Source organism: Undibacterium parvum (genome assembly GCF_003955735.1).
In the GTDB taxonomy this organism is placed as follows: Bacteria; Pseudomonadota; Gammaproteobacteria; order Burkholderiales; family Burkholderiaceae_D; genus Undibacterium; species Undibacterium parvum.
In genome coordinates this window covers 4263059-4493744 of sequence record NZ_CP034464.1, presented here as the reverse complement: position 1 = coordinate 4493744, position 230686 = coordinate 4263059, and the positions used below count along the sequence as shown (strand labels likewise).

The following is a 230686-nucleotide window of genomic DNA, read 5'->3' as shown; positions in this document are numbered from 1 at the left end:
GAAATTTTGAGGGTGCAACTTCTGGCATTCGGTTTCCATTTATCACTGTCGTAACTAGCTGACGTCGGCTGCAACATTTCAAAATGCACGCCGTCCCAATCCCAGGCTTGACCCGCCGCGCAACGGCTATGCCTGGCGGCAGCGCTAACGATGGCACTATCCAGCTTTAAAGAGGAACTCAGCAAATCCACCTGCATCCCAGCCAGTAGGCTCAAAGCACCGCCAGAATGATCGTTGTCATTGTGAGATACAACTAAAGTATCAAGATGCGAGATGCCGCGCGCATTAAAGTAAGGAAGCAAGACCCGGCTACCGCCATCTGATTCTGGCGAATAATACGGCCCCGTGTCATACAATAAACGATGTTGCGCAGTCTCCACCAGTAGCGCCATGCCTTGCCCGACATCGAAGGCAGTTACCCGCATTTCTCCTTTCTTTTGCGGCTCTTCAGAATTGATAAACAGTGGGAAGTAGCAGAACAGACCTAACCAAGGCAACGGCCAACCACGCGGTGCCAACAGCCAAAGCGTCCCTAGCATGGCGATCGCAAATAGAATAAAAGGTGGTATAGGCGCACGCCATACGGCAAAGTCATATTGACTCAGTAGCTCCAAAATTCTAACCAAGGTCTGCACCCAAAAATGCGCGAACTGCAATAGCCAGTTCGAAAAAGGCGCAGGTAGCACACTGCCTAACAAGGATAGCGGCGTTACCACCAGGCTTATCAAAGGAATTGCGAGCGCATTGGCCAAGGGGCTGATCAACGAGACCTGTCCGAACAGCAGCATCGTCAGAGGAAGTAAGCCCATGGTCACCACATATTGGGTGCGACTGGCCTGTCGCATCACTCCCCATATTTTGCCTAGCCTATCGTTCTGTGGGGACGATCGTGACTGCGCATTCGCGCCAAATATTAAGATCGCTACCGCCACAAACGACAGCCAAAAACCTGGCCACAATACCGCCCACGGATCGAGCAGCACCACCACCAGCAAGGCTAAGCATAAGGTGTGCGAGACACTAGTCAGACGCCCACTCCACATAGCGGCCGCCACCACGCTCAACATATACAGCGTGCGCTGGGCAGGCACTCCGAAACCTGCCAAAGCCACGTACAGCAAAGCGACCGCCATTCCGGTCAGGGCTGCCACTTTTTGTGCCGGCAAATACAAGGGCAATTGGGCATTGGTAAAAAACGAGTGTCGCCATAGGTAATGCATTAGCGCGCCAAACAAGCCCGCCTGCATGGTGATGTGTAAGCCAGAAATCGATACTAAATGCGAGATACCGGTGCGATTAAATATTTTCCAATCCGATTGTGCTACACCTCTTTGATCACCGATCACTAGCGCCACAATCACGCCTGCATAAGGCGCGCCAACTAAGGCAGTTTGTATGCGATCACGCAAGTAGGAACGACTACGCTGTATCAGATTGTTTGGACTCCAGACGAAGGCGTCGATACGCTGATTTTTGTAGGCGCCATCTGGCCGTACATAACCAGTGGCGCGCAATTGCTGCTCTAAAAGCCAGACCTCATAATCAAAACTACTAAGAGGATTAGCGTTGCCATAAGGACGCTTTAATCTGAGCGTCAACTGCCAGCGCTCGCCCGCATTCGGCGCGCCTATCTCGCTAGCACTTAGTGCTGAATTAGGTGGAAAATACCAGGCCAGCGCGATGTTCTTCGGAAGCGTGGCAGCCAAAGTTCTATCCTCAAGCGTTTGTTCTATCTTAAAATTAAACCTCAGACCCTGCTGAAAATGATGTGGCAAGCTACTGACCACACCGATCACAGTAATATCCCTGCCCTCCCACTCCTTAGGCAATTGCACTGAAAGATAGTAAGTGGCGAACAGTGAGGCCCAGACAAAACCCAGCATGGCGCTTAGTATCAATATGCAACTGCGGTACAGGTAGCGATAAGCGTTAGCAGAAGTTGGGTAGCCCCTGCGTTGCAAGCGCAATGCAATCAGCAATGCGCTCAGCAGTAGAATCAGGCTCACTACTAGTACTTGTAGTTCGAGTAGATAGGCCTGCTGCTGCAGAATCACGACACCAAGAACAAAGCTTGTGATCGCGCTACGCATAAACTCAGCGCGCGCTGGAAGACGGAGCAGTTTTGGGCAAGCGCATGCGCGGTAGGGCATCCAACACATTGGCACTAGTGCGCGCGGCAATCAGTTCCGCTGGCATGCCGCGTAACTGGGCCAGAACCGCGCCGATTTTTGGCAACTCGACCGGGCTATTGATGCCATTGGCCAGCCAATGCGGTGCAATATCTGGTGCGTCGGTTTCTAATACGATGGCATCTAGTGGCAGCCCACTTGCCAATCGACGAATTTGCAAAGCACGTGGATAGGTCATGGCACCGCCGAATCCCAGCTTCAACCCTAGCCCGATAAAGGCCTGCGCCTGTTGTTCGCTGCCGTTGAAGGCGTGCGCAATGCCGCCAGCGACTTTAATGCGTCGGCAGTGCTTAAGGATGATGTCTTGCGAACGACGCACATGCATTAAAACCGGCAACTCAAAATCACTGGCAATTTTAAGTTGCTCCGTAAAAAAATACTCTTGCTTTTCTTTTAAAGGACTCTGAGTCAGGGCAGGCACAAAAAAATCTAAGCCTATCTCGCCAATCCCAACAAACCCAGATGCCAACTCCGGTGTAGAGATTAAATCCTGTACTTTTTTCCGCAATGCCAGCAATGCATCTTCATGCGCGTCTGGCACATACATAGGGTGTATGCCCAAAGTGTAGAAGCAAGTTGGCGAATTTTGCGCCAACTCCGCCACCACCGAAAAATTACTGGGATGAACCGCCGGTATGACGATGGAGGACACTCCCGCTGAGGCGGCTTGCTGCGCCACAGCGAGAGACTGCCCGGCAAATTCAGCGGCATCCAAATGACAGTGGCTATCTATCCACATACAAGCGCATTCTAAGTTTAATTAGTGATTAAGTAATGGTCAGACAAAAGATAGAAACTTAGTAGATGTTTCTATTTACTGCCATGCCGGACGCGCAGTATCCATGCGCCCTACAGGCCAGACAGGCTGGAAACCCGCATGGATAGTGCGCAAGCGGGCATGCCAGTTTTAAAAACCGTACTACGAAGCGAGCAGAACAAAAACAAAAACAAGTCTACATCTCTTGCTGCGAGCGTTGCCGGTCTTCTTCTTCGCGCCTGGCCAACTGTATCTCATGCAAAACTGCCCCAACATTGGCAGGGCGTTTTTCGGCTGCGACACGCCCGGTTAATGCGGTATCAGTCCTCAGCAATCCTGCGGTATACAAAGCCCACATTTCTTTGCCGTATTGGGTGTGATTGAGCTGCGGCGCAAAACGGCCAAAATAGCTGGCGAGATTGGCGACGTCGCGCTCTAGCAAGACCGCGGCTTCGGTATTACTGGCCGCATCGATCGCTTGCGGCAGATCGATAATCACAGGGCCTTCGGCATCAACCAAAATATTAAACTCAGACAAATCGCCATGGATCACGCCTGCACACAACATCAAGACCACTTGCTGCAAGAGTTGCGCATGGTAGTCCAGCGCCTGCGCCTCACTGAGTTCTACGTCATTAAGCCTAGGTGCCGCATTGCCTGCGGCATCAGTGACCAGATCCATCAGCAGTACACCCTCAAAACAGATGTAAGGCTTAGGCACTCGCACGCCAGCAGCAGCCAGCCGATACAGGGCATCGACCTCGGCGTTTTGCCATGCCTCTTCTTGCATCTTGCGACCGTAACGCGTGCCCTTCTCCATAGCGCGCGCTTGCCGGCTATTCTTTACTTTGCGACCCTCTTGATACGATGCAGCTTGATGAAAACTACGTTGATTGGCTTCTTTATAGACTTTTGCGCAGCGTATTTCTTCCCCACAGCGCACCACATACACGGTCGCCTCTTTGCCGCTCATGAGCTGGCGTAACACATCGTCGACCAAGCCCTCTTCTACCAGTGGTTGTATTCTTTTTGGTGTTTTCATTGAGTACGAAAGAGTTTGAATTTCTAAATTAATTTGTAAAACGAACGGCAAGTATCAGACTAGTCCAAAGAAATATCTCTAGTAGATAAAATCTAAACAAGCATCACTATGGCATTATTGATCTAACATGTAAAACATCTAAGGACGAATAGTAGCAAGATACTTAGCAAGATACGTCGCAAGATTCACGCCTGGCTGTAGACTTGATCGATAACTGCTCTATAATATGTGGGTATGTTAGCGACAACATCGTTATTCACTTCACCTACCGGAGCAAAATCATGAGCAAAGCCCAAGACAGTAAAAAAGCGGTAAAAAAAGAACCAGCAAAATCACCGAAAGAGAAAAAAGAAGCGAAGAAACTGAAAAAAGAAGCGACTAAGCATCAATAGTCTGTTTCAGTAGTCCACATCAGTAGCTCACATCAATCGGCTCACAGTGACTCGTATTAAGTGTGCTGCTTAAGCACAAACTTTCACGAGTCCTATTTCCTGTTGCGGAAAACGCTAATTTGCCCTAATCGTCTTGATTAGGGTCCATCTCAGGAAATAGCACTTCGGTGTAGCCAAATTGGCTTAAGTCTCTGATACGCATAGGGTATAACTTGCCATCGAGATGATCACATTCATGCTGTACCACCCGAGAATGAAACCCATCGACATCACGGCAGATACTCTCGCCGTACTGATTAAATCCCTGGTAGCGTAATTTACTCCAACGTGGCACCAAGCCGCGCATGCCAGGCACAGAAAGACAGCCTTCCCAAGCCTCATCGATCTCTTCCGACAGCGGCGTCAGCACAGGATTAATTAAGACAGTTTCAGGGACAGTAGGCGCATCTGGGTAGCGTTGATTATTCTTAAAACCAAAAATAACCAGGCGTAAATCCACTCCAATTTGTGGCGCAGCTAAACCGGCGCCGCTGGCATGTTCCATAGTTTCGAACATATCTGCGATCAATGCCAATAACTCTGGCGTATTGAATTCCAAAACAGGCTGCGCCACTCGCAGCAGCCGCGCATCGCCCATTTTCAGTATTGGATAGATCATAATAATTACTTTCCGAGCTTAACGAGGTTAAAAGATATACAGTAAAGCAGTGGCATATTACTCCTCTAATGCTGGACTGCAGAGCAGCAGCAACTCGGCTTCTGTCAATACACTGATATTTAGTTCTCTTGCCTTTACTAGCTTACTACCAGCATCATCACCAGCGACCACATAACTGGTTTTTTTTGACACCGAGCCTGCCACTTTTCCGCCGTTTTTCTCTATCAATCCGCTCGCTTGCTCGCGACTTAAATTCGGTAAGCTACCGGTTAAGACCAAGGTTTTGCCTAATAAGGGCAAGTTACTATCATTGGTTGGAGTGACTGTCGGCCAATGCACGCCAGAGGCAATTAATTGCCTGACGATGTCCACATTTTGCTGATCTGAGAAAAATAGCAAAAGCGACTTTGCCACCACCGGACCAACTTCAGGAACATTCAATAATTGCTCTTCGTTGGCAGCCATGAGCTTATCAATATCGGCAAAACTAAGTGCAAGATCTTTTGCCGTCGTCTCACCAACGTGGCGTATGCCTAATGCATAAATAAAGCGGCCCAGGCTAGTCAATTTCGAATTTTCTAGTGCCGCCAGAATATTTGCAGCCGACTTCTCTGCCATTCTGTCCATTTTGAACAAGCTGGCAGTATCCAATTTATACAGATCAGCAGCAGTTGTGACCAACTGTTTGTCTACCAATTGCTCTATCAATTGCTCGCCCACACCATCGATGTTCATCGCTTTGCGCGAGGCAAAATGAAACAAAGCCCCCTTCTTTTGGGCGGCACATTTAAGCCAGCCACCCGAACAGCGAGCGATGGCCTCATCTTCAAGCTTGACGATAGCCGATCCACAGATAGGACAGACTGTTGGCATGACAAACATCGTTGCATGTGCGGGGCGACTATCGAGGATACTTGCGACTACTTCAGGAATGACATCTCCAGCCCGTCGAACGCTCACGGTGTCGCCTATGCGTATGTCTTTTCTGAGTATTTCTTCTTCATTATGCAAGGTCGCATTGGTCACCGTGACACCGCCGACAAACACTGGAGCCAGTCTAGCCACAGGCGTGATCGCACCAGTTCTACCGACTTGCACCTCAATATCCAAGACCGTGGTTAAGGCTTCTTGCGCCGGGAATTTATGCGCAATCGCAAAGCGTGGTGCCCTAGAAACGAACCCCAACTTTCCCTGCTCTGAAAACGCATTAACTTTGTACACCACCCCATCGATCTCGTAAGCTAAGGCACTGCGTTTTTGCTGGACCTGTTCATAAAACGCTAGCAAGCCAGAGGCGCCGCGGACCACCGCATTTTCCTCGCACACAGGGATGCCCAAAGTACGATACCAGTCGAGTAAATCGCGATGTGATGCAGGTAAGTCGGCAGCTCCAAGCGCGCCTATCCCATAGGCAAAAAAACTCAGACTGCGTTGCGAGGTAATCTTAGAATCTAGTTGACGCAAACTACCCGCCGCCGCATTGCGTGGATTAGCAAATTCTTTGGCGCCAGCGTCGCGTTGACGCTGATTTAAGCGATCGAAGTCCGCTTTAAACATCAACACTTCACCACGCACATCCAAGACTGCTGGCGGATGTGCGGTATTGAGACGCAGTGGAATACTGCGTATGGTGCGAATATTCTCGGTCACATCTTCGCCGGTATACCCGTCGCCACGTGTTGCGGCTTGGCTAAACACACCATCGATGTAACGCAAATTAATGGCTAAGCCATCGAATTTTAAATCTATCGCATATTCCAGCTCTTCTGACGTCGCCAAACCCTCTTTGGCGCGTTTATCGAAGGCCAAAATATCGTCCGCCTCAAAGCCATTATTCAAAGACAGCATAGGCACCGCATGTTGCACTTGACTAAATTCTGGCAATGCTATGCCACCGACACGTTGTGTCGGCGTATCTTTGGTAATTAACTCAGGATGCTGCGCTTCTAATGTCTGCAGTTCTAAGAACAGCGCATCGTAATGCGCGTCTGGGACTAGCGGCGCATCTGCGACGTAATAGGCATGCGCATGGCGATTTATTTCCTGGCGCAAATACTCGGCGCGAATAGTAAGCTTACTGAATAACTCATCGGCAGTTTCGGATGCCTTAAAAAAATCATCTTGCATACGGCTAACTGAACAAACGTTGTGCGCGTACAGAACCGGCCGGTATCTGCGACTCTGCCATTGCAGTATAGAATTCACTGACTTGCTCAGCGATTTCATCGAGTGCGGCTTTCGAGATTGCTTGATTCCCATCATCCACGACGGTGCCGCCCAACCTCGCCGACAGTGATCTGGCACAGGCCGACATAGCACCAAAGCCATCTCTATCTGGCGCCACGCATGGGACGTCGAGTAATAAGGTCAAACGTGAAGTGAGACTTTCGCTCATGCTGACATTGGTCGATAAACTAAATAGTACGCCACCATCACCATCAGGCATGACCAAACGCCCATCAGGTCGCACATCGAAACCTTGCTTCTCTAAAGCCGCCAGTAAAGTATTAATTGCCCAAGGTGCACCGTTGGATAAGATATTTACGCTTAACTGTGCATCATGTTCGGATACGAATTGATGCAAATCTCGCGCCGTCGCCATGACTTGATTCATGTCGGGTATGTCTGAATGGGCATTCAATCTATCAGCGATCTCGCGCAATTTACTGACAAATTCAGAATATTCGAGTTCGTTCAAAGGGCCGGCCCGACTCACCATGCGCACACCTGCAAACAAGGCAGTGAAGACCCCGCCATGCGCGATTTCTTCGCGTTCACCGTCGTGACCCAAACCAATAAAATGCACCGGCTTTTTACCTACGTAGCGCAAAGAGCTGATTTCAGCGAGGAGTTTCTCGCCGCGCATAGGCGCATCGAATTCTAAGGGGATGATGCAATCGATCAGTTCATCAACTGCCAAGTCTTTTTCTTGGCGCGTAGTTGGCTGTGCTGTTGCGCGGGAAACCGGCTCACCAGGTTCTTGTTCTGCGTTTACATCTTGCTCCATATGGGGTTCGTGTCGCACATGGACTTCGGATGGAGCCGATGCTAGATCGGCATTCATCAAAACGTCGTCATGTGAGCCAGAAAAGGCCTGATCCACACTTTTTTTCGCTTTATATTCCTGCCACTTGTTAAATATAAGCACACCAACTACAAAGGTGCCGCCCATCGCCACTAAACCTAATTGAAAATCTGTCATGCTGCCTGTACCTCACCGACTAAATGTGCGGCAGATTCCATATCCACCGCAACGATACGAGAAACTCCCTGTTCTTGCATGGTGACGCCTATCAACTGCTGCGCCATTTCCATCGCAATTTTATTGTGAGAGATAAACAAAAATTGTGTGTTCTTAGCCATACGTTTTACCATATTACAGAATCGTTCCGTATTAGAATCATCCAAAGGCGCATCGACCTCATCCAACAGGCAAAATGGTGCCGGATTTAATTGGAACATAGAAAACACCAAGGCGGTTGCTGTCAGGGCTTTTTCGCCACCAGAAAGCAAATGGATAGTAGCGTTTTTCTTGCCTGGAGGTTGCGCCATCACCTGTACACCTGAATCAAGTATTTCGTCACCTGTCATGATCAATTTCGCCTGCCCTCCTCCGAATAAAATCGGAAACAGTTCAGCAAAATGGTGGTTTACCTTATCAAAGGTGTCTTGCAGCAGATCGCGGGTTTCTATATCAATCTTATGAATCGCGTCTTGCAGTGTCGTAATGGCTTCGGTCAAATCGGCAAACTGCGCATCAAGAAAAGTTTTTCTTTCCTTGGCTTGCTGCAATTCATCCAGAGCTGCCATATTCACTGCGCCAAGCGCGGCAATTGCATTCGTTAATCGCGTCAGCTCACCCTGCAAATAGGACGCCTTCATTTCTGCATGAAGCTTCAATTCTAAAGCGGCTTCATCAACTTCAAAATTAGCTAATTGTTCCGCGTATTGTTCCTGATTAAGTCGGGCGGCCTGCTCTTTGAGTTGCAACTCCATGATACGTTCACGTTGTGGCTGGAAGCTACGTTCCAGCTGCATTTTGGCGTCTTCACTCTGACGCAGTTTTTGAGTCAACTGATCAAGTTCATGCCGTGCATCGGCCAAAACCCGTTCTTGATCACTGCGCTTATCCAGTAGCGATTGCAGCCCGGTTAAGGCAGCCTGATCATCCATAGACTCCAGTTCTAGCTTGCCTTGCTGCATAGTCGCAAACAATTGTCCGGCCTGCTCTACCGCGGTGGCGCTGCTGCGCTTGAGTTCATCGATTTTGTTGCGCTGGGTTTTTTCGGCGAAAGCGATCTCCTGCGCAGCCAATTCCAGATCGCGCAAACGCAAGCGTGCATCATTGAGTTTTTGCTCGTTTTCGAGATACAAGGTTTGACCATCCTCATGGGTTTCCTGTAACTCAGCCAATTCCATATCAAGCGTTTCGAATTTTTCTTCCGATTCAGCTCTGGCTTGCTGCTGATCACTTTCCTGCGCGGCTATCTCTGCCAAATCGCTGGATATTTGAGTACTCCTTTGATTGAAACGCTCTTGCACTTCCGTGAGCTTCATCAACTCAATTTGCTGCGCATGCAGCGATTGCGTCAGACTCGCCACTCTTTGCCTCAATTCTTGCAAAGATGAACTAGCTTGAGTGTGCAAGGACTCTGCGCGCACCACGCGGGTCCGCCCCTCATCGGCCAATAATTGCTGAGCGCGGCATTGCTTGCCTACATTTTCGATTTCCTGTTGACGTGCCAACACCCCATCTTGTTCAGAATCTGCAGCAAAAAAACGCACGCTGGTTTGACTAATGATATGCCCCTGCCTGGTAATGAAGCAGGCACCTAGCGGCAACTTTGCGCGCTCAGCAAAGGCAGCACTAAGGTCTTCCGCGATATACACTTGATGCAACCAGTCATTCATCAGGCTACGCAAGCCAGCTTCATTGAGTTGCAAGAGATCGACTAAAGCACGTAGACCCGGTTCAGGAACAAAAGGATTAGCGGTAATGACAGGCGAGTACAGTGCCAATTTAGCTGGCGGCGCGTCGTTAAAAAAAGCCTTCGCCCAATCTAAATTGGATACTTCCAATGCGCTGGTGCGTTCCCTGAGTATGGCTTCCAAGGCAGATTCCCAGCCAGCTTGAATATGCAATTTTTTCCATAACTTGGGTAGACTGGCCAATTCGTGCTTCTCTAACCACGGTTGCACCTTGCCTTGGCTCTGCACCTTTTCTTGCATTGATTTCAAAGCCATCAGGCGCGCATCAAGTTGGGCAAACTGCGCCGCGTCTTGATTGGTTTGCTGCTGCGCTGCGCGTCGCTCTTCTTCCAGTTGCGGTAGACGTTCTTGAGCTTCTTCTAATTGCATAGTCGCCTCTTCCAGCGACTGTTTCTTTTCTTCGACCTGCATTGCCATATTTTGCAAATGCGAAGTATCTGGCAGGGCCAAGCTTTGTTTCTCTTGCGCTAAACGTTCGCGTCTTGCGGCAAGTGTATTTAAGATACTCGATGCATTGCGTTGCTGTGCAGACTCTAACTCTATCTGCTGCTGGCATTGCATGATTTTAGCGCGCGACTCGGTAGTTTTAACTTGGGCGCTGCGCCAGATTTGCTCTAATTCCGGCAATTTATCGTTGTGCCGTTGAGCGATTTCCTGTGCTTGTTCAGAACGCAAGGCTAGCTCTTCCACCTGGATCTCTATTTCCGCCAAATCTTCGTGAAACTGCTCACCCTGACGCTGCCAGTGATCACGCTGCGCGGTTAAGGAGGCTAGTTGGGCCTGCAGGCGACTACGCGATTCAATTACAAATTTAATTTCAGCTTCGAGACTGCCAATTTCCGCATTGGTCTGGTATAGGTGGCCTTGAGCCTGATGCATCTTGTCGCCAACAGCATAATGCGCCTGACGCATGTGATCCAGCTCCAGCTCCACATGGCGCAGTTTGGCAGTTTGCTCTTCCAGGTCTAGCTGCGATTTTTCAATTTCAGCGAAATATTTTTGCTGTTCAGATGCAGCCTCTTTCTTACGCAGTAGCCAAAGCAGTTTCTGCTTCTCTTCCTGATCTGACTGCAAAGAATGATATTTATTTGCAACAGCCGCTTGCGCCTCAAGCTTTTCCAGATTGGCATTGAGCTCGCGCAAAATATCCTCTACCCTAACCAGGTTCTCATTGGTATCTTGTATGCGATTCTCAGTTTCTCGACGCCGTTCTTTATAGCGTGAAACGCCAGCCGCTTCCTCCAGGAAAATACGTAATTCTTCTGGTCTGGCTTCAATGATCCGCGAAATCATACCCTGACCAATGATCGCGTACGCGCGCGGACCTAAGCCTGTACCTAGAAAAATATCCTGAATGTCACGTCGACGTACCGGTTGACCATTGATGTAATAGGTAGAGGTGCCGTCTCTGGTTAAAGTGCGTTTAACGGCGATCTCCGCATATTGTCCCCATTGCCCCGCTGCCTTACCCAAACTATTGTCAAAAACTAGCTCAACCGAGGCGCGCCCTGCCGGTTTTCTATGAGTAGATCCGTTGAAAATAACGTCTTGCATCGATTCGCCGCGCAATTCTGAAGCTTTTGACTCACCCAAAACCCAACGCACCGCATCAATAATATTCGATTTACCGCAACCATTCGGACCGACCACGCCGACTAACTGTCCTGGCACCTGAAAATTGGTGGCATCCACAAAGGACTTGAATCCGGATAATTTAAGAGAAGATAAGCGCACGTTATTTAGATTTATGGTCTTTTAAAATAGATGTCAGAAAAAGTCATCTCAATATTTCAGATATTCAAGCTTGTTGCCGCTAGCATTTAGGCGTTTTGAATCAGCTGAAGCTAGTAATAAGCATAAGTATCATATCATTTTGAAGCCTATGATTTTTCATTTTCGACGCTTTTTAAGCGCATCTAAAAAACTTCGAGCAAACTTCTAGCTAAGCAGCTTCACTGCTACGGAGGCGGTATAATACGATAAATACCCCCTAAAAAGATAAGAGTGCTGCTACCACAAATGGCGAGCCATGATTATCGATTGCCAGATCTTGTTTTTTATTTCCACTTATTCTTAATCAACAATTGTTCTTGCTCTTGCAGTGAACTCCTTATTGAAGCCTTCAGTGAATCCTTTTCTCAATAAACTGCAACCCTATCCGTTTGAAAAACTCAAACAACTGTTCGCCGGGATTACCCCAAATCCCGCCTACAAAGCGATTAGCCTAGGCTTGGGCGAGCCCAAGCACCCTACCCCCTCGTTTATTCGAAATGCCCTCACTGAACACTTAGATGGCTTGGCGAGTTACCCGTCCACTGCTGGTATAGATGGTCTGCGACAGGCTATTTCAGCCTGGCTGGCGCGTCGCTATGGCATTCCTGCTTTGAACCCAGCTACCGAAATTTTACCGGTCAACGGTTCGCGCGAAGCCCTGTTTTCTTTGGCTCAGACGATAATCGACCCAAATAAAAATCAGCACGGGACGCCTTTGGTTCTGTGCCCTAATCCCTTTTATCAAATCTATGAAGGCGCTGCGTATTTGGCGGGCGCCGAGCCGTATTTCGCGAATGCTGATCCGGCACGCAATTTCGCACCCGACTATCAAAGCATTCCAGAAGAAATCTGGCAGCGGGTGCAACTGCTGTATATCTGCTCTCCTGGCAATCCAACCGGTGCCGTATTAAATCTACAGGACTGGGAGGAGCTTTTCCTTTTATCTGATCGCTATGGTTTTGTGATCGCCGCGGACGAATGTTACTCAGAGATTTATTTCAATGATGAGGCACCTTTGGGCAGTTTGCAGGCTGCACGTATGCTTGGGCGCGACAACTACCCACGTTTGATAACACTATCTAGCCTCTCCAAGCGCTCTAATGTCCCTGGTATGCGTTCGGGTTTTGTGGCTGGCGATGCGGCGATCATTAAACAATTCCTTTTATATCGGACTTATCATGGCAGTGCCATGTGTCCTAGTATACAATCGGCATCTATTGCCGCATGGAACGACGAGCAGCACGTGCAGGAAAATCGCGCGCTTTACGTCAAGAAGTTTGCTCAGGTCACGCCCTTACTCCAGGAAGTGCTTGATGTTAAGCTACCCGATGCGGCTTTTTATCTGTGGGCCAGAGTCGATAAACTAGTGACTATTTCGGATACCGAGTTCGCTAGAAGACTGTATCAAGAGTTTAATGTGACGGTACTGCCGGGCAGCTATTTAGCACGCGATGCGCATGGCATCAATCCGGGCGAAAATCGCATACGTATGGCCCTTGTGGCTGAAGTAGAAGAGTGCATGGAAGCGGCGCAACGCATAGTGGCCTTCACCAAAAATTTAGCTGCAAAATAAAGCAATTTAGAATTCAAAACCATTTCATTTAATTTTTTAGTTGACTACATATATGACACAACAATTACAGCAAATTATCGATCAAGCTTGGGTAGATCGCGCCAATTTCTCACCAAAATCCGCACCAGCAGAATTGCGTGAAACCGTCGCCCACGTACTTACACAGTTAGACAGTGGCATTTTGCGCGTAGCGCAAAAAATAGACGGCGCATGGCAAGTTAATCAATGGATTAAAAAAGCTGTTTTACTTTCATTTCGTCTCGAAGATAACATCGTCATGCCATCAGGCGAGCACATGCAGTTCTACGACAAAGTCCCGACTAAATTTGCCAATTACACTGCCGAAGATTTCGCCCGCGGTGGCTTTCGCGTGGTACCACCGGCAGTTGCCCGTCGCGGCAGTTTCATCGCTAAAAATGTAGTTCTGATGCCGTCCTATGTCAACATCGGTGCTTACGTCGATGAAGGCGCTATGGTCGATACTTGGGCCACCGTTGGCTCTTGCGCGCAAATTGGTAAGAACGTCCATTTATCTGGTGGTGTTGGTATCGGTGGCGTATTGGAACCTATGCAAGCGAACCCAACCATCATTGAAGACAATTGCTTTATCGGTGCCCGTTCTGAGGTAGTCGAAGGAGTTATCGTAGAAGAGAATTCCGTAATTTCTATGGGCGTCTACATTGGACAATCGACTAAAATTTACGATAGAGCTACTGGTGAAGTCAGTTACGGCCGCATTCCATCGGGTTCAGTAGTGGTGTCTGGTAATTTGCCGTCTGCAGATGGCAAATACAGCCTGTATTGTGCGGTCATTGTAAAACGCGTTGATGCACAGACTCGCTCTAAAACCAGTATCAATGAACTACTGCGCGGCGTATAAGCGACAGACTCTCTGCAACCACAGTATTTAGTTTGAAAAAATAGGATAGGAAAACATTATGGCCATGGATCGCTTATTTCAGTTAATGAAAGAAAAACATGCATCTGACATGTTTTTCGCCATCAATTCTCCTATCCATCTCAAACTCAATGGCAATCTTTTGCCTATCAATCAGCAAAAACTTGATCAGGCGGGGATACTCTCGCTACTCAATGAGGTTGTCTCGCCCGAGCACATGGAAATTTTGGAGCGAGACAATGAGCTCAATGTCGGTATCGGCGCACCAGGCATAGGCCGTTTCCGTTTATCAGCATTTCGTCAGCGTGGTTCTATATCGGCAGTATTTCGTTTTGTGCCGGGACATATCCCGGCATTAAATACACTCAATTTGCCGCCGGTACTGACAGAGTTAATCATGGAAAAACGCGGCCTGATTTTATTGGTTGGCGCCACTGGTTCGGGTAAGTCAACCACGATCGCGTCTATGCTTGATTATCGCAATGAAGTGCGAACCGGGCATATTTTGACACTGGAAGACCCGATTGAGTATTTGTTTAAGAGCAAAAAATCGATCGTTAATCAGCGCGAGATAGGTACCGATTCCGAAAGCTTAAAAACCGCCCTCAGGAACTCGCTGCGGCAAGCCCCAGATTGCATCTTGATCGGTGAGATTCGAGACCTTGACACCATGTTGGCGGCGATTGCCTATGCCCAATCTGGCCATTTGGTACTTGCCACTTTGCATGCAAATAATAGTTATCAGGCCTTGAATCGCATCATCAGCTTTTTCCCTATGGAAAATCGCGGCGCATTGCTACTCGATTTATCCTCTTCGATACGCGCCATTATTTCGCAGCGTTTAGTGAAATCGACGGACGGTGGGCGCTGTGCTGCGGTTGAAATCATGCTTAACACGCGTTACGTCGCTGAGTTGATAGAACAAGGCGACATTTTTCAAATTAAAGAGGCAATCGAAAAAAGTCTGTCGCCAGGCTCACAGACTTTCGAGCGCGCTTTAATGCAACTGATCAAAGATGGCTTAATCAGCCAGGAAGAAGGTTTGGCCAATGCAGATTCAGCGAATAATTTGCTATGGCTACTCAATAACGAAGTAGTGCAAGCACCTGTGGAAGCAGAGCCTGAGCCAGAAAAAACTGATGAGGCATCATTCACCGAATTTACTCTGAACATGTAAGAACTATGCAAAGTACGCAGCAAATCACGCTCTATGGAATTCCCAATTGCGACACAGTAAAGAAAGCACGGGTCTGGCTACAAGAACATCAAGGCGATTTTGTGTTCCATGATTTTAAGAAGAACGGACTCGATCGCAGCACGGTCGAACAGTGGCTCACGCAAGTCGGACTCGATGTTCTGATTAATCGCAAGGGCACGACTTGGCGCGCATTGAGCGATGAGCAAAAAGCGAGCGCCACAGATACCGAACAGGCCATTTCCCTGATGCTGGCATCACCGTCCTTAATTAAGCGTCCGGTGTTGCACGTGACGTCAGGTGAAAACAATGGAATCCAAAGCATTAGCGTCGGTTTTTCGCCGGCACAATATCACTCTATTTTTAACATGAGACCATGAGTAAAACACTAGCACTGACCGAGCAATTGATTGCACTTGACTCGGTCACTCCTGAAGACAAGGGGTGCCAAAACACCTTAATCGCTTTGCTCGAACCTTTAGGCTTTATCTGCGAGACTATACAATCCGGTGAAGTCACCAATCTATGGGCGCGCAAGGGCAGTACTCAGCCATTACTGGTATTTGCCGGGCACACCGACGTGGTGCCTACTGGCCCGGTCGAGCAATGGCAATCTGCCCCATTCGCTCCTACCCATAGAGATGGCAAATTATTTGGCCGAGGCGCGGCCGACATGAAAACCTCGGTTGCCGCCTTTGTGGTGGCATGCGAAGAATTCATTGCCGAACAGCCTGATCATAATGGATCAATTGGATTTCTGATTACCAGCGATGAAGAAGGTCCGGCTACCGACGGCACTGTGATCGTTTGCAACTTACTCAAGGAGCGTGGCGAGCAAATTGATTATTGCATCGTCGGCGAGCCAACCTCGGTCGACCTATTGGGTGACACCATCAAGAATGGCCGCCGTGGCACCATGTCAGGCAAGTTGACGATCAAAGGTGTACAAGGCCATATCGCCTATCCGCAGCTGGCAAAAAACCCTATCCATTTGGCCGCACCTGCGATGGCTGAACTAGTTGCTGAGGTGTGGGATCAGGGCAATGACTATTACCTGCCCACCTCTTGGCAAATGTCGAATATCCATGGCGGCACCGGCGCTTCCAACGTAATACCCGGTGAAGTGGTGATCGATTTTAATTTCAGGTTCTGCACTGCCAGCACTGCAGAGGGTTTGCAGCAGCGCGTGCATGCCATTCTCGACAGTCATCAACTGGACTACGCTTTGAAGTGGACAGTGGGCGGTCATCCTTTCTTGACGCCTAAGGGTGAATTGAGCGAAGCCTTGGCTGCGGCGATCAAAGCCGAGACGGGTCTAGACACTGAATTATCGACCACTGGCGGCACCTCGGATGGACGCTTTATTGCCAAGATCTGCCAGCAAGTGATAGAGTTCGGCCCGCCCAACGCCAGCATCCATAAGATAGACGAGCATATAGAATTGCGTTTTATTGATCCGCTAAAAAACATTTACCGCCGCACTTTAGAAAATTTACTGACATGACTAGTACCAACACTCCATCCATCGCGCATGCCGCGGCGAGCTTTTCCACACTGCGCGATTTGTTGCGCTATGCGGTTACCCGTTTCAATACTGCAGAGCTGTTCTTCGGCCACGGCAGTGCCAATGCCCTCGATGAAGCAGCCTATTTGCTGCTGCACAGCTTAAAACTGCCACTCGATAAGATAGATCCTTTTCTCGATGCACGCTTACTGCCAGAAGAAATACTTGCGGCATTGGCCGTGATAGAACGGCGCGCAGTAGACCGGGTGCCGGCCTCTTATCTGACTAATGAAGCATGGTTGGGCACTTACAATTTTTATGTGGATGAGCGCGTCATCGTGCCGCGTTCGTTTATCGCCGAACTGATTCCTGAGCATTTTTCACCATGGGTGCAAGATGCCGACGCCATCACCGATATTCTCGAACTGTGCACAGGCTCGGGCTGCCTGCCGATTATGTTGGCCGATGCCTTTAGCAATGCACATGTCGATACTGTCGATATTTCAGGCGATGCGCTTGATGTGGCGCGCCGCAATGTCGCCACTTACCAATTAGAAGACAGAATTACCCTGATAGAGTCCGATCTGTACACCAAGGTTCCGGCTAAAAAATACGATTTAATTATCACCAATCCACCCTACGTCAATTCCGGCTCCATGAGTAAATTGCCGCAGGAATATCTGCATGAACCGCAGATTGCCCTGGCTGGCGGTACTGACGGCATGGATTTAGTGCGCAAGATCGTCGCTGGTGCAGCGCAACATTTGAAGCCCAATGGTATACTGATGGTCGAAATCGGTAACGAACGCGAATTTGCAGAGCAGGCATTTGCCGGCCTAGACCTGACCTGGCTCTCTACCAGTGCCGGTGATGACATGGTTTTCTTACTCTATGCCGATCAGTTACTCAGCATTAAATAATATTTTTTACTCTGTGCAATCCTCCTAGCTCGCTAGGAAATCGCATACTCACCCCTAGTATCGATGGGGAAACGCTGAAGCCGCACATAGACTGTGCGGTTTCAGCGTTTTAAGACAGATACTCCCCCGTTTATTCGCATTCTTGCGGATCAATCGATTTTTCAATTAAGTAATTAAGTAAATAAGTAAGTAAATAAACAATGATACGTTTTCTCCAAGTCGTTCTGGCTCGCGGCACCAAACCACTGTTCGACAATGTCGATATCACGCTCAATCCAGGCGACAAAATCGGTCTGATCGGCTCCAATGGCGCGGGGAAATCGAGTTTATTTGCGATGTTGCGCGGTGAATTGCACCCCGATCAAGGCAGTATAGAATTCCCGGCTAAATGGCAGTTAGCCCACGTGGCGCAAGAAACTCCCGCCTTAGATCGCACCGCGATCGATTATGCGATCGATGGTGATACCGCACTGCGCAAACTTGAAGCGCAATTGGCCGAACTCGAAGCCCAGCCCGAGAGCATGGAAAACGGCATCGCCATCGGCGAGATGTATGGCGCACTGGCCGATGCGGACGCCTACACGGTGCGTCCGCGTGGCGAACAATTGTTATTGGGTTTGGGCTTTACCATCGATCAGATGGAGCAATCGGTCGCCAGTTTTTCAGGTGGTTGGCGTATGCGTTTGAATCTGGCGCAGGCTTTGATGTGTAAGTCCGATTTACTGCTACTCGATGAACCGACCAACCATTTGGATTTGGATGCGATTATCTGGCTGGAAGATTGGCTCAAGCGTTATGCCGGTACCCTGATCATCATCTCGCATGATAGAGATTTCCTCGATGGCGTCGTCAATGTGATTGCCCATATCGACGAACGCAAACTTAAACGTTACTCGGGTAACTATTCAGCTTTCGAACGTCAGCGCGTAGCACAATTGATTTTAGCGCAAAGTGCGATTGAAAAACAAACCCGCAAGCGCGACCATTTGCAATCCTTTATCTCGCGTTTTGCCGCCAAAGCCAGTAAGGCAAAGCAGGCGCAAAGTCGTATCAAAGCTTTGGCCAAGATGGAAGAATTGGCACCATTGCGTGCCGCAGCTGAATTCTCGTTTGAATTCCGTGAGCCTTTGAGCGCTCCGAATCCTATGCTGGTGATGGAAGACGTCGATTGCGGCTACCGCATCGAGTCCAAGACCGATCATAGTTTCACTGAGAAGAAGATCGTTGGCGACGTCAAATTCTCCCTGCAAATCGGTCAGCGTATCGGCTTACTCGGCGTCAACGGAGCGGGTAAATCGACCCTGATCAAAACCCTGGTCGGTGACATTGCGCCATTGTCCGGCACTATGCTGACGGGTAAAGGTCTGTCTATCGGTTATTTTGCTCAGCATCAGGTCGAAATGCTGCGCCATAACGAATCGCCTTTATGGCATCTGGCGCATATTGCACCTGGCATACGCGAACAAGAATTGCGCAATTTCCTCGGCGGCTTTAACTTCCCTGGCAATATGGTGACTAGCCCTATCGCGCCTTTCTCAGGCGGTGAAAAAGCGCGTCTAGCATTGGCAATGATAGTCTGGCAGCGCCCTAACCTCTTGCTGCTCGATGAACCGACCAACCATCTGGATCTGGAAACCCGTGAAGCGCTGACCGACGCGCTGGCGCAGTTTGAAGGTACCTTGGTGGTGGTCTCGCATGACAGGCATTTGTTGCGCGCTACCACGGACCAATTCATCATCGTTGCCGATGGTAAGTTAGAGCCTTTTGACGGCGATCTGGACGACTACAAAGACTGGCTATTCAAGAATAAACTGGCGAAAGCCAACGCGCAAGCCAACGAACCGGCCTTGCCTGCGAACAAAAAAACCGACGCCCTGCCTTTGGCGAAGCCGATTCCAGTGGCTGACAAAGGCGACAATAAAGAACAGCGCCGCAAGGAAACGGAAGACAAACAAAAGTTGGCCGCGCAACGCAAGCCGATAGAAAACCAGATTAAAAAACTCGAAGAGCAATTGGCCAAGCTCAACAGCAAGAAACACGCACTTGCCGCGCAATTGGAAGACAGTGCTATCTATAACGATACCAACAAAGAGAAGCTCAAGGGATTATTGCTAGACCAAGCTTATCTGGTAAAAGAACTAGGCGAAGTCGAAGCGAGTTGGCTGGAACAACAAGAGTATCTGGAAGCGGTAGGCTAAGCCACTATGAGCGCCCTATTCTCCTCGTATCAGCTAGGGTCTTTGCATCTGAAGAACCGGATCGCAATTGCGCCAATGTGTCAGTACTCGGCGCTCGATGGCAAAGCCAGCGATTGGCATCTGATGCACATGGGCGCGATGACACTCTCGGGCGCTGGCTTATTTTGCATAGAGGCAGCAGCAGTGCTGCCTGAAGGGCGCATTAGCCCAGCCGACCTGGGGCTGTGGTCGGATGACACTGAGGCCGCATTAGCCAAAGTGATTAACTCGGTTCGCAAATATTCTAGCATGCCGATTGCGATCCAATTAGCGCACGCCGGACGCAAAGCCTCCACCCACGTACCCTGGCAAGGCGGTAAGCAGTGCTCAGCTGCAGAAGGTGGCTGGCAAACTCTCGGTCCCTCTGCGCTGGCACACAATCCACACGACTTACCGCCAGTGGAGCTCGATCATGCTGGCATGCAGCGCATCTGCCAGGGCTTCGTTGATGCTGCGCTGCGCGCCCATCGCATCGGTATCGACGCCATTGAGATCCATGCTGCGCACGGGTATTTACTCCATCAATTTCTCTCGCCACTATCGAATCAACGCGAAGACGAATACGGTGGCAGTCTGGCAAACCGGATGCGCTTCCCCTTGCAGATCATGGCGGCACTACGCGCTGCACTTCCTGCCGATAAGGTGATTGGAATCCGTGTCTCTGCCACTGATTGGGTGGACGGCGGTTGGGATCTTGAGCAGTGCCTGGTGTTTGCACAGGCCTTACATTCGCTCAACTGTAGCTTCATCCATGTCTCTAGCGGCGGCGTCTCGCCACTGCAAAACATTCCGGCGAGTGCTGGATATCAAGTTGAGTTTGCCAATAGAATTCGCCAGCATACCGGCATGCCTACCATCGCAGTCGGATTAATTACCGAGCCGGCACAAGCGGAAGCCATCATTGCTGAGGGTCAGGCTGATATGGTAGCGCTGGCGCGCGCCATACTCTACAATCCGCACTGGCCTTGGCATGCAGCCGCCGAATTGGGCGCCAGTGTAGAGGTGGCACCGCAATATTTGCGCTCGCAGCCGCTTGGATATACAAACTTACTTGTGGCGAATACATCGCTCCCCGCGTCAAAAGTCTAAACCAACAAGCGAAGACAAATCGCTGCGGATAGTGATCAAACGCATGGAGCACCATCAATCTTTTGCTACTGCGCCTGGCTTGCTATGAAATCAAATAGCCATAGCCCCAGTGCGCATATTTCATGCGCCTTGCCGGCCATGCATGCCGCAAACCCGCATGGATACTGGGTCTGCGGCTAGGTCGCTGGTGCCATTTGAGGTAAGGCCGGCGAGTGGATTGCCTTAACCGATTGCCTTAATCGATTGCCTTAACGAATGGGCGCTGTTTGGATGGTTTGTGGTGCCGCTAATTTTTCAGAGAAATACGCCGCCAGATTTTCGCTCAAGCCTTGATCGATGACACGACTGACTAAGTTTCTTAAACTGCTGGCGTCGGCAATATCAAACACAAACAAGCGATACACATCGGAGAGTTTTAAACTGCCAGGATCTGCCGTAAAGATCCAGCGATCTGTGCCCGCATCCATCTTATTCCACCACGGTCTTTGGGATTTTGCAGTGTGATCAGCGGTAACCTTGGCAACCCAATCTGCTTCCAGCATTTGCGCTAACAATCCCTCAATTTCATCGAGTCCAAAGCGCGTCTGTATCCGTATGCTGGCTAGATCAACGCTGGCACCACCACTACCATTTCTGGCAAGGACCAGGACTTTTAATACCGCCACTGCGTCCTCAAACGCGCTGCCAGGCGTAGGCACATGCCACCAGCGTTCAAATTTGACGATGGGTAATGAGGCGGCAATCACCGCACCGATTAAAGTAATCAGCCACGACAAGTAAATCCAGAGTAAGAAAATCGGAATCGCCGCCAGTGCACCATAAATCATGGTGTAGGTTGGGAAGCGCGTCACAAACACAGCAAACAAACGCTTGGAAATTTCAAATGCCAGCGCCGCAAATAGCCCGCCCCAGGCGGCGTCGCGCCAGTCTACACTACGGTTAGGCACGGCCAGATACAGCAAGGTGAAAGCCCCGGTGGTAAAAAATATCGACACCATCGTATAAAAAACTGCCCCTACAAAAGGCACAGCGCCGACCACACCACTGGTGGCGGAAAACAGATAAGAGGTGGCGCTCAGTGAGATACCGATCAGCAAAGGTCCCAAAGTGATGATGGCCCAATACACCAAAATTCTTTGCATGATAGGACGGCCTTGTTTGACATGCCAAATCTGATTAAAGGAGCGGTCTATCATCGACAACGTGGTGACCGCGGTCACCATCAAGGCGACCCCGCCTATCGCGGACAAGCGGGTCGCCTTGGTGGCAAACTGGGTCAGGTAGCCCATTACCGTATTTGAAATCCCCTTGGGCATGAGGTTTTGAATAAAATAGGCCTCTAAAGACGTCCTGAAATTATTAAACAGTGGGAAAGCGGTGAAGATTGCCAGCGCTATCGTGATGATGGGCACCAAGGCCAAAACGGTGGTGAAGGTCAGACTGCCCGCCACCTGCGGCAAGCGCCCTTCTTTTAGCCTGCCAAAGGCAAACCAAAACAAATTACGTATTTGCGACCATGATAATCCACGCATAAAAATTTTACTCTATCTCTTATCGACACTAAGCTGAAGCTACCAGCCCACATTGTAATGGACTTGCTTGTTTTGCTAACTATTTTCAAGCGTCTGCGCTGAATAATTTAAGCCTGGCTGCTCGGACAATTCAAAACATTCTTGTTTCGTCTGACGTTAGCGTGGTCTATACATATCCTGTATTAATCCGACCTATAATAGCGTCTGCAAATTCCCTTTAGTAGTGACCAATTGTTTCATTTAAAAATTGGCACAGATAATTATTTTTATGCCCCCTATTACCCTACTCGTTTTATTTTATTCACGTCATGGCAGCACCCGACGTCTGGCAGAACTGATCGCCCAAGGAATTGAGAGCGTACCAGGTTGCGATGCCAGATTACGCACAGTGCCGGCGGTGAGCAGTGTCACGCAGGCCACTGAACCAGAGATTCCGGCCGAGGGTGCACCGTATGTAGAACTCAGTGATTTGACTGAATGTGCTGGCTTGGCGTTAGGCTCACCAACTCGTTTTGGAAATATGGCGGCAGCCATGAAGTATTTCTGGGATGGCACGGCGAGTGATTGGCTATCTGGCACTTTGGTCGGCAAGCCGGCCTGCGTATTTACCTCAACCGGCAGCCTGCACGGCGGTCAGGAATCAACCCTGCTATCCATGATGCTGCCCTTACTGCACCATGGCATGCTCATCACGGGGCTACCTTACAGTCAACCCGAATTGATGAGTACCAGTAGCGGAGGCAGTCCTTACGGTGCCAGCCATTGGGCTGGCATAGACGGCAAGCTGCCGTTCACCGAAGAGAGCCGAAAGCTAGCAATCGCACTCGGTCGCCGCCTGGCAGAAACCGCGCTACAACTACAAAAAAAATCATGAACGAATCCAAACAAGATTTACTTTATTGGCTGGCCTGTGGTAGCTTAATCGCCCTGATTATTTTACTGCTTCTATGGGAATCGGTATTGGCACCACTGCGTCCAGGCGGCTCCTGGATGTTACTGAAAGTGTTGCCCTTGCTGTTTCCACTCAGAGGAATTTTGAAGCGCCAGATCTATACTTTGCAATGGTCCTCGATGTTCATCCTCTTATACTTTACCGAAGGCGTGGTGCGCGCCCGTAGCGACATCTTACCCATGTCGAACTTCTTAGCCTGGATAGAGATCATCTTGTCAGTCGTCTTCTTTTTTAGCAGTATCTCCTATCTGCGGCCCTACAAGAGAGCGGCAAAAGCGGCCGCAAAAACCGCAAGCAAATCCACCGATTGACGCACCGGATAAAAGTCTAAACCATGTCGCCATTTCTGCATCTCTGCCAGCAAACCATCGGTGCTAATTATGTCCTGAGCGAGCAAGATGAAATGCTGACTTACCTCACCGACCAGCGTCAGCGTGAAGTAGGGAAAGCCCTGGCGGTACTCAGCCCCGCCAACAGCGAGGAAGTGGCGGCATTGGTGCGACTGTGCGCTGAACATCAGATCGCCATCGTGCCACAAGGTGGTAACACTGGCTTGGTATTAGGCAGCATTCCAGATCAAAGCGGCAACAGCATTGTATTGTCTTTGAAACGCCTCAAGCGCATCAGGAAGATAGACGCCGCCAATAATACGATGACGGTAGAAGCCGGATGCTTACTGGCCGAAGTACAAGCCGCAGCACAAGGAGCCGATCGCCTGTATCCACTTTCGCTAGCATCGGAAGGATCCTGCACTATAGGCGGCAACCTCGCCACCAATGCGGGCGGCACTGCGGTACTACGTTACGGCAACGCCCGCGAGCTTTGCCTGGGACTGGAAGTAGTGACTGCCGCCGGCGAAATTTGGGATGGTTTGCGGGCTCTGCGAAAAGACAATACCGGTTACGATTTACGTGATTTATTCATAGGCTCCGAAGGCACTTTGGGCATCATCACCGCCGCTGTGATTAAATTATTCCCTATTCCCAAGAGTGAAGTGACCGCCTTGATTGCGCTGGCCGACGTGAATGCAGCCTTAGGCTTATTAAGTTTAGTCCAAGAACATACTGGCGCAAGCTTGACTGGTTTTGAACTGTTTTCCGATTTTTGCCTACAGTTGGTACACAAGCACTTTGCCGAGCTACCTAAAATATTTAGCAGATCTCATCCGCAGTATGTTCTGATCGAGCTTTCAAGTTCCGAGACTCAAGAGCATACCCGGACCCAGCTAGAAAATCTGCTGGCAAGCGCACTGCAGTCTGGCTTAATTCTAGATGTGGTGATCGCCAACTCGCTCAGCCAGGCTGCTGCGATCTGGAAATTTCGCGAGCTCATTTCCAGCGCCCAGGCACGCGAGGGAAAAAATATTAAACACGATATTTCAATCCCTGTTTCGCAGATTGCTACATTTATCTCAGCCACGGATACACTTTTGCAGACGGCCTTTCCTGCTTGTCGTATGGTTTGCTTCGGGCATTTAGGTGATGGAAATTTACACTATAACGTTTCGCCCCCCGCGCACCAACATGCCAATGATTTTCTGCTGGCACAAGCGCAGGTGAATCGCATAGTGCATGACAGCGTACACCGTCATCATGGATCCATCTCGGCCGAGCATGGCATAGGAGCGTTGAAAAAAGAGGAGATACTTTTGTATAAATCACCTTTAGAAATACGCCTGATGCAGGCCATAAAAGAAGCGTTGGACCCACATCAGTTGATGAACCCTGGAAAAGTGATAGGAGTACGCCATGAAACGACATCTCTGGATTAGCTTCAGCTTCAGCTTCAGCATCATCTGTCTCACGCCATTGATTTTGATCACGCCAGCTTCCGCGGAAACCTACAAATGTGTAGATAAGGGTGTCAGCACTTATATGCAAACACCCTGCCCGGACAGCGCTACTCAGTCATTACATAAGAGCAGTAACAATATTTCGGGCAAAGACTACCAGCAAGCAGTCAACACGAGTGAAAAAGAAAAAGCAGATCTAAATAAATTGCTCAGTGCACGCCAGAAAGAAGAAGAAAAATATCAGAAAGAGCAGCGCAAAATTTCGGCTAAAAATGAAAAAGACAAACAGAAATGTGCGTCACTACAACTGAGCGCAAAATGGGCCAAGGAAGAACTGGCGAATGCCACAGCTAAATCTATGAGCAAGGCAAAAACCAAGCTCAAGAAAGCCAATGAGAAAGCTGAACTGCAGTGTAAATCTGGTGGAGGGCAAAGATGAAGCAAAGTCGGACCAAGGTAAAGTACAAATAAAAAATGAGCTATAAGCGTATGCCTATAACTCATTTTTACTCTTACTTATATTCTGGTGCGTCGGGAGGGGCTCGAACCCCCGACCCATGCCTTAGAAGGGCATTGCTCTATCCAGCTGAGCTACCGACGCATAGTTCTGTTTTATGCTCTAAGCAAGCTCAAGTCGAATAAATCAAGGCGATTTTTTATCGATTACTTAGATAAAAAATGCACCCGATTTTCTCAAATATCGGCGCCACATCGAACTCATGGCGCAAAAAACAGAAGGCTGAATAGTACATGTTATCGACGCCCTTTTCAAGGTTGAAACGGGCTCACAGCGAAATATTATGCCTGTTTAGACGGAATACATTCCGCTAAACGTCTGGCCAGTGAATTTGCCATGTTGGCGTCAGCAGTTTCGACCATTACACGTATCAATGGCTCGGTACCAGAGGCACGAATCAAGACCCGTCCTTTGCCTGCCAACTCAGCCTCAACCTTGATTTTTTCAGCTAACAGCGCCTCATTTTTTTGCCAATCAAAACCAGTCGGCACCCTTACATTGATGAGTACTTGTGGAAATAATTCTAAATTTTCAAAACACTGATCTAAGGTTTGCTCGTTGCGTCGCAAAGCAGACAAGACCTGTAGTGCTGAGACGATGCCGTCACCGGTGCTATGCTTATCCAGGCACAGTAAATGACCAGATCCTTCCCCCCCCAATAACCAACCGCGTTCACGCATTTGTTCCAGAACATAACGGTCGCCGACTTTGGCTCTGGTAAATCCAACGCCCAATTTTTGGAACGCGATTTCAACCGCCATGTTCGTCATTAAGGTACCAACGACGCCGGGAACCGGACCTATTGCCAATCTATCGATCACCATTAAATACAGTAACTGATCTCCATCGTAAATTTTCCCGTTCTTATCCACCATTAACAGACGATCAGCGTCGCCGTCCAAGGCGATCCCAAGATCGGCATGATTCGCTCTGACAGCCAAGGCCAAGGCATCGGGAGATGTTGCCCCGACTTTGTCATTAATATTGAAACCATTGGGCTGATTGCCAATTGCAATGACTTCGGCGCCGAGCTCATGGAAGACATGAGGTGCGATGTCGTAGGCGGCACCATGTGCGCAATCGACTACGATTTTGAGACCACGTAAATCTAACTCATTTGGGTAAGTGCTTTTGCAAAATTCTATGTAGCGACCGTTGGCATCACGCAAGCGATGTGCCTTACCTAAATTTTCTGAGCTGACGCAGTCCATAGGCTTTTCAAGCTCAGCCTCAATCGCCAGCTCAACTTCATCTGCCAGCTTATCTCCTTGTGCGGAAAAAAACTTAATGCCATTGTCTTCGTAGGGGTTGTGCGAAGCCGATATAACGACGCCTGCGGATAAGCGCAAGGCTCTGGTCAGGTAAGCTACCGCGGGCGTAGGCATAGGCCCGGACAGCATCACATCGACCCCCGCTGCCGCAAAACCCGCCTCTAATGAGGCCTCCAACATGTAGCCAGAAACGCGCGTGTCTTTTCCAATCAATACGGTAGGACGCTTACCGGCGAAACTGTCAGAGTTTGCCAACATCTTGCCAGCTGCGTAACCTAGTCGCATTACGAAATCAGGAGTAATCGGATAAACCCCAACTTTGCCGCGTATGCCATCGGTCCCAAAATATTTTCTTGTCATTTTTTATCCTAGTTCAATTAATTTGATATTTGCTGCCAAACTTTAATCGCATCTACCGTTTCGGCTACATCATGAACACGCAATAAGCGTGCACCTTGATTTACGGCACCAAGTGCAGCAGCCAGGCTGCCGGCCAAACGCTGCTCAACCGGACGCCCCACAATTTCGCCTATCATGCTTTTGCGTGAAAGGCCTGCCAAGATAGGTAGGTCGAAAGTATTTCGAAACTCAGCAAGGTGGCGCATCATCGAGATATTATGCGCTAAGGTTTTACCGAAGCCAAAACCCGGATCCAGACAGACTCTTGCTCTATCCACCCCAAGCGCATCTAGTTCTGAAAGTCGCTGTGAAAAAAAATCGGTTACTGCATCATTAACATCGGCATATGCCGGTGCTAACTGCATATTACTCGGCAAATTTTGCATGTGCATGACACACAGCCCGACCTCGACGTCGGAGACTACTTGCCTAGCCTCGATAGAGGCAAAACCACGTACATCATTTACCATATCCACCCCTGCCATAATCGCTTCACGCATCACTTCGGGCTTATAGGTATCAATAGAAATCGCTTTGCCACAGTCCCGCAAAGCGAAAATTATAGGCATAACGCGTTGCAGCTCAACTTCTATAGAGACTGTTGCAGCGCCCGGCCTTGTTGACTCGCCACCAATATCAATAATATCAACGCCGTCGGCTATCATTTGCTCCGCACGAGAAATGGCGTCATCAAGAAAACGGTAATTGCCACCATCCGAAAATGAGTCAGGTGTAACGTTCAGGATGCCCATTACTATCGGGCGACTGCCAGCGCCATCGAGTGCAAAGCGATAACGCCCACATCTAAAAAATGTATTCATAGATAAAAAATAAGGGCGAGGATTACTCCTCACCCTTACATGCAAAATAATTAATCAAAGACAGCGATATTCAATAGTCTTAAGCCGGAGCGGTTGCGCTTGGTGTAACGCCACCAGATTTACCATCAGATGTCGTTTTGGGAGTAGGCTGTCCGGCTTTTGGCGGCCTTGGCTCTATCCCGCTCATAATGTCATTAATTTGATCGGCGTCTATGGTTTCCCAATCTAACAATGCCTTGGTCATTGCCTCAACCTTATCGCGATTTTGCTCTAGTAACTGACGCGAAATCGCATATTGAGCATCCAGAATTGCGCGTATCTCTGCATCAACTTTTTGCTGAGTGGCTTCGGAAATTGTTTTTGAGGCGCCACCGAAATAACCATCTTGCTGACTATCTTCATACACCATCACGCCTAAGCTATCGGACATACCAAAGCGTGTCACCATCGACCTTGCCAACTTTGTCGCACGCGAAAAGTCGTTCGAGGCGCCAGTTGACATCTGTCCAACGAACAATTCTTCAGCGATGCGACCGCCAAACAATATCGCAATCTCTTCTAGCATCTTATCTTTATAGCCGCTGATTTGATCATGCTCAGGCAATTGCCAGGTTAAACCCAAAGCATTTCCGCGCGGCATAATAGTAACTTTGTGTACTGGATCTGCCTTCGGCAAAAGTTTTGCTACGACAGCATGCCCAGATTCGTGATACGCTGTATTTTTACGTTCGTCTTCACGCATAACCATAGATTTACGCTCAGGTCCCATGTAGATTTTGTCTTTTGCATCTTCAAAATCTTGCATTTCGACTAAACGCTTATTGCGACGGGCTGCAAACAAAGCTGATTCATTAACCAAATTTGCCAGATCTGCACCAGAAAAACCTGGGGTTCCACGTGCCAAAATATCTGCCTTAACGTCAGGCGCGATTGGCACCTTACGCATATGTACATTTAAAATTTGCTCGCGGCCACGAATATCTGGCAAGCCAACAGTGACTTGTCGGTCAAAACGACCTGGGCGCAACAATGCCTTGTCAAGTACATCCGCGCGGTTGGTAGCTGCAACGACGATCACACCAGAATTTGGCTCAAAGCCATCCATCTCGACCAGCATTTGGTTTAATGTTTGCTCACGCTCATCGTTGCCGCCGCCCATACCAGCACCGCGATGGCGCCCTACTGCATCGATCTCATCGATAAAGATAATACAAGGCGAATGCTTTTTCGCGTTATCGAACATATCTCTTACGCGTGAGGCGCCAACGCCAACAAACATCTCAACGAAATCAGAACCCGCGATGGTGAAGAAAGGTACTTTCGCTTCACCGGCAATAGCACGCGCCAGCAACGTCTTACCTGTTCCTGGTGGCCCCACCATTAAAACACCACGTGGAATACGCCCGCCAAGTTTTTGAAATTTCGTTGGATCACGTAAGAACTCTACGATCTCAGTAACTTCCTCTTTCGCCTCATCGCAACCAGCTACGTCCGCAAAAGTGACGTTATTATTGGTATCGTCAAGCATGCGCGCTTTAGATTTTCCGAACGAAAAAGCACCGCCTTTGCCGCCACCTTGCATCTGGCGCATAAAAAACACCCAAACACCTATCAGTAAGAGCATAGGGAACCAAGATATAAAGACTTGGGATAAGAAAGATTGTTCTTCAGGCGGTTTGTTATCAAACTTAATTCCGTAATTAACCAAATCGCCGACCAAACCGCGATCGAAAATAGTCAATTGCGAACGTATTTTTTTACCTTCAAGTGTGGTTGCAACCACAGTGCGATTTGCATCATCGATAGTCGCCTCTTTGATGTGCTTCGCCCTCACCTCATCCAAAAACTCAGAGTAAGGCATAGAAGTAGCACCGGAACTTAAACCGCGGCCATCGAATTGTTTAAATACCATAAAAAGCACTAGGGCTATTACCACCCAAATGGCTGCTTTAGAAAACATATTGTTCACGAGAACTCCTTGGACGTACGATAAACGCACGAATTGCCTTGCACACGTAGGTGATCATTCTACCCGTAATGGATAGAGCTTGCTAGACAAGATATGTTGCCTATGTTGATGATTATCAAGAGCGAGAATTCAACTATTTAACTTTTTAAGCATTTTCCAAGCAAAAAAATCTCGGAAGATTTATCTTTGCTTGCTTTAGGCTTTTTATTTGCTACTGTTTTGAACTCGGTTTTGAACATATCTACAATATTATTATAACTAGGACCATGAAAACACTTGACCAACAAAGCGCCATTTGGCTTCAAGTGCGCCTTGGCAAAGGTCACCGCTAACTCAATAATATTTTCTATTCTTGCTGCGTCAACATGAGAATTGCCGGAGAGATTTGGTGCCATATCCGATAAAACAAGATCTACTTTGCGCCCACGCAACTGCGCCTCCAATTTATCCAATACATCTTGCTCGCCAAAATCACCTTGCAAGAATTGGACGTCGGCAATCGGATCCATAGGTAACAAATCCAGTGCGAAGATCTCGCCAAGTATCCCCCCGCCCTCTTTGCCAGCCAACTTAGCTCTGACATACTGAGACCAGCTACCCGGAGTGGCGCCAAGATCAACAATAATCTGACCTGGTTTGATTAGTTTTTCGGACTCGTCTATCTCTTTTAACTTGTAAACTGCGCGGGCCCGATAGCCTTCTTTTTGTGCTAATTTCACATAAGGATCATTTATGTGGTCATGCACCCAATTTTGATTGAATTTATTTTTGGCCATTAGCGTAAAATACTGCTTTTAAAGGAATTTATATGTCAAAACTCACGCCCGCAGAACGTAGCGAATTACGCTCTGAAGCTCATGCGCTCAAACCCATCGTACTGATTGGTGAAGCTGGTCTTTCTCCAGCGGTCTTGAAAGAAATCGATGCTGGCTTGAATTCGCACGGTTTAATCAAGGTCCGTGTCTTTGGTGACGATCGTGAAGCACGTGTTGCAATGTACGATACCATTTGTAGCTCATTAGAGGCAGCTCCGATTCAACATATCGGTAAATTATTAGTAATCTATCGTCCAAAATTAGAGGGCGAAAAAGAAACCAAGCTGATTAAAAAAGGCAAAGGTATGCGCGAAGTTACTATCGTAAAACCTAGCGCTAGCGGCACTAAGAAGCCTTCCGTATCGAAAGTAATGGTCAAGGGCAACGAGCGAGTCACTCAAGGCGGCAATATCAAGCGAGCAAAACCTCGTCAAAGTAGTGCAAAAAAATCTGCTTTGGGCAACTCTTAAAATTTAGAGGGGATGATGTGCAAACATCATCCCCTCTAAATTGTCACTGAAGTCAATTAAATATACTGAACGTCGAGCACTTCGTATTCGCGCACACCGGCTGGCGCCTGCACCCCTACCACATCACCCGCATATTTACCTATTAATGCACGAGCTATAGGTGAAGTAATTGATACCTTGCGCTCTTTTATGTCGGCCTCATCCTCACCAACGATCTGATAGCTCACTTTTTGATCCGTTTCCAGATCTTCAAGATGTACGGTTGCACCAAATACCACGCGCCCTTCAGCATCAAGTGTAGTCGGGTCAATAATTTGAGCCGCACTTAATTTACCGTCAATATCTGCAATACGTCCCTCGATAAAACTTTGGCGCTCTTTGGCGGCATCGTATTCGGCATTTTCAGACAAGTCACCTTGCGCCCTTGCTTCCGCAATAGCACTGATGACTTCAGGCCGCTCTTTGGTCTTTAGTCTATGTAATTCCTGCTTGAGCAATTCTGCTCCGAACTTGGTTAGAGGTACTGTACTCATAGCTTTAACTTAAAAATAGGGTTGACTGCAAGGGTATATAAAATATCTGCAGTAATCTTTCACTGACTTGCACAAAAAATTTTTAGACTTTACGTGTGCAAATTTAGTAAACAGCTAAAAATATCGGGGCCACATGAATCCCATTTTTTCCGAGATTATCTGTGGCCCCACTATTGAAGCTTACTTTGTTATTCAGTGTAAGGTTTTATGCAGACCTTGTAAATCATAGACGTGTAATTCATTTAAATGACGCATACCTTCAACTGCTGCCTCTGCGCCTGCGATGGTTGTGTAAGTCGTAGCACCTGCTGCCAATGATGAAACCCGAATTGCCCGTGAATCATTAATTGCATTACGCTTTTCTTCCACTGTATTAATCACCAAGGCGATCTCACGATTTTTAATAATATCGACGACATGTGGGCGACCTTCCGCAACTTTATTGATCGTAGCGCAAGGCACGCCAGATGCAACAATAGCCGCAGCCGTTCCTTTGGTGGCGACCAATCCAAAACCCATATCCACTAGGTCTTTGGCGATTTTTACCGCCCTTGGTTTATCGGCGGCTTTTACACTAAGGAAAACTTTCCCGGTTTTTGGTAATTTAATACCAGCACCCAACTGCGACTTAACAAACGCCTCACCAAATGTTTTTCCGACGCCCATAACCTCACCAGTTGATTTCATTTCTGGACCAAGAATAGTATCTACGCCAGGAAATTTCACAAACGGGAATACAGCCTCTTTCACGCTGAAATACGAAGGAATGACCTCCTTGAAAATCCCTTGCGAATCCAGTGACTGACCAACCATGCAACGCGCTGCAATTTTTGCTAATTGCAAACCAGTCACCTTGGAAACAAAAGGTACCGTTCGCGATGCGCGCGGATTGACTTCTAAAACAAAGACGACATCTTTGCCTTCCTGTTGCTGAATCGCGAACTGAACGTTCATGAGTCCAACTACATTTAGGCCTTTTGCCATCAGTGAAGTCTGACGTTTTAATTCCTCAATTGTTTCTTGCTTTAACGAGTAAGGTGGTAAGGAACAGGCAGAGTCACCGGAATGAACACCCGCTTGTTCGATATGCTCCATAACACCACCGATGAAAGTCCGATTCCCGTCCGACAAGCAATCAACATCTACCTCGATAGCATCGTTCAAGAATCGATCCAGCAAGACCGGGGAGTCATGCGAGACCTTGACGGCTTCACGCATATACCGCTCTAAGTCACGCTGTTCATGAACGATTTCCATCGCACGCCCACCCAATACATAAGAGGGCCGAACCACCAAAGGATATCCAATTTCCTGAGCCAGCATCAAGGCATCTGCTTCGGTACGTGCGGTACGATTTGGCGGTTGGCGCAAACCCAAATCATGGAGCATCTTCTGGAAACGCTCGCGATCCTCTGCTGCATCTATCATGTCTGGTGACGTGCCAATGATTGGTACGCCATTAGCTTCAAGTTCAAGTGCCAACTTAAGGGGTGTTTGCCCGCCGTATTGCACAATCACTCCAACAGGCTTCTCCAAATCGACAATTTCCAATACATCTTCTAACGTCAGAGGTTCGAAATACAGGCGATCCGATGTATCGTAATCCGTCGAAACAGTTTCAGGATTGCAGTTGACCATGATCGTCTCATAGCCATCTTCACGCATAGCAAATGCCGCATGCACACAGCAATAATCGAATTCGATACCCTGTCCAATACGATTAGGACCACCACCCAAAACCATAATTTTTTTCTTATCAGTCGGTGCGGATTCGCACTCGTCCTCATAAGTTGAATACATATAGGCAGTTTTTGTAGAAAACTCTCCTGCACAAGTATCTACACGCTTATAAACCGGGCGTATATTCAGGGCTCTACGCTTTTCCCGAACGACTGTATCAGTCGTCTTCAAAAGTTTTGCCAGGCGGCGATCTGCAAAGCCCTTTTTCTTCAATTTCAACAACACATCTTTATCGATTGCATCGATAGTCTGCGTATCCAGCCAGAGTTCAATATCGATCAAATCTTTAATTTGCGCCAAAAACCAAGGATCAATATGTGTTAAGGCATGCACTTCATCAAGTGTAAATCCGTGCGCAAAAGCATCACCAACATACCAAATACGATCGGGACCTGGCTCACCTAATTCGCGCTCCAAAATCTCGCGATCTTGGGTTTTTTCGTTCATTCCATCGACGCCGACTTCCAAGCCGCGCAATGCTTTTTGGAAGGACTCTTGAAATGTACGTCCAATCGCCATCACCTCGCCTACCGACTTCATCTGAGTCGTCAGACGGTTGTCAGCTTGCGGGAATTTCTCAAAAGTAAACCGAGGGATTTTCGTAACAACGTAATCTATTGACGGCTCAAATGACGCTGGAGTCGCGCCACCGGTAATTTCATTACGCAATTCATCGAGAGTAAAACCTACCGCCAATTTCGCAGCTATTTTAGCGATTGGGAAGCCAGTAGCTTTCGATGCTAGCGCCGACGAACGCGATACACGCGGATTCATCTCAATAACGATCATACGACCATCGACTGGATTAATCGAAAACTGAACATTAGAGCCGCCGGTATCAACACCAATTTCACGTAAAACTGCCACTGAGGCATTACGCATGATTTGATATTCTTTGTCGGTTAATGTCTGGGCAGGCGCAACGGTAATGGAGTCACCCGTATGCACGCCCATAGGATCCAAATTCTCAATCGAGCATACGATAATGCAGTTATCTGCCTTGTCGCGCACAACTTCCATTTCATACTCTTTCCAACCGATCAATGATTCTTCAATCAATAATTCATTGGTTGGAGAGGCTTCTAGTCCGCGTTTGCAAATAGTCTCGAATTCTTCTTCGTTATAAGCAATACCGCCACCAGTACCACCCATAGTAAACGAAGGACGAATAATGGTTGGAAAGCCCAGGGTCTTCTGTACTGCCCACGACTCTTCCATGCTATGCGCAACACCTGAACGAGCTGAGCCGAGTCCGATTTTCGTCATCGCATCTTTAAACTTAGACCGATCCTCTGCCTTATCAATCGCTTCAGGTGACGCCCCGATTAGTTCGCAGTTGTATTTTGCTAACACGCCATGCTTATGCAAATCTAATGCACAATTAAGTGCCGTCTGCCCACCCATGGTCGGCAAAATGGCATCAGGACGTTCTTTATCTAGAATGCGTTCCAATACTTGCCAAGTGATAGGCTCAATGTAGGTTACATCAGCCATCTCCGGGTCTGTCATGATCGTTGCCGGATTACTGTTAACCAAAATAACTTTATAACCCTCTTCGCGCAAAGCCTTGCAGGCTTGCGCGCCAGAGTAATCAAATTCACAAGCCTGCCCGATGATAATCGGACCTGCGCCAATAATTAATATACTTTTTATATCACTACGTTTAGGCATTTTTATTTTCCTTCATTTGTGCCTGAGCCATCAATGCAGTAAAGCGGTCAAACAAATAAGCAATATCGGTTGGTCCCGGAGATGCCTCAGGGTGCCCCTGAAAACAAAACGCTGGCTTATCCGTGCGCGCAAACCCTTGCAAGGATCCATCGAATAGCGAGACATGCGTCACTCGGCAGTTTTCCGGCAATGAAGTTGCATCTACCGCAAAACCATGATTTTGCGAGGTAATCAAAACCTGCTTACTATCAAGATCTTGAACCGGATGATTCGCCCCATGATGACCAAATTTCATCTTTAATGTCTTAGCGCCTGAAGCGAGCGCCATGATTTGATGCCCAAGACAGATGCCAAATGTCGGAATGCCTTTTTCTATTAATTCTTTAGCCGCCTCAATTGCATATTCACACGGGGCGGGATCGCCAGGGCCATTCGATAGAAAAACCCCGTCAGGATGCAAAGCAAGCACATCGGCGGCAGTCGACTGGGCAGGCAAGACCGTCACACGGCAACCACGATGCGCCAACATTCGCAAAATATTCCGTTTAACACCAAAATCGAACGCGACTACATGAAACTTCTCATCACCAACAACTCCATACCCAGAGCCTAGAGCCCATTCAGTTTCAGACCAGACGTATTGCTTAGATGTTGAAACATGCTTCGCAAGGTCCATTCCTGACAAGCCAGGAAATGACTTCGCCAAAGCAATCGCCTTCTCCGCATCAGCGCCGACCAGAATTGCACCACTTTGCGCACCTTTTTCACGCAAAATTCGCGTCAACTTACGGGTATCTATCCCGGCAATTGCAACAATATTTTGCGATTTAAGATATTCAGCCAGAGACTGAGTTGATCGAAAGTTAGAAACAAGCAAAGGCAGATCCTTAATGATCAGCCCAGCAGCATGTATCTTATCTGACTCGACATCCTCTGGGTTCACACCAGTATTGCCAATATGAGGATAGGTAAGAGTGACGATTTGAGAGCTATAACTTGGATCAGTTAAAATTTCCTGATATCCGGTCATAGAAGTATTGAAGACGACCTCACCTATGGTGTGGCCAGTCGCGCCTATCGATACACCGGTAAATATCGTGCCGTCAGCGAGGGCAAGAATTGCGATGTCATCTGAATTAGAACGTAGGGACTGCGGAATGGGCAGCAAGGGTAACTCCTGTAGTGTTACCGCTGTGCGCCGCACCGAATGATCTCGATCAAATTCCACGCTGAGCCGTCTGCGTAGCAAAAGAAACGATCAAAGGAATGATGGGGATATTAGTCTGCGCTACAGCGGATAATGAATTAGCTAAACCCTCGAATTATAGCGCAAAACACACTCACTAGCAAACGCCCAAGCCATAAAACACGCCTTTTCCACATAAAATCAAAGGACTAAAAATTTCTCCAACTCCTAAGCTAACAATTCCTTCACTTACATCACGAATAGCTTACCCAGGGCACCATCTCAATAAAGCAAACCTATATGATTTAGATTGAAAAAGTTTACATTCTTAAAGGGATCGCTTAAAGTTATCAGGTTTTTTTAATAGGGTGTAAAGATGCTAATACGTGCCTCAAGATGCTCGAAGAAAATTAAAATCACTTTGATTATTGCATTATTTCAATTTGGCATTTGCACACAAAGCCACGCCACCGAAAATCCATTCCCAGAGTCGTCGACCGCCTTCATAAAATTGAATGAATTGCGTGACAGAGCCTCCGACCTAACTGTAAAGGCTCTAGATTTACTTGGAATACGCTACAAACGAGGAGGAAGCACGCCAGAAAACGGCTTGGATTGCAGTGGTTTTGTAAGATTGGTTTTTAAAGATGCCTTGGGTGCTGAACTACCAAGAACTGCGCAAGAGATTAGCAAAATGGGGGAGTATGTTGAGGTAAAGGACTTGCAGCCAGGAGATTTGGTTTTTTACAACACGCTCCGCAAAGGATTTTCTCATGTTGGCATTTACCTCGGAGATAATAAATTCATTCACTCACCTTCCGCAGGTGGGCAAGTTCGAGTGGAGAGCATGGATATAGCTTACTGGAAAAAAAGATTCAACGGTGGCAGGCGCATAAACGACTGAGCACTGCACAGCCAGCAACATATTAAGTGCAAAACCGATTTAAATAAAACCACATAATTAAATCATCGCTCTTGCATAGCTCGAATTTTTTGCTTAAGTTCAGCCATGTTTGCCATAGCGGCGCGCTCCCCAGCCAAAATTGCCAAATTTCGCCCCGCGAAGTCATTCCCCCTCATGCCAAGCAATTCTGGCCTAATAACAATATCAGCGCCCCTTAATTCAAAATAATTCAACCTTTGTCCCATAATCGTAAAGGTTTGCATGAGCACATCCAATGAGCCTGCCGCCTGCACCTCAGGCTGAGACGATATGTTAACGGCGATCACCAAGTCAGCCCCCATTTCACGCGCGAACATAACAGGCACAGGGGAAACCAAGCCCCCATCAACATATTGTCTTTCATTTATTCGCACGGGTTGGAAGACCCCTGGGACAGATGATGAGGCCCGCACAGCTAAACCCGTATTTCCTCTTTGAAACAGTATTGGCTGCCCCGTAATCAAATCTGTGGCAACCGCGCCAAATGGTTTTCGGAGTCGCTCTATCGGCACCTGAAGTACTATTTTGTTTACATACGCCTGCAGGGCTTCACCCTTCAGTACACCACTTGTTTTTGAAAACAGAGGCAAAGACCAATCTGAGATTGCAGCCTCATCCATCTCCAAAGCAAGCTTCTGTAGCGCAAATCCGTTATTGCCCGCCGCGTACATTGCACCAACAACACTACCCGCACTAGTGCCAACAACAATATCAGGAGCAATGCCTTGCGACTCCAGTGCTTTAATCACACCTATATGCGCGAATCCTCGAGCAGCACCACCACCAAGAGCGAGTCCTATTCGCAACGACTTGATCGGCTTAACGATGGGAGCCACGACAACCGCAGGCGCCAAGGGAGCAGTAGCAACACAAGCGCTTAACATCAGGCAAATGACTACAGGAACTATACGAACCCATTTCCAATGCGAGTTTCTTTTTAAAATTAAGAGCATATTTTTGATTGTACTTAAGACAGAGAACGGAAATATAAAGGTCACGCTAGCCCCTGCAATTAGCATGACCAAGGAATAATTGTTCTTTTAAGTTTAATAGAGTTCAACAAGAGTAGTTGAGCTAGAGGGGAAAGTAGGCGAGCCTGATCTGCGGCACTTACGGGAAATGACTGTGGCTGCTTCGTTCCCGACCTGACCAGATTGGCCATGCCGCAATGCGCAGGGGCCCGCCAGCTGTAATTATAGCTCAACATATTGCAGGCGGGGTAAATATCAAGAATTAAAACTACTCGACACCCCGCCACTACTCTGCTACAGACCTAATTCTTGCCAAATAGCGTCAACTCGGGAGCGAACGGCTGGTGTCATGTGTATTGCTTGGCCCCATTCACGACTAGTTTCACCCGGCCACTTATTCGTCGCATCCAAACCCATCTTGCTGCCCAGACCGCTAACTGGTGATGCAAAGTCCAAATAATCAATCGGAGTACTGTCAATAAGAGTGGTATCACGCAAAGGATCTACCCGGGTTGTGATTGCCCAAATCACTTCCTTCCAATCTCTAATATTAATATCTTCATCCACAACAATAATAAATTTTGTGTACATGAATTGGCGTAGAAAACTCCACACGCCAAACATTACTCGCTTGGCATGGCCTGCATAAGATTTTTTGATTTTAACTATCGCCATACGATAACTACAGCCTTCTGGCGGCAAATAGAAATCCAAAATCTCTGAAAATTGTTTCTGCAATAAGGGAATAAAAACTTCGTTGAGCGCAACACCAAGCACTGCCGGCTCATCCGGTGGCTTTCCGGTGTAGGTCGAATGATAGATAGGATCCCTACGCATGGTAATTCTATCTATAGTAAAGACTGGGAAGCTATCCTGCTCATTATAATATCCAGTGTGATCCCCATAAGGACCTTCAATGGCATGCTCATAACCACTAGGATGCTTATCGTCTGGATAGATATGCCCCTCTAAAACAATTTCAGCAGACGCAGGTACTCGAAGATCACTTCCCAATGCCTTCACCAACTCTGTTCTACTACCACGCAATAGGCCAGCAAATTGATATTCAGAAAGGTTGTCTGGAACCGGTGTTACAGCACCTAAGATCGTTGCAGGATCGGCGCCAAGCGCAACAGCGATAGGATAAGCCCGCCCCTTATTGACGATACCATGCTCCCGAAAATCTAAGGCGCCACCACGATGCGCTAACCAACGCATGATGACCTTGTTGGGTCCCAATACCTGCTGTCGATATATCCCTAAGTTCTGGCGTTTTTTATGCGGCCCTTTGGTGATCACTAAGCCCCAAGTTATTAGCGGAGCAATATCGCCGGGCCAGCAATGTTGAATTGGAAGCCGAGATAAATCCACATCATTACCTTCCCATACAATCTCCTGGCAGGCCGCGCCCCTAACCTCCTTTGGCGCCATATCCCAGACTGCTTTTACCAGCGAACCTAAGCCCAAAATATCTTTAAAATCTTTGGGCGGCTCTGGCTCCTTAAGTGAAGATAGGACGTGTCCGATTCGGCGTAACTCACTAATGTCATTGACCCCCATACCCATCGCGACGCGTTTAGTGGTGCCGAATAAGTTACCAAGGACAGGAATTGTATGATCGACAGGATTTGTAAAAAGCACAGCCGGTCCCTCAGCCCTCAACACCCTATCGCATATCTCAGTCATTTCCAAATAAGTTGAAACTGGGCTAACTACTTGTTTTAATTCATTTTTTTGTTGAAGTTGAGAAATAAAATCTCTCAAGTCGGTATATTTCATGTTATTTCGCTTTTTTTCATTATTGACTTATTAACACAATTAAGTCGGGTAAGTACTTGATTTCATTAAATTTTATTGCGCTGCAAAATGCCAACCCAGATCCAAAAGTTATAACAAAACGATTTTATAGTATTGACTCGATATAAAAGCCCACCTACAATTCGCCCAACTTGATGAAGAGGCATAAAACTTCCGCAGCTTTTGAACAAAAAAAGCAACGCCAAAAGGTAACATCATTCACGGGAACCGGGTCCCAAATAACATTCTAAGGTTAGATTTCATAAGGCGCCTGCCTTCACCCGAAAAAAATTATTTATCAGATAGCACGACAACCGAAGTCTTTGCTAAAAAATGGTAAGTAATTCCGGCGTTTTTGACTCGCAACTTGGGACAAAAACGAAATATCTGATTTGCTGAAGTTGAATATATGCAGTTTTCCGTTAAATGAAAATTGTGCGCTTCGCAAAAATTCAGGAGGTAACATGATTCAAAATTTAGCTTCAATAACACAAACTAATCAACTTAAATATTCTGACGAGAGTAAGGCCGTCTCTACAGACTATTCGATCACAAAAAAGCTTATCCTTTCAGTTATACATCGTTTGATGATGTCCTTGGGCATAATCGCAATTTTTTTACTCGCTCTGATGTTCATCAAGCCAGATTTGACAGAAAAATTCAAAAGTCTGTCACCTTACTCTTTAACTCCATCTAATTTAGAACAAGAAATAGATGAGACCGTTGCGCCTAAACTTTCGCTACTAATGGCAACGCCTCAACAACTGGCCCAAGCGCAAGCATCTGATGCTAGCGCCACTGCTGATCAGTACCTAGACGACACATCAATGCTAGGGAATCAAAAACAACAGCTTTGGGTGACCAACTGGCTCGCAAAGCGTTATAGGGTGGCCAATGACGCTAGTAATATGCTCGTTTCAGCTGCATATCTAACAGCAAAAGAGATAAAGCTTGATCCTCTTTTAATCCTCTCAGTGATGGCGATCGAGTCAGGCTTAAATCCTTTCGCAGAGAGTCCGGTCGGTGCACAGGGCCTTATGCAGGTAATGTCCAAAATTCACCATGAAAAATTTGAAGATATGGGGGGGGTCAAGGCGGCGCTTAACCCAGTCGCAAATATTCGAGTCGGAGCATTGATCTTAAAAGACTATGTAACGCGCGGCGGATCCGTAGAAGCTGGCTTAAAGATGTACGTAGGGGCCGCAGCTTTTGATAATGACGCAGGTTATGGATCGCGGGTTCTGGCTGAATACCGTAGACTTAAAGACGTTGCAACTGGCAAAAACGTTCCTACTTTTGTGACCACTCCTGTGGCGCAACCGCAGATTCGGGCAATAGAAACTGAAACAAATGTCAAACCAAACAGTGCGGACAATAAAAAAATCATCCAAGAACAAAGAATGCAAGAGCAAGTAGCCCGCCTATAAGCGCTCGCCAACAGGTAAATACCATGAACCGCCCGCGTGATTTCTAGCCGGCGGTTTTTTTCGTTTAATACCTCGCAAATATCAGAGTGTTTTATAAAAATATTAAAATCTAAAAACCAAAATCATATGTTTTTGCAACTTTAATTACAGCATCTCGAAAATCGTGCATGAGTTCAGAGCGTATCCCTCCACTTGGGTAAGCCAAAACATATTCATAACTAATATCACTAAGGAATGGCCTTACCACCACTCCGTTATTGCGCCAAATTTTCGCAGCGAATGGCTCGACAATGGAAACGCCCAATCCGCTTGCCACCATGGCATAGCGAGTGTGTGAAGTGTGCGTCTTGACGACATGCCGTGGATGACTTCCAGCTTGGGTTAAAGTGCTGAGCTCTTCCTTATAACCCTGAGAGGTAATTGGAACCCAGCCTATCATATTCTCACCATCCAAATCTAAAGGTGTAATCACCGCTTTTTCCACAAGTTTGTGCCCTTCTGGCATAGCGCACATAACGTTCATCTGCATAATGGTTTCCACTTCGATTCCTGCCAATGGCGGAAAGGATAAGCAAATCGCCATATCGACTTTCAGATCCTGCAAGCGGACTAATATTTCTGGCCCATTACTACTATCCACCGTCACGGGAACCGCGGCGTGTGTTTTAAAAAACTCTTTCAGTATCAAAGGCAATATTGTGCTGGAAAGCACTGGCAAACACGCAATAGTAATGCCCTCCGGAGCCTCATTGCGAATATTGTTGGCGACCTGGCTTAATCGCTCCAATCCAAGAAAATTCTCTTCAACGGACCGATAAAACCTGACGCCAGCGATAGTCGGCTCCAAACGCCCTTTCGCCCGATTGAAAAGGCGAAAGCCCAGAGCTGATTCCAAATCAGAGATCAAGCGACTGATCGCTGGTTGTGTAATATTCATTTTTCTCGCAGCACCGACGCTAGTGCCGGCCACCATAAGACAGCGAAATGCTTCGATTTGCCTAAATTGTATCATTTTGTATCCATTAGATATATTTACGGGATGCATCTATCCTGCGATACCGCAGACTATAACAAATTCACATATCCAATACAAATTTGTGAGTGGACATGATATGGTAAATTGAATATTGTCCATGCAGATTGTGAGCAAGGCCTGATATCCGAAATAGCGCTAAGCAAAACAATTTTGTTGTAAACAATAGCTCGCAATTGAGCCCATTCATATGGGACCTTGGTGCCAGTACATGTTGCCTGCAGCAATACCCATAAGGTGAAAGCTTTACGTGAATTTAGCGCCCAAAAGGTATTTATTCACGTGATCTTATTGAAAGTAGAGTTTTTATCGATAAAGGGAAGATATGCTGGCATTTGGCACCGTAAAACTTAAGGGCATGGACGAAAAATTTGATCAGAACACAGGTCTAACTCGTTCTCTCGTGAATCATCGCTATAACGGTGATATTGATGCTGAGGCTCGCTTTGAGTGCCTTACGTATGCACCTTGTGCAAACACTGCTAGCTTCGTCGGATTAGAATACTTGTCTGGACGCATAGGCGGTCGCACTGGGGGCTTTATTTTGCAACATGTTGGCTCCATCAAGGCAGGGCGCTACGAAAGTACCTTAAATGTACTCTCCGGTTCCGGAACTGGGGATCTTGCTGGAATAAGAGGACATGGTTGCACCACTTGGGACGGCGGAGCAGAGCAATCTTCACAGGTGCTCCTGGAGTATACGTTTGAGTAAGTGACTCCAGTCCAATCAATGCACTTAGATCTATTAATAGGCTAACGGCTGCTAACCCGATTCATCTTGCCAAAATCCTACTCTAGGGTTGTGCTCATATTATTGCTGCCTTAAGTAATTTTCAATTCTAAGTACGGCCTCCTGCAAATTCTCCATCGACGTTGCATAAGAGATCCTGACATATTTACGCGCTGTGTAAGAACCGAAATCTAGCCCCGGCACAATTACAACACCCGCTTTTTGTAATAGATCTCTCGTAAATAGATCGGCATTATCAGAAAAACCCGAACAATCAGCATAGACATAAAATGCACCATCCGGGGTAACTGGAACTTTAAATCCCAACTTCCTTAATGCGGGGACAATAAAATCACGACGTCGTTTAAATTCTGCCTTTCTTTGTTGGTAGATCTTCATCGCTTCATTGGAGAAACAGGCTAAGGCTGCATATTGCGCAACCGTCGATGGACATATAAATAGGTTCTGTGCAAGTTTTTCGATCTGCGGCACAATTCGCTCAGGCACGACCAGCCAGCCGAGACGCCAACCTGTCATATTAAAAAATTTGCTAAAGCTATTAATGACAAGCACGTCCCCATCCAAAGATAAGGCGGAAAAAGCCTCATCGTCATACGACAATCCTTGATAAATTTCATCGACAATTGTAAACCCTTGCTTCGCCTTAACAGTAGCAATGATTTTTGCTAATTCAGCACGTGGAATAGAAGTGCCAGTCGGATTTGATGGGGATGCCAACAACACGCCTTTACTGGCTGTAGTCCAATGCTCCCGCACCAACTCATCCGTCAATTGAAAACCTACTTCCGGACCACATTCGACCAGACGCGCAACGCCTTCAAAAGCCGCAACAAAATGTCGATTGCAGGGATAACAAGGATCAGGCATCAACACTTCTGAGCCAGGATCAACCAAGGCCGCGCACGTTAATAAAAGCGCCGCAGAAGCTCCTGCCGTTACTATAATGCGGCTAGCAGGAATCGTAAGTTGGTAATACTCAAGGTAATATTTTGAAATGGCTAGACGCAAATCTGGAAGGCCGAGGGCAGAGGTGTATTGTAAATTTCCATTTTGCATCGCCCTAGCCGCTGCATCAATCACCACTTGAGGTGCCGTAAAATCGGGCTCACCTATGCCCATATGTATGATATTGCGACCTTCCTTCTCTAGTTCCGCCGCCATTTTTGCAAGTTCCATGACATGGAAAGGAGCGATATTCAATAGACGAGATGCTAGATTATTGTGCATACTTTTTCTCAAAAAAAACGCCTTACTTTCATTTGAAAATAAGGCGAATAATATATCTGACGTCGATAACCGTCGTAATAAAAAATACTAGGTCTGACTACCCTACTTCTTTGCACTCACTTCATTGACACGCAATTTTGCTGCCAACTTATCCAACACGCCATTCACATATTTGTGTCCATCTAAACCACCGAAGGATTTAGTCAGTTCGACCGCTTCGTTGATCACTACGCGGTAAGGGATTTCAATATGGTTTTTGAGTTCAAATGCCCCTATCAACAAAGCGGCATGTTCAATAGGAGATAGCTCAGCGATAGTGCGATCGATCAAGGGTGCGATTTCCTCCCTTAATTGTAGGGATTGATTAATTGCACCATGCAATAAAGAATTGAAATGCTCGCGGTCCGCCTTATCAAAGCCATGTGCTTCACGGATATGCGCATCGATAGAGCCGGCTACTTCATTATTGAGTAACCATTGATACAGTCCCTGCAATGCAAATTCGCGAGCACGATGTCTAGGTGAGCGACTCTTGGCCGGGTTAGCGTGTACTGTTTTACTTGTCATTATTTTCTCTTGCAAATGTATAGGGTGATCAGGCGTCGTAGCTGACATCCTCAGTCGCCTCGATCAATTCTTCCAGCGCCAAAGTCAGGTTGGCCATTTCTACCGCAACACGGGCAGCATCAGTGCCCTTCTCTAACATGCGAGCTTCAGCTTGCTCATCATTCTCTGTGGTGAGGATAGCGTTTGCAATTGCGATACCGTTATCGAGACCAACGCGAGTGATACCAGCGCCAGATTCATTAGAAACCAGCTCAAAATGATAGGTCTCACCGCGGATTACCGCACCCAACGCAATTAAAGCATCAAACTGATTTGTGTCGGCCAGTTTCTGTAAAGCTAGTGGCACTTCCAGAGCACCAGGTACAGTAACATGCAAAATATCTTCATTTAACACACCTAGCTTACTTAACTCTGCTAGGCACGCGCTTAACAAACCATTGCCGACAGTTTCATTGAAACGTGCTTGCACAATGCCAATTCGAACGCCAGCGCCATCGAGGTTTGATTCGTAATGTCCGACTGTCATAATATTCTCTCCTGCGACTCGCGCATAAACTAATTTAAGGTTTCTATACTGATTTTTATCTTTGGCTTGGTCTAAACCTTAAGCCTTTGTAGCTTCTGGCTTATCCAGATAACCCACTACTTCCAAATTGAATCCCGTCATCGAGGGCATTTTTCTTGGATTAGCTAACAATTTCATGCGCCCCACACCGACATCTTTAAGTATCTGCGCGCCAATGCCATAGTTGCGTAAATCCATGCGTGCTGCGCGACCCAGCGGTTTGGCATCAGGATTATTCAAGGCTTTAAATTGATCAAACATTTGCTCTGCGGTCTCTTCGCAGTTAAGCAAGACCATCACGCCGCTTTCGGCAGCCTTAATTGCAGCCATCGCGCTGGCAACATTCCAAGAATGCGTGGAAATTTTACTCTCGAGTAAATCGAGAATGGACACTGGTTGATGCACACGTACCAGCGCATCTTTTTCAGCACTAATTTCCCCATGCACCAGGGCCAAATGAGCGGATCCACTAGGTTTATCCCGATACACAATTGCTCTGAAGCTGCCATGTACCGTATGCATTTCGCGCTCGGCGACGCGCTCAACGATACTCTCAGTCTGGCTGCGGTAGTGTATTAAATCAGCAATCGTACCTATCTTTAAATCGTGCTCTTTGGCAAATTCCATCAAATCTGGCAGGCGTGCCATAGTGCCATCATCTTTCATGATTTCACAGATCACTGAGGCTGGTGTCAAACCTGCCAACTCTGCAAAATCACAACCAGCTTCGGTGTGGCCAGCGCGCATCAAGACACCGCCCTTTTGCGCCTTCAAAGGAAAAATGTGACCAGGCTGAACAATATCGTTGGCCGTGGTGTTTTTATGAACAGCAACCTGCACCGTCTTGGCGCGATCTGCAGCAGAAATGCCGGTAGTAACCCCTTCAGCGGCCTCAATAGAGACGGTGAAATTAGTCCCATAAGCAGTGCCGTTACGTGCCGTCATCATAGAGAGGTTTAATAGCTCACAGCGCTCTTCTGTTAAAGTCAGACAAATCAAACCACGCCCATATTTCGCCATAAAATTAATCGCTTCTGGCGTAACGAAATCGGCAGCCAAAACCAGATCACCTTCATTTTCTCTATCTTCTTCGTCCACCAAAATGACCATGCGACCAGCGCGTAATTCATTTACTATTTCTTGGGTGCTTGACATGCTCATGAGAGTTTCCTAGATGGCGCTGTATGCATGTTTTTCGCGTCAAAATGCGCACGCATACTTTATTGAGATTTAACCCTCTATTGTAAAGTATTTCGCATGACTTCCCGAACACGAAATGTGTTTATCTCCAGCCGCTGCCAGAAATCTTCAAATTAGTGTAATTTATTGCAATTAAAAATGAGCAATCCCCCGAAAATTGAAGATTTTATACATTTTGAGGCGCTAAATTGAAGGCGGCAAAACAATAAGTGGTGAGGAAATACTGTTGGAAGAATAAAAAAGACGAGCTCTTCATCATATAGGTGAAGAACTCGTCGTTTTTGCAAAAGAACAAATAGATAGTGATAGGATTAATTATAAGCTTCAGGGAAATACTGCCGTCACTAATTTTTGCTTTGTCACTTGATTTTCCGCATTAAGTTGACTTGGCACTACATAGGTTAACTCTCCACTCACCTCACCATTATCAGCCAGATCTATACGCATTTTTAGTTGTAAATCTTTGGCAACAAAGGCATTGGATGCGCTTGCGACTATTTGGTGTCTATCTTGATTGTCGATACGGGCAAACATTGCTCGTCCTCGCTCAAACAATGACAAAGTCATGCCATTGGACAAAAAATATGAGCCCCTAAACTTATAGAATTCATCCGAATCCATACGGTAAATTTTACTAGGCAGATTAATATTTTTATCGCCAGAGATCTCCACTGTCGCCACATCGCTTGAAGTCTGCGCATATGCCGCGAAGGACAGTGCGCTGAGCACCGAAATTGCAATTAATTTTTTCATGATTTTCCTTTTACGCCCTTACAATTCAATATTTTTCAATACAATTACTTTTGAAAAAATAACAAAAAAAATGTAAGCGGCAAATTTAAAATTGCCGGAATCAATTAAACATAAGTTTTATTTGTGAGTCCCCAAATCTCACTGAATTTAATATAGAGTAAGCGAGTGGCGATAAACAATTGATAATTACTATTATTTCGCATCTTTGAGAGCTTAAAACTCTCAGAAAATAACTTTAAGAAAACTAAATACGCCTATCGATTTATTCTGGATGTAATAAATATTCAATAAATATTTATTACATTGTCCAAATTTTCCCGCGCTTAAGGAATATATGCCCGACAATTATTGCGTCTAAGGCATTGACCCACATGTCACCCTCGAAGCTAAAGATCAAATAAAAAAGCCGCAATTCTTGCATTGCGGCTTTTTAAACTTAAAACCTATTATCTGCGACTAACTCAAAGGGCCCTTGCCAACAGACTTATATCAATGCCCATGACCATCGCCGTGACTAATGCTCTCCACCGACATTCCTGAAGCATTTTTGCCTTCAAAGAAAAACGGTTTACGGTTCTTGGATTTGCCGCCAACTTCGTTCATGCTGGCAGCATCGTACAAACGTCCGTTTAACATCACTTGTGAGATTTTGTCAGATTGGCGTATATCTTTGAGTATGTCGGCATCGATAATCACTAAGTCAGCCAGCTTGCCGACTTCTAATGATCCTATATCCTTATCCATGCCCAGATACTTGGCACCGTTCAGGGTGGCGGTGCGTATGGTCTCCAATGCTGTCATGCCGCCCTTGGCGAAAGTCCACATTTCCCAATGGGCGCCTAGGCCTTCACGCTGGCCGTGGGCACCAAGATTGACATCGACACCGGCACGCTGTAACTCGGTAGCGGTGCGCGCGATATTGAAGACATTGAAGTCTTGATCTGGTGCAGTTTCACGTCTTACGCTGCGCGCCTCCAAAATAGAATGAGGAACGTAACGCGATAGTAAAGGATGCTTCCAGACTTCGGTACGGGCATACCAATAATGCTCGCCATCCAGACCGCCATAGCCAACGATCAAGGTCGGTGTATAACCGACTTTGGTTTGCGACCAGAGCTGCTTGACGTCGTCGTAGACCTTGGCAACTGGCAGCGCATGTTCAACGCCGGTATGTCCATCCACCACCATACTCATGTTCGACTGAAACAAGGAGCCGCCTTCTGGCACCACCATCATATTGGTCTGACGCGCCGCCTCGAGAATTTGCTGACGCTGTTCGCGGCGCGGTTGATTGTAGCTCTTGACCGAAATTGCCCCGTTCGCCTTGAGTCGTTTCAAGTGCGTCAGCGCATCGTCCAGGCTATTCACAATGGCACTCATATTCGCTTTAGCACCATATAAAATGGTACCGGTAGAAAAAATCCGCGGTCCGAGCACATTGCCAACGCGCTGCATTTCGCTTTGCGTGAAGATCTCGGCAGTGTCATTGGAGGGATCATGAATCGTCGTAACGCCGAACGCCAGCGAGGCATAATTAACCCAGCTTTGCTGAGGAATAATCTGTCCTTCGCCCATGCCGCCGTGCCAGTGCACATCGACGATGCCTGGAATGATGGTCTTGCCGTTCGCTGCAATTTGCTTGGCGCCTGCAGGCACAGCAATACTATCGGCACTACCGATCGCAGCAATACGATTATCCCGAATCACAATGCGCGCATTCTCTATCACCTCGTCGCCCTTCATGGTGACTACGCGCGCACCGGAGATCACAGTCACACCGTTGGGTTTATCGGCGTTCTCGCGAAATCCTATCTTCTTACCATTTTCAGCTGGCTTAGGTAGTTCTTTCGCTGCGCCAGCGACAAAACTGAATGCGGCCGTCAATGGGCTGGTAAATAATTCGTCGCCCAGTGAGAAATTCAAATTTTTGCTATCGCCTGACCAATGCAGGTATTCACCCGCATTGACGTCGAGTTGTTTGACTGGCAAACCATCCATTTTAGAACCCACCGTCACCGCCTTACCGGCCAAAGGCATAGGCGTGACATAGGCATGAAAGCGCTCGCCAAAAGCGAGCCAATCGCCATCTGGCGAGACCGCGAAGTCTTCCACGAATTCACCTTTTGCTACCGCCACCTGCTCACTCTTATCCATCTTGAAGCGTATCAGCGAGGTGATCCAATCGACTTCTCCGGTATGCTGGGTGCGGGTCAAATACACATGCTCGTTATCTTTACCAAATTGCGGCGCCGAACCTTCATCGGTGAGCAAACGTGGCACACCCTTACCGTCCGCGCTAACGGCATAGACACCGGTATTCAAACCATTCCAAGGCGTGGTCAGATAGCCACCGCGTGATTTGACGAACACGACTTGCTTACCGTCTGGCGAGAAAGTCGGCTCACTGAATTTCCCCGCTTCTTTACTAAGTATGGTTTCTTGTCCACCACGCAGGTCTATGCTGCGCACCGAGCCTAGCTTTTCGTCATTCCATGTGGTAAACACGACGCTATTGCCGTCACGTGAAAATTTCGGGAAGAACTCGAAATGATCTTCCTGTTTGGTCAAGCGACGTGGCTTACCATCGGGCAAATCGCGTACGTACAAATAGCCCAAGGCGGAGTAAATGACTTTATCGCCCTTAGGTGCCACATTGACCCAACGCAGTTGCTTGACATCAAATTGCTCGGGCGCCACCGCAGTTGGGTAGCGTACCGCAGCGCGCACTTCGCGGCTATCCTTGATATGGAAGGGGATTTCTGCGGCTGTCTTGGTAAATGGGTCGACACGCCAAATCTTGCCCTTGGCCCAAACCACGATCTGCTTGCTATCGGGCAGCCAGCTAAAGGCCGGATACACACCATGCACCGCCCATGCCTCTTGTAAATCACGCTCCAGCTCGCCCCACGCCGAAGTCTCTTCACCGGTCGCCAGGTTTTTCAAAAACAAAGTACTTTGCGAGTTATTTTGAGTCTCATCAGTCCCACGTACGCGTCGCACGAATGCCAGATATTTACCATCTGGCGAAGGCGTTGGTCGTACCGCACCACCTGCCCCGCTGACCATGGCGATGGTTTTTCCATCCTGTAAATCTTTACGGAAAATTTGATAAATCTGTCCATTGGAATTTTTATTGTATTCAAATGAGCTGCCTGGCGTCGTATCTTGCGAGTAGTACACGTAGCGGCCATCCGGTGAGAATGCAGGCTCACCTAAATCTTTTTGCCAAGTGGCTTTTTCATTTAACTGCACTCCAGCGCCACCGCTGCGGTGGTATAACCAGATTTCGCCAGAGCCCAGTGAACGGGTGCCTGTGTAATGCTTACGGGCCGCAATATACTGGCCGTTAGGATGCCAGACCGGGTTATTGAGCAAACGAAAATCTTCCTTACTGACGGCATGTGCATCGCTGCCATCGACATTCATGACCCAGATATTGTCGCCACCACCAGCATCCGACATATACGTGAGCTGTTTTCCATCTGGAGAAAAACGCGCCTGCATTTCCCACGCCACGCTATGCGTTAAGGCCTTGGCCTCGCCACCTGCGATGGGCATCAGATACAGATCACCCAGCATATCAAACACGATGTGCTTACCATCCGGGCTGACATCTACGCTCATCCAGGTGCCAGAGGTGGTGTCGAGCGTGGCGGTAATTGCCGCGCCTGGGGGATGATTTACATCCCATTTCTTTTTCTCCAGGCTATCTTTGGCAGGCGTGACTGCATCAGTCGCCAATGCGGTGCCTGGCAAGGTGCTCGCAGTTAGGCTACAAATGAGTGAAATTAACAGGCTGAGGCGGCGTTTTTGAAAACTGCGCATAGGGTCTCCGTTCATGGTGGTCGTGTCGGCTAAGCTGGTGGCCGCCAACTATCATTTTGGGTACTGGTTTTGGGTATTTACTTCTCTAGCCGCTGCCTAAGTCTTTGCTTTATTGCGCTAGCGTTGGCATTGGCACACAATTAACGAGCCAGTCACCTTGAATAGCACTTTAGCTGCGGCGTAAGTTTCTGTGACAGATAATAAGACAAGAAGTTCAGCGACACGAAAGATAATTTTCACCTATTGGCCATCGCTTAGCCTGCTAAAAAAATCTTCAGTAATTGCCGCACTGATTTTAATTTACACACCAGCCGCTTGCGCAGTACCCATGCGGGTCTTGGGCTTATGCCTGCCACCAACCGCAGTGGGATTGCGCCTTGGCGGGTCGGCTATTTCATTTTCTTTAGATGTTGGTAAAGATGTTGACAAATTAAGCCCTGAGTGCGCTCTGCTTTGCCAAACAACTGGCAATATTATCCATTTGGTGTATTATGAATTACCAAATGGAGGTTTATTATGCTCATCAAAGAAAAATCCAGCACTGCCGCCGCCAGAGCCAGCAAGCCAGTCGGAGCGAGCAAGCTTCGTAGCGCTGTGAAAAATCCCACACCGCGTCTCAAAGCTGTTGGTGGCCGCAGTGGCACCCTCGATCCGCGCATGTTCGCCAATATTGTCGAACATGGCCCACGTGGCTTTGATGCCGTGCAATTGATACGAGAAGGCTTCCCTGCCAAAATTTTAAAGTCGGTCAGCGGTTTTTTTGGCGAAACCGAAGCGCGCATACTCAGCATAGTGCGGGTTCCAGCCACCACCGCTTCGCGCCTGGAAAAGGCTGCCGCTAAAATAGATTCCGCCGCCACCGAACGCGTGTATCGCATGGGCGCAGTCACCCGCATGGCGATAGAAATCTTCGAAGATAAAGAGCATGCGATTGCCTGGATGCGCCAGCCTAATCTGGCCTTAGGCAATGCCATGCCTCTAGAGTTAATGGATACTGAGCCTGGTGCGGTCTCGGTGAGGCAAATACTAAACGCCATCGCCACCGGCGGTGTCGCTTGAAGTTGTGGCGCATTACCACTAAAAAGTATGCGCTGGATCGTGCATGCTATGGCGCGCGTAGCGAGGGTGGGCGCTGGAATCCGATAGGCTTTCCGGTGCTGTATGCCGGCACCACGGTGGAAATATGCGCACTAGAAAAATTCGTTCATTTAGCTGGCGCCCAGCACCCGCCACTGGTCCTGGTTAGCGTTGAGCTACCCGATAAGGAAAGCCTGATCATACAACCGGCGATCGCCGATTTACCACCAGACTGGGCCGAGCTGCCGGCACCGGAAAGCACCCAGATTTTTGGGCGCGACACGCTCGTCAAATATCAGGCTTTAGCGATGCTGATCCCCTCCGCCATCATCCCGGAAGCGCTCAACGCCGTGATCAACGCCGACCACCCTGCCTACGATCAAGTCAAGCTCAGCATAGAAAGAGAATTTCGCTTCGACGCGCGTATGCAGAAGTGAACTGGCTACGCTTTTGCTTGCTAGCTACCTTAGTTGCGAAAGCTCAAGTTTAATTCGCGGTCCCCCGCCACTGCGCATATTCCATGCGGCTCTCCGGCCTACCTACCCGCTAAGCCGCATGGAATATGCGCGCAGGGCTAGGTGCAATGCGCAATCTCGTCGCCGCCGGCATCGAGATCCCTAGACCTATCCCAGATCTGAAACATCCGGAACAGCAATGGAGATCAATGAAAACGGTCTAGTCGCCCGTAGTCGCATGCGCTATGCGGAGTAAGCATTTGGCGTCCGGAAAACGCTGTCAGTTGAGATGGGTGTCTTATTGAGTGATTATTGAGTGATAGCCAAGAGGCTTTTAGACACGATTCATACTGAAATAGAGGGCTCCGTAACTAATTCGATACGATTGCGCCCTGCCGCTTTGGCGCGATAGACCGCATCATCAACACGCTTGAACCAATCCTCTATGGTGTCTAGCGGAAATTGTGAATTCACCGCAGCTACTGGCGTCCCACTCCAGGTGCCTACGCCGAAGCTACTGGTATAAGCGGGGATACCATCATTGTGCGCAGTGTTCAAGGCCGCGTGCAGGCGTTGTGCTAGCCGTTGGGCTCCATGTAAGTCGGTGTCGGGCAATACCAGCACAAACTCCTCCCCCCCCATGCGCGAGAATAGGTCTTGCGGACGTTTATTTTTGAAAACCACAGCGCTGAAATGGCACAAGACCCGGTCGCCGCCATCATGCCCCAGCGTATCGTTGATCTGCTTGAAGTAGTCCAGATCCATCGCAATCAGTGCAATGGTTTGGGATTTTCGCTGCGCAATCGCCACTTCAATGGCCAACTTATCCATGAGCGAACGCCGGGTCATCGCCCCGGTGAGAGAGTCGTGGTCTGCCATTTGCTGCAACTCGGATTGCAACTTGTTGGTTGCCAATAGGAAAAAACCGATGCAATTCATCAGCGACATAATGTTGTACGCAATAACGTAGGCCGTTTGCGAACTAGAGGGTGTCAACAAAGTCGCCGCGCTGGCAGGGTTCGCCATGGTGGCTACCACCCGGATCAGCGTAAAAAGACATCCGAACACCATCAGACTGATGAAAACATAATCGCCCTGCAAGCGCTGGCCGCGCCGCCACACTAGCCATGCCATGCCGGAATAGAACGCGAAGCCGATTCCGGAAATAAGGAATCGGCGCGGCACAATATTGGGCTGCACCAGCGTGAAATAGGCCAAGAACAGCAACACTGCCGCCAAGGCCATGTACCAAAGGCGCATGGAGGAAAGCGCCAAGCCCCGCAACAAGCGCATTCCACGCCACCAAACAATAAACGAGGCTACACCGATCATGTTGGCCACGATGATGCTGAGCCAATCGGGCACCAATCCGCGCAAGGAAAAGAGCAAGTTGGCAACCCCAAAGCCCAGAGCGCCCCACCCCCAATGTTTTAAGCCTTCGATGGACCGAGGGTACACCTTGGACGAGCCAAACAGCACAATAGCCATGAGCAAACAGCTAATGGCGCTCATCACAATGACAGTACGTAGATCAAAGATCAAAAGCAACGCTCCTCGGATAGACTTTCAAGCACTTGCGGGGCAAGTATATTCGCTTCATGCCCCTTAGGTAAGGTGAAAAGGATAGGAAATTCAAGCCCAAAAAAAATCGAAGTATTTCACACTTAGTGCCTTGTCACCAACAGAATTTGTCAAATTAAACAGATTAAGAAGACACCCATATAAAACCTTGAGTTTTGAACGAAAAATGCGCAAAAAAATGGGAACAAGTCTTGACCCCCGCTCTCCATTATTGAGTTTCAAAATGATTAAAAACCAGGCATTGATCGAAATATACGATGCATTCATCAAGTATATTCGACTTTTATTGTCACTCCGCAGCCCGTATAGTCACTCTACCTCCTTTTCCAAAAGTGAAGAGGCAACTTGGTTTGAATCTGGTTTTTGGTCTTAATTAAGGAGTTTGCAAAATGAAAAAATTACTATTCACGATGATGTTGGCGCTTGGCGCAATGACGATGGTGATCCCGGAATCGTATGCAAAACGGGTGGGTGGCGGCGGCTCTTCCGGTACTCAATCCAACAATGTGTCGCGTCAGGCGGCTCCGGCAACCGCTAACCAGGCTAAACCAGCAACGCCAGCGACAGCCGGAGCGGCTGCGACACCACCAAAACCAGCGAGCCCGTGGAAGGGTATCGTCGGCGGCTTAATCGGCGGTGCCTTGCTTGGCGCCATGTTCTCCTCTATGGGCTTAGGCGGCGGATTGGCGAGCGCACTTGGCTCGATTCTGCCTATGCTGTTGTTAGCTGGCGCGGCCTTCTTCTTGTTCCGCATGTACCAGAAGCGTAAAGCTGGCGGTGCTCCTTCTGCATTCACCCCGCAGCCCGCTTATGCCGGCGCTGGTGCGGCGTTACCAGAAATCGGTTCGCGCATAGAGCCGATGTCCTATCAATCTGGTGCTAATGCAGGCAGTGCTGCCACTGGTTCCGCGGCTTCAGGTTTTGGTTCGGGATTTACGCCTGCCGATCAGGGTAACTGGACGATTCCAGCTGATTTCGATGTGCCAGCGTTTTTGCGTAATGCCAAGATGTATTTCATACGCTTGCAGGCCGCCTTCGATAAAGCGGATATCAAGGATATCCACGAATTCACCACAGCCGAAATGTATGCAGAAATCAAGATGCAAATTCAGGAGCGTGGCAGCTTGGTCAATGTGACTGATGTGGTTTCTGTCGATGCCCAGTTGCTCGGCTTGGAAACAGTCAATAACAATTATTTGGCCAGCGTCAAATTTACTGGTGTCATCAAAGAGGATCCTAACCTGCCTGCCGAAGGGTTCTCCGAAGTGTGGAACCTGTCCAAGCCTGTCAATGGCCAGGGCGGCTGGGCTTTAGCGGGTATCCAGCAAGTGTAATGCTCTAAAACCGTAAGAAAAGGCCGGGGTCATTCAAATGCCCCGGCCTTTTCTTTTTCAGAAGACCTGCGACTATCTATCAGATAGGCACGACTCTTTATGCCTTCCCTGAGTAAAAATATTGTTGAAGTCTGGAATTTTTCAATTTAGTGCTAGTGATAATAATAACGACTAGTCAGACACCAAACCTTATTATTGCAAGACACCCACATAAGTCCTTAGTCTATTGGAAAAAAATGGAAAAATGGGATCAAGTCTTGATATGCAACATTACCAAACCTAAATCATAATTTGAGTCACTGTCGGATCATACAAAATTAGAAAGAGCGAGCACAAAAACCGTGCCTACTATTCTACGATTTACCTTACGCCAAGCTCAATCGCTGTGATCAGATCACCTGATTGTCATCGCAAGACTTGACCCCGCCCATTCGATGCCGCTCATTCAATTATTTGATTTTAAAAGATTCATCTCATCTTTAACGATAAAGTTTCTTCGCAAAAACATGTTAAAATAGTTAATTAAATTAACAAGTAGGACATACTAGCATAGCTGACCAAACGTCAACATAAATGGATTTGCTCGGGTATCCCGCATATGAGTCGGACGGCACTCCATTTTTATTGTCAGCATGTGAATTTTTTGTTTCGGCGAGCCTTCTGTAAAAACACTGGCACGTAGTAGTTGTTGCGCCGCAAGATCCAAAAACCTTCATTTCAAACATAGATTCAGGACACAGCCATGACCCCTTATATCGAAGCCACCAGTCTTTGGAAAAATAGTATTGGCCTAGCTGGCCCCGACCATGAATCCGATCAAAAAAAAGAGATCTTGCGTGCCACGATTTCACGCTTCCGCAACAACGTCTCGGCACTCACATCAAGGATCGCGACTCAATTTCCGGAGCTAACAATCCACGACGTTACGCACCTAGACGCGCTGTGGGAGACCGCGAGTTTGATTGCCGGGCCGACGTATCCTCTGAATGCAATGGAGGCATTTGTCCTAGGCGGAGCTATTCTTTTACACGATGCGGCACATTGTTCCGAAGCTTACGACGGCGGAATAGCTGCCGTAAGAGACACTGTTGTTTGGAAAGACGCGTACGCCGCCGAAATCAGCAAGGGAAATGGCGCAATACAAGAGCAGATCCAGAAGTCCTGCGACTTTGCCGCCATGAGGTCATTGCATGCCAGGCAAGCAGAAGTTCTCGGCGTGCGCGAGTGGCCGGGCAATAACGGAATGCTTTCGTTCTTTCTGATCGAAGATCCAGAGCTACGCAGTCGATACGGTTCATTAATTGGACAAATTGCCGCTAGTCACAACTGGAGCATTGAAGATGTAAAAAGAAAATTACCACCGCAATTCAATCCACCTGGAACATGGCCAATTGGCTGGATCGTCGATCCAATCAAGATCGCATGTTTATTGAGATGCGCGGACGCTGCCCATATCGACGAACGCCGCGCGCCTGATTTTCTATTTTCGTTGACACGCCAAAGCGGGGTTTCCCTAAACCATTGGAAGGCGCAAAACTGGTTGGGTAGGGCAAGCGTTGATACGTCAGATTCGTCCAATAGCAGCTTGCTGATCACGTCGATGAGTTCATTTCATCCGGAAGATGCGAAAGCGTGGTGGGTTGCTTACGACGCGATAGTCCTAATTGACTCGGAAATAAAGTCATCGAATGACCTTCTGGCCTCGCGCCCCCAATGTGAAGGTGAAAGCCCGCAATTTCGGATGCGAAAAGTTACTGGCGCCGAGTCCCCTCTGGAACTGAGCCGTTCTGTCAGAACGCAAGATTGGACGCCGACAGCCGCGAAAATTCACGTTGGTAATTTGGAAAAATTAGTAAACGATTTGGGGGGCAAGCAGCTGTACGGGGAAGGCGACAATTTTGCAATTGTAATCAGAGAGCTTATTCAGAACGCGCGGGACGCCATAAGGGCCCGTATGGCGATAGCGGCGAATTTCAACGGGCGAATTCTGATAAAGGTTGCGCGTAAATCCGAATCCAAAACGGTTATCGAAATCTGGGATGACGGCGTGGGCATGTCACAGCGAACGATGGTAGGGTCACTCCTTGACTTTGGTACTTCATTTTGGGCTTCTGACCTGGTTCAATCTGAATTTCCCGGCTTGAGATCGTCAAATTTCAAGCCTGTAGGGCGATTTGGCATCGGCTTTTATTCGGTATTTATGGTCGCGTCCGAAGTTTCTGTTTTGAGTCGGCTGTATAGTGACGGGATATCTGATGTCACGAAGCTAAATTTCCCCGATGGACTAACGTTGCGGCCCATATTGTCGAAAGGTGGAGGCGACGGCTTTGATGCCGCGTTTTCCACACGCGTTTGCATTACAGTCGACGAGCCAATCGAAGCGGTAAAGGATCGACTGATAAATAAGGGGCAGCCGATTGAGCTGCGGGTACCGTTAAAAAACTATCTTGCCGCAATTACAGTTGGTCTTGACGTATCAGTTGCACTTCAAATCGAAGGCGAATCTCAGAGACAGGTACACGAAAACATCAATTCGCTCAGATCGCAGGATAAAGTCCGAGAGTGGATAATCGATATGACGTTTTCCGACGTCCTAGGCTCGCCTGTTGACGCCTCTGCCAAATACGTTTGTGAGAACTTTGAGCGAATAAGGTGCATTGAATTCGAAGGGCGAATTGTTGGGTGCGCTGCGCTAATAGACCTGCCGCCTCACAACGGATTAAAGTATTTAACGACCGACGCAATCGGAGGATTGACCAACAATACGAATCGTGGCGCAGGAGGATATTTAGGCTATTTCGAAAACCAACCGACGTCCGCGAAGAGGGACTCTGGGACGAAGGTCGCGCCTACAGGAGTTTTGCAAGCTTGGGCAAACGAACAGATTTTAATCCTACGCCAAAAAAACGCTTCACAGGAACAACTGTATTGGGCGGCCTCAAATCTGTCCAATCTCGAATTGGATCCAATCGAGATTATTTCTTTTCCACTGGTCTATCCTGATTTCACAGTTGTCTTGAAAACCTTTGATGAAATTTTTGACATTTTGGTCTCATCACCGATCCCTAGCTTGATGAATCGCCAGTGCAACTTTTCCGAAACTAACCTTGGTTTCGTTTGCATCGATGGGCTTCCCACGCTGAGGCCACTTTCCGCTGGAAACCTAATCCATTTGGAACTGGAAAACGGCCACCCAAAATACCCGTGGAGTCTGCTTGGTTGTCTCGCTAGATTGGTCTCGCGGCGTGGACGTGAATTGGAATACGAAGTTAAGCCCAATGTTTTGACGACATTTATTGGTGTATTGGATGCATTCGTTATAAAACTCAAACCAGTTCAAGCTTAAAACTTTCTAACTAGCCCTTGCCAATTGACTAAGTGGCTTTCGTCAATTGGAGAAACGGGGTCGGGCCTTGCGCTAGCGTATTTGGTACCACGATACCAACATGCCAAGCTCAGTAAAGAGCAATCTTTGCGTATCGCGTCAATGTGTTGCATTTGCGCAGTAAGGAATCCGTTCGCACCCTGCCACTGCGCATATTCCATGCGGGTTTATATGAACACCTTCCATTTGCCAAGGTATTTTTTATGTTTTATTAAATAGGTAAAGCTGCAGTTTTATATCCGGCCTTAGTGCAGGTAAATACCCTGCGGGCCCCGATGGAATCTGCTGACTCACGCCTCATTTCCAGGACGGGCTGTTAGCCCTAACCCGCATACAGGTTTGGTGAATCACGGTCTGACCTATTTGCCATCACACTAAAATAGCCTTACGCAAACTATGAACTTCTTTGTCTTGCCTTACCACTGACTCCTTTTGGAGCTCAAACTCAGTCATGCAATGCCGTATACTTATCCACGGCGGCGGGCGTGGTCCATCACAAGACCATGAACGCTCGCCGCGGTGGGTAAGTCGGCCGGTTTGACACTGACATGCCCACGATCATACTTTTTTCCGTGCGCCAGAATTGCCCAGATTGTCCTGGCCATTTTATTCGCCAGTGCCACGACCACGACATTTTTTGGCCGCCGCGGATTGATCCCTTGTAACCAGGCGCTCGGCTCCTTGCTATGCTCAAGAACAGATCGGGCACCGTGGATCAGCAGCGTGCGTAAGTAGCTGTCGCCGCGCTTGCTGATGCCTAGCAATCGCACCTTGCCACCCGTGCCAGTTTGCCCGGGAACGATCCCCAACCAGGCAGCGAATTGCCGTCCCGAGGTGAACACGTTGGCATTACCCACGGTAGCGACAACCGCGGTGGCGGTGATTAAGCCCACACCGGGTATTTCTGCGATGTCTTGGCTGGCCTGGTCTTCTTTCATCCAGGTCTGTAAGCGTCGCTCAATGTCTGCGACCTGATGATCGAGGGTACTGAGCATGTTCCAGCGTTCGCGTAGTGTCTCGATCAGAAAGGCCGGCAAACGCTCATCGAGGCGCGCCAGAATACCCGGCATAGCCGCATTGAGCGCGGCACGACCGAGCGCCATGACTTCGCCAAATTCCATCAATAAACCGCGCAGTTCATTACTTTGCATCGTGCGAAATTTAATCAGTTGCTGACGCATCCGGTGCAGTGCCAGCACCGCTTGTTGTGCTTCTGTTTTAAGCGCCACCGCTTTGATACCAGGCTGCTGTACGGCCATCCTGATGGCACGCGCATCGGCGGCGTCATTCTTGTTGCCCATCACAAAAGCCTTGACCGCTTTACCTGGCATGAGCTTGACGTGATGCCCCATTGCCGTCAATTTGCGGCCCCAGTGCTGCGCACCACCACAGGCTTCCATGCCGATCAGGCAGGATGTTAGGTTCACAAAATAGTCGAGAAATTTCGCGCGTTTGAGCTGTTTATTGAAAATCTCACCGGTTTCCTGATCAACCCAGTGCAACTGAAATACGCTCTTGGCAATGTCGATGCCGTCTACGGTATGATTCATTTGGATTCTCCTTCTCTCAAGTGGTTTGGTGTTACAGCTCCACTTTGGCACATCGATGCCGTTGGGTTGTGAGAATCCTTCTTTTTTTCTCACTATTGCCCAATTGCACTGCCGTTACTCTTTCATCCGGGTGGAAGGTGTTCATTCCATTTCCAGCCTGCCTGTCCGCTAAGCCGCATGGGGTATGCGTGTGCGGGCATGCCGTATTGATGATGCCTATTTATGTGAATTCTGGATATTTACGCATAGAACTTGTTGACTATAGATTAAAATTGCAGCTTACAAAAATACTGGCTTTTGGGTGGTAGCGCAGGCTACGCCCTGCATTTTCCGGCGGATATTTAAATAGTCAAAAATATCCCAAACTTTGCCCCTCCTAGCCACACTATTGAATCGAGCCTCATGTCTGTCCCAATTTCTACTATCACGCCTGGTCTGATTATTCTGCATGGCAATCAGCTCGAACAATTGCGTGCCGCGGTGTTTGCCTGGTTGCGGCTTCATCCACTGGCGCCATTGGAGCAGGCGCTATTTTTGGTGCAATCGAACGGGATTGCCGAGTGGCTGAAAATCGCCGTGGCGGAAGAATTGGGCGTCTGCGCTGCCACCCGCATCGATTTGCCAGGGAGATTTTTGTGGGGCGTGTATCGAGCTATGTTAGGGCGCGATCAGGTGCCCAGCCGATCCGCCTTAGATAAAGCACCGCTGACCTGGCGTTTGATGCGCCTGATTCCTGAGTTGCTGGAGCAAGATGATTTTTTACCGCTCAGGCACTTTCTAGCTGACGGCAATCCCGAGCGTCGCCTGCAATTGGCCGAACGTCTGGCCGATTTACTCGATCAATATCAGGTGTACCGCGCCGATTGGCTCAATGACTGGGCCGAGGGGCGCGATGTTTTGCGCAACGCCAGTGGAGAGGTAAAAGCTTTATTGCCTGATCAGCGCTGGCAGGCGCAACTGTGGCGTGCCATTCTGACTGACGTTGTCAACAATAGCGACGATGCAGCCGATGCTCTGGGACGGGTGACGGTACACCAGCGTTTTCTTGAGCAAGTGGCAAGCGGCCAACTGCCCGTCAGCAAGCTACCACGGCGGGTGGTGTTATTTGGGATTTCGGCGATGCCGCAGCAAACTCTGGAGGCGCTAGCAGCCTTGGCAAAGCATACTCAGGTGATCTTGGCAGTACCCAATCCTTGCCAGTTTTATTGGGGCGACATCATAGAAGGACGCGAACTGCTCAAGGCCCAGCACAAGCGCCAGCAAGCACGCAAAGGCTTGGACCTATCAACGATCCCCTTAGATCAGTTGCATGCATACAGCCATCCTCTGCTGGCGGGATGGGGCCGCATGGGGCGCGATTTTGTGCGCTTGCTGGATGAATTCGACAATGCCAAGGCCACCCAAGAAAATTTCAGCAGCTTGCGCATTGATCTGTTTACCGAAGAGCAAGGCTCTACTTTATTAGCCGGCTTGCAGGCCTCGGTGCGCGATATGCTGCCGCTCAACGAGCACCCTCACCCCGGCTTTAATGCCGACGATAGGTCTATCGTTTTCCATGTTGCGCACAGCACGCAGCGCGAGGTCGAAATTTTGCATGATCAATTATTGAGCATGCTAGCCGAACAAAAAACAGCCCTGAGACCGAGGGACATCGTGGTGATGGTGCCCGATATCGAGGTATTCTCAGCTGCCATCCGCGCCGTGTTCGGGCAATACCCGCAACGCGATGCCCGTCATATCCCCTACACCATCGCCGACGTCAAAGACCGTAGCGTCAACCCGCTATTGCTGGCACTCGATTATTTACTGCGCTTGCCGCAGCAGCGTTGCCGCCAGAGTGAGGTGCGTGATCTATTGGATGTCGCGGCACTGGCAACCCGATTTGGCGTGAGGCCAGAAGACTTGCCGCAACTGAGCCTGTGGATCGCCGGCGCCGAGATACGCTGGGGCCTGGATCAAAGCCACCGCGAAGGCTTGGGGTTAGGTGCCACTGGCGAGCAAAATGCCTGGATCTTTGGCATACGCCGTATGTTGCTCGGTTACGCCAGTGGCAATGCAGAAAGTTACGCCGGGATACAGCCCTACGCCGAAATCGGCGGCCTCGATGCCTCTCTAGCGGGATCGCTGGCGCAGTTTATCGAGAGTTTGATCCATTGGCGGGCAGTGTTGGCGCAGTCCGCCACTCCCGAGCTCTGGGGGCAACGTGCGCGTGCGCTGTTACGCGCTTTCTTTGTGACTGAAGGTAGCCAACTCGCTGAAGCTGATCGCCTCACTTTGGGCCAATTAGAAGACACGCTACAGCAATGGTTAGAGGCATGCCGCAGCGCTGGTTTTGAGGAAAGCATTAGCCTGAGCGTTATGCGCGAAGCTTGGCTAAGCGCGCTCGACCAGCCTAGTGTAGACCATCAGTTCGTCTCCGGCGGCGTGACTTTTTGCACACTCATGCCGATGCGCGCGGTGCCGTTTAAAGTGGTGTGTTTGCTAGGCATGAATGATGGCGATTATCCGCGTCGCAGCCAGCATCTTGATTTTGATTTACTGGCACAAGCTGGCATGGCGCGCCCGGGTGACCGTTCGCGCCGCCACGATGACAGGTATCTGATGCTAGAGGCGCTGCTAGCCGCACGCGACACTCTGTATATCTCTTGGGTAGGAAAAAATATTCGTGACAATAGTGAACAGCCGGCCTCGGTGCTGGTGGCGCAATTGCGTGATTACCTCAAGGCAGCCTGGGATTGCGAGCTCGAACAAATGACGACCCAGCATGCGCTGCAGGCATTTAGCCGGCGCTACTTTGAGCAAGCTGGCTTGACCACCTACGCCAGAGAATGGCGCAATGCTCATCATGAGATCACTTTAGGTCAGCCCATCGCGCCCGATGCCACATTGAGCGGCGAGACATTAGCCGCATTTGAAGTCGATAAGGGGTATCGCCTCAAGCTCAGTGAGTTGGCGCGCTTTATCAAGCAACCGGCGAAATATTTTTTCCGGCAGCGACTGGGGGTGATGTTCAATGATGAGCAAACCCTGGGCGAGGATGAAGAACCTTTCGGCCTGAATGCGCTAGAAGAATATGCGCGTGCCGATAGTCTATTAGACGACTTAGGCAAGCCAGAAGCGATCGCCGAAGTGGCCGACACGCTCAGTAAACGTGCCGCCAAGCTGGGGCGCGAAGGCGTATTGCCGGTAGGACTAATCGGTAGCCAATGGCAAAACCAGTTGGTGAATGCATTGACGCCAGTACGCACTGCCTGGTTAGAGCTGTGCCAGCAATACCCTTACCCAGCCGAGAAAGTTGCGATCAATCTGATCATCGATGAGATACAGTTAGACGGCTGGCTGGAGCGCATGCACAGCAGTACTGCTGGGCAAAATGGCGAAGTGGTCAGCCTGACCCAGATTTCCAGCAAGATCACGAATAAAAAAGGCGAATTGCGCGGCGAGAAATTGATAGACGCCTGGCTCAGTCAATTGGCAGCGGCAGCATTAGGACGCCCGGTGATGGGTTTCTTATTAGCACGCGATGCCATCATCAGCATGCAACCTTTAGCCCAAGCTGAAGCAATCGAGACCCTGCACACTTTGCTCGCCTGCTGGCGCGCTGGCATGGATAGACCCTTACCTAGTGCCTGTAAAACCGGTCTGGCTCTGGCACAGGCAGGCAATCCTCAGCAAGTGTACGAGGGTGGTTATCAACTACGCGGCGAAGTCGAAGAGGCCAGCTTGGCCAGACTATGGCCAGACTACGCAGCGCTCAGCAGCGAGCCAGATTATGAGTCTTGCTCGCTGACACTATACGGTGCTTTAGCCGCATGGATGCAAAGCGCGCTGGGCATCACCGCGATAGACGCCTACCTCAGTACTAGCAACGATGACCAGGATGCAGCATGAACAATCACCAGCAGCAACTAAATCAAGCCAACGGCAGCCAAGTGCTGGACGCGCTGCATTTTCCACTGCATGGTTCGCGCCTGATAGAGGCCAGCGCGGGTACCGGCAAGACCTGGACCATCGCCGCCCTGTATCTGCGCCTGGTGCTCGGGCATGGCAGCGAACTTGGGGACGAGCTTGGAACGAACAGCGCATTCCCACGCGCCCTACTCCCTTCAGAAATTCTGGTGATGACCTTCACCCGCGCCGCCACCCGCGAACTGTCGCATCGTATCCGTGAGCGGCTGGTGCATGCGGCAAAATGTTTTCGCGGTGCGCTGCCCGATCGCAAAGATGTGTTTCTGTGCGAATTGATAGCGGCCTATACCTCGGAGCAAGCGCGACTGCAAGCGGCGCACCGTCTGATGTTGGCAGCCGAGAGTATGGATGATGCCGCCATCTTCACGATAGACGCCTGGTGCCAGCGCATGTTGCGCGAACATGCGTTTGATAGCGGCAGCTTGTTTGATGAAGAATTACTCAGTGATGAAACTGCTCTGTTAGAAGATGCAGTGCGCGATTATTGGCGGCAACAGGTCTACCAACTCGATACCCAGACCTTAGCGGTGCTGCGCAGTTACTGGAATGAAGTGAGCGCATTAGAAAATGCCATACGTCCTTTGGTGGGTAAGAGCGAGTTACTAGGAGCTGTGCCGAAAGAGACTTTGGCTCAGCTAATTCATCGCGTGCAAAGTGAACAAGGCGCGATCTTGGGCGAACTAAAGCAAGGCTGGTTAGAACGCGCGCAAGACATGCAGGCATGGATAGAAGCGCAGCAAACTGCGACGCCCAAGTGTTTTAGCGGCGTCAAGCTCAAAACGGCAACGGTGCAAGCCTGGTTCGCCTCTTTACGGGAATGGGCGCAAGATCCGCTGGCCCTGATGCCAGACGCGTTTGATAAAGCCTGGACTCGCCTCACTCCTGATGGCATCGTTGACGCCTGCAACAAGGGGCATAGCGTAGTGGTACCGGAAGTTTTCGGTCTGCTAAGCGCATTAAAGGCCGAGCTAGGCAAAATTGAACCTATTAAGTTTGCCTTGATACGCCATGCTGCCCACGCAATTGCGGCGCGAGTCGCCACGCTCAAGCAAAGTAAACGCCAGTTTGGCTTTGCCGATATGCTGACGCGCTTACGTCTGGCACTCACAGGTGACAATGCCGCGGCGCTGCGTGCGCGTATCGTGGCGCAATATCCACTGGCCATGATCGATGAGTTTCAAGATACCTCGCCCGAGCAATACCAAATTTTTGATGCACTGTACCAGGTTGCACAAAACCGCCCGGAATTGGGGCTGTTTTTGATCGGTGATCCTAAGCAATCGATTTATGGATTTCGCGGTGCCGACATCAATAGTTATCTGGCGGCGCGTCTGGCCACTAGCGGCAGACATTATTTGCTCGGCACGAATTACCGTTCTAGCGTGGCTTTGGTGCAGGCCGTGAATCAACTGTTTTTGTATGCCGAAGGCGATAGCGAGCACAGCGGCTTTAGCTCTGGTGCTTTCAAGTTTCGTAGCGAGACCGATAATCCGCTGCCGTTTGAGCCTGTCGCTAGCCAGGGTCGCAACGAAAGCTTAGTCGATAGCCAGGGCGCGCTGAACGCCCTGACGCTTTGGTCTAGCGCCGAATCTGATCTGAATAAGAATGACTACTACCAGTTGTTTGCTAATATTTGCGCTGAACAGATCGTCAACCTACTCAACGATACGCAGGCTGGCTTTCAGACTGTGGTGGATGGTGTTCCAAGTTTTACGCGTCTGCAGGCGGCCGACATTGCGATCCTGGTACGCGACCGCAATGAGGCTGCGGCCATCCGCCGTGCCTTGCAAAAACGTCAGATCGCCAGCGTCTACTTATCCGACAAAGATTCAGTGATACGAAGTGAAGAAGCCGCCGATGTCTTGCGCTGGTTACGCGCAGTCTCGAATCCCTTAGATAATGCTCTGGGACGTGCCGCCTTTGCCACCGCCACCGCAGGGCTGACACTGGCGACGCTGGCCAGCCACGTCGATGACGATATGCTGTGGGAGCAAAGAATAGAACAACTAAAGAGCTTGCACACCCTGTGGCAACGTCAGGGCATCCTGGCGATGCTCAGACGTTTCATTCACGATCTAGGCTTGCCAGCACGCTTATTGCAACAAGCCGGTGGCGAACGCCGCTTGACTAATCTACTGCACCTGGCCGAGCTATTGCAAAGCGTCAGTCAAAAACTCGATGGTGAACAAGCAGTGATACGCTGGCTGGCAGAGCAGATTGAGAATGAGAGTGAAGGCGGTGACGAAAGGGTATTACGTTTAGAGAGCGATGCCGAGTTGGTCAAGGTGGTTACCGTGCACAAATCCAAAGGGCTGGAATATCCTCTGGTATTTTTGCCTTTCGCGGTCAGCGCCCGTCCGGCTAGCACCCGCAATCGCAGCTTTTTAGAATATGTCGATGAGCACGGCGCACCTCACATAGATCTGGCTTTAAGCAATGATGCCCTGGCGCAGGTGGAGGCGGCCCGTCTCGAAGAAGATCTGCGTCTCCTGTACGTGGCACTCACCCGCGCACGCCATGCCTTATGGCTAGGCGTCGCTTCGCTCAAAAACAAGATTCATGATTCTGCTTTGGGTTATCTGATTGCTGGTGGTAGAGCTCTCGCTGCGGCGGATTTAAAGGATGAGCTGGCTAAATTGCGCGGCGATTGCGCAGCGATCGCTATCTTGCCTATCGCAACACTGGAGCAAGGCTGTCCGCTCAGCATGCTGGCGCAACTCGATCAAAAACCTGCTCTTATCGACGCACCCGTATTTAGCGCCAGCTTTGAACGCGATTGGTCAGTCAGCAGTTTTACCGCGCTCACCAAGGCGATGTCCGCCACCAACAAGCCTGTGCTCGCCAGCCATGCGCAGGAAGAAAAACTCTTAGAAAATCCTGACTTAGAGCTTCAAAATACGCTCCTGATTGGCGCGCTGATTCGCACGCCATTTAGCCCCACGCAAGACTCGGCCTGGCATCAATTCCCACGCGGCCCACTACCTGGACAATTTTTGCATGAACAACTGGAATGGATGGGATTGGAAGGCTTTGACATCGTTCATCACGCCAGTTTTACCCAGCGACTAGGCGAGCGTTGTGAACGTGCGGGCTGGGGCCATAGGCAAGCGGAGAGCGCGCTCTGGCTACAAGCAATTGCCAACACCCGCTTACCCGCACTCGCAGCCACACTGTGCGATTTCGAGTTAGACCATACCCTGCCCGAGATGGAATTCTGGTTCCCTAGCGAGCATTTCGCCACCAGTGAGCTAGACCAACTCTGCCAAAGCCATTTACTAGCCGGCATTGCGCGCCCTGCCCTGCCAGAGCGGCAACTGCACGGCATGCTCAAGGGCTATGCCGATCTGGTGTTTGAACATCAGGGCCGCTACTGGGTGCTCGATTACAAATCAAACCACCTCGGTGACGACGATGCCAGTTATCACCACGATGCTTTGGCAGGCGCGATGGCCCAGCATCGCTATGATGTGCAAGGATCCATCTATCTACTGGCGCTGCATAGGCTGCTAAAGAGCCGTCTTGGTGCGCACTATGATCCAGACACCCAACTCGGTGGCGCGATCTTCTTTTTCTTGCGCGGCATACACAATAGCCAGACGCATGGTTGTTACCAGTTGCCAGCCAACAGCAGCCTGCTGGACGCTCTCGACAATTTATTTATTACAGAAAGCGCGAGTCTATGATGCGCAGTGCAGACCTCACGAATGCCGCTACTTTCCAGGTTATTCCAGACAATTTGCAGACTTTGTTTGAGACCTTCGACGAATTCGCACAAGCTGGCGTGTTGCGTCGGCTTGGCCCTGCCTTAGCACGCTTTATGGCGTCCTTGGGCATGCAAGACCCGGCGCAACTTTTGGCTTGCACGCTATTATCAGAACTCGAAGGTCGCGGCCATAGTTGCCTGATATTGCAGGAACTAGCGGATGATCCTTGTGGCTTATTAGGCTGGAAAAGCGCGCAATGGCAGGCCTTGGCGGAACTAGCGCAGCCGCTCCCGAATGGATCGAACGAATGGCGTGCGCGTCTCAGCAATTGCCCGCACATCTGGCTAGCGCAGACGCAAGCAGATCAACAACAGCCGCTGGTGCTGGATCAAGACCGACTGTATTTGCGACGTTACTGGACCGATGAGAGCAATGTCGCAAAGGCGATACGCGCACGAGCAGGATCTCAACGCACAGTCGATCTGGCGCTAGCCAAACACTGGCTCAATAAGCTGTTTGATAGCAACGACCTCAGTGCAAAAAGTGCAGAAAGTGCAGAGAGTGCCAGTGCGCCAGACTGGCAAAAAATCGCCTGCGCGATTGCCCTGCGTAGCCAACTCAGTATCATCACTGGCGGCCCCGGCACCGGCAAAACCTATACCGTGGCGCGCTTACTGGCGCTGCTGTTCGCTAGTGCTGCAAAACCAGAAAATTTACGTATCGCACTGGCCGCGCCTACCGGCAAGGCCGCCGCCCGACTTAAACAAGCGATAGACGCCGCGCTGCAAGAACTCAGTGATAAAGTTGGCAGCGCCCTGCCCTTGGCGCAATTAAGTAACCGTATGGGTGCGGCGCGCACGCTGCACAGCTTGCTTGGTGCGCGTCCGGATACCCGCCTGTTTGCCCATCACAGCGGCAATCAACTCGATCTCGATGTGCTGATCGTGGACGAGGCTTCGATGGTACATCTGGAGATGATGGCGGCGATACTTGCAGCCCTGCCCGCCAGCACCATGTTGATACTGCTGGGCGATAAAGATCAGTTGGCCTCGGTAGAAGCTGGCGCGGTACTCGGCGACTTATGCCGGGATGCCGAGGCCGGCGGCTATAACGATCAGACGCTAGACTACTTGAGCAGTAGTTGCGGGGTCAAGCTGCCTGCGCAGTTCCGCGGTGATGCTGCCGCCATGGGCCAGCAAACCGTGATGCTGCGCCAGAGTCGGCGCTTCGGTGGGCCTATCGGCAAACTGGCACTGGCGGTCAACAGCGGCAATAGCGCCGCCGCAGTGGCTAGTCTGCGCGCTGGCGATAGCAGCAACTTGCATTGGATTACACAAGCTCAGTCTAAACAGATCTTGGAATTAGCGCTAAACGGTCGCAGCGGCGCGGAAGGCGGTTACCGCAGTTATCTGTCACTGCTGAACCAGCAGCCGCGTGTTTATGCAGATCCCGCCAGTCTGGTGGCAGAACATGAGCTGTGGGCCTTGCAACTACTCCAGCGTTTTGAAAGTTTTCGTATCTTATGTGCGGTGCGCGAAGGCGCATGGGGAGTGGCTGGTTTAAATACTGCCATCGAGCTCGCTCTGGAGAGCCAAAAACTGATCAAGCGTCACACCGAATGGTATATAGGCCGGCCAGTGATGATCACACGCAATGATCACGGTACCGGGGTTTACAACGGCGACATCGGCATCTGCCTGCCCGATCCGTTGCGCGCAGACGCCCCACGCGTCTACTTTTTAGAAGGGCAAACAGTACGCAGCGTACTGGCCACCCGTCTGCGCGAGGTGGTGACCGCCTACGCCATGACGGTGCATAAATCCCAGGGTTCGGAATTTAGTCACACCGTGCTGGTCTTGCCCGAAGTCGCATCGCCCGTGCTCAGTCGCGAACTGGTGTACACCGGCATCACCCGCGCCAGAAGCAATTTCACCCTAGTCACACCAGTCGCATCGGTGTTTGAAGAAGCCTTAAAACGCCGCACCCTACGCGCCAGCGGTTTGACCGGCTTACTTGCCTAGAATTTGCGTAGGATTTGCGTAGGATTTGCCTAAAATTTACGTCAAATTAGCTTACTGTTCAGCCCGCTATGAAGAAAGTCAAAACCACTCAACACAGAGGCACAGAGACACAGAGGTTCACAGAGGAAAGCAAGGCAGTTCTCCGTTTTTCTCTGTGCCTCTGTGTCTCCTTTGAGAGGTTTTCGTTTTGTTTTCAATAATTTTAGTAGCAGGCTGAACAGTTGCCAAATTAGACTTTTAAGGGGAGTATCCACATCTATTGGTCGTTTGCCCGCATATCCTATGCGCAAGCGGCTATAGGAATCGCATACCACGGGGAGTATATTGCAACTCTTAAAGCCTTATTCGAGCAGACCGTCGATATCTCTGACCTTGCTCAGTGCCTCGTCGATACGGTCGACCGCGATGATTTGTAAGCCTTCGATTTTTTGTTTTGGCGCATTTGATTTGGGGATGATGGCAATCGAGAAGCCTAGTTTGGCGGCTTCGCGCAAGCGTTCCTGACCGCGTGGCGCGGGTCGGATTTCACCCGCCAAACCGACCTCGCCAAACACCACTAAGCCGCGCGGCAAAGGCTTATTGCGCATCGATGAATTAATCGCCAGTAGCACCGCCAGATCGGCGGCTGGCTCGGTGATCTTAACGCCACCGACGGCATTGATAAACACATCCTGATCGGAGGCGGCGACGCCGGCGTGTCTGTGCAAGACCGCCAGTAACATCGCCAGCCGATTTTGATCCAAGCCTACCGACAGCCGTTTGGCGTTGGGTGCATGCGAGGTATCGACCAGAGCCTGGATCTCGACCAAGAGCGGGCGCGTGCCTTCCTGCGTCACCATCACGCAAGAGCCAGCCACCGGGGTATCGTGCTGCGACAGGAATAAAGCAGAAGGATTGGATACCCCTTTCAAACCTTTTTCTGTCATGGCAAACACGCCCAATTCATTGACCGCGCCAAAGCGGTTTTTAATCGCCCGCACCAATCGAAAACTAGAATGGGTATCACCCTCAAAGTACAAGACGGTATCGACAATATGCTCCAGCACGCGCGGCCCGGCCAGCGCACCGTCCTTGGTGACATGCCCGACCAGGATCATGGTGATGTTATTGCCCTTGGCGATACGCGTGAGCTGCGCCGCACATTCACGCACCTGCGCCACCGAGCCGGGCGCCGAGCTGAGCGCATCCGAATACACGGTCTGTATCGAGTCGATCACCACCACCTGCGGTTTGTAATCGGCCAGGGTATTAAGAATCTTTTCCAGCTGTATCTCGGCCTGCAAATGTAAATCGGTGGCATCGAGCATCAGGCGTTTGGCGCGCAAGGCAATCTGCGAACCGGATTCTTCACCGCTGACGTACAACACCTTTTTGAGCTTGGAAAGGCTAGCCAGCGCCTGCAATAAGAGCGTCGATTTACCTATGCCAGGGTCGCCACCGATCAAGACCACGCCGCCTGGCACCAAGCCGCCACCAAGCACTCTATCGAATTCTTCTATGCCGGTGCCGAAGCGCGGAATATCCTCAGTCTCAATATCTGCCAAATTGAGCACAGGCGCGGTTTGCGCCAAGCTCTGGTGGGTATTTGAAAAGCGATTGCCGCCAACCTCGATGATGGTCTCCACCAAAGTATTCCATTGCTGGCAAGACGGACATTGCCCGGCCCATTTATTCAGAATGCCACCGCATTCGGTACAGGTGTAATTTGTCTTTGCTTTGGCCATGGTCGAAGTCTGGTTGGAAGGATAGATCTAAAAATGCAAAATATACTGATATTTTAAACAGTATCTTACGAAATGCTTGCTCTATTTCATGAGTATTTCTGAATTTTCATGGTATAAAGCCATTCGGTGACATTATGTAACAGGTATAGAAAACGAATGAAACGCGGTTTTTACACAATTATGGCAGCGCAGTTTTTTTCCTCGCTGGCCGATAACGCATTGCTGATCACAGCGATGGCTCTCTTAGTTAGCATGGATGCGCCAGCTTGGATGACGCCCCTGCTGAAATTATTCTTCGTGATGTCCTACGTGTTACTGGCAGCCTTCGTCGGTGCTTTTGCCGACTCTCTGCCCAAGGGCAAGGTGATGTTCGTCACCAACCTGATTAAAGTGGCCGGTTGCGCATTGATGTTCGCCGATGTACACCCCTTGCTCGCCTACGCTGCCGTAGGATTTGGCGCGGCGGCTTACTCGCCAGCCAAGTACGGCATCCTCACCGAGCTACTACCGCCGGATCGACTAGTCGCTGCCAATGGCTGGATAGAAGGCTTGACCATCACTTCGATTATTTTCGGCACAGTCTTGGGTGGCACACTGATTAATCCTAAGGTCTCATCAGCTTTATTAAGCCTTGATTTCCCGGTGTTCGATTTCGGCATAGACTCCCCCACTGAAGCGGCACTATTAGTCATTACCGGTTGTTATGCACTGGCGGCAGCCTTCAATCTACGCATACCCGATACTGGTGCACGCTACGACTGTCAACAGCGCAATCCTATCAAAATGGTGACAGAGTTTGCCGGCTGCTTTCGCACCTTATGGGCTGATAAACTGGGACAAATATCACTGGCAGTGACCACCTTATTTTGGGCGGCTGGCGCCACACTACAATTTATCGTACTCGACTGGGCTAGAACCTCACTGGGCATGCCACTCAATAAAGCCGCCGTTTTGCAAGGTGTGGTCGCAGTCGGCGTGGCGCTGGGGGCGGTCGGAGCAGCGCGCTTTGTACCTTTGAAGAAATCCTTATCGGTGATGCCTTTGGGTATCGCCATGGGCTTGGTCGTCACCACCATGACCATGGTGACGAATGTATGGGTCGCCTATCCCTTACTGATCTTGATCGGGGCTTTGGCAGGTTTTTTTGTAGTACCGATGAACGCACTGCTGCAACATCGCGGCCATGTATTGATGAGCGCCGGACATTCAATCGCCGTGCAAAATTTCAATGAGAATTTGTCGGTGCTGGTGATGCTGGGATTGTATGCATTAATGGTGTCGTTTCAGATGAATATCCATCTGGTGATCATCCTATTCGGCCTCTTCGTGGCGGCTACCATGTTTATGGTCATGCGTAGACATCAGGCCAACCAAAGAGAATTCGATTCTATCGCCTTGATTGGTGAGCACAAACACTAAGCGATCAGTGTGTGCCAATACCAATGCTGTTAATTAGATGACGGGCTGCGCTCTTAGGCTCGCCCGTTTCTGTTGCGCGCGACTAGGCCAATCATTCGGCACTACCATGCCACGGCAAATTTCCTGCATGCAGTTGCCATGTTTGCTCATGATCGCCAGTAAGACTGGACTCTGATCACTCAAGAAGTGGCGTTTAAGCACCTCTGTCAAATCATCTTTCACCATCACCGCATCGATCTCACACTGCGCTGGCGCTAGCCATTCCAGTCTGGGGAGTAGTAATGCATAGGGTATCGCTAGCTGCTCTATCTCATCCAAAGTCCACCAGTAGGCACGGCAATGATCTGGCGCGACGCCTGCGATGACGGGTGCAGCGATAGTTTCGGCGCGATAAAACAACCAGCCTTTAACCAGGGCGCGCGCCTCCAGCACTTGTTTCGGAACTAGTTTCTGCGCCTCGGGATGCTGCGCCAAACCCAACTGCTGTTGAAAGGTTTTCCCCATCTTACTGCCTAGGGTATCGGCCAGATTAGGCCCTAAATAATCATACAGATCAGACTCTCGAGCGCCACCCTGCTCTGCCACCAATAAATAAAATTTGCTGGCGATTTCCCAATGCAAAAGATCTTCACCCTGATGCAATAAAAAATCAAACTCGCCTACCGTGGTACCACGTTCATGTACTTGCAGACCATGTGCATACAACAAGCCTTGATGATGCAAGAAGAACGCCAAAAGATTTTCCGCATAATGCCCTAGGCGCCTATGCTTGTGCAGCGCTAGCGCTTCATGCAATGCGGTTGGCTGCCTATCCAATTGCTGCAACCAGGCATCGAGCTTACTTTTTTCGGGTAAATTCAGATCAACGATTTTGTCACGCCACAGTTCGCAGGCGCTGTCGAGTAAGCCTGGCGAAGTGAGTATCCATGCCAGAGCACGCACATGGACGTCTTGTAAATGCTGCCATTCATGATGAAAGCGCGCTTGGTAAGTTTCCATGGCCTCTAATTACTAATTACTAGTTACTAGCCAGCGAATTCATGGCGAGGCAAAGATCAGCCCAGACTCGAGCTTTCCCGATTGGCTTGGTCAACAAATAGCGCGGGTCATCGCTCAAGACCAGGGGCAAGCCCTCAAACTGCTGCAAGCCGCCGCGCATTGCCATTACTGCTGCGGTATCGGTACTGAGCAGCGCGCCCGCGACTGTGCTACCGAGCGCGACCAGCACGGATGGCTGCATCAATTTTATCTGCCTACGCAAGCATGGCAGGCATAGCGAATATTCAGCTGCCAAGGCCGTCACCTCTTTGCCGCGCGGCAGCTCCGGTGCTGCAATCAAAACATTACTCAGATACGCTTTTGCGCCCCTTTGCACGCCCATCGCCAGTAACATATTCTCAAATAGCGCTTGGGCGCTAGCGGCCGCTTGATGTCTACGCGCGCCCCCGGCCGCATCGCAATACACGAATAGATAATCTGGTTTGGCACGGTCAGCCCGGAACAGAGCTTGCTCCGGCTTTTCTGACAAACCACACAGGCAAGCCGCGTGCTCTATCAGTTGGCCGTTTGAGACCGAGCCTTGTGCGGAGACGCCATGATCCTCACCGGCGGCGCTGCTACTCCAGGCCAAGTCTAAGCCGGCATCAAGTTCAGACTTTGGGACTGGGCTTGTTGCGAGTTCTTGCGGTGTTTCGATCTCAGGCAAATCAGGCAAGCCCAACACCGGCAGCAAATCCGCCACCCCGACCGGCACAGCGTTATCGGCCGACTCAGTGCGCTCAGTCGTATCTTGATGAGCTTCCTCGTTCAAGAAGAGCGCGAAAGCCGCCGTTTCATCTTCATTTTGAAGCGGCGCAGGCGCTGGCTCCGAGTTGACTGGTGTGACTGGTGTGACTGGCGGTTCTACAGCGCTAGCGCCCTGCACTGGAATCGGCGCATCGTGACGCAACTTCCAGAGCGGACCTAAGCTCATCTCACTGAGCAGAAAATCTCGTTTGTCATTCATCATAGTGTCGAATTCATTCAAAGTTCCATGCGCATCACGATCGCATCTTCACGCATATTATCGGCAACCGGGTAATAGGCTTTGCGTCGCCCTATTTCTGAAAAACCGTACTGCGTGTACACACTGATGGCGCGCAGATTGCTCAGCCTAACTTCCAGCAATACAGAAATAAACTTTTGTTCGCGGGCACTGGCGCACAGATGATCCAATACGCTGCGGGCGTAGCCTAAACCCTGGTACTGAGTGGAAATAGCAAAATTTAGCAAATGCATTTCGTCGACTACCGGCATCAGTACATAGTAAGCGATCAAATTATTACTCGCATCCTGCAAACCAACCATCTCGTGCGAATTATACAAAGAGTCATGGAAGTTTCCGCGTGTCCATGGATGGCTATACAGCTGCTGTTCTATCTCTAATACGCGATCAACATCAGCAAAACTCAGGCGATAAAATTGAGCTGTACTCATGAATTTTTTAACTGCATGCGTTCTATCGTCGTCAGGGCTATTTTGTTTCTCAAATACACAGGCTGCGCCATTTCCGGTGCAACTTGCTTGCCATCCGAAAAGTCCACCGCAGCCAATTGCGCCACTTGCGCAGCGTGCGGCATTTTAAATACGATCTTCATACTGCCAGTCTCAGCTGGAGCTGTTAATCCATTCCCCAGCACCAAGACACTCGCGTGTGCGTCCGCATAGGCGAGCGCGAGCTCTAGCGCTGACAAGGCAGGCTCACTGACCAGTTCCCAAGCTTGATTACGCAGACGATAATGAGCCCAATACACTTCAGCCATACGCGCATCTAACACACAGACAAAGTCAGCGTCACTGTTCTGCTCACGTGCCGCTTGCGCCATGGCTTGCAGGCTGATGATCGGCAATATCGGTAAATCCGAGCCATATGCCAAGCCTTGCACGATGCCGCAAGTGGTTCTAACACCAGTAAAGGCGCCGGGACCACAACCAAAAGCAATTGCCTGACATTGGCTTAAGCTTAAACCGGCAGCATTTAGCAGTTCTTGTATCGCAGGAAGTACGCCTTGCGAATGGGTCTGCACCCCAGTTAGCTCACGAATAGATAATTCGCCCTTGTTTAGCAGGGCAACAGAGGCGAGTTCGGTAGAAGTTTCAATAGCAAGTAATGTAGTCATAGACGTATTTTACCGCGCCAAGCCCCCCTTACGCGTACTTGCAGAGACAAACTTATGCAGAGCTACTGAAGGGCGAAGTGTTAGGTTAAAATAGTATATGGAAAAATTTCAAGAAAACACGGCCGATCTTTCCGTGATCAAGGCGAATTTACAAAACAAGAACTGGTTGGTTGCCTGCTTATGCGCTGCCTGGTGCGATACTTGTGGCGCCTATCGCCAGCAATTCGATTTACTTCAATTGCAGCATCCAGATAAGTGCTTTGCATGGATAGATATAGAGGATCAGGCCGATCTGGTCGATGCGGTAGATATAGAGAACTTCCCCACCATCTTAATTCAGCATGAAGAAAATATTATCTTCTTCGGCACCATGCTGCCGGATGCCGGGCAAGTGCATAGGCTACTCATGTCATTTGAAGATGGCTTGAAAAACCAATTAGAACAAGGGATCAAGATGCACAATCCATCCTTAACGCAAGATGTACCAGCTACTTGGAATCTGCGCCAACTCATACTCAACAGTGATTAACTTAAAATTTTAGCTGATACACCAGGCCGGAGAAATCGCAGATTAGGCATCCTTTGCAGCCTTGGATGAGAGTAATAATTTTGCCAGATCTGCCTGCTCAGGCGTCCCCTCTTTAATAATTTCTTCCCTCAGTAAATTTGCACCCTCGAAATCACCAATATCCTGGTAGGCAATTCCTAAATTTAGTTTGACCGCCATGGGCGACATAATATGTATTCCCGTTTCCGCTTGAAAATGCTTGTTCAATCCGGCACCGGAGACTTGCGTTAAATCCCGTATCGCTTCCAGACCGATCTTGCTACTAGCTGGCGCTGTGCTTTGCTCCTCGTCAGGCATGAAAAGCTTGGGCTCATCCAAACTCAACTCTTCCGTGACTCTAGGCAAACCGTTTTCAGATTGGATCTTTTGCGCTACATATCTATCATTCGAAAAACCATCATAGCGCCCACCGTATTGATAGGTATTGGCATCATGCTCAGCGGTCTGTTTAGGTATTGCTCTATTACTTTCAGAAGCACTTGCCGATTTAGCGAGCGCAACATCGTCCTGAACAGCCTCGGGCAAGCCATTGGTGAACAACACCGCGCACGCTTTTAATTGCTTCATTTCTTCTATGTTTTTCGGACGCAATGGGTCGCGCGCGACGGCCTCTAATCTGGCCAGATCTCGATAGATGGCGAGATCAAACCCCACCCTAGTACCCACCCTGTCATTGACTAGTAAGCTGTGAATATAGTGAGGAAGTTCTTCACTATCCCAAATGGCCAGTATCTTATCGGTGATACGAGGGAAATTAGCGAGCGTGACCTTGCCATATTGCATGCGCTGATCCCAAGGAGCCACAGTCACATTAAAAAGTCGGATAATTCTTTCGCCAATAGCCTCATATTTTTCTTGATCGTTAATGCTGTTATACACATCGAGCAAACACAGCCAGGGTAAAGGCGACTCTGGCGCTTCAATATGGTTAAACGGCTCAAGTAATTCAAGCACTTCAACCGGTTTGTGCAAGGCCATCCAGGCGCCGACCAACTCCATAATGTCAGAAATTTCTTCCGCTTTAAAAACACTAGCCTGCATCATGGGCTTATCAAAATCCATCAAATCATCTGCATCATTTGCAGCAGCTTCCTGCAGCGTTTGATGCTGCGCATAGGTTGGCGAGGCGCCCTGCTGTTTAGTACCATTGGTTTTATGTGGAGCAAACGCAGCACTAGCGAGTGTCCGTTCTGATTTGGAAATATTTAGCTGAGACTCACTCATAAAACCAGCGTGGCTTGGACCCATCGTGTCGCGCTCTCTGGCGCTATCGCGTATGCGGGGGCGTCCGGGACTGGGGTCAGACGTGCCTCCCTGTGGATACCATGCTGCTTTATTTTGATCCTTTTTTAGCACCAGAAAACGTTTCACTAACCAGGCAAATGCGCCCAAACAAAGCAGTAGTATCAGCCCCAAACTTTTAATCCAGACCAACAATTCCGTCCGCACAGTTTGCAAGGAATTTTGGTCGGTTGTGGCCAGCTCAGACATGCGTGAATTTTCACTTCTAAGCGCGTCAATTTCCAATTGCAAACTACGCATAATTTGCAATTGGGTAGAGTTACTCATCTCGGCCAAAGGAATTTCCTGCGCAGTTAGCTCTCCGACGGCCTTAATCGGTGATGAGGAAGTGATTGCCGGGGTCAGCACCAAAGGTAAAGCCTCTGGCGCAACTTTAGCCGCCACCGGGGCGACTAAGGGCTCTTCCGATAAGGAGACGTGTAAGACATTGCGGGGCGCGCGTTTAGGTGATTTTTTTTTCGCCACTTGCGGCAACTCTGCCATATCCGCAGTATTACCCTCGCTTATTTTGGCATTTTTCTTTTTCAGTCTAGAGTCTGAGCGTGAGACTTTCTCAGCGCCAGCCGATAAATTCGGGACGCTCAAACTATCTGTGTTTGAGAGCGCGGTGCTAGCTGTTTGATACGCATCATCCACATTTGCCAGCAAGGCAATCGGATCGAGCAAAATTTGATAGCTGCGCTGCACCGCAATATTGCATCCATGCTCGACTACGATTGTCAGCACCGGTTCATTGATATGCTCTATGCTAGTTAGCTGAATGGAAGGATTTCGGTCCGAGCGTATAAGCCTAATTTTTGGCACTATAGCCAGCGCCCCATCTAAAGACTCAACACGCGCTTTGACGCAGTTAAACCATTGTGGGCTATTTTCAGCCCCTAAGACGGGGATGTTGATATTGAGCGTCTCGCCCAGGCCGGACTGCACTCTTACTGAGCCGAACCCTGCCGCATCACTATAACTGCACTGTATTATTAAGATACTTACGACTAATAACGAGGTCTTCCTTGTCTGCGTGTGCATGTCATTTTACCTAGTAAAATTAACTTAAATCCATTCTAGTCCTTTTTATTTTATTAGCGAATTTATTATTGTTTAAATTAAGATTTGAACTCAAAAAACATACGCTCCTTTTTTAACCTCCACTCTAGCCTAGCGCGGAAAAACTAAAAATTGAGAGTACGATGAAACAATATTTTTACCCTTGGGATAGAATTCGGCTCCGCCCTATTCCTGACTACGAATAATCCGCGGCCACCAGCACCTCATTTAGGAATCGTTCATGCAAAGTACCTGGCTATCCCAATTCATGCAGCAAGATAGCAGCCTACTGGTATTTATGAACGTCTTCTTGCAGCAACTTGGCTTCCCCTTGCCATCAGTGCCAACCATGATACTGGCCGCCAGTCGCGCCAGTGGCTGGCAAGCGCTTTCGATGATGTTACTGGCGGCCACCTTCGCTTCTTTACTGGCCGATTGGTTATGGTATCAAGCCGGTCGCCGCTTTGGTTATCGGGTCTTGTCACTGCTGTGCAAACTCTCCATCAATCCGAGTTCATGTGTCAATCAGACTGAAGCGAGATTTACTAAATGGGGGGTCTGGTCGCTGATATTTGGAAAATTTATTCCGGGTTTTTCTACCGTAGCACCACCAGTTGCCGGTGCACTGGGCATGCGCCGCTCTTCCTTTTTTATCGCCTCCGCGATAGGCGCGGCACTCTGGTCAGGATTCGCCTTGCTGGCTGGCTATGCGCTACAGCGCCACATCGCGCTCGCACTCGATCTGATGTCGCAGCACGGCATACGTTTGGCACTGATAGCGGGATTCCTGATGGCGCTCTTGATAGGATGGAAGTTATTGATGAAATACCGCTTCGAGCGCAGCGCCCGCATGCATCATGTCGATGCCAGGGAAATGCAGCTCGCCCTAGCCAGTGCTAGGCCACCGCATATCATCGATTTACGCAGCACTGGCCTGATCGCAGAAACCGGCAGCATCCTGCACGCTCACCAAACCAATTACGACGCAATTAGCGCCTCATTGGGCCGCATCGATAAAGACTATCCAATTATTACTATCTGCGCCTGTCCGCAAGACGCAGGCGCGGTACAAGTTGCGCAGAGCTTGCAAAAGCTAGGCTATCGCAACGCCCATCCCTTGCAAGGTGGTTTCGAAACCTGGAAGATGATGGCCGCTAGCGACGCCTCTTTACTAATCTTGCCGCCTCATACTGATGCCCGATTGCCTAGCCTACATCGCGTTTAAGCACCACTCATGCAAACCCTGCTGAAAAAATTTATTGATTTTTTTGCGCCATGTCTTGCGCTTCCATAAAAGCACGTCGAAAGCCCATGGGATTAGAGATGCCAGCGATCGGTGCCTGTGACTCACCTGAACCTGTAATCACCAAACTACCGTAATTAAAAATACGGCCTGTGATGCTTTGATGGACTTGTATGCTCTCGACCTTGCTAATATTGATCTCTATGGTTTTCCGACTGATGAAACCAAATTTCGCCACCACCCTTTTATTGGTAAACGCCAACTCAGTGGTCTTATAGCGTATGTAAGCTATCAACAATACGATGAGACCTAGGCCATAGGCCAACAACAAAACAAAACCCAAGCACAACAAGGGTGCCAGGGTCCATAAACTAATGTTGCCGACATACACAAGTTTTTCGTCTTTAATGAGCGTGCCTTCAATATAACTTGCCATCTTCAGTATTTCCCTGGTCTAAAAATTAAAAAATCTCGCTGAATAAAAACGCTATTACCGCGCGCAGCAGCGATAATAGCAAACATGATTACTAGCCTGGCTGAGAACTAAGCATTTAGTTTCGCTTTGTGGACGGCAATATCGGGCTTACAATCGGAATATACGCTACAACAAACCAAGGACATATCATGGCAAAGAAAAATGAAGAGCTAGATCCAGAAACAATGGCGGTCATCGAGTGGTGCATCGAGGTCGAGGGTTACCTGGTAAAAGGCGGCGCCACTGTGGCTCAAGCGCAGGAATATATCGAAGATCAAATCGATTTTTTGACAGATCAGTTTTATGACGGACTCAGTCCAGAAGAAGCTGCCAAAGAAGCGCTGAGCGATTAAGCCGCTTTTCTCTATTTCCAGCATGAGACACGCAGTATCTATGCGGCTAGCCAGAGCTTTTCGGGCTGCAAGCCGCATAGATACTGCGCAAACGGTTTAAAAAATTAAAATCTAAGCTATAAATACGCCTTAATTTGCTTAGCCAGTATTTCAAAGGCTGGCGCAATATTCGCATCGTCGACGCAGGCATAACCGAGGACTAGTCCAGAATCGCCCTGGCTGGCATCGTGGTAATACGAGGACAGGGGTCGCACCGCCACGCCGCGCTCTAATGCCAGACGGGCGATCAATTTATCGTCACATCGCGCCGGCAGACGTAGCGCCAAATGTAGGCCAGCATCACTGCCGACAGCCTGCACCTCAGTGCCTTCGAAATGGCTATCGATTTCCTGCTGCAAAATTTCTAATCTGGCCCCGTACATCAAACGCATACGCCGTATGTGAGAATTAAAATGCCCTTGCGTCATAAACTCGGCCATGGTCGCTTGTAGCGGCGCTTGACCAGATCGATGTAACTCTTCCATCCCGGTCACAAAAGGCTTACTCAGGGCTTGCGGCAGCACCAGATATCCCAGCCTTAAACCGGGGAACATGGTTTTACTAAAGGTGCCCATGTACAGCACGCGCTCGCCACTATCCATCCCTTGCAGAGAGGCCAACGGCCGTCCGCTATACCGAAATTCACTATCGTAATCGTCTTCTATAATCCAGCACCCATGCCGTCTGGCGTAATCCAATAAGCTGCGACGGCGCGCCAGACTCATCACCATGCCAAGCGGATATTGATGCGACGGCGTCACAAAAATAAAACGCGGCACTGCCGCCAGATCCGCTTCGCTAGGACAGATCCCCTCGGCATCGACCTTGATCGGACGTATCGTGACACCAGAGGCCGACAATAAATTGCGCGCGCCCCAATAGCAGGGATCTTCTACCCATGCCACGTCACCGGGATCGCTGAGCAGGCGCAGACATAAATCGATGGATTGATGGATGCCATTCGTGATCACCACTTGGCCAGCCTCACAATCGACCGAACGTGAGACTTTTAAATATTCGGCCACCACCTCACGCAAAGGCTGATAGCCACCACCATGGCCATAAGTGAGCGCAGCGATAGGCGGTTTGCGCCAGACCTTGCTTTGTAAAGTGTTCCAGATCTTATGCGGGAATTGCGTCACATCTGGTACGCCTGGTACAAAAGCGCCCCATTGCTGCGTAGCGGCACCGGCCTGCGCTACCAATCTATGACCGCGTTGCGACAAATGCGCGGTCTCGTGAATGGCCGCGACCCGTCTAGTCGCCACGGTCGGCAAATGCACCGTGTCGGGCACGGTGTCAGCCACATAGGTGCCACTACCGGCGCGCGCTTCGACATAGCCTTCCGCCAGCAATTGCTCGTAGGCGTACAACACCGTATTGCGGGAAATGGCTAATTCAGTGGCCAGATCACGACTAGAAGGCAAGCGTGTATCGGCCGGCAACACGCGGTCGAGGATGGCTTGTCGCATCAAGCGATACAGTTGACGGTTACGCGGTGTGCCAGAGGCTTTGTCTAAGTATTGCAGCAAGTAGTCAGATAGATTAAAGGTGCGCATGCGTATCAATAAAAAATTTAAGACCAAAACCAAAGGTCGAAATTAAAGGTCGAAATTAAAAGTCAAAATCAAAGAAATATCATTATAGACCCAGAGAAATAAGTGGCACCATCAAAAACTTATAACTGGCACTATTTAATAGAGCCAAATCGAGGCAACATGGCTGCACTGAATAATTCACGACCCAATTCATCACCCAATTACCTCCAAATTACCACCTAGCCAGCAAGGAAAATCATGAGCACAAATCTCGAATTAAAAAACCGTAAAGATCAAGCCACCCCGCGCGGTGTCGGTGTCATGTGTGATTTTTACGCCGACCGCGCCGAAAACGCAGAATTATGGGATGTAGAAGGTAAGCGTTATATTGATTTCGCCGCCGGCATTGCGGTATTAAACACCGGGCACCGCCATCCTAAGATTATCGCCGCGATCACCGAACAAATGACGCGCTTTACCCACACTGCGTATCAGATCGTACCGTATGCCAGTTATGTGGAATTGGCAGAGAAAATCAGTCGCATCACGCCGGGCACACATGCCAAGAAAACCTCCTTCTTCACCACCGGTGCCGAAGCAGTCGAAAACGCCATCAAGATCGCGCGCGCTGCCACAGGTCGCCCCGGTGTGATCGCTTTCTCAGGCGGCTTTCATGGTCGCACCATGATGGGTATGGCACTCACTGGTAAAGTGGATCCATACAAATTAGGTTTTGGCCCCTTCCCGGGTGAGGTATATCACGCACCGTTTCCTAGCGAACTGCATGGCGTGTCAGTAGACGACACGCTACATGCGATACAAATGCTGTTTAAAGCCAGTATCGATCCTAAACGCGTCGCGGCGATTATTCTCGAGCCAGTCCAAGGCGAAGGCGGTTTTGTGGTCGCGCCACCAGAGTTGATGCGCGCCTTGCGTGCCATTTGCGATCAACACGGCATCCTACTGATCGCTGATGAAATTCAGACTGGCTTTGCCCGTACCGGTAAGCTATTTGCGATGGAACATTACGATGTCTTAGCCGACTTAACCACCATGGCCAAGAGCTTGGCGGGCGGCTTGCCATTGTCCGGCGTATGCGGACGCGCCGAGATCATGGATGCACCAGCACCGGGTGGCTTAGGCGGCACCTATGCGGGTAATCCATTGGCGGTTGCCTCTGCGCTGGCCGTTCTGAATATTATCGAAGAAGAAAAGCTCTGCGAACGCGCTAATAGCCTGGGCCAACAACTAACTAAACGCCTCAAGGCAGCGCAGGAAAGTGTTCCTCAAATCGCAGAGATTCGCGGTTTAGGCGGCATGTTGGCAGTCGAATTCAAACACGCCGATAGCGGCAAACCGAATCCAGAGTTTGCCAAAAAAGTCCAAGCGTATGCCTTGAAGAATGGCTTACTCTTACTCACTTGCGGCGTGTATGGCAATGTGATTCGCTTCCTGTTTCCTTTAACTATTCCGGATGCAGTGATGGCCGAAGCCTTAGACATCCTCGATGCGGCCTTGCGCGCTTAATTGAAATTCAAAAATAAATAAATATTGGACTCAATCATGTTGACATTAAAAGATCCCTCGCTGTTTAAGCAACAAGCCTATATCAACGGCCAATGGTGCGATGCTGAGAGTGGTGAAAAAATTGCCGTGAACAATCCTGCCACTGGCGATATCTTGGGTCATGTACCGAAGATGGGGGCATCTGAAGCCAATCGCGCAATTGCCAACGCCAATGCGGCATGGAAACCATGGCGCGCATTGCTGGCAAAGGATAGAGCTGCCATTTTGCGTCGTTGGCATGGCCTGATGTTAGAGAATTGCGAAGATCTGGCCATCATCATGACCGCCGAGCAAGGCAAATCTCTGACCGAAGCCCGCGGTGAAATCGCCTACGGCGCAGCATACATAGAATGGTTTGCAGAAGAAGCCAAGCGTATCTACGGTGACACCATTCCAGCCTCGGCACCTGGTCGCCGCATCATGGTCAACAAAGAGCCTATCGGTGTTTGCGCTGCCATCACTCCTTGGAATTTTCCATCGGCGATGATCACCCGCAAAGCCGCACCTGCCTTAGCCGCTGGTTGCACCATGGTGGTCAAACCGGCGGAACTAACGCCCTTCTCGGCGCTGGCACTAGCCGAATTGGCGCGTAGAGCCGGTGTGCCGGATGGCGTTTTCAATGTCATCACAGGTAACCCGGTAGAAATCGGCGGAGAATTTACAGCAAACCCTACGGTACGCAAACTCAGTTTTACGGGATCAACTGCGGTTGGCCGCCTACTCATGCAGCAATCGGCCAGCAGCATCAAAAAGCTCTCGCTGGAACTGGGCGGCAATGCACCCTTCATCGTCTTTAAAGACGCGGATCTGGATGCCGCAGTAGAAGGCGTACTGGCGTCAAAATATCGTAACTCCGGCCAAACCTGCGTCTGTGTGAACCGCATTTATGTACAAGATGAAGTCTATGATTTGTTTAGTAGCAAATTGGTAGAGGCGGTCAAAAAGAGCTTCGTGGTTGGCAATGGCTTTGATGCTGGCGTCAATCAAGGCCCCTTGATCAATGAAGCCGCAGTATTGAAAGTGGAAGCACAAATCGACGATGCACTGAGCAAAGGTGCACGGGTGCTGGCTGGCGGGAAACGCCATGCATTGGGCGGCACTTTCTTTGAACCCACAGTATTAGCTGATGTGACTCAGGCGATGGCAGTGGCACGCGAAGAGACCTTTGGCCCTATCGCTCCCTTGTTCCGTTTTTCTAGCGATGAAGAAGTCGTGGCGATGGCAAATGACACCGAATTTGGCCTGGCATCGTACTTCTTTAGCCGCGACATCGGCCGTATCTGGCGGGTCGCCGAGCAATTGGAATACGGCATGGTGGGCATCAACACCGGCATCTTGTCGAGTGAAGTCGCGCCATTCGGTGGGGTTAAACAATCCGGCTTGGGACGTGAAGGATCGAAGTATGGGATAGAGGACTATCTGGTCATCAAATACTGGTGCATCGCCGGTATGTAATTGATGTCTGGGTAAATCCAGGCAGAACGCTGAGGGTGGGAAATGCTAACCCCTGCCCTCAGTATTTGCTAAGTTTTGTTCACTTCAACTCAGCGATGGCATCAGCACCACCTCTTTCAAATTTATATTAGGCTGCTTAAGGCAGGCTATGCGTAGTAAAAAATATCATGTCAAATACCAAAAATACGGCTCACGGCCAAGTTCAAGAAACCAGTTCTAAGTCATCCTCCGGCACCCGAAAACCTATCGTACTGATGTCTATGGGGGCTCAGGAGCGGGCCGGCCATGAGTACCAGGTGATGACCAAAAAATATATGCGTCCTCTGGTCGAGCATGCTGGCTGTGTGCCGGTGCTGGCACCGACCTGCTTTGGCAGCAATGACCTCGCTCTTTATTTGTCCATGGTGGACGGGGTGTATCTGACTGGCGCTGGCAGTAACATTGATCCTAGCCTGTACGGGCAAGAGAATTTAACACCAGAAAAGACCCAGGACCAGGATAGGGATCGTTTCGATTTACCGCTGATTCATGCGGCGCTGGCAATGGGTTTGCCGCTGTTCGGGATTTGTCGTGGCATGCAAGAACTGAACGTTGCGCTTGGTGGCGACATGTATCAAAAATTGTATGCAATACCCGGCATGCGCGAACACCGCGAAGATTATAGCGCCAGCGTCGCCCAACAGTATGCCGATGTTCATACAGTGAAAATGGTGCCCGATACCTGGTTTGCCAGCTTAATGCAGCAAGCAGAAATCCCCGTCAACTCCTTGCACGGTCAAGGCATTAAAACCTTAGGCAAGGGCTTACAGGCATTAGCGCATGCTGAAGATGGCTTGATTGAGGCTGTGCATCTACCTGAGTGTGAGCAATTCACACTGGGGGTGCAATGGCATCCGGAATGGCAGGCGGCGCAAAATCCATTTTCTATCCGTATGTTTCAGGCATTTGGTGATGCCTGTCGTCAAACCGTAGAGAAAAAATCACGCAATTAGTCACGCCATTAAGCACGCAATTAAGTTATACCGCAATGAGACACCCTGCACGAACAGGCATTTGCTTGTGCAGAATAATGATAATAGTCATGATTTTCTGGCCTTAACTAGGGCGACGCATAGGAAAATACATGGCGCAATTTCCCAAAAAAAGGTTTTCTATGTCTAACAGCGCAGCCACTAACGATACTCAGCACGCCCCTTCTTACTACGCAGCGTCCGCCCACCCATCACCCGAACGCCCTGCTTTGCGCGGTGCAATCGAGGCCGACATTTGCATCATCGGTGCCGGTTATACCGGGCTCAGTGCGGGCCTGCATTTGGCCGAGGCAGGATTTAAAGTAGTGATACTGGAACAGGCCAAAGTAGGCTGGGGTGCATCCGGGCGCAATGGCGGACAAATTGTGCATAGCTATTCACGCGACATCGACGTGATCGAGTCTAGCTATGGCAAAGAAAAAGCCAAGCCTTTAGCAGAAATGATGTTTGAAGGCGCCCAGATTATTCGCGATCGCGTGGCAAAATACAATATCAAATGCGACCTCAAAGACGGTGGCGTGTATGCCGCATTGAGCAAGAAAAAGGTCAAGGCTCTAGAAGAACAAAAAGAATTATGGGAAAAATGGGGGCATAAAAATCTCAGTTTGATCGACCAGCCCAGCGAGATCAAAAAAGTCGTAAATACCGATCGCTACGAGGCGATACTCGTGGATAAAACGGGCGGTCATTTTCACCCACTCAATCTGACACTAGGCGAAGCGGCCGCATTTGAACAAAACAGTGGCGTCATCTATGAGCATAGCGCCGTCACCAAGGTCGATCGCGGTGCCAATCCTGTGGTGCACACTGCACAAGGACAGGTCAAAGCAAAATTTGTCATCCTGGCCTGCAACGCTTACATCGGTGATCTGGAACCTAAATTGGCCAAGATGTCCATGCCTTGCGGAACCCAGGTCATCACGACCGAACCTTTGGGTAGCATGGCAGATGAATTGATCCCTTCCGATTACTGCGTGGAAGATAATAATTTCCTGCTCGATTACTATCGACTGTCCGGCGACAAACGCATGATCTTTGGTGGTGGCGTGATTTACGGCGCGCGCGATCCAGCGCACATAGAATCCATCATTCGACCGAATATGTATAAAGTGTTCCCGCAGCTAAAAAACGTTAAGGTTGATTACGGCTGGACTGGCAACTTCTTGCTGACGCTTTCGCGCATGCCAGAAGTAGGCAAATTGAGTGAGAATATCTATTATTCGCAAGGCTGTTCCGGGCATGGTATCACTTTCACACACTTGATCGGCCGCTTGCTTGCCGAAGCCATACAGGGTCAGGCAGAGCGTTTCTCGGCCTTTGAATGCCTGCCGCATTACCCCTTCCCCGGTGGCCGCTTGTTACGCGTACCGCTCACAGCGATGGGCGCGGTCTGGTACGATTTACGCGACAAACTTGGTGTATAAATAAGTACAACAGTAGCAATAACCTGTATGATTTGGTCTCATCCAACGATGAAAGTACACTATGCCAATTCTCCGTCTAAGCACCCTAATCTCTTTGCTGATGTTTTCAAGCGCACTACTTGCATCAGAAAATGGGGTGACCGACGGTAAAATTATCCTTGGCCAGTCTGCCGTGTTTAGCGGTGACTCGGCCGAACTTGGGATACGCGCCAATCTGGGCGCCATGGCCTATTTTGATGCACTAAACGCGCGCGGAGGCGTCGCTGGTCGTAAGGTGACACTGCTCAAGGATGATGATAATTTTGAGCCGTCCAATGCGCTAGAAAACACTAACCAGTATATAGAAAACGATAAGGTGTTTGCCCTATTCGGCTATGTCGGTAGCAGTACCAGCACCGCTGCACTGGCGCTCGTCAACAAGGCAAAATTACCTTTTTTCGCGCCACTTTCGGGCGCGGCGCCGCTACGCGACGCCTCGAATCGCTATGTATTTAATACCCGCGCCAGCTTACTCGATGAAATTCGCCATAGCTTAGAACAGTTGTCAGTCATGGGAATAAAACGCATCGCAATTCTTTATCAAAACGATGCCGAAGGAAAATCGGCGATGACCGCCGTCGCAAGCGCTGCGCAAAAACTAGGTCTGGAACTGGCTGAAACTGCCTCGGTAGGACGTAACGCGATTGCCATCGGCGCAACTGGCGTTAGTGCCAAACTATTAGCCAAAAAACCGGATGCGGTGATTCAACTTTGTAGTTATCTGACCTCAGCGAACCTGATCAAAGAGATGCGCAAGGCCGGCTATCTCGGACAATTTTTCAATACCTCGATGGTAGGCAGTAGTGCATTTGCCGCCGCCTTAGGCAAAGACGGCATCGGCGTCAGTATTTCGCAAGTGGTGCCACTGCCCTGGAATACCCGTAGTCCTATCGTCGCCGAATACCAAAAAGCCATGCAAAAAGCCGGACACAGCGTTTATGACTTCACCAGCCTTGAGGGGTATATCGCAGCCAAAACGTTTTCAGAAATCGCTAGCAAGGTCGGCAAAGACTTGAACCGCGAACGCTTTATCAAGACCGCAGAAACCATGGGCAACATAGATCTGGGCGGTTATACAATTAACTTCGGCCCGAATATGCACAATGGATCAAGTTTTGTCGAGATGGTGGTGATCGGCAAAAACGGCAGCTTTTTGCGCTGAATTCAGGCTTTCTGCCTGTGTCGCAAATTCCAACGAGTACTCGTCCCAAACGCAGCACCCATGCGGCTTAGCAGATAGTCTGGCCTGCCAGGCGCATGGAATATGCGCCGCAGCCCAGGCATCATTTCATTTTTTAACAAAGTGCTTTTGCTGATTACTTTGGCGCTGAGTCTAGCGTTTATTCCAGCGTTACCGTCACATCCTCTAGCGGTGTAGGCATAGACCTTGTGACTTCGGCGGCAGCGCTAAAGCGTGGCTTGGTGAGTGGCCCAGACAAGAGTAAATCGGAGCGCGCTTCGCGTATCGGCGAGGCCAGCAAGACCGTGAAGCGACCATAGAGTTCCGCATTCTTGCCCAAATCTGCGCTACCGTAAGCCGACACCAGACCGGCGGATAATTTTACGCTTCTAAAATATGTTTTTGCGCCGTCGTAGCTAAATCCAGCCACCAGATCATTGAATGCAGATTTGCCACCGCTGGCGCCAGTCTGCATCAGATTAAGTAAATTAACCCCTAGCAAACTACCGCCATGCACTTGCAGATTGCCATTCATTTTGGCGCCAGCGAAGAGTTTACTGGCTTGCGTTGCCTGCATGCCGAACTTTGCATGCCCGTCTACCTTGCCACTCTCGAATAAGGCCGGCAAAGCGAGTGCGAGATTGATCTGCTTGGCGTGGATATCACCCTTAAAACTCCAGAGCGTATCCCAGCTCAAGTTGGCGCTCCCGGTCAAACTGCCATCGTAGTTCACGCCATAAAATTTAGTCAGACTCAAGGACTTTGGACTCAAACTGCCTTCCGCGCTAAAGTCAGCTAATTTTAGCTCAGCGCCCAATGGCAGTTCGAAACTTTTAGCACTCATTTTCACTTGCACAGTGCCGTCTTTGGGCTGCATTTCTATCTGCATAGACTGCTTGGCGGAAAGCAGTTTGATACTTTGCCAGGCACCATTATTTCCAAATTCGCCGCTCACATCGAAGCTGCCCAGGTTCAGTTGCGGCCAATCGAGATTCAAATTGCTGGCGCTAAAATAGCGTACTTTATTGCCCGCACTTTGGAGTTTCTCAAAAAATAGCCAGCCCAGCGCCTCTTCATTGAGCACAGGCGAAATAAACTCAAAACCCTTAATTTGCATCTCCTGCGCCAGCAAGGCACTGATGTTTATGTCGGCATTGACTTGCTCAATTTTAATCTGCGAACGCGCCCCTATGCGAACGTTTTGCAATTGCCAATGCGGTTGCGGTAAAAATGAAAAATGCAATTGCTCAATTTTGACTGGCTGATGCAATTGCGCACTGCTGACTTTTTCAAATTGGGTCAGCCGCGCGCTGAAATCACTGAGCTGCGCCCAGGCAAATAGGGCGATGCTCAACAAGACCGTCGCCCCCAAAAATAATTGTATCCACGAGCCAGAGTTTTGGTAGCTACTCTTATCCGCATTGGCATTACTGAGTTCTCGCTCCTTACGATTGGCAGTCTCGCGCTTTTCTGCTGCCCGAGTTTGCTTTCTCTCGCGCTTCCTTCTGGCGTTCGCAGCGGCTTCCTCTTCTGCCCTATCGAGCGCTTGTGCCTGCGCTAACTGCAGTCTTTCCTGCACTTCTATGGCTGCCCTTTGCTCGGCCTCTTCACGCACTTTGCGCGCCAGTGCTTGCTGTTCCGCTTGTTGTTCCAACTCTAGCTGTATCGCTTTGCGCGCTTGCTCGTCGACTTCTTTTTGCGCTTGCCGCTCGGCTTCCTGCCTGAGTTTTTCAGCGGCCGCAGTTTGCACTTGCAACTCCCATTCCCTTTGCTCCTGCGCCTGTGATAACTCAAACGCCAAGCTTTCCGCCTCTTGCTTAATTCTTTCTTCCGCAGCCAGTTTCGCCTGTTCCGCATGTCTATGCTGACGCTCTAACTCCAGGGCTTGCTGTTCGGCTAGTGCCTGCGCTTGCGCTGCTAGTTCAGCTGCAAGCTGAGCTGCTAATTTAGCTGCCAATTCAGTCTCTAATTGAGCTTGTGCTTGCTGTTTTTCTTGCTCTGCCAATTCTTGTTGCGCCTGTTGTGCTGCCAATTTTGCTAACTCCTCGGCCTTCGCGTGTGCCTGTGCCTGTATTTTTTCTTGCTCTAACGCGAGTTCTTTGGCACGCTCCAGGGCTTTTTGCTTTTCTTCTGCCTGCTGCTTCTGGATTTCTAATTGTCGTTTAGCCTGCTGTTCGGCTGCGCGACGTGCTTGTTCCTGGCTTGCCGCTCTTTTTTTTGCCTGTCTTTCTAGCTGAACTTGTGCCGCGACTTTTCTTTCTTGTTCCAATGCCTTACTTAAGGCGAGTGCTGCAGCCTCTTCTTGTGCATGTGCTTCGGCCTTAGCCTGTTCTTCCGCTGCCTGCCGTGCCGCGACCATTGCCAGCTCTTGCGCGCGCTGTTGCGCTTCTTGTTCTGCCAGCTGCTGCTGTGCTAACAGCGCCAGCGCGGCTTCTTGCCGTGCCTTCTCTTCTGCCTCTTGCAAGGCTAAGGCCAGCGCTTGCTCCAATACTAATTGCTCGGCTTCGCGCTTTGCCTTGGCTTCAAATTTTTGCCAGGCCTTGTCTTCGGCTTCTTTCTGTTCTTGCGCGCGTTTGCGAGCCTGCTCTTCTGCTAGCTCTTTGGCCTTGGTCTCCGCAGCTAAGTTAGCCGCGTCCTGTGCCGCTTTTAATATTTGCTGTGCTTTTAGCGCAGCTTGTTCTGCCTCTTTTTGCGCGATTTGCTCTGCGATTCTTTTGGCTTCCTCAGCGGCAGCCCGCAGCGCGCTTTCTTCCGCTAATTTCCTAGCTTGCTCGGCCTGACGCGCCTGCTCTACTAACACTGCCTTGGCTTCGGCCGCAGCCTTGGCTTCAACTACAGCTTGGGCCGCCGCTTTGGCGTCCATCTCACGCTTTAAAATCTCTTCGGCGACTTTTCTGGCTTGTTCCTGTTTTTGTTCAAGTTCTTGCTGGCGCTGGCGTAATAACTTATCTGCCAATTCCGCTGCCAATTCATCTGCCACTTGCTTGGCCTTGGCAGCAACTTCGCGCTTGCTGTTCTCTTCGATCTCTTTCTTGGCTTGTGCCTGCACCTTTTGCTGAGCCAGCTCTAGCGCCGCCTGCTGTTTAGCCAGCTCATCTGCGGCTTTTTTTTCCAGTGCCTGTTGTTTCTGCCTTAGCTTTTCATCTGCCGCTTTCTGCGCCTTGGCTGCAGCGGCAACTTTTGCAAGCTCCTCCAACTCCTTCTTGGCCTGCGCTTCAACTTTTTGACGCAGCTTTTCTTCGGCTAATTTCTTAGCCCTGACATCGGTATCCCGGCGTATTTTGTCCGCAGCGGCTTGCCTAGCTTGTGCTTCGGCAGACAAACGGGCTTGCTCTTGATTGGCATCAGCTTGACTATCGAGCTCCCCGGATTGGACTTTATCTGCGTGTTCTACCTCGCGCAAAAACGCCCCCATCGTGAGTATGCTCAGCGCATTTTCTATCTCGGCTTCGGCGGGAATTACTGACTCATCGACTGCGGCTGCCTCAGGCAAATTAAAACCGCGGATATACTCATCACTGACTAATTTTTGTAAAATTTCCGTCAGCTTATTGTCCGACAAATTACCCAGAACATCTTGCAAATCACGGAAGGACGCATGCCCATCCACCTCTTTAATCACCCGGCGGTAGTCCCTGGACAAGTCCTTGGTTTTTCCCAGTGACTCGGCTAAGCCTTTCGCGGTTTTGGTAAATCTAGTCTTATGATCCATGCTGTGCAATTAATCAGGCCTATGCCCAATTTACCTATCTTGAGATCAGTCCTGTCAAAGCTATTTGGATCAGCTTAGCGCGCAGCACGCGATATTCAAGGCTGGATAGAAAATAGACGAGTGGACTGTAATGTAAAACTACGCTTGCTGAGGAAATCATGAAAATCTCGATAAGCGCTGCGAATAAGAACAGCGGCTTTAAAATTAACAATAATGCATCTCACATTATCTTTACTGAAAACCCAATAAAGACCTGCTCTACAGTGTAGACGAGTCAGCGCCCCAACCACAAGTGCTGACTTCGAGGCAAAATGCCTGGAATTTGGCGCTACAAAAATGAGACAGGCCCACAGCGCAGTATCCATGCGGGCTGCAGCCTGATAGGACTGGAAAGGCGCATGGAATATGCGCTGTGGGCTTGCTGTCTTTTTTACAAAAACTTACAAAAATTTCACGTTTAAGTAAAACAGAAGGGCCTTTGTACACCGGTGTGTGCAAAGGCCCAAGATGATACAAAAGCTAAGCTGCTGAGTTTGCGCTTAAGTTTGCGCTGAATTTTGCAATTACCTAAGCTTCGTAAATGACATAAATTTTACGACTAAGCTCAAGCACTTCCCAGGTTCCTTGAAAGCCACGCGGGATCACAAAGTTATCGCCAGCCTTAAGTGTTACCTCACGACCGTCGGCATCGGTGAGTATGCTGACCCCTTGCAGCATCTGACAGAACTCCTCTTCTGTGTAATTGATGCGCCACTTACCGATCTCGCTCTGCCAGATCCCTGTGAGAAATTTAGCACTAGGGTCAGTGTAATGCTGCCAGATGGTTTGTTTGGGATTACCCTGTATCAGTTTCTCGCTGGCTAAAAAATACTCTTCAGCCGCCAAGTTGGCGAACTCCATTTTTTGTATCTGCATGACGCTCATGAGCACTATCCCTAATACTTTATTTATTTCATTTGTGGGAAAGCAAACTCAACACCGGCGCTGGCGGTATTTGGCCAACGCTGCATCACTGCCTTATGACGCGTATAGAAACGCACGCCTTCCGGTCCATAGGCATGATGATCACCAAACATGCTGCGCTTCCAGCCGCCAAAACTATTGAAAGCCATAGGCACTGGTAAAGGCACATTCACGCCGACCATGCCGACCTGAATCTGACGCACGAACTCTCGTGCCACACCACCGTCGCGGGTGTAGATGGCGACGCCATTGCCGTATTCATTCGAGTTGATCAATTTAACTGCGGTGGCGACATCAGGCGCACGCATCACACACAATACCGGTCCGAAAATTTCTTCTTGGTAGATACTCATCTCAGCTGTCACATGATCAAACAAGGTGCCACCGACAAAGAAGCCATTTTCACGACTTGCCACCACACAATTACGACCATCCACAACTAAAGTGGCGCCCTGCTCCACCCCTTCGCCTATCAATTTTTCTATGCGCTGCTTGGCCTGTATCGATACCACCGGGCCCATCTCGGCCTCCGGCGCCATACCATCGCGAATCTTTAAGGCGGCAGTACGTTCGGCCAAAGCGCCCATCAGTTTATCGCCCGCATCACCGACTGCCACCACCACCGAGATCGCCATGCAGCGCTCACCAGCAGAACCATAAGCGGCACCGATCAGCGCGTCTACTGTCATCTCCATATCAGCGTCCGGCATCACTACCATGTGGTTTTTGGCACCACCTAAAGCTTGTACCCGTTTGCCCTTGGCACAGCCGCGTGCATAGATGTATTCGGCGATCGGAGTCGAGCCGACGAAGCTGATGGCTTGCACTTCCGGATGATCGAGCAAGGCGTCAACCGTGACTTTATCGCCCTGTATCACGTTGAATACGCCCTTAGGCAAGCCCGCTTCTGTCAATAGTTTTGCGTGCAACAAGGATGCCGAAGGATCGCGCTCGGACGGTTTCAGGATAAAGGTGTTACCGCAGGCGATCGCCACCGGAAACATCCACATCGGCACCATCACCGGAAAGTTAAAAGGCGTAATCCCCGCCACCACACCAAGTGACTGGCGCATAGACCAGGCATCAATGCCGCGTGCGATCTGATCGGTAAATTCGCCCTTGAGTAATTGCGGAATGCCGACCGCGAATTCGACCATTTCTATACCGCGTGCCACTTCGCCCTGGGCATCGGCAAAAGTCTTACCATGTTCACGCGTAATCATGGCAGCAAACTCATCGGTATGCTGTTGGCATAATTGCAGATACTTGAACAACACACGGGCGCGTGTCAAAGGTGGCGTCGCCGACCAGGATGGAAAGGCGGCTGCGGCGGCGGCGACGGCAGTATTTACGTCGTCGGCAGTACCGAGCACCACGCGCGACACCGGCACACCCAGCGCTGGGTTATACACGTCAGCATGGCGCTCACTGGCGGTCTGTACCAACTCACCGTTAATGAAATGGGGAATAGTGTTCAAATCTGTAATCATTCAATTCTTTCGATAGGTTTGCTAGGCGGATTAGGCGAGGTTTTTTAAGACGGTGCGCAGCTTGCCAAACAACTCGTCTATATGTTTTTTCTCTATCACCAGCGGTGGTGACATGGCGATAATATCGCCCGTGGTGCGTATCAGGATGCCGTCGGCAAAGGCTTGTTTGAAGGCGCTAAAGGCGCGCGCACCGGGTTTGCCGGGGATGCTGGCCAGCTCTATGCCAGCAATCATACCTATGCTGCGTATATCAATTACGTGCGGTAAACCTTTGAGCGAATGCACGGCATCTTCCCAATAACTCTGCATGCTGGCAGCGTGTGCTAGTATTTTCTGCTCCTGGAATACTTCCAGAGTCGCCAAGGCCGCCGCGCAAGCGATAGGATGACCAGAGTAAGTGTAGCCATGGAACAGCTCTATGCCAGTCGGCCCGGACATGAAAGTATCGTAAATAAATTGCTTGCTAAATACCGCGCCCATAGGGATTACGCCATTGGTCAAGCCCTTGGCGGTGGTCATCATGTCCGGTTCCACATCAAAATAGTCGCAAGCAAATGGAGTGGTCAGACGGCCGAAACCGGTAATCACTTCATCAAAAATCAGCAAGATGCCGTGCTTGGTACACAGTTCGCGCAAACGCTTCAGATAACCTTTAGGCGGTATCAACACGCCAGTAGAACCAGCCACTGGCTCGACGATAACGGCCGCGATGGTGGAGGCATCGTGCAGCGCCACGATACGTTCTAATTCATCAGCCAGATTCATCCCATGCTCGGGCTCACCACGGGTAAACGCATTTTTCTCTAGATTATGCGTGTGTGGCAAATGATCTACACCTCCCAGCAAGGGCCCGAAGTTCTTACGATTGCCACCGATACCACCTACCGACATACCACCAAAGCCCACGCCATGATAGCCACGTTCGCGACCGATCAGACGGGTGCGTGAACCTTCACCGCGTGCCTTGTGATAGGCCAGCGCCATTTTTAAAGCCGTATCAACTGCTTCCGAGCCTGAGTTGGTGTAAAACACCTGGCCGAAGCGATGATTGGTGTAGTCCATCAATTTTTCTGCCAGATCAAAGGCAGCAGGATGTCCCATTTGGAAGGTCGGCGCAAAATCGAGCTGCCCGACCATCTCGCGCACCGCGCTGACTATCTTAGGCTGGGCGTGGCCGCAAGGCACACACCATAAACCAGCCGTACCATCGAGCACCTGATTTCCATCAACATCGCGGTAATACATGCCTTCGGCAGAGACCAGCAAGCGAGGATTTTCCTTGAAGTCGCGGTTGGCGGTAAATGGCATCCAGAATGCGTTCATGGATGCAGGTTTTTCTAGGTTCATGCGGTGTCTCCTCTTTCGTGGTTTTAATTTGTGTATGCGTTTTTATGCTGCTCAGTGTTGCTCAGTGTTGCTGTGTGCCGCTCAAAGTGAAAGCAACTACATCAGAACCCAGCGTTTAGCAAAGTGATAGCAAATCATAGGCAGACCCACATGCCCGGCACAGATACACAAAGAGCAGAAGCCAACAACCGTATTGGTCGTGATAACATAACAGTTGTATACCAACCTAGATCTTTGGAAATCCTCATGAGCAGCCTGCAAAACACCGCCCCCTCGTCCTCGGCCGCATTACCGCAGACCAATGAGCTAGCATGGCCTTGCCTGGCGCTTAAGCGTGCCAAGGATACTAGTTTGGTAGAGCAAATTGTTGTGATTATTAGCCAAATGATCGCGCAACGTCTGCTGCCAATAGGCAATAAAATGCCTTCCGTCAGGCAGTTTGCCAAGTGTAATGGCATCAGCACCTTCACAGTTGTTGAGGCTTACGATAGGCTGGTAAGCTCAGGTTTACTGGCATCGCGACGCGGTTCTGGCTACTTTGTGGCACGCGCTGAAGTGGCGGCGAGCCAGTCTGCACTGGTATTTCAGGCCACCCCAACCGCGATCGATACCCTCACGCCCGACCTCTACACTGGCGTGTCCGGCGCCTTGCCGGTTGGTGCTGGCTGGCTCCCGCCCGACTGGTACGGCGAGACCACCATTCTAGAGGCGGTGCGGCACGCCATGAAAATACCGGCCAATCGGCTACGTGGTTACGGTCATCCCTTGGGTTTTCCTAGTTTGCGCCAGCATATGGCCGCCAGTCTAAGCGACACTTTGTATGCGGTCGAGCCGGATCAAATCTTACTCACGCACGGCGCTACCCATGCCTTTGATCTGATCTTACGCACGCTGACCCAAGCGGGCGACACGGTGTTCGTGGAAGACCCCAGCTACAGTAATTTATTAACGCTGATACGCTATCACGGCTGCATACCGGTCGGCATACCGCGCAACGAAGCGGGCTTGGACATGGAGTTTCTAGCGCAGCAACTTGCGCTGCGACCGCCCAAGCTAATGATAGTCAATACCGTGTTGCAAAATCCGTTGGGTACCTCGCTCAGTTTGGCACAGTCACATCGCTTGCTGGCCTTGGCCGAACAATACGATTTTTGGTTGGTGGAAGATGATATTTACCGCGAACTAGCACTGCGCGGCGAAGCCTCACTGGCTGCCATGGATGGGCTGCGCCGGGTGATACGGGTAGGTAGCTTCTCCAAGACCTTGTCGCCGGTGTTTAGAGTGGGATCTATCTCGGCCAGTAACGCACTTTTGCCGGAACTGGCGCGTGTCAAGATGTTGGCCGGCCTGACCACTTCGGAGATCAATGAACGCGCCGTGTATCACGCCATTTCGGCGCGCCACTACCGTCATATGCTAGAGCGACTACTGGTGCAATTGGCGGCCGGACGCGAGAGGTTGATAGAGAAACTGGCAGAAGTGGGGATGGCACCGATCGCCAAGCCACGCGGTGGCATGTTTGTCAGCGCCGGCTGGGCAGGACCTCAGAGCGAGAACTGGAACGGCAAACAAGTGGCCGATCTGGCCCTGAAAGCGGGCATCCTGCTCTCGCCGAATGAGTTCTTTATGCTCAGTAAGCCAGGCAGCGTCTGGTTCCGCTTCAACGTCGCCTACGCCGATACCCCTATGCTGTATAAATTTTTGCAAGGTGTCAGGCCGCGCTAGGCTGATTTCTTTTCGCTAATCCACAGCTTGATCACGCCTTTAAGCACCACCACGCCTTGATCATCGAGCGCGGTGATCACCACGTCCAGATCGCCGGCGCGCCATTGCTCCGGATTGATTTGCGCAATACCGGTAATGTCACTGCCAGCCTTGGCGGTGTACTCGACGCTCATGCCCTTGGGGATCCAGCGTAAATGTTTGGGTATGGATGCCTCGGCGCATGCGCCCATCGCCATTTCAAGCAGATTGCAAATCGCGATCACATGCACGGTACCGATGTGGTTTTGCACTGCCTTGCGTTTTTTAATGGTCAGGCGGGCGTAGTTGGGTTTTAACTCAAGGACCTGCGCATTGACGGTTTTAAAATACGGGGCTTTGTACTGCACGAATTTTGAAAAAAGATATTTGCCACCCGGATAGGCGGAAAACTGATTCCATAATTTCAGCACCGGGGTGATATAGGTATTCTCAGGCATGTCGGTATTCTCGGCGTAGTTCAGACTAAATATGGTGTTAGATAAAACCGCAATGACTCGGATACCCCACCCTGTATCGGAGCAAGCAAGTGATTTACGCGCATCGTTATTGCGCGATCGGCTGGCGGAGTAGCATACTCCCCTTAAAACTCAATACTTAGGGGATCTGGTTGAGGCAAATTATTGCGGCTATTCTACCTGTGGGCAGGCGAAATATATACTGAGGACTAGGTCTAATGCGCTGAAAAAACTAGTCTGACCTAGTAGCAAAAAAACGCTAATGCAAGCAGATTTACACCACCCAGTCGTTTGCTGCGCTGAGTTTACCTACCGTCAAGGGTAATTCCAAAATGAAGGAAGTGCCTTGTCCGACTACGCTCTCGACGCGGATTTGCCCTTCCAGCAAAGAAACCACAATGTTGTAACTGATATTGAGGCCCAGTCCCGAGCCGCCCTGTCCGAACTTGGTAGTAAAGAAGGGATTGAAGATATACGCGATATCTTCCGCTTTGATGCCATTGCCATTGTCACTAAAAATAATCTCTACCCTATCCTCACCCATGCGCCGCGCCACCAGTTTGATCTGGCCATCACGTCGCCCCTCAAAAGCATGCATCAAGACATTGCCGATAAAATTGATGATCACTTGACCATACGAGCCCGGATAGCTATCCATGGGTATATTCGCTGGCACCTGTAAATCCAGAGTATGGCCAGCGGTGCGCACCTGATTCATCATGGTGGCAGCGATCTCGTGGGTGCACTGCTGTAAGTCAAATTGACGGCGCTTGGCGCTGGTTTGGTCTACCGCCACTTGTTTAAAACTATTAATCAGATCGGCTGCACTGGTTAAGCTGCGCATGATGAGTACCGACGCTTCTTTGGCCGCATCGATAAAATTCGTCAGATCAGAGCGCCGCGCACTCGCGCTGGCGATTAAATTACCCATCACCTCGGTCTTATCCTGCATGGTACTGGCGATCATCAAACTATTGCCTATCGGCGTATTGAGCTCGTGCGCCACCCCCGCCACCAACGAGCCCAAGGCAGCGAGCTTACCTTGCTCGACTAGTTGCTCCTGGGTTTCTTTCAGATGCGCATACGCATCAGCATTATCGAAAGCCACACCGACATACGAAGCGAGGGTACGCAGCATATCCAGATGCATGCCTTGATAGACATTTTTTTGATGACTATGCACACTGATGACCCCGCGTATTTTCCCGGCGACCGAGATAGGCACGTACAACATAGACTGGGCAGTACAGGGCATACTGCCATCCGCCAGCATCGGTAAACGCACGGTGCCGACCGTGAGATCTAGATCATCAAAAAAATTTGTATATTCGCGCTCCAAATCATTAATGAAAATCTCTTTTTCGTGCGTGATACACCACACTGCAAACTGATTCGGCTCACGCATATCGCGACTATACGCGCTGTAGCGTTTGCCATTTTCTATCGCAAACGGGTAATCGATCAACTGCCGATCCGGACGATAGAAACCAATTCCAAAAACACTGGCATCCATTAACTCATGCACATACCGGTAGACCAACATGATGATGGCTTCACTATCCAATTTGGCAGTGATCTCACGCCCTATGTCACTGAGCAAGGACATATTTCTATGCGCCAGCTCCAGATTTTCTTTTTGATGCAAGACTTCGTCGTTCTTCATTTGCAATTGCATGGTTCTCAAACCAACTTCCTGTTCGAGTACTTGCCTTTGTTTTTTAAACGCACGTATGCGCAACTGAAAAGCCAGATAAGCCATGGCAATGAGTGCGCTTAAGGCCAGCACGCGAAACCACCAGGTTTTCCAATACGGCGGCGCAATTGTGATGCTTACACTGGCGCCTGTTTCGTTCCAGACGCCATCCGAATTACTCGCCTTTACCTTGAATAAGTATTCGCCGGGATCGAGATTGGTATAGGTAGCAAAACGTTTACTGGCACCGACCTCGACCCAATCCTGATCAAAACCTTGTAATTGATAAGCATAACGATTGGCCTGCGCGTTGGCAAAATGCAGTGCCGCAAACTCGATAGAAAACACGGATTCTTTATCATTTAAGTGTATGCGCTTGGCGTTCTCAATGCCATCGAGGGCGCCAAGCTCCTGCTGCTTGCGCGTAGCGAGCGCATTGATCGATTGATTAAAAATCAGGAAATCAGTGATGACCACGGGCGGGGGCTGAAGATTATCGCGAATTGCCTTGGCTTGAAAATAACTAATGCCATTTAAACCACCGAAAATGAGTGTGCCATCCCTGGCCTTATGCCCGGAGCCTATAAGAAACGCCCCTTCGGTTAAGCCGTCGTTTGCGGTATACAACTGTATCCGCTCACTCAAGGGATTGAGTCTGGAAATACCAACAATAGAGCTAAACCAAATTTGCTGCTGCTCGTCTTCCAGGATAGTGCCTATAGATTCATTCGCGCCATGCTGCAAATGCAGATAGGATTGGAATTGTAATTCTCCATTCGCAGTTTTGAGCAGCTGATTTAGACCGCCCGCAGTTCCTATCCAGAGACGTCCTTTACTGTCCAGCAGTAAATTATTCACACGATTATGCAGCAAGCTAGTGCTCTGTTTGGCATCGTTTTGATAGTGCCTAAATTTACTGCTATTTTTGTCTAAATAGTCCAAACCGTTTTCTGTCCCTACCCAGAGACCTCCCTGGGCATCCGCAGCCAGAGACAAGACAGAGTTTTCACCCAGACTAGTGGCGTCACTCACATCATGCCGATAGCTTTTTAGCGTATGACTGCCAGCCTCCAGTTTAAACAAGCCACCCCTGCTACCTATCCAGGTATTGCCATCACCGTCAGTGAGAATTTTTTGTATATAATTTTCATCAAGACTGGCGCCCAAAAGTATACTTTTAAAAACATTGGTTTTGGGATCAAAGCAACTGAGGCCATTGCGGGTTCCGACCAATAAACGGCGGTTCTGATCATAGGCAAGCACAGAGACCCTATCATCGACTAGACTCTGTTTGTCGCCTTCCCGGTGGCGCCAGACCTCAATTTTCCCGGTTTGTGGATCAAACCGATTCAGGCCGCCACCTAGCGTCCCTAGCCAATACGCACCTTGTTCATCATCGACTATCGCTCTGACCTTGTTTTCGCTCAAGCTATTGGGCGCGCCATTTAACTGTATCAAGCGCTCAAATCCGCCACTGTGCAAATCGAGCCGACTGATCGCACCAAACCAGGTACCCACCCATAGAGTGCCGGAGCGGTCTTGCAACAAGGTCTTTACTTCATTATTTGCCAAACTATTTCTGTCCAGCGGTTGTGCCTGGTAATTACTCGCCTGCCCGGTTTTCGCGTCTAGCAATATCAGGCCATGATTGATAGTTCCTATCCAGAGATTAGCTTGTTTGTCGTGCATCAGCGCCTGTACCGCAATAGCACCGAAACCGGCAAGCTCAGAAATCGGTTCTTGTTTGGCCGTATCTTTTCCCAATTGGATACTCGCCAAACCCGCACTACTCCCTATCCATAATTTTTGATCAGGCCCAACAGTGAGCGCCAAAATATTATTCTGGGTGTTAGCCGGACGATTCTTAATTTCAATATCAATATGTTTAAAGTTCGATTGCTGAGGCTGAAACAAATCTAAACCGTTCGCCGTTCCTATCCAGAGTCGCCCCTCCGGATCACTGTAAAGGGCATTAATTTTATTCGCACTTAGGCTATCTAATTTACTGGCGTCATGTCGATAGATGGTGAATTCTTTGGTGGCGAAAGCGAAGTGTTTAAGACCATCTTCGCTGGCCAGCCAGATACCGCGTTCGCCATCCCTGGCAATCGCCACCACGGAACGATTAGTCAGTGTGCCGGGAATCTCTTGCTGCGGAATGTAGCGGGTAAATTTTTTACTTCGCGTATCAAAATGATTTAAGCCGCCCTTGGTGCCAAACCATAAGCCACCCTGCGCATCCTGGTAAGACGACAAAATGTAGTTATCGATCAAACTAGCTGGATCTTGCGGATTGTTTTTATAGACCACGAAACGGTAGCCATCAAAGCGCGCCAGACCTGCTTGTGTGCCTATCCACATAAAGCCCTGTTGGTCCTGCAGGAAGGTATTGATCGATTCTTGTGGCAAGCCGTTGGCGACACCGAGTTGTTCAAATCGAGGATTGCGGGCGGCTAATGCGGAAGAAAATAACAAAAACGGCAATATGCATAGGAGGCATTTTGCGCTGCGCCGGAAAAACAAGAATGAAAATGCCATCATGCTTTTTATTTCGTCGAAAGAGGAGTATTCATTATTTAATGCAATTCCAACCACAACTACTGGCGGTGTTAGCAACCCCTTTACAAGCCCATTTGCAAACTCGTTTGCAAACTCATTTGATACTGCCATATTTTGCTACGCTAGGCGATATGAATCATTTCAAATTTGGCGATTTAATAGAAATAGGACTTACGAAAAATCACCCAAGCGGCCTTGTACTGGCCTTGCCGTACAAAAGCACCGTCTTCGGCCTTACACCCAGCTGTAACAATTTGGCGGAAGTCCTCAGAAAATTTCTCCAGAAACTAATAGTTTTTGGAGAAATCTGGCGAGCGCCTGCATAGGCAGGCTAGCTTTAACCGAGCTCGACAAAGATCATATACTCCCCTCCTGTATCGACCCCACCCATGCGTTTGCGCATATTCCATGTGCGCAAATACCTGACATAGGTGGATACTCCCCCAACTATGTAGAAATTAGATGCGATTCACGATAGCTCGCAGCTTGCAATAACAGCCACTCCCGAAATTGCTTTAAGGCTGCGCTCTCGGAACGCGCTTCTGGACACAGTAATTGATAGCTATTTCCGCTTAAGAATGCGTGCGGCACTGCCACAGTTAATAGGCCCGCCTTAAGCTCATCCTCAATCAGAAAAGGCGGTATCAAAGCTATCCCCATGCCGTGAATCGCGGCCTGACTGAGCATAGAAAACAACTCGTAACGGCACCCCGTCATGTCGTGCTCCACACTCAAACCGAGTGAGCCAAACCATTCGCGCCAGGCATACGGCCGGGTACTTTGTTGTAATAGAGGATATTTTTGCACTTGCTCGGGCCTCAAGTAGGTGGACGGGGCGATCAATGCCGGGCTACAGACCGCCACCAGATTTTCTGGCAATAAGTCATGCGCACTCACGCCTGGCCAAGCGCTCTTGCCACAATGGATCGCGGCATCAAACTCAGTGTCATTGAATAAAAAAGCCCGCGTACGTGTCGCCAGATTGACCGTAATATCGGGATAATCGCGCTGAAACGAGGCCAGGCGCGGCAGCAACCAACGCGTCGCAAAGCTAGGCACCACGGCGATTTCTAAACTGCCGCCCTGACCGCGCCGCGCCATCATCTCCAAGGTGTCGCGTTCTACCGAATTGAGCCTTACCGCCACCTGTCGGCTATACGTCAAACCAGCCTCGGTCAGCACCACCCCGCGCTTACTGCGCAAAAACAATTGCACGCCCAGAAACTCTTCTAAACCTGCCACTTGCCGACAAACCGCACTCTGGGTCAAAGCCAATTCGCTGGCCGCCTTGGTAAAACTCTGATGCCGCGCGGCCGCCTCAAACGCCATCAGGGTCCAGGTATTGGGAATTTTTCTGCGCATACGGAATGAGCCTAAGTAGCTGAGGATTAGAAAATTTAATTATTCTCACAATGTACCACCTTGTGCGTTTTACGCACAAGTAGAGCTGCTAGCGTGCAAAATATTCGTTTGAATTGCGCTAAGCTTTTCTTTATATTGCTAGCACAGACAAATTTTCACTGATTACGCACACTGACTCCAGCTTAAGATCTATGCAGAAATAGAATGCGTTATGCGAAATTCAGCACATTCATCAGCACATTCATCAGTGCCCCATCAGCAACACCATCAGCAGCTCAATAGGAAGAAAAAATGAAATCAATTAGCGCAAAAACAGAATTTCAATGGGACGACGCCCTGCTCTTATCACAACAATTGACAGACGAAGAGCGCATGGTGCGCGATGCGGCACAGGCTTACTGCCAGGACAAACTACAGCCACGGATACTAGAATCCTTCCGCCACGAGAAAACCGACCCCGCGATCTTCCGCGAAATGGGTGAACTTGGCCTGCTTGGCCCGACCATTCCTGAACAATACGGTGGGCCTGGTCTCAATTACGTCAGCTACGGCTTAATTGCGCGTGAAGTAGAACGGGTCGATTCTGGCTATCGTTCCATGATGAGTGTGCAGTCATCCCTGGTCATCGTACCAATTTACGAATTTGGCACTGAAGCGCAAAGACAAAAATTCTTACCTAAGCTCGCTAGCGGTGTCTGGATAGGTTGTTTCGGTCTAACAGAGCCAAATCACGGTTCCGATCCAGGCTCTATGATTAGCCGCGCCAAAAAAGTGCCGGGTGGCTATAGCATTTCTGGTAGCAAGATGTGGATCTCTAATTCGCCGATCGCCGATGTCTTTGTGGTCTGGGCCAAGGATGACGAAGGCAAGATACGCGGCTTCATTCTAGAAAAAGGTATGAAGGGCTTGAGCGCCCCGGCGATACACGGCAAATTCGGCCTACGTGCCTCGATTACCGGCGAGATCGTGATGGATGAAGTCTTTTGCCCTGAAGAGAACGCCTTCCCTGAGGTGCGCGGTCTAAAAGGTCCATTTACTTGCCTCAACTCGGCTCGCTACGGCATCGCCTGGGGCGCTTTAGGTGCGGCAGAAGATTGCTTCCAACGCGCACGAAGCTATGTCATGGACAGGCAGCAATTTGGCCGTCCACTGGCTGCGAATCAACTGATACAAAAGAAATTGGCCGACATGCTGACTGAGATCACGCTGGGCTTACAAGGCTGCCTGCAATTGGGCCGCATGAAAGACGCAGGTACCGATAGTGTAGAAATCACTTCCATCATGAAGCGCAATTCTTGCGGAAAATCACTAGAGATTGCCAGAGTCGCGCGCGATATGCTGGGTGGTAATGGCATTTCGGATGAGTTCGGCATCGTCCGCCACATGGTCAATCTGGAAGTGGTCAATACCTACGAGGGCACGCATGATATTCATGCTTTGATCTTGGGTCGCGCCATCACTGGCATACAAGCTTTCTGCTGAGATTGCGTACACCACCTCCATGAGCTTACTTCCTGACATCAAGGTATTGGATCTGACCCGCGTATTGGCCGGTCCATGGTGCACACAAATTCTGGCGGACTACGGTGCCACCGTGATCAAGATAGAGAAGCCGGGTGTCGGTGACGACACCCGCCATTGGGGGCCGCCGTACGCCAAAGATGCGGACGGAAATTTAAGTAGCGAAGCTGCCTATTATTTATCGGCTAATCGCGGCAAGCAGTCGGTGACCCTGGATTTTTCCAAGCCAGCAGGCGCCGCCCTGCTACGTCAATTGATACTGCAAGCTGACGTATTGATAGAGAATTACAAGGTCGGTAGTTTGCAAAAATATGGTCTCGATTACGAGAGTTTAAAGAGTCTTAATCCGCGCTTGATTTATTGCTCCATCACTGGTTTCGGCCAGACTGGTCCGTATGCCGAGCGAGCCGGCTACGACTTTGCTATTCAAGGCATAGGCGGGCTCATGAGCATCACCGGTGAGCGCGCTGATCTGCCTGGCGGCGGCCCGCAAAAAGTGGGCGTAGCGGTGGTGGACGTAATGACAGGCATGTACGCCAGCAGTGCAATTCTTGCAGCACTAACAAACCGTGCCAGTAGTGGCCTTGGTCGTTATATCGACGTCGCCCTACTCGATGTGCAGGTGGCAATGCTGGCCAACGTAGGCATGAATTATCTGGTTAGCGAGACACTCCCTAAACGCTGGGGCAACGCCCATCCGAATATCGTGCCTTACCAAACTTTCCCAACTGCCGACGGTGAAATCGTGATTGCGATCGGTAACGACAGCCAATTTAGGAATTTCTGCAAAGTATTGGGCAAAGCTGAATGGAGTGCGGATACGCGTTTTTGCAACAACCCAGCACGCGTTCAACATAGAGAGATTCTGATACCCATGATCACTGAGCAATTGGCACATTGGGATAAATTTGCCTTGGCGGCAGCCTTGGAAGCCCTTGGTGTGCCTTGTGGCCCGATCAATAATCTAGCGCAGGTATTTGTCGATCCACAGGTACAGGCGCGCGCTATGCGGGTTGACGTGCCGCATCCTAGTGCAGGCAGTGTGCCTCAGGTTCGGCATCCGGTACAGTTTTCCGGTGACGCCATCGCGCCCATGCGAGCACCGCCTTTGTTAGGACAACATACCGAACAGGTCTTACAGCGAATGCTGGGATTGGATATAGAGCAGATAGCGCACTTGCGCGCACAAGGATTGATCTGATTGAGTAGACGGCACTAGCGCACCCCAGACAAGATCACTGCTGCCAGCAATTTCCCGTAGTAGACGATCTTATCCGGTGTCACATAGGCATAACCAACCAATAGACCACGCCGCACCGGTGCTTTCAGGTAATAGGTCGACAAGGCCTTCACTGAGATGCCCGACTCCGCCGCTAATTTTTCTAGTGCCACATCATCGACTTGATCTGGCAACTCTACCACCAGATGCAAGCCCGACTCCTCGCTGGAGATACTCACACGCTGATTGAGTTGAGTGCCAAACTGCGCGACCAAAGTCTTACGTAACAACTCCCGACGGGCGCCGTAGATCTGTCTTATTTTACGAATATGGGTGCTGAAGTGTCCTTGCGAAATAAAGTCAGCCAAGGCCGCCTGCACCATTAATTGACCGGGTCTCTGTAAATCATAGAGCGCAATCTTGAAGGGGTCTGCCAGGGCACTAGGCACCACCATATAGCCTATCTTAATGCCGGGATACAGGATTTTTGAGAAGGTCCCCATGTAGACCACTCTATCGGCGCTATCCAAGCCCTGCAAAGAAGCCAGCGGCCGACCGGTGTACCTAAACTCGCTATCGTAATCATCTTCCAGTATCCAGGCATTTTTACGCACTGCCACATCGAGTAACTCACGCCGCCTGGCCAGGCTCATCACTGCGCCGGTAGGGTATTGATGTGAGGGCGTGACGTAAATTAAACGTGGATCAGTCGCCAAATCTTCCGGCCCCAGCGCTATTCCCTCAGCATCGACCTTAATCGGGTGCAAGCGCAGATCGCAGGCCTCAAACACCCGTCGGGCAGCCCAATAGCAGGGATCCTCCACCCACGCAGTGTCGCCTACGTCGGCCAGTAGTTGCGCGCATAAGTCTAAAGATTGATGGGTACCCGAAGTAATGACGATGTTTTCTACTGCGACTTTAACCGAACGCGAAACCCGCAAATATTCGGCGATCGCCAGTCGCAAGGGCAAAAAGCCACCGGCATCAGCGTAGTCCAGTAATTCAGAACGAGCTTCCCGCCATACCCGATTCTGTAGGCGCTGCCACAGCTTAAACGGGAAATTACTAAAGTCAGCATCGCCAGGCACGAAGGGCTGAATCTCGAAACGAGGCCCGGCGGCAAATGCAGTAATGTGCGCGCCACGCCGTGACAATGCTGCCACCTGGGCGGTCGCCGACGTCAGGGCAAGCGCATCCAGGTGATTATTCTGATCAGCTATGGGTTTCATCTCCGCCAAATCAGCCACATAGGTGCCACTCCCCAAACTGCTACTGACATAACCTTCATTCGACAATTGTTCAAACGCGGCCACCACAGTGTTGCGAGCAAGACACAAATCACGGGCAAGATCGCGGCTTGAAGGCAATTTTGTCCCTGCCCCCAAATGCTGTTGATGAATAGCCGTCTTGGCCGCCTCATAGAGCCTACGCTGCTGCGACAAGCCAGAAAAAAAATCTTCCTTAGCCAGCAAATTGGCGAGTAAATCTGACGCGATTGACATAAAAATAAAGTGGTTCCATCGAATTGAACAAAGTGGCGCTTTCCATCATACCAAACTCAGAATATTCTGTGTTCGGTATTTATTCAAACTTAACCCAAGGCAATAAGTGTGGTTTTTAAGGGTAAATTTGGTGCAATGCAAAACATTTAGCACTGTTCAAGTGGACCCACCTAGATTAGTATTTGACTTATGTTTTTACTCCAATGCAGTTTTTAGCTCACAATTTTATTTACATTGATTTTAAAAAATACCATGCCTAGCCCTATCGTTATCGTTCCGGCCTGTACCGCTCAAATTGGCAACCACGCCTTTCATGTGGCGCAAATGAAATACCTCGATGCGGTGGTGCGCGGCGCAACTTGTTTGCCCCTAGTCTTACCGGCTTTCGGGGCCGAGACCGATTTCAACACCGTGCTGGCGACCGCTGATGGCCTGATGTTGACTGGCGCCTATTCCAATGTTCATCCTAGTCATTACCAGCAAGAGGTGCATAACCCGGCATTGCCACAAGATGCAGCGCGCGACGCCACCACCCTGCCCTTGATACGCGCAGCCCTTAAGCGTGGCATACCAATTTTTGCGGTGTGTCGTGGCTTCCAGGAAGTCAACGTTGCCCTCGGTGGCAGCTTGCATCAGGCTGTGCAAGAGGTCGAGGGCAAGTTCGATCATCGTGAAGATAAGTCTCTCCCGCAAGAACAGCAATACGCACCCGTGCATCAGATCAGTCTGACGCCGAATGGTGAGATGGCCCAGATACTCGATGGTGTTTTACAACTAAAAGTCAATTCACTACATGGACAAGGTATCGCCGAACTAGCGCCCGGCCTGCAAGTAGAAGCGCGTGCTGATGATGGCCTGATTGAGGCTTATAGTTTTGGTCAGTCGGGTTCCTTTGCACTCGCAGTGCAATGGCATCCGGAATGGGATTTGATGAATAACCCCGCCTCCATCAAGATTTTTAATGCCTTTGGTCAGGCTTGTCGCGACTATCAAAGCAAGCGAGGTAAATCAGAATGAGGACTTACGAATTATGGGCTAGACGGGTGCCGTAGTGCCCTGCTGCCGAGTATAGAAATAGAGCGCGTCTGAGATTCCTGACTAAGCATAGACAAGAGTAAAGACGCAACGAGTAAGACAATAGAGAGATAAATATGGCAATTCGCGAAAATTTTAGCTACACCGACATGGATGTATGGCTCAATGAAAACCGGGTCACTGAAATAGAATGTCTGGTCCCCGATTTGACTGGCGTAGCACGTGGCAAAATCCTACCTCGCGGAAAATTTACGCAAGAGCGCGGCATGCGCATCCCTGAAGCAGTTTTAGGCATGACGGTGACCGGCAACTACCCTACCGATGATGACGCTTACGATAGAGCAATTTCATCCACCGACCGCGACATGATTTTGAAAGCTGATCCGGGTACCATCACCATGGTTCCCTGGGCCACCGATCCAACCGCACAAGTCATCCACGATTGCTACTTCGCCGATGGAAAATTGGTTGACTTCGCACCACGCTCAGTATTGCGCCGGGTACTTAAATTGTATGCAGACAAAGGCTGGAAACCAGTGGTTGCGCCAGAACTTGAGTTTTACCTGACTGCAAAAAACATCGATCCAGATTTACCCTTGAAACCGCCTATTGGCCGTAGTGGCAGAGCCGAAACCAGTCGCCAGGTGTATAGCATCGATGCGGTGAATGAATTTGATCCACTGTTTGAAGACATCTATGACTATTGCGAGTTGATGAACCTGGACGTCGACACCTTGATTCATGAAATCGGCGCTGGTCAGATGGAAATTAACTTCTTGCACGGCGATCCTTTAAGCCTGGCAGATAAAGTATTTTTCTTTAAACGCACCTTGCGTGAAGCCGCGCTAAAACATGATATGTATGCGACCTTCATGGCAAAACCTATGGCGGGCGAGCCAGGTTCGGCGATGCATGTGCACCAAAGTGTAGTCGACTGCAAAACTGGCTTGAATATTTTCAGTAATGCAGACGGTTCGGCTGCCCCTATCTTTAAACACTATATCGGTGGCTTGCAAAAATATATGCCGGCAGCGATGGCCATCGTTGCGCCTTATGTGAATTCTTATCGTCGCATCGTGCGCCACACCGCAGCGCCTATCAATATTCAATGGGGCATGGACAACCGCACCGTGGGTTTCCGCGTGCCAGAATCAGGCTCGCAAGATAGACGCGTTGAAAATCGTATTATCGGTGCAGATGCCAATCCCTATCTGGCTTTAGCTGTGACACTGGCTTGCGGCTACCTAGGCATGGTAGAGCAATTAGAGCCTACACCTATGACTGTTAGTAGCGCTTATGATCTGAAATTTGAACTGCCACAAGGTTTGCCAGAAGCTTTGCAATTACTGCGTGCCGAGGACAAATTGCGTAGCGTATTGGGCGACCGGTTCATCGATGTGTATGCAGCGATCAAGGATCTGGAACATCAGGAATTCATGACCGTTATCAGTCCTTGGGAACGCGAACATTTACTGCTGCACGTTTAATATTCGCTGACAACTTTTTAGCTAAGTGGCGGATCTAGGCCACTTAGCTCATAGTCAAAAACGCTGCACAATCGTATTAAACACGAATACCTCATTCTCGAATTTAGGATAGCCATGCACTCTCATTCCTTAAAGCCCAGCATTACTTTGGTCGCCAGCGCTAACGAGGCCAAGCAAGCGGCTCAGACTTTCGATACCAAAGCGATACAAAAACTCGATTCCGCGCATTACCTGCACCCTTTCACGGATTTTAAAGATCTCAATGAAAAAGGGGCGCGCGTTATGGTCAAAGGCGACGGCATCTATTTGTGGGACTCTGAGGGAAAAAAAGTCTTGGACGGCATGTCTGGTCTCTGGTGCGTCAACGTTGGCTATGGCCGCAGCAGCATCTCGGAAGCCGTGTATCAACAAATGGAAGTGCTGCCGTTTTACAATAGCTTTTTCAACACCACCAATGTGCCAGCGGTACAACTGGCAGCCAAACTGGTAGAAATTTCGCCGCCACAATTTAATCATGTGTTCTTTACTGGCTCAGGTTCAGAAGGCAATGATACCAATCTACGCATGGTACGTCGCTACTGGGATCTACTCGGTTACACCGATAGGCATGTCATTATCAGTCGCCACAATGCCTATCATGGCAGCACCGTCGCTGGTGCTTCATTGGGTGGCATGGGCGGCATGCATGCACAAGGTGGTTTGCCCATCCCTGGCATAGAACACATAGGTCAGCCAAATTATTTCGAGGCGGGACGCGGCAAAACTGAAGCCGAATTTGGAATTGAAGCAGCGTCTTGGCTAGAACAAAAAATTCTTGAAGTCGGTCCGGAAAAAGTTGCGGCCTTCATAGGTGAACCAGTACAAGGCGCAGGCGGTGTGATTATTCCCCCGGCTACTTACTGGCCAGAAATTCAAAGAATTTGCGATAAATACGGCATTTTACTGATCGCCGATGAAGTCATTTGCGGCTTCGGTCGACTCGGCACGTGGTTCGGTTCCGAGTTAATGGGTATCAAGCCAGATCTCATGACTTTCGCCAAGGGCGTTACCTCGGGCTACATCCCTTTGGGTGGTGTAATGGTGGGCGACCGCGTAGCGAATGTTCTGATAGAAAAAGGCGGCGACTTCAATCACGGCTTCACCTACTCCGGCCATCCAGTTGCGTGCGCTGCTGCATTGGAAAATATACGTATTCTTCAGGATGAGAAAATAGTCGAAAAAGTCGCGACAGAAACTGGTCCTTATCTAAAACAACAATTTGCCACACTCGCGACTCACCCTCTGGTAGGCTTTGCAGATAGTTGCGGCCTAGTCGCCGGCCTCAATTTGGTGAAAGAAAAAGCCGAATTGGTGCATAACTGTGTCTTGTTCGATGCAGAGCAAAATGTAGGCATGATTTGTCGTGGATATATGTTCGGTAACGGCATGATCATGCGTGCTGTCGGTGATAGGATGATCATCGCACCACCGCTGTGTATTAGTGTGCAGCAAATCGATGAAATGATAGGCCTGATTCGCTCCTGCCTGGATAAAACACTGGCAGATTTACAGGGGCGTGGCTGGGTATAGAAATTGCTTAGTATCAGACAAGGCAATGACAAAGTTAGACAAAAAAAGTAAGATAAAAAATGTAGTGCAATAAAGTAAAACAAGTCGCCGAATAAGAAGCGCTGTAAAACGAAACGTAGTCGCAATTCAATCTAATACGACAGGGGATAAACATGATGGTTTCAACCAAGGCATTACGCTTAAAGAAGCAATTCAAACGTGGCGTTTCAACGCTGCTCGCAGCCAGCGTATTGAGCGCAATGGCATTCACACCAGCCCAGGCGCAAGAAGAAAAAGTACTGAATATTTACAATTGGTCAGACTATATCGCAGAAGACACCATCAAGAATTTCGAGAAAGAGACCGGAATCAAGGTGCGTTACGATTTATTCGATACCAATGAGATTTTGCACGCCAAGCTGGTTGCAGGAAAAACCGGCTACGACATCGTGGTACCGTCTTCCAATTGGGCCAACCTGCAAATTCAGGGTGGTCTATTAATGAAATTAGATAAAACCAAACTGCCAAATATAGCCAATCTGGATCCGGCAATTCAATTGGCTTTATCTAAACTAGACCCAAATAACGATCACGTAATCGATTGGTTATGGGGTTACACCACCGTCGGCATCAACGTTGCTAAAGTTAAGGCAGCGCTGGGCGATCTCCCTATGCCAGCAAATTCATGGGATTTGGTGTTTGATCCTAAATACATCTCCAAGCTCAAATCCTGTGGCGTATCCTTCCTCGATGCACCGTCTGAAATACTGCCGCCGGCTATGCAATACCTAGGTAAAAATCCATTCTCGAAATCTTCTGCAGATTACCAAGAAGCTGGCCGCCTTTTACAAAAAATCCGCCCATACGTCACCCTGTTTAGTTCCTCTGGCTACATTAACGACATGGCTAATGGTTCGGTCTGTGTCGCTTTGGGTTGGTCAGGCGACATTAACATCGCCCGTCAACGTGCCATTGACGCCAAAAATGGTATCGAGATCCAGGCTCTAATCCCTAGTACATCGGCCACTATGTTTTTCGATGTCATGGCGATTCCTACCGACGCACCACATCCGAACAACGCCCATATTTGGATGAATTACATCATGCGCCCAGAAGTTCATGCTTCTATCTCGAATAAGGTTTTTTACGCAAACCCGAATGCGGCGGCAACCAAATTCGTGAAAAAAGAAATTTCAGAAAATAAAACTGTCTATCTGAGCGACGCAGATAAGAAAAAAATGACGTCTCCTGAAGCAGTTAATTCTGATATCCGACGCTTAATGACACGCATCTATACCCAGTTTAAAACTGGTATGTAATTCCCACGAGTCCGATTCGTCGGACGCAATAATCAATGAAAGTGCCGAATGGTCATTTACCCAATGACCTTGGCGAAGCTCAACCATTTTTTTATCAAGGCATCTCATGGCGTTACCATCTCATGGCGATATAGCAAGCTCTTCAGCCACAACAGCGACAGGTAATGGCGCAGGAAAACCATTTTTGTTAATCAATAATCTGATCAAGGAATTTGGTGATGTGCGCGCAGTCGACAATGTGTCTGTTGGCATCAATAAAGGCGAAATTTTTGCCTTGCTCGGCAGTTCAGGCTGTGGAAAATCAACGCTGCTGCGCATGCTTGCTGGCTTTGAATCACCCACATCCGGCCAGATTTTACTCGACGGCAAAGATATCGTAGGAGTCGCCCCCTACCATAGGCCGATTAACATGATGTTCCAGTCTTATGCGCTATTTCCTCATTTATCGGTCTGGGATAACATCGCCTTCGGTCTACGCAGAGATGGTATGCCGAAAGACGAAGTGGCAGCACAGGTAGAAAAAATGCTGGCATTGGTTCAGCTATCGACATTTGGCAAGCGCAAGCCTCATCAACTATCCGGCGGACAACAGCAACGCGTTGCTTTAGCGCGAAGCTTGGCCAAACGCCCTCAGTTGCTGTTACTTGATGAACCACTTGCAGCACTAGACAAAAAACTGCGTGAACGTACCCAACTCGAACTGGTTAATATCATTGAGCAAGTCGGCGTAACCTGCGTCATGGTGACGCATGATCAGGAAGAAGCGATGACGATGGCATCGCGCGTGGCAGTCATGAGCGAAGGGAAAATTAAGCAAATTGGTAAGCCAGAAGACATCTACGAAACGCCTAATTGTCGCTTCGTCGCTGATTTTATCGGCAGCGTCAATATGTTTAACGGCAAAGTGGTTGAAGACGAACCTGATCACGTTGTTGTCGACAGCCCAGAATGCAAACACTATGTAGGTCACGGCATTACTGGCACCATAGGCATGCCAGTCTCGGTGGCGGTGCGTCCAGAAAAGCTCACTATCAGTGCCGAAGCCCCTGAGCAAACACATAACGTGGTGTATGGCGAAATAGTAGAACTGGCCTACCTAGGCAGCTATACCGTGTATCACTTGAAATTAGCCACTGGTATGCAGGTCAAGGCGACCGTCAGCAATACGGTAAGACATGGCGCCTTTCATCCGAAATGGGGTGACAAGGTCTACGCCAGTTGGTCCGACATTTCTATGGTGGTATTAACCCAATAAGGGCAACCATCGTGAAAAAATTTCTGAAAGACCTTATCCTGTTTAAGTGGTTCAGTGGCAAAACCGCTGTGGTTGGCATTCCCTATCTTTGGCTATTTATCTGCTCTTTAGTGCCCTTCTTCATCATCTTGAAGATCAGCATGGTAGAGATGGAGATCAGTAATCCGTTTGGCAGCATCTTTTCGTATGTTGATGGTGTGATATCGTTAAAAATCAAGATCAGCAACTATCTGTTCATCGCAGAAGATAATTTATATGTGCTGACTTATTTGAGCTCGATTAAATTTGCTGCGATCACTACGCTGTTTTGCTTATTGATAGGCTACCCGTTTGCGTATTTTATGGCGCGCGCCAAAGCTTCTATCAGACCAACTCTGATGATGATGGTCATGCTGCCTTTCTGGACTTCGTTTTTACTGCGCATCTATGCCTGGAAAGGGATGTTGGCCAATAACGGTGTAGTGAATCATTTTCTGCTTTCCATCGGAGTGATCGATGCCCCGATACATATGATGAATACGCCATTTTCATTAATGGTCGGCATGGTGTACACCTACCTGCCGTTTATGATTTTGCCGCTTTACACCAATCTATCCAAAATGGACGTACGTTTTATTGAAGCAGCCGCTGATCTCGGATCTAATCCATGGAACACCTTCTGGCGCGTTACCGTACCTTTATCGAAATCAGGCATCATCGCCGGCGCCATGCTGGTCTTCATTCCCTGCGTCGGTGAATACGTTATCCCTGAACTCTTGGGTGGCCCAGAAACGCTGATGATAGGCCACGTACTGTGGGATGAATTCTTTAGCAATAACGATTGGCCTATGGCTTCTGCCGTTACCGTGGTCGTCATTTTATTGATACTGGTACCTATGGGCATTTTCAATAAATATCAAAATAATCAAACGCCGGAGAAAACATGAACGCATATCGTTGGTTTGGCCGTGGCTGGCTGTCGCTGGGCTATCTATTTTTGTATATTCCCATATTGATGCTGATCGTTTTTTCTTTCAATAACTCACGCCAGGACATGGTCTGGAGTGGTTTTACCTTGCACTGGTATTCCGCATTAGCTGACGATCAGGAAATTATTTCTGGTTTTCTATTGTCGCTAAAAATTGCCCTGATGGCTGCCACTGCATCGGTAATACTTGGCACCTTTGCTGCCTTCAGTTTGAATAATTACCGTCGGTTTCCAGGGCGTGCATTATTCAAAGGAATGGTCAGTTCACCGCTAGTAATGCCTGAGGTCATCATAGGTTTGTCTTTGCTGCTGATGTTTGTCTCGTTTGAAAAGATGTTTGGATTCCCGCAGCGCGGCTTGATGACAATTTTGTTTGGCCATACGGTACTTGGGATGGCTTACGCAACCGTCGTCATCGAATCACGCTTGGCCGAAATGAGCAAATCTTTATCAGAAGCGGCAATGGATCTTGGTTGCAAACCTTTCCAAGTATTTACCTTGGTGACGTTTCCAAATATTACCCAGGCCCTGGCATCTGCATGGTTACTTACTTTCACCTTATCCTTAGATGACGTAGTTCTATCTGCATTTTTGACTGGCCCAGGCTACTCCACTATGCCTATAGTGATTTTTTCCCGCGCCAGGTTGGGTCTGGATCCACGGGTCAATGTGGTCGCCGCCTTAACAATTTTAGTCGTAACGATAGGCGTGATTTTATCAAGTTGGTACATAGTCAGAGCGGAGCGTTTGCGTCAAAAACAAATTTCTGCTGCTTTTCAAGCTGAAGCACTGCATTAAAAAATATGAACTTTTAGAACGACCAAAAATTCACAAATAATCCTTAGGAGCAAACATGCATATTTTGAAAAAAGCTGTGATCGCAATCACTTTGGCATTTCCAGTAGCTGCGATGGCGCAAAGTGCGCAAGACTTAAAACTTGAACTCGATGCGATGAAGGCGAGAATTAAGCAACTCGAAGCCATGGTCGAATCCATCAACACTAAATCAGTCGCGGTGGCCGCCACATCGGTCGAGAATCAAGCTGAATTTAATCGCATGAAGATTAAGACAGAAGCAATGGAAGATCAGTTGGAAGCTGGCGGTTTTAAAGGTTTAAAAGTATCTGGATACATAGATCCAACGTACATCTACAACCAACGCCAGGACACCAGCAGTGTGGTGTTCATGAAAAACTTCGCAGATCAGAATGGTGATGGCACTCTTGCTGGTCAAAAAACTTCCTACGCCTATGACAATGCATTCTTCGGCACTGCTTTACTGCGTTTCGAAAAAGAGATGGAAGGCGGCACAAAATGGTTGTTGGAACTAATGCCGCATAAGAGTTATGGTGACGGTGGTGGTTACAATATTGGTTCAATAGTCCATCAGGCAACGGTTTCGATACCCTTCATCGGTTTGAATAATCGCTTTTTGGCTGGACAATTTGGTTCATGGGCTGGCTACGATTACCCGGGCGCTGCCGGCGCGCAATCAAAGAAAACAATCACCAACAATCTATTATTTGACTTCGTTGACCCAACCTTTATGACCGGTTTCGGCTACGAACATATCGATGGACCATTAGATATTAAGCTGATCGTCGGCAACGCCAATAATGGCCGCATTACCGACCGTAAATCGCCATCTCTACACTGGCGCGTTGATTATTCTACTGGCGAATTTGGTGGTTTCGGGGCCTCTGGTCTGCATGGTAAGTCATCTGCGAACACCACAGTAAACTCCGTCGAACTAGATACGTTTTTCACCCGTGGCAACTTGTCGCTACTAGGTCAAGTTGAAGTGGGCCAAACCAGTAATGGGGCCTATAACGGTGGTGATGCAAAATGGATAGGTTTATCCGGTTTGGCTGCCTACAAAATCACGCCCCGCCTAGAAGCTTTGGTACGCATGGATTACGTCAAGAATAGTGCCAATGGCGGTGGTGTGCCGACGGTAGTATTTGGTAAATGTAGTCTCCCCGACTTCGCAACAGATCCTAGCGGGGCAACTACGATAGAGGCCACATGCGGTGATTATCGCAATGGCTTTGGGCCTGGAATCGACAATGTAACAGGTCTGATCAGCGATCCAAACAAAGGCGCGAATCGCTATGCACTGACCTTAGGTATGAATTACTCTTTGACGCCGAACGCAATCTTGAAATTTGAATTACGTCGCGATGGCTCCTCAGAAAATACCTTCTACGATGTACCGTCGAAGACCTACAAAAAAGATAATTTAATGTTTGGGGCATCAACAGTCGTCAGTTTTTAAATCCATCGACATTGCTGACATCCGTAAGCAAGCCTAAAAAGTGGGGATCATAGAGTTGGTCTCCACTTTTACGCTGATTTTGATTGTTAGCGCTTTATTTGCTATTTTTTTACAAAAAATTTATTACCTCGTGCAGTCCTGGCAAATCAGGAGGCCGAACTAGATCGACAGAAAAAGGAAATATTATGACGAACAGACTCTGGCATGAGCGCGCTGCCGCACTCAACATCGACGGCCGTGCTTTTATTAACGGCAGCCGTACTTGGGCTGTCTCTGAAAAACAATTCGACAATATTTCACCAATTGATGGACGCAGTCTGGGCTCAGTAGCACGTTGCGAGACAGCCGATGTTGATCTGGCGGTAGCCGCCGCGCGGACCGCTTTTGAAGATGGTCGCTGGTCCGGGCAAGCACCAGCTGCACGCAAACGTGTTTTGATTAAATTTGCTGATTTGGTGTTAAAACACAGTGACGAATTAGCCTTGCTCGAAACCCTGGACATGGGTAAGCCAATTAAATATAGCCAAAGTGTTGACGTCAACTCCGCGTCAAATTGCCTGCGTTGGTATGGCGAAGCTATCGACAAAATCTATGATGAAATCGCGCCTACTGCCTCTGACAGTCTGGCTTTAATTACCCGTGAACCTGTCGGCGTGGTGGCCGCCATCGTGCCCTGGAATTATCCTATGTTAATGGCCTCATGGAAGATTGCTCCCGCATTAGCAGCAGGCAATAGCGTCATACTCAAACCTTCCGAAAAATCACCGTTAACTGCACTGCGATTAGCCGAGATTGCCATCGAAGCGGGTATCCCAGCCGGCGTTTTCAATGTAGTGCCGGGATACGGTCACGAAGCGGGCGCAGCATTAGCGCTGCACATGGATGTCGATTGCATAGGTTTTACCGGCTCCACCAAGATAGGCAAACAAATTTTACAGATGGCAGGCCAGTCGAATCTAAAACGTGCATGGACAGAGTTAGGCGGAAAATCGGCCAATATCGTCTGCGCTGACTGCCCCGATCTGGATGAAGCGGTCGAGGCAGCGATAGGCTCTATTTATTTCAATCAGGGCGAGAGCTGCAATGCCCCTTCCCGCTTGTTTGTAGAAGCCTCTATCAAGGACAAGTTTTTAGAAAAAGCTTTGGCCATGATGCCCGACTTCCAACCGGGTGATCCGCTTGATGAAGCCACTATCATGGGCGCTATCGTGGATGCGACTCAGCTTAAATCAGTGATGGGCTATATCGATGCGGGCAATGCAGAAGGCGCCAAACTTTTGCATGGCGGCCAGCAAGTCAAGCTAGAGAGCGGCGGTTACTATGTGGCTCCGACCATCTTTGATCAAGTCAACAGTAGTATGAAAATTGCTAAGGAAGAGATCTTTGGCCCTGTGCTTTCCGTCATCACTTTTACCGATATTCAAGACGCAATCAGGCAGGCTAACGACACCCCATTTGGCTTGCAAGCGGCAATTTGGACGGCCGACCTGAGTACCGCAATCAAGACTGCGCGTGCCTTGCGGGCCGGTACGGTACATGTGAATCAATACGATGGTGACGATATCACCGTGCCATTTGGCGGTTACAAACAATCCGGTAATGGGCGCGACAAATCTTTACACGCCTTTGATAAATATACTGAACTCAAGACGACCTGGATACGGATACGTTAATTGGTAAGTACGCTCGCTAGGCACGTTCGCTAAGCACGTCCTACCAGCACGAACATTTGGTTTATTTGAATCGCATAAAAATATAAACACCATGACTACACTGAACACAAACAATAATGCTACGAGTACAGCGACAATAGAAGAGCATCAAGCCAAACTGGCAAAACAAGATGTTAAATTCGTGTTTGCGCAATTCACCGACATTCATGGTGCCGCAAAGGGCAAGCTCATTCCCTTGAAGCACCTTGACGACATCGTCTATCCGGGCGCTGGTTTTTCTGGTCCCTCGATCTGGGGCACAGGCTTACCTCGTACAGGTCCACGTTCAGAATATTATGGTCGCGCCGATCTAAGCACATTGCAAAGCATGCCTTGGTTGCCCGGATATGCGCGGGTAGTACTGGACGGACACGTTGCAGGTCAGCCCTTTGAAGTATGTCCACGCCAAATTTTAAGAAAACAGGTAGAGCGCCTGACGGCACGTGGCTGGACCTTGAATGCGGGACTAGAACCCGAGTTTTTTCTACTGCAAGACAAAGATGGCAAGATAGATTCAGAAGCCGGTGACACTTTAGAGAAACCATCTTACGACACCAAGAGCTTATTGCGCCGCACTCGGTTTTTAGAGAAATTAACCGCCTCGTTAGACGCCTGTGGTCTGGGTGTATTCCAGATTGATCATGAAGACGCTAGCGGTCAGTTTGAGGTCAATTACAAGTATGCCGATGCGCTCAAGGCTGCCGATAACTTTATGCTCTTTAAGATGGCGGCGCACCATATCGCCGAAGAAGAAGGCATGATTTTCTCCATGATGCCTAAGCCCTTCGCCGATAGGCCAGGTAGTGGTTTGCATTTCCATCTATCCATTGCTGACGCCGATGGCAATCTGATTTTTGGTTCTGCCAAGGATAAAACCGATGATCAACGCGGCTTAGGTTTATCGACTATCGCCTACCAATTCATGGCAGGTTTATTGCAGCACGCGCCCGCACTCACCGCCCTGTGCGCACCTACTGTCAACTCTTATAAGCGACTGATGTGCGGCGAATCGCTCTCCGGCACGAGCTGGGCGCCCGCCTTTATCGGCTTTGGTGATAATAACCGCACCACCGTGGCACGCGTGGTGTATCAGCGCATAGAGTGGCGCTTGCCAGATAGTTCTGCCAATCCTTATCTCGCACTGGCAGGCGTGATCGCCGCTGGCTTGGACGGCATAGAGCGGGAGCTCGATCCAGGTCAGCCTATCAATCGTGATATTTATGAAATGACGGCGAGCGAGCGTGATGAATTAGGTTTGAAAATTTTGCCGCAAAATTTAGGAATTGCAGCAGACGCCTTAAAACAAGACCAGATACTTACCAGCGCCTTAGGCAAAAACTTTGTGCATGAATTCGTCAGCTTAAAAAGCGCCGAGTGGATGGAATACAGTCAGCACGTCAGCAACTGGGAAAGCAGCCGCTACATGACTAAGTTCTGATCAAGTCTAAAATGAATTAAATCTTTCAGACACGTATTGTCGCATCATTAGAACTTACGCAAAATTGTCCCAGCTAGGCCGCCGAAGACAGTACTTCATACGGTAAGGCAGATACAAGGCATTGGGGCGGCTTTTGCGAAAGTTCTGATAAATAACCAACAAAGAATGGTCAGGTTTTATCTATGTTACTGAACAAAGAAGCGCAATTAACCGAAAACTCTTATTACGAGGCCAGTGTCACGCGCCCGACAACGTCGGCCGCATTAGGCGGCAAGATCAGCGCCGATGTCTGCATAGTCGGCGCTGGTTTCGCAGGTCTATCAGCCGCACTGGAGTTGCGCGCCAAAGGTTACAGCGTGACGGTTTTAGAAGCCAAAACTGTGGGTTGGGGAGCCTCTGGTAGAAATGGCGGCCAAGCCATCGTTGGCTATGCCAGCGACGATGCGATCGAATCGCAGTTTGGTGCCGATGAGGCACGTCGCGCCTGGAATATCACGGTCGAAGCCATGCAATTGATACGCAGCCGGATTGCCGAGCATGCGATAGATTGTGACTTCGTACCTGGCTACATGAGCGTGGCGGTGAATGAAAAAAAGGGTCGTCAACTAGCTGAATGGAGCAACGATCTGCAAAAGCGCTACGGCTATCAAATGCAGCCTATCGCCCCCGCCGACATCCGCAACTGGATTGCCAGCGAGCGCTTTCATTCTGGCCTGTTTGATCCCCTATCTGGTCATTTGCACCCACTCAAGTACTGCCTGGGCTTGGCTGCCGCAGCCCGCGCAGCAGGTGTGCAAATTTACGAAAACTCAGCAGTCGTGGACATCGTGCGCGGTAGTAAGCCTTTGGTAAAAACTGCACAAGGCGAAGTGAGCTGTGATTTTGTGGTCTTGGCAGGCAATGTGTATCTGGGTGCTTACGGTAAGACCGTGGCGCCTGAACTGGATAAACGCATCATGCCAGTCGGCACCTATATTGTCGCCACCGACTCTATGGGCAAAGAACGTGCGGACGCCTTGATACGGCAGCGCTCAGCAGTATGCGACACCAATTTTGTACTCGACTATTTCCGTACCACGGCAGATCACCGCATGCTGTTCGGTGGCCGTGTCAGCTATAGTTCAGCCACGCCGGTCAATCTGGTCGCGAGTATGCGCAAGCGTATGCTAGCCGTTTTTCCGCAGTTATCGGATCTCAATGTGCCGTATTCCTGGGGCGGCTTTGTCGATATCACGATGAATCGTGGCCCCGACTTTGGCCGTGTTAGCGACAACATCTATTATTTGCAGGGCTTTTCTGGTCACGGCTTAGCGCTCACAGGCATGGCTGGCAAACTGGTGGCGGAAAGCATCGCTGGTCAAGCTAGTCGCTTTGATTTATTGGCCAAGATCAAACATCACCCCTTCCCTGGTGGCAAATTAATGCGCACACCTGCACTGGTGTTGGGGATGCTGTACTACCAAATCAAAGATCTACTGTAACCCGCCATAGCGAAAGTAGAGGCATTAGCGACCATCTTGCGCGCCACGCGCGAGCAACAAACTTAAAAAAAGAATTATGAACACGCCCAACCAAATACAAGAATTTTTCCAGCAACATGCGGTTCGTGATGTCGAATGTATGTTCCCCGATGTCTCTGGCTATCCGCGTGGCAAGTTGATGCCAGCGGCTAGCTTCGCACGCGGTGACGAGCTGCGTATCGCTCAAGCCATCCCTATGCAAGCGATCACTGGTGATTATTCCTATGATCCTATCTTCCCTGATGCCGATCCTGATATTCGTTTGGTGCCAGATTACAGCACGCTCAAATTATGCCCGTGGAGCAGTCTGCCACGTGCCTTTGCGATTCATGATTGCGTAGAACTGAGTGGGGATCTGTGCCAATTCGCGCCACGCTCTATCTTAAAAAGCGTACTGGCAGAATATGCCGCACTCGGTTTGACGCCGGTAGTCGCGCCGGAGATAGAGTTTTATCTCACCGCGCCCAATTCCAATCCTGATCTGCCACTGGCCGCGCCCGTGGCTAGAAATGGCCGCGCCGAGAATGGCCAATCGGCCTTCAGCATGAATATGCTCAATGAACTAGCGCCCTTCTGGGATGAGTTCAATGCCGCGATTGATGCCCTGGGAATCAAGGCCGACACCTGGATCCATGAAGTCGGCCTGTCGCAATACGAGATCAACTTAGTGCATGGCGATCCTTTGGCCTTGGCCGATCAAGCCTTCTTATTTAAATACGCCGCCAAGGAAATCGCCATCAAGCATGGCATGAACGCGGTTTTTATGGCCAAACCTATCGCGGGCCAACCAGGCAGTTCCATGCATCTACACCAAAGCGTGGTCGATGCCAGCGGCAAAAATATTTTCAGTAATGCCGATGGCAGCGATAGCGAACGCTTTATGCATTTCATCGGGGGTTTGCAAAAATATCTGCCGGACATGATGTTGATGTTTGCGCCTTCAGTAAATTCTTTCCGCCGCTTTATACCTGGTAGCCAAGCGCCGATTAATCTGCAATGGGGTGTCGACAATCGTACTGCTGGCTTGCGTATTCCTCTAGCTGGTCCTGCTGCCCGACGAGTGGAAAACCGGATTGCTGGCGCCGACGCGAATCCTTATCTGGCCATCGCCGCCTCGCTGGCAGCGGGCTTGGCCGGTATCAAAGAAAAAATCAGTCCAAGCGCAGCAGTCGAAGGTAGCGCCTATGATTGCAGTCACGATCTGGCGCCTAGCTTCATGGCAGCCCTAGCGCAAATGCAAAACAGCACTACGGCACGCCGTATCTTAGGCGAGGCTTTCGTTACGGCCTATTGCTCGGTTAAACAACTAGAATATAAAAGCTATCTGTACGAAATCGGCGCCTGGGAAAGACGTTTCCTGGCAGCGCAAACCTGATCGCAGCGGCTACTACCGTTGATTTAGCGAAACAGCTATGCGGAAACCCGGCTAGCCCGGTCTTCCGTAAAATTAAATAAGCACCGGCCCACTGCGCATATTCCATGCGGGTTTCCAGTCTATCTGGCCTGCAAGGCGCATGGGATATGCGTGAGCGGCCGGTGCATTTTTCAATTAGTAGCTTTGAATTCACCATTTTCAATATGAAGCAATAGCCGCCATGTTTGAATCCAGCCCCGAACACATCGCCAGTTATTACGCCGCCAGCAGTCTGGACTTGCAAATTAAGCGTCCGTCTTTGCAAGAGAATCTCAGCGTTGATGTACTCATCGTCGGTGCTGGCTTTACTGGTTTATATACCGCACTAAGATTAGCCGCAGCCGGGAAATCAGTAGCGATCATAGAAGCGAGCCGGGTCGGCTGGGGCGCCTCTGGCCGCAATGGCGGCCAAATTATTCCGGGATTTTCTTGCGACATGCCGCCCTTCGAGGCCGCCTTAGGACGCGAGGGGGCCAAACAAGTCTGGCAGCTGGTACAGCAAGCCGCGCAAGAAATCCGAGAACGGGTCGCTGAACATCAGATCGATTGTGAACTGATGCCTGGTCATCTATGGACTGCGGTGTTACCGCATCGCGTCAAGATACTCACAGACTGGCAGCAAGAAGCATCCCAGAAATGGGCTTACGAGCATCTGCAATTTATACCGAAAAACCAGGTCGGCGAACATATAGGCTCGCAACGATATCAGGCGGCACTGCTAGATACACAAGGCGGACATCTGCACCCGCTCAAGTATGTGCTGGGCTTAGCGCGCGCCGCCGAAGCCTTGGGCGTGTGCATCTACGAGAACTCCAAAGCACTCAGCTATACCACTCAAGCCGGCTGTGATAGGCTCATGGTGCAGACCGCTCAGGGTCAGATACTGGCTAATCAACTGGTACTGGCCTGTAATGCCTACATAGACAACCTCGATCCTTGCCTACAAAAGAAAATCATCCCGGTAGGCAGTTATATGATCGCCACCGAAGCGCTCACGCCTACGCTAGCGCGCCAACTACTGCCTAGCGGCCACGCGGTATCGGACAATCAATTTGTCTTGGATTATTTCCGACTCTCACAAGATCAACGCCTGCTCTTTGGTGGGAAATGCTCGTACACAGGGCGTACTCCACACAATCTGACGCAAGGCATGCGGCAAGACATGCTGAAAGTTTTCCCACAACTTGCAAACACAAAAATCGATTTCACCTGGGGCGGTCACCTAGACATCAGCATGCCGCGCACTCCCGATTTTGGCCATTGCGGCAATGTGTATTGGGCCCAGGGATTTTCCGGCCACGGCATTATTCCCACCTGTGTCGCCGGACGGGTATTGGGCGAAGCCATATGTGGCGACGACAGCCATCTGAAACTATTTAGCGCCTTAAAAAATCCAGCATTTCCTGGCGGTGAACGGCTGGCCGGGCTATTTCAGGTACTGGGCATGTCTTACTATCGCTTGCGTGATTACTTCTAAGCTCAAGACAATACCGAGCGTACAAAGAATGGGTTTAGCAAATTTATATACGAAAACAAAAAAGCTCTAAGTATTTTCATACTTAGAGCTTTTTGCCAATTCTGTGGCGGAAGGTGTGAGATTCGAACTCACGAAGGCTTTAACACCTCGCCAGTTTTCAAGACTGGTGCATTCAACCGCTCTGCCAACCTTCCGAGCCCGTCATTCTATCAAAAAATTCTTCGTTTAGGCGACTTTTCAAGAAAAAATATCGCATCTATTGATTAATTGGTTCATTCAAACCTAACTCGAAAATCTCGACTCAATAATTGTTTGAATTCATCGGCATCCACAGGGTGTGAAAATAAATAACCTTGAATCTCGTCACATCCTACTTTTTTTAAAAAATTGAGTTGCTGATGATTTTCTACACCCTCCGCAATCACTTTATGTTTTAGCTGTTTTGCCATGCTAATAATCGCGCCGGCGATCGCGCAATCGTCTTGATCTTCTGGAATTCCCCGAATAAAAGAACGATCAATCTTAAGCGTCTCTATAGGAAAACGCTTGAGGTAAGACAAACTAGAATACCCTGTTCCAAAATCATCCAGCGATAAGGAAACCCCTAATGCAGTGATTTGGCCCATGATTTTTATCACGCTCTCAGTATTGCGCATGAGCATGCTCTCTGTAATTTCCAACTCTAACCATGCCGCAGAAATTTCGTGCGCCTGCAAGGCTTGCGTAATACGGTCAGGCAAGTCAGCTGAAAATTCCCTGGCCGAGACATTTACTGCAATCCGAAAAGGCGTTATGCCTGCATCTTGCCAAAGCCGCGCCTGAGCGCATGCCGTATCTAAGACCCAGCTATCGATTTGCAATATCAAACCAGTTTCTTCTGCGATAGGGATAAATTCTAAGGGGGAAATCGTTCCCTTAGTCGGATGTGCCCAGCGAATTAAAGCCTCAGCAGCGATTATCCGTCCGGACGCGATCTCTATCTTGGGTTGATACAGCAAAAAAAACTCATTTAAGTGCAAAGCGCGCAGCATGCCAGATTCAAGATACAAGCGCCCAGCAATATGCTGATCCATCTCATTATCGTAAAAGACATAACTGCCGCTGGCATTACTATCAATGCGCTTGGCTTTAAACATCGCGATATCGGCTTTTTGCAATAATTGCGTAGCATCCACACCATCTTGCGGATAAACGCTAATACCGATACTGGCAGCGACACGAAGCTCATGGCCACTGACATGAAATGGCAAATCTAAGCAGGACAGTATTTTTTGTGAAACTAAAGCCGCATGAAAATCCTGGCTGACATCAATTAGCGCGATGCCAAATTCATCACTGCCAAGGCGCGCAACCACATCATTCTCGCGCAGTACCCCTATGAATCTTTGCGCCACTTGCGTCAACAACAAGTCCCCGATTTGATGTCCTAGCGTGTCATTGATGAGTTTAAACCGATTCAGGTCTACGAATAAGATAGAACTATGTGCGCCTTTGCGCTGACTCTGCTGCAAAGCCTTATCGACTAATTTTTTGAAATGGGTACGATTTGGCAACGCCGTCAGCAAGTCGTAATAGGCCAGATAATTTATTTTATCCTCGGCCTGCTTGCGACCGGTAATGTCACGCAAGTAGCCTATCATGCCTATCGCTGCGCCGTCCTGGCCTCGCAAGGTGGATAGACTTAAACTCGCCCAAAAAATGTCTCCATTCTTTTTGCGACGGCGCACCTCCATCTCGCGCCCACCGGACTCTAAAAAAACATCCGAGGCTGGAAACCTTTCGCACTCATCATCTTCATCGTCATACAGGAATAGAATATTTTGCCCGGTCGCCTCGGCCGCAGTGTAACCAAATAGACGTTCGGCGCCCTTATTCCAGCTAAGTACGAAACCTGCCAGATCCATCGTGATCACCGACTCGTGGATCTGATCGAGTATTTGCGCCTGCATCAATTGTGCTTGTGACGATCGATGGTAACGATCATCGAGTTGTAATTTGGCGGCAAAAAGACGCGCGGTCAATTGGGTTAACACCCCTAGAGTCGCGATGTCAGCCTCACTGTAAGCGCCTTTTTTACCCGATAGAACATAGTAATTTTCAGCAGAGGCGCAAACGCTGGAATTTCTCAGTGATTGCTGCTTGTCTATTTCTTGAGGAACAAAAGAAACATAAGAATGACCGAATATCAGCTTAACAATTCGATCCAACTCCAATTCTAATTCTGGAGTTTGTAAGCCAAATATGGCTTCACTTAGCGCCACACCCAAGCTGATATTGGGCATATCAGATGATAAGATCATGTTCACATATCCTGGCAAACCTGATTTACCCACACATAAGCTTGGCTCATGCATTGATAGTAATCGGTAGCATCTAAGGCAAGCGCATTCAGACTGGGCACCAGCATCTCGGCTTGCTCCCGGTCAGCCAATTCGACCAAACGCAGCTCAGCACCCATGGTGCCCGCTCTTTGCAACAAGGCGCCCAGTACTTCTTCGCATAAGTTTAAAGGTCGTAGAATGTCATCCATGGCACTCTCAAACAAGGCATCTAATAGTGAAAACATCCCCACCATGAAGGCGCTGTCTTGCTCATCCCGATTTCCGCCACGGCGTTGACAAATGATCTCCATCAAACTAGCGCGAAATGCGGCTCTGAGCATCAGAGGATTGAGGCTGACGCCAGTATCATCCTGACGTGCATACAATAATAATTGCAACCAGCGCTGTAATTGTCGCCGTCCCAATAGCGTGATTGCTTGCCCAAAACTGGTAACCTTCACAGTCTGAGCAAAGGCGGCAGAACTGACAAGTTTAAACAGCATAAAAGACAAAGCCGCGTCTTGTTTAAATAAAATTTCCAGATCATGTGATTCTGCATCTCGCGTCACTAGTCCCAGCAATTTGAGTAAGCGTGTGCGCGCACTTCCATCGTTAGATTTATTCTGTCCGTCAGTTGCGAAAGCATATTCGCCCGAGAACAACTTAAAGCCCGCGTCTGCCGCCTCAAAAAGTTGTCTGCGTGTGGCTATGTTTTTTGCCAGATGCTGGCCATGTGGAAAATTTCGCAAACTAAGAGCGACTGAAGCCGCCAATCCTGCCCTGCAATTAATGCTGACATTTTTTGTTTGATCCCATACCAATGGAGCTTCAGACGAAAAATTATCGACAAAAATAGTAAATCCCTTAGCCGCGAAATGTCTGAGTTTTATTTGATTTTCAGGATCGATGCAACTCGCCTCTTCAACGCAAAGAACTATTTTCGCGGGCGGAAATCTCTCGTCCAAATTAACCGGTAAATTAGCCAGTTCCGTAACCGGTGCAAAAACTAGCAAAGACGGCAGTAAATCAAAAAAACCAGCGTCTTTGAGTGACTGTAAAAATGGGACGATCTGGCTCCCATCATCGCTGAGAAAACCAGGAATAATCGCGTGTAATTGTTGCTTGCCGTTGACTACCGGCATCAAAGACGCCAGCGGAATAGCTGAGTTGAAGCTGGAATTCATAAAATAAATGGTAATGGCGCGACTAATTTGTGAATTAAATGGTAAATTGGAAAGTAATCAATTGCAATAAAGTATAAGTTTGTTTTCCAGGTTCGCACTTAGAAAACATAATCTACGCTCAACTTTTACATACAGATCAAAATGTTTAGTCGAGATCGAGAAAGATCTGCTGTAAGTCATTCAGAAATCGACGGCCTAAAACGGTAGGTCGTATACTCAGATGATCTCTGTCTATCATATGTTTTTGCTCAGCAAGTGCTAGCGCTTTCTCGATAGAATTGAGCGGAGTTCCAGTGCGCTCACTAAATTGATTGACCGCAAAACCTTGATTAAGTCTTAATGCATTGAGCATAAATTCGAAGCCCAAATCATGGCGCGCGATTTCCTGCGACTCTTGTACCGCAGCACCGCGTAGGCTTTCATCCATATAGTTTTTCGGTTGTTTATAGCGAGCCTGCCGAATAATGCGATGTGGAAAAGAGAGTTTGGAATGCGCACCAGCGCCTATGCCCAGATAATCACCGAAATTCCAGTAATTAAGGTTGTGCCGGGATTCGCGCCCGGGCTTTGCATAGGCTGAGACTTCGTAATTTGTATAGCCGGCAGCTTCCATGCGCAGCTGGATCTCATCTTGCATCTCTGCACTCAGATCATCGTCAGGTATTACTGGCGGGAACTTGGCGAAATAGGTATTTGGTTCCAGCGTCAGATGATAAAGCGACAGATGTGGAGGTGCCAAGCGTATCGCCATATCGACGTCTTGCAGCGACTCCGTCAAAGTCTGCCCAGGCAAAGCAAACATCAAATCAAGATTGAAATTATCAAAATGGGTATGGGCAATTTCCACCGCACGTAGCGCCTCATTGCCATTATGGATGCGTCCCAGTGCATGCAAGTGCTGTGAATTAAAACTCTGTATCCCTACCGACAAACGATTAATCCCGCTGGCGCGATACGATTTAAATTTTTCGGTTTCAAAGGTCCCTGGATTGGCTTCCATCGTCACCTCGGCTGCGCTATCTATAGGCAGTAAGGTTCTAACATCAGACATCAATCTATCTAGCCCCGCCGCAGACATCAGGCTGGGCGTACCACCACCGATGAAAATGGTATAAATTTTGCGCCCCCAAACTAAAGGCAAAGCCGCCTCTAAGTCTGCACGTACAGCCAATAGATAACGGTCCTCGTCAAAGTTTGAGTTCACATCATGCGAATTAAAATCGCAATACGGGCACTTCTTAACGCACCACGGAAAATGTATGTACAAGGACAAGGGTGGCAGCACAGTCAGATTAAGGCTGCCAGGCCCCAGGTAATGCTCAGCAACCTGCGCTGGGATTGCAGACAGGGTCAGATTGCAGCTCTTTAAGCTGGCAACTGGTTTTATCGGTATCATTTTAATTTCTCAAGCAAGGCGCGCAATGCCTGACCTCGATGAGATAGGCTGTTTTTTTCGGCTGGAGATAATTCAGCAACGGTCTTACCCAGAGCCGGTATAAAAAAATGCGGATCATAGCCAAAACCAAATTCTCCACGCGCCTCTGCCACAATCTCACCTTGCCAGACACCATCGGCGATCACAGGCTGCGGATCAAACTCTGAGCGCACATAGACCAAAACACAGTAGTAATATGCAGATTTATCTGCATGTAGCGTCAGTTGGCTGACCAAATGCTGATTATTTGCCTGATCTGATTTAGGTTCACCGGCAAACCGCGCCGACCGCACGCCAGGCGCACCAGACAAGGCATTCACGCACAATCCAGAATCATCTGCCAAGGCCGGCAAGCCAGTAGCGGCAGCTGCATGGCGTGCTTTTAGCAAGGCATTTTCAACAAAAGTCAGATGAGGCTCTTCGGCCTCACTAACGCCAAACTCGCCTTGCGCATGCAAACTGATACCAATAGGCGCAAGAATCTGGAAAAACTCCTTCAGCTTGCCCTGATTATTTGAAGCTAATACGATCTTGCGTGTCATGATAAAGACAAACCCAATACCTGTTTTTGTAAAGCGATCAAGTCGGCAATCCCCTCCCCTGCCAAATCGAGTAAGCCATTAAGTGCCGCACGATCAAAAGCTGCCCCTTCGGCAGTACCCTGCACCTCGATGAAATCCCCAGCCTCGGTCATCACCACATTCATGTCGGTGTCACAAGTAGAATCTTCCAGATAATCTAAATCGAGCACCGGGACACCGTGATACACACCAACAGAAATAGCCGCCACAAAATGCTTAAGTGGTATTTGACTAATCACGCCCCGCCCTAGCAGTTTGGAAAAAGCGTCGTGTGCGGCCACCATCGCACCAGTAATCGCAGCAGTACGGGTGCCGCCATCGGCCTGTATCACATCGCAATCAATATGCAAGGTACGCTCACCAAAACAATCCAGATCAAAGGCGGCACGCAAAGAGCGGCCTATAAGTCGCTGAATTTCCTGGGTGCGTCCAGACTGCTTGCCTTTGGCAGATTCTCGGTCCATACGTGTATGGGTGGAGCGTGGCAGCATGCCATATTCGGCCGTCATCCAGCCTTTACCCTTACCCTTTAAAAAGCCGGGCACTTTATCTTCAATACTGGCAGTACAGATCACACGCGTATCGCCAAATTCGATCAGGACAGATCCCTCGGCATGCTTAGTAAAATGACGATTAATGACCACCGGGCGTAATGCGTCCGGGGTGCGCCCGCTAGGGCGAAAAGTTTGCGACATAGATTTAATTCTTTGTAGTAATACGGGATGATTTATGAATTGCGTTACGGATTTCAGCAATGGCTTTTTCTATCTCAGCATCGTTGAAAATATCAACTTCCGCCGCCTCCATGTCTTCAGCAGAGGTGGCTTGAATTGTGGTCGTCATGGACCCTACGGGGAGAGTATTGGTTGAAATAATTGAGGCGTCATCGAGATTGCCGGTGCCTTCCCACATCATGGCCAAAGCCGTCACGTTATCGCTTTGCTTGCCTGCGATGTCGGTCGCGGAATGGATTAACTCAGGAATGGCGCGCACTATCGTATGCTCATTTAATCGCTGCGCCAACACGTGATCCGGCAGCACCGACCATAGACCATCGGAGCACAATAGTATCAAATCGCCTGCCTGCAAGGCGGCACGACGTGATAATTCAACGATAGGTGCATTCGGCGCCCCCAGGCAATTAAACAGTTTATTTCTATCCGGGTGGGTATGCCTCTCCGAAGGGTCAACTTTGCCTTGTGCAATCAAGGTTTCGAGTCGCGAATGATCCTTGGTACGCAATAAAATTTGCCCATTGCGCATCCAATACAAGCGTGAGTCACCGCAGTGCGCCCAATACGCGTGACCGTTTTGGATCAAACATGCGACGATAGTCGTACGCGGCGTTTCTGGCAGATTGTTCTCGTTGCGGTAACGATGAATTTCATTATGTGCCGCTAGAAAACTATCCTCTAAAAATCGTTCAGGACGCACTATCATAGGATGCGCATGCTGCTGAAACAAATTTCCTATGGTTTGCATGGCAACCGTCGCAGCCACCTCTCCAAGGATATGTCCACCCATACCATCAGCCAATAACAGCAAAATAGTGTCGCGGGTAAAGCTATAGCCCATACGGTCTTGATTGACCTTACGGCCACCGATATTGCTTGCTTGATAGACGGAGAATCGCATGAAATTAATTTATTAAGTTACTACGCTTAGTTAAATAAGACATGAACGCATGATTACATCTGCGAACTGTCATGTATGGTGGTGTCATCCCTACTACTGCCTGCGCCACGCCCAAACTGAAGCATAGTAGAAATTTTGTGTTTGGTTTTTTCCATTAAACTGAGCTCTTTTTTCGGCACAGAAACCGCAGACAAAGCTTTTTGAAGCGCAAACACGCTTTGCGGTCTATCCAGTGCGTCCATTTTTAAGCACATACGTACCACTTCTATCAATTCAGGCGAGTATAAGCCTTCTAATTTACGATAGTGGTTTTCCATTTTATCCATGGTCTTGCGCTGGTCCGCCGGTTGCGGTGGTGCTCCGACCATGCAGGCAAAAATGGATGCTCCTATGCTGTAAATATCGGTCCACGGGCCCAGGTTGCCGTTTTTCGAATACAACTCAGGCGCAGCAAAACCTGGCGTGTACATAGGATAGAGTTTAGGCAGATCGGTTTTCAGCGTTTGACGCGCAGCGCCAAAATCGAGCAAAATTGGGGTGCCGTCGAGCCGCAGATAAATATTTGCCGGCTTCAAGTCTAAATGCAGCAACTTATTGGTATGCACTTCGCGCAAACCGTTCATCACTAAATTAAACATACGCCGGATAAAGCGCTCGGAAACTAAAGGCTTTTCACCCTTGTCGCGACGACGCAGTATATGTTCTTGCAAAGAGCGGCCAGACTCATAGGCCATCACCATGTAGACGGTTTCATTGGCACGAAAAAAATTAAGCACGCTTACGACATTCGGGTGCGCGATTCTTGCTAAGGCGCGCCCTTCTTCAAAAAAGCACTTCAAGCCTATCCGATAGACTGGTAAGTTTTCTGAGGATATCGACGGCACCAGCTCGCCCTGCTGACGCAAAGCCAGCGAGCTAGGTAAATACTCCTTGATCGCGACCGCATTGCCATCTTCATCTGAAGCAAGATAAACAATACTGAACCCGCCAGAGGCAATTTTCTTTACAATGCGATATCCAGCGATTTCCAAGCCATCTGGCAAGGGGGCATTATTCTGTGCAGCCATATCTTCCTATATCCATCAAATTTATGAGGATTGTGTTGATTATTCTTGTTTTTGTAAAGTCTCGCTAAGACCAATCCTCACCAAAACCGGGGTTTATTCAATTATTTCGTTAAATCACAAATAATTTCCCCTATCGTAACAGCATACCAAGGAAAACAATTGAGCATTTATAGCATGACTGGTTATGCAACCAGCACCAAAGAGAATGATGCGGGCACCATTACGATAGAAATCAAGAGTGTCAACTCGCGTTTTCTCGACTTGCAATTCCGGATTAACGACGATTTCCGCGCCGTGGAACCGATGTTCAGGGACGCGATTGCCCGCAAGCTGCAACGTGGAAAAGTAGAATGTCGCTTCAGTTTTGGAAAAAATATCAATACTGCGGCCGGTAAAGCACTCAATTCCTTAGTAATCAATCAAATTGCTGATTTTCAGGCCGCCATCAATGCGCGCTTTCCGGATGCTGCACCGCTGAGCAGTTACGAAATTTTACGCTGGCCCGGCTTGATCGAGGAAGCTGAAGTTAATGTTGACACACTGCAAGCGGCAATTATCGCGACCATAGAATCGACACTGACAGCGTTTATCCTTAGTCGCGAACGCGAAGGCGCGGCATTAGAATTGGCGCTGCTTAGCCGCGTCGATGGCATGGAAAAAATTGTTGCGCGCATTAGCCCCTTAATGCCAAAAATAGTCCAACAATTTCAAGAGAAAGCCACTGCCCGCTTAGAAGAAGCGCTAGGTTTTGCCTTAAAAAGCGCACCGACCAATGCGGCGCAGGTAGTTACCCGCGACGAGGCACTAGACCGGATACGCCAAGAAGTCACTATGTATGGGATACGTATCGACGTCACCGAAGAATTAGCACGCCTTTCTGCGCACTTAACAGAAACCCGGCATATTCTTAAAACGGGCGGACAAGTCGGCAAGCGACTCGATTTTATGATGCAAGAATTAAATCGAGAAGCCAATACTCTGGGAGCAAAAGCCTCCATTAAAGAGTTAGCTGATGCCTCTATGGAGTTAAAGTTGCTGATAGAACAAATGCGTGAGCAAGTACAGAATCTTGAATAAGCCCGGGTCTTTCTTTATACTGCCGCCAGTATATTTTTACACCGCACGAAATGATTGCGCAAACGGGGTGGTTTATTAGGATACCCCCCATTAATCGATAAAACGTTTACATTTTTAAGCTGAGGCCACTATGCAAGCAAACCCCACCACAGCCGGCAGCCTATTTTTAGTTGCCGCACCTTCTGGCGCAGGAAAATCGACGCTAGTCAACGCCCTGCTGCAGCAAGAGCCGGCGATCAAATTATCGATTTCCTTCACAACCAGAGATCCGCGCCCGGGCGAAGTGAATGGACGCGAATATCATTTCACCACGGTCGAAAACTTTTTAGAGCGTAGAGCGCAGGGCGAATTTTTAGAATCAGCGGAAGTGCACGGCAATTACTACGGAACTTCCAGAATTTTAATTGAGCAACAAATGGCCGCTGGCACCGACATCCTTTTGGAAATCGACTGGCAAGGCTCGCAACAAGTAAAAAAACGCTTCCCTGGTGCAGTTGGTATTTTTATATTACCACCATCGATTGCTGCCTTGGAAGACCGCTTAAAAAAGCGTGGACAAGACGAACCAAACGTGATTACCCGACGAATTTTAGCTGCTGGAGGCGAAATCGCGCACGCGTCTGAGTTCGAATATGTTATTATCAACCAAGAATTTGCGCTTGCATTGTCAGAATTAAATGCAATTGTTAAGGCCACCCGCTGCCGCTTCGCGCAGCAAGCGTCGCGCAATACAGCGCTGTTTGCCCAACTGGGCATCCATGCCAACCCCATCATTTAAGGAGCCACTATGGCACGTATCACAATTGAAGATGCTCTGAAAAACATCCCTAATCGCTTTCAACTGACTTTGTGCGCAACTTATCGCGCGCGCCAGTTATTGCAAGGTCACACACCTAAAATCGAATCTAAAGATAAACCGACAGTTGTTGCCCTGCGTGAAATCGCTGAAGGCAAAGTTGGTATCGAGATGCTGAAAAAAGTGCCGTTTTAAGCTATTTAGCATCACGATCGTGAATCGGCTTGGGATTAGACAGAATGAATCTTACAGACAACTCTTCCTCTATTCCGGCCGCTTCCGATAAATCGGCAGCGCATCTGCTCACACCGAAAAAAAAACTAGCCGTTACAAGTCATACCGTCGTTGATACATCTTCACGCCCTGCAGTGACAGGCTCAGCCTCCATCACCGACCTCACCAAGCAACTTTCCGAATACCTCAGTGCTGCCGACTTAAAATTAGTCAAGGAAGCTTATCGCTTTTCTGATGAAATGCATCTTGGTCAAGTACGCCGATCTGGCGAACCCTACATCTCTCACCCTATCGCAGTCGCAGAAATATGCGCCGAATGGAAATTGGATGTACAAGCCATCATGGCAGCCCTCTTGCACGACGTCATGGAAGATCAGGATGTCAAAAAAGAAGAATTGATCGAGCGTTTTGGCGCGCCAGTGGCAGCGCTGGTGGATGGATTATCAAAACTTGAAAAGATAGAATTTCAAAGCCAGATAGAAGCACAGGCTGAAAATTTCAGGAAAATGCTGCTGGCCATGGCGCGCGATGTGCGCGTTATTCTGGTTAAGCTGGCTGATCGCCTGCACAATATGCGCACCTTGGGTGTGATGTCAGCAGAAAAGCAAAGACGTATCTCGCGCGAAACCATGGAAGTGTATGTGCCCATTGCACACCGCCTGGGTCTGAATAATATTTATCGCGAATTGCAAGATTTAGCTTTTGCCCACATTTACCCTCTACGCTACAAAACCTTAGCCAAAGCGGTAAAAGCAGCGCGCGGCAACCGGCGCGAAGTGGTGAATAAGATCATGGATGCGGTCAAAGCCGCTTTGAGTAGCGCTGGTTTAACTGCCGAAGTGTATGGTCGCGAAAAAACCCTATACGGCATTTATAGGAAAATGGCCGACAAGCGCCTGAGTTTTTCACAAGTTCTCGACGTATATGGTTTCCGTGTGGTTGTTAGCAGTTTTCCCAACAGTTATTTTGCCCTTGGCACTTTGCATGCGTTGTATAAGCCCATGCCAGGCAAGTTCAAAGATTACATCGCTATCCCTAAGAGCAATGGTTACCAGTCGCTGCATACCACCTTAATTGGCCCTTATGGCACGCCGGTAGAGTTTCAGATCCGCACGCAAGACATGCATCATGTGGCAGAATCGGGCGTGGCAGCGCATTGGTTGTATAAAAATGAAGATGATAGTTTAACGGATTTGCAACAACGCACGCATGCCTGGCTACAGTCTTTACTCGATATCCAAAAGCAAACCGGCGACTCTGCAGAATTTTTAGAACATGTAAAAATCGATCTATTCCCCGATTCGGTTTACGTGTTTACGCCAAAATCAAAAATTATTGCTTTACCCCGTGGCGCCACCGCGCTCGACTTTGCTTATAATATTCATACCGATATCGGTGATCAGGCCATCGCTACCCGTATCAACAACGACCCAGTTCCGCTGCGTTCCGAACTAAAAAATGGCGACATTATTGAGATTATTACCTCGCCCAATTCGCATCCAACGCCAAATTGGCTGACCTATGTCAGAACCGGCAAGGCGCGCTCCGCGATTCGACATTATTTACGCACAATTAGCCTCAACGAATCGACAGAATTAGGTAAGCAATTATTGGCGCAAGCCTTGATGGCGGTGCATCTTAATCCTGAGCTTCCCGCTTCGCTCGTGGATAAGTTGCTCAATGAATCGAGCGCCAAGACGCTGGAAGAGATTCATACCGACATCGGTATCGGCAAACGCATGGCGGCACTGGTGGCACGTCACATCCTCGATTTAGTCGAAGATGATTCACCCTCTATCCCCTTCCAGGAATTTGAAGGTGAAAAATCAAGCAAGCCTGAGCCCGTCATTATCTATGGTAGCGAAGGCGTCTCGGTGCAACTAGCCAGTTGCTGCTTGCCGATACCTGGAGACGGCATCGTCGGCCAACTCAAGCGCGATCAAGGTTTGGTGGTGCACACCGATTATTGTGACAACGCCAAGCGCCTTCAAGTGAAAGAACCGGACCGTTGGATAGACGTCAATTGGGGTGACGATTTAAACCGCCGTTTTGATTGCCGCATCACCGCGATGACCAACAATGAACGCGGTGCCTTAGCCCGCATCGCCGCAGAAATTGGTGAGTCCGATGCCAACATCAGTCATGTCAGCATAGAAGATGGGCAAGCCAATGACATCACGAATATCCATTTCACGATACAGATAGAAGACCGCACGCATCTGGCGCGACTCATGCGTAACGTCAAACATTTAAGTGGCGTAAGTAAAATTTGGCGCGAACACGGTTAGCCAACGATTATTCTCGACAGATTAGATGCCCCAGAGCTTCACCAAACACTACGCTGAAACTCTGGCAAACTCACACCCTCAATGACTTAAGCTACGATGCATGCGCCGCAATCCCAGCCAAACCGCAGTCGCAATGACAGGTATTAATAAACCCGTCACCAGATCAGGGTTAATTTGCACACCTATCGCCTTGACCGCTTTACCTAAATAACTAAATAAGCCGGCGACATAGTAAGTAATGGCAGCGACCGACAAACCCTCAACCGCTTGCTGTAGCCGCAGTTGTTGTGCAGCACGCGCGTTCATCGATTGCAAAATCCGTCTATTCTGCTGCTCTTGCACTATTCCTACCCTGGTACGCAATAAATCATTGGTGTGCGCAATCCTATCGGCCAAAGTGACTTGACGTCGTAAAATCGCCTCACAGGTATTCATCGCCGGAGCCAGTCGCCTATCCATAAATTCTTCTATGGTGGGAATGCCCTCAATGCGACTTTCCCTTAATTCCTCGATACGCGATTGCACCAGCCGAAAATAAGCCTTAGAGGCAGAGAAACGATAACTGTTTTCAGTAGAAAGCCGCTCGGTGCGCGCTGCCAGATCGATGATTTGGCGCAACAGCACTTGCTCAGTATCGGCTTCATCGCTGGCTGCAACATGCGCCGACGACGGCGCGCCCATTGTCATGTCCGCAGTCAAGCTGACTAACTCATCTTCGATGACAGACAAAATAGGCGCAGATTTTTGCGCGTATGGCAGGCCTAACAAGGCCATCATTCGATAGGTTTCGATCTCCAGTAAACGCTGAACTATGCGCCCTGCCTGCTGATCCAGGAAATCCAGATCTTTGACGACAAATCGGCTAAAACCATCAGGGTGTATCAAGAAATCAGTCCAAACCTCACCGCGCTGCAAGACACCGCTACCGACCAAAACGCTACCTGGGAAAGTCGCGTTGATGCTCTCTATTGTGTTCGCGTGCCCGCCCTGTGCCGGTATCAATACCACGTGGGCGGCCACCATGATGGTGCCCTTTAAATCAAGCAACCATTGTTGCGGCAGATGCTTCACTGGCACCCTTAGAAAGGCCTCGCTAACACCATGCTCAGTGACATCCTCACCATTCTCATTCTCGACAAAGGTGAAAGTAGCAAACTCGGTGTGACATTCCCACTTCAGACGAAAACGTCCGAAGTCGTGAAAAAAATACTTCGCCTCGCCAGCGGGACTGGCGACTCCGAAATAGCCACAAAATGCCCCCAGGATCGCCAATTGCCGACCTAGATTATCCTGTCCAAATTTGTCATCATCTTTGGAATACACGGCCAAATGGGTGATCGCCTCGGGGGCACGCAAACGCAATGATGGGCGGGAGTGGATTTCTGCTGCAAGCGGGATACGTAGTGAATGATTTAATTGCGAATAAACGAGACTCATAATTTTCCGAAAATTTAATACGAATTCTATTGGGCTAAAGCAAAATAATCAGGCGGGATAGCGCACATCAAGTATGGTCAATTCATCCATGCCTAAGGGCGTATGCAGGCTGACGCTGTCGCCAATTCTAGCTTTGGTAAGCGCGCGCGCGACTGGCGATATCCAGCTGATCTTTCCGCGCAGCGGATCAAATTCATCGACACCGACGATGGTCACGGTAATTTCTTCACCGAGACCATTTTCATAGACCACGGTGGCACCAAAAAATACTTGATCCGAACCATGATGGACGCGCGGATCGACTACTTCAGCAATATCCAAACGTTTGCTGAGGAAACGCAAGCGCCTGTCAATTTCTCGGAGGCGGCGTTTGCCATAAATGTAATCACCATTTTCAGAACGATCGCCATTCGATGCCGCCCACGAGACGATACTGACCACTTCCGGCCTATCCACATCGATCAGTCGCAAAAACTCGGTTTTCATCGCCAGATGTCCAGCGGGCGTCATGTAATTTTTCGCTCCAGCTGGAATGGCAGGGGCGGCGTTTTCTTGCTCGTCGTCCTCAGACTGCTCGTTTTCTTTTGTAAATGCTTTATTCATTAGCCCATTGTAGCGGAGTACGGCATTTTTTTTGTTATCTACACACCACAACTGCGGCATCCCTTATAAAATAGCAACTCACATTCTTAGCGATTCCTATCGCATTCGACCTTAGGCATACGCATGACAGACAATGCAGCAATCAAAGTACTTATCGCCGATGAACACGCCGTGGTACGCGAAGGTTTAAAAAGTATACTCGCGAGTACCGACGACATCCGCGTGGTTGGCGAGACCAACTCAGGGCTGGAAGCAATACGCTTGTCGCGCCAAATGGCGCATCAAGTACTGATACTGGAAATATCCCTGGCAGATAAGAGTGGCATAGAAGTACTTAAGCAGATTAAGAACGAATTGCCTCAGACCGCCGTGATTATTTTCTCCGCACACAAAGAAGATCAGTTTGCAGTGCGCGTCCATAAAGCAGGCGCTTCTGGCTATCTGCACAAACTAAGTAGCGCACTTGAAATCATCAATGCGATTCGGCAAGTAGCGGCGGGCTTAAAATATATTAGCCCTGCACTGGCGCAAGAGTTGGCGAATAATCTGACCCAAGAGTACGAGGGCGAACTCCATAAGACTTTGTCGGATAGAGAGTTCCAAACTTTACGCATGATTGCCTCCGGCAAATCTGTCAGCGATATTGCCAAAGAACTGTCCTTGTCAGTCAAGACCATCAGCGAGTACCGATCAAGAATATTACTCAAGATGAAATTACGTCATAATGCAGAACTGACCCACTATGCAATCAAGCGCCAACTGGTTGAATAATCAGGTTAGCCGTTCAAGAATTGCTCAAGTGCATTGAGATCAAATAGCATCCATATCAGACGGGAAGCAGCCATGTCAAAGAAACCAAGTGAAACCTCGTTTAAAACGCCGACCGACATCGCCAGAGAAACGTTTCGCCGCTTGGCCATAGAGCGCATCGCCCCTACCCCTGAAGCCTATCGCAAGTTATATACCGAAATCTCCGGGGTTCCAGATGAAGCTGAGGCGATCAGCGCCATTACTGCCACAGACTTAGCCCCTAGCGAGGCAGAGAAACTGCTCAGCGGTTTTGCACAGAGTTTGCAACAGTCGCAAGGCGAACTCGCCAATTTCGGCCATCGTTTTAGCCGTGCCATCAATAGCGGCGACTGGGAAGATTACAGCAAAGGCTTGAATCAACTGGCGGAAAAAGTAAATGTAAAACCAGCTAGTGCAGGAATCAGCTTAGTTGACCCCTTGCCGGTCGCAGCCCCGCGCATCTCCTTGGTCGACGAGGGTGCGCTTCCAGATCAACGCCCACAGATACTCAAGGATTTGCTGTTTCGAACTTTAAGCCTGGCTCTTACCTCACTCTTGAAACCAAACCCAGAATTGGCAGAAGAAGCCGAGGCACTGGGGCGCGCAGTCAAAGCGGCAGAAAATGAAGGCAGCCTGAATCAAATCGGCAATCGCCTCAAACAACTGTGTTTTCAGATAGAACTCAAGAGTGGCGATACCGCCGAGCAGCAAGAACTCTTGCTACGCCTCTTTGGTTTATTACTAGAAAACGTCAAAGAACTGCTGGACGATGATAATTGGCTAAGCGGTCAAATCGCAGTGATACAAAGCCTCATTGCCGGCCCTATCGACCATAGAGCGCTGCAAGAGGCAACGCGTAGTCTGAAAGACGTTATCTACAAGCAAGGTGTTTTAAAACATAGCATCGATGAGTCTAAGACTTCGGTCAAGAATATGATGGCGACCTTCATCGACAGGCTCGATGTAATGACCAATAGCACCAGCACCTACCACGAAAAAATCGCCAACTACTCCAAACAGATCAGTAATACCAGAGACACCGGAGAGGTTAATCAATTAATCGGTGCAATACTGGACGAAACCCAGACCGTGCAGATAGAGACCATGCGCTCGCACGACATCATGGTTGCGGCGCAAAAAGAAGTCAAAGAATCCGAAGTCAGAATCAAAGAACTAGAAGATAAACTCGCTCACATGAGCGAACTGGTCAGAGAAGACCAACTCACCGGCAGCTTAAATCGGCGTGGACTGGACGATGTGTTCGAGCGCGAAGCGGATCGCGCCGATCGTCGTGGCACGCCACTATGCGCAGCCATGCTCGACCTAGATAACTTCAAAAAACTAAATGATACCTATGGCCATTCGGCTGGCGATGAGGCGCTGGTGCATCTGGTACGCATCGTCAAACAGACGCTGCGCTCTATCGACGTGATCGCGCGTTACGGCGGCGAAGAATTTTTAATCGTGATGCCAGAAACCACGCTGGACGAAGCAGCCATGGCAATGACCAGGGTACAACGCGAGCTCACCACCCATTTTTTCTCAGCCAATGATCAGCGCCTGTTTATCACCTTTAGTGCCGGTGTTGCCCTACGTGCACCACGCGAAACCCAAGACGCTACCATCAAGCGCGCCGATGCCGCCATGTACGAAGCCAAAAAGACCGGCAAAAACCGCGTAGTCAAGGCCGCCTGAGCATTTTTTATAAGGCATGCCGCCAAGGCGCATAGTCCATGCGGCCTCCAGGCCAGCATGCCCGCAAACCCGCATGGAATATGCGCAAGCGGGCATGCCCTATTTATTTTTACGACACCTAAGCCGTTCGCTGCCGCAAAGGGTAAAAACGCCGAGCACAATGCCCCGCGCATCCACCCACCAGCGTCAGGTCGCCGCTTACCGCCAATGCTTAGCCGGCACTGTAGATTAAAGTAGCTGTGCAAAGGGCTCTAAAATCGCTCTCGTGCTGCCCCTCCACCGGGTTTTCATAGAAAAACCAGCTAAAAATAAAGCTTTTTTAACCCTAAAGTATTTCTAATTCTTGTCGATGAACGGTATAAGAGAAAAAACTTAAGGCAAAAAAAACATATTTATTTCCGATAAGTAATTAAATATTTCAGAACATCGTCCGTTACCAAATTCAACGGCGGTCCGAAAGTAAAAGTAAGACAGACCAAAGTTTAAGGCGTATCGCCAAATTTGAATAACTTAGTCAAGGAGTATTAAAATGTCCTCAGTAATCAACACCAATGTCCCGTCGCTCAATGCTCAGCGCAATCTTACTTCATCGCAAAATGCCCTGACGACGTCGATTCAACGCCTCTCCTCCGGTCTGCGCATCAATAGCGCCAAAGACGATGCAGCAGGTTTGGCAATTTCTGATCGGATGACAGGTCAAGTCAATGGTCTCAATCAGGCAGCACGTAATGCCAACGACGGTATCTCGATGACGCAAACTGCTGAAGGCGGCTTGTCGACCACTACAGATCTGTTGCAACGCATGCGTACTTTGTCAGTACAGGCTGCGAATGGTACGAACTCTGCATCGGATCGTGCTTCTATACAACAAGAGGTAGGCCAAATCCAGCAAGAGATCAACCGCGTTGCCGGCACCACTCAGTTTAACGGCCAAAACGTACTCGATGGATCATTGAATAATGCCCAGTTCCAGGTTGGCGCTAATGCCAACCAAACAATTAACTTCTCCATCGGTAGCGCTCAGGCAAATGCTATTGGTAACAATGCTGTAGGCCCCAACGCAGCAACAGCCGCAACGACATTATCTCAAGCGCATTTGGGTGCCGCTACTGGAGTAATTGCCGCCAACGTCTTTTTAGCGCAAGCAATTACGGTTCAAGGTAATGGCACATCTGCAACCATTCCAAATACTACTTTAACAATCGGCTCGTCCGCTCAAAAAGTTGCAGCAGCGGTCACAAGTGCGGCAGGAACCACGGGTGTTTCAGCAACTGCAACTACTTCAGCAACTTTAGCGGGCTTCGTAGCAGGCAATGTTAGCTTGACCTTACAAGGCGCACCAAAAGCCAATGGCAATGCCAATCCAGTCACCGTTTCAGCCACATTAGCTACAGCGACTGACGTAGCGGGTCTCGCCAATGCCATTAATGCACAAAGCGGACAAACCGGCATCACTGCGATCGCCAACTTGACCACTGGGGCAATCGACTTAGCCCAAGACAAGGGTTATGACATCGGTGTCTTCAACGGAACTGCACAAACGGCCATTACAGTCACGGGCACGACTAGTGCGGGCGCAGCTGGAACCCCGGTAACTTTAACAGCATCAGGAACTGCAACTGATACAGCAACAGTTGGTGGCACAGTGAAATTTAATTCAGCCTCTGCATTTACGGTGTCTACCAGTGTAAATACCTCAGGTATTTTCGATGTTGCCAATGGTGCAGTTGGTAGTACTTTGAGCGCAGTAGCATCGATTGATGTAACGACTCTCACTAACGGCATACCAACTGGTGCAAATAACGCTTTACAAGTGATTGATTCAGCGATTGCCAACATCAGTTCCTCGCGCGCTTCTTTGGGTGCTTTGCAAAATCGTTTCAGTACCACGATCAGCAGCCTGCAATCAACTTCTGAGAACCTCAGCGCTGCACGTAGCCGCATCTTGGATACTGACTATGCCGGTGAAACAGCCAGCTTAGCCCGTAATCAAGTGTTGCAACAAGCAGGTACAGCAATGTTGGCACAGGCTAACGCCCTGCCAAATGGTGTATTGACACTATTACGTGGTTAAGATCTAAAACAGCAGTAATATGTAACTAAGATGTAGATGTGCGACCCGGCTGAGCTCATTCAGCCGGGTTTATACAATGGAGAATTTATCATGGAAATCGGAGCAGTGGGCAATCTCGCCACACCCACACCACGGGCGGTTGATGCTAGGCAACCGGGCACGACACCTGCGATTACCAACACCAAAGCGGCACCAGTGCAAACTGCAGAGGCGGTCGTGAGGGCAGCGCCGACACCCACAGCAGAACAGGTAAAACAGGCGGTGAGCGACATCAATAAATCGATGCAATCTCTATCCCAAGGCATAGAGTTTTCTATCGATACAGACAGCAAACAAAATATCGTCAAAGTCATCGATCCGCAAACCAAAGAAGTCTTACGTCAGATGCCCACCCAAGAGGCACTAGAAATCGCCAAGGCGCTGGATCAAATGATAGGTAAATTGATCAAAGAAAAAGCATAAGTTGTTCGCTACAAAGCAATATGCGTTTTAGCATGCGCTCATTGGCAAGCTTAGAATAGACCCAGAATTCCGCTTCTAACATTTAATTTAGCAATGGCAATAGGCATTTATAATTTGGTTTTCGTCAGGAGTTTACTGTGAGCATCTCATCACCAGGTATAGGTTCCAACCTCGATGTCAATGGCCTCATCAGCAAATTGATGGCGGCCGAACAGCAACCTATCGTGGCACTGAATCGCAAAGAGGCTAGCTACCAAGCCAAGCTCACTGGCTTTGGCACTCTTAAAGGTGCAATTTCTCAATTCCAGACTTCCGTCAGCGCACTTTCTGACATCAGTAAATTTCAAGCGGTACGCGGATCCACTGCCGACGCTAGCGTCGCATCAGTGAGCGCATCAACGTCGGCTGCAGCAGGTAGTTACTCTTTAGAGGTGAGTAAATTAGCCCAATCCCAAAAATTGGCGGCAGTCGGCCAAGCTAGTGCGACTAGCGCTATCAGTAATGGCGTCATTACTTTTGATTTTGGCACGGTCGATCTTGGCCCTACCGGAAGTTTCGATCCTGTGACAGGCAAGTATAGCGGTGCGGGTAGAACATTCACTAGCAATGGTGCGGGTATTAAAACTGTCACGATAGACGCCACCAACAATTCACTCTCTGGCATTCGCGATGCCATCAATAAGGCCAATGTCGGAGTCACTGCCACGATCGTCAATGATGGCGGCACTTCGCCCTATCGCTTAGCCTTATCGAGCACCGGCACAGGTAAAAATAATAGTTTAAAGATGTCTGTGGTGGACGACGCGCCCGGCACCAGTACTGCCTTATCGACCTTGCTAAATCACGATCCAGCCAATGCGCAAGCGCTGGCTGAAACCCAAACTGCGCAAAATGCCGAATTTAAGATCGATGGTATCGCCATATCGAAAGCGAGCAACACGGTCAGCGATGCCATTTCTGGCGTAACGCTCACACTACTAAAAACCAATGTGGCGAGCGCCACTACGGTGACGGTAGCACGTGATACAGCCTCAATTTCTACCGCGGTAAATGCCTTTGTGAAGTCTTACAACGAAATTAGTAAGACCCTTAAAGATGCAGTTGCGTTTAACTCAGAAACAAAAGCCAGTGCAATATTAAATGGAGAGTCGAGTTTACGTTCAATAGAAACGCAAATCCGCGGCGTCTTAAATGCACCGGTTGTGGGCGGCACCAATTCATTCACCAATCTATCTAAAATCGGCATTACTCTGGAAAAAGACGGCACCATGACACTCAATAGCGCAAAATTGCAAAGCGCTATTGATAGTAATTTCGGAGATTTCGCAGGACTCTTTGCGGTCGCTGGAAAAAGTAGCGATAGCTTGGTCGCCTATTCTGGCGTAACTGATAAAACATCCCCTGGCGCTTATGCCGTCAACGTCACTCAACTCGCCACCAAGGGTAGCACCACAGCCTCCGGCGCACCAACGAGCTTGCTGATCGATGCCAGCAATGACACGCTGGACGTACAGATAGACGGCAAAACTGCCACGATTAAGCTTGGACAAGCTACGTATGCGAGTGCGGCCACTTTAGCTGCTGAAATTCAAACGAAAATCAATGGTGTTGCTGCGTTTGCCTCTGAGGGCTCTAGTGTTGCGGTCACCTCTACAGGTGGCATTTTAAGTATAACCTCAAACAAATACGGCTCGGTTTCTACCGCGAATATTACAGCTGGCAATGGTGCTGCAAACTTAAACCTTGGCACAGGCGTTGCTGGGTTGGATGTCGCAGGTACCATTAACGGCACTGCAGCCGTCGGGCTTGGACAAGTCCTGACTGGAGCCAAGAACAATGCCGCAGAAGGAATAAAACTTACGGTCACTGGTGGCAGTTTAGGCGATAGAGGCACAGTTAATTATTCCCAAGGATATGCCGCTCAATTTAATAAATTAACCACCACTTTTCTCGCTTCTGACGGTCTCATTTCAGCACGCACCAATGGTTTAAATGCGTCTTTAAAATCCCTGACAAAGAGCCGGGAATTAGCCAACGCCAATCTAGTTCAAATTGAGAAACGCTACCGCATCCAATTTGGATCATTAGATACAATGCTCAGCAAAATGACGAGTACCTCTAATTTTCTAACTCAGCAACTCGCCTCACTTTCTAAATAGCAGTTCGTTAAAATATCGATTAGTGTTAGGAATATTATGTTTGGATCAACTAAGACACGCGGGGCAAGCGCCTATGCCAAAGTAGGCATAGAGACAGGTGTGATTTCCGCCACCCCTCATAAGTTGATAGTCATGTTGTTTGATGGCGCAATTACGGCAATTTCAAATGCCTTAAGCTATTTAGAGGCTGGGAATATTCCTGCGAAAGGGCTTTCGATTTCGAAAGCAATAGCGATCATAGAAAACGGACTACGCGCCAGCCTAGACAAAAAAGTTGGCGGAGAAATTGCCATCACTCTGGATGCGCTATATGAATATATGAGTCAACAACTGCTGTTCGCCAATTTACATAATGACCCATCTAAACTCACAGAAATTCGGGAGTTATTGAGAGATTTAAAAATTACATGGGAAACAATTGCTCCCATTCCCGCTGCAGTCACCGAGTTACCAAAGCAGAGCTATGATGCATTGGCACCTCGTCCAACCAACCATCTGGAGGCTTGATTCATGTTGAATAGTATGGAAATGATTTCTATCTACGAAAATGTCGCTGAAATTACCGACCGCATGCTCAATGCTGCGAAATCTGCTGACTGGGATCTACTGACAGAGTTGGAGCGCACGTGCTACAACAGCGTACAAGAAATTCAAAACAAGGATACCAATCTTGAGTTGCCTTTAGAAATAAAGAATAAAAAAATTGCCATCATCAAAAAAATACTGGCTGATGATAAAGAAATACGCGACATTACTGAACCTTGGATGTTGCAATTATCCAAGTTAATGAAAAATTCAGAGTCGAATCGCAAACTATCTCAGAGTTACGGCAACGATTAAATCTTTTGACTATTCGCTACGATTGAGTCTACACCATGCTGCCAAGGGTCGACATTAATAGTAGGCCTGGCGTCACCATCGAAGCGCCTTCCGCTTCGGCTGTCATTACTGCGACCAAACAAGAAGTCGCATCAAAATTAAGCCAACTCGTCATTGGTAAGCAAATTCAGGGAGAAATACTCTCTCGCCGCAATGATGGTACGTTCTTTGTCAAAATAGCCGGTGCGACCGCACGCATGGCCTTGCCACAGGAGTCAAAAGTAGGCGACGCTATTCCCCTCACCTTGCTTGCAGTTAGCCCGCGTCCGACCTTTTTACTTGGAGGGCACGGCGATCGCACTTCTGTGGCGACCTTCGCCCAGCAAGATCTGATTAAGAATTTTTTGCCCGATAGCAAAGCAAATAAGGCCGCTACACTTCTCTCAAAAACGAATACTGACAATTCGGGTTCATATATCCTCGACATAGCAACCGATACAACAAGCACGATTGCAAATTCAAAAACCTTAGTTCAACTCGACCAACAAGCGAGTGCTAGTGCAACAACATCACTCAGCAATGCCGCAAAGCTCATCAATAGCATATTGAAAGAGGCCGAGTTGCAGGGGCCAAACGCCACTCTGGTGTCGAAGACAATGATATTGCAAAATAGTGAAGAACTTACCAACCCAGAGAAGCTAGCTAGCCGCTTACAGCAATTTGTATCTGGCAGTGGTTTGTTCTACGAGTCTCATGTTGCAAGTTGGGCCGAAGGAAAATTCATCAAAAGTAATTTAATGCAAGAGCCACAAGCACAAATGAATAATGCGGCATCGGTCAATTTTGCGAATGCCACACATAGCGATGACACTCAAGCACAACTCTCTCAACTGATTCACCTGCAGCTTGATAGCTTGGAGGAGCAAAGACTGTCCATGCAAGGGCGTTTAATCCCAAATCTCCCGTTTGAATGGAAAATTACACGCGATCAAAACCACGCCGGCACTAGTCAGAACGAAGCTGATGCCGATGGACAATGGCAAAGCGTAGTTCGATTTGAATTACCCTTGTTAGGCGTAGTGGCGGCCACCATTAATATGCATGCTGGACAATTGCAGCTTTCATTACGCTCAGATACCGTCAACACAGTTCACACCCTGCAAGAGCATGCTCCCGAATTGATTGAGGCACTCAACAATGCGGGCTCTACTTTGCAAGCGATCAGTGTGAAACATGACGAACAAGTCTAAACCAATTCAAACTGCAGTAGCGATTGCCTACCAGGCTGGAGATAATGCACCTAAGGTCGTCGCAAAGGGCAAGGGCCTCATCGCTGAAGAGATCATTTCCAGGGCAAAAGAACATGGCGTCTTTATCCACCAGTCGAAAGAATTGGTCTCGTTACTCATGAAGGTCGATCTGGACCAGGATATTCCACCAAATCTCTATCGGGTTGTTGCAGAACTATTAGCTTGGCTATACCATATCGAGACTGAAAAAAACTCTGGGCTATCGACACCGCCCAAATAGCCTAGCCGGGATGTGCAAAGCTTCGTTTTTTTGATGCATGTCCATATAAAACCTTACCAACATTAGCCCTCACCTATGCAATCGTCGCCCCCATCCCTTGGTACAGAAAATCAACACCCATTTCAAGTCGATTCCCGACGTGAAATAATCGCCTTGATGCGCGGCCTAAAGGAGAGCAACCAGTTCATCAGCATGATGATCTCGGGCGGAGCAGAAATTTTTATCACTACCGTCATCGATGTCGACGATACCAACAATTTGCTCGTTATAGATTGCGCCCCAGGTCAATTAGCCAATCAGCGCATGATAGAAGCACCAAGAGTGTATTTTGAAGGTCTACTAGATAAAATAAGCATACAGTTCTCGTCGAGTAGCATACAAAACACTAGCATCGATGGGCGCCCGGCATTGCAATTAGCCATACCAACCAGTTTGATACGCTTACAAAGGCGTGAGTATTACCGCATCAACACACCGCTATCTAATCCTATACGCTGCACTATCCCATTAGACGAAGATACAGGTATTGAAAGCGTACAAATTTCGCTGGTCGACATTAGTTGTGGTGGCATCGCTTTATTAGATGACCGCAAAATACTCGGCAACGAAATTGGGACGATTTATGAAAATTGCAAGATAGATCTACCGGCTACTGGCATGATTAACGTGAGCTTGCAAATTAGAAGCACTCAGGATTTGATACTTCTAAATGGAAAAAGCAACCGCCGACTTGGATGTCAGTTTATTAATCTCTCAAGCGCAGTCTTGGCGAGCATACAACGCTACATCATGAAACTAGAGAGAGAGCGCAACGCGAAATTAGCTGGACGCATATAGCTCGCATCATTTTGCATAGATTCAAAGACCAAGAAAATCTACTCCGGCTGCGCCCCGCCCTTTTTGCCTAGTCTCAAATTCTATATTTGCATATTCATGATGTCATGGTATGCAGAGATCAATTTATTTCTAACTTGTATCGTGGTTTGAAACGAGATGTTTGCCTTTTGCATGGAAATCATCACATCAGACAGACTCACCTTATCATCACCGAGCGCAAATTTTTCACCTAACTGCTGAGACGAACTTTGTACGCGATTCACTTGATCCAAAGAAGCTTTCAAGGCGTCCGCAAAATCTAACCTCCCAGTAGCCTGAGTGCCTGGACTGACGCCATCGAGTCCATTTGCCTCCATGCGCGCGCCAGCCGCTTTTAATTGCGCGACCATTGCCTCGATGCGACTAGTATCGATTCCACCTACTTTCATTTTCACCTCCAATTTTTGTCACTTCAACACCTTAACACCAGGTAATGATTAGCTTGCAAGGATTAGAAAGGGAAATAAGGCGTTTTTCTTGCATTTGATTTCGCTAAATAGGGTCAAAATTAGTATCAAGGAAAAAACCCCAAATGGAATTAGAAATGCAGCGAACTATTTACACCGACACCGAACTAGAGGCGCACCATGGCAACCGCTAACGATGCAACATTAGCGACACCAACGCCCGTGATACCTGGATTTGCAGGTTTTTCGCAAGTACCAGGTATGCGCACCATCCTATTATCTGTCGGTGCGGCGGTAACCTTAGCGATTATGGTAGGTGTATGGATGTGGGGTCAGCAACCCGATTACCGAGTCCTCTTTTCCAACTTTAATGATAGAGATGGTGGTGCCATCGTGGCGTCGCTGCAGCAGATGAATATTCCTTACAAATATTCAGAAGGAGGTATCGCCATCTTGGTACCCTCCAATCAAGTGCACGATGCCAGACTAAAGCTGGCGTCGCAGGGTTTGCCAAAAGGTGGAAACGTCGGTTTTGAATTAATGGAAAACCAAAAATTAGGAACCTCACAATTTTTGGAACAAGTGAATTTCCAAAGAGCACTAGAAGGTGAACTTGCACGTTCTATCCAAGCGGTCTCAGCAGTCCAGACTGCACGTGTTCACCTGGCCATCCCGAAATCATCGGTGTTTGTTCGCGAACAGCAAAAACCAACTGCCTCTGTCCTTCTCAATCTATACCCAAGTCGTGCGCTCGATCAACAACAAGTAAATGCAATTTTGCATCTAGTTGCCAGCAGCGTGCCCGAGCTTTCTTCGAAAAGTGTGACAATTATTGATCAAAATGGAAATCTTCTATCAGACCCAAGCAAACAGGTGACCGGCAATAATCTGGACCCTACACAATTAAAATATGTACAAGAATTTCAGCAAAACATCGTCAAGAGAATAGAATCTATTATTTCCCCTATCGTCGGCTCCCGCAACGTGCACGCGGAGGCAACGGCAGATATTGATTTTTCTCGTAGTGAACAGGCGGCCGAAACATATCGCCCCAATTCACCACCAGAAGCCTCCACCATGCGCAGCCAACAGAGTAGCGAATCTTACGTCAAGAATGCCAACCCATCCGGCATACCTGGAGCTCTATCGAACCAACCACCGGTCCCCGCTACCGCGCCAATTATCGCGCCTGGCGCCGCCAATCAAAGCAGCACTGCCTCCAATACTGGCTTAACACAAAAAGACTCAACTACCAATTATGAGGTTGATAAAACCATTAAGTACACCCAACTCCCTATGGGTGGAGTGAAAAGATTATCCGTGGCAGTGGTTATTAATTATAAAAATGAGACCGATAAAGCTGGAAAAGTGACTAGCCGAGCATTAACCGATATCGAAAAAACCCAGATCAATGACCTGGTTCGAGAAGCGATGGGCTTTAACAAAGAACGCGGTGATACTTTAAATATAGTCAACAGCCCTTTCGCTGGGCCAGAAAAAGAGAATCTGGTTGAACTGCCGATTTGGAAGCAACCCGACACCATACAAACGGCAAAAGAAATAGGAAAATACCTACTCACTGCTTTAGTTCTTTTATACTTGTTTTTCGGCTACCTGAAACCTATGCTTTACAAGATCATGGGGAAAGAGATAGACAAAACAAAACAGGCTGAGGAGATAGAAGCAAAAGCTGCCGCTGACGAAAAGCAAAAATTAGAAGCCGGCATGGATGATGAATTAAACGAAGATGGCTCTATCGTCAGCCTGACACGCGATGCAGACGGGAAAGTGATAAAACCCATGTCCAGTTACGAAATCAATCTGGATATGGCAAAGCAGCTGGCAGCAAGTGATCCTAAAATTGTGGCGAACGTACTTAAGACATGGATAAATAATGAGTGACGAAGGCGTACAAAAAGCGGCAACTTTAATGCTAGCACTTGGCGAAGATGGGGCGTCAGAAGTGATGAAGTATCTTGGACCACGAGAAGTGCAAAAAATTGGCGCGGCCATGGCTGTTATCGGGGCTATTCCACATGAAGCAATCGCAAAAGTATTGGAAGAGTTCAAATCGGTCGCCGACTTAAGCTCGTCGGTAGGCTTGGACTCGGACGAGTACATACGTAATGTGTTGACCAAGGCGCTAGGTGACGACAAGGCAGCCTCATTGCTAAACCGGATCTTGGGCGGAAAAGACGCCAGCGGGATCGAAAGTCTAAAATGGATGGACTCACCCTCGGTCGCCGAGTTAATCAAAAATGAGCATCCACAAATTGTCGCCACAATTTTGGTCCATCTTGAAAGCGATCAAGCATGTGAAATTTTGAATCAATTTACTGAGCGCCTAAGAAATGATGTCATCTTACGCATTGCGACACTCGATGGTATTCAGCCTGCCGCTTTACGCGAACTCAATGACGTTTTGACCAAGCTACTTACGGGCAATGAAAGTCTAAAGAAAAAATCTATAGGTGGAGTGCGCGCTGCGGCAGAAATTTTGAACTTCATGAGTGGCGAAAACGAAGCTTCAGTGATGGAAAATCTGCGCAAATACGACGGTGACATGGCCGAAAAAATCATGGATGAAATGTTTGTATTCGATAATATTCTTGAAATTGACGACCGGGGTATACAGTTATTACTGCGCGAAGTGCAATCCGATTCCCTGATCGTCGCACTCAAAGGCGCCAACCCGGATATGCGCGAAAAAATATTCAAGAACATGTCGCAACGTGCCGCTGAAATGATGCGCGAAGATTTGGAGTCAAAGGGGCCGGTGCGTTTATCAGAGGTAGAGGCGCAACAAAAGCAGATACTCTTAATCGTTCGTCGCCTCGCCGACGAAGGGCAAATCATGTTAGGCGCAAAAGGCGAAGATTCTTATGTCTAGCATGATACCTAAAGGCGAACTATCCGCTTTCCAACGGTGGGAAATGACCTCGTTTAACGAAGTAAAACCAAGCCAACTGGCAGAGCAAATTGACCAGGCTAAAATACGCCAGGATGGTGCCAATGCACTAAGAGAGCAAGCGCGCACAGAGGGCTATGCACAAGGTTATCAGGAGGCTTACGCAGCTGGGCTGATAGAAGGAAAAAATGACGGCTTTGCAGAAGGCAAGGAAGAGATGGGTGTTCAGATCGCCCAAATGCAAGAACTGGTGATGAATATGTCTGAGCAAATTGGCCTGGCAAATCGAGATATCGGCCAGGATTTGCTAAACCTCGCCATTGAGCTTGCTCAGGCAATGACCAAAAATACTCTAGTGGTAGATCCCGAAGCCATTATACCTATAGTCAAAGACGCGATTGAGCACATCCCCTCGATACAGCAGCCAGCACAATTAATCTTGCACCCAGACGATGCTACGATTATTAAAAGCCACATGGGTGATGATCTGGAAAAGGCTGGATGGCGTATCAAGTCCGACTTCCATATTGAACGTGGCGGTTGCAAATTAGAAACAGCCCATAATCTGCTGGATGCGACGGTCGGCACTCGCTGGCAAAGACTAACAGAAGCGATCAATAAAAATGACGTTACGGCTAATCAACTATGACACAGGCATTCTCTACCCAGCCTTGGAAAACCCTACTCGCCGAAAGCAAAGAGCAACTTGCTAGTCTACAAGCGACGTCCTTGGCCGGTCGCGTAACCAAAGTAACTGGTCTGGTGATGGAGGCAGTAGGACTTAAATTACCCGTTGGTAGCGCATGTGCAATTCATTTATCAAACGGCGTGAAAATTGATGCTGAGGTAGTTGGTTTTGATGGCGAACGGCTATTCCTCATGCCACATAGCGACTTAGACGGCGTCACTCCCGGTGCCGCAGTATTTCCGGTCGAAGCAATTAAATTAGAACACTCCAAGCACCCGAAACGTAGACCAAGCGACCGCAGCAGACATTTACCGGTAGGTTACGAATTATTAGGGCGCGTGCTTGACGCCAATGGCAAACCTTTAGACTCACTCGGTCCCTTGCTGGCAAAGGACTCCGCCCCTTTAGGTGCGCGTATCTACAATCCCTTAGAGCGGGCGCCAATCAAAGACACGCTAGATGTCGGTGTCAGGGCAATTAACAGTATGCTCAGCGTAGGTAGAGGTCAGCGGCTCGGGCTATTTGCTGGTTCTGGGGTCGGTAAGAGCGTATTACTTGGCATGATGGCGCGCTATACAGCTGCCGACGTGATCGTGGTTGGCTTGATCGGCGAACGCGGACGCGAGGTAAAAGAATTTATTGAGCAAATCTTAGGAAATGAAGGCTTAGCACGCTCGGTAGTAGTCGCGGCACCGGCCGACACCGCACCCTTAATGCGCTTACAAGGGGCAGCCTACGCCACCGCGATCGCAGAATATTTTCGAGATCAAGGCAAGAGCGTACTGCTAATTATGGACTCACTGACACGCTATGCTATGGCGCAAAGGGAAATTGCACTGGCTATCGGTGAGCCTCCAGCGACCAAGGGCTATCCACCGTCGGTATTTGCAAAGCTACCAATTTTGGTGGAGCGCGCTGGAAATGGCAAAGAAGGTGGTGGCTCTATTACCGCCTTTTATACAGTGCTTACTGAGGGCGATGATCAACAAGACCCGATCGCAGATGCCGCCAGAGCGATACTTGATGGACACATCGTACTAGATAGAAATTTAGCCGAAAGTGGGCATTATCCAGCCATCGATATTGAACAGTCCATCAGTCGCGCCATGCATAGCATCACTGAGCCTGAGCATCAGCAGCTTTCCCGGCGCTTAAAACAACTTTACTCACGCTACGAGCGTAGCCGCGACTTAATCAGCGTCGGTGCCTATGCGGCTGGAGCGGACCCCTTACTCGATGAAGCAATACGGCTCTACCCACGGATCGTCGCCTTTCTTCAACAGGATATACTAGAAAAATCGACCATACCCGAAAGCTTGGCCGAACTTAGGGCTCTATTCCACGTATAGCCGCCGAAAATAGCAACTATAATTAAGCTGATCATGGTGAAATAATGCAAAAATCCCCTATCAGCACGCTAATAGAATTAGCAGAAAAAAATTCCGATGAGGCAGCCAAGCGTCTAGGGAAGACGATTCATGCTCACGAAGAAACAGAAAAACAATTGCAGCTCTTATTGCAGTATCGGGACGACTACCAACAGCGTTTTCAAGATGGCGCTGCTAAAGGCTTAAGCGCAGCCCAATATGGAAATTTCATCTCGTTTATTTGTAAACTCGACGGCGCTGTCGATGGCCAGAAACAAGTTGTTCGCGACGCAGAATATAAAATTACGATGGCACGAACTGTTTGGCAAGAAAGCGAGAAAAAACGTCTTTCATACAATACCTTACATGGCAGAACACAAACTGCACTACAAAAAAAAGAAGCCAAACGGGATCAAAAAAATACTGACGAGCATGCGGCGCGATCTTTTTTTTACAAACGCTAAGAAATTTTTAATTAATAAATTCGAACACTAAGAAACGTTTTTTCTATCGTCTATTATTTTGGCAGCCATCATGAAATCTTCCGCGATTTTCGCTAGCAATGAAACTCTGAGTAGCGCGACTAAGCCGCTAAAACCTAGCGCCACCGCGGCTACTCAAACTTCATTTAATCAACTTTACAACAAAGAAATTTCCAATAAAAATACGCTTGAGGCGACAAAAAAAATAGAAAAAAGTAGCTCGCCTAAATCGGAGAAAACACCAAGTAAAACTCCCGACACATCAAATGCAGTTATGCCAAATGAGAATAATGGCGCCAAGGATAAAGAGTGTGAAATGGCAGCACTCCCAACGCCCGAGACCAATTTAGGCATAATTTCTTTGTTAAGCAATACTAGCCAATTTGCCTCAAACATATTGACGTCTACGTCAAGCGAAACCCAGTCACAAGGGTTGGATGTTAGCATTACAGGAAACAATTCATCGAAAGATCTGGGTCAACAAGCTGCCGATTTCGATGCATCAAAATTAGCTGAAAAAGCCCTGCAGACCTCAAGCACCGAATTTCCTCATGCTGAAGAATCCAAACTGGATGGAAAAATCGGCGACACCGGATCAGCGAAATTGAGTGGCGAAGAAAGTAAACAAGTGATGAGTGGCACGGAGACGCCAACGATGACGAAAAAAGTGGCTACCGAAGCCAGGGATGCAGTCGCAAATTCAACGGCGGAAAAAAAGCTCATTCCTTTGGAAACCCAATTCGACAGAACTTTAGAAGCTCAAACTCGCTCCTTAGAGTCAAGCAAAGAGCTGCAAACGGCGCCAGAACCGGTCACTTCTAACATGCAAAATTTAGCTCAAGCAGCTTTACTGAGCAATACTCCTGAAGCCATCACTGCCACTAAGACAGCATTAACACCTCATGTGGGAGCTAATGGCTGGGATAAAGCCCTAGGTCAAAAAGTCGTCTGGATGATAGCGGGCCGAATGCAATCGGCGGAGCTTAGCCTAAACCCTCCGGATCTAGGGCCATTGCAAGTAGTGATTAAAGTGAGTAATGATCAAGCCAGTGCGAATTTTTTCTCTGCACAACCGGAGGTTAGAGAGGCGCTAGAGTCTGCACTACCAAGATTACGGCAAATGCTAAATGATGCGGGCGTGCAACTATCCGATTTTTCAGTTGGATCCCAAGCATCGCAACAAGGAAACGCTTTTTCAGATGGCCGTTCCAATTTACCACGCCATGCTATTGGCCAGAATAGCGCGAATGAAGCGAACGCAGTTAAGCAGTTGCCGATACAGGTAAAAACTGTGAGCAAACAAGGTTTGGTTGACACCTTCGCTTAAATTTCCCTCCAAAAAAAGTAATCGACTCATAAATTCCCCATTAGCTAGCCACAGTTACAACGACCAGAGCGGAAAAAAACATATAATGATGCGAACAAGCAAGCTGTAGGCGGGCACTGGGAAATCCTCAATCACGCCAATTAGAATTCTCTCGGTTTTTAACTCAAAACAGAGAATAGCGCAGGGAATATGCCGTCTTATCCACGCATAGCGAACTCTAAAAACAGTAGATAATCATTACATCATAGGCACGATGTGTCGCTCGAAAGGAAATAAATGTCAAAAGCACCTGCGAAACCAGCCGCGAGCGCGGAAGCCGCGCCTGCTGGAAAGTCCAAGAAAAAACTAATTATCATGATCGCTGTCGGTGTTTTGGTCTTGGCAGCAGTAGGTGGTGGGGCCGCTGTTTTTCTATCGAAAAAAAATCACCCTGACAAAGAGAAGGAACACAAAGCGGAAGTCATGAAACCGCCCGCCTTCCTGCCTTTGGAAGCCTTTACTGTCAATCTGCAGTCCGATACAGGCGACAAATATCTGCAAGTAAGTATGACCATGCAAGTCGAGGATGAGGCACAAGTTACTTTAATTAAAGCCAATATGCCACAAGTACGTAGTCGTCTACTCATGCTACTGTCGAGTAAAGACGCGACAGAATTATTATCCGCGGAAGGTAAAGAACATCTGGTTGAGGAAATCGTAGAACAAGTAAAACTACCGTTCACCCCTAAGGGCGAGTCACAAAAAGTGACGGGTGTGTTTTTCACCGCATTCATTATCCAGTAAAGCAAATGTCTGATAATTTTCTCTCCCAGGAAGAAGTCGATGCTCTATTAAAAGGGGTGACGGGGGATTCGGATGATTCACAGGCCCAAGAGGATACCTCTGGGGTACGTCCCTACAATTTGGCTACGCAAGAACGTATTGTGCGCGGCCGCATGCCCACGTTGGAAATTATCAATGAACGATTCGCGCGATTACTGCGGATAGGTTTATTTAATTTTTTAAGACGGAGCGCCGAGGTCTCGGTTGGCACCGTACGGGTTTCCAAATACAGTGAATTCATACGCAATTTAGTGGTACCTACCAATCTCAACCTAGCGCATATGAAACCCTTGCGCGGCACGTCGCTATTCGTAATGGATCCGGGCTTGGTGTTTTTGTTGGTGGACAATCTGTTTGGTGGCGATGGTCGCTTTCACACCAGGGTTGAGGGTCGCGACTTTACCCAAACTGAACAAAGAATCATACAAAGAATTTTAGAAATTATTTTTGAAACTTACTCAAAATCGTGGGAGCCTGTGTATCCGGTCGAGTTTGAGTACATACGTTCAGAAATGAATACGCAATTTGCGAATATTGCGACACCCAATGAAGTCGTGGTATCAACCACCTTCACCATAGAATTGGGACCAGTGAGCGGTGAATTACATATTTGTATGCCGTATGCAATGATAGAACCTATCAGGGATATTTTAACCAGCAGTTTGCAAGGCGAGACTCTAGAAGTTGACAAACGCTGGGTGCGCTTGATGACGCAGCAAATACAAATCGCTGAAGTCGAAATCGTGGCAGACATAGGAACGACTAAAGTCACTTTGGGCGACATACTGAATATGAAAGAAGGCGACGTTATATCACTGTCGATTCCGGATATCATCACCGCCAAAGTCGATGGCACTCCGGTTATGGAATGTAAGTATGGCGTATTTAATGGCCAATACGCTTTGCGCGTTGAGAAATTACTCAGCTCTAGCGTAACAGAAGTTGCACAAGAAGCGACACAAGGAGAAAACCGTGGAAGAAAATGAGACACCAATCAGTGAAGACGATTGGGGCGCGGCAATTGCCGAACAAGAAAAAGCCGATGCCGACGCTGCAGCAAAAGCTATCGCTGCACCGCCAGTGGCTAGCGCTTCGGTATTTCAAGAGTTCAGCGGTAAGGGGCCTCAGGTTGAAACCCATAATGACATCGACTTCATTCTTGACATCCCGGTTCAATTAACCGTAGAACTTGGTCGCACTAAAATTGCCATTAAAAATCTACTGCAGTTGGCGCAAGGCTCCGTCGTAGAACTCGATGGACTAGCCGGTGAACCTATGGACGTACTGGTCAATGGTTGTTTGATCGCACAAGGTGAAGTGGTCGTGGTCAACGATAAATTTGGTATTCGTTTGACCGATATAGTCACTCCGGCAGAACGTATCCGTAAACTAAACAAATGATGGCTAGGATGTCTATTCGCTCTATTAGGTCGCCTAAATGTTTTTTGCCACTGATGCTGCTGGCGGTATCCGCTAGCGCTGCGGTGCCTGCCAAAGAAGTGAGTAGCGTCGCACCGACTACTGGCTTATTGCAAATCTTTATGGGCTTAATTGCGGTGCTGGCTCTGATGGCGGTGGCGGCCTGGTTCTTAAAAAAGATCGGGCCTGTTTCTAAAGGCAATATGCTACCGGTGAAGATAGTCGGCGGTGTCAGTCTAGGTCACCGTGAGCGTGTCATGGTCGTTGAGGTTGCTGATCAGTGGATAGTTTTAGGTGTCACTGCCAGCCAGATTAACACTTTATCTACCATGCCTAAACAAGAAAAACTTAGCCAAGAACATCTGACGACGCTGCCAGAAAATCAATTTTCAATGTGGTTGAAACGACATATGGATAAGCGCACTCCTCAGTCGTGATTGGCAAAAACAAACAATGAAAAACATCTCCCTCATTCGCTCTACATTGCTAGGCTTAGTGCTGCTGCTTGCCAGCTACGCTTTCCCTGCCATTGCGCAAACTGCCAGTGGCGGCTTGTCAGCGATCACCAGTACACCAGCCGCTGGTGGCGGTCAAAATTATTCACTGAGCATACAAACTCTCCTGTTTCTGACAGCGCTGACCTTTATTCCTGCGGCATTGCTGATGATGACCGGCTTCACCCGCATCATCATCGTGCTGTCCCTGTTAAGACAAGCTTTAGGCACGCAATCGGCACCGCCAAATCAAGTGATGGTCGGCCTGGCCTTATTTTTAACTCTTTTCGTTATGGGCCCCGTGTTTGACAAAATTTATGTCGACGCCTACCAACCATTTGCCGAAAATAAGATCACCATGACTCAGGCCATGGAAAAAGGCGTAGAGCCTTTAAAGAAATTCATGTTGAAACAAACCCGTCAAACCGACCTGGCTTTGTATGTAAAACTGTCCAACACGCCTGAACTCCAAGGGCCGGAAGACGTTTCATTACGCATACTGATTCCAGCCTTCATCACTAGCGAATTAAAGACTGCATTCCAGATCAGTTTCGCGATTTTCATTCCCTTTCTGATTATCGATATGGTAGTTGCCAGCGTCTTGATGTCGATGGGGATGATGATGGTATCGCCCTCCATCGTCTCGCTACCTTTCAAACTGATGTTATTTGTTTTAGTGGATGGCTGGCAGTTGCTGATAGGCTCATTGGCACAAAGTTTTTACTGAAAGGACAGCGATGACACCCGATAGCGTAATGACACTAGGGCGCGAAGCCATGGAGGTAACGCTCATGGTTTCTGCCCCACTTTTATTGGTGGCCCTGGCAGTAGGTTTGATCGTTAGCATTTTTCAAGCTGCCACCCAAATTAACGAGGCCACCCTATCCTTCATTCCTAAATTAGTGGGGATCTTTATTACCTTAATTGTGGCTGGGCCATGGATGCTGTCGGTACTGGGAGATTACATGCGCCACATGTTTACCAGTATTGCGACCATGGCGGGGTAAATCAGCTTCATGGTTTCTTTCTCTAGCAATGAGTTGATCTCCATGATCGCCTCGTTCATCTGGCCACTGACCCGCATCCTGGGTTTGATTGCGATAGCGCCACCATTTGGCAATAATAGTGTGCCAGTGCAGGTAAAACTCATGCTCGGTGTGATGCTGGCCATGATCGTTGCGCCCGGCCTGGCACCACTCACAGACGCCGACCCGATGTCAATAACCGGCATCATGATTTTGATGCAGCAACTGGTCATCGGCCTGTCTATGGGCTTCATGATACGCGTGGTTTTTGCCGGCATAGAGATGGCCGGTGAAATCATAGGTCTGACTATGGGCTTGGGCTTTGCGACTTTCTTTGATCCACAAACGCAGGGCAGGTCCTCCGCGATTAACCAGCTACTGGTGCTGCTTTCGACTTTGATTTTTCTGGTGATGAATGTGCACCTGGCAGTATTTTCAGCGCTCATCGAGAGCTTCTCTAGTATCCCAATCTCGACTTCGCTAACTATGGGATTTAGTTTTCAAAAACTGGCAATCTGGGGCGAACAAATCTTCAGTATCAGTCTGCGCCTATCTCTACCTATCATTGCGGCGCTGCTCATTACCAATATCGCCTTAGGGATCTTGACTAGGGCAGCACCGCAACTGAACTTATTTGGCATAGGTTTTCCGATTACCATAGGGGTAGGATTTTTAATGCTGAGCATGGTGTTGCCGTATATGCTGCAACCGATAGAAAATGCCTTCCAGAGCGGCGTAGAGGCGATACAATCACTAGCCATAGAACCGAATTCGCTAGCGCCGTCTAAACGCACACCATGAATCCAGCCGCTCCCTCCAACAGCTTCACACATGCGCTCTACCGCAAGGCCGAGATCCGCGCGATCGAGGCTGCCGCCATAGCGGACTTGCCCGCTGGGGAACTCATGCGCGCAGCTGGCAAGGCCGCCAGTGAGCTGGTACAAACAAAATTTACACCGCGCGATGGCGCGATTTTAATCCTCGCCGGTCCCGGCGATAATGGGGGCGACGCGCTGGAAACTGGGCAGTTACTGGCCGCGCGCGGATATACTGTAGACATCGCCCTCTGCGCTGACTCCCTGCTCTACTCTGCGGCAGCGAATTTGAGCTTGCAGCAGGCACGCGCTAGCCGGGCGACATTTATTAGCCTTGAGCAGATCCTGGAGAACCAAGCACCCGCCTATGCCTTAGTGATTGACGGACTTTTTGGAATAGGTCTGAGTCGGGCGATCACTGCTGACAGTGTCTTCGGCCAATTAATACAACACATCAATCAGCTTGCTGAAAAATTCGCGATTCCGATATTAGCGCTGGATGTACCGAGTGGTCTCGATGCCGATACAGGACAAGTCATAGGCCCGCAGGGTGTCGCTATCGAGGCCAACACCACGCTCAGCTTCATTGCCGACAAAGTCGGCTTACACACCGCGGCAGGCCGGGATTATGCGGGGCGGGTGCTAATCGATAGCCTGGGTGTGGCTGACAACCACTTCCCGCCACCATCCGGAATTTTAAGTCACGCAGCGATGTTTGCGGGTCTGCTACCAGCACGCCGGCTCGATAGCCATAAAGGCAGTTATGGCGAGGTCATGGTCATAGGTGGTGCCCACGGCATGATGGGCGCCGCGATCTTGGCCGCTAGCGCGGCTTTATATTGCGGTGCCGGACGGGTCTATGTAGGATTTATTGACGCAGCTCCAGCTTATGACGCGCAACATCCAGAACTCATGTGCAGGATGGCGGCCGAACTCGATTTCAGCAAGGCCTGCGTGGTCATCGGTCCTGGCCTGGGAAACTCTGAACTGACAGCCTCACTGCTAGCGCGAGCCTTGCAGCAAGCTCCATACGTCGTAATCGATGCCGATGCCTTAAATCTGATCGCATCAAGCGCCCCACTCCGTGCCTTGTTGCTTGCCAGAAGCCAGTCTCTAAAGAGCAGCATCATGACCCCGCATCCGCTCGAAGCCGCACGTTTATTAGGCATCAGCACAGCCCAAGTACAAGCGGATCGATGGCAAGCCGCCTTGGATTTAGCGAGCCAGTTTCAGGCCACCATCATCTTAAAAGGCGCGGGTAGCATTATTGCGACATCACAGCAGCCCTTGTGCATTAACACCAGTGGTAATCCTGCGCTGGCCAGCGGTGGAACCGGTGATGTGCTCGCTGGCGTGTGTGGCGCATTGCTGGCGCAGCAGATGGCCGCCAATGACGCGGCGCGCATGGCAGTATGGCTGCATGGCTGCGCGGCCGATCAACTGGTCGAACATGCTTGCGATGCGATAGGCTTGACGGCCAGCGAATTAATTCCGGCGATTAGAAATTGCCTGAATCAACAGCAGAAAAAGCACAGCAAGCCACAACGCTTCCAGCCGCTAAGCAAGTAGCCGCGCTGAATTAAGCTGAGCCAAGCTGAGCTGCCGCACCCCTAGCCATACTCCCCACCAGTACCATTAAAAACTAGGGCCTTGGCGCAATAAAATCAGGGCAGTAAAAATATACCCCCCCTATACCCTATAATTACGCTTATGACCGGAACTGCCTCAATCCTGATGCAGGCGCCCAGCAGTGATCGTCAAGGTGCGGCCGCAGCGCGCCGCGATGCTCAGATCATGGGTTACCAACACCAAGGTAGAGCCTCGTTCGCGATTGAGTGCGAACATCAATTGAATGACCGCCTCCCCCGTCACCGCATCCAGACTGCCGGTAGGTTCATCGGCGAATAACAAAGGCGGCTCAGTGACGAAGGCGCGCGCCAGAGCCACCCTTTGCTGCTCACCGCCAGAAAGATATTTGGGATAATGGCGCAGGCGACTGGCCAAGCCGACTTGTTCTAACATGGCCTCGGCCTTTTCACGCGCGCGCTTGTCACCGCGTAATTCTAAAGGCAGCATCACGTTTTCCAGTGCATTCAAATGCAGCAGTAACTGGAAGGATTGGAACACAAAGCCCAAATGATCTTTTCTAAAACTAGCTCTACCGTCTTCATTCAAAGCAAAAATATCGATACCCTCTAACAGCACCTTGCCGTGACTAGGCGTATCCAAACCTGCCAAGATTCCCAATAAAGTGGATTTACCTGAGCCGGAAGCCCCAACAATAGCAAGCGTCTCACCCGCTTGCACGGTAAAATCTATCTCGTGCAAGATTGTCAGTTCACCAGTCGCATCTTCGACCCGCTTAGACAAATGTTGTACTGCGATCGATGGTGTTTTACTCTGTGTAGAAAGACTCATGCTTTTACTCTGCTCTATCTAATGTTTATATTCGATGGGAATATCAATTTGAAAAATTTGTACCGCTACTGCAGACCAATGATTGTGTTAGCCGTGTGCTGTTTTGTCACAGCCGCTCATTCTGCATCAAAAACCGTGCTTGTGCTCGGCGATAGTTTATCTGCTGAATACGGGATTGCGCGCGGCAGTGGCTGGGTCGCTCTGCTGGAACAGCGTCTGCAACATGAAAAACTCGATATCGTCGTCGTCAATGCCAGTATCAGCGGCGAGACCAGCAGCGGTGGAAAAACTCGACTCAAGGCCCTACTGCAAAAACATCAGCCGCACATACTCATCATAGAACTAGGCGCCAATGATGCTTTACGGGGTTTGGCTCTGAAGGCCTCAGAGGAAAATTTTCGCGACATGATTAGTATGGCCAACGCAGACAAGTCGAAAGTGCTTTTACTCGGTATGCAAATCCCTCCCAATTATGGGCGTGATTACACAGCACGGTTTGCTTCTATGTATGGACAGATTGCTAAAGACACGCAGACTGCCTTAGTGCCTTTTTTTCTAGCTGGTGTCGCTGAAAAGCAAGAACTGTTTCAGGCCGACCGGCTGCATCCGCTGGCCAGCGCGCATCCCGTGATACTCGACAATGTCTGGCCGCAACTACAAATTTTAATCAAGAAACTCAAATGAAATATCCTCAATTAGCCAGCTTCCCAGAACTCCTCTCACAGCTCAGCGAATTCGACGCTATCATCGACGTCCGTAGCCCTTCAGAGTTTGCCGAAGATCATATACCGGGTGCGATTAACTGCCCGGTACTAGACGATCAAGAGCGCATACGGGTTGGCACCATGTATAAACAGGTCAACGCTTTCGAAGCCAAAAAAGTCGGCGCGGCCTTGGTTGCAAAAAACATCGCATCCCATCTAGAACAACACTTCCTCGATAAGCCCAGAGAGTGGAAGCCTTTGATTTATTGCTGGCGCGGCGGTAACCGCAGCGGCTCTATGGCGCATATACTGGCCAAAATTGGTTGGCCCGTGGTGCAACTCGATGGCGGCTACAAAAACTATCGCCAGCATGTCAATACCAGCTTGCCAGAACTGGCCAAAAAAGTGCAGTGGCGTGTGGTCTGCGGCACTACTGGCAGTGGCAAGAGTCGCTTATTAGGTGCACTAACCGAGATAGGCGCACAAGTGCTCGATCTCGAGCAACTGGCGGAACATAGGGGTTCAGTACTAGGCTATCTGCCTAGCCAGCCTCAACCTACTCAAAAAATGTTTGAAAGCCGGATCTGGGAGGTTTTGTCGACTTTCGATTTTGAACAAGTTGTTTTTGTCGAATCAGAAAGTAAAAAAGTTGGCAATCTAAGGGTGCCCGATAGCATCATAGAAGGTATGCGGGCCTCCCCGTGCATCGCCTTAGAACTGGTATTGGAAGAGCGAGTCGCCTTACTGATGGAGGATTACGCTCACTTTGTCAGCGACCCCGCAGCTTTAAATCTTCAACTCGATTGCCTGCTCAGCTTGCACGGAAAAGAGCGTATCGAAAGCTGGAAAAATCTAGCGCTACAAGCTCAGATGCCCACTTTGGTCGCGCAACTTTTGGAGTTACATTACGACCCCGCCTACCGCCGCTCTATCGATAAAAATTTCACCGAGATGCCGGGTGCCGTGAAATTATTCCAGAGTGGCATACAGGATGCAGATTTTACTGCGACCGCGAACGCCATATTAAATTAGATCAACAACGACTCAGCAGAAAACCTAAAAAATCAGGGTGCCATCTCGCTTGCCCGCTGACGCAAGCGCAAAGTAGGCGCTCTGATTTTGCAGCTGCCTACTTCAACTATTTTCGTCGTCGATGATACGTTGACCAGCCTCATCAAGCTCATCAAATTGGCTATGATTCAAGGCCCACCAAAATACCCCCGCGATGGCAAACACCAACACCAAACTTAAAGGCACCAACAAATACATAATTTCCATGAATTAATTTATTTCAGAGCAAGAGTTGACATCCGGATTCGCAAGCAACAGACGCAGGCCATTAAGCACCACCAACAAGGAACTAAGTGACATGCCCAAAGCAGCATGCCAGGGCTCCAATAAGCCGAGTACCGCGGCCGGTATTGCGATGACATTATAAACAATCGCCCAGCCAAGATTTTGTCGAATTAATTTCAAGGCCATGCGCGCGTTCGCTAGTACAGCAGGCAGTGCGGCCAAACGATTCGACATCAGCAATAAATCACTGCGTGTTTGCGCAATCGGAGCGCCCTGCCCCATCGCGATCGAAACATCTGCCAGAGCCAACACCGGTCCATCGTTCATACCATCACCCACCATCGCCACCACCGCACCGGATAACTGCAGGCGTTTAACGGCATCATATTTATCGCCAGGACTCAGTTCACCTTGATAATCGGCAATGCCACACTGATAGGCAATATTTTTTACTACATCGTTTCTGTCGCCTGACAAGAGCAGAATCTGCATGCCTTGTTTTTGTAACTGTTGCAGGGCGAAGATAGCATCCTCGCGCAACACATCTTCAAGCGCAAAAAGACTAATCCAGCCATCTTGATCGCCTAACGCTGTCAAGGTTTTCCCCGTCAAATGGGACGGTATGGCGCAACTTTTCCCATGTAATTGCTGAACAAACTCAAGCCGCCCCAAACGCACTATTTTTCCGTTAAGGCTAGCTTCTATCCCGGCACCAGCAACCTCTTTGATTTGATCGAGCCCAGCTAAGGTGGAATTGCCAGTCAGCTTGGCAGTTAAGGCGTCGGCTATCGCCTTGGATACTGGATGCATGGAGCCAGCGGCCAAGGCCAAGCTCACTGAATCTGCTTTTGCCGCCGAAAAATCATCAGCATCTCGAGGCAGTAAGATGCTTTCTATCAGGCGCAAACGACCGTAGGTCAAGGTGCCGGTTTTATCCAACACAAAATGCGTCACGGCAGCGAGTCGTTCTATCGCGGCACCTTTCGCCACCAGGACACCCTGCTTTGCCATCTCACCGATCGCGGCCGACATCACACCTGGTGTAGCGAGCGATAAGGCACAAGGACAAGTAACGACAATAATACTCACGGCTATCCACAGCGCACGTCCGGCATCGATCTGCCACCAGACTAGGCCAGCCAGCAAGGCTACACTCATGATGACGATCAAAAATGTACTGGCGTGCTGATCGGCCAATAACACCAAAGGCGGCTTCTCGGTCGCTGCGCGTTCCATCATGCCCACCAGCGAAGATAATTGAGTATTGCTACCGACTTGTTCAGCCTGCATCACCAGGACACCGTTAAGATTGATGGCACCCGCAATCACTGCGCTACCAACTTGTTTGGGAACGGGATGCGATTCACCCGTCATTAAAGCTTCGTCGCACTCACTCTCACCCACCACAACACTACCATCAGCGGGTATCTGCTCGCCCGCTGCCACTAATAAAAAATCGCCTACCTGTAAATGCTGTACTTCGACCGACTCACTCAAGCGACTATCGGGATACGCTAACATGCGATTGGCCAGCATCGGTGTCAAACGCGTCAAAACACGCAATGCCGCCGTGGTTTTTGCCTGTACCTGCGCCTCGATGAAGCGCGCAGCGAGCAACAAACAAACGAACATAATGGCGGAGTCGTAGTACACCGCGCCCCCCTTAAACGTGGCCCAGATACTGGCGAAAAAAGTGAGTAAAATCCCCAGAGAAACCGGCACGTCCATGCCGATATGACGATTCCGGATATCACGTAGCGCAGATCTAAAAAACGGCAAGGAAGAGAAACAAATAACGGGAATGGTGATCAGCAAACTGGCTAATTTCAACAAGCGATCCAAATCTGGCGTCAAATCTCCATCGACTTGCGGCACAGGCACTAAATACGCAGGAAAGGCGTACATCATCACCTGCATCATGGCAAAGGCGGCGATAAATAAGCGCCACAAAGCCATTTTCTTTTCCTTACGCTCATACTCATCAAGCGACTGATGGGCGGGAAAAGCGGCGTAACCAAGGTCGACAATGGCGGTAATAATTTTCGGCAAAGAGATCTTCTGCGTATCCCAGCGCAGGTTCGCCGTATGGGTGGCAGAGTTAATCTCAAAAGCGAAGACGCCAGGCAGTTGATTGACACGAAAAGCAATCAATTGCACACAAGCCGCACAGCGCATACCCGCGATTGTGAGTTTTTCGTACTGTTCATACTCGTCAGCACCAGTCGCTTGCGAATTACCAGCAGCCAGCGGCTTAGAATCTAAATGATCAAAACTCATAGCGTTACGACCGCCTCATTTGCCTTAGCTTGAAGGTATTGTTCAGTCAAACCATTGCTCACTATCGTGTTAAGGACCGCCAAACAACCATGGCAGCACACCGGATGACTAGCACCATTAAAGCTCGCGATTAAAGCGTTTTTCTTGCGCATTTTGTCATTGCAATGAAAGCATAAAATTTTCTCTTGCGGCTGCAAGGTTGCGGAGATCGCATTTACCAGCGTAGAGAAAGCAAAAGCCATTGAAGATTCTAAGTGAGGGGGAATAATTTGGAATTTACGCATGTTAACAAACATACGTCATATTTTCTTGATCTGACGCAAAAAAACCATTCCTAAGCGGGAAAAATATGATCAAGAAACACGTATTTTGAAATTATAGACGTAAAAAAACGGTGGCATTGCACCACCGTCTTTTTGTCCTTGTGCTAGCGACATGATGAGGCGTCTAAGAAACCTCGGAGCCGAGATCAAAGCTCGGAAAGGTAAAACACAGATTGTAGGTGCTTCTACTTCATAACTAACCGGCAAACTCAACTGCACCGGAGCCCAAAATCAATCCATCTTGGAGATTAAGAATATCTTGTATATCGACCTCCCTCTTTTGAACCAGTTACAACTCAAATATAGATGAATCGGATAGCAATGAAAAGAAAATTATAACTATGTGTTTTTTAAATCAGATTAAAAAAATCAACTAAACAAAATACGCGCTACTTATTCTCGCAGCGCGCCGAACTCTACCGCAAGCTAGGAGAGCTACCCTTCCAGATAGAAGAAATTGCCCCATTTCCAATTGATGCGCCAAACTTTTTCAATACACGTTCAGGCAAACCTTCTTTTTGGCTATAGTCTACAATATCCTCAGCCTTCAAAACATCTCTGGCGACCGTATCGATGCTGCCAAATCCATCAGCTAAGCCCATTTCTACCGCTTTCGAACCTATCCAAAACAAACCAGAGAATGTTTCTGGGGTTTCCTTCAAGCGCTGCCCTCGACCTTTACGCACTACTTCAATAAATTGTTGATGAATGTCATTAAGCATCGCTTGTGAAAAGGCTTTTTGCTTTTCTGAATGCGGTGAAAATGGATCCATAAAACCCTTGTTTTCGCCTGCCGTCATTAAGCGTCGCTCAACTCCAGCCTTCTCCATCAGAGCGGTAAATCCAAAGCCATCCATCAAGACACCGATAGAACCGACTACGCTAGCCTTATTCACAAAAATCTGATCGGCCGCGGCGGCAATATAATAACCACCAGAAGCGCACATTTCATCAACCACCACGTACAGATGTTTTTGCGGATATTCTTTGCGTAAACGACCGATTTCATCATTAATCATTCCCGCTTGCACAGGACTGCCGCCTGGGCTATTAATGCGCAAGATGACACCAGCAGAATTGGCATCCAGAAACGCTCTATTCAAAGCCGGTATCACCGCTTGCGCACTGCCACTACCTTCGGACTCAATCGCACCGTTAATTTCGACTAATGCAGTGTGGCGACCCAAGTTCTCAGTATCGCGATTACCGAAATCACTCAACAAATAATAGGCCGCAAAAACAAGGCCAAAAAAGCTAAGTTTAAAGAATATTCCCCAGCGTCGGCGCAAGCGTTGTTCGCGCAGCGCCTCCATCGCGAGTTTCTCGATAAAACTACGCTCCCAATCGTTCTTCGATGAAGAACCAGATGTATTTAAAGAATGGTCATTCATCATTGTCTCAAGCTATCGCAGGTTTAACGAATTCGTCGGTATGCCAATAAATATTACCATCTCGTTCAAATGCAGAAATTTTTCGCAAATTGCTGCCACGGCAAGGCCCGCCTGAGCAATACCCGGTATCAGGGGTATAAATCGCTCCATGGGTCGCGCACATAATGTACAAGCCACTAGACTCAAAAAATTCGCCTGGAGCCCAATCCAACTCTACCGGTACATGTGCACACCGATTTAAATAAGCATGGGCAACATTTTCATAGCGAACCACGAAGCCAGTTGCCTCATCGCCACCAGCAGTCACCGGAAAACGTACACCTTTTCCACCTTCGAGAACCTCAGAAGAAGCACAAATCAATATTTCAGACATTTCAGACATTATTTCCTCACGCGTTCTGACTCAACCAGCCATGCAACTCTTGCACTGTTTTAGCTGAAAATAGGGGCCCGCAACTTAGCAGGGTTGCCGCATCATGGGCGCCATATTCGACCGCCACAGCCGCCACACCTGCATTCGTGGCCATCTGCAAGTCGTGGGTGGTATCACCTATCATCAGGGTGCGTTTCAAGTCTTGCCCCAATTCACGGCTTAACTCTTGCAACATGGCTGGATGCGGCTTGGAAAATGTTTCGTCGGCGCAGCGCGTGGCATCAAACATAGAAAGTAGATCAGCACTATGCATCGCGCGGTTTAGACCCACGCGACTTTTGCCGGTTGCCACCGCCAAAAAATAACCATCTTGAGATAGCTCAGCCAATAATTCGCGAACACCTGCGAACAAAGGTAGTTCGTGATCATTCGCCAAATAATGGTAACGATAGCGCTCCACCATGCGTGCATGATATTTAGTATCGACGTCGGGCATCACCGCCTGCATCGCATCACTTAAAGACAGGCCTATCACATAAGAGGCTGCCTGCTCGTCCGGAATAGGCAGACCAAGATCACGCGCTGAGGCTTGTATGCATTTAACAATGGTGGAGGTACTATCCATCAAAGTGCCATCCCAATCAAACACTATAAAATCAAATTTCTTTTTTGCCATATTTATCAGGTAATGCAAATCTAAAAACTTTGCAGGCTACTATCATATTGAAGAATTGGATATTTTACCCTTATTAAAGGGATAAGTTTTTTTCACAGCGATTCTGCTTAAATTGCGCTTAAACTTTTTAAAAAGTTAAGGCAATCAGGCGGTAGCGCTGCGTTGAGCGTCATTGGTGCTTTGCTATCCGGATGAATAAAGGTGATCTGATGTGCGTGTAAAAACATTCTTTTTAAAATGCCGCGACCTTCTGCCGGTTTTAAAAGCTCGCGATTCAAAGCAAAATCACCATATTTATCATCACCGGCAATTGCAAAACCGCTGGCGGATAAATGCACCCGAATCTGATGGGTACGGCCAGTCTTTAGTTCCGCTTCGAGTAAGGCAAATTCTGCATATTTTTTCTTTAAAGAAAAAACCGTATGCGAAGCCATGCCATCGGCCTGTACGCGGACGCGGCGCTCACCATCGGCAGTATTGTATTTGTGCAAAGGCAACTTAACATGCTGTCTGGCATTTTTCCAATCGCCATGCACCAGAGTCAAATAGCGCTTATCGGTTACGCCATCGCGCATCTGCTCATGTAAATCGACTAAGGCAGAGCGCTTTTTAGCCAACATCAACACGCCAGAAGTTTCGCGATCCAGACGATGCACCAACTCCAGAAACTTAGCATCTGGACGTGATGCACGTAATTGCTCGATCACGCCATAGCTAATACCCGATCCACCATGCACCGCAACACCAGCTGGTTTATCGATGACCAAGATATGCGCGTCTTCATACAAAATAACAAACTCTGCGCCTGGGGCGTGATTTTCTGGTTTTTCTGCCATGCGTATAGGCGGCACGCGAACCACATCGCCTACTTGCAATCGATACAATTGATCGATACGCCCTTTATTTACGCGCACCTCACCTGAGCGCAAAACCCGGTAAATGTGGCTCTTGGGAACGCCTTTGCAAATACGTAACAAAAAATTATCGATGCGCTGACCAGCCTCCTCTTCTGAGATTGTCAGTAGCTGGACTGAGGCTGGCGCTTGTGTAGTTTGACGGAGAGTGTCATTTTCAGCTTGTTTTTGAAGCACTCTCCCATTATTTATCGCTAAGTGCTTCATTTTGACTATATAATTGTTTTCGCTCAAGCTTTTAGCTTTAGCAAGTGTGAGAAGAAACGACTATTTTACACAGAGGTAAGTCAATCGGCCTCGCCAATTTGCAAATTCGATGGAAAAGATGTGTATGCACCTCACCTGATGCGTCAAGGTTGTGACCGATTGTGGCAATCGGACGGCAGACGGTGATGTGGATCAGAAGGTTTGAAATATAAGGATAAGTCTGGCAAGAGACGGATGTTGATACAAACATACGTGCTTGCCGGTTGACGGTTTTGATGTAGCGCAATCGATTTAGCCAAATACAATTATTTAAAGATGGTTTGGCATTTACTAAGTTGCTCATCGCCTGGCGTTGTTATCGCATGTTCTACAAGGATTATGCAAAATTCACAATGCGGGGGACATGTGCACTCGATTCATAGTCAAAACTGTTCGCGCCCAGCGCACAACAGGTCATAACAGATATAGCCAAAATATGCTTACAGCGTCATTTGCTGATGTGTTTTTGCTATTGATTTGTCTATTTGTTGTTCCGGTGGCATTTCCCGCCCCCTCAAACTCTCCGCTCTCGCATACATCCCCCTGTAAGCATGCTTGCTAGCCTTACCATAAAGAGCTGGCAGCAAAAGATGACCATCAGGTCACGGAGTAATAAAAATGAAACGTATGTTGTTCAATGCTACGCAGCAAGAAGAGCTTCGCGTCGCCATCGTCAATGGGCAAAAACTCATAGACATCGATATTGAAACCACTGGGCGTGAACTACGCAAGTCCAATATCTACAAGGGTGTGATTACCCGTATCGAACCATCTTTGGAAGCCTGTTTCGTCAATTACGGCGAAGAACGCCATGGTTTTCTGCCGTTTAAAGAAGTAGCTCGCGGCTATTTCAAAGAAGGTATCGATGTTCGTAGTGCCTCAATTAAAGATGCATTGCGCGAAGGCCAGGAAATCATGGTCCAGGTCGAAAAAGAAGAGCGCGGCAATAAAGGCGCGGCTCTAACCACTTTCGTCTCGCTGGCAGGTCGCTACTTGGTCTTGATGCCTAATAACCCACGTGGAGGCGGCGTATCACGTCGCGTCGAAGGCGAAGAGCGTCAAGAACTGCGTGAAACCATGGACAAACTTGATTTGCCTACTGGTATGTCAGTGATTGCCCGTACCGCTGGTATAGGCCGCAATGTAGACGAATTGCAATGGGATTTAAATTACCTGATGCAACTCTGGACCGCGATCGACGGTGCAGGTAAGTCTGCTGCTGGCGCCTTCCTGATTTATCAAGAATCTTCATTGGTAATCCGCGCAATTCGCGATTATTTCCAACCGGATATCGGTGAGATTTTGATCGACACCGACGACATCTACGAACAAGCTCAACAGTTCATGAGCCACGTGATGCCGGACATGGTACATCGCGTCAAGCGCTACAGCGATGATGTGCCACTGTTTTCGCGCTTCCAGATCGAACACCAGATCGAAACTGCGTATTCCCGCACTGTTCCTCTGCCATCCGGTGGTGCGATTGTGATCGATCACACTGAAGCACTGGTATCGGTCGACGTCAACTCGGCGCGTTCTACGCGCGGCTCCGATATCGAAACCACCGCCTTCAATACTAACTGCGAAGCCGCAGAAGAAGTAGCACGTCAATTGCGTTTGCGCGATTTGGGTGGTCTCATCGTGATCGATTTTATCGACATGGAAAACGCCAAAAACCAGCGCGAAGTCGAAACTCGTCTGAAAGACTCGTTGCGCTATGACCGCGCACGGGTACAGATGGGTAAAATTTCACGCTTTGGTTTGATGGAATTATCCCGTCAACGTCTGCGCCCTTCCCTGTCTGAAGGTAGCCACGTTACCTGCCCACGTTGCAACGGCACCGCGCACATTCGCGACACTGAATCATCCGCATTGCAAGTACTGCGTATTATTCAAGAAGAAGCGATGAAAGAGAATTCAGCAGCGATCCACGTACAGGTTCCTGTCGATGTTGCAGCATTCTTGCTCAATGAAAAGCGTGGCGAGATCCTGAAGATAGAAACACGTCACCGCGTTACTGTGATTCTGATTCCAAATACGCATCTGGAAACGCCGCATTACAAGTTAGATCGCCTGAAACATGACGATCCACGCTTGGAAGAAGTGCACGCCAGCTACGCTATGGCAGAGCAAGCGGATACTGACATCGGTTACAGCAAGCGTCAAAAAGAAGAAGTCAAGCCACGTCAAGAAGCCATGGTCAAGAGCATTACGCCTGAGACTGCACCGCTGGTTGAACGCAAAGAAGTGCCGGTTGCCGCAATTGCCACCACTACGCCAGTCGCAGCTCCTGCTTCAGAAGGTTTCTTTAGCAAGTTGATGAGTTTTTTCCGCTCTAAACCGGCTGAAGCGGTGGTAGTTACTCCTGCGCCAGAAGAAAAACCAGTGACAAGCCGTGAGCGTTCTGAGCGTGGCGACCGTAACAATCGCGGCCAACGCAATCGCAACGGTCGTGGTCGTGATCGCGCTGAACGTGAAGATCGTCCAGCCAATGCCAATCCACGCGCCGACAAAGACGCCAAAGACGAAAGCGTTAAAGCGGCTGAGCCACAAGCTCCGCGTCAGCCTAAACCGCCTCGTCCACCACGTGAAGAGCGTGAAGGACAGGAACCGCGTCGCGGACGTCAGCCACGTCAACGTGAAGATCGCAAAGACAGCGTCACAGCAGAAGCCAAAACGGAAGAAGTTGCAGCAGATGCAATGCGCGTCGCAGCAGTAACGACTGCAGACCATGTGGATCAGGTCAATACTGCCAGCGCAGCATTGGTAAATGGCCCAGCGGTGAATGAGGCCGACAACGATCAAAGTGATGGCCGTCGTCGTCGCCGTCGTGGTGGTCGCAACCGTAATCGTCGTGACCGTGATGACACAGAAGGCAATGACAACAACGCAGAAGCGACGCCAGCAGACTCAGCAGCAGTAAGTGATGCGGCTATTAGCACTGCGCCAGTCAGCCTTACTAGCGAGTCAGCCCCAGCGATTACGACTACAGCAGCTGCAGTTTCAACAGAAGTAGCCGTTGCTGCAATTACTACGGTCACTGCACCGGTAGTCGAAGCTACAGAAGTTGCCGAAGTTGTGGCAGTTACCATGCCGGTTGAAGTGACACCAGTCGCAGTCGCAACAACACAAGCACCAGCAATCGCTGTTGCAGTTGCTGCACCGATAGCAACACCTGCTCCAGTGGTGGAAGTTGCTCCGCTTGCAGTGGTGGAAGCTGCGGTTGAAACGCTTGTTGCTGTAACGCCAGCGCCGCTAGTTGAAACTGCGCCTGTCGTAGTTGCAGAAGTAGTGGCTGAAGTGGCGGCTGAAATTGCAGCAGAAGCGCCAGTTGTCGTTGTAAGCGCAGCGCCGGCACAAGCGAGTCTGGATTTAACGCCGCCCGCCGTGGTCGCCGCTAAGCCAGTGGCAAGTGCGCCGGTCGCACCTGCGCCTATGCAAATGGAAGGCCTGCACAGCATGTTAGCGCAAGCTGATCTGACGCTAGCCAGCACTGATCCTGAAAAACTGCGTGCAGCACAAGCAGCAAGCGCAGCAACAGTTGCAGCACCGCGCGTAGTACGTCAACGTAAGCCAGTAGAGCCGCTTTCAACAGAACCGCTGGTGATGATAGATACCAAGCGCTAATCTGCATGTGAGCTAGGTCCAGCACAAGCCCGGTTACAGCGATGTTACCGGGCTTTTTATTGCGTAGAAAAACCGCTCAGCGCAAACATGTTATTGTGAGAACTCCCATTTTTAATCGGCGCTCCCCATCGAGCCTCTATCGATACTCATGAGTGAAAAATTCATTCCTTTGACTGATTTGCGTCAGTTCTCAAAAAAACTGCAGATTCCGCAGCAGTTGCTAGCCGCGACAGGAAAACTTGCAGATAGTTTTGCTCGACCTTTGCATGACTTGCGTATTTCAGTCACAGATCGCTGCAATTTCCGCTGCGTGTACTGCATGCCCAAGGAAGTTTTCGATAAAGACTATCAATTCCTGCCGCACAGCAATTTGCTCAGCTTCGAAGAAATCACACGATTAGCACGTATCTTTGTGGCACACGGCGTGCATAAGATCAGGCTGACCGGAGGCGAGCCTCTACTGAGGAAAAATATCGAGAAATTGATAGGGATGCTGAGCGCCATCCGCACGCCCGATGGCCGCGAACTTGACCTAACCTTAACTACCAATGGCTCCCTTTTGGCGCGCAAAGCCCAGTGTCTGAAAGATGCCGGCCTTAGCCGTGTCACAGTCTCGCTCGACGCGCTTACCGAGAGCACTTTTCAGCAAATGAATGATGTGGATTTCCCAGTCGCAGACGTGCTAGACGGTATCGAGGCCGCGCATCAAGTCGGGCTTGGCCCTATCAAAATCAATATGGTGGTCAAAGCGGGTTTAAACGATGATGAAATCGTGCCTATGGCGCGCTATTTCAAAGACAGCCCACATATTTTGCGTTTCATAGAATATATGGATGTCGGCGCTTCGAATGGTTGGAAACTGGACGAAGTCATCCCTTCAGCCGAGATCGTACAGCGCATTCAGGCGGCCGGTATGCCACTGATCGCGATCAACCCCAATTACACCGGTGAAACCGCAGCACGCTGGCGCTATCAAGATAGTGCGGGCGAAATCGGCCTGATCTCCAGCGTCACTCAAGCCTTCTGCCAAGACTGCAGCCGCGCCCGTTTATCGACTGAAGGGAAGTTGTACACCTGTTTGTTCGCCACGCAAGGCCACGACTTACGCGCCCTGTTACGCGACCCGGCCTTAGCAGCGAGCGAGAGCGATGCTGAGCTTGCCATTTCGAACGTGGTGGCACAGATTTGGGGAGCAAGAAGCGATCGCTATTCGCAATTGCGTAGCCAAAACACGGATCTGCAAGGCTTAACTAGGAACAAGATTGAAATGTCTTACATCGGTGGCTAGGCGCTGGCGTGCACCGTCACTAGCTCTGCAGCCCGCTCTAGCCAAGGGTCTCAGGGCATGCAGGCGCTAGCCTCAAGCTGGCTGCGGCTTAGCGGCCAGGCAGGCTGGAAATGGAATGAACACCTTCCACCCGGATGAAAGAGTAACGGCAGTGCAATTGGGCAATAGTGAGAAAAAAAGAAGGATTCTCACAACCCAACGGCATCGATGTGCCAAAGTGGAGCTGTAACACCAAACCACTTGAGAGAAGGAGAATCCAAATGAATCATACCGTATACGGCATCGACATTGCCAAGAGCGTATTTCAGTTGCACTGGGTTGATCAGGAAACCGGTGAGATTTTCAATAAACAGCTCAAACGCGCGAAATTTCTCGACTATTTTGTGAACCTAACATCCTGCCTGATCGGCATGGAAGCCTGTGGTGGTGCGCAGCACTGGGGCCGCAAATTGACGGCAATGGGGCATCACGTCAAGCTCATGCCAGGTAAAGCGGTCAAGGCTTTTGTGATGGGCAACAAGAATGACGCCGCCGATGCGCGTGCCATCAGGATGGCCGTACAGCAGCCTGGTATCAAAGCGGTGGCGCTTAAAACAGAAGCACAACAAGCGGTGCTGGCACTGCACCGGATGCGTCAGCAACTGATTAAATTTCGCACGATGCAAAGTAATGAACTGCGCGGTTTATTGATGGAATTTGGCGAAGTCATGGCGCTCGGTCGTGCCGCGCTCAATGCGGCTATGCCGGGTATTCTGGCGCGCCTCGATGAGCGTTTGCCGGCCTTTCTGATCGAGACACTACGCGAACGCTGGAACATGCTCAGTACCCTCGATCATCAGGTCGCAGACATTGAGCGACGCTTACAGACCTGGATGAAAGAAGACCAGGCCAGCCAAGACATCGCAGAAATACCCGGTGTGGGCTTAATCACCGCCACCGCGGTTGTCGCTACCGTGGGTAATGCCAACGTGTTCACCTCGGGACGGCAATTCGCTGCCTGGTTGGGGATCGTTCCCGGGCAAACTGGCACGGGTGGCAAGGTGCGATTGCTAGGCATCAGCAAGCGCGGCGACAGCTACTTACGCACGCTGCTGATCCACGGTGCCCGATCTGTTCTTGAGCATAGCAAGGAGCCGAGCGCCTGGTTACAAGGGATCAATCCGCGGCGGCCAAAAAATGTCGTGGTCGTGGCACTGGCGAATAAAATGGCCAGGACAATCTGGGCAATTCTGGCGCACGGAAAAAAGTATGATCGTGGGCATGTCAGTGTCAAACCGGCCGACTTACCCACCGCGGCGAGCGTTCATGGTCTTGTGATGGACCACGCCCGCCGCCGTGGATAAGTATACGGCATTGCATGACTGAGTTTGAGCTCCAAAAGGAGTCAGTGGTAAGGCAAGACAAAGAAGTTCATAGTTTGCGTAAGGCTATTTTAGTGTGATGGCAAATAGGTCAGACCGTGATTCACCAAACCTGTATGCGGGTTAGGGCTAACAGCCCGTCCTGGAAATGAGGCGTGAGTCAGCAGATTCCATCGGGGCCCGCAGGGTATTTACCTGCACTAAGGCCGGATATAAAACTGCAGCTTTACCTATTTAATAAAACATAAAAAATACCTTGGCAAATGGAAGGTGTTCATATAAACCCGCATGGATAGTGCGCATACGGTCTACTGTTTAATTTAATCAACTACATCAACCACAACACACTCAAGCAACCATGACAGCAATCGAGCAACAACACATCACAGGTTTGATACTTGCAGGCGGGCGCGGCACTCGCATGGGCCAGGTCGACAAAGGTTTGCAAGCGTTTCGCGGCATGCCCATGGCGATGCACGTTATGCTGCGCCTGGCGCCGCAAGTGGGCGAAATCATCATCAATGCCAACCAACATCTGGCCGCCTATGAGGCTTTCGGCGCCCAGGTCTGGCCGGATCAGATTGATGGCTACGCCGGTCCTTTAGCCGGTCTGCAAGTAGGCTTGACGCACTGCGAGACCCCATACCTGGTCAGCGCTCCGTGTGATTCGCCCTTTCTACCAGACGATCTGGTAGCGCGCCTGTCCCTGGCTTTACTGGCAGAAGACGCCGATCTGGCGGTTGCCACCACGGTGGAACTGGAAGACGGTGTAACTCGCAGCCAGTCGCATCCGGTTTTTTCATTGATGAAGGCTGAGCTACTGCCGCATTTAACACAGTTCTTGCAAAGTGGCGGGCGTAAAGTCGATGCCTGGTACGCCTCATTAAAAGTGGTGGAAGTGCCGTTCGAAGACAGTGCGGCGTTTCGCAATATCAATACCCTGGCCGAACTACGTCAGCACGAAGGATAAGTTAAGTATGAACTCCCCTACTCCCGCCAGCTTACAAGAATTAGTCTCTTGCCTGTCCGATTACGATCCGCAGGCACTGCCAGTCGCGCAAGCACAAAAAATCATCCAGGAATTTGTCACGCCCATCCATGCGGTAGAAAAACTGGCACTCAGGCAAGCCCTGGGACGGGTGCTGGCCGAAGATATTATTTCTGGCATCAACGTACCGGCGCACGACAACTCAGCCATGGATGGTTATGCCTTACGCAGCAGCTGTTTACCCGCCTCCGGCAACTTAATTTTGAAGATCATAGGCACAGCCTACGCTGGCCGCGCCTTTGCCGGCACGGTAGCAGCTGGCGAATGCGTGCGCATCATGACTGGCGCCGTCATGCCCGAGCATTGCGATACTGTGATCCCGCAAGAATTCACCATAGATGCCAACGAGCTGCAAGTGACGATACCGTTTGGCAAAATCAAGGCTGGTGATAACCGCCGTTTTAAAGGCGAAGATCTGGCGCTGGGGAAAATAGCCCTGAGCAAAGGAAAAATACTACGCCCTGCCGAACTAGGCTTACTCGCCTCACTCGGCGTGGCCGAAGTCCCCGTGCAAAGACGCTTGCGTGTCGCCTTCTTTTCAACTGGTGATGAACTACGCTCTTTAGGCGAACACTTAGATGAAGGCTGCGTCTACGACAGCAACCGTTACACACTCTACGGCATGCTGCAAAGACTAGGCTGCGAAATGCTAGATATGGGCGTCATCAAAGATGATCCAGTTTCCTTGAAAGCGGCCTTTCAAAGCGCCTGTGAAAACGCCGATGCCATCATTACTTCGGGCGGGGTCTCGGTCGGCGCCGCTGATTACACCAAACAAATCATGAGTGAATTAGGTGACGTTGCCTTCTGGACCATAGGCATGCGCCCTGGCCGTCCTATGGCTTTCGGCAAGATACATGCTAACGGAAGTAGCGCCTATCTGTTTGGCCTGCCGGGCAACCCAGTAGCGGTCATGGTGACCTTCTACTTTTTTGCCCGCAACGCCCTGCTGCACATGATGGGTGCCACTAGCCCCGCCTTAACTTTAGTGCCGGCAAAATCACTAGCGCCTATCCGAAAACGCGCTGGCCGCACCGAATATCAGCGCGGCATCCTTTCGATCGCATCGGATGGAGGCTTGCAAGTGGCCATCACCGGATCGCAAGGTTCAGGCATCTTGCGCTCTATGACTGAGGCCAATTGCATGGTGGTCTTGCATGATGAGCAGGGTAACGTGGCCGCTGGCGACCAGGTCGAGGTGCTGATGTTTGAGGGTTTGCTATAAGTAGGACGTACGAAAAAATGCCCCAGCGTCGTTGCACTCGCCTTGCCGTACTAAAGTACTGTCTTCGGCGCTACGCCTAGCTGGAACAATTTTGCGTAAGTCCTAATAATTTCTAAAATATTTAATAATCGGCAACTTACTCATGGCTAGCAGCATCACCAAATGTCTACACTTTTTGACATTTGTTTGCTTTCACGTTGCCATCAAGACATGCTATGCTGTGCACTGCAATATTTTAGAAATAATGCAAATATGCCCTGCAGGTCTTACTTACACCCCCGTCTCATTAAAGGATATAAAGATGAATCAACGTTTGAAATCTCTTTTGCTAGTTATCGGTATGTCGGCAGTATTTGCAGGTGGCGTGCAAGCCAAAGACGAGCCTAAAAAAGCCGCAAGCGCACCCGTGGCAGCCGCGGCAGCCGCAGCGGCCGCGCCAGCAGCTCCGGCTGCCGCCGAAAAAGCGGTCTTACTCGACATCAATAGTGCAACTCAAAAAGAATTAGCCGAATTGCCAAAAATCGGTGAGGCGCGTTCCGCCGCCATCATCAAAGGCCGCCCTTACAAAGGCAAAGACGAACTGCTTTCCAAGAAGATTTTGACTGAAGACGTCTACAATGGCATCAAGGATTCCATCATCGCCAAGCAAAAACCAGCTGCGAAAAAGAAATAATTTTTCCTTACGCTCCAAAAAGCCGACCTACGCGTCGGCTTTTTTGTGGGCGCTGAGGCTAGCTTCATCCTTAGGTCTCTTCACAAGGATTTCTCCGTCCTCAATAAAGTTGCAATTTTAAAATTAAAATACATACTTTTAAAGTGCTATGCGCAATATCCATGCGGGCTCCAGCCGCAAAAGCCTGGGAAAGGCGCATGGATACTGCGCCTTCGCTTTTTAATTTTGGGAAAATCAGGTATTTTCGCGCCAGTATGAACTTATTATCAATTTCTCTCTCTGAGCTGTATCGATAATTATCCTGCAAGAGACTGAGCATACACAGGCCGACAGCAGATATAAGCATGAAGACATCAAGCACTGAGCTAGACAGACCACAGGATTGGCACATAGTCAGCCAGCGTCAGCGCATCCTGGCCGCCAGTCTGTCGCTATTGCTGACACTGTTACTGATCAAAATATTGGCCTATGCGCCAGCCATGCAGAGTAGACGACTAAGTGCGGACAGCCTCAAGCAGTTCATCAATCTGCGTTTTATCGAATTAACGCCGCCTAAAGAATTAAACACAGCGCCCGAAGCGCCACCAGCGGTTCAGCTTCAAAAAACACCTAGCCAGCCTGCGCTACCGAAAAAATTTACTCCAATCGCGCCTACGACGCTGACTGCCACGCCAGCGGTGCCTAGCGCACCTAGCGAATTTCCGCCAGATACGCTCTCCACGCCTTTGCAGATAGACAGCAAGGCAATACGCAGAGCCTATCAGGACAGCAAAACGGAGATAGAACTCCAGGCCGAACGTAGTGGCAAGCAGCTTAACGACAAACCCAAGACAAAATTCGACCGACTAGAAACCGCGGTAGCGGCAGCAGCTAAGCCTGATTGCCTGGGTAAAGACAGTGGTGGAGGTTTATTGGCGATACCCGTAGCCTTGTATTTACTCGCCGCTGACAAGTGCAAATAAACGTTTTAAGCTAAGCGCTGGCGGTAGTTTTCTACAAGCATAACCGGTCTAGCTTTCAAAAAATCCAGCAATAATTCGGCATAGTTGGCGCCTACCGCATGCTTGACGCTGGGGCGCTGCGCTAAGTGTCGCCACCAGGTGCGCACTTTCGGGGTATCGGCAAAAAAATCTATACCGAATACGGTCTCGAACACTTCAAAGTAACGCAACACCGGTGCAAAAACTGCATCGACCAGGTTAAATTGCAGGCCTGAAAAATACGGGCCATCCTGTAACAGTAGCTCTAGCTGTTTCAATTTTTCATGTAACTCCTGGCTCTTGGCGCTTAAAGCTTGCCCATCGACGGCATTATAGAAACCCGCTATGGTGCTGAGAATACTGCTACCGAACTCCATCCAGGCGCGCTGCCTGGCCCGCAGCAAAGCATGCTCCGGATGCAGTTTGGGCAGACGCGTCTCATCCAAATATTCGCAGATCACGCTGGACTCAAAGATGGCCTGCTCTCCCACCAGCAGAACCGGGGTCTTGGCCAGCGGGGAAATCGCAAGAAACCAGGCCGGTTTATTTTTCAAATCGATATCGATACGCTGGTAGACGATGCCCTTCTCTGCCAACACAATCGCCACTCTTTGCACATAGGGACACAGGACATGGCTAACCAGAACAAATTTCGAAGTCATGATGTCGCCTTAAAAGTTGGGGCTAAAACGAGGACTGCGACGCAGGGCAAAGGCACCATCCCCCATTAGCCACAGTGCCAGCGAGGCCATCAGCAAGAATACCGGATACTCCCAGCCGCCATTGGGGCTGGTATGCACCCAACCGTTTGCGAAATGTACACTAGCAGCGACCGCCATCACCGGCATCAAGGCCAGCGCTACCTGTCTGGCGTACACACCGAATAGCAAGGCAAGCCCGCCGCCAAGCTCAGCGGCAAACACTGGATACGCCAGAACACCGGGGTATCCGATACTGACAAAAAATTCAGCCGTGCCTGGCAAAGTAAATACCAAAAGTTTGAGCATGGCATGCGCTATCCACATCACACCCAGGCTCAGGCGCAACAGCGTCACGCCATAATCGATAGACGTATAGCTGGGCTTAGTTGCCAACTTATTTACCAACTTATTTGCTAACTTATTTGCTAACTTATTTGCTAACTTAGTTTTAGAATTGGCTTCTGAATTCGCCTCTGAATTCCTTGCGAGCTTGGCTGGTCCGGTAGTCATTTTTGTTGTCCATTGAATTAAGAATGGATGCACTGTAGCATTGCGGTTTTACAATGAAAATATGCAGAATAGAAAACTATGAATGCGAAAACGCAATTCAAGTTAAGCTCGGCCGATCTGGCGGTGCTACTGGCACTGAGCCGCACTGGCACCTTGGCGCTGGCGGGAGAACGCCTGGAGCAAGATGCCTCCACCGTTTTCAGAAGCATACAACGCATAGAAAAGGGGATAGGCCAGCGCTTGTTCGAACGATCGCGCAGTGGATATCAGACCAATGAGCTGGCACAACAGCTGACCGCTGCTGCCGAGCAGATCGAGATCCAGTTGGAAGCAGCGCGCACTATGCTGCAAATGAGGCCAGAACAAGTCTCGGGCTTTCTACGCATCAGCAGTACCGACACCCTATTGCATGGGGTTCTGGCGCCAGCATTGCAGCAACTGCGAGTGCTGCATCCCTTGCTAGAATTTGATTTGCATGCAGGTAACGAGTTGGTGAGTTTGACGCGCAGGGATGCCGATATCGCATTGCGCGCCACCAAGCGGCCGCCGCCACATCTAATAGGCAAGCGCATAGGTCCGATACGGGTAGCGCTATTCAGCGCAAAATCTGCATCAGTTCCCGCAGCGAATCGCGAAATAGCTTATCAAGAACAAGATTGGATAGCGCCCGACGAGGCCCTGCCTGAGCATCCCTCGGTAATCTGGAGAAAAAAACACTACCCAAAAATCGTTCCGAAATATCGCGTGAATAGCATACTCACGGTGACAGAGTTTGTCGCACGCGGCTTAGGCGTGGGCATACTGCCGATTTTTCTGGCGCAAGGCCGCGCCGACCTGATCCAAGTGAGCGAAGTTCTAGATGAATGCCAAACCGATCTCTGGTTACTCACGCACACCGAAGCACGCCACTTAAGGCGTGTCAGCACCGTGTTTAGCTATCTCGCTGAGCATTTACATCTGGACTAAAGCGGCAAGCGGCGAGCACTTATAAATGCGATGCCGGCCGGGCTTAAGCACCGCTACTGCCATGCACCGTTCGTACAGCCTGCAGCATCTCATGCACATCGTTGGTCATCACCGCCAAAAAGCCTAGCAAGAGTAAGTAATAGGCCGAGTAAGTCAGACGGACGTCGGTAGCGATGCCGTAATACTGCTGATTTTCTGGTGCCGTGGCGTCGTACTTCCAGGCGCGCCACAATTGCGGGCCAGCCATGATAGTGATCAAGACCAGGATGGGGCTGGGCCGGTAATAAAACAGTGCCGCTAGTACTGGTACTCCGGCAAACCAGACTCGTGGCGTGAGCACTGCTGTGATACGCCCGCCATCAAACGGCGACAGCGGTATCATATTAAACAGGTTCAGAAAGAAGCCTGAATACGCCACCGCCAACAACAAATCGCTATTGTAGTTACGCGCAAAAAAATAACAGATGACTGCGCCCACGGTACCCGCTAGCGGCCCAGCTAAACCGATATAGGCTTCGGTCTCGGCATTGTGCGGCTGGTCTTTAAGCTCTATCCAAGCGCCGACGAAGGGGATGAAAGTCGGCAAGCCTACATTCAGGCCACGCTGGCGTGCCGCCAGATAATGCCCCATCTCATGCACCAACAACAGGAACACGAAACCGACGGCATACCACCAGCCAAACACCATGGCATACACGGCAACCGATACCAACATGCTGCCGCCGGTAACTAAGAGTTTGCTAAATTTCGCGCCAGATAAGAGCAACAACAAAAGCTTAATCATACTGCGCCTGGCCCCGGAGTATGCTCAGTGCCAGCCGCTTTACTGGCATCCTTACCCGCCTCCGGATTTACCGGAGCAGCACCGCTGTCAGGCGCCGTCGCGCTCTCGGGAGTGCTCTCGGCAGCGCTAGCCATCACCGCTGCAGTCTCCTTATCTTTTTTACTGCTAAACCATTTCTTAAACAAGGCACCGCCGCCAAACAGCGCTAGCAAACCAACTTTTGCGAACTTCGCCAGAAACGCCAGTATGACGGCAAACAGGCCAAGTTTTTTCGCCGCCACACCTGCCACCAGCGCTGCTAAACCGTATTCAGCAACTTTATCGGTGCTGGCATTAAAATCGGCATAGCGTTTGCCATCGGTGAATTCTAAATTTCCTAATAGATTTTGCGCGACCGCTTTCTGTGTCGCGACTTCTTTCAAAGAGGTGACTAAATTCAAACTGATATAGCCTTCGCGTCCCAAGGCATAGGTATTGTAATTAACGCCCGGATCTTCATCGACTCCGACTTTGTCTTTGCTGATGGCAGACCAGACCAGTCTATGATTATTGGCATCGTAGGCCGGCTTTTCGGCCCAACCGACGACCTGCATCTCGCGTATGCCCTTCTCGCGTCTTGCCACATTACCGGTCTCGGCACCTTCAGTGAGGCTCTTCAATAGCTCATCGGCGTTCCACTCCTTGGCATCGTCTTCTTTGATGTAGCCGGCTTTTTCGTAACGCGCCACCACAAACCAGTTTTCATCACCAGCCGGGAAAATCACGCCCAACAAACTATCGTCACTACTATTACCCATGGCGCGCAAGATTCTGGACGCAGTTGGATTCGGTATAAAGATCTGCCCGGCGGGTATTCTCAAGACCGCCTGATCTAGCATCTTTACTTCAAACGGTCCCTCTTGTTTGACTTTATCCGCCTCTTCATAAGCGGCCTTAATCTCGGCCTTTTGCGCCTCGCTTTGAGCCTGTGCGAACTGCGTCACGAGCGCCAGCGCAAATAAGGCGAGGAATTTTTTTAGTATGAGTTTCATTAAAGTGTCGTTCCAAGGATAAAAAAGTGGATAGCCGCGGCTATCCGAATAATTTCATTGCCATTTTATCAAATTAATGAAGAGCAAGCTAGGTGTCAGCAGCAGAGCTCATGCTTACAGTTCAGCATCAGTGCTGTTCTCGCCATCTATCCCCAGCAAACTATGCGCCGCATCGCTAGGCAGAGCCTCGACCTGCTTGAGCTTTTTCGTCATCTGGCGCGTGCGTACTTCGGCATGATCGATATTTTTGGCGGCGCGCTCCAATGCGGTTTTGGTGGCGGCCAACACCTCGCCAAATTTACCAAATTCCGTTTTTACCGCACCCAACACTTGCCAGACTTCGGAGGATCGCTTCTCCAGCACCAAAGTACGGAACCCCATTTGCAAGCTGTTCAGCAAGGCGGACAAGGTCGAAGGGCCAGAAATGGTGACGCGACAAGTGCGCTGCAACTCGTCGGCCAAACCTGGCCGACGCATGACTTCGGCGTACAAGCCCTCGGTAGGCAAAAACAAAATGGCAAAGTCGGTGGTCAAAGGTGGCGATAGATATTTTTCGGCGATGGTTTTGGCCTCGTTGCGGATCGCGCGCTCCAGCTCTTTTCCGGCTTGCGCCACACCATCGGCGTCGGCGCGTTCGGCAGCGTCGAGCAAGCGCTCATATTGCTCTTTGGGGAACTTGGCATCGATAGGCATCCATACTGGTGCCCTATCGTCTTCCTTGCCCGGCAATTTGATCGCAAATTCTACCCGCTCGCCCGTGCCTGGTATGGTCTCGACGTTCTTGCCATATTGTTCGGGTGTCAGCATCTGCTCCAGCACCATCTCTAACTGTACCTCGCCCCAGGTACCGCGCGTCTTGACATTGGTCAGCACGCGTTTGAGGTCGCCCACCCCTATCGCCAGCTGCTGCATCTCTCCCAGACCTTGATGGACCTTCTCCAGACGTTCCGAGACTTGTTTGAAGGATTCGCCGAGACGCTGCTCTAAGGTCGCATGCAGCTTCTCATCAACAGTCTTACGCATCTCTTCTAGCTTACTGGCGTTATCGGCTTGTAGTTGCTGGATTTTCTGCTCAAGAGTGGCGCGGATCTCGCCCATGCGCAAGGCATTCGACTCAGTCAGATTGGCTAGCACTTGATTCAGGCTAGCAGCAAAACGCTGCAGGCTGGCAGCTTGCTCATCCCTGGCTGTCTGCGCCTGCTGTATCAACGATAAACGCATCTGCTCGAGTTGCTGGGCATTGGCTTCTGTCAGCTTCACCAGTTGTTGCGAGAAGGCGTCGATCTGGCTGTTTTGCAGAGCTGCCGCATTGCTTAGCTGCGTCGACAAGACTTGCTGCAGTTGTGAAAAATTGCTGCCCAACTCTTGCCGTGTCGCTTGCGCGCTTGACAGGATTTGCTCACGCAAAGAGCGCTCGCTGCGCTCTTGGGCCTGCTGCAATTGTTGAAAGTTTTGTTGGAGATTTTGTTCGATTTGGCTATCGCCGTTTTTTTGGCCGCTACGCAGCAACAGCATGAGATTGAGCAGCACTAAAACAGCTAACAACGAGAGGGTAAAAATTTCAGGCAAGCTCATAGATAGGCACAAGTTATTTATCGGAATAAAAAACTGTATTCGATCAAAATGATCGAATACAGTTCTGGGAATTTACTGGGCCTTATTCAGGCTTATTCAGGCGTATTACTCGGCCTTATTCCGCATCCAATCGGCGGTCTGAAAAAACGAATTCATCAGGTGCAGTTGGAAGCCCTCTTCTATACCGACCTCTTGCATCGCCCAAGCCATACAGCGCAGCCATTGATCGCGCTCGCTAATACCGATAGGATAGGCCAGATGGCGCGCGCGCAGACGCGGATGACCGAATTGCTCTACATACAGATCAGGGCCGCCCATCCAGCCCGACAAAAACCAAAACAGTTTATCGCGCGAACTATCGATAGGCTGAGGATGCATGACACGGATACCCGCGAACTCCGGTTCGAGTTCCATCAGATCATAAAACCGGTCTACCAATTCACGCAATTTGTCGGCACCACCGATCAAAGTGTAGAGATTGGATTTTTCTTCTTGCTGTTGTGTTTCTTGAGTCATTTTTTTATTCATTAACTAATATTGATTCATTATTCAACTACTCTGACGTTTCATGGTATTGACCACCACAGGTATGCCGTCAAATGAAGAGACAAACTCATCGACGATTTCCAGACTGGGTTCAGCTTTAGCATGTGCAATTGCATGTTCCAAAAGCTGCTTTCCTATACCTTTACCTCGGTAAGTGGGTGATACAAAAATTGAGCGTATATGATTTAAGTGTGTTCCTAAATAAGCGGACACACGCTCTTCTTCATACACCACAACATCAGACTCATGAAAAGACGCCAGCCGTTGCGGATCTAAATTTAGGGGTGTCAGTTTAAATTTCTGCGGTTCGAATCGCAATTCATCAAGCTTAGAGGCAGCGTAAATATCTACTATCGCAGCAAAATCCGCTTCTTTATATTCACGAATACCCATACAACTAGCCTTCACGCAAACTCTGTAAAGGCGGCTGATTCAAGACATTGCGTAGGCCTACCCAACCGCCTATCAAGGCACAAGTCGCGCCTACAGCTAAGCCTGCGACCCACACTACCGGCGAGAAGCTCCATTCAAATTCAAAACTAAAGCGCGCCAGCGCCCAGCCTATCGCCGATGCGCCGCTGGCGGCCAGCAAGCCGGCTAGGCCACCTATCAGAAAAAACTCTATCCATTGCGCTTGCGAGAGTTGCTTACGGGTCGCGCCCAAGGCGCGCAATAAGGCCGCTTCACGCATGCGCAAGTCTTGCGAACCGGCCAGCGCTGCGTACAACACCAAAACACCGGATGCGAGGGTAAATAAGAATAAGAATTCGACCGCGCTGATGACTTGATCCAGCACATCCTGCAATTGCTTAATCATGGCACCGACATCGACCACGGTCAGATTCGGAAAATCGAGCATGAGTTGATTCACAAATTTCTTCTCTTTAGGCGGCATGCGAAACGCGGTGATCCAGGTTTGCGGCATCTCGGCCATCGCCTTAGGATTGATCACAACAAAAAAATTCACGCGCATAGACCCCCAATCGAGCTTACGCAAACTGGTAATGGCGGCCGTCACTTGCTGTCCGGCGACGGCGAAAGTTAGCTTGTCGCCGAGTTTCAGATTGAGGGTTTTGGCGATACCCTCCTCGACCGAGGCTTCTGGCTGACTCGCACTGGCGTCACTAAACCAATGCCCGGCAGTAATTTTATTCATGGCCGGCAAATCGTTCATAGTCGAGAGGTTAAATTCCCTATCGACCAGACGTTTGGCGCGGTCTTCCTGATAACTATCGGCCGCCAGCACGGTATTATTTACCTGCACCAAACGGCCGCGTATCATAGGGTACAGCGCGGGCTGGGTGAACAGTTTCAGACGTGCTGCGATCTCATCTTTTTGATCTGGCTGGATATTGATGACAAATTGATTCGGTGCGTCTGCCGGCGTCGATTTTTTCCAGGCGCTGATCAAGTCGCCACGGATCACGGTGAGTAATAGCAAGGCCATCAGACCGAGCGCCAGTGAGACCACCTGGATCACGGTGGCACCGGGGCGACGTTGCAGCGCCGTGATCGCAAAGCGCCAGGCTGAGTTATCGAAGAGGCCGCGTAAGCGACGTAGCGACGCTACGCCCAACCACGCCACCAAAGCAAATGCCAGCAAACCCAAGAGAAAACCGGCAGCCGTCAGCAGACCCAGTTTTATGTCGCCAGCCTGCCATAACAACAAGCCTATGAACATCCCCAAACCCAACAAGTAACTGAGCAACGTCATGGCTTGCGGCGCATCTTGCGCACGGCGTATTACTTGGTTATGTGGCACGTTGCGCAGCTGCAGAATTGGCGGCAAGGCAAAACCTATCAATAGCAGCAAACCGGTCAACACACCTTGCAGCGCCGGGAGCCAACTGGCGGGCGGCAGCTGATTGCCGACCAGCTTACCCAGCCATTCCAGCAAGGCATAATGTCCAGCAAAACCGAGCACAACTCCGGCCGCACTGCCAATCACACCTAGCATGAAAAATTCGATTAAATACATGGAGGTGACTTGGTTTTGCGTCAAACCCAGACAACGCAACATGGCGCAGGCATCGACGTGACGCAACATGAAGCGCCGCGCCGCCATCGCTACCGCGACCGCCGCCAACAAGGCCGACAGCAAACCGACCAGAGATAAAAACTGCTCGGCTCTATCTAGAGTGGCGCGCATTTCTGGCCGCCCCGATTCCAGCGACTCTAGCCTGATGCCCTTGAGTTTTTCAGTATCGATCGCTGTTTGCAGATACGTTTGAAAACTGGCGACACTGGCAGGCTGCCCGGCCAATAGCAGCCTATACGTGACGCGCGAGCCATTTTGTATCAAATTAGTGGCAGGTAAATCATCCAGCGCCAGCATCACACGTGGCGCGAAGTTCATGAAGGCGGCACCCCGATCCGGCTCTGCGGCGATCACTTGCGCCACTTTAAATTGCTGATCACCGAGCTTGATATTCTCGCCAATTTTCAGGTTCAAACTGAGCATCAGCGCTGGGTCCAACCAAGCCGTCGCGTGCTGCGGTATCGCTTGCGTGATGATCTCAGACTCTCCTTGCTGGAGTTTCAGATTGCCGCGTAGCGGATAAGCTTGGCTGACCGCTTTCAGTGACACCAGTCGCGACTGCGCGGCATCGCCCTCACCAGCTAATGCCATGCTAGGAAAGACCACGGTTTCGGCCAATTGCAAGCCGCGCTTCTGCGCCTCTAGCCGCCAGGCGGCAGCGATAGGTTGATCTGCGCTCACCAGCAGATCGGCACCAAGTAATTGGTGCGCATCGCGATTGAGACCGTTGCGCATGCGATCGACGAAAAATCCTACCGAAGACAAAGAGGCCACCGCGATCATCAGGGCGACCAGCAAGAAGCGCAATTCACCAGCACGCCAATCGCGCAGTGTCATCGTCAAGGAGAGTCTAAGCATGCCAGCCTTTTACCGAAAGACCCCAGCAAAACCTGAGGTCAATTAAAAAAAGGGGGAGTATAGAAGCCACCTACCTGTTCGCGCATATTCCATGAGCGCAAACAGCTAACAGACCCCCATACCCTACCCCAGTATATCTATAAATTAGGCACTCAAGGCGGCGCTAAAGTCTTGCAATAAATCCTGAGTATCTTCAATACCGACAGAAACGCGTATCAGGGAATCAGCAATCCCCATGGCGGCACGCCGTTCTGCGCCCATCTCAAAGAAGATGGTGTGCGCCACCGGAATAATCAAGGTGCGGGTGTCGCCCAGATGGGTGGCATTGATCGCCAGTTTGAGGCGATTCAAGAAATCAAAACAATCGATGTCGGCACGTAATTCAAAGCTGAACAAGGCACCGTAAGCGCGGAACAATTCAGTAGCCAGCGCATGCTGCGGATGCGTAGCCAAGCCCGGGTAATGCACCACCGCCACGCGTGGATCTGCCTCTAGCATCTTGGCGAGTGCTAGTGCATTGGCACATTCACGCTCTAAGCGTAAGGCTATGGTTTCGGCACCGACCGCAATCTGGTGCGCGGCATCCGGTGCCAGCGATGCGCCGAAATCACGCAGCGCCTTGGCACGAATCTGCGCCATGCCTTGTTGCGGGGATGCTTGTTTTCTGAAGTTGTCTGCAATATTCGGATACGCCGCCCAATCAAACAGGCCGGTATCGGTAATCGCACCGCCCAGCACATTGCCATGTCCGGCTATCGATTTGGTCAGCGAATTAATCACCAGGCCAGCACCGACTTTTTTTGGCTGAAACAGATACGGCGAAGTCATGGTGTTATCCACCACAAACAAGATGCCACGTTCACGGCACAGGCTGCCAATTTTTTTCAGATCGGCAATCTGGGTACGCGGATTAGCAATGGTCTCGACAAATACCATACGCGTCGCCGGCGTAATCACGGCTTCCACATTGGCGACATCAGTAGCGTCGACGTAAGCAACAGCTACCCCTTGGCTGGCGACCGTTTGTAGCAAACTGCTGGTATTACCAAACAAAAAGGCCGAAGAAATAATCTGATCGCCTTCGCGCAGCAGGGCTTGAAACAAAGCGCCTATTGCTGCCATTCCAGTAGCGAAACATATACTGGCTGCACCGCCTTCCATCTTGCTGATTTTATCTTCCAGCGCCGACACAGTAGGATTGCCCTGCCTGCCGTAACGGTAACCCGATTGCTTGCCCTGAAACACGGCAGCCAGATCGCGTGCATCTTTGTAGCCGAAAGTGACCGAGGTATGCACAGGCTTATGCGGCGAGCCGTGCTCTATCGCTTGCTGGCGGTCGTTATGAAGTATGGTGGTGGTAAAGCCGTAGGATGCGTGGTCGCTCATGGGATAGTTAAAAAAATCAAGAAAGTAATTACTGAAGTTTAACCCAGAAACCACAGCCATCCCCGCATTGCACTCGGTAGCGCAAGTACCACAACCAAAAAAAATCAAAAATACAGGGTTAGGACTTACGCAAAATTGTTCCAGCTAGGCGCGTCGCCGAAGACAGTACTTTAGTACGGCAAGGCGAGTGCAACGACGCTGGGGCGGTTTTGCGTAAGTCCTAAGGATTATTCTTCCGCCAAAAACGCCTCGATTAACTGCGCCAGAAGTTCAGGTTGATCATGATGTAGCATGTGGCCGGCATCCATCATCATCTCGGTGCGCACATTAGGAATAACAGCGATGCGGCGATCAATCTCCACCCTCGCCTCGGCTTTTGGCCCCATCCAGCGCCAGATATCGGTGTCGTCGGCCTCTACCCATAGCACCGGGGCGACGATCTTGCTCCAGCACGCCAGTATTTCTTCGACCTGAAACAATAAGGGGCTAGTCAATTTATGTGCCGGGTCACCCAAAATTTCCCACTGGCCTTGAGTGTTTTCTTTGGCCCAATGCTGAGACAAAAATTGGGCACGCTCATCGCTTAAACGCGGATTGGTTTTTTGTAAGCGCGCCGCTACTTCTGCAGCACTGGCATAGCTACGCATAACCGGTTGTTCGCGCAACTCGTCCAGCCATTTCAGATAACGTTTAGGCGCTTGTTTCGGATGCGTAGTTGGCAGGCCAAAACCTTCCAGATTAATCAGCTTTCTCACCCGCTCTGGCCTGACCCCGGCATACAGCAACACTACATTCGCGCCCATACTATGGCCTAGTAGATTGACCGGCAGATCAGGCGAAAAATGATGTAGGAGCGCATCAAGATCACCCAGATAATCAGGAAACCAGTAGCTATCGGTAGGCGGAGTTTCGGTTAAACCAAAACCACGCCAGTCGGCGGCGATCACATGCCATTTTTCTTGCAGGTTATCAACCACAAATTGGAATGAGGCAGAAACATCCATCCAGCCATGCATCATGAATAGCATAGGCGCGCTCTCATCGCCCCAATGACGAACGTGATAATTGAGTCCGCGTAGCGCGACAAATTCGGAGCGAGAGTGAGAAATAGTCATAATCGTTTTAAGTGAACTGCGTGAATAATATTTTGCCTGATTGACAGAAGTTTCATGCATCGTCACCGTAGATTTAGATTAACATTTAAAACTAGCTGAAACAGCGCTCGCCAGGAAGACTAGCTTGCGCATTAAGCAAAGTAAGATAATAGCACGATCGTTCGATAAATGTTTTTGGAGACCTCATGTCGGAAATCACATCAGCAAACATTCCATCCATGAGCACAAGCAAGACTGGTACGGATAGGTATCAACAGCTATATCAGGAATTTCATTGGCACATCCCGCAACACTTCAACATTGCCCGAGTCTGTAGCCAAAGCTGGGCGGAGGACGCGCAGCACGGGCAGCGCACTGCGGTGTATTTTGAGAATAGTGACGGACACACAGAAACCCTCAGCTATGCCAGTCTGCAAGCGCAGGCCAACCAGTTGGCGCAACTACTGCAGTCGCAAGGCCTGCAACGTGGTGACGTAATCGCCTGCATTTTACCGCAACGACCTGAAACAGCAATCACCCTGATCGCCTGTCTGCAGCTAGGCGCGATCGTGATGCCACTGTCGTTTTTGTTCGGTCCAGAAGCGCTGGAATACCGCTTGCAGCATAGCGCGGCCAAGGCCCTGATCGTCGACGCTAGCGGGATAGACGCGTTTTTGCAAATACGCGCCAACTGTCCGGCAGTTACTACCCTGATCACGCTCGATTGTCAGGCCGAACAGGCTTTGAATTGGCATGTGGCACTGACCAACATGCCTGATGTGTTTCAAATGGCGGAGACCTTGGCCAGTGATCCGGCTATCTTAATCTACACCAGCGGCACTACCGGCGCGCCCAAGGGTGCGCTCTTGCCGCACGCCGCCCTGATCGGCAATCTTCCGGGTTTTGTGGCGTCGCAAAATTGGTTCCCACAAGAGCAGGATGTGTTCTGGTCACCGGCCGACTGGGCCTGGACCGGCGGCCTGATGGATGCCCTACTGCCTACCCTGTATTTTGGCAAACCCATTGTCGGCTACCAAGGCAGATTCTCGGCCGAGACCGCCTATTATTTGATGGAAAAATATCAGGTCACCAATACCTTCCTTTTTCCGACGGCTTTAAAATTAATGATGAAAGCCTGCGCCTCCCCCTTGCAGCAATATCGCCTGCATTTACGCGCCATCATGTGCGCTGGCGAAGCGGTCGGTGATGCAGTTTTCAACTGGTGCATATCGGCGTTACAGATCATTCCCAATGAGATGTTCGGTCAGACCGAGATGAACTACATCGTCGGCAACAGCCATCTGCATTGGCCAGCAAAACCGGGCAGTATGGGGCGCGCCTATCCTGGTCATAGAGTCGCCCTGATTGATGAGGCAGGCAAAGAAGTCGCTGATCACGAGATTGCTGAAGTGGCCGTGCATCGCTATGACATCCATGGCCAGCCAGATCCTATCTTTTTTCTGGGGTACTGGAACAACGTTGAAGCCACCAGCGACAAATTTAGCGGCGACTGGTGTCGCAGCGGAGACCTGGCCTTGCGCGACGCCGACGGCTATCTCTGGTATCAAGGCCGTGCCGACGATATGTTCAAGGCCGCCGGTTACCGCATCGGCCCTGCTGAAATTGAAAACTGCTTGCTTAAGCACCCTGCCGTATTAAATGTCGCGGTGGTACCTAAACCGGATCAGGAGCGCGGCAATTTGGTTAAGGCATATATTGTATTGAGCCACGGCCATCTGGCTAGCGCTGCATTGATCGAAGAATTGCAAAGCTATGTGCGCGGTAAACTGGCACCGTATGAATACCCGAAAGAGATAGAATTTATAGACCAGCTACCGATGACTGCCAGCGGGAAAATCCAAAGGCGGATACTGCGATTGCAGGAAGAGACTCGCAGTAAAACCTAGATTTTGATAGCACAAGGGCCAGAATTTCTGGCCCTTGCTGATTGCTAACCCGAATTCTTAATTTTACTTAGTCACAAGGCCACCAAATCGTACAAAATCCCCGACTTTGACCTCGTCTGCTTTGACACCGTTAGCGAGTTCAGCGATAGAAAAATTATTCTGCACCTGTATCACTGCAGCCTTACCCACATTCGTCTGCGGCAAGCCGTAAGCGACCAACAGCGGTTGATGCGATCTCAGTCCCAGCGTAGGTAATTCATTATTCCCGACCAACACAGTGGCAGCATCCCCCAGCGCCACGGACGAAGTTGCGCCAACATCGATCACAATTTGCGCTTTGTTCACTTTCAATATCCGCGCCAGTATCGGCAATTGCTGTAAATCGTTTTCCACCAAGACGCTAGCGTGATTCAAGATGGTATCGATGGCCTGACCATAGCTAGAGGCATAAAACGCGGCACTGCCAAAGGGTTTATCACGTCCCACATTGGCTTGATCGTCCGCCTGCGCGTGCAAATTATGGCGTGACAGCATGGCGCCGCTGACGCCATCATAAATCGCAATTTCTATCTCCATGTGGCGCGTGCGGGTCTCCCACAAACCCAGATACTTCTTATCGATCTGCACGCCAGCATTGCGAATCTCGCCAGCAATAATAAACTGGCTATCAAACTCAGCCGCAACCTGTTTGACCAGATTAATACTCGGCGTCTCAGACTTCATGGTAAACGCCAATAAACTAGGCGAAGTTCTGGTCAGAAAAAGATTAGTTTTCTCCAAACGCAACAAGAGTTCACGCGGAAAACCATGTGCAATATCCTCGATATCCTGCACTTGCCCCAGACGGCTCACCGCAAACGCGGTCGCCAGAATTTTCTTTTTATACGCATGCTCCGGTACGCTAGCCGCGGCTGCAAGACTAGTCTCTGGCGCCGGCTCCATCACTACCGAATTCGCTGGCACCAACTGCACTTCAGTGGCATCGAGCGATGTACGCACATCGACAGTGCGCACCGTCAGCGGATAGACCACAGTCGAGGTCGCTGCCTGCGCTAGCGGCGCAATCGAGCACAACAGCAGACACGTTAAGAGACCGTAAAAGCGTAAATACTTACTCAAATTTGGATATATGGGCATCATCGTTATTTTCATAGTTCGCTCAATAGAATAATGCGTTGACGCTCATCTGGCAGCAGTGGACTCTGCGCTAGATAATACGCCCGAATTGGGGCCGACTCAAGTGAGTGAAGCAGCTATATCAAAACGCCTACTTTACTAAGCCGCACCTCGCTTACGCAGTATCCATGCGGGTTTGCGGTCACCCTTACCTGCCAGGTGCATGGATAGGGCGTGAGCGGCCGATGCCAATATTTCTTATACGCTTAGTGCCATTAAGGCGCCTGCAGCACTAGCAATTCGGCTTCGCTAAAGCCGGCAGCGCGGCGCGCTTCCAGGTTGAAAGGGGCGCGTAATTTGGGGGCGCGGTAAAGTGTCGCTAGCTCAGCGTAAGTGCTGACTGGGTCTAGTTGGCGTTGCTGGCACAAATAAGCGAACCAGCGATTGCCTATGCCGACATGGCCTATCTCATCGCGCAAGATGATGTCGAGGATAGCGGCGGCGGCCTGATCACCCGCTTGCCCCAGCTTGGCGCGGATGGCGGGCGTGGCATCCAAGCCGCGCGCTTCCATAGTGCGCGGCACTAAGGCCATCCTTGCCAGTACGTCTTCCTGAGTGCGCTCTACCATTTCCCATAAACTATTATGCGCAGGAAAATCGCCATATTCAAAGCCTAGACTAACCAGATGGTTTGCCAGTAAATTGAAGTGATAGGCTTCTTCCTGTGCCACTTGTAGCCAATCGCTGTAATACTCTTGCGGCATAGACTCAAAGCGCCAGATCGCATCGAGTGCCAGATTAATGGCATTAAATTCTATATGCGTCAAAGCATGAATCAATACCGCCCTTCCCTCCACCGTGTTCATGGCGCGCCGTTTGACACCTAAAGGCGGCACCAGTTCTGGGCGCTCTGGCTTGCCGGGGATCAATACCTCTGCGTGGTTCAGCGAGGCCGCCTCAGTTGCCCTATCCAGACTCAGATCGTTCGCCAGCCAAGCCTGCCTTAAGGCCAATACCCCGGCCGCCTTGAGACTGGGATTTGGCTCGATGAGCCAGCGCAGCGCCAGCGCGCGCAAGTCATTTTGCGCAATGATGGTCGATTTTTCGGGAGAAAAACTGGAGGAGATCGGTGAATTCATGCTGAGAGCGGTAAAATGGCGGGTTAATCCCTCTATTTTACGGAAGAATCATGGCCATATACCAATTAGCTGATATTTCACCTGAAATTGATCCCAGCGCCTACATCACCGATAGTGCCAAGATCATAGGCAAGGTCAAAATTGATGCCATGGCCAGCATCTGGTTTGATGTCACGATACGTGGCGACAATGAGTTGATACACGTCGGTGAAAACAGCAATGTGCAGGAAGGCTGCATCTTGCACACCGATCCTGGTTGCCCGCTCACGATAGGCAAAAATGTCACCATCGGCCATCAGGCCATGTTGCATGGCTGCAGCATCGGGGATGGTTCACTGATAGGGATACAGGCAGTGATACTCAATGGCGCCAAGATAGGCAAGAACTGTCTGGTCGGAGCTGGTGCACTGGTCACCGAAGGCAAGGAGTTTCCGGATAATTCGCTCATCATAGGCACACCCGCCAAGGCGGTGCGCACATTGGAAGCCCAAGACATACTGCGCATGCATGGCAACACGCAAAACTATGTAGAGCGCGCGCAAGAATACAAAACGCAATTGAAACAGATAGGATAAGTAATGAACGACACACTACAAAAATTTATGTTTGAAAACGCCGGAGTACGTGGCGAACTAGTTGAATTGCCGAACACCTGGCAACAGATACTGGCCAATCATGCCTACCCGCCAGCGGTCAGAACGGTCTTGGGCGAATTGCTCGCCGCCTCGGCCCTACTGAGCGCCAATCTGAAATTTAACGGCAGCATGATCATGCAAATCCATGGCGATGGTCCGGTCAAACTGATGGTGGTCGAATGTGACGCCGATCTCAATCTGCGCGCCACTGCCAAGCTACGCGAAGCTGCGATCATCGCTGACGATGCCAGTTTGAGTGAGTTAGTCCATGGTCAGGGCAAAGGCCGCTTTGTGATCACGCTAGATCCGAATGACAAAATGCCGGGTCAGCAGGCGTACCAGGGCATCGTGCCTTTAGATGGCGAATCTATCGCGGTCGTCATAGAAAACTACATGATGCGTTCCGAGCAGCTCGACACTAAACTTTGGCTGGCTGCCGATGCGCAAGTGGCACGCGGCCTGTTGCTGCAAAAACTGCCGATGAACGGCGGCTATCAGACTTCGCAAGAAATGTCGCTGGAAGCCATGGCCGAACATGAGGCCGAAGCCTGGAACCGCGCCGTCGCTCTGGGTGGCACGCTAAAACAAGAAGAGCTGCTCAGCACCGATATCGAGACGCTACTGCACAGATTATTTTGGGAAGAAACCATACGCGTGTTCGATCCGCAACTGCCTAAGTTTTTATGCAATTGCACGCGTGAAAAAGTCGGGAATATGCTGAAAATGCTCGGTGAACCTGAGATCAAAACGGCGGTGGCAGAATTGGGACGGCTCGATATTAATTGCGATTTTTGCGGCAGGCACTATGGTTTTGACGCGGTCGATTGCACCCAATTATTTGTCGCCGACACGCTTGCTGCGGGGATAGAAAGCCCTAGCGTTAGCCAGCATTAGCTGGCACTAACTCACAAATCTTGGCCACTGCAAACTAGCGCGCTGGCAATTGATCGATCAACTCCTGCAAAGCCGCTAAGTTGATCGGTTTTTCTAACTGTCCCAAATAATTGAGTGATTTCAATTGCGCCAGACTCTTGGCGCTATTTCTAACGGCCTGAGTTTGCCCCGACATGACCACGATAGGGACCTGATTTTTGGTCACCGCCAGTTGCGCCAGAAATTCAAAACCATCCATATTCGGCATCAAGAGATCGCAGATCAGCAAATCCGGTGGCGGATCGGCGCTTTCCAGTAATTTCAAGGCATCGGCACCATCGACGGTACTGAGAATATTTAAGATCCCCATAGAATGGAGCAAGGCACTGACAAAGTCGATTTGCAGTGGATCGTCGTCAAGCACCATCACGCATAAGGCGGTTTGCTCCATAGGGATCTCCAGTCTAGACTTCGAATCAAAACCGCAAGCAGGAACTTCAAATTAAGGCTTTTGCCGACACTGCGGCAATTGAAGCATCATTCATACGCAAGCAGCTGCCAGAATCAATCTAGCTTAGCACCATCTTGGAGCGATTTGCAAATACTACATCTTTCCCATCATAAATAGTTGTACCAACAAATGCAAAACGACTAGCGCCAGCACGCATACGCCATGCGGCTTAGCGAGGCGATAGGCTCAAGACCCGCATGGAATATGCGCCTGCGGCCTGCCCCCTTTGAGATTTTCACAGAAACAACAAAATACTGGAAGCTTGACCCTGACGTTGCGTCAGGCTTTATAGTGCGATTCTGTTTAAGGAGATCGTTCTATGTTGCTGAAAATCGGGGAATTGGCGAGTCGCACCGGCATCACGGTGCGCACCTTGCATCATTACGACAAAATAGGTTTGCTCCATCCATCAGCCCGCTCAGCGGCCGCCTATCGTCTATACAACCGCAACGATGTCGCGCAATTACACAGAATTCAGGCACTCCGGGGGCTAGACTTGTCACTGGCAGAAATCGCCGAGCTGCTGCAAGGGGAAGGCACTGGTTTGCAAGAGCTGATTGATCAGCAAGTGCGGGGTTTGGAACAGCAAATGTTACAGACGCGTGAACTGCATCGCCGTCTACAGTCTTTATCCGAACTACTGCGCAGCCAGGATCAACCCAATCTCGATTATTGGCTCACCACCTTAAGCCTGATGAGTAGTTTCGGAAAATACTTCAGCAAGTCCGATCTGGCGATACTCAAACAGCGTAAGCAAAGCACGCAAGGCAATGCCGAACTCATGATGGAGCCAGTGATCGCCGCGGTACGATCACTCATGGATCAGGGAATAGCCAGCAACGATACGCGCGCCGTAGCGCTCTCGGTGCGCTGGCACAAGATCATGAATGTCGCAATGGCAGAAGATCCCCGGCTGTTCGTCAAAATCGAAGAGATGACCCGAAATGAACTGGCGGTGCAAGCCTTAACCGGTGTCGATGGCGGCATGCTCGATTATCTGACGCACGCCACCGCCGAGCAGCGCTACCAGATTTACCGCAAATACCTGAGTCCAGCTGAATTAGAGCATTTCCGCCGCCGTTTTTTTGAAGATGCACGCGCCTGGATTGCACTCTTTGCCGCAATCCGCCAACAAATGGAATTAGGCAATACGGTAGAGACAGTAGCCGTTCAGGATTTACTGGCGCGCTGGAGCACGCTCTCGCTACGCGCCTGGGGGGATCAAGCAAGCACCCTCGCCAAAGTGAGGCTGGCGCACGAGAATGAAGCGGCCTTATCTCTAGGACCGGGCTTGAGCCCTGAGCTCTTGGCCTACGTACAACAAGGTCTGCAGTATCGAGATCAAATTAGCGCCAATAATAAAAAACCAGATGCATCAGATCAACCGGAACAAGATACTCATCATGAATGACACGACAAAGGCAATTCACAGCAAGCAGGCCGAGGCTGCCAAGCAAAACGACAAGCCGCGACTGGCCTTATTTCGCGATACAAATTTTCGCTGGATGATCAGTGGCGGCGTGATCTCTATGCTGGGCGATCAATTTACCATCGTCGCCCTGCCCTGGCTGGTGCTCAAGATGACTGGCGATACGCTGATACTAGGGCTGGTACTGGCCTTAATCGGGGTGCCACGCGCCTTGCTGATACTGCTCGGTGGGGCCGTGGTTGATCGCTATTCACCAAAACAGGTGATGATGCTGAGCAAATACGTCAATACCGTGGTGCTGGGCTTACTGGCAGTACTGCTGATGAGCGATAGCCTGAGCCTTAACGTGGTCTACGTTCTGTCGCTGAGTTTGGGTATCTCTACCGCCTTTAGCATCCCCTCAGGCACAGCCATGATCCCTCGCTGCATCGCTGCACCACAACTGCAAATGGCCAACGGCATCATGCTTGGCTTACGGCAGATCAGCATGTTTCTCGGCCCCTTACTCGCAGGCGTTCTGATTGCGTTATTTGGCAATACTGCTACCGACATGACTTCTGCAAGCAGTCTGGCAGATGCGCGTGGCTTGGCTGCAGCCTTCTTATTTGATAGTTTCAGCTATGCTTTGTCTGCCTGGACGCTTAGTCATGTGAGGCTGCTGGCCTTACCTCAGCTTGAGCTTGCTGGCGAAGGGGAAAATGCACACCCCAAACCTGCCGCCCGGCTTTGGCATTCTATCTTGGAAGGCTTACGCTATTGCTGGAACGACGTGATGTTGCGCACTTGCTTTCTGTACTGGTCGGCAGTGGCATTTTTCATCATGGGGCCGATCCAGATCGCACTACCGGTGCTCGCCAATCAGCTCGGTGACAGCGCCGGCACTTTCGGTATTTTGATCGGCTGCCATGGCGCTGGTACGCTGCTGGGCATGCTGATGTCGGGCCTGCTGCCGAACCGGCGCTTCGGCAATTTAGGCCGCACTATCTTGTTGATCGATTTTATCGTCGGGCTGTTATTCGTCCCCATGAGCCTGGTAGTGGCAACCTGGCAAGGCGCCGCACTCTTGCTCACAATAGGCACGCTGGGCGGCTACTTGCATGTCGCGGTGTACACCTGGATACAGCGCCAGGTGCCAGCGGCCATGCTAGGCAGAACCATGAGTATTTTCATGTTCATCTTCATGGGCATAGGGCCAGTCTCGGCTGCGATCACCGGTTGGGTCATGCGTAGCATCAGCACCTCGCAATTATTTATAGGCAGTGGCGCGCTGCTGATACTGATCGTGCTACTGGCCTTGCTGGGTTCTAGCATGCGTAGCGTGGTCGATCAGCCAGCCTAAGCCAAGCTCAGCCAAAACTGGAGCTGGGAATACCGCCGCACTCACCTGACTAGCTGGCGCACAATGTGCGCCAATTTCTCTACCGCGATCTCTATCTGCTCTGGCGCAATCTGTGCGTAACCCAGTACCAGTCCATTAAAAACAGGCGCTGCATGCGACAGCGCATGCAGGCTCAGCGGATGCACCACAATGCCCTGCTGCAAGGCTTGCGCGCAAACGAGCGTATCGGGTGCGCGCGCATCGAGTATTAATGCCAGATGCATGCCAGCCGAACCGCCACAAACCACGCCCAGATCGCCCAGATGCAGGCTCAAAGCAGCGGACAACACATCGCGCCTGTGCCGGTACAGGCGCCGCATCTTGCGCAAATGCGCAGCGAACTGCCCACTCTGGATAAACTCGGCCAAGGCCAGTTGATCGCAAGCGCGTCCGCGCGGCACGGCGTGCGCCAGCGCGCGCGTGAGTGCGGCCACCAGATGTTTTGGCACCACCATAAAGCCGATCCGCAATGCCGGAAACATGGTCTTGCTAAAGGTGCCCAGATACAGCACCGGGGCGTCCGCCACCAAGCCCTGCATGGCCGCCAGCGGCGGGCCATCATGACGGAACTCGCTATCGTAATCATCCTCGATAATCAAGGCGCCAGCGGCCAGTGCATGGTTAATCAATTGCATGCGCCGGCTCAGACTAAGCACACTCCCGAGCGGATATTGGTGTGAAGGCGTGACGTAGATCAGCTTGGGTCTGTGCTGCACAATATCGATCTCATCGGGAGCCAGCCCTTGTTCATCGAGACTCACAGCATGCACCTGTAATTGCGCCGCATGAAACGCGGTAAGCGCGCCTTTATAGCCGGGGTTTTCCATCCAGACGATGTCGCCAACATCGGCAAACAGGCGCGCACACAGGTCCAGACTACTTTGCGTGCCATCCGTAATGAACACTTGATCGGCTTCGCACAAGACCCCGCGCGAAGCGCGAAGATGATCGGCAATTGCCACCCGCAAACGCAGCTCGCCGGCCGCCTCGCCGTAATTTAGCTGGGCCACCGAACAACTGCGCCAGGCCCGGTCGAGCAAACGGCGCCAGCTAGCCTGCGGAAAATCGGCCAGCGCAGGCACCCCCGGTGCAAAAGCGCTCGTCAAAGCAGCGTCTGGCAACACTGCATCTACGGTATTTTTTGATGCGCCAGAATCCAGAGCTGCGCCTTCTTGACTCTGCACCTGGAGCTGAGCCTGATTGTGCGTGTGAGACTGATTTTGCGCCCGGCGTGACAGGCGCGCCTGCGCTAACGGCAATACATCCTGAGCCGCATCTGACTCGCCAGCCCTCACGCTCAACTGCCCGCTCAACTGCACGCTTAACCGCACGCTTAACCGCACGTTCGACTTCAAATCCACCACCACCGTGCCTTGTCTATCCGAGCTCACATAGCCCTCGGTCGCCAATTGTTCGTAGGCGTATAGCACGGTATTACGCGCCAAACCCAATTCGCTGGCCAATTGACGCGTTCCCAGCAAACGCAAGCCTGCATGCAGCGTCCCCTTGCGAATCGCAGAACGCAGACATTCGTGTAAAAGACGTTGGCGCGGGCCAGTCAGTTGCGGATATTGTGTGAGGAAATTTTGATATAACAGCGGATAATCCATGCGTGGCTCTATTTTTTTATGTGGTCTTGGATCTTTTTTAAGATCCAGCAATCGATTATATTGCAGTTTAATTCACCACTTACAAAAATATCCCATGACTACTAGCAGCACGCCTATCGACCACAGCACAACGGCCAAGCAGAGCGCCAGCGCGCCCAGCGAACGCAGCCGGGTACGCCGTCTGCCGGCACAGGCCGATTACCAACGTAGCACTTTGCATGCCATCATCGATGCCGCCTATCTGTGCCACATCGCCTTTCATGACGACAACGGCAGCCATTGCATCCCGACCGCTTGCTGGCGCACCGGCGAATACCTGTACATTCATGGTTCCAACGGTGGCCGCCTGCTGAAATTACTCGCCTGCGGCACCCAGGCTTGCGTAGGCATTACTTTGCTAGACGGCTTAGTATTGGCGCGCTCGGCCTTTAATCACAGCATGAACTACCGCTCGGCGGTCATCTATGGGCAATTTGAGCGCGTGGAGGCCGACGTCGACAAGCGCGCCGCCATGGATGCCCTGATGGACAGAATCATGCCCGGCCGCAAACTGGAAGCCCGCCCCGGCAACGACAAGGAATTCGCCGCCACCACGGTGATGCGCATCTCGCTAGACGAGGCCGCCGCCAAAACCCGCAGCGGCAACGTCGTCGACGACGCAGAGGACATGGATATCCCCATCTGGGCCGGCATCTTACCGCTGGTAGAAACACGGATGCCAGCGCTACCCGACCCAGCCATGAACATCCCGGCACCCGACTACGTCAGTAACTGGAGCAAGGGCAGCCAGTTAGCATAATTGAGAGTGGGATGCGCGGCAAAACCTACGCCGCAGGCAGATACAAATTGGCATGCCGCCAGCGCGCATATCCCATGCGGGCTACAGGCCGGTATGCTTGAAGAAGCGCATGGAATATGCGCGCTGGCGGGGGGGCTCTCAATTTATTCAAAGCCCCCTCCATTAGGCCCACTCGCCTAATTCTTGCCGGGCAACATCCGTTTCAGTGTGTCGTCCTTGACGATAAAGTGATGGTATAAAGCGCCCAGCACATGAATACCGACCAGGAAGTAAATCACATTACCCATGGTTTCATGGATTTCTTTGATATTGCCTTTTAACGCAGGATCGGGTGCTACCAGGTGCGGCAAGATCCAGCCCAAAAACTCTACTTCCTTGCCGGCGGCCTGATAAAACACCACGCCGCTCATCGGCAGGGCAAACATCAACAGATACAGCAAGCCATGCACCGCATGCGCGCTGGCCGTTTGCCAGCGTGGCCCGGGAATAGCAGGCGGTGCTCTAAAACTCAATCGCGCCACAACCCGGACGATGACAAACAACAATACCAGCTGGCCCACCAGCATATGCCAGATTTTTAAGCTATCGCGCAGCGGCGTACCTTTAGGTATATCCTCCCGCACTTCTATCATCGCCAAGGCCAAGGCGATCAGGACAAACATGATCCAATGCAGAGACTTTGAGACTGTGTGATAAGAATTTTTTTGCATGCGATCACCCGTCTTTGAGAAAGTTTTGTTAATTATAATTTATGAGCTTGCGGATAAAATTGATACACATTAAAGAAAGCACATGCTTTAGCGCGATGCCCGGACTTGCTGTTCAATTCAACTTCTGTATCAACAGCACTAATTACCGTCCAGCTCACCCCAGCGCCAGCTCATGCCCCAGGAATAAAAGGCAACAAACATCATGACATCTAAAAATCCACCCAAGACCAGATAGGCCAGCGGCAAATACAGCAAAGAGAGTTCGCTTAAGAGATAGCCATGAAACAGGTACTGCATAGGAAAGGCCAGTAAAAAATATCCTAGAATGATTAAAGTGAGTGCAATTTTTTGCAAAATATGGAAATTAAACACATAGTAAGTGAAGCCTAAAATCCAGGGTATCAAAAATAAAAAGAATAGCCCCATCACCAGACCATTGCCCAAATAACTGGGTAAATCATAAGGAAAAGTACTTGGGGAAAAATAGAAATAGGCGAGCGCCGTGGATTGAATTAACAGGCAAGCGCGCAGTATATAAGTGAGCGGTAAAAATCGATCGGGCGGAATAAAATAGGTCAACAAAAAAATCAAAGCACTTACGATCAGGCTAAGCCACCAATTAAAACTACTCGGTGCCCCGGCTGAGAAATCAGGGAAAGGCATTGCCAATAAATAGCGCCCCAAATCGATAGGATATTCCAGAACCTGATGATGAGGCGCGATCTGCCTTAGCCAAAAATCAAACAGCGCATGCCAACTCTGGAGAATAAGATCTAAGGAAGCAAACACCAAAAAATTAAAAAACAATGGCAACAGCAAGGCCAAAATAAGATTTGATTTTTGCAGGCGAATAGAAAATATCGCCCTATGCATTTGTATCGATGTGCCACCAAAACCGCGGAAACGCAGGTCTTGAATTTTATTTTGGAGTAACTTATAGGCGTCCATTAAAACTCCTGAAACACAGATACTTCTACGCCATTGCGACTGTAGTTGGGATTTTTATAGGCTTCCAGACGCAACTGCACCCCTTGCTTTGGACGCAACCATTTGCGCCATGTCAGGGTATACACGTCACTCGCGAAATTAGAAATTTGCACATTGGTCCCCAGGGTTTGATAGGCTTCGGTGCCGAAACCGTAACGTAAGGAGACTATGCTTTCCTGATCTCGTCCGTAAGTAAGTGCGGCGTACTTACCGGTAGACGCGACCCCACCGGGGTTACTTTGATTAAAGCGTATGCCGCCCTCTAGCACCCATGGCTCACTGAAGTGGTAAGCCCCAGAGAGCATCACGCTTAAATCGCGATGTTCATCTTTTGCCTGAACCACACCAAGCGCCACGCTAGTGACTAGATTTTTGCCATCCAACCAGATACGGTTGATCGCACTATCGAGTTTCAACTGCGACAAAAAAAATCCGCCACGACTGCTGGCGATGCTATTCGTGGTATACCAATTTTCATTGATATCGTAGGTATTTCCTAAGACCAGCAAAGTTCCACTGTCACCAAATTGGCTAGAAGCGAGTATCTCCAATTGCCAGGCAGTATCGACTGCAGAGCGTAGAAAACCACGCACAAATTGACCATTCCAATTTGGATAATTTTGGGTCAACTGATGTTGCATCACCCCTAATTCCAGGTAGCCACTCATTCGAAATACCGCTAGAGGCGCAACTGCGGCTGCCAACTCTTCCGGCGCAACTGGCTCCGCTACTGGCTGCTCTGGCTGCTCTGACTCGGCTATTTCGACGACTTCACTAGCGACTACCTCTGCCGCAACTTGCGGACTCATTTTTAGCGACAAAGCAAGCCGTTCTTCGGCCTGAATCGGGGCATGCGCCAACAGCAGTACGAGGCTGGCAAAAACAGACTTATGCATGTTTATTCAGCGCGAGTATGTCGCGTATGCGGGCGGCAGCGAAACCGTCACCAAATGGATTCTTAGCGCCACACATAGCGCTATGCGCCGAGCTATCATGCAGCAGTCGCCGTACTTGATTGACGATCACCTCTTGTTCGGTGCCTATCAAAATGCCGCCACCTGACTCGATTAACTCAGGGCGTTCGGTAGTTTCGCGCAAGATCATCACTGGTAACTGCATGCAGGCAGATTCTTCTTGTATGCCACCCGAGTCGGTCAGCACTAGCCAGGCTTGTTTGAGTAGTTTCACCAAACTTGGATAGCTCAGCGGCTTAGTCAAATACAGGCGTTTGGCGTGTTGCGGTGCTAAATCTTTCAATACTTCATGCACAGTGTCACGCACTTTGGGATTGCTATGAACTGGCCACACTACCACGATATCTTCCTCACTCTGTAGTAGCTCACGTACCGAAGCGGCAATCGATAGTAGCGGTGCGCCTAGATTCTCACGGCGATGCGCTGTCACCAGGATCAAACGCCGATTCAGGGATTGCGCAGCCAGAGTCTTCAAGGCGCCATGCTCTAATTCACTGCCTTGTTCTACCGATTCCTTAAATTGCGTATCACTCAGACGCACCGCATCGACGATGGTGTTGCCGACTTTATGGATGCGACTTTCAGGAATATTTTCTAGCATCAAATTATGCTTAGCTTGCTCAGTAGGCGCGAAATGCCAGCGCGCTAAACGCCCTATCATTTCTCGATTTTTTTCTTCAGGGAAGGGATCGTAATCTTGATGTGAACGCAGACCAGCCTCAACATGACCGACTGGAATTTGCTGATAAAACGCTGCCAAAGCAGCCATCGCGGCGCTAGAAGTATCACCATGCACCAGCACGACGGTGGGTTGTATTTCCAGCAAAGCACGGCCAATTTGTTCCAGCAAAAGAGCCGACAAATGAAATAATTTATCCGAAGTACGTGGTAAGTGCAGACTAAAATCGGGCACGATTTTAAAAAATCCATACATAGGATCGGCCATGTCTTGATGCTGACCGGTATGCAGCAGCAGGGTTTCTATATTGCAGGCTTTCAGTTCATGATAAATCGGCGCCATCTTAATAATCTCTGGACGCGTACCCATGCACAATAAAATTTTCTGATGAATCATGAAGTTTTCCTCTTTAATAAAAGCGTAATATGGCGCCCCTCACCGGCCACGAAATACCATTCGTCAGCATGCTCAAGGATACTGCCTTGCCCCTGCTCTAACACCGGCTTGGCGTATCTTAACTTGGGGAATTTCCAGGTTAAGGTCTTTAAATTTTCCGGATGATCGGCGACTAAACTCTCGCGCTCAGAGGTGCGTTGTATATGCCAAATTGTGCGCTCGCGCAGATTTAAAAAATCGGCGATTTGGGTCATGCTGTACCACTGGAAGCTACCTTGATCGAGCAATGCTTGCGTACGGGCGAACCACTGTTTGACCGCTTTGGGGTAGAGCAAAATACCAGGAGGATGCGAGTAAAACATGCGTACAGTCGCATTACGTGCCGTGAAATCACTAAATCCCAGCAACCACTCCGCCATCTCGGCTTCAGAAATATCGTGCTTGGCGGCTTCTTCAAAGGAAGCGACATCACCAAACGTGAGTACCGGAAATGACCAGATATGCTGATTTAACAATCGCCCTTCACGGTAGCTGCGGGTGGCTGACATACCACTATTACCTGTGAAATAATAGGCAACAAAACCCTGCGACTCTAACCAATTAGTCACCCATTTCGGCTGCACACCCAAAGGCGCGGAGTATTCGCGCACCGGTGAGCCATTGGCGGCACTCACAGACTGATGGTTCTTTTCTAAAAACGGTAAAAAGCTACTCTCATTCTCGTCAGTGATATTTAAACCAAAGTAATCATGGATCCAACCGCCATGATTTCCTAAGGCATCACCGCGTTGTTTAAATACCTTTACCCACTCTTGCATGGTCTTGTTTTGACTCAGATTTAAACCCAGACCATCGCCTTCTTCGCGGGTATCTGGCCCAGCTGTAAAATGTATAGAGAATGGGCCTTGTTTCAACAGCCCCATTTGTTGAATTTTTTCTATAGGTAAGACCGCTGCATTTGAATCGACATGCCAGTTAAAAATCAAGCCACCACGCCCATTCGGAACTGCCGACAGACTAGGGACACCGACAATTTCAGCAGCAAAATATTGTAAAAAACCATGCAATAGTAAGCCATCCGTTTGCCCCTTGAGATAGCCTAAGGGCAGATTTACGAATAAAACCCCACCCTGGCCAGCCTCGCGGTATCCGGCCACCAAATCACCAGAGGTACTCGATAGCAGACGTTTACCGGCGTAGGCACCACGCGTGACGAAACTAGAATAACTAAGCGGTCCGTATTCATAACCGGCGATTACTTTAGGTTGCTGCAAAGACGTATCCGCAGTTGCCTTGAGATAAGGAATAAATTTACCCGGTGGCACGCCCAGGCGCAGCAGATCTTCAGTCTGACCTAGCACATTGCCCAAAGTGATAGTGCGGTCGTGCAATTGATCGTAAAGTGCATACTCCACCCCTACCAGCTTGGACAGCGGTGCTCGATTCGGATAGTAAGCGCCCTGTTGGTTTTGGGTGGCGGCATCAAAGGACAAGAATAATTTCCCGCCATTTTCAGTGAAATTAATCAGGCCTTGGCTCAGTGCTGCGCTGGCTTTTGGCGCAACCTTATCCGGTAAAATCAGGCCTTGATACGGGAATTTTTTCCAGGGTGTAGAAGGACGCAAAAACTCTGAGGTATGTATCACGTCGAGCAAGATACCCTCCTCGCGCGCAGCGTCTATCCAAATCGCAACCAAGTCATCCGATGCCTTTACTTCGTCAGGTAATAATAGGGCGATACTCGCCTTGACTGGCACAGTGGCGGGCCGCTGCCAGACCTGATACAGCCAGATGCTCAGGCCGAATAACAACATCAGGCCCAAGGCTTTGAGCGCATTCAAAAAAGATCCGGCTGCCATCATTGATTCCCGCTTAAGGCTTGAAAAATAGCTTCTTCCAAGACATTCCAGCGTTCGCCATGGCGCAATGGCAAAGCCCGTTCCACCCAGAGTCTGGCAGTATCCTGCGCCTCATTTTTTTCTGCGGCGAGCGCGATCAAACCCCAGGGAAAGTGATCTTTTTCATGCGCCAACCATGCCACCTGATGCTCGCCCAACCATTTACTGAGCGTGTGCTGTCCGGATTTTTTGGCATCCATCTGGCCTACCCGCATACCGAATAAGGGCGCGAACACTTGCCCTACCTGCTCCGGGTAAAAACGACTGGCTTCCGGTGCTTGGGTAGAAATGCGGAAATCACCTTGCCGAGAAGGCCGAAATACTTTTTGTATTGCCAGCTCCAACTGCTTGGCTTGCAAAGCAGATTTTTGCGCCAATTGATGTAGGCCCAGGCGCTTTTGCTGCTCTGCTGTGCTACGCAAGGCGGCGTAAATTTCTATGTTATCCATCAACAAGCCGACTCTATTGCTACGAGAGATCACATAGATACCGCGGCTTTTATCGTAAATCAAAGCCAACTGACTACGTGCCGACAGCACACTTTTCTTCCACTCTGGCGGCAAGCCTTGATTTGGCGCCATCAGATACAAAAGCTCTATCCACATCGCCAGCAGGGCATCATCCGCATCGGCATCGGCACAAGCGCGCCATACTGCCAACTCTGGCAAGGCATGCTGGGCGGAGTCTTGCGGAGCTGAGGCTTGCGGCGCTAACTCTTGTTCAAGGCAATAACGTTTAAACAGGCCATTCGCCTCCTGTCGTGGCAATTGCCAAGCGATATAAGCGAGGGCAGCATGTTCTATATCCATGCCTACACTATGGGCCGACAATAAGGCACGAATCGCAAAATATGGATCGATAAATTGGCCCTGATGAGCCAGAGTTATTGCACCGTTTTCAAGTTGGTATCCAGTGTTTTTCAACTCTAGCGAACGCGTCTGTGCACTCGCAGGGATGGCGCTGAGCAGGCTAGCAAGCAGCATGAGAATAATTTTCATAGTATTGTTTATTTTTTTAGGGTGGGCGCAGCGACATAACCCATTTCGCGCGCCCACACCGCACCGTGAGCGATCACGCCATACGCAATACGTATTATGGGAGCCGTGATCGTGGTGAGTTGCGCAGCCGCCCCGATCACCGTGCCTGTGCCTATATGCACGGTTTTCTCACCGATGACTGGGCCTTTAATGCGGCAAGACTGACCTATGTAAATAGTGCCCTCAGCCACCACAGCGCCCTCAATCACACAGCAATCATCCAGATGCAAATCACCAGAACTCTTAAGACTACCGACAATATGGCAATGTGCCTCTATCCGCAAATCCATTTGCGCCACCAGACTGCCTTGATGCTGAGTATTTCTGCTGACCGTATAATCCCCCTTGGCCAGCCAGCGATTGGCCGTATCATCGAGAATTTTGCTACTCATGCTTAATTTACTTTTGGCGGCCTTATTTTCTAGTACCATTTCTAGCGCAACACTAGTGGCCAAACCCTGAGCTTCACTCGCTGAGCCGTCACCAAAATAGATGACCGGTGCGTGCATACGACCAAAACGTGTGTCTGCGCCCAAATTAATTTTCTTTTCAGCTGAAATCCGTCCGTATATTTTTGCGCCTAGTCCCAGTTGTATACTTTGCTGGCTATGCACCCAGCGTATCAGCGAGCATTGATCGCCAAGCCGTATATCACCATCGGCCAAGATGGCGCGAAAAGAAAGTTTATTAGTGCCGATGACGTCTTGCCGGCTATACACTTCTTTTTCAAAGAACATGCCGTCGGGGACTTTAAACCCACTTTTGGCAATGATAATTTGCTGAGTTTGCCGACTCGATAATTCTGCAGCAGAAAATAGCGCGATCCCATCTGCCCCGACAATTTGGAATGGACTGCCATCTTGCAACTTGTACTGCAAAGCCATATTGGTGACTACCGTAGTATCCAAAAACTGGGCGAACTGCTGCTCTACAAAGTGCCGAAAAGTCTGGGCAAAATAGTTAATGTTGCCGTCATATTCTCTGACCACTTTGAGTGGCGTTGCATCTTTTTTTAGCCATAACTCCAGCAAGGCTGGCAATAAAGGCAGGCTAAACAAGAGAAACACACAAAGAAAAAATAGGGAGTTCGAATTCATTATTTATCGCCTTAAGGATGGGCGACGATAGGTTTTCGGTAGCGCACGGTTTTATCCCATACCAGGGTGCGTTTTAACAGCGTGTCGAAAACTATTTGATTGAAAGTGGCGCGTGAGATCGCTAACAGGCTAATCAAAAACCCAAAATAATTCAGTGGCATGAGTTTAATCCGGCCGCGACTTCCATCTAAATACACAGCCGCACCAATCTCAAAAAATGCCGCAAAATTACCCAGCGCGCTATACGACATTAAGGCAAACAGGGCCAAAATTCCATTGAGCCAATTATCTGGATTAAAATAAAACAGAGTGATTGCCAGCATCCAGCCAAACAATAAAATCGGCGACATCGCATACACGCCTAAAAGTAAAAAGCCGTCTAGCTTTTCGCCCCAGGAGACTTTTTTACTTCCCAACAATCTGACTGAATATTGTATCGCGGCCTGATTATGGCCTTTCGACCATCGCATAATCTGGCGCACCCGCACGCCCCAGCCTTCTGGCACTTCTTCATAACATTCCGAACGGTTTTGATACACGGTTTTCCAGCCGTCCAGCAAGAGGCGATAGGTCAGATCCGTGTCCTCGGCCAAAGCCTCATCGCGCCAACCACCAACCGCATCTAAGGCCGCGCGTCTGACTCCACCCACGGTGCCACCGTATTGCGGCACCAGATGCAAATTCATACGCGCCTGTTGATCGACTTGATAACCGCCAGAACGCTCCATGTCGAGTAAGCGGGTCAACAAATTACTGCCGGTATTGAGCGGCACCACGCGCCCCATCACTGCACCATTTTCAGGGTCGAAAAATGGCGCTACCAATTGTTTGATCAAGCCACGCCCAGGGACATAATCGGCATCGAAAATAATCAGGATTTCGCTATTCACCAAAGCGGTCGCGTCTTTTAAAGCGGCGGCTTTTCCTGGTTTTCCATCGACCCGATGAAACGGCGTGATGCGACCAGGAAAACGCAGGACAAAATCATCGATAATTTCTTTGGTGCGATCTTTAGAGCGATCATTCATAGGCATGATCTGCAATTTTTCAGGCGGATAATCGACTTCTAAGAGCGCCTGCAAAGAATGCGCAATCACCGCCTCTTCATTGTGTGCAGCGATGAAAATGGTCACACTAGGCCAATCCGCCGTATCGATATCGATATACGGATGACGTTGCTTGCCGAACATGCGATTAAAAGTGAAATAATAATGACGCGCTGTGTACACCAGTATCAACAGCACCACGGCCCACAACAAATACAACATAGTGCGTATGGCGTAATCAGAAATACTGGCAGTGTTCGAGTGCGCATTATTTTCTATATCGAGCAAGACCAAGGCCTCGGCGCTGGCCGGTTTTTCTCGTAAGGCGGAACCCGAAGAAAATTGATCGAAATGCTCGGCCAAGTGATCATTCAACCAGACATGCAGCGCAAATGGTTTACCGAGAATCGCGACGTCAGGGAAGCTATCAACAATGTCATTTTCCACGCCAGCAGTCTTACCATCACCGGCTTGCGCAAAACATGTGCTAGTGCAATAAAAACAAGTCACCAAAGCAAAAGTACAGACGAGAAAAAAACGGCTAAAGTGCCTATTAGTATTTATATAATTGATCATCATAGTAGGTTAAATTTCGCGAACGAAACAAACCAGAAGTAAATTCACCCCCGACGAAAGACAGCGCATAGTCAATAATTGAAAATACTTATCGTCAGTTCATCGTAGTTGGGGATAGTAGTGCGCTATTGAACACTAGATGAGTGAGCAAAAGGGCTGCCTAAAACTTGTTACCAATTGTAACATGATTAAAATCAACTAATTATGACATTCACAATACATAACATTCCTTAACATTTACTGCAATGCAATAACGAATTTAAACTACAAGGGTTTTTTGCCTGAATGGCGTTTGAAAGCGCAGTCCGCCAACGCGCATACGCCATATGCTCTGCAGGTCGGCAGGGCTGGCGAGGCGCATAGAATATGCGCCTTGGGCTAGGTGTATTTAGAAATCGAGTTTGGCGTGCTGCCGCTTTGGAAATTACTGGTCTGGCACCATGGCGGTGACTTCAATCTCGACCCTGGCGCGATCTTCGATCAAGCCTGCCACTTGCACCGCCGTCATACTTGGGTAATGAGGCCCTATGAGTTCACGGTAAGCCACACCGATTTGCGGATAGGCTGCCACATATTCTTTTTTGTCTATGACATACCAGGTCATGCGTACGATGTGCTCGGGTCTGGCCTCGGCTTGCGCAAGCACTGCTACAATATTCTGTAAGGCTTGCCGCACTTGCGCCGCGAAATCATCGCTATGAAACTGGCCTTGGCCATCCCAGCCTATCATGCCGCTCAGATACACGCTGCGGCCCTTTGCGACAACGCCATTGGAATAGCCACGCGGTCGAACCCAGTCTGGTGGTTGCAGAAAATCCATGATATCCATCCTTAACTTGTGCTTAAATTGTGTCCTGAACTGCTGCAGTAACTGTTGCAGCCAGCGCCGCATGGTCTTTCAGCATTTCTCTGGCGATGATTAATTGCTGCACTTCGCTGGCGCCTTCATAAATGCGCAGAGCGCGGATCTCACGGTACAGGCGCTCGACTGGCACCTCGCTCATCACGCCCATGCCACCAAACATCTGCAGCGCGGCATCGATCACTTGCTGCGCATTTTCGGTCGCTACCAGTTTCGCCATGGCAGCTTCTTTGGTAACTTTTTTACCTTGATCGCGCTGCCAGGCGGCGCGGTAGGTGAGCAAGGCAGCGCTATCGATGGCGGTTGCCATCTGCGCCAATTTGGCTTGGGTCAGCTGAAAATCAGCCAGGGTCTGGCCAAACATCTTGCGGCTAGTGGCACGCTGCATGGCCTCGGCCAAGGCGCGCCTGGCAAAACCCAACGCCGCTGCCGCGACCGAGGTGCGAAACACGTCCAGCGTCGCCATCGCCACTTTAAAGCCCTGCCCGGCTTCGCCTATGCGTTGAATGACTGGGATGCGGCAATTAGTCAGACGCAAACGTGCCAGAGGGTGTGGCGCCATCAAATGAATACGTTCTGCGATTTCCAGACCGGGGCTAGTCGCATCCACGATAAAAGCCGAAATTCCGCGCGCGCCCGCTGCTTCGCCAGTGCGCGCAAACAGCACGTAAAAGTCAGCGATACCACCATTTGAGATCCAGGTTTTCTCGCCATTCAAAACATAGTGTCCACCCTCGGCACTGTCGACTAGATTGGCACTACATTGCATTGCCGCCACATCTGAGCCAGCCTCTGGCTCAGACAAAGCAAAGGCAGCGATCGCCGCGCCTTGCATGACTTTCGCTAAGTAGTTTTGTTTTTGCAGTTCGCTGCCAAACAGACTAATCGCGCCCGAGCCCAGGCCCTGCATGGCAAAGGCAAAATCAGCCAAGCCTGCGTGCCGTGCCAGGGTTTCGCGTATCAGGCAAATCGCACGGGTGTCGATCTGCTGTTCTGCCGCACCGTAGGCGCGACCGGCGATCGCGTGTTGCAACCAACCGCCAGCGGCCAGTTGCGCTACCAGATCGCGGCAAGCCTGATCGACATCCGCGCCATGCGTTTGCGCTATATGCTCTCTGGCCCAAGCGTCCAGACTCGCTTGCAAGACCCGGTGTTTAGGCTCAAAAAATGGCCACTCAAGGTAGCTGATATCTAGTGTTAGCGCGGGCAAAATTAATCCCCCTCAAATTCTGGATTTTGTTTTGCCACAAAGGCGTGGTAGGCACGATGAAAATCATTGGTCATCATGCAAATCGCTTGCGCTTGTGCCTCGGCCTCGATCGCCTCATCGACGCTCATGCTCCATTCTTGCTGCAGCATTTTTTTGGTCATGCCATGCGCAAAGGTGGGGCCGTCGGCCAGATGTTTGGCATACACCTGGGCGTCAGTACGTACGGCTTCGGGGATACTCAGACGATTGAAAAAGCCCCAGCGTTCGCCCTCTTCGCCCGACATACTGCGTCCGGAAAACAGCAGATCGGCCGCCCTCCCCTGGCCTATCACACGTGGCAGCAAGGCGCAGGCGCCCATGTCGCAGCCGGCCAAGCCCACCCGCGTAAACAAAAATGCGGTTTTACTGCGCAAGGTGCCAAAGCGAATATCTGATGCCAGCGCCAAGATCGCGCCAGCACCGGCACAAATCCCATCGACCGCCGCCACGATAGGCTGCGGGCAAGCGCGCATCGCCTTCACCAGGTCGCCCGTCATGCGGGTAAAACTAAGCAAACCCGGCATATCGAGCTTAGTCAGAGGCCCGATGATTTCATGCACGTCGCCGCCCGAGCAAAAATTATCGCCAGCACCAGCAATCACGATCGCTTTCACATCGTCGGCATACGCCAGACTACGAAACAGATCGCGCAATTCAGCGTAGGAATCGAAGCTCAAGGGGTTCTTGCGTTCAGGCCGATTCAAGACTATCGTTGCCACCGCCTCAGTTACAGAATACGAGAAATGACTAGCAGTATAGGCGCCCAAGCTTTGGCGATTTCCAGGCAGATTCTGCGCTTGTCCGGATAAGTATTTCATGTGATGACTCCTAGGCTGTGATCAGCTTAACGGGGAATATTGGGTTTATTTGCTGCGCGTATTTAATTCATTTATTTAAAACCACTTATTTAAATCCGCTTATTTAAATGTACTTTCATCTGCGCCAAAATCTCAAACAGACTGCTCTTTTGCTCGCTACTGAGGCCGCCGAACATATCGGCGATCCACGCTTCGTGGACTGCTGCCATACGCTGGAAACTGGCATGACCTAGCGCCGTGAGTTTCACGCTATACGCTCGTCTGTCCTTGCTATCGGCCACCCGCACGACCAGTTTTTCTTGCTCTAACTGATCGGTGATGCCGGTGATATTACCGCCCGTGACCATCAAGCGCTGCGACAACTCGCCCATGCGCAAGCCTTGTGGGTGACGCTCTAATTGCGCCATCAAATCAAAACGCGGCAAGGTAATCTCAAACTCATTGCGCAGCCGGGTTCTGACCTCAGTCTCTATCATGGTGCTACAAGAGAGCATACGCAACCACAGTTTAAGTGACTGATGGTGCTGATCGGTCACTCTGCTCTCTACATCATAATTGCTGGCCTTGCTATTCATGGCCGCTCCCAGCGCTGATTGATCCGACCAACCAGAGGCGCCAACATCGGCACATACATCAAAACATACTCCAGTGGGTATATTTTCATCGCCCAATGAATACGTGCGCTATCGACTATGTTTTTCACTATACTCCCCTAAAATCGACAATAGCTAAGCTTAGACATCAGATTTCGCCACCGGCAACCGCAATCGCCTGGCCATTCATCGCCGCCGACTGCGGTAGACACAACCACAGCACGGCATTGGCCACCTCATCGGGCTGCACCAGGCGCTGCTGTGGATTGGCCGCGCCCAACTCAGCCTTCGCCTCTTGCTCACTGCGTCCAGTCTTGGCGACGATGTTTTCCAGCGCCTGTTGCAGCAAGTCAGTCTCGGTATAACCGGGGCAAACCGCGTTCACGGTCACTCCCTTAGTCGCCACTTCTAGCGCCAAGGCGCGCGTCAAACCGATCACGCCATGTTTGGCAGCGCAGTAGGCCGTGACGTAGGCGTAGCCCTTTAATCCGGCGGTACTGACCAGGTTGACGATGCGCCCCCAGCCTGCTTGCAACATCGCCGGCAAGACCGCCTGCGTACAATGAAAACTGCCGGTCAGATTGACAGCTAACATACGCTGCCAAAGCTCGGCATCGGTTTTAAGAAAAGGCGCAGCCGCAGCCTGGCCGGCATTATTGATCAGAATATCGATACTGCCACGCGCCTGCGTTGCGGCGGCCACAGCTAACGCGACGCTGGCGGCATCACTGACATCGAGCTGCACATAGCCCAAGCAGGCATCCGCCTGCACCGCATCTTGTAAGGCCAGCACGGCAGCCTGTAGACTGGCCTCGGTACGGCCTGCGATGGTCACACTAGCCGCTTGCAGCAACAAGCTTTTGGCGATGGCAAGACCTATGCCCTGCGCGCCACCAGTGACCAGCGCATGCTTGCCAACGAGAGCGCCGTGCGAGAGCGCAGTGACAGGGAGAGAATTGATTGGCATGCGCTTTAGCCTTCGAGTAATTTAGCTGCGATTTGCTGCGGTGTCAGCGCACTATTGGCAGCATTGATTTGCCGCTCACGTTGCAGATTTCTTTCCAATTGCTGTTTGCCCGCCAGGTATTGCTGCGGCCACGCAATTTCGCTAAATCCGAGTTTCGCCGCCTCATGCAGTGTCCATGCCGGGTCGGCCAGATGCGGCCGCGCAATCGCACACAGATCGGCACGCCCAGCAGCGATAATGCTGTTGGCGTGATCCGCCTCAAAGATAGAACCGACCGCGATCGTTGCTATCTGCGCCTCGTTGCGGATGCGATCGGCAAACGGGGTCTGGAACATGCGGCCATACACCGGTTGCTCTTGCTTACTGACCTGGCCAGACGAGCAATCTATCATGTCGGCACCCGCATCTTTAAACAGCCTGGCGATCTGCACCGCGTGGTCGGGCGTGATACCGCCCGCGACCCAATCGTGCGCCGAGATTCTGACGCTGATCGGTTTATCGGCCGACCAGACGGCGCGGATCGCCTTAAACACTTGCAGCGGAAAACGGCAGCGATTGTCTAGCGAACCACCATATTCATCCTCACGTTGATTAGTCAGGGGAGAGATAAAGCTTGATAGCAGATAACCATGCGCGCAATGTAGCTCTAACCAGTCAAACCCGGCGAGTGCAGCCGCTTTGGTGGCGCACACAAAATCATTCAGCACCTGATTCAGGTCGGCACGGCTAGCGGCGCGTGCGGTCTGCGATATGCCTGGCAAGTATTGCTGCGGCGAGGCCGAAATCAAAGGCCAATTGCCCTCAGCCAGAGGCTGATCTATGCCTTCGTGGGCTGGGCGGGTCGAGCCCTTGGCACCGGCATGCCCAAGTTGCATCCCTATCTTGGCGTCGGTATGTTGATGCACAAAATCCACGATACGGCGCCAGGCTTGCGTATGCTCGGGGCGATACAGGCCGGGACAGGCCGACGTGATGCGCGCCTCGGCCGAGACGCAAGTCATCTCGGCAAACACCAAGGCAGCGCCGCCCATGGCGCGCGCTCCTAAATGCACTAGATGGTAGTCGCCCACTAGCCCGTCTACGGCCGAATATTGCGCCATGGGCGAAACCACGATACGGTTTTTCAGCAGCACGCCGCGCAACTTAAACGGCGTCAGCATAGGCGGAATCGTGCTCTTGGTGTCGGGCAAAGGCAGGCCAGCATGCGCATAAGCATGCTCGGCTATCCACTGCTCAAAGCTGCGCACATACCCGGGATCGCGCACCCGCAAATTTTCATGCGAGAGGCGTTGGCTGCGCGTCAGCATAGAGTAGGCAAACTGCTGCGCTTGCATTGCGGTGTAACGCCCTACGTTTTCAAACCACTCCATAGAGTTGCGCGCCGCACTTTGAATTTTCAGCACTTCTATGCTGCGTATCTCCTGATACGCGGCTAATACGGCAGGCAAGACGTCAGCTATAGCTGCGCTACCATGCTGCGCAAAGCTGGCGGCCAATTCTATCGCATCTTCCAGCGCCAGTTTAGTGCCCGAGCCTATAGAGAAATGTGCGGTATGGGCAGCGTCGCCCATCAATACTACCGGCACAGCTTTGCCATTGAGCGTATTCGTATGCACCCAATTTTTACAGATAATGCGCGGAAATTTAATCCAACTTAAAGAGCCGCGTTGATGAGCTGCATTACTCATCAAGGCATGGCCATCGAGATATTTAGCGAATAAGTTCTCACAAAATGCCAGGGTTTCAGACTGACTCATTTTATCCAAACCCGCCCTTAACCACACGTCTTCGGGCGTCTCTATGATAAAGGTGGCAGTGTCACCATCATATTGATAGGCATGCGCCTGAAACCAGCCATGCGGCGTTTCTTCAAAGGCAAAGCTAAATGCAGAAAACAATTTTTTGGTGCCTAGCCAAATGAAACGACATTTTCTGGTATCTATGTCTGGCTGAAAACTGCTTTGATAGCGACTGCGTATGCGGCTATTTAAACCATCACTGGCGATCACCAGATCGGCATCATACTGAAGTGCAAGAACTTGATCATCTTCCACTTCAGTCTCAAATACCAGGTTCACACCGAGTTGTTCACAACGCTCTTGCAAAATATTCAGTAGGCGCTTGCGCCCTATGCCGCAAAAACCATGACCACCCGAGCTCACCACCTGGCCTTTAAAATGGACATCAATATCATCCCAATGATTAAAGGCTTGCAAAATTGCACGTGCAGTTGGCGCATCGGCATTGACTAGATTTGCCAAGGTCTGATCAGAAAACACCACGCCCCAACCAAAGGTATCATAAGGTCGATTACGCTCCACCACCGTGATCTGATGCGCTGGGTTTTGCTGCTTCATCAGCAGGCTGAAGTACAACCCGGCGGGACCGCCACCTATACATAAAATATTCATGCTATTCATACTATTGATGCTTTCGCCAGACCTATTTGGCGCAGTTTAAAGCGCTGAATTTTGCCGGTCTCGGTTCTTGGTAAAGAGCTGCAAAACTCAATAGCTCGCGGATATTTATACGGAGCGATGGTGTCTTTCACTAAATCCTGGATCTGCTTAATCAGCTCTGGTGAGGCGATCTGATCAGGCTTTAAGACCACAAAAGCAGTCACCTTTTGACCTCGCTCTTCATCCGGCAAACCGACCACGGCACACTCGGCCACTGCCGCATGCATCAACACGATCTCTTCGACCTCGGGACCGGCAATATTGTAGCCTGCCGAAATAATCATATCGTCACTACGGGCCCGATACCAAAAATAGCCATCGACGTCCATCTGGTAAGAGTCTCCGGTCAGGTTCCAGCCATTACAGACATAGTTTGCTTGACGCGTATCGGCAAGGTAACGGCAACCAGTTGGCCCTTTGACCGCCAGACGCCCCACAAGGCCAGGGCCAAGTACATTACCGGTCTCGTCGAGGACGCAGGCCTGATAGCCCGGGATCACCTTGCCGGTGGCACCGCTACGAACCTGCTCCCCAGCGGCAGAAATAAAGATGTGCAGCATCTCGGTCGCGCCTATGCCGTCGATCATGACCAAGCCCGTAGCTTGCTGCCAGGCTTCGCGGGTAGACACGGGTAGCGCTTCGCCCGCCGAGACGGTTTTCTGTAAGCGCGTGAGATCGAAGGATTTAGCCAATACCGCCATTTGCCGGTAAAAGGTCGGCGCAGTAAAACAAATAGTCGCGCCAAAATCGGCTATGCCTTTGAGCAAAGTTTCTGGCGTGAGTTTTTCTAATAAGACGGTGCTCGCACCTACTCTGAGCGGGAACAAGAGTAAGCCGCCAAGGCCAAAAGTGAAGGCCAGCGGCGGCGTCCCGATAAACACATCATCCGACTGAGTTGCCAGCACTGAGCGCGGGAAGCAATCGCAAATTGCCAATAAATCTCTATGAAAATGCATGGTGCCCTTGGGCATACCTGTGGTGCCGGAAGTAAAACTAATCAGGCAAATATCTTCCGCCAAAGTATCGACCGCAGCAAACTCTATCGACTTACTCTGCATTAAAGATTCCAGCGAAGTCTCACCAGTCTCGCCAGTCTCGCCAGTCTCGCCAGTCTCATTAAAGTAAATCACTTGTTTTAGGTGGCTAGAATTTTCTTCAACAAATACCATTTCATCACGCAATGAGGCAGAGCAAAGTGCCGCCGATATTTCTGCCTTTGCGACAATCACGCCCAACTCTTTAGCGCGCAGTAAAGGCATGGTCGGCACCGCGATACAACCTGCCTTGAGCACCGCCAGAGTACAGGCCGCCATCATGGGGTTATTCGCTCCGCGCAACAAGACGCGCTTACCAGGTACTAGCTGCATATCCTGTTGCAAGACGTGGGCGATCTGATTCACGCTGGCGATCAATCTGGCGTAAGTCCAGCTCTCGGTATAGGTGCGTATCGCTACTCGATCGCGTAGTTCTGGCTGATCCATCTTGCCCAGCAATTCGCTGACGCAATTGAGGCGCTCCGGATAGTGCAGCTGCGGCAAAGTAAAAATCAAGTCTGGCCACAGCACGCGCGGCGGCAAATGATTGTAGGCAAAACTATCTAGATGAGCGGATTTTGGGCGAGTCTCTGAAGTCATCACTACTCCATACACATCAAAAAATGGTCGATTTTTACGAAAAAAATATCATCAGCTAAAAGACGAGTGCGAGGTAAGCAAATGATCCACTGAAAGACTCAATTTACGGACAAGAACAAGGTCGGAAAAATTTACTTTAAACCTAAACTATATAGAGGTAAAGAATTATTTAAAAAGCTAGTCCAAATAACGACAGGGCCTTATGTCACACCGCAAGAAGAGAAGAGAAGAGAAGAGAAGAGAAGAGAAGAGAAGAAAAAAAGCAGATAGTGGGTAGTCTGATTAAAGCATACTCAGACTGCTTTTTATGCAAAGAAGAGACCTTTAGTAAGCCATAGCAAGACGAACCCGACCTGCACTCACCAGTAATTGGGCGTCGCTGCCCATCACCAGGCTAGCCTTTTCCTTGATATGCCCAAACGGCAAACCAGTGATGATAGGCACACTGAGCACGCTACGCAGATAGCCTATCATTTGCTCAAAATCGTAGCCATTATCATGTGCTGCCAATTTATAGGCAGAGAAATTTCCGAACACGATGGCTTTCTGGCGCTGTAGAACACCAGAATAATGCAGTTGCAGCATCATGCGCTCGACTCGGAAGGGATGCTCTGCAATGTCTTCGACAAACAAAATTCCATCATCAATCCGTGGAAAATATTCGGTACCAAGCAGATGACATAACATCGCCAGATTGCCGCCCCACAAACGCCCTGAGACCTCGAGATCTATACTCTCTGCATCCTCGAAGTAAATCTCATGCTGTGTATTTTTGATGCAATCAAAAAACTGCTGGTGGGTATAAGTACTGATATCTTCACGCGAAAAATCATCGCATAACATGGGACCGCAAAAACTAGAGGTATCAGTTTTAGCCAACATGGCCAATTGTAGGGCATTAAAATCACTATGACCGACTAGATACTTTTTACTCTCAGCTATTTTTTTGTAATCGATATGCGGCAATAAGCGCGACAAACCATAGCTGCCACGCAAGGCCATCACGATCTGTACATCTGGATTATCAATCGCTGCATGCAACTGATCAAGACGCTGCACATCAGTCGCACCAAAGCGTTGGTATATTTGAGCGTGATCGTAATAGTTGTGAACCACAAAACCGCGCTCACGCAAAAGCTGCAAACCACGTTCCACGGCAATACCATCCAAGGCGCAACCGCTGACTGCGACGATAGCGATCCCTGGATTTTCAGGCAAGCCCTTGGCGAGGGAAATTTTCATTTTAAGTCTTCTGATGGAAGTAAAGTATCTGCGCTGGCAATGTTCAAAGCGTTTAAGGCGAATTTTTTCTTCTCTGCCAACGCAAGGCGCCTACTCGCGAAAAAATCTTTCAACATTTGGCTGCATTGGTCCGCCATTACGCCCGCATCGAGGGCAGTATGATGATTGAGTTTTTCTTGTTCAAACAAATTGAGTACCGAGCCACAGACGCCGGTTTTAGGATCGCTGGCACCGTACACGACTCTGGCCAGGCGCGCATGCATCATGGCACCCGCGCACATCATGCAAGGCTCCAGCGTGACAAATAATTCGCAACCGGGCAACCGGTAGTTACCAAGTAATTGGGCCGCCGCCCTGAGTGCGACGATCTCAGCATGCGCGGTAGGGTCATGTTTGCCTATAGGATGATTGTAGCCACGTGCTATCACTACACCATCCTTGACGATCACCGCACCGACCGGCACTTCGCCAGCCGCCCTCGCTTTTTGCGCCTCCAGATAGGCCTCGGCCATAAAATCGAGATCGGTCATAGGGATTTATTGGTCGCTAAGCGTCGATCTCAGCCCAGCAATTGGGTGTTTCGTACAAGGTGACTTTAGACAAAGACATATGCCGACCATAGCGATCGTGATACACATTTTTTAAAATATCAAAGGCGATCTTAGCTAGATTTTCTACCGTAGGAACCCGGTCGATCACTACCGTCTTATGATTCGGCATGCTCTCCAAAAATTCACGCACGACGCTATCTTTTTCATACACGATAAAGGCATGATCCCAAAGATCCACCAAATATTGATTGGCCAGTGCTTTGATATCGCCAAAATCCATAATCATGCCATTATCCGACTCACCGTCTTTTTCAACGACATCGCCGGTCAAGGTGATCAGCAAGGTATAGCGATGCCCATGCAGATTACGGCATTGGCTATTGTGGTCAGGAATTCGATGTCCGGTATCGAATTCTACTTTTCTAGTGATGGTGAGCATGGTCAGGCCTGTACAGCGAATTTAGGGTATTTGAAGAAGTTTGTGAGTTTGCACACTTAACTTCCACTGAGGGTGCGCTTTGCAATAGTCGATTGCCAAGCGCAAATTGTCTGCTTGTAACGGGCCATCCATGGCCTGCACAAAAAAATGTTCAAAGTCCAAGGATGCGTATTCACTCATGGGTTGCCCCAGTTGAGGAATTACCACTTTTAGTTCGCTGCCCTTGAGCACGACCAACTTGGAACCCATCTTGGGACTGACACAGACCCAATCTACGCCCTCAGGAACCGGCAAAGTGCCATTAGTTTCAATGGCAATTTCAAAGCCGAACTGATGCATGGCCTTGATTAAGTTGGCATCGAGCTGCAATAGTGGCTCACCACCGGTGAACACCACATATTTTGTTTGCGGATAGGATGTCGGCCATAAGCTATTAATGCGCTCGGCTAAGGCTAGTGCAGTTTTGAATTTACCACCGCCCTCACCATTGACGCCGACGAAGTCAGTATCGCAAAACTGGCACACGGCAGACGACCTATCTTCTTCTCTGCCGCTCCACAGATTGCATCCGGTAAAGCGACAAAATACTGCCGGGCGTCCAGCATGATTACCTTCGCCCTGCAGTGTATAAAAACTCTCTTTGATGCTATACGTCACGACGCGCGAATCCCCATACGATTATTCCCACTCTATCGTTGCGGGTGGTTTGCCAGAGATATCATAGACCACGCGATTAATGCCACGGACTTCATTGATGATACGGTTAGAAACCTTGCCTAACAAATCGTGCGGCAGATGTGCCCATTGCGCCGTCATGAAATCGAGAGTTTGCACGGCACGTAATGCCACCACATATTCATAGGTACGGCCGTCACCCATCACACCGACAGATTTGACTGGTAAAAATACCGCAAAGGCCTGACTAGTCGCATCGTACCAATTCAACTTACTGTCAGCGGCCGCGGTATCTACCAAGGTATTGCGCAACTCCTCGATGAAAATAGCATCAGCGCGACGTAGTAAATCGGCGAATTCTTTCTTCACTTCGCCGAGTATGCGTACACCAAGACCAGGGCCCGGGAAAGGATGGCGGTACACCATGCCGTGTGGCAGACCTAAGGCAACACCTAACTTACGCACTTCGTCCTTGAACAACTCGCGCAAGGGCTCTAATAATTTCAAATTCAGAGTATCTGGCAAGCCGCCTACATTATGATGACTCTTAATGGTATGCCCTTTTTTGCCCTTACCAGCACTTTCGATCACATCGGGATAAATCGTTCCTTGCGCCAGCCATTTGGCATTGCTCAACTTGGCTGACTCAACCTGAAACACTTCGACGAATTCACGACCAATAATCTTACGCTTGGCTTCCGGATCTGTGACACCAGCCAAATGCCCCATGAACTGCTGTTCGGCATTCACCTGTATGACTTTAACACCGAGGTTTTTACTAAACATTTCCATGACCATTTTGCCTTCATCAAGGCGCAACAGGCCATGATCAACAAAGACGCAAGTCAATTTATCACCGATCGCGCGGTGTATCAAAGCTGCAGCCACACTACTATCAACTCCGCCGGACAAACCGAGAATTACCTCATCATCACCGACCTGCGCACGAATCGAAGCGACCGCTTCAGCGATATAATCGGGCATATTCCAGTCTGATTTACAACCGCAAATTTCGTGCACGAAGCGACCTATGATGGCTTCGCCTTGTACAGTGTGCGTCACTTCAGGATGGAATTGAACCGCATAAAAACGACGCTCTTCATCCGCCATCGCCGCGATAGGGCAATTATCAGTAGAGGCCATCAATTTAAAACCGGCTGGCATATCAATGACTTTATCGCCATGACTCATCCAGACTTTCAGCATGCCATGGCCTTCGGCAGTAACGAAATCATTAATCCCGTTCAACAAGCTTGTATGGCCACGGGCGCGCACTTCTGCATAACCAAATTCGCGTACTTTACCATTCTCGACCTTACCGCCAAGTTGCTCTGCCATGGTCTGCATGCCATAGCAAATACCAAGAACTGGAACGCCAGCATCGAATACTGCAACAGGTGCACGTGGCGTATCACCTTCCGTAACACTACTAGGACCACCGGATAAGATAATGCCTGATGCACCATAGTTACGGATAAATTCATCACTGACGTCGTAAGGAAAGACTTCGGAAAACACACCGGAATCGCGAACACGTCTGGCGATCAATTGAGTGACTTGCGAGCCAAAATCAAGAATGAGTATTTTTGAGTGCATAGTTTAAATAATAATGTCAGGTTGTTCGACCATTGCCGATACAACGCGGTTGTTTCCTGCCGTCTTGGCTG

Annotated in this window: 189 protein-coding genes, 2 tRNA genes and 1 other RNA gene (2 of these 192 cut by a window edge); 92 read left to right on the top strand and 100 right to left on the bottom strand. The window is 49.7% G+C overall.

What is annotated here, in order from left to right; all coding sequences use genetic code 11:
* The 7 genes from EJN92_RS19575 to smc all read right to left on the bottom strand — a co-directional run.
* Positions 1-2006: the 5' portion of a DNA internalization-related competence protein ComEC/Rec2 gene (locus EJN92_RS19575; protein ID WP_322348670.1), read on the bottom strand. 358 nt of this gene lie to the left of the window's left edge; only the first 2006 of its 2364 coding nucleotides appear in the window; it begins with the start codon at positions 2004-2006; its stop codon lies beyond the left edge, outside the window.
* A gap of 88 nt (positions 2007-2094) precedes the next feature.
* Entirely contained in the window at positions 2095-2928 is an 834-nt protein-coding gene (locus tag EJN92_RS19570; protein ID WP_126129368.1) for a TatD family hydrolase, read from the bottom strand.
* A gap of 214 nt (positions 2929-3142) precedes the next feature.
* Positions 3143-3988, bottom strand: a complete 846-nt coding sequence (locus EJN92_RS19565) for a PA4780 family RIO1-like protein kinase (protein WP_126129367.1) — start codon at positions 3986-3988, stop codon at positions 3143-3145.
* 516 nt (positions 3989-4504) lie between these two features.
* Positions 4505-5038, bottom strand: a complete 534-nt coding sequence (def, locus tag EJN92_RS19560; RefSeq protein ID WP_126129366.1) for a peptide deformylase — start codon at positions 5036-5038, stop codon at positions 4505-4507.
* Between the two features lie 57 nt (positions 5039-5095).
* Positions 5096-7165 carry an NAD-dependent DNA ligase LigA gene (gene ligA / locus EJN92_RS19555; protein WP_126129365.1) on the bottom strand — a complete coding sequence of 690 codons (2070 nt, stop codon included), beginning with the start codon at positions 7163-7165 and terminating at the stop codon, positions 5096-5098.
* Positions 7166-7169: 4 nt separating this feature from the next.
* A complete protein-coding gene (locus EJN92_RS19550; RefSeq protein WP_126129364.1) occupies positions 7170-8240 on the bottom strand; it encodes a cell division protein ZipA C-terminal FtsZ-binding domain-containing protein in 1071 nt (356 codons plus the stop codon).
* Positions 8237-11761: a chromosome segregation protein SMC gene (gene smc / locus EJN92_RS19545; protein WP_126129363.1), complete on the bottom strand. Its 3525-nt coding sequence runs from the start codon at positions 11759-11761 to the stop codon at positions 8237-8239. The genes EJN92_RS19550 and smc overlap by 4 nt, the downstream gene beginning before the upstream one ends.
* Positions 11762-12152: 391 nt before the next feature.
* Here smc and dapC point away from each other — a divergent pair, with 391 nt between their 5' ends.
* The 8 genes from dapC to EJN92_RS19505 all read left to right on the top strand — a co-directional run bounded on the left by dapC (position 12153) and on the right by EJN92_RS19505 (position 21216).
* Positions 12153-13373: a succinyldiaminopimelate transaminase gene (gene dapC / locus EJN92_RS19540; protein ID WP_126129362.1), complete on the top strand. Its 1221-nt coding sequence runs from the start codon at positions 12153-12155 to the stop codon at positions 13371-13373.
* A gap of 52 nt (positions 13374-13425) precedes the next feature.
* The gene (dapD, locus tag EJN92_RS19535; RefSeq protein ID WP_126129361.1) at positions 13426-14253 is read left to right on the top strand and encodes a 2,3,4,5-tetrahydropyridine-2,6-dicarboxylate N-succinyltransferase; all 828 of its coding nucleotides are present in this window, start codon (positions 13426-13428) and stop codon (positions 14251-14253) included.
* A 58-nt stretch (positions 14254-14311) separates the two neighbouring features.
* Entirely contained in the window at positions 14312-15448 is a 1137-nt protein-coding gene (locus EJN92_RS19530; RefSeq protein ID WP_126129360.1) for a PilT/PilU family type 4a pilus ATPase, read from the top strand.
* Between the two features lie 5 nt (positions 15449-15453).
* On the top strand, positions 15454-15846 hold the full coding sequence (locus EJN92_RS19525; protein WP_126129359.1) for an ArsC family reductase: 393 nt from the start codon (positions 15454-15456) through the stop codon (positions 15844-15846).
* On the top strand, positions 15843-16970 hold the full coding sequence (dapE, locus tag EJN92_RS19520; protein WP_126129358.1) for a succinyl-diaminopimelate desuccinylase: 1128 nt from the start codon (positions 15843-15845) through the stop codon (positions 16968-16970). Before EJN92_RS19525 ends, dapE begins: the two co-directional genes overlap by 4 nt.
* Positions 16967-17890: a 50S ribosomal protein L3 N(5)-glutamine methyltransferase gene (prmB, locus tag EJN92_RS19515; protein ID WP_126129357.1), complete on the top strand. Its 924-nt coding sequence runs from the start codon at positions 16967-16969 to the stop codon at positions 17888-17890. Before dapE ends, prmB begins: the two co-directional genes overlap by 4 nt.
* A gap of 200 nt (positions 17891-18090) precedes the next feature.
* Positions 18091-20088 carry an ATP-binding cassette domain-containing protein gene (locus tag EJN92_RS19510; protein WP_126129356.1) on the top strand — a complete coding sequence of 666 codons (1998 nt, stop codon included), beginning with the start codon at positions 18091-18093 and terminating at the stop codon, positions 20086-20088.
* Positions 20089-20094: 6 nt separating this feature from the next.
* On the top strand, positions 20095-21216 hold the full coding sequence (locus EJN92_RS19505; protein WP_126129355.1) for an NADH:flavin oxidoreductase/NADH oxidase: 1122 nt from the start codon (positions 20095-20097) through the stop codon (positions 21214-21216).
* Between the two features lie 248 nt (positions 21217-21464).
* Here EJN92_RS19505 and EJN92_RS19500 read toward each other — a convergent pair whose 3' ends face one another.
* On the bottom strand, positions 21465-22748 hold the full coding sequence (locus EJN92_RS19500) for a YihY family inner membrane protein (RefSeq protein ID WP_126129354.1): 1284 nt from the start codon (positions 22746-22748) through the stop codon (positions 21465-21467).
* Between the two features lie 268 nt (positions 22749-23016).
* Here EJN92_RS19500 and wrbA point away from each other — a divergent pair, with 268 nt between their 5' ends.
* From wrbA to EJN92_RS19480, 4 genes are read left to right on the top strand one after another with little or no spacing between them, the layout of a single operon-like run.
* Complete coding sequence (gene wrbA, locus EJN92_RS19495) at positions 23017-23622, top strand: NAD(P)H:quinone oxidoreductase (RefSeq protein WP_126129353.1); 606 nt, start codon at positions 23017-23019, stop codon at positions 23620-23622.
* Positions 23619-24011, top strand: coding sequence for a DUF2069 domain-containing protein (locus tag EJN92_RS19490; RefSeq protein WP_126129352.1), 393 nt, complete (start codon positions 23619-23621; stop codon positions 24009-24011). Before wrbA ends, EJN92_RS19490 begins: the two co-directional genes overlap by 4 nt.
* Positions 24012-24034: 23 nt before the next feature.
* Complete coding sequence (locus EJN92_RS19485) at positions 24035-25471, top strand: FAD-binding oxidoreductase (protein ID WP_126129351.1); 1437 nt, start codon at positions 24035-24037, stop codon at positions 25469-25471.
* 43 nt (positions 25472-25514) lie between these two features.
* Positions 25515-25931, top strand: a complete 417-nt coding sequence (locus EJN92_RS19480) for a DUF4124 domain-containing protein (protein ID WP_126129350.1) — start codon at positions 25515-25517, stop codon at positions 25929-25931.
* Positions 25932-26016: 85 nt separating this feature from the next.
* On the opposite strand, the gene EJN92_RS19475 is transcribed toward EJN92_RS19480, so the two are convergent.
* The 5 genes from EJN92_RS19475 to EJN92_RS19455 all read right to left on the bottom strand — a co-directional run bounded on the left by EJN92_RS19475 (position 26017) and on the right by EJN92_RS19455 (position 31245).
* Positions 26017-26093: transfer RNA gene (locus EJN92_RS19475), tRNA-Arg, on the bottom strand.
* 197 nt (positions 26094-26290) lie between these two features.
* Positions 26291-27640, bottom strand: coding sequence for a phosphoglucosamine mutase (glmM, locus tag EJN92_RS19470; protein WP_126129349.1), 1350 nt, complete (start codon positions 27638-27640; stop codon positions 26291-26293).
* Between the two features lie 17 nt (positions 27641-27657).
* Positions 27658-28500 (bottom strand): dihydropteroate synthase, encoded by an 843-nt coding sequence (folP, locus tag EJN92_RS19465; RefSeq protein ID WP_126129348.1) that lies wholly within the window; start codon positions 28498-28500, stop codon positions 27658-27660.
* 79 nt (positions 28501-28579) lie between these two features.
* Positions 28580-30469, bottom strand: coding sequence for an ATP-dependent zinc metalloprotease FtsH (gene ftsH, locus EJN92_RS19460; protein WP_126129347.1), 1890 nt, complete (start codon positions 30467-30469; stop codon positions 28580-28582).
* Between the two features lie 137 nt (positions 30470-30606).
* The gene (locus tag EJN92_RS19455; protein ID WP_126129346.1) at positions 30607-31245 is read right to left on the bottom strand and encodes an RlmE family RNA methyltransferase; all 639 of its coding nucleotides are present in this window, start codon (positions 31243-31245) and stop codon (positions 30607-30609) included.
* A gap of 32 nt (positions 31246-31277) precedes the next feature.
* Between EJN92_RS19455 and EJN92_RS19450 the strand changes: the two genes are divergently transcribed.
* Positions 31278-31754: a YhbY family RNA-binding protein gene (locus EJN92_RS19450; protein WP_126129345.1), complete on the top strand. Its 477-nt coding sequence runs from the start codon at positions 31278-31280 to the stop codon at positions 31752-31754.
* 56 nt (positions 31755-31810) lie between these two features.
* Here EJN92_RS19450 and greA read toward each other — a convergent pair whose 3' ends face one another.
* The 3 genes from greA to carA form a co-directional block, all read right to left on the bottom strand.
* Positions 31811-32287: a transcription elongation factor GreA gene (gene greA, locus EJN92_RS19445; protein WP_126129344.1), complete on the bottom strand. Its 477-nt coding sequence runs from the start codon at positions 32285-32287 to the stop codon at positions 31811-31813.
* Between the two features lie 192 nt (positions 32288-32479).
* On the bottom strand, positions 32480-35698 hold the full coding sequence (gene carB / locus EJN92_RS19440) for a carbamoyl-phosphate synthase large subunit (RefSeq protein WP_126129343.1): 3219 nt from the start codon (positions 35696-35698) through the stop codon (positions 32480-32482).
* Positions 35691-36857, bottom strand: a complete 1167-nt coding sequence (gene carA / locus EJN92_RS19435) for a glutamine-hydrolyzing carbamoyl-phosphate synthase small subunit (RefSeq protein ID WP_227869852.1) — start codon at positions 36855-36857, stop codon at positions 35691-35693. Before carA ends, carB begins: the two co-directional genes overlap by 8 nt.
* Before the next feature lie 403 nt (positions 36858-37260).
* Between carA and EJN92_RS19430 the strand changes: the two genes are divergently transcribed.
* On the top strand, positions 37261-37788 hold the full coding sequence (locus tag EJN92_RS19430) for a C40 family peptidase (RefSeq protein WP_126129342.1): 528 nt from the start codon (positions 37261-37263) through the stop codon (positions 37786-37788).
* Positions 37789-37850: 62 nt separating this feature from the next.
* Here the strand turns inward: EJN92_RS19430 and EJN92_RS19425 are convergent, their stop codons facing one another.
* From EJN92_RS19425 to ubiD, 3 genes are all read right to left on the bottom strand, one after another.
* Positions 37851-38711 carry a patatin-like phospholipase family protein gene (locus EJN92_RS19425; RefSeq protein ID WP_194074998.1) on the bottom strand — a complete coding sequence of 287 codons (861 nt, stop codon included), beginning with the start codon at positions 38709-38711 and terminating at the stop codon, positions 37851-37853.
* Positions 38712-38913: 202 nt separating this feature from the next.
* Positions 38914-39012: signal recognition particle sRNA small type (ffs, locus tag EJN92_RS19420), an RNA gene on the bottom strand.
* Positions 39013-39092: 80 nt separating this feature from the next.
* Entirely contained in the window at positions 39093-40577 is a 1485-nt protein-coding gene (ubiD, locus tag EJN92_RS19415) for a 4-hydroxy-3-polyprenylbenzoate decarboxylase (protein WP_126129341.1), read from the bottom strand.
* 482 nt (positions 40578-41059) lie between these two features.
* Between ubiD and EJN92_RS19410 the strand changes: the two genes are divergently transcribed.
* Positions 41060-42022 carry a transglycosylase SLT domain-containing protein gene (locus EJN92_RS19410; RefSeq protein ID WP_126129340.1) on the top strand — a complete coding sequence of 321 codons (963 nt, stop codon included), beginning with the start codon at positions 41060-41062 and terminating at the stop codon, positions 42020-42022.
* A gap of 109 nt (positions 42023-42131) precedes the next feature.
* On the opposite strand, the gene EJN92_RS19405 is transcribed toward EJN92_RS19410, so the two are convergent.
* Positions 42132-43034 (bottom strand): LysR substrate-binding domain-containing protein, encoded by a 903-nt coding sequence (locus tag EJN92_RS19405; RefSeq protein ID WP_126129339.1) that lies wholly within the window; start codon positions 43032-43034, stop codon positions 42132-42134.
* A 346-nt stretch (positions 43035-43380) separates the two neighbouring features.
* On the opposite strand from EJN92_RS19405, the gene EJN92_RS19400 reads away from it, so the two are divergent.
* Positions 43381-43767 carry a DUF3224 domain-containing protein gene (locus tag EJN92_RS19400; RefSeq protein ID WP_126129338.1) on the top strand — a complete coding sequence of 129 codons (387 nt, stop codon included), beginning with the start codon at positions 43381-43383 and terminating at the stop codon, positions 43765-43767.
* Between the two features lie 99 nt (positions 43768-43866).
* Here the strand turns inward: EJN92_RS19400 and EJN92_RS19395 are convergent, their stop codons facing one another.
* The 7 genes from EJN92_RS19395 to EJN92_RS22025 form a co-directional block, all read right to left on the bottom strand.
* Positions 43867-45033: a pyridoxal phosphate-dependent aminotransferase gene (locus tag EJN92_RS19395; RefSeq protein ID WP_126129337.1), complete on the bottom strand. Its 1167-nt coding sequence runs from the start codon at positions 45031-45033 to the stop codon at positions 43867-43869.
* Positions 45034-45135: 102 nt separating this feature from the next.
* Positions 45136-45600, bottom strand: coding sequence for a transcription antitermination factor NusB (nusB, locus tag EJN92_RS19390; protein WP_126129336.1), 465 nt, complete (start codon positions 45598-45600; stop codon positions 45136-45138).
* Between the two features lie 28 nt (positions 45601-45628).
* Entirely contained in the window at positions 45629-46126 is a 498-nt protein-coding gene (gene ribH, locus EJN92_RS19385) for a 6,7-dimethyl-8-ribityllumazine synthase (RefSeq protein WP_126129335.1), read from the bottom strand.
* A gap of 78 nt (positions 46127-46204) precedes the next feature.
* Positions 46205-47326 carry a bifunctional 3,4-dihydroxy-2-butanone-4-phosphate synthase/GTP cyclohydrolase II gene (ribBA, locus tag EJN92_RS19380; protein WP_126129334.1) on the bottom strand — a complete coding sequence of 374 codons (1122 nt, stop codon included), beginning with the start codon at positions 47324-47326 and terminating at the stop codon, positions 46205-46207.
* A 363-nt stretch (positions 47327-47689) separates the two neighbouring features.
* On the bottom strand, positions 47690-48118 hold the full coding sequence (locus EJN92_RS19375) for a hypothetical protein (RefSeq protein WP_126129333.1): 429 nt from the start codon (positions 48116-48118) through the stop codon (positions 47690-47692).
* Positions 48119-48607: 489 nt separating this feature from the next.
* The gene (locus EJN92_RS19370; RefSeq protein WP_126129332.1) at positions 48608-51943 is read right to left on the bottom strand and encodes an amidohydrolase family protein; all 3336 of its coding nucleotides are present in this window, start codon (positions 51941-51943) and stop codon (positions 48608-48610) included.
* 300 nt (positions 51944-52243) lie between these two features.
* Positions 52244-52372 carry a hypothetical protein gene (locus EJN92_RS22025; protein WP_265415590.1) on the bottom strand — a complete coding sequence of 43 codons (129 nt, stop codon included), beginning with the start codon at positions 52370-52372 and terminating at the stop codon, positions 52244-52246.
* A gap of 87 nt (positions 52373-52459) precedes the next feature.
* Between EJN92_RS22025 and parS the strand changes: the two genes are divergently transcribed.
* Positions 52460-53002 (top strand): type II RES/Xre toxin-antitoxin system antitoxin, encoded by a 543-nt coding sequence (gene parS, locus EJN92_RS19365; protein WP_126129331.1) that lies wholly within the window; start codon positions 52460-52462, stop codon positions 53000-53002.
* Positions 52999-53457, top strand: a complete 459-nt coding sequence (locus tag EJN92_RS19360) for an RES family NAD+ phosphorylase (RefSeq protein WP_126129330.1) — start codon at positions 52999-53001, stop codon at positions 53455-53457. Before parS ends, EJN92_RS19360 begins: the two co-directional genes overlap by 4 nt.
* A 363-nt stretch (positions 53458-53820) precedes the next feature.
* Here the strand turns inward: EJN92_RS19360 and EJN92_RS19355 are convergent, their stop codons facing one another.
* A complete protein-coding gene (locus EJN92_RS19355) occupies positions 53821-54987 on the bottom strand; it encodes a GGDEF domain-containing protein (RefSeq protein ID WP_126129329.1) in 1167 nt (388 codons plus the stop codon).
* 458 nt (positions 54988-55445) lie between these two features.
* Here EJN92_RS19355 and EJN92_RS19350 point away from each other — a divergent pair, with 458 nt between their 5' ends.
* Both EJN92_RS19350 and EJN92_RS19345 read left to right on the top strand, forming a co-directional pair.
* Complete coding sequence (locus EJN92_RS19350) at positions 55446-56390, top strand: Tim44 domain-containing protein (RefSeq protein ID WP_126129328.1); 945 nt, start codon at positions 55446-55448, stop codon at positions 56388-56390.
* A gap of 742 nt (positions 56391-57132) precedes the next feature.
* Positions 57133-59736 (top strand): HD domain-containing protein, encoded by a 2604-nt coding sequence (locus EJN92_RS19345; RefSeq protein WP_126129327.1) that lies wholly within the window; start codon positions 57133-57135, stop codon positions 59734-59736.
* Between the two features lie 506 nt (positions 59737-60242).
* On the opposite strand, the gene EJN92_RS19340 is transcribed toward EJN92_RS19345, so the two are convergent.
* A complete protein-coding gene (locus EJN92_RS19340) occupies positions 60243-61325 on the bottom strand; it encodes an IS110 family RNA-guided transposase (RefSeq protein WP_227869613.1) in 1083 nt (360 codons plus the stop codon).
* A gap of 402 nt (positions 61326-61727) precedes the next feature.
* Here EJN92_RS19340 and recC point away from each other — a divergent pair, with 402 nt between their 5' ends.
* Genes recC through recD form a run of 3 tightly spaced genes read left to right on the top strand, consistent with a single transcriptional unit; the run spans position 61728 to position 71019 of the window.
* Positions 61728-65216 carry an exodeoxyribonuclease V subunit gamma gene (gene recC, locus EJN92_RS19335; protein WP_126129326.1) on the top strand — a complete coding sequence of 1163 codons (3489 nt, stop codon included), beginning with the start codon at positions 61728-61730 and terminating at the stop codon, positions 65214-65216.
* Positions 65213-68977 carry an exodeoxyribonuclease V subunit beta gene (gene recB, locus EJN92_RS19330; RefSeq protein WP_126129325.1) on the top strand — a complete coding sequence of 1255 codons (3765 nt, stop codon included), beginning with the start codon at positions 65213-65215 and terminating at the stop codon, positions 68975-68977. The genes recC and recB overlap by 4 nt, the downstream gene beginning before the upstream one ends.
* Positions 68974-71019: an exodeoxyribonuclease V subunit alpha gene (gene recD / locus EJN92_RS19325; protein ID WP_227869612.1), complete on the top strand. Its 2046-nt coding sequence runs from the start codon at positions 68974-68976 to the stop codon at positions 71017-71019. The genes recB and recD overlap by 4 nt, the downstream gene beginning before the upstream one ends.
* Before the next feature lie 341 nt (positions 71020-71360).
* Here the strand turns inward: recD and radA are convergent, their stop codons facing one another.
* Complete coding sequence (gene radA / locus EJN92_RS19320) at positions 71361-72743, bottom strand: DNA repair protein RadA (protein ID WP_126129324.1); 1383 nt, start codon at positions 72741-72743, stop codon at positions 71361-71363.
* Between the two features lie 156 nt (positions 72744-72899).
* Here radA and lplT point away from each other — a divergent pair, with 156 nt between their 5' ends.
* Positions 72900-74162 (top strand): lysophospholipid transporter LplT, encoded by a 1263-nt coding sequence (lplT, locus tag EJN92_RS19315; protein ID WP_126129323.1) that lies wholly within the window; start codon positions 72900-72902, stop codon positions 74160-74162.
* A gap of 33 nt (positions 74163-74195) precedes the next feature.
* Here the strand turns inward: lplT and EJN92_RS19310 are convergent, their stop codons facing one another.
* Genes EJN92_RS19310 through tsaB form a run of 4 tightly spaced genes read right to left on the bottom strand, consistent with a single transcriptional unit; the run spans position 74196 to position 77320 of the window.
* Positions 74196-75161 (bottom strand): DUF1853 family protein, encoded by a 966-nt coding sequence (locus tag EJN92_RS19310; protein ID WP_126129322.1) that lies wholly within the window; start codon positions 75159-75161, stop codon positions 74196-74198.
* 19 nt (positions 75162-75180) lie between these two features.
* Positions 75181-76167: a uracil-DNA glycosylase family protein gene (locus EJN92_RS19305; RefSeq protein ID WP_170174922.1), complete on the bottom strand. Its 987-nt coding sequence runs from the start codon at positions 76165-76167 to the stop codon at positions 75181-75183.
* Positions 76168-76184: 17 nt separating this feature from the next.
* Positions 76185-76637: a ribosomal protein S18-alanine N-acetyltransferase gene (gene rimI / locus EJN92_RS19300; protein ID WP_126129320.1), complete on the bottom strand. Its 453-nt coding sequence runs from the start codon at positions 76635-76637 to the stop codon at positions 76185-76187.
* Entirely contained in the window at positions 76634-77320 is a 687-nt protein-coding gene (gene tsaB / locus EJN92_RS19295; protein ID WP_126129319.1) for a tRNA (adenosine(37)-N6)-threonylcarbamoyltransferase complex dimerization subunit type 1 TsaB, read from the bottom strand. The genes rimI and tsaB overlap by 4 nt, the downstream gene beginning before the upstream one ends.
* Before the next feature lie 97 nt (positions 77321-77417).
* Here tsaB and EJN92_RS19290 point away from each other — a divergent pair, with 97 nt between their 5' ends.
* The gene (locus tag EJN92_RS19290; protein WP_126129318.1) at positions 77418-77849 is read left to right on the top strand and encodes a thioredoxin family protein; all 432 of its coding nucleotides are present in this window, start codon (positions 77418-77420) and stop codon (positions 77847-77849) included.
* 42 nt (positions 77850-77891) lie between these two features.
* On the opposite strand, the gene EJN92_RS19285 is transcribed toward EJN92_RS19290, so the two are convergent.
* Positions 77892-80213: a FimV/HubP-related protein gene (locus EJN92_RS19285; protein ID WP_126129317.1), complete on the bottom strand. Its 2322-nt coding sequence runs from the start codon at positions 80211-80213 to the stop codon at positions 77892-77894.
* 259 nt (positions 80214-80472) lie between these two features.
* On the opposite strand from EJN92_RS19285, the gene EJN92_RS19280 reads away from it, so the two are divergent.
* Positions 80473-81456, top strand: coding sequence for a VTT domain-containing protein (locus tag EJN92_RS19280; protein ID WP_126129316.1), 984 nt, complete (start codon positions 80473-80475; stop codon positions 81454-81456).
* Positions 81457-81487: 31 nt separating this feature from the next.
* Here the strand turns inward: EJN92_RS19280 and EJN92_RS19275 are convergent, their stop codons facing one another.
* The gene (locus tag EJN92_RS19275; protein WP_126129315.1) at positions 81488-81910 is read right to left on the bottom strand and encodes a PH domain-containing protein; all 423 of its coding nucleotides are present in this window, start codon (positions 81908-81910) and stop codon (positions 81488-81490) included.
* 188 nt (positions 81911-82098) lie between these two features.
* Between EJN92_RS19275 and EJN92_RS19270 the strand changes: the two genes are divergently transcribed.
* On the top strand, positions 82099-82302 hold the full coding sequence (locus tag EJN92_RS19270) for a hypothetical protein (protein ID WP_126129314.1): 204 nt from the start codon (positions 82099-82101) through the stop codon (positions 82300-82302).
* A 116-nt stretch (positions 82303-82418) separates the two neighbouring features.
* Here the strand turns inward: EJN92_RS19270 and pdxR (EJN92_RS19265) are convergent, their stop codons facing one another.
* Complete coding sequence (gene pdxR, locus EJN92_RS19265) at positions 82419-83900, bottom strand: MocR-like pyridoxine biosynthesis transcription factor PdxR (RefSeq protein ID WP_126129313.1); 1482 nt, start codon at positions 83898-83900, stop codon at positions 82419-82421.
* A gap of 237 nt (positions 83901-84137) precedes the next feature.
* On the opposite strand from pdxR (EJN92_RS19265), the gene EJN92_RS19260 reads away from it, so the two are divergent.
* From EJN92_RS19260 to EJN92_RS19240, 5 genes are all read left to right on the top strand, one after another.
* Entirely contained in the window at positions 84138-85406 is a 1269-nt protein-coding gene (locus EJN92_RS19260) for a 4-aminobutyrate--2-oxoglutarate transaminase (protein ID WP_126129312.1), read from the top strand.
* Between the two features lie 36 nt (positions 85407-85442).
* Positions 85443-86900, top strand: a complete 1458-nt coding sequence (locus EJN92_RS19255) for an NAD-dependent succinate-semialdehyde dehydrogenase (protein ID WP_126129311.1) — start codon at positions 85443-85445, stop codon at positions 86898-86900.
* A gap of 167 nt (positions 86901-87067) precedes the next feature.
* The gene (locus tag EJN92_RS19250; protein ID WP_126129310.1) at positions 87068-87892 is read left to right on the top strand and encodes a gamma-glutamyl-gamma-aminobutyrate hydrolase family protein; all 825 of its coding nucleotides are present in this window, start codon (positions 87068-87070) and stop codon (positions 87890-87892) included.
* 161 nt (positions 87893-88053) lie between these two features.
* Positions 88054-89355, top strand: a complete 1302-nt coding sequence (locus tag EJN92_RS19245) for an NAD(P)/FAD-dependent oxidoreductase (protein ID WP_126129309.1) — start codon at positions 88054-88056, stop codon at positions 89353-89355.
* 61 nt (positions 89356-89416) lie between these two features.
* The gene (locus EJN92_RS19240) at positions 89417-90556 is read left to right on the top strand and encodes an ABC transporter substrate-binding protein (protein ID WP_126129308.1); all 1140 of its coding nucleotides are present in this window, start codon (positions 89417-89419) and stop codon (positions 90554-90556) included.
* A gap of 178 nt (positions 90557-90734) precedes the next feature.
* Here EJN92_RS19240 and EJN92_RS19235 read toward each other — a convergent pair whose 3' ends face one another.
* From EJN92_RS19235 to aptA, 4 genes are all read right to left on the bottom strand, one after another.
* The gene (locus tag EJN92_RS19235; protein ID WP_126129307.1) at positions 90735-94286 is read right to left on the bottom strand and encodes a hypothetical protein; all 3552 of its coding nucleotides are present in this window, start codon (positions 94284-94286) and stop codon (positions 90735-90737) included.
* 567 nt (positions 94287-94853) lie between these two features.
* Entirely contained in the window at positions 94854-95210 is a 357-nt protein-coding gene (locus EJN92_RS19230; RefSeq protein ID WP_126129306.1) for a cupin domain-containing protein, read from the bottom strand.
* Between the two features lie 23 nt (positions 95211-95233).
* The gene (locus EJN92_RS19225) at positions 95234-96739 is read right to left on the bottom strand and encodes a CoA-acylating methylmalonate-semialdehyde dehydrogenase (protein ID WP_322348669.1); all 1506 of its coding nucleotides are present in this window, start codon (positions 96737-96739) and stop codon (positions 95234-95236) included.
* Between the two features lie 30 nt (positions 96740-96769).
* Positions 96770-98086 (bottom strand): omega-aminotransferase AptA, encoded by a 1317-nt coding sequence (gene aptA / locus EJN92_RS19220; RefSeq protein WP_126129305.1) that lies wholly within the window; start codon positions 98084-98086, stop codon positions 96770-96772.
* Between the two features lie 246 nt (positions 98087-98332).
* Here aptA and EJN92_RS19215 point away from each other — a divergent pair, with 246 nt between their 5' ends.
* Positions 98333-99811, top strand: a complete 1479-nt coding sequence (locus EJN92_RS19215; RefSeq protein ID WP_126129304.1) for an aminotransferase-like domain-containing protein — start codon at positions 98333-98335, stop codon at positions 99809-99811.
* Here EJN92_RS19215 and EJN92_RS19210 read toward each other — a convergent pair.
* From EJN92_RS19210 to EJN92_RS19200, 3 genes are all read right to left on the bottom strand, one after another.
* Positions 99808-100287 carry a hotdog fold domain-containing protein gene (locus EJN92_RS19210; protein WP_126129303.1) on the bottom strand — a complete coding sequence of 160 codons (480 nt, stop codon included), beginning with the start codon at positions 100285-100287 and terminating at the stop codon, positions 99808-99810. The genes EJN92_RS19215 and EJN92_RS19210 overlap by 4 nt on opposite strands.
* Before the next feature lie 292 nt (positions 100288-100579).
* Positions 100580-104539, bottom strand: coding sequence for a two-component regulator propeller domain-containing protein (locus EJN92_RS19205; RefSeq protein WP_227869611.1), 3960 nt, complete (start codon positions 104537-104539; stop codon positions 100580-100582).
* 465 nt (positions 104540-105004) lie between these two features.
* Complete coding sequence (locus EJN92_RS19200) at positions 105005-105919, bottom strand: LysR family transcriptional regulator (protein WP_126129302.1); 915 nt, start codon at positions 105917-105919, stop codon at positions 105005-105007.
* Between the two features lie 291 nt (positions 105920-106210).
* Here EJN92_RS19200 and EJN92_RS19195 point away from each other — a divergent pair, with 291 nt between their 5' ends.
* Together EJN92_RS19195 and EJN92_RS19190 are read left to right on the top strand one after the other, a co-directional pair.
* Positions 106211-107401 (top strand): acyl-CoA dehydrogenase, encoded by a 1191-nt coding sequence (locus EJN92_RS19195; protein ID WP_126129301.1) that lies wholly within the window; start codon positions 106211-106213, stop codon positions 107399-107401.
* 19 nt (positions 107402-107420) lie between these two features.
* Positions 107421-108641: a CaiB/BaiF CoA transferase family protein gene (locus tag EJN92_RS19190; RefSeq protein ID WP_126129300.1), complete on the top strand. Its 1221-nt coding sequence runs from the start codon at positions 107421-107423 to the stop codon at positions 108639-108641.
* Between the two features lie 14 nt (positions 108642-108655).
* Here EJN92_RS19190 and pdxR (EJN92_RS19185) read toward each other — a convergent pair whose 3' ends face one another.
* Positions 108656-110161 carry a MocR-like pyridoxine biosynthesis transcription factor PdxR gene (gene pdxR, locus EJN92_RS19185; RefSeq protein ID WP_126129299.1) on the bottom strand — a complete coding sequence of 502 codons (1506 nt, stop codon included), beginning with the start codon at positions 110159-110161 and terminating at the stop codon, positions 108656-108658.
* A 252-nt stretch (positions 110162-110413) separates the two neighbouring features.
* Between pdxR (EJN92_RS19185) and EJN92_RS19180 the strand changes: the two genes are divergently transcribed.
* The 13 genes from EJN92_RS19180 to EJN92_RS19120 all read left to right on the top strand — a co-directional run bounded on the left by EJN92_RS19180 (position 110414) and on the right by EJN92_RS19120 (position 127608).
* Positions 110414-111178, top strand: coding sequence for a gamma-glutamyl-gamma-aminobutyrate hydrolase family protein (locus EJN92_RS19180; RefSeq protein WP_126129298.1), 765 nt, complete (start codon positions 110414-110416; stop codon positions 111176-111178).
* A gap of 134 nt (positions 111179-111312) precedes the next feature.
* Positions 111313-112683 carry a glutamine synthetase family protein gene (locus EJN92_RS19175; protein WP_126129297.1) on the top strand — a complete coding sequence of 457 codons (1371 nt, stop codon included), beginning with the start codon at positions 111313-111315 and terminating at the stop codon, positions 112681-112683.
* A gap of 114 nt (positions 112684-112797) precedes the next feature.
* Complete coding sequence (locus tag EJN92_RS19170; RefSeq protein WP_126129296.1) at positions 112798-114252, top strand: aspartate aminotransferase family protein; 1455 nt, start codon at positions 112798-112800, stop codon at positions 114250-114252.
* Positions 114253-114491: 239 nt separating this feature from the next.
* Positions 114492-115550, top strand: a complete 1059-nt coding sequence (locus EJN92_RS19165; RefSeq protein WP_126130023.1) for a polyamine ABC transporter substrate-binding protein — start codon at positions 114492-114494, stop codon at positions 115548-115550.
* A gap of 106 nt (positions 115551-115656) precedes the next feature.
* Positions 115657-116805, top strand: coding sequence for an ABC transporter ATP-binding protein (locus EJN92_RS19160; RefSeq protein ID WP_126129295.1), 1149 nt, complete (start codon positions 115657-115659; stop codon positions 116803-116805).
* Between the two features lie 11 nt (positions 116806-116816).
* Positions 116817-117731, top strand: coding sequence for an ABC transporter permease subunit (locus EJN92_RS19155; RefSeq protein ID WP_126129294.1), 915 nt, complete (start codon positions 116817-116819; stop codon positions 117729-117731).
* A complete protein-coding gene (locus EJN92_RS19150; protein WP_126129293.1) occupies positions 117728-118570 on the top strand; it encodes an ABC transporter permease in 843 nt (280 codons plus the stop codon). The genes EJN92_RS19155 and EJN92_RS19150 overlap by 4 nt, the downstream gene beginning before the upstream one ends.
* Positions 118571-118625: 55 nt before the next feature.
* Positions 118626-120047 (top strand): DUF3138 family protein, encoded by a 1422-nt coding sequence (locus EJN92_RS19145; protein ID WP_126129292.1) that lies wholly within the window; start codon positions 118626-118628, stop codon positions 120045-120047.
* A gap of 185 nt (positions 120048-120232) precedes the next feature.
* On the top strand, positions 120233-121720 hold the full coding sequence (locus EJN92_RS19140) for an aldehyde dehydrogenase (RefSeq protein ID WP_126129291.1): 1488 nt from the start codon (positions 120233-120235) through the stop codon (positions 121718-121720).
* 91 nt (positions 121721-121811) lie between these two features.
* Positions 121812-123197, top strand: a complete 1386-nt coding sequence (gene glnT / locus EJN92_RS19135; RefSeq protein ID WP_126129290.1) for a type III glutamate--ammonia ligase — start codon at positions 121812-121814, stop codon at positions 123195-123197.
* A 182-nt stretch (positions 123198-123379) separates the two neighbouring features.
* Positions 123380-124678, top strand: coding sequence for an NAD(P)/FAD-dependent oxidoreductase (locus EJN92_RS19130; RefSeq protein WP_126129289.1), 1299 nt, complete (start codon positions 123380-123382; stop codon positions 124676-124678).
* Between the two features lie 76 nt (positions 124679-124754).
* Positions 124755-126092, top strand: coding sequence for a glutamine synthetase family protein (locus EJN92_RS19125; protein ID WP_227869610.1), 1338 nt, complete (start codon positions 124755-124757; stop codon positions 126090-126092).
* Between the two features lie 220 nt (positions 126093-126312).
* A complete protein-coding gene (locus EJN92_RS19120; RefSeq protein ID WP_126129288.1) occupies positions 126313-127608 on the top strand; it encodes an NAD(P)/FAD-dependent oxidoreductase in 1296 nt (431 codons plus the stop codon).
* Between the two features lie 104 nt (positions 127609-127712).
* Here EJN92_RS19120 and EJN92_RS19115 read toward each other — a convergent pair.
* The 8 genes from EJN92_RS19115 to EJN92_RS19080 all read right to left on the bottom strand — a co-directional run bounded on the left by EJN92_RS19115 (position 127713) and on the right by EJN92_RS19080 (position 135831).
* Positions 127713-127802, bottom strand: a tRNA-Ser gene (locus tag EJN92_RS19115).
* A gap of 78 nt (positions 127803-127880) precedes the next feature.
* Complete coding sequence (locus EJN92_RS19110) at positions 127881-129908, bottom strand: putative bifunctional diguanylate cyclase/phosphodiesterase (RefSeq protein ID WP_126129287.1); 2028 nt, start codon at positions 129906-129908, stop codon at positions 127881-127883.
* Positions 129909-129910: 2 nt separating this feature from the next.
* Complete coding sequence (locus EJN92_RS19105) at positions 129911-131113, bottom strand: EAL and HDOD domain-containing protein (RefSeq protein WP_126129286.1); 1203 nt, start codon at positions 131111-131113, stop codon at positions 129911-129913.
* A 145-nt stretch (positions 131114-131258) separates the two neighbouring features.
* A complete protein-coding gene (gene hemW / locus EJN92_RS19100) occupies positions 131259-132509 on the bottom strand; it encodes a radical SAM family heme chaperone HemW (RefSeq protein ID WP_126129285.1) in 1251 nt (416 codons plus the stop codon).
* Positions 132506-133090, bottom strand: coding sequence for an RdgB/HAM1 family non-canonical purine NTP pyrophosphatase (gene rdgB, locus EJN92_RS19095; protein WP_126129284.1), 585 nt, complete (start codon positions 133088-133090; stop codon positions 132506-132508). Before rdgB ends, hemW begins: the two co-directional genes overlap by 4 nt.
* Positions 133087-133824 (bottom strand): ribonuclease PH, encoded by a 738-nt coding sequence (gene rph / locus EJN92_RS19090; protein WP_126129283.1) that lies wholly within the window; start codon positions 133822-133824, stop codon positions 133087-133089. The genes rdgB and rph overlap by 4 nt, the downstream gene beginning before the upstream one ends.
* Positions 133825-133828: 4 nt before the next feature.
* Positions 133829-134764, bottom strand: a complete 936-nt coding sequence (locus EJN92_RS19085) for a PP2C family protein-serine/threonine phosphatase (protein ID WP_126129282.1) — start codon at positions 134762-134764, stop codon at positions 133829-133831.
* A gap of 53 nt (positions 134765-134817) precedes the next feature.
* On the bottom strand, positions 134818-135831 hold the full coding sequence (locus EJN92_RS19080) for a serine/threonine protein kinase (protein ID WP_126129281.1): 1014 nt from the start codon (positions 135829-135831) through the stop codon (positions 134818-134820).
* Positions 135832-135990: 159 nt separating this feature from the next.
* Between EJN92_RS19080 and EJN92_RS19075 the strand changes: the two genes are divergently transcribed.
* From EJN92_RS19075 to EJN92_RS19060, 4 genes are all read left to right on the top strand, one after another.
* Positions 135991-136908, top strand: a complete 918-nt coding sequence (locus EJN92_RS19075) for a YicC/YloC family endoribonuclease (protein WP_227869609.1) — start codon at positions 135991-135993, stop codon at positions 136906-136908.
* A gap of 130 nt (positions 136909-137038) precedes the next feature.
* Positions 137039-137686, top strand: a complete 648-nt coding sequence (gmk, locus tag EJN92_RS19070; RefSeq protein ID WP_126129280.1) for a guanylate kinase — start codon at positions 137039-137041, stop codon at positions 137684-137686.
* A gap of 9 nt (positions 137687-137695) precedes the next feature.
* Positions 137696-137899 (top strand): DNA-directed RNA polymerase subunit omega, encoded by a 204-nt coding sequence (gene rpoZ / locus EJN92_RS19065; protein WP_126129279.1) that lies wholly within the window; start codon positions 137696-137698, stop codon positions 137897-137899.
* 44 nt (positions 137900-137943) lie between these two features.
* Positions 137944-140226 (top strand): RelA/SpoT family protein, encoded by a 2283-nt coding sequence (locus tag EJN92_RS19060; RefSeq protein WP_126129278.1) that lies wholly within the window; start codon positions 137944-137946, stop codon positions 140224-140226.
* 78 nt (positions 140227-140304) lie between these two features.
* Here the strand turns inward: EJN92_RS19060 and EJN92_RS19055 are convergent, their stop codons facing one another.
* A complete protein-coding gene (locus tag EJN92_RS19055; protein ID WP_126129277.1) occupies positions 140305-141663 on the bottom strand; it encodes a DUF3422 family protein in 1359 nt (452 codons plus the stop codon).
* A gap of 48 nt (positions 141664-141711) precedes the next feature.
* On the bottom strand, positions 141712-142266 hold the full coding sequence (greB, locus tag EJN92_RS19050) for a transcription elongation factor GreB (protein WP_126129276.1): 555 nt from the start codon (positions 142264-142266) through the stop codon (positions 141712-141714).
* Positions 142267-142389: 123 nt separating this feature from the next.
* Between greB and EJN92_RS19045 the strand changes: the two genes are divergently transcribed.
* The 10 genes from EJN92_RS19045 to EJN92_RS19000 all read left to right on the top strand — a co-directional run bounded on the left by EJN92_RS19045 (position 142390) and on the right by EJN92_RS19000 (position 152631).
* Positions 142390-143037: a response regulator gene (locus EJN92_RS19045; RefSeq protein WP_126129275.1), complete on the top strand. Its 648-nt coding sequence runs from the start codon at positions 142390-142392 to the stop codon at positions 143035-143037.
* A gap of 72 nt (positions 143038-143109) precedes the next feature.
* Entirely contained in the window at positions 143110-144750 is a 1641-nt protein-coding gene (locus EJN92_RS19040) for a GGDEF domain-containing protein (RefSeq protein WP_126129274.1), read from the top strand.
* 529 nt (positions 144751-145279) lie between these two features.
* Positions 145280-146824 (top strand): flagellin N-terminal helical domain-containing protein, encoded by a 1545-nt coding sequence (locus EJN92_RS19035; RefSeq protein WP_126129273.1) that lies wholly within the window; start codon positions 145280-145282, stop codon positions 146822-146824.
* A gap of 90 nt (positions 146825-146914) precedes the next feature.
* The gene (locus EJN92_RS19030; protein ID WP_126129272.1) at positions 146915-147286 is read left to right on the top strand and encodes a flagellar protein FlaG; all 372 of its coding nucleotides are present in this window, start codon (positions 146915-146917) and stop codon (positions 147284-147286) included.
* A 137-nt stretch (positions 147287-147423) separates the two neighbouring features.
* Positions 147424-149445: a flagellar filament capping protein FliD gene (gene fliD, locus EJN92_RS19025; RefSeq protein ID WP_126129271.1), complete on the top strand. Its 2022-nt coding sequence runs from the start codon at positions 147424-147426 to the stop codon at positions 149443-149445.
* 36 nt (positions 149446-149481) lie between these two features.
* A complete protein-coding gene (gene fliS, locus EJN92_RS19020) occupies positions 149482-149952 on the top strand; it encodes a flagellar export chaperone FliS (RefSeq protein WP_126129270.1) in 471 nt (156 codons plus the stop codon).
* Positions 149953-149955: 3 nt separating this feature from the next.
* Complete coding sequence (locus tag EJN92_RS19015; protein WP_227869608.1) at positions 149956-150285, top strand: flagellar protein FliT; 330 nt, start codon at positions 149956-149958, stop codon at positions 150283-150285.
* A gap of 35 nt (positions 150286-150320) precedes the next feature.
* Positions 150321-151514, top strand: coding sequence for a flagellar hook-length control protein FliK (gene fliK, locus EJN92_RS19010; RefSeq protein ID WP_126129269.1), 1194 nt, complete (start codon positions 150321-150323; stop codon positions 151512-151514).
* Positions 151498-151794 carry an EscU/YscU/HrcU family type III secretion system export apparatus switch protein gene (locus EJN92_RS19005; RefSeq protein ID WP_126129268.1) on the top strand — a complete coding sequence of 99 codons (297 nt, stop codon included), beginning with the start codon at positions 151498-151500 and terminating at the stop codon, positions 151792-151794. The genes fliK and EJN92_RS19005 overlap by 17 nt, the downstream gene beginning before the upstream one ends.
* A 75-nt stretch (positions 151795-151869) precedes the next feature.
* Positions 151870-152631 carry a flagellar brake protein gene (locus EJN92_RS19000; RefSeq protein ID WP_126129267.1) on the top strand — a complete coding sequence of 254 codons (762 nt, stop codon included), beginning with the start codon at positions 151870-151872 and terminating at the stop codon, positions 152629-152631.
* Between the two features lie 80 nt (positions 152632-152711).
* Here the strand turns inward: EJN92_RS19000 and fliE are convergent, their stop codons facing one another.
* Positions 152712-153059, bottom strand: a complete 348-nt coding sequence (gene fliE, locus EJN92_RS18995) for a flagellar hook-basal body complex protein FliE (RefSeq protein WP_126129266.1) — start codon at positions 153057-153059, stop codon at positions 152712-152714.
* A gap of 198 nt (positions 153060-153257) precedes the next feature.
* Between fliE and fliF the strand changes: the two genes are divergently transcribed.
* The 14 genes from fliF (at position 153258) to EJN92_RS18925 (ending at position 165993) form a co-directional block, all read left to right on the top strand.
* Positions 153258-154979, top strand: a complete 1722-nt coding sequence (gene fliF / locus EJN92_RS18990; RefSeq protein WP_126129265.1) for a flagellar basal-body MS-ring/collar protein FliF — start codon at positions 153258-153260, stop codon at positions 154977-154979.
* Complete coding sequence (fliG, locus tag EJN92_RS18985; RefSeq protein ID WP_126129264.1) at positions 154972-155967, top strand: flagellar motor switch protein FliG; 996 nt, start codon at positions 154972-154974, stop codon at positions 155965-155967. Before fliF ends, fliG begins: the two co-directional genes overlap by 8 nt.
* A complete protein-coding gene (locus EJN92_RS18980; RefSeq protein WP_126129263.1) occupies positions 155960-156634 on the top strand; it encodes a flagellar assembly protein FliH in 675 nt (224 codons plus the stop codon). Before fliG ends, EJN92_RS18980 begins: the two co-directional genes overlap by 8 nt.
* A complete protein-coding gene (fliI, locus tag EJN92_RS18975; RefSeq protein WP_126129262.1) occupies positions 156631-158022 on the top strand; it encodes a flagellar protein export ATPase FliI in 1392 nt (463 codons plus the stop codon). The genes EJN92_RS18980 and fliI overlap by 4 nt, the downstream gene beginning before the upstream one ends.
* 44 nt (positions 158023-158066) lie before the next feature.
* Entirely contained in the window at positions 158067-158504 is a 438-nt protein-coding gene (gene fliJ, locus EJN92_RS18970; protein WP_126129261.1) for a flagellar export protein FliJ, read from the top strand.
* A 70-nt stretch (positions 158505-158574) separates the two neighbouring features.
* Complete coding sequence (locus EJN92_RS18965; RefSeq protein WP_126129260.1) at positions 158575-159849, top strand: flagellar hook-length control protein FliK; 1275 nt, start codon at positions 158575-158577, stop codon at positions 159847-159849.
* Positions 159850-160125: 276 nt separating this feature from the next.
* The gene (gene fliL / locus EJN92_RS18960) at positions 160126-160632 is read left to right on the top strand and encodes a flagellar basal body-associated protein FliL (protein ID WP_126129259.1); all 507 of its coding nucleotides are present in this window, start codon (positions 160126-160128) and stop codon (positions 160630-160632) included.
* Positions 160633-160637: 5 nt separating this feature from the next.
* Entirely contained in the window at positions 160638-161657 is a 1020-nt protein-coding gene (gene fliM, locus EJN92_RS18955; RefSeq protein WP_126129258.1) for a flagellar motor switch protein FliM, read from the top strand.
* Positions 161644-162072, top strand: coding sequence for a flagellar motor switch protein FliN (fliN, locus tag EJN92_RS18950; RefSeq protein WP_126129257.1), 429 nt, complete (start codon positions 161644-161646; stop codon positions 162070-162072). The genes fliM and fliN overlap by 14 nt, the downstream gene beginning before the upstream one ends.
* A 53-nt stretch (positions 162073-162125) precedes the next feature.
* Positions 162126-162527 carry a flagellar biosynthetic protein FliO gene (gene fliO, locus EJN92_RS18945; RefSeq protein WP_227869850.1) on the top strand — a complete coding sequence of 134 codons (402 nt, stop codon included), beginning with the start codon at positions 162126-162128 and terminating at the stop codon, positions 162525-162527.
* Positions 162528-162543: 16 nt separating this feature from the next.
* Entirely contained in the window at positions 162544-163311 is a 768-nt protein-coding gene (gene fliP / locus EJN92_RS18940; protein ID WP_126129255.1) for a flagellar type III secretion system pore protein FliP, read from the top strand.
* A gap of 10 nt (positions 163312-163321) precedes the next feature.
* Positions 163322-163591: a flagellar biosynthesis protein FliQ gene (gene fliQ, locus EJN92_RS18935; RefSeq protein ID WP_126129254.1), complete on the top strand. Its 270-nt coding sequence runs from the start codon at positions 163322-163324 to the stop codon at positions 163589-163591.
* Positions 163592-163600: 9 nt separating this feature from the next.
* Positions 163601-164410, top strand: a complete 810-nt coding sequence (fliR, locus tag EJN92_RS18930) for a flagellar biosynthetic protein FliR (RefSeq protein WP_126129253.1) — start codon at positions 163601-163603, stop codon at positions 164408-164410.
* Positions 164407-165993 carry an NAD(P)H-hydrate dehydratase gene (locus EJN92_RS18925; RefSeq protein WP_126129252.1) on the top strand — a complete coding sequence of 529 codons (1587 nt, stop codon included), beginning with the start codon at positions 164407-164409 and terminating at the stop codon, positions 165991-165993. Before fliR ends, EJN92_RS18925 begins: the two co-directional genes overlap by 4 nt.
* A 156-nt stretch (positions 165994-166149) precedes the next feature.
* On the opposite strand, the gene EJN92_RS18920 is transcribed toward EJN92_RS18925, so the two are convergent.
* On the bottom strand, positions 166150-166842 hold the full coding sequence (locus EJN92_RS18920) for an ABC transporter ATP-binding protein (RefSeq protein WP_126129251.1): 693 nt from the start codon (positions 166840-166842) through the stop codon (positions 166150-166152).
* A gap of 135 nt (positions 166843-166977) precedes the next feature.
* On the opposite strand from EJN92_RS18920, the gene EJN92_RS18915 reads away from it, so the two are divergent.
* Positions 166978-167526 carry an arylesterase gene (locus tag EJN92_RS18915; RefSeq protein WP_407701530.1) on the top strand — a complete coding sequence of 183 codons (549 nt, stop codon included), beginning with the start codon at positions 166978-166980 and terminating at the stop codon, positions 167524-167526.
* A complete protein-coding gene (gene mnmH / locus EJN92_RS18910; protein ID WP_126129249.1) occupies positions 167523-168578 on the top strand; it encodes a tRNA 2-selenouridine(34) synthase MnmH in 1056 nt (351 codons plus the stop codon). The genes EJN92_RS18915 and mnmH overlap by 4 nt, the downstream gene beginning before the upstream one ends.
* A 102-nt stretch (positions 168579-168680) precedes the next feature.
* Here the strand turns inward: mnmH and ccoS are convergent, their stop codons facing one another.
* From ccoS to EJN92_RS18875, 7 genes are all read right to left on the bottom strand, one after another.
* Positions 168681-168824, bottom strand: a complete 144-nt coding sequence (ccoS, locus tag EJN92_RS18905) for a cbb3-type cytochrome oxidase assembly protein CcoS (protein WP_126129248.1) — start codon at positions 168822-168824, stop codon at positions 168681-168683.
* A 3-nt stretch (positions 168825-168827) separates the two neighbouring features.
* Positions 168828-171119 (bottom strand): heavy metal translocating P-type ATPase, encoded by a 2292-nt coding sequence (locus EJN92_RS18900; RefSeq protein ID WP_126129247.1) that lies wholly within the window; start codon positions 171117-171119, stop codon positions 168828-168830.
* Positions 171116-171415, bottom strand: a complete 300-nt coding sequence (locus EJN92_RS18895; protein ID WP_126129246.1) for a heavy metal translocating P-type ATPase metal-binding domain-containing protein — start codon at positions 171413-171415, stop codon at positions 171116-171118. The genes EJN92_RS18900 and EJN92_RS18895 overlap by 4 nt, the downstream gene beginning before the upstream one ends.
* Positions 171416-171858: 443 nt before the next feature.
* Positions 171859-172836: a S49 family peptidase gene (locus EJN92_RS18890; RefSeq protein ID WP_407701529.1), complete on the bottom strand. Its 978-nt coding sequence runs from the start codon at positions 172834-172836 to the stop codon at positions 171859-171861.
* 4 nt (positions 172837-172840) lie between these two features.
* Positions 172841-173215, bottom strand: coding sequence for a Rieske (2Fe-2S) protein (locus EJN92_RS18885; protein ID WP_126129244.1), 375 nt, complete (start codon positions 173213-173215; stop codon positions 172841-172843).
* Positions 173216-173222: 7 nt separating this feature from the next.
* Positions 173223-173882 carry an HAD-IIIA family hydrolase gene (locus EJN92_RS18880; protein ID WP_126129243.1) on the bottom strand — a complete coding sequence of 220 codons (660 nt, stop codon included), beginning with the start codon at positions 173880-173882 and terminating at the stop codon, positions 173223-173225.
* A 107-nt stretch (positions 173883-173989) separates the two neighbouring features.
* The gene (locus tag EJN92_RS18875; RefSeq protein WP_126129242.1) at positions 173990-175003 is read right to left on the bottom strand and encodes an RluA family pseudouridine synthase; all 1014 of its coding nucleotides are present in this window, start codon (positions 175001-175003) and stop codon (positions 173990-173992) included.
* Positions 175004-175660: 657 nt separating this feature from the next.
* Here EJN92_RS18875 and EJN92_RS18870 point away from each other — a divergent pair.
* The 6 genes from EJN92_RS18870 to EJN92_RS18845 all read left to right on the top strand — a co-directional run bounded on the left by EJN92_RS18870 (position 175661) and on the right by EJN92_RS18845 (position 184264).
* A complete protein-coding gene (locus EJN92_RS18870) occupies positions 175661-178669 on the top strand; it encodes an Rne/Rng family ribonuclease (protein WP_126129241.1) in 3009 nt (1002 codons plus the stop codon).
* 148 nt (positions 178670-178817) lie between these two features.
* On the top strand, positions 178818-179957 hold the full coding sequence (moaA, locus tag EJN92_RS18865; RefSeq protein WP_126129240.1) for a GTP 3',8-cyclase MoaA: 1140 nt from the start codon (positions 178818-178820) through the stop codon (positions 179955-179957).
* 260 nt (positions 179958-180217) lie between these two features.
* A complete protein-coding gene (locus tag EJN92_RS18860; protein WP_227869606.1) occupies positions 180218-181300 on the top strand; it encodes an IS110 family RNA-guided transposase in 1083 nt (360 codons plus the stop codon).
* Between the two features lie 376 nt (positions 181301-181676).
* Complete coding sequence (mobA, locus tag EJN92_RS18855) at positions 181677-182288, top strand: molybdenum cofactor guanylyltransferase MobA (protein WP_126129239.1); 612 nt, start codon at positions 181677-181679, stop codon at positions 182286-182288.
* A gap of 7 nt (positions 182289-182295) precedes the next feature.
* On the top strand, positions 182296-183591 hold the full coding sequence (gene moeA, locus EJN92_RS18850; protein WP_126129238.1) for a molybdopterin molybdotransferase MoeA: 1296 nt from the start codon (positions 182296-182298) through the stop codon (positions 183589-183591).
* A 301-nt stretch (positions 183592-183892) separates the two neighbouring features.
* On the top strand, positions 183893-184264 hold the full coding sequence (locus EJN92_RS18845; RefSeq protein WP_126129237.1) for a ComEA family DNA-binding protein: 372 nt from the start codon (positions 183893-183895) through the stop codon (positions 184262-184264).
* Between the two features lie 100 nt (positions 184265-184364).
* Here EJN92_RS18845 and EJN92_RS18840 read toward each other — a convergent pair whose 3' ends face one another.
* Entirely contained in the window at positions 184365-184610 is a 246-nt protein-coding gene (locus tag EJN92_RS18840; RefSeq protein WP_126129236.1) for a hypothetical protein, read from the bottom strand.
* Between EJN92_RS18840 and EJN92_RS18835 the strand changes: the two genes are divergently transcribed.
* Positions 184609-185226: a hypothetical protein gene (locus EJN92_RS18835; RefSeq protein ID WP_126129235.1), complete on the top strand. Its 618-nt coding sequence runs from the start codon at positions 184609-184611 to the stop codon at positions 185224-185226. The genes EJN92_RS18840 and EJN92_RS18835 overlap by 2 nt on opposite strands.
* 5 nt (positions 185227-185231) lie before the next feature.
* Here EJN92_RS18835 and EJN92_RS18830 read toward each other — a convergent pair whose 3' ends face one another.
* Positions 185232-185906, bottom strand: coding sequence for a glutathione S-transferase family protein (locus tag EJN92_RS18830; protein ID WP_126129234.1), 675 nt, complete (start codon positions 185904-185906; stop codon positions 185232-185234).
* 9 nt (positions 185907-185915) lie between these two features.
* Positions 185916-186311: a DoxX family protein gene (locus EJN92_RS18825; RefSeq protein WP_407701563.1), complete on the bottom strand. Its 396-nt coding sequence runs from the start codon at positions 186309-186311 to the stop codon at positions 185916-185918.
* A gap of 222 nt (positions 186312-186533) precedes the next feature.
* Here EJN92_RS18825 and EJN92_RS18820 point away from each other — a divergent pair, with 222 nt between their 5' ends.
* Positions 186534-187421: a LysR family transcriptional regulator gene (locus EJN92_RS18820; protein WP_126129232.1), complete on the top strand. Its 888-nt coding sequence runs from the start codon at positions 186534-186536 to the stop codon at positions 187419-187421.
* A gap of 43 nt (positions 187422-187464) precedes the next feature.
* Here EJN92_RS18820 and EJN92_RS18815 read toward each other — a convergent pair whose 3' ends face one another.
* The 8 genes from EJN92_RS18815 to EJN92_RS18780 all read right to left on the bottom strand — a co-directional run bounded on the left by EJN92_RS18815 (position 187465) and on the right by EJN92_RS18780 (position 196754).
* Entirely contained in the window at positions 187465-188205 is a 741-nt protein-coding gene (locus EJN92_RS18815) for a site-2 protease family protein (RefSeq protein ID WP_126129231.1), read from the bottom strand.
* On the bottom strand, positions 188202-189236 hold the full coding sequence (locus tag EJN92_RS18810; protein ID WP_126129230.1) for a DUF2167 domain-containing protein: 1035 nt from the start codon (positions 189234-189236) through the stop codon (positions 188202-188204). Before EJN92_RS18810 ends, EJN92_RS18815 begins: the two co-directional genes overlap by 4 nt.
* Before the next feature lie 114 nt (positions 189237-189350).
* Positions 189351-190811 carry a DNA recombination protein RmuC gene (locus tag EJN92_RS18805; RefSeq protein WP_126129229.1) on the bottom strand — a complete coding sequence of 487 codons (1461 nt, stop codon included), beginning with the start codon at positions 190809-190811 and terminating at the stop codon, positions 189351-189353.
* A gap of 105 nt (positions 190812-190916) precedes the next feature.
* Positions 190917-191327: a group II truncated hemoglobin gene (locus tag EJN92_RS18800; RefSeq protein WP_126129228.1), complete on the bottom strand. Its 411-nt coding sequence runs from the start codon at positions 191325-191327 to the stop codon at positions 190917-190919.
* 33 nt (positions 191328-191360) lie between these two features.
* Positions 191361-191750: a GNAT family N-acetyltransferase gene (locus tag EJN92_RS18795; protein ID WP_126129227.1), complete on the bottom strand. Its 390-nt coding sequence runs from the start codon at positions 191748-191750 to the stop codon at positions 191361-191363.
* 4 nt (positions 191751-191754) lie between these two features.
* Entirely contained in the window at positions 191755-194253 is a 2499-nt protein-coding gene (locus tag EJN92_RS18790) for an ABC transporter permease (RefSeq protein WP_126129226.1), read from the bottom strand.
* Between the two features lie 144 nt (positions 194254-194397).
* Positions 194398-195639 (bottom strand): cystathionine gamma-synthase family protein, encoded by a 1242-nt coding sequence (locus EJN92_RS18785; RefSeq protein ID WP_126129225.1) that lies wholly within the window; start codon positions 195637-195639, stop codon positions 194398-194400.
* Between the two features lie 227 nt (positions 195640-195866).
* Positions 195867-196754 (bottom strand): alpha/beta fold hydrolase, encoded by an 888-nt coding sequence (locus EJN92_RS18780; protein ID WP_126129224.1) that lies wholly within the window; start codon positions 196752-196754, stop codon positions 195867-195869.
* A gap of 185 nt (positions 196755-196939) precedes the next feature.
* Between EJN92_RS18780 and EJN92_RS18775 the strand changes: the two genes are divergently transcribed.
* Positions 196940-198640 carry an acyl-CoA synthetase gene (locus EJN92_RS18775; protein WP_227869605.1) on the top strand — a complete coding sequence of 567 codons (1701 nt, stop codon included), beginning with the start codon at positions 196940-196942 and terminating at the stop codon, positions 198638-198640.
* Between the two features lie 63 nt (positions 198641-198703).
* Here EJN92_RS18775 and EJN92_RS18770 read toward each other — a convergent pair whose 3' ends face one another.
* Together EJN92_RS18770 and EJN92_RS18765 are read right to left on the bottom strand one after the other, a co-directional pair.
* The gene (locus EJN92_RS18770; RefSeq protein WP_170174920.1) at positions 198704-199777 is read right to left on the bottom strand and encodes a flagella assembly protein FlgT middle domain-containing protein; all 1074 of its coding nucleotides are present in this window, start codon (positions 199775-199777) and stop codon (positions 198704-198706) included.
* Between the two features lie 254 nt (positions 199778-200031).
* On the bottom strand, positions 200032-200895 hold the full coding sequence (locus EJN92_RS18765; protein ID WP_126129222.1) for a ferritin-like domain-containing protein: 864 nt from the start codon (positions 200893-200895) through the stop codon (positions 200032-200034).
* Between the two features lie 50 nt (positions 200896-200945).
* Here EJN92_RS18765 and EJN92_RS18760 point away from each other — a divergent pair, with 50 nt between their 5' ends.
* Both EJN92_RS18760 and hslO read left to right on the top strand, forming a co-directional pair.
* Complete coding sequence (locus EJN92_RS18760; RefSeq protein WP_126129221.1) at positions 200946-201470, top strand: gamma carbonic anhydrase family protein; 525 nt, start codon at positions 200946-200948, stop codon at positions 201468-201470.
* A gap of 3 nt (positions 201471-201473) precedes the next feature.
* Entirely contained in the window at positions 201474-202424 is a 951-nt protein-coding gene (gene hslO / locus EJN92_RS18755) for an Hsp33 family molecular chaperone HslO (RefSeq protein ID WP_126129220.1), read from the top strand.
* Positions 202425-202458: 34 nt separating this feature from the next.
* On the opposite strand, the gene EJN92_RS18750 is transcribed toward hslO, so the two are convergent.
* Entirely contained in the window at positions 202459-202854 is a 396-nt protein-coding gene (locus tag EJN92_RS18750) for a response regulator (protein ID WP_126129219.1), read from the bottom strand.
* A gap of 379 nt (positions 202855-203233) precedes the next feature.
* Here EJN92_RS18750 and EJN92_RS18745 point away from each other — a divergent pair, with 379 nt between their 5' ends.
* Both EJN92_RS18745 and EJN92_RS18740 read left to right on the top strand, forming a co-directional pair.
* Entirely contained in the window at positions 203234-204325 is a 1092-nt protein-coding gene (locus tag EJN92_RS18745; RefSeq protein WP_126129218.1) for a MerR family transcriptional regulator, read from the top strand.
* Positions 204318-205682: an MFS transporter gene (locus tag EJN92_RS18740; protein WP_126129217.1), complete on the top strand. Its 1365-nt coding sequence runs from the start codon at positions 204318-204320 to the stop codon at positions 205680-205682. Before EJN92_RS18745 ends, EJN92_RS18740 begins: the two co-directional genes overlap by 8 nt.
* Positions 205683-205723: 41 nt before the next feature.
* Here the strand turns inward: EJN92_RS18740 and pdxR (EJN92_RS18735) are convergent, their stop codons facing one another.
* Positions 205724-207331, bottom strand: coding sequence for a MocR-like pyridoxine biosynthesis transcription factor PdxR (pdxR, locus tag EJN92_RS18735; protein WP_227869604.1), 1608 nt, complete (start codon positions 207329-207331; stop codon positions 205724-205726).
* A 94-nt stretch (positions 207332-207425) separates the two neighbouring features.
* Between pdxR (EJN92_RS18735) and EJN92_RS18730 the strand changes: the two genes are divergently transcribed.
* Entirely contained in the window at positions 207426-208130 is a 705-nt protein-coding gene (locus EJN92_RS18730; protein WP_126129216.1) for a pyridoxamine 5'-phosphate oxidase family protein, read from the top strand.
* A gap of 176 nt (positions 208131-208306) precedes the next feature.
* On the opposite strand, the gene EJN92_RS18725 is transcribed toward EJN92_RS18730, so the two are convergent.
* The 21 genes from EJN92_RS18725 to EJN92_RS18625 form a co-directional block, all read right to left on the bottom strand.
* The gene (locus EJN92_RS18725) at positions 208307-208840 is read right to left on the bottom strand and encodes a cytochrome b (RefSeq protein ID WP_126129215.1); all 534 of its coding nucleotides are present in this window, start codon (positions 208838-208840) and stop codon (positions 208307-208309) included.
* Between the two features lie 138 nt (positions 208841-208978).
* Positions 208979-209788, bottom strand: coding sequence for a hypothetical protein (locus EJN92_RS18720; RefSeq protein WP_126129214.1), 810 nt, complete (start codon positions 209786-209788; stop codon positions 208979-208981).
* A complete protein-coding gene (locus EJN92_RS18715) occupies positions 209788-210723 on the bottom strand; it encodes a YaiO family outer membrane beta-barrel protein (protein WP_126129213.1) in 936 nt (311 codons plus the stop codon). The genes EJN92_RS18720 and EJN92_RS18715 overlap by 1 nt, the downstream gene beginning before the upstream one ends.
* A complete protein-coding gene (gene wecB, locus EJN92_RS18710) occupies positions 210716-211876 on the bottom strand; it encodes a non-hydrolyzing UDP-N-acetylglucosamine 2-epimerase (RefSeq protein ID WP_126129212.1) in 1161 nt (386 codons plus the stop codon). Before wecB ends, EJN92_RS18715 begins: the two co-directional genes overlap by 8 nt.
* Positions 211873-213735, bottom strand: a complete 1863-nt coding sequence (locus EJN92_RS18705) for a polysaccharide deacetylase family protein (protein ID WP_126129211.1) — start codon at positions 213733-213735, stop codon at positions 211873-211875. The genes wecB and EJN92_RS18705 overlap by 4 nt, the downstream gene beginning before the upstream one ends.
* Complete coding sequence (locus tag EJN92_RS18700; protein ID WP_126129210.1) at positions 213735-214772, bottom strand: hypothetical protein; 1038 nt, start codon at positions 214770-214772, stop codon at positions 213735-213737. The genes EJN92_RS18705 and EJN92_RS18700 overlap by 1 nt, the downstream gene beginning before the upstream one ends.
* A gap of 8 nt (positions 214773-214780) precedes the next feature.
* Positions 214781-215908, bottom strand: coding sequence for a hypothetical protein (locus EJN92_RS18695; RefSeq protein ID WP_126129209.1), 1128 nt, complete (start codon positions 215906-215908; stop codon positions 214781-214783).
* A gap of 11 nt (positions 215909-215919) precedes the next feature.
* Entirely contained in the window at positions 215920-217176 is a 1257-nt protein-coding gene (locus EJN92_RS18690) for a glycosyltransferase family 2 protein (protein ID WP_126130017.1), read from the bottom strand.
* Positions 217177-217954: 778 nt separating this feature from the next.
* Positions 217955-218350 carry a RidA family protein gene (locus tag EJN92_RS18685; RefSeq protein WP_126129208.1) on the bottom strand — a complete coding sequence of 132 codons (396 nt, stop codon included), beginning with the start codon at positions 218348-218350 and terminating at the stop codon, positions 217955-217957.
* A gap of 22 nt (positions 218351-218372) precedes the next feature.
* Positions 218373-219602, bottom strand: coding sequence for an acyl-CoA dehydrogenase family protein (locus tag EJN92_RS18680; protein WP_126129207.1), 1230 nt, complete (start codon positions 219600-219602; stop codon positions 218373-218375).
* Between the two features lie 2 nt (positions 219603-219604).
* Complete coding sequence (locus EJN92_RS18675) at positions 219605-220459, bottom strand: enoyl-CoA hydratase family protein (protein WP_126129206.1); 855 nt, start codon at positions 220457-220459, stop codon at positions 219605-219607.
* Positions 220460-220548: 89 nt separating this feature from the next.
* On the bottom strand, positions 220549-221034 hold the full coding sequence (locus EJN92_RS18670; protein WP_126129205.1) for a MarR family winged helix-turn-helix transcriptional regulator: 486 nt from the start codon (positions 221032-221034) through the stop codon (positions 220549-220551).
* Positions 221035-221200: 166 nt separating this feature from the next.
* Positions 221201-222019 (bottom strand): SDR family NAD(P)-dependent oxidoreductase, encoded by an 819-nt coding sequence (locus EJN92_RS18665; protein WP_126129204.1) that lies wholly within the window; start codon positions 222017-222019, stop codon positions 221201-221203.
* Positions 222020-222024: 5 nt separating this feature from the next.
* Entirely contained in the window at positions 222025-224430 is a 2406-nt protein-coding gene (locus tag EJN92_RS18660; RefSeq protein WP_126129203.1) for a bifunctional salicylyl-CoA 5-hydroxylase/oxidoreductase, read from the bottom strand.
* A gap of 5 nt (positions 224431-224435) precedes the next feature.
* Positions 224436-226112 carry an AMP-binding protein gene (locus EJN92_RS18655; protein ID WP_126129202.1) on the bottom strand — a complete coding sequence of 559 codons (1677 nt, stop codon included), beginning with the start codon at positions 226110-226112 and terminating at the stop codon, positions 224436-224438.
* A 324-nt stretch (positions 226113-226436) separates the two neighbouring features.
* Positions 226437-227354, bottom strand: coding sequence for an LD-carboxypeptidase (locus EJN92_RS18650; protein ID WP_126129201.1), 918 nt, complete (start codon positions 227352-227354; stop codon positions 226437-226439).
* A complete protein-coding gene (tadA, locus tag EJN92_RS18645) occupies positions 227351-227884 on the bottom strand; it encodes a tRNA adenosine(34) deaminase TadA (protein ID WP_126129200.1) in 534 nt (177 codons plus the stop codon). Before tadA ends, EJN92_RS18650 begins: the two co-directional genes overlap by 4 nt.
* Positions 227885-227900: 16 nt before the next feature.
* Positions 227901-228344 (bottom strand): 6-carboxytetrahydropterin synthase QueD, encoded by a 444-nt coding sequence (gene queD / locus EJN92_RS18640; protein WP_126129199.1) that lies wholly within the window; start codon positions 228342-228344, stop codon positions 227901-227903.
* Positions 228345-228365: 21 nt separating this feature from the next.
* Entirely contained in the window at positions 228366-229001 is a 636-nt protein-coding gene (gene queE, locus EJN92_RS18635; RefSeq protein WP_126129198.1) for a 7-carboxy-7-deazaguanine synthase, read from the bottom strand.
* Between the two features lie 21 nt (positions 229002-229022).
* The gene (guaA, locus tag EJN92_RS18630; protein ID WP_126129197.1) at positions 229023-230615 is read right to left on the bottom strand and encodes a glutamine-hydrolyzing GMP synthase; all 1593 of its coding nucleotides are present in this window, start codon (positions 230613-230615) and stop codon (positions 229023-229025) included.
* A gap of 3 nt (positions 230616-230618) precedes the next feature.
* Positions 230619-230686, bottom strand: partial view of a sensor domain-containing diguanylate cyclase gene (locus EJN92_RS18625; RefSeq protein ID WP_126129196.1) — the final stretch only. It continues 982 nt past the right edge of the window; 68 of the gene's 1050 nt are visible here — the last part of the coding sequence; its start codon lies off the right edge, out of view; it ends in the stop codon at positions 230619-230621.

What these genes read in the sequence shown, in the direction of transcription:
- EJN92_RS19060 (WP_126129278.1), top strand. Translation starts at nt 137,944, where the DNA reads ATGAATCTTACAGACAACTCTTCCTCTATTCCGGCCGCTTCCGATAAA.
- EJN92_RS19340 (WP_227869613.1), bottom strand. Translation starts at nt 61,325, where the DNA reads ATGAATCATACCGTAGACGGCATCGACATTGCCAAGAGCGTATTTCAG.
- mobA (WP_126129239.1), top strand. Translation starts at nt 181,677, where the DNA reads ATGACAGCAATCGAGCAACAACACATCACAGGTTTGATACTTGCAGGC.
- EJN92_RS19150 (WP_126129293.1), top strand. Translation starts at nt 117,728, where the DNA reads ATGAACGCATATCGTTGGTTTGGCCGTGGCTGGCTGTCGCTGGGCTAT.
- EJN92_RS19130 (WP_126129289.1), top strand. Translation starts at nt 123,380, where the DNA reads ATGTTACTGAACAAAGAAGCGCAATTAACCGAAAACTCTTATTACGAG.
- EJN92_RS19250 (WP_126129310.1), top strand. Translation starts at nt 87,068, where the DNA reads ATGTCAAATACCAAAAATACGGCTCACGGCCAAGTTCAAGAAACCAGT.
- EJN92_RS19505 (WP_126129355.1), top strand. Translation starts at nt 20,095, where the DNA reads ATGAGCGCCCTATTCTCCTCGTATCAGCTAGGGTCTTTGCATCTGAAG.
- parS (WP_126129331.1), top strand. Translation starts at nt 52,460, where the DNA reads ATGCTCATCAAAGAAAAATCCAGCACTGCCGCCGCCAGAGCCAGCAAG.
- EJN92_RS19455 (WP_126129346.1), bottom strand. Translation starts at nt 31,245, where the DNA reads ATGGCCAAAAATAAATTCAATCAAAATTGGGTGCATGACCACATAAAT.
- EJN92_RS18695 (WP_126129209.1), bottom strand. Translation starts at nt 215,908, where the DNA reads ATGAATTCGAACTCCCTATTTTTTCTTTGTGTGTTTCTCTTGTTTAGC.
- EJN92_RS18690 (WP_126130017.1), bottom strand. Translation starts at nt 217,176, where the DNA reads ATGTTGTATTTGTTGTGGGCCGTGGTGCTGTTGATACTGGTGTACACA.
- EJN92_RS19500 (WP_126129354.1), bottom strand. Translation starts at nt 22,748, where the DNA reads ATGCGTGGATTATCATGGTCGCAAATACGTAATTTGTTTTGGTTTGCC.
- EJN92_RS18700 (WP_126129210.1), bottom strand. Translation starts at nt 214,772, where the DNA reads ATGAAAATTATTCTCATGCTGCTTGCTAGCCTGCTCAGCGCCATCCCT.
- gmk (WP_126129280.1), top strand. Translation starts at nt 137,039, where the DNA reads ATGCAAGCAAACCCCACCACAGCCGGCAGCCTATTTTTAGTTGCCGCA.
- EJN92_RS18760 (WP_126129221.1), top strand. Translation starts at nt 200,946, where the DNA reads ATGGCCATATACCAATTAGCTGATATTTCACCTGAAATTGATCCCAGC.
- EJN92_RS18790 (WP_126129226.1), bottom strand. Translation starts at nt 194,253, where the DNA reads ATGCTTAGACTCTCCTTGACGATGACACTGCGCGATTGGCGTGCTGGT.
- EJN92_RS18750 (WP_126129219.1), bottom strand. Translation starts at nt 202,854, where the DNA reads ATGGAGCAAACCGCCTTATGCGTGATGGTGCTTGACGACGATCCACTG.
- EJN92_RS19140 (WP_126129291.1), top strand. Translation starts at nt 120,233, where the DNA reads ATGACGAACAGACTCTGGCATGAGCGCGCTGCCGCACTCAACATCGAC.
- EJN92_RS18815 (WP_126129231.1), bottom strand. Translation starts at nt 188,205, where the DNA reads ATGATTAAGCTTTTGTTGTTGCTCTTATCTGGCGCGAAATTTAGCAAA.
- EJN92_RS19305 (WP_170174922.1), bottom strand. Translation starts at nt 76,167, where the DNA reads ATGAATGACAAACGAGATTTTCTGCTCAGTGAGATGAGCTTAGGTCCG.
- EJN92_RS18870 (WP_126129241.1), top strand. Translation starts at nt 175,661, where the DNA reads ATGAAACGTATGTTGTTCAATGCTACGCAGCAAGAAGAGCTTCGCGTC.
- EJN92_RS18805 (WP_126129229.1), bottom strand. Translation starts at nt 190,811, where the DNA reads ATGAGCTTGCCTGAAATTTTTACCCTCTCGTTGTTAGCTGTTTTAGTG.
- EJN92_RS19035 (WP_126129273.1), top strand. Translation starts at nt 145,280, where the DNA reads ATGTCCTCAGTAATCAACACCAATGTCCCGTCGCTCAATGCTCAGCGC.
- EJN92_RS18875 (WP_126129242.1), bottom strand. Translation starts at nt 175,003, where the DNA reads ATGAAGCACTTAGCGATAAATAATGGGAGAGTGCTTCAAAAACAAGCT.
- EJN92_RS19105 (WP_126129286.1), bottom strand. Translation starts at nt 131,113, where the DNA reads ATGAATTCCAGCTTCAACTCAGCTATTCCGCTGGCGTCTTTGATGCCG.
- EJN92_RS18740 (WP_126129217.1), top strand. Translation starts at nt 204,318, where the DNA reads ATGAATGACACGACAAAGGCAATTCACAGCAAGCAGGCCGAGGCTGCC.
- rimI (WP_126129320.1), bottom strand. Translation starts at nt 76,637, where the DNA reads ATGAGTACAGCTCAATTTTATCGCCTGAGTTTTGCTGATGTTGATCGC.
- ubiD (WP_126129341.1), bottom strand. Translation starts at nt 40,577, where the DNA reads ATGAAATATACCGACTTGAGAGATTTTATTTCTCAACTTCAACAAAAA.
- EJN92_RS19275 (WP_126129315.1), bottom strand. Translation starts at nt 81,910, where the DNA reads ATGGCAAGTTATATTGAAGGCACGCTCATTAAAGACGAAAAACTTGTG.
- EJN92_RS19280 (WP_126129316.1), top strand. Translation starts at nt 80,473, where the DNA reads ATGCAAAGTACCTGGCTATCCCAATTCATGCAGCAAGATAGCAGCCTA.
- rdgB (WP_126129284.1), bottom strand. Translation starts at nt 133,090, where the DNA reads ATGACACGCAAGATCGTATTAGCTTCAAATAATCAGGGCAAGCTGAAG.
- EJN92_RS18925 (WP_126129252.1), top strand. Translation starts at nt 164,407, where the DNA reads ATGAATCCAGCCGCTCCCTCCAACAGCTTCACACATGCGCTCTACCGC.
- EJN92_RS19040 (WP_126129274.1), top strand. Translation starts at nt 143,110, where the DNA reads ATGTCAAAGAAACCAAGTGAAACCTCGTTTAAAACGCCGACCGACATC.
- rph (WP_126129283.1), bottom strand. Translation starts at nt 133,824, where the DNA reads ATGTCGCAAACTTTTCGCCCTAGCGGGCGCACCCCGGACGCATTACGC.
- EJN92_RS19015 (WP_227869608.1), top strand. Translation starts at nt 149,956, where the DNA reads ATGTTGAATAGTATGGAAATGATTTCTATCTACGAAAATGTCGCTGAA.
- EJN92_RS18670 (WP_126129205.1), bottom strand. Translation starts at nt 221,034, where the DNA reads ATGAATAGCAAGGCCAGCAATTATGATGTAGAGAGCAGAGTGACCGAT.
- EJN92_RS19485 (WP_126129351.1), top strand. Translation starts at nt 24,035, where the DNA reads ATGTCGCCATTTCTGCATCTCTGCCAGCAAACCATCGGTGCTAATTAT.
- EJN92_RS18920 (WP_126129251.1), bottom strand. Translation starts at nt 166,842, where the DNA reads ATGAGTCTTTCTACACAGAGTAAAACACCATCGATCGCAGTACAACAT.
- EJN92_RS19570 (WP_126129368.1), bottom strand. Translation starts at nt 2,928, where the DNA reads ATGTGGATAGATAGCCACTGTCATTTGGATGCCGCTGAATTTGCCGGG.
- EJN92_RS18650 (WP_126129201.1), bottom strand. Translation starts at nt 227,354, where the DNA reads ATGAAAATTTCCCTCGCCAAGGGCTTGCCTGAAAATCCAGGGATCGCT.
- EJN92_RS18830 (WP_126129234.1), bottom strand. Translation starts at nt 185,906, where the DNA reads ATGACTTCGAAATTTGTTCTGGTTAGCCATGTCCTGTGTCCCTATGTG.
- EJN92_RS19510 (WP_126129356.1), top strand. Translation starts at nt 18,091, where the DNA reads ATGATACGTTTTCTCCAAGTCGTTCTGGCTCGCGGCACCAAACCACTG.
- EJN92_RS18660 (WP_126129203.1), bottom strand. Translation starts at nt 224,430, where the DNA reads ATGAATATTTTATGTATAGGTGGCGGTCCCGCCGGGTTGTACTTCAGC.
- fliL (WP_126129259.1), top strand. Translation starts at nt 160,126, where the DNA reads ATGTCAAAAGCACCTGCGAAACCAGCCGCGAGCGCGGAAGCCGCGCCT.
- EJN92_RS19205 (WP_227869611.1), bottom strand. Translation starts at nt 104,539, where the DNA reads ATGATGGCATTTTCATTCTTGTTTTTCCGGCGCAGCGCAAAATGCCTC.
- EJN92_RS19350 (WP_126129328.1), top strand. Translation starts at nt 55,446, where the DNA reads ATGAAAAAATTACTATTCACGATGATGTTGGCGCTTGGCGCAATGACG.
- EJN92_RS18725 (WP_126129215.1), bottom strand. Translation starts at nt 208,840, where the DNA reads ATGCAAAAAAATTCTTATCACACAGTCTCAAAGTCTCTGCATTGGATC.
- fliE (WP_126129266.1), bottom strand. Translation starts at nt 153,059, where the DNA reads ATGAAAGTAGGTGGAATCGATACTAGTCGCATCGAGGCAATGGTCGCG.
- fliG (WP_126129264.1), top strand. Translation starts at nt 154,972, where the DNA reads ATGAGTGACGAAGGCGTACAAAAAGCGGCAACTTTAATGCTAGCACTT.
- EJN92_RS18665 (WP_126129204.1), bottom strand. Translation starts at nt 222,019, where the DNA reads ATGCCAATCAATTCTCTCCCTGTCACTGCGCTCTCGCACGGCGCTCTC.
- moaA (WP_126129240.1), top strand. Translation starts at nt 178,818, where the DNA reads ATGAGTGAAAAATTCATTCCTTTGACTGATTTGCGTCAGTTCTCAAAA.
- EJN92_RS18810 (WP_126129230.1), bottom strand. Translation starts at nt 189,236, where the DNA reads ATGAAACTCATACTAAAAAAATTCCTCGCCTTATTTGCGCTGGCGCTC.
- fliO (WP_227869850.1), top strand. Translation starts at nt 162,126, where the DNA reads ATGCTGCTGGCGGTATCCGCTAGCGCTGCGGTGCCTGCCAAAGAAGTG.
- EJN92_RS18795 (WP_126129227.1), bottom strand. Translation starts at nt 191,750, where the DNA reads ATGGGTATTCGTGAATATAAAGAAGCGGATTTTGCTGCGATAGTAGAT.
- EJN92_RS18885 (WP_126129244.1), bottom strand. Translation starts at nt 173,215, where the DNA reads ATGTCTGAAATGTCTGAAATATTGATTTGTGCTTCTTCTGAGGTTCTC.
- moeA (WP_126129238.1), top strand. Translation starts at nt 182,296, where the DNA reads ATGAACTCCCCTACTCCCGCCAGCTTACAAGAATTAGTCTCTTGCCTG.
- EJN92_RS19055 (WP_126129277.1), bottom strand. Translation starts at nt 141,663, where the DNA reads ATGAGTCTCGTTTATTCGCAATTAAATCATTCACTACGTATCCCGCTT.
- EJN92_RS18880 (WP_126129243.1), bottom strand. Translation starts at nt 173,882, where the DNA reads ATGGCAAAAAAGAAATTTGATTTTATAGTGTTTGATTGGGATGGCACT.
- EJN92_RS19200 (WP_126129302.1), bottom strand. Translation starts at nt 105,919, where the DNA reads ATGCGCAGAAAAATTCCCAATACCTGGACCCTGATGGCGTTTGAGGCG.
- EJN92_RS19355 (WP_126129329.1), bottom strand. Translation starts at nt 54,987, where the DNA reads ATGAGCGCCATTAGCTGTTTGCTCATGGCTATTGTGCTGTTTGGCTCG.
- tadA (WP_126129200.1), bottom strand. Translation starts at nt 227,884, where the DNA reads ATGACCGATCTCGATTTTATGGCCGAGGCCTATCTGGAGGCGCAAAAA.
- greA (WP_126129344.1), bottom strand. Translation starts at nt 32,287, where the DNA reads ATGAGTACAGTACCTCTAACCAAGTTCGGAGCAGAATTGCTCAAGCAG.
- pdxR (WP_126129299.1), bottom strand. Translation starts at nt 110,161, where the DNA reads ATGTCAATCGCGTCAGATTTACTCGCCAATTTGCTGGCTAAGGAAGAT.
- fliK (WP_126129269.1), top strand. Translation starts at nt 150,321, where the DNA reads ATGCTGCCAAGGGTCGACATTAATAGTAGGCCTGGCGTCACCATCGAA.
- EJN92_RS19195 (WP_126129301.1), top strand. Translation starts at nt 106,211, where the DNA reads ATGAAATCAATTAGCGCAAAAACAGAATTTCAATGGGACGACGCCCTG.
- EJN92_RS18655 (WP_126129202.1), bottom strand. Translation starts at nt 226,112, where the DNA reads ATGACTTCAGAGACTCGCCCAAAATCCGCTCATCTAGATAGTTTTGCC.
- fliR (WP_126129253.1), top strand. Translation starts at nt 163,601, where the DNA reads ATGGTTTCTTTCTCTAGCAATGAGTTGATCTCCATGATCGCCTCGTTC.
- EJN92_RS18835 (WP_126129235.1), top strand. Translation starts at nt 184,609, where the DNA reads ATGAAGACATCAAGCACTGAGCTAGACAGACCACAGGATTGGCACATA.
- EJN92_RS19230 (WP_126129306.1), bottom strand. Translation starts at nt 95,210, where the DNA reads ATGAGCGTCATGCAGATACAAAAAATGGAGTTCGCCAACTTGGCGGCT.
- lplT (WP_126129323.1), top strand. Translation starts at nt 72,900, where the DNA reads ATGAAACGCGGTTTTTACACAATTATGGCAGCGCAGTTTTTTTCCTCG.
- EJN92_RS19400 (WP_126129338.1), top strand. Translation starts at nt 43,381, where the DNA reads ATGCTGGCATTTGGCACCGTAAAACTTAAGGGCATGGACGAAAAATTT.
- pdxR (WP_126129313.1), bottom strand. Translation starts at nt 83,900, where the DNA reads ATGCGCACCTTTAATCTATCTGACTACTTGCTGCAATACTTAGACAAA.
- EJN92_RS19260 (WP_126129312.1), top strand. Translation starts at nt 84,138, where the DNA reads ATGAGCACAAATCTCGAATTAAAAAACCGTAAAGATCAAGCCACCCCG.
- EJN92_RS19345 (WP_126129327.1), top strand. Translation starts at nt 57,133, where the DNA reads ATGACCCCTTATATCGAAGCCACCAGTCTTTGGAAAAATAGTATTGGC.
- EJN92_RS19240 (WP_126129308.1), top strand. Translation starts at nt 89,417, where the DNA reads ATGCCAATTCTCCGTCTAAGCACCCTAATCTCTTTGCTGATGTTTTCA.
- folP (WP_126129348.1), bottom strand. Translation starts at nt 28,500, where the DNA reads ATGAATACATTTTTTAGATGTGGGCGTTATCGCTTTGCACTCGATGGC.
- EJN92_RS18820 (WP_126129232.1), top strand. Translation starts at nt 186,534, where the DNA reads ATGAATGCGAAAACGCAATTCAAGTTAAGCTCGGCCGATCTGGCGGTG.
- EJN92_RS19210 (WP_126129303.1), bottom strand. Translation starts at nt 100,287, where the DNA reads ATGCCTGAGAATACCTATATCACCCCGGTGCTGAAATTATGGAATCAG.
- EJN92_RS18675 (WP_126129206.1), bottom strand. Translation starts at nt 220,459, where the DNA reads ATGAAATACTTATCCGGACAAGCGCAGAATCTGCCTGGAAATCGCCAA.
- EJN92_RS18780 (WP_126129224.1), bottom strand. Translation starts at nt 196,754, where the DNA reads ATGACTATTTCTCACTCTCGCTCCGAATTTGTCGCGCTACGCGGACTC.
- EJN92_RS18845 (WP_126129237.1), top strand. Translation starts at nt 183,893, where the DNA reads ATGAATCAACGTTTGAAATCTCTTTTGCTAGTTATCGGTATGTCGGCA.
- def (WP_126129366.1), bottom strand. Translation starts at nt 5,038, where the DNA reads ATGATCTATCCAATACTGAAAATGGGCGATGCGCGGCTGCTGCGAGTG.
- EJN92_RS19430 (WP_126129342.1), top strand. Translation starts at nt 37,261, where the DNA reads ATGCTAATACGTGCCTCAAGATGCTCGAAGAAAATTAAAATCACTTTG.
- EJN92_RS19160 (WP_126129295.1), top strand. Translation starts at nt 115,657, where the DNA reads ATGGCGTTACCATCTCATGGCGATATAGCAAGCTCTTCAGCCACAACA.
- tsaB (WP_126129319.1), bottom strand. Translation starts at nt 77,320, where the DNA reads ATGACTACATTACTTGCTATTGAAACTTCTACCGAACTCGCCTCTGTT.
- EJN92_RS18730 (WP_126129216.1), top strand. Translation starts at nt 207,426, where the DNA reads ATGACTACTAGCAGCACGCCTATCGACCACAGCACAACGGCCAAGCAG.
- hslO (WP_126129220.1), top strand. Translation starts at nt 201,474, where the DNA reads ATGAACGACACACTACAAAAATTTATGTTTGAAAACGCCGGAGTACGT.
- EJN92_RS19225 (WP_322348669.1), bottom strand. Translation starts at nt 96,739, where the DNA reads ATGATTACAGATTTGAACACTATTCCCCATTTCATTAACGGTGAGTTG.
- EJN92_RS19290 (WP_126129318.1), top strand. Translation starts at nt 77,418, where the DNA reads ATGGAAAAATTTCAAGAAAACACGGCCGATCTTTCCGTGATCAAGGCG.
- EJN92_RS19190 (WP_126129300.1), top strand. Translation starts at nt 107,421, where the DNA reads ATGAGCTTACTTCCTGACATCAAGGTATTGGATCTGACCCGCGTATTG.
- mnmH (WP_126129249.1), top strand. Translation starts at nt 167,523, where the DNA reads ATGAAATATCCTCAATTAGCCAGCTTCCCAGAACTCCTCTCACAGCTC.
- EJN92_RS18765 (WP_126129222.1), bottom strand. Translation starts at nt 200,895, where the DNA reads ATGAATTCACCGATCTCCTCCAGTTTTTCTCCCGAAAAATCGACCATC.
- EJN92_RS19285 (WP_126129317.1), bottom strand. Translation starts at nt 80,213, where the DNA reads ATGCACACGCAGACAAGGAAGACCTCGTTATTAGTCGTAAGTATCTTA.
- dapE (WP_126129358.1), top strand. Translation starts at nt 15,843, where the DNA reads ATGAGTAAAACACTAGCACTGACCGAGCAATTGATTGCACTTGACTCG.
- EJN92_RS18895 (WP_126129246.1), bottom strand. Translation starts at nt 171,415, where the DNA reads ATGTTTGTTAACATGCGTAAATTCCAAATTATTCCCCCTCACTTAGAA.
- rpoZ (WP_126129279.1), top strand. Translation starts at nt 137,696, where the DNA reads ATGGCACGTATCACAATTGAAGATGCTCTGAAAAACATCCCTAATCGC.
- glnT (WP_126129290.1), top strand. Translation starts at nt 121,812, where the DNA reads ATGACTACACTGAACACAAACAATAATGCTACGAGTACAGCGACAATA.
- EJN92_RS18775 (WP_227869605.1), top strand. Translation starts at nt 196,940, where the DNA reads ATGTCGGAAATCACATCAGCAAACATTCCATCCATGAGCACAAGCAAG.
- EJN92_RS18890 (WP_407701529.1), bottom strand. Translation starts at nt 172,836, where the DNA reads ATGATGAATGACCATTCTTTAAATACATCTGGTTCTTCATCGAAGAAC.
- EJN92_RS19525 (WP_126129359.1), top strand. Translation starts at nt 15,454, where the DNA reads ATGCAAAGTACGCAGCAAATCACGCTCTATGGAATTCCCAATTGCGAC.
- recC (WP_126129326.1), top strand. Translation starts at nt 61,728, where the DNA reads ATGTCTGTCCCAATTTCTACTATCACGCCTGGTCTGATTATTCTGCAT.
- EJN92_RS19145 (WP_126129292.1), top strand. Translation starts at nt 118,626, where the DNA reads ATGCATATTTTGAAAAAAGCTGTGATCGCAATCACTTTGGCATTTCCA.
- fliQ (WP_126129254.1), top strand. Translation starts at nt 163,322, where the DNA reads ATGACACCCGATAGCGTAATGACACTAGGGCGCGAAGCCATGGAGGTA.
- fliF (WP_126129265.1), top strand. Translation starts at nt 153,258, where the DNA reads ATGGCAACCGCTAACGATGCAACATTAGCGACACCAACGCCCGTGATA.
- EJN92_RS19215 (WP_126129304.1), top strand. Translation starts at nt 98,333, where the DNA reads ATGAGCAGCCTGCAAAACACCGCCCCCTCGTCCTCGGCCGCATTACCG.
- EJN92_RS19405 (WP_126129339.1), bottom strand. Translation starts at nt 43,034, where the DNA reads ATGATACAATTTAGGCAAATCGAAGCATTTCGCTGTCTTATGGTGGCC.
- EJN92_RS19245 (WP_126129309.1), top strand. Translation starts at nt 88,054, where the DNA reads ATGTCTAACAGCGCAGCCACTAACGATACTCAGCACGCCCCTTCTTAC.
- EJN92_RS19270 (WP_126129314.1), top strand. Translation starts at nt 82,099, where the DNA reads ATGGCAAAGAAAAATGAAGAGCTAGATCCAGAAACAATGGCGGTCATC.
- ribH (WP_126129335.1), bottom strand. Translation starts at nt 46,126, where the DNA reads ATGACAGTCGGACATTACGAATCAAACCTCGATGGCGCTGGCGTTCGA.
- fliS (WP_126129270.1), top strand. Translation starts at nt 149,482, where the DNA reads ATGTTTGGATCAACTAAGACACGCGGGGCAAGCGCCTATGCCAAAGTA.
- EJN92_RS18900 (WP_126129247.1), bottom strand. Translation starts at nt 171,119, where the DNA reads ATGAGTTTTGATCATTTAGATTCTAAGCCGCTGGCTGCTGGTAATTCG.
- EJN92_RS18720 (WP_126129214.1), bottom strand. Translation starts at nt 209,788, where the DNA reads ATGGACGCCTATAAGTTACTCCAAAATAAAATTCAAGACCTGCGTTTC.
- EJN92_RS19085 (WP_126129282.1), bottom strand. Translation starts at nt 134,764, where the DNA reads ATGCGATTCTCCGTCTATCAAGCAAGCAATATCGGTGGCCGTAAGGTC.
- greB (WP_126129276.1), bottom strand. Translation starts at nt 142,266, where the DNA reads ATGAATAAAGCATTTACAAAAGAAAACGAGCAGTCTGAGGACGACGAG.
- prmB (WP_126129357.1), top strand. Translation starts at nt 16,967, where the DNA reads ATGACTAGTACCAACACTCCATCCATCGCGCATGCCGCGGCGAGCTTT.
- EJN92_RS19530 (WP_126129360.1), top strand. Translation starts at nt 14,312, where the DNA reads ATGGCCATGGATCGCTTATTTCAGTTAATGAAAGAAAAACATGCATCT.
- ligA (WP_126129365.1), bottom strand. Translation starts at nt 7,165, where the DNA reads ATGCAAGATGATTTTTTTAAGGCATCCGAAACTGCCGATGAGTTATTC.
- fliJ (WP_126129261.1), top strand. Translation starts at nt 158,067, where the DNA reads ATGCAAAAATCCCCTATCAGCACGCTAATAGAATTAGCAGAAAAAAAT.
- fliP (WP_126129255.1), top strand. Translation starts at nt 162,544, where the DNA reads ATGAAAAACATCTCCCTCATTCGCTCTACATTGCTAGGCTTAGTGCTG.
- EJN92_RS19005 (WP_126129268.1), top strand. Translation starts at nt 151,498, where the DNA reads ATGACGAACAAGTCTAAACCAATTCAAACTGCAGTAGCGATTGCCTAC.
- guaA (WP_126129197.1), bottom strand. Translation starts at nt 230,615, where the DNA reads ATGCACTCAAAAATACTCATTCTTGATTTTGGCTCGCAAGTCACTCAA.
- EJN92_RS19235 (WP_126129307.1), bottom strand. Translation starts at nt 94,286, where the DNA reads ATGGATCATAAGACTAGATTTACCAAAACCGCGAAAGGCTTAGCCGAG.
- nusB (WP_126129336.1), bottom strand. Translation starts at nt 45,600, where the DNA reads ATGACAAGTAAAACAGTACACGCTAACCCGGCCAAGAGTCGCTCACCT.
- EJN92_RS19550 (WP_126129364.1), bottom strand. Translation starts at nt 8,240, where the DNA reads ATGACAGATTTTCAATTAGGTTTAGTGGCGATGGGCGGCACCTTTGTA.
- EJN92_RS19045 (WP_126129275.1), top strand. Translation starts at nt 142,390, where the DNA reads ATGACAGACAATGCAGCAATCAAAGTACTTATCGCCGATGAACACGCC.
- ribBA (WP_126129334.1), bottom strand. Translation starts at nt 47,326, where the DNA reads ATGAGCATGTCAAGCACCCAAGAAATAGTAAATGAATTACGCGCTGGT.
- EJN92_RS19110 (WP_126129287.1), bottom strand. Translation starts at nt 129,908, where the DNA reads ATGATCTTATCATCTGATATGCCCAATATCAGCTTGGGTGTGGCGCTA.
- dapD (WP_126129361.1), top strand. Translation starts at nt 13,426, where the DNA reads ATGACACAACAATTACAGCAAATTATCGATCAAGCTTGGGTAGATCGC.
- ccoS (WP_126129248.1), bottom strand. Translation starts at nt 168,824, where the DNA reads ATGGAAATTATGTATTTGTTGGTGCCTTTAAGTTTGGTGTTGGTGTTT.
- EJN92_RS19370 (WP_126129332.1), bottom strand. Translation starts at nt 51,943, where the DNA reads ATGCGCAGTTTTCAAAAACGCCGCCTCAGCCTGTTAATTTCACTCATT.
- EJN92_RS19490 (WP_126129352.1), top strand. Translation starts at nt 23,619, where the DNA reads ATGAACGAATCCAAACAAGATTTACTTTATTGGCTGGCCTGTGGTAGC.
- EJN92_RS18745 (WP_126129218.1), top strand. Translation starts at nt 203,234, where the DNA reads ATGTTGCTGAAAATCGGGGAATTGGCGAGTCGCACCGGCATCACGGTG.
- EJN92_RS19180 (WP_126129298.1), top strand. Translation starts at nt 110,414, where the DNA reads ATGCCTAGCCCTATCGTTATCGTTCCGGCCTGTACCGCTCAAATTGGC.
- EJN92_RS19450 (WP_126129345.1), top strand. Translation starts at nt 31,278, where the DNA reads ATGTCAAAACTCACGCCCGCAGAACGTAGCGAATTACGCTCTGAAGCT.
- fliM (WP_126129258.1), top strand. Translation starts at nt 160,638, where the DNA reads ATGTCTGATAATTTTCTCTCCCAGGAAGAAGTCGATGCTCTATTAAAA.
- carB (WP_126129343.1), bottom strand. Translation starts at nt 35,698, where the DNA reads ATGCCTAAACGTAGTGATATAAAAAGTATATTAATTATTGGCGCAGGT.
- EJN92_RS18965 (WP_126129260.1), top strand. Translation starts at nt 158,575, where the DNA reads ATGAAATCTTCCGCGATTTTCGCTAGCAATGAAACTCTGAGTAGCGCG.
- EJN92_RS18800 (WP_126129228.1), bottom strand. Translation starts at nt 191,327, where the DNA reads ATGACTCAAGAAACACAACAGCAAGAAGAAAAATCCAATCTCTACACT.
- EJN92_RS19125 (WP_227869610.1), top strand. Translation starts at nt 124,755, where the DNA reads ATGAACACGCCCAACCAAATACAAGAATTTTTCCAGCAACATGCGGTT.
- hemW (WP_126129285.1), bottom strand. Translation starts at nt 132,509, where the DNA reads ATGATACCGATAAAACCAGTTGCCAGCTTAAAGAGCTGCAATCTGACC.
- EJN92_RS18685 (WP_126129208.1), bottom strand. Translation starts at nt 218,350, where the DNA reads ATGGATTTTCTGCAACCACCAGACTGGGTTCGACCGCGTGGCTATTCC.
- EJN92_RS19000 (WP_126129267.1), top strand. Translation starts at nt 151,870, where the DNA reads ATGCAATCGTCGCCCCCATCCCTTGGTACAGAAAATCAACACCCATTT.
- EJN92_RS18980 (WP_126129263.1), top strand. Translation starts at nt 155,960, where the DNA reads ATGTCTAGCATGATACCTAAAGGCGAACTATCCGCTTTCCAACGGTGG.
- EJN92_RS19165 (WP_126130023.1), top strand. Translation starts at nt 114,492, where the DNA reads ATGGCATTCACACCAGCCCAGGCGCAAGAAGAAAAAGTACTGAATATT.
- EJN92_RS19175 (WP_126129297.1), top strand. Translation starts at nt 111,313, where the DNA reads ATGGCAATTCGCGAAAATTTTAGCTACACCGACATGGATGTATGGCTC.
- EJN92_RS19395 (WP_126129337.1), bottom strand. Translation starts at nt 45,033, where the DNA reads ATGCACAATAATCTAGCATCTCGTCTATTGAATATCGCTCCTTTCCAT.
- EJN92_RS18770 (WP_170174920.1), bottom strand. Translation starts at nt 199,777, where the DNA reads ATGCCCATATATCCAAATTTGAGTAAGTATTTACGCTTTTACGGTCTC.
- wecB (WP_126129212.1), bottom strand. Translation starts at nt 211,876, where the DNA reads ATGATTCATCAGAAAATTTTATTGTGCATGGGTACGCGTCCAGAGATT.
- EJN92_RS19080 (WP_126129281.1), bottom strand. Translation starts at nt 135,831, where the DNA reads ATGGCTGCACAGAATAATGCCCCCTTGCCAGATGGCTTGGAAATCGCT.
- EJN92_RS18840 (WP_126129236.1), bottom strand. Translation starts at nt 184,610, where the DNA reads ATGCTTATATCTGCTGTCGGCCTGTGTATGCTCAGTCTCTTGCAGGAT.
- queD (WP_126129199.1), bottom strand. Translation starts at nt 228,344, where the DNA reads ATGCTCACCATCACTAGAAAAGTAGAATTCGATACCGGACATCGAATT.
- EJN92_RS19255 (WP_126129311.1), top strand. Translation starts at nt 85,443, where the DNA reads ATGTTGACATTAAAAGATCCCTCGCTGTTTAAGCAACAAGCCTATATC.
- EJN92_RS18705 (WP_126129211.1), bottom strand. Translation starts at nt 213,735, where the DNA reads ATGGCAGCCGGATCTTTTTTGAATGCGCTCAAAGCCTTGGGCCTGATG.
- radA (WP_126129324.1), bottom strand. Translation starts at nt 72,743, where the DNA reads ATGGCCAAAGCAAAGACAAATTACACCTGTACCGAATGCGGTGGCATT.
- wrbA (WP_126129353.1), top strand. Translation starts at nt 23,017, where the DNA reads ATGCCCCCTATTACCCTACTCGTTTTATTTTATTCACGTCATGGCAGC.
- EJN92_RS19425 (WP_194074998.1), bottom strand. Translation starts at nt 38,711, where the DNA reads ATGTTAAGCGCTTGTGTTGCTACTGCTCCCTTGGCGCCTGCGGTTGTC.
- EJN92_RS19030 (WP_126129272.1), top strand. Translation starts at nt 146,915, where the DNA reads ATGGAAATCGGAGCAGTGGGCAATCTCGCCACACCCACACCACGGGCG.
- fliI (WP_126129262.1), top strand. Translation starts at nt 156,631, where the DNA reads ATGACACAGGCATTCTCTACCCAGCCTTGGAAAACCCTACTCGCCGAA.
- EJN92_RS19170 (WP_126129296.1), top strand. Translation starts at nt 112,798, where the DNA reads ATGCACTCTCATTCCTTAAAGCCCAGCATTACTTTGGTCGCCAGCGCT.
- EJN92_RS19120 (WP_126129288.1), top strand. Translation starts at nt 126,313, where the DNA reads ATGTTTGAATCCAGCCCCGAACACATCGCCAGTTATTACGCCGCCAGC.
- recB (WP_126129325.1), top strand. Translation starts at nt 65,213, where the DNA reads ATGAACAATCACCAGCAGCAACTAAATCAAGCCAACGGCAGCCAAGTG.
- EJN92_RS19565 (WP_126129367.1), bottom strand. Translation starts at nt 3,988, where the DNA reads ATGAAAACACCAAAAAGAATACAACCACTGGTAGAAGAGGGCTTGGTC.
- recD (WP_227869612.1), top strand. Translation starts at nt 68,974, where the DNA reads ATGATGCGCAGTGCAGACCTCACGAATGCCGCTACTTTCCAGGTTATT.
- EJN92_RS18860 (WP_227869606.1), top strand. Translation starts at nt 180,218, where the DNA reads ATGAATCATACCGTATACGGCATCGACATTGCCAAGAGCGTATTTCAG.
- EJN92_RS19410 (WP_126129340.1), top strand. Translation starts at nt 41,060, where the DNA reads ATGATTCAAAATTTAGCTTCAATAACACAAACTAATCAACTTAAATAT.
- aptA (WP_126129305.1), bottom strand. Translation starts at nt 98,086, where the DNA reads ATGAACCTAGAAAAACCTGCATCCATGAACGCATTCTGGATGCCATTT.
- EJN92_RS18785 (WP_126129225.1), bottom strand. Translation starts at nt 195,639, where the DNA reads ATGAGCGACCACGCATCCTACGGCTTTACCACCACCATACTTCATAAC.
- glmM (WP_126129349.1), bottom strand. Translation starts at nt 27,640, where the DNA reads ATGACAAGAAAATATTTTGGGACCGATGGCATACGCGGCAAAGTTGGG.
- EJN92_RS19375 (WP_126129333.1), bottom strand. Translation starts at nt 48,118, where the DNA reads ATGAAAAAATTAATTGCAATTTCGGTGCTCAGCGCACTGTCCTTCGCG.
- EJN92_RS19310 (WP_126129322.1), bottom strand. Translation starts at nt 75,161, where the DNA reads ATGGAAACTTACCAAGCGCGCTTTCATCATGAATGGCAGCATTTACAA.
- pdxR (WP_227869604.1), bottom strand. Translation starts at nt 207,331, where the DNA reads ATGGATTATCCGCTGTTATATCAAAATTTCCTCACACAATATCCGCAA.
- EJN92_RS18715 (WP_126129213.1), bottom strand. Translation starts at nt 210,723, where the DNA reads ATGCATAAGTCTGTTTTTGCCAGCCTCGTACTGCTGTTGGCGCATGCC.